Origin of the sequence: Psychrobacter submarinus, from assembly GCF_904846685.1 — a bacterium.
GTDB lineage: Bacteria > Pseudomonadota > Gammaproteobacteria > Pseudomonadales > Moraxellaceae > Psychrobacter > Psychrobacter submarinus.
This window is the reverse complement of record NZ_CAJHBQ010000001.1, coordinates 401725-632410: the sequence shown is the minus strand read 5'-3', so window position 1 is coordinate 632410 and position 230686 is coordinate 401725. Positions and strand designations below refer to the sequence as shown.

General features: G+C 45.3%; 200 protein-coding genes, 8 tRNA genes, 1 pseudogene and 1 other annotated feature (2 of these 210 running past the window's edge). Of the genes and pseudogenes, 117 read left to right on the top strand and 92 right to left on the bottom strand.

What is annotated here, in order from left to right:
- From JMY03_RS02855 to JMY03_RS02810, 10 genes are all read left to right on the top strand, one after another.
- On the top strand, window positions 1–2571 hold the 3' portion of the coding sequence (locus JMY03_RS02855) for a copper-transporting P-type ATPase (protein ID WP_201600869.1). It extends 39 nt beyond the left edge of the window; only the last 2571 of its 2610 coding nucleotides appear in the window; its start codon lies beyond the left edge, outside the window; the stop codon is at window positions 2569–2571.
- An 80-nt stretch (window positions 2572–2651) separates the two neighbouring features.
- Complete coding sequence (tatA, locus tag JMY03_RS02850) at window positions 2652–2936, top strand: Sec-independent protein translocase subunit TatA (protein ID WP_011959992.1); 285 nt, start codon at window positions 2652–2654, stop codon at window positions 2934–2936.
- A 55-nt stretch (window positions 2937–2991) separates the two neighbouring features.
- On the top strand, window positions 2992–3378 hold the full coding sequence (gene tatB / locus JMY03_RS02845; RefSeq protein ID WP_192992010.1) for a Sec-independent protein translocase protein TatB: 387 nt from the start codon (window positions 2992–2994) through the stop codon (window positions 3376–3378).
- Window positions 3375–4208, top strand: coding sequence for a twin-arginine translocase subunit TatC (tatC, locus tag JMY03_RS02840; protein ID WP_201600867.1), 834 nt, complete (start codon window positions 3375–3377; stop codon window positions 4206–4208). The genes tatB and tatC overlap by 4 nt, the downstream gene beginning before the upstream one ends.
- Window positions 4209–4383: 175 nt before the next feature.
- Window positions 4384–5676, top strand: a complete 1293-nt coding sequence (locus tag JMY03_RS02835; RefSeq protein ID WP_201600865.1) for a hypothetical protein — start codon at window positions 4384–4386, stop codon at window positions 5674–5676.
- 104 nt (window positions 5677–5780) lie between these two features.
- On the top strand, window positions 5781–6107 hold the full coding sequence (locus tag JMY03_RS02830; protein WP_025645701.1) for a DUF6122 family protein: 327 nt from the start codon (window positions 5781–5783) through the stop codon (window positions 6105–6107).
- 106 nt (window positions 6108–6213) lie between these two features.
- Complete coding sequence (locus JMY03_RS02825; RefSeq protein WP_201600863.1) at window positions 6214–6654, top strand: two pore domain potassium channel family protein; 441 nt, start codon at window positions 6214–6216, stop codon at window positions 6652–6654.
- A gap of 126 nt (window positions 6655–6780) precedes the next feature.
- Window positions 6781–8265 carry a leucine-rich repeat domain-containing protein gene (locus JMY03_RS02820; protein WP_201600860.1) on the top strand — a complete coding sequence of 495 codons (1485 nt, stop codon included), beginning with the start codon at window positions 6781–6783 and terminating at the stop codon, window positions 8263–8265.
- A 370-nt stretch (window positions 8266–8635) separates the two neighbouring features.
- Window positions 8636–9855, top strand: a protein-coding gene (locus JMY03_RS02815; protein ID WP_390879780.1) for an IS3 family transposase whose coding sequence is annotated in 2 segments (ribosomal slippage) — window positions 8636–8921 and window positions 8921–9855 — 1221 coding nt in all. Because the reading frame shifts where the segments join, the coding sequence is not laid out codon by codon here.
- Window positions 8911–9027, top strand: a sequence feature (AL1L pseudoknot). It overlaps the preceding gene by 117 nt.
- 191 nt (window positions 9856–10046) lie before the next feature.
- Entirely contained in the window at window positions 10047–11261 is a 1215-nt protein-coding gene (locus tag JMY03_RS02810; RefSeq protein WP_201600854.1) for a competence protein CoiA, read from the top strand.
- A gap of 97 nt (window positions 11262–11358) precedes the next feature.
- Here the strand turns inward: JMY03_RS02810 and JMY03_RS02805 are convergent, their stop codons facing one another.
- The 4 genes from JMY03_RS02805 to JMY03_RS02790 all read right to left on the bottom strand — a co-directional run bounded on the left by JMY03_RS02805 (window position 11359) and on the right by JMY03_RS02790 (window position 14207).
- The gene (locus JMY03_RS02805) at window positions 11359–11673 is read right to left on the bottom strand and encodes a hypothetical protein (protein ID WP_025650829.1); all 315 of its coding nucleotides are present in this window, start codon (window positions 11671–11673) and stop codon (window positions 11359–11361) included.
- Between the two features lie 79 nt (window positions 11674–11752).
- Window positions 11753–13030 (bottom strand): tyrosine-type recombinase/integrase, encoded by a 1278-nt coding sequence (locus JMY03_RS02800; RefSeq protein ID WP_201600851.1) that lies wholly within the window; start codon window positions 13028–13030, stop codon window positions 11753–11755.
- Window positions 13031–13212: 182 nt separating this feature from the next.
- A tRNA-Leu gene (locus JMY03_RS02795) sits at window positions 13213–13299 on the bottom strand.
- Window positions 13300–13433: 134 nt separating this feature from the next.
- The gene (locus JMY03_RS02790; RefSeq protein WP_201600848.1) at window positions 13434–14207 is read right to left on the bottom strand and encodes a ferredoxin--NADP reductase; all 774 of its coding nucleotides are present in this window, start codon (window positions 14205–14207) and stop codon (window positions 13434–13436) included.
- Window positions 14208–14424: 217 nt separating this feature from the next.
- On the opposite strand from JMY03_RS02790, the gene tsaA reads away from it, so the two are divergent.
- The 8 genes from tsaA (at window position 14425) to gspK (ending at window position 22113) form a co-directional block, all read left to right on the top strand.
- Window positions 14425–15216, top strand: a complete 792-nt coding sequence (gene tsaA, locus JMY03_RS02785; protein WP_201600845.1) for a tRNA (N6-threonylcarbamoyladenosine(37)-N6)-methyltransferase TrmO — start codon at window positions 14425–14427, stop codon at window positions 15214–15216.
- A gap of 35 nt (window positions 15217–15251) precedes the next feature.
- Window positions 15252–17030: a GspE/PulE family protein gene (locus tag JMY03_RS02780; RefSeq protein WP_201600842.1), complete on the top strand. Its 1779-nt coding sequence runs from the start codon at window positions 15252–15254 to the stop codon at window positions 17028–17030.
- A gap of 111 nt (window positions 17031–17141) precedes the next feature.
- Window positions 17142–17930, top strand: a complete 789-nt coding sequence (locus tag JMY03_RS02775; protein ID WP_201557797.1) for a TatD family hydrolase — start codon at window positions 17142–17144, stop codon at window positions 17928–17930.
- A gap of 311 nt (window positions 17931–18241) precedes the next feature.
- On the top strand, window positions 18242–18931 hold the full coding sequence (locus tag JMY03_RS02770) for a TetR/AcrR family transcriptional regulator (protein ID WP_201600840.1): 690 nt from the start codon (window positions 18242–18244) through the stop codon (window positions 18929–18931).
- A 66-nt stretch (window positions 18932–18997) separates the two neighbouring features.
- Window positions 18998–19657, top strand: a complete 660-nt coding sequence (locus JMY03_RS02765; RefSeq protein WP_201557793.1) for a prepilin-type N-terminal cleavage/methylation domain-containing protein — start codon at window positions 18998–19000, stop codon at window positions 19655–19657.
- Window positions 19658–19660: 3 nt separating this feature from the next.
- Window positions 19661–20212 carry a type II secretion system minor pseudopilin GspI gene (gene gspI, locus JMY03_RS02760; RefSeq protein WP_201600838.1) on the top strand — a complete coding sequence of 184 codons (552 nt, stop codon included), beginning with the start codon at window positions 19661–19663 and terminating at the stop codon, window positions 20210–20212.
- Window positions 20209–21024, top strand: a complete 816-nt coding sequence (locus JMY03_RS02755; RefSeq protein WP_201600836.1) for a prepilin-type N-terminal cleavage/methylation domain-containing protein — start codon at window positions 20209–20211, stop codon at window positions 21022–21024. The genes gspI and JMY03_RS02755 overlap by 4 nt, the downstream gene beginning before the upstream one ends.
- A 3-nt stretch (window positions 21025–21027) precedes the next feature.
- Window positions 21028–22113: a type II secretion system minor pseudopilin GspK gene (gene gspK, locus JMY03_RS02750; RefSeq protein WP_201600834.1), complete on the top strand. Its 1086-nt coding sequence runs from the start codon at window positions 21028–21030 to the stop codon at window positions 22111–22113.
- A 33-nt stretch (window positions 22114–22146) separates the two neighbouring features.
- On the opposite strand, the gene JMY03_RS02745 is transcribed toward gspK, so the two are convergent.
- The 3 genes from JMY03_RS02745 to ychF form a co-directional block, all read right to left on the bottom strand.
- A complete protein-coding gene (locus JMY03_RS02745) occupies window positions 22147–22827 on the bottom strand; it encodes a TetR family transcriptional regulator (protein WP_201557785.1) in 681 nt (226 codons plus the stop codon).
- A 108-nt stretch (window positions 22828–22935) separates the two neighbouring features.
- Window positions 22936–24351 carry a deoxyguanosinetriphosphate triphosphohydrolase gene (locus JMY03_RS02740; protein ID WP_201600832.1) on the bottom strand — a complete coding sequence of 472 codons (1416 nt, stop codon included), beginning with the start codon at window positions 24349–24351 and terminating at the stop codon, window positions 22936–22938.
- A gap of 319 nt (window positions 24352–24670) precedes the next feature.
- The gene (ychF, locus tag JMY03_RS02735; protein ID WP_201600830.1) at window positions 24671–25762 is read right to left on the bottom strand and encodes a redox-regulated ATPase YchF; all 1092 of its coding nucleotides are present in this window, start codon (window positions 25760–25762) and stop codon (window positions 24671–24673) included.
- Window positions 25763–25932: 170 nt separating this feature from the next.
- On the opposite strand from ychF, the gene JMY03_RS02730 reads away from it, so the two are divergent.
- A complete protein-coding gene (locus JMY03_RS02730; RefSeq protein ID WP_201600827.1) occupies window positions 25933–26304 on the top strand; it encodes a DUF7079 family protein in 372 nt (123 codons plus the stop codon).
- Between the two features lie 49 nt (window positions 26305–26353).
- Here JMY03_RS02730 and JMY03_RS02725 read toward each other — a convergent pair whose 3' ends face one another.
- Window positions 26354–27181: a phosphodiester glycosidase family protein gene (locus JMY03_RS02725; protein WP_201600825.1), complete on the bottom strand. Its 828-nt coding sequence runs from the start codon at window positions 27179–27181 to the stop codon at window positions 26354–26356.
- On the bottom strand, window positions 27181–28941 hold the full coding sequence (locus JMY03_RS02720) for an FMN-binding glutamate synthase family protein (protein WP_201600823.1): 1761 nt from the start codon (window positions 28939–28941) through the stop codon (window positions 27181–27183). Before JMY03_RS02720 ends, JMY03_RS02725 begins: the two co-directional genes overlap by 1 nt.
- Before the next feature lie 286 nt (window positions 28942–29227).
- Here JMY03_RS02720 and JMY03_RS02715 point away from each other — a divergent pair, with 286 nt between their 5' ends.
- Window positions 29228–30451, top strand: coding sequence for an acyl-CoA dehydrogenase (locus tag JMY03_RS02715; protein WP_201600821.1), 1224 nt, complete (start codon window positions 29228–29230; stop codon window positions 30449–30451).
- 421 nt (window positions 30452–30872) lie between these two features.
- Window positions 30873–32336 carry an NAD-dependent succinate-semialdehyde dehydrogenase gene (locus tag JMY03_RS02710; protein ID WP_201600819.1) on the top strand — a complete coding sequence of 488 codons (1464 nt, stop codon included), beginning with the start codon at window positions 30873–30875 and terminating at the stop codon, window positions 32334–32336.
- 192 nt (window positions 32337–32528) lie between these two features.
- Here the strand turns inward: JMY03_RS02710 and JMY03_RS02705 are convergent, their stop codons facing one another.
- The 14 genes from JMY03_RS02705 to JMY03_RS02640 form a co-directional block, all read right to left on the bottom strand.
- Complete coding sequence (locus JMY03_RS02705) at window positions 32529–33818, bottom strand: glycosyltransferase (protein ID WP_201600817.1); 1290 nt, start codon at window positions 33816–33818, stop codon at window positions 32529–32531.
- A 160-nt stretch (window positions 33819–33978) separates the two neighbouring features.
- Window positions 33979–34851, bottom strand: coding sequence for a TIGR03915 family putative DNA repair protein (locus JMY03_RS02700; RefSeq protein WP_201600815.1), 873 nt, complete (start codon window positions 34849–34851; stop codon window positions 33979–33981).
- A 187-nt stretch (window positions 34852–35038) separates the two neighbouring features.
- Window positions 35039–36307 (bottom strand): putative DNA modification/repair radical SAM protein, encoded by a 1269-nt coding sequence (locus JMY03_RS02695; protein WP_201600812.1) that lies wholly within the window; start codon window positions 36305–36307, stop codon window positions 35039–35041.
- A 184-nt stretch (window positions 36308–36491) separates the two neighbouring features.
- Window positions 36492–37349, bottom strand: a complete 858-nt coding sequence (locus JMY03_RS02690) for a hypothetical protein (RefSeq protein WP_227675464.1) — start codon at window positions 37347–37349, stop codon at window positions 36492–36494.
- Between the two features lie 236 nt (window positions 37350–37585).
- Window positions 37586–38062 (bottom strand): transcription elongation factor GreA, encoded by a 477-nt coding sequence (greA, locus tag JMY03_RS02685; protein ID WP_025645760.1) that lies wholly within the window; start codon window positions 38060–38062, stop codon window positions 37586–37588.
- Window positions 38063–38406: 344 nt separating this feature from the next.
- Window positions 38407–41661 carry a carbamoyl-phosphate synthase large subunit gene (carB, locus tag JMY03_RS02680; RefSeq protein WP_201600808.1) on the bottom strand — a complete coding sequence of 1085 codons (3255 nt, stop codon included), beginning with the start codon at window positions 41659–41661 and terminating at the stop codon, window positions 38407–38409.
- Entirely contained in the window at window positions 41662–42087 is a 426-nt protein-coding gene (locus tag JMY03_RS02675) for a PIN domain-containing protein (RefSeq protein WP_201600806.1), read from the bottom strand.
- Complete coding sequence (locus JMY03_RS02670) at window positions 42080–43216, bottom strand: AAA family ATPase (RefSeq protein ID WP_201600804.1); 1137 nt, start codon at window positions 43214–43216, stop codon at window positions 42080–42082. Before JMY03_RS02670 ends, JMY03_RS02675 begins: the two co-directional genes overlap by 8 nt.
- Window positions 43216–44463: a glutamine-hydrolyzing carbamoyl-phosphate synthase small subunit gene (gene carA / locus JMY03_RS02665; RefSeq protein WP_201600802.1), complete on the bottom strand. Its 1248-nt coding sequence runs from the start codon at window positions 44461–44463 to the stop codon at window positions 43216–43218. Before carA ends, JMY03_RS02670 begins: the two co-directional genes overlap by 1 nt.
- Before the next feature lie 271 nt (window positions 44464–44734).
- Window positions 44735–45286, bottom strand: coding sequence for a phosphatase PAP2 family protein (locus JMY03_RS02660; protein ID WP_201600800.1), 552 nt, complete (start codon window positions 45284–45286; stop codon window positions 44735–44737).
- Between the two features lie 427 nt (window positions 45287–45713).
- Complete coding sequence (locus JMY03_RS02655) at window positions 45714–46217, bottom strand: flavin reductase (RefSeq protein WP_201602095.1); 504 nt, start codon at window positions 46215–46217, stop codon at window positions 45714–45716.
- A 103-nt stretch (window positions 46218–46320) separates the two neighbouring features.
- Complete coding sequence (locus JMY03_RS02650) at window positions 46321–47349, bottom strand: methionine synthase (protein WP_201600798.1); 1029 nt, start codon at window positions 47347–47349, stop codon at window positions 46321–46323.
- 45 nt (window positions 47350–47394) lie between these two features.
- Entirely contained in the window at window positions 47395–48399 is a 1005-nt protein-coding gene (locus JMY03_RS02645; RefSeq protein ID WP_201600795.1) for a DUF1852 domain-containing protein, read from the bottom strand.
- 308 nt (window positions 48400–48707) lie between these two features.
- Complete coding sequence (locus JMY03_RS02640) at window positions 48708–49319, bottom strand: nitroreductase family protein (RefSeq protein WP_201600792.1); 612 nt, start codon at window positions 49317–49319, stop codon at window positions 48708–48710.
- 445 nt (window positions 49320–49764) lie between these two features.
- Between JMY03_RS02640 and ybaK the strand changes: the two genes are divergently transcribed.
- Window positions 49765–50259, top strand: a complete 495-nt coding sequence (ybaK, locus tag JMY03_RS02635; protein ID WP_201600789.1) for a Cys-tRNA(Pro) deacylase — start codon at window positions 49765–49767, stop codon at window positions 50257–50259.
- A gap of 71 nt (window positions 50260–50330) precedes the next feature.
- Complete coding sequence (locus JMY03_RS02630) at window positions 50331–50702, top strand: 5-carboxymethyl-2-hydroxymuconate Delta-isomerase (protein WP_201600786.1); 372 nt, start codon at window positions 50331–50333, stop codon at window positions 50700–50702.
- Between the two features lie 119 nt (window positions 50703–50821).
- On the opposite strand, the gene JMY03_RS02625 is transcribed toward JMY03_RS02630, so the two are convergent.
- Window positions 50822–52642, bottom strand: coding sequence for an acyl-CoA dehydrogenase C-terminal domain-containing protein (locus tag JMY03_RS02625; protein WP_201600783.1), 1821 nt, complete (start codon window positions 52640–52642; stop codon window positions 50822–50824).
- Window positions 52643–53006: 364 nt separating this feature from the next.
- On the opposite strand from JMY03_RS02625, the gene JMY03_RS02620 reads away from it, so the two are divergent.
- On the top strand, window positions 53007–54137 hold the full coding sequence (locus JMY03_RS02620; protein ID WP_201600780.1) for an FUSC family protein: 1131 nt from the start codon (window positions 53007–53009) through the stop codon (window positions 54135–54137).
- Between the two features lie 60 nt (window positions 54138–54197).
- On the opposite strand, the gene aroE is transcribed toward JMY03_RS02620, so the two are convergent.
- A complete protein-coding gene (gene aroE / locus JMY03_RS02615; protein ID WP_201600778.1) occupies window positions 54198–55034 on the bottom strand; it encodes a shikimate dehydrogenase in 837 nt (278 codons plus the stop codon).
- A 389-nt stretch (window positions 55035–55423) separates the two neighbouring features.
- Between aroE and JMY03_RS02610 the strand changes: the two genes are divergently transcribed.
- Both JMY03_RS02610 and JMY03_RS02605 read left to right on the top strand, forming a co-directional pair.
- Window positions 55424–56089 carry a hypothetical protein gene (locus JMY03_RS02610; RefSeq protein WP_201600777.1) on the top strand — a complete coding sequence of 222 codons (666 nt, stop codon included), beginning with the start codon at window positions 55424–55426 and terminating at the stop codon, window positions 56087–56089.
- A 3-nt stretch (window positions 56090–56092) separates the two neighbouring features.
- Window positions 56093–57136 carry an aminotransferase class IV gene (locus JMY03_RS02605; protein WP_227675463.1) on the top strand — a complete coding sequence of 348 codons (1044 nt, stop codon included), beginning with the start codon at window positions 56093–56095 and terminating at the stop codon, window positions 57134–57136.
- 4 nt (window positions 57137–57140) lie between these two features.
- Here the strand turns inward: JMY03_RS02605 and JMY03_RS02600 are convergent, their stop codons facing one another.
- The gene (locus tag JMY03_RS02600) at window positions 57141–57332 is read right to left on the bottom strand and encodes a DpnD/PcfM family protein (protein WP_201600775.1); all 192 of its coding nucleotides are present in this window, start codon (window positions 57330–57332) and stop codon (window positions 57141–57143) included.
- Between the two features lie 143 nt (window positions 57333–57475).
- Between JMY03_RS02600 and JMY03_RS02595 the strand changes: the two genes are divergently transcribed.
- Complete coding sequence (locus tag JMY03_RS02595; protein ID WP_201600773.1) at window positions 57476–57970, top strand: hypothetical protein; 495 nt, start codon at window positions 57476–57478, stop codon at window positions 57968–57970.
- On the opposite strand, the gene JMY03_RS02590 is transcribed toward JMY03_RS02595, so the two are convergent.
- Window positions 57967–58731 carry a DpnI domain-containing protein gene (locus JMY03_RS02590; RefSeq protein WP_201600771.1) on the bottom strand — a complete coding sequence of 255 codons (765 nt, stop codon included), beginning with the start codon at window positions 58729–58731 and terminating at the stop codon, window positions 57967–57969. The two genes, JMY03_RS02595 and JMY03_RS02590, sit on opposite strands and share 4 nt — an antisense overlap.
- A gap of 156 nt (window positions 58732–58887) precedes the next feature.
- Between JMY03_RS02590 and mltG the strand changes: the two genes are divergently transcribed.
- Both mltG and tmk read left to right on the top strand, forming a co-directional pair.
- The gene (mltG, locus tag JMY03_RS02585; RefSeq protein ID WP_201556818.1) at window positions 58888–60171 is read left to right on the top strand and encodes an endolytic transglycosylase MltG; all 1284 of its coding nucleotides are present in this window, start codon (window positions 58888–58890) and stop codon (window positions 60169–60171) included.
- Window positions 60172–60234: 63 nt separating this feature from the next.
- A complete protein-coding gene (gene tmk / locus JMY03_RS02580) occupies window positions 60235–60876 on the top strand; it encodes a dTMP kinase (RefSeq protein WP_201556819.1) in 642 nt (213 codons plus the stop codon).
- Between the two features lie 128 nt (window positions 60877–61004).
- Here the strand turns inward: tmk and JMY03_RS02575 are convergent, their stop codons facing one another.
- Window positions 61005–63293 (bottom strand): cation:proton antiporter domain-containing protein, encoded by a 2289-nt coding sequence (locus tag JMY03_RS02575; protein ID WP_201600769.1) that lies wholly within the window; start codon window positions 63291–63293, stop codon window positions 61005–61007.
- A 106-nt stretch (window positions 63294–63399) separates the two neighbouring features.
- Between JMY03_RS02575 and JMY03_RS02570 the strand changes: the two genes are divergently transcribed.
- From JMY03_RS02570 to JMY03_RS02540, 7 genes are all read left to right on the top strand, one after another.
- Window positions 63400–64281 (top strand): IS982 family transposase, encoded by an 882-nt coding sequence (locus tag JMY03_RS02570; RefSeq protein ID WP_201595979.1) that lies wholly within the window; start codon window positions 63400–63402, stop codon window positions 64279–64281.
- Window positions 64282–64930: 649 nt separating this feature from the next.
- Window positions 64931–66370: a Do family serine endopeptidase gene (locus JMY03_RS02565; protein WP_390879764.1), complete on the top strand. Its 1440-nt coding sequence runs from the start codon at window positions 64931–64933 to the stop codon at window positions 66368–66370.
- A 265-nt stretch (window positions 66371–66635) separates the two neighbouring features.
- Window positions 66636–67541, top strand: a complete 906-nt coding sequence (dapA, locus tag JMY03_RS02560; RefSeq protein ID WP_025646689.1) for a 4-hydroxy-tetrahydrodipicolinate synthase — start codon at window positions 66636–66638, stop codon at window positions 67539–67541.
- A gap of 115 nt (window positions 67542–67656) precedes the next feature.
- A complete protein-coding gene (locus JMY03_RS02555; protein ID WP_201600766.1) occupies window positions 67657–67992 on the top strand; it encodes a hypothetical protein in 336 nt (111 codons plus the stop codon).
- 243 nt (window positions 67993–68235) lie between these two features.
- The gene (gene purC, locus JMY03_RS02550; protein ID WP_201600764.1) at window positions 68236–68949 is read left to right on the top strand and encodes a phosphoribosylaminoimidazolesuccinocarboxamide synthase; all 714 of its coding nucleotides are present in this window, start codon (window positions 68236–68238) and stop codon (window positions 68947–68949) included.
- Window positions 68950–69259: 310 nt separating this feature from the next.
- Complete coding sequence (locus JMY03_RS02545) at window positions 69260–69907, top strand: DNA-3-methyladenine glycosylase (protein WP_201600762.1); 648 nt, start codon at window positions 69260–69262, stop codon at window positions 69905–69907.
- Between the two features lie 51 nt (window positions 69908–69958).
- The gene (locus JMY03_RS02540) at window positions 69959–70270 is read left to right on the top strand and encodes a Nif3-like dinuclear metal center hexameric protein (RefSeq protein WP_201600760.1); all 312 of its coding nucleotides are present in this window, start codon (window positions 69959–69961) and stop codon (window positions 70268–70270) included.
- Window positions 70271–70431: 161 nt separating this feature from the next.
- Here the strand turns inward: JMY03_RS02540 and JMY03_RS02535 are convergent, their stop codons facing one another.
- On the bottom strand, window positions 70432–71061 hold the full coding sequence (locus JMY03_RS02535) for a PepSY domain-containing protein (protein WP_201600758.1): 630 nt from the start codon (window positions 71059–71061) through the stop codon (window positions 70432–70434).
- 272 nt (window positions 71062–71333) lie between these two features.
- Here JMY03_RS02535 and JMY03_RS02530 point away from each other — a divergent pair, with 272 nt between their 5' ends.
- Window positions 71334–72041, top strand: coding sequence for a ZIP family metal transporter (locus JMY03_RS02530; protein WP_201556828.1), 708 nt, complete (start codon window positions 71334–71336; stop codon window positions 72039–72041).
- Window positions 72042–72747: 706 nt separating this feature from the next.
- Here the strand turns inward: JMY03_RS02530 and JMY03_RS02525 are convergent.
- Window positions 72748–72951 (bottom strand): CsbD family protein, encoded by a 204-nt coding sequence (locus JMY03_RS02525; protein WP_025645532.1) that lies wholly within the window; start codon window positions 72949–72951, stop codon window positions 72748–72750.
- 561 nt (window positions 72952–73512) lie between these two features.
- On the opposite strand from JMY03_RS02525, the gene JMY03_RS02520 reads away from it, so the two are divergent.
- Together JMY03_RS02520 and JMY03_RS02515 are read left to right on the top strand one after the other, a co-directional pair.
- Window positions 73513–74301, top strand: a complete 789-nt coding sequence (locus JMY03_RS02520; RefSeq protein WP_201600756.1) for a TetR/AcrR family transcriptional regulator — start codon at window positions 73513–73515, stop codon at window positions 74299–74301.
- A 141-nt stretch (window positions 74302–74442) separates the two neighbouring features.
- Entirely contained in the window at window positions 74443–76656 is a 2214-nt protein-coding gene (locus JMY03_RS02515) for a molybdopterin oxidoreductase family protein (protein ID WP_201600754.1), read from the top strand.
- A 147-nt stretch (window positions 76657–76803) separates the two neighbouring features.
- On the opposite strand, the gene JMY03_RS02510 is transcribed toward JMY03_RS02515, so the two are convergent.
- Together JMY03_RS02510 and ygfZ are read right to left on the bottom strand one after the other, a co-directional pair.
- Window positions 76804–78129: a D-amino acid dehydrogenase gene (locus JMY03_RS02510; RefSeq protein ID WP_201600753.1), complete on the bottom strand. Its 1326-nt coding sequence runs from the start codon at window positions 78127–78129 to the stop codon at window positions 76804–76806.
- A gap of 136 nt (window positions 78130–78265) precedes the next feature.
- On the bottom strand, window positions 78266–79030 hold the full coding sequence (ygfZ, locus tag JMY03_RS02505; RefSeq protein ID WP_201600750.1) for a CAF17-like 4Fe-4S cluster assembly/insertion protein YgfZ: 765 nt from the start codon (window positions 79028–79030) through the stop codon (window positions 78266–78268).
- Window positions 79031–79316: 286 nt separating this feature from the next.
- Here ygfZ and JMY03_RS02500 point away from each other — a divergent pair, with 286 nt between their 5' ends.
- Entirely contained in the window at window positions 79317–79673 is a 357-nt protein-coding gene (locus tag JMY03_RS02500) for a zinc ribbon domain-containing protein YjdM (protein ID WP_025645522.1), read from the top strand.
- Between the two features lie 25 nt (window positions 79674–79698).
- On the opposite strand, the gene JMY03_RS02495 is transcribed toward JMY03_RS02500, so the two are convergent.
- Complete coding sequence (locus tag JMY03_RS02495) at window positions 79699–79851, bottom strand: hypothetical protein (RefSeq protein WP_201556834.1); 153 nt, start codon at window positions 79849–79851, stop codon at window positions 79699–79701.
- Between the two features lie 163 nt (window positions 79852–80014).
- Here JMY03_RS02495 and hemL point away from each other — a divergent pair, with 163 nt between their 5' ends.
- On the top strand, window positions 80015–81316 hold the full coding sequence (hemL, locus tag JMY03_RS02490) for a glutamate-1-semialdehyde 2,1-aminomutase (protein WP_201600747.1): 1302 nt from the start codon (window positions 80015–80017) through the stop codon (window positions 81314–81316).
- 85 nt (window positions 81317–81401) lie between these two features.
- Here hemL and JMY03_RS02485 read toward each other — a convergent pair whose 3' ends face one another.
- On the bottom strand, window positions 81402–81740 hold the full coding sequence (locus JMY03_RS02485; protein WP_227675512.1) for a DUF962 domain-containing protein: 339 nt from the start codon (window positions 81738–81740) through the stop codon (window positions 81402–81404).
- 465 nt (window positions 81741–82205) lie between these two features.
- Between JMY03_RS02485 and ppx the strand changes: the two genes are divergently transcribed.
- The 5 genes from ppx (at window position 82206) to JMY03_RS02460 (ending at window position 88359) form a co-directional block, all read left to right on the top strand.
- Window positions 82206–83732, top strand: a complete 1527-nt coding sequence (gene ppx / locus JMY03_RS02480; protein ID WP_201600744.1) for an exopolyphosphatase — start codon at window positions 82206–82208, stop codon at window positions 83730–83732.
- 266 nt (window positions 83733–83998) lie between these two features.
- On the top strand, window positions 83999–84802 hold the full coding sequence (locus JMY03_RS02475; RefSeq protein WP_201600741.1) for an acetyl-CoA carboxylase carboxyltransferase subunit alpha: 804 nt from the start codon (window positions 83999–84001) through the stop codon (window positions 84800–84802).
- A 389-nt stretch (window positions 84803–85191) separates the two neighbouring features.
- A complete protein-coding gene (gene tilS / locus JMY03_RS02470; RefSeq protein WP_201600738.1) occupies window positions 85192–86769 on the top strand; it encodes a tRNA lysidine(34) synthetase TilS in 1578 nt (525 codons plus the stop codon).
- A 128-nt stretch (window positions 86770–86897) separates the two neighbouring features.
- Entirely contained in the window at window positions 86898–87746 is an 849-nt protein-coding gene (proC, locus tag JMY03_RS02465; protein WP_025645508.1) for a pyrroline-5-carboxylate reductase, read from the top strand.
- A gap of 43 nt (window positions 87747–87789) precedes the next feature.
- Window positions 87790–88359: a YggT family protein gene (locus JMY03_RS02460; RefSeq protein WP_201600735.1), complete on the top strand. Its 570-nt coding sequence runs from the start codon at window positions 87790–87792 to the stop codon at window positions 88357–88359.
- A 99-nt stretch (window positions 88360–88458) separates the two neighbouring features.
- Here JMY03_RS02460 and JMY03_RS02455 read toward each other — a convergent pair whose 3' ends face one another.
- Window positions 88459–89259: a hydroxymethylpyrimidine/phosphomethylpyrimidine kinase gene (locus JMY03_RS02455; protein ID WP_201600732.1), complete on the bottom strand. Its 801-nt coding sequence runs from the start codon at window positions 89257–89259 to the stop codon at window positions 88459–88461.
- Between the two features lie 173 nt (window positions 89260–89432).
- Between JMY03_RS02455 and JMY03_RS02450 the strand changes: the two genes are divergently transcribed.
- The 3 genes from JMY03_RS02450 (at window position 89433) to JMY03_RS02440 (ending at window position 90589) form a co-directional block, all read left to right on the top strand.
- Window positions 89433–89522, top strand: a tRNA-Ser gene (locus tag JMY03_RS02450).
- Between the two features lie 152 nt (window positions 89523–89674).
- Window positions 89675–89751, top strand: a tRNA-Arg gene (locus JMY03_RS02445).
- Window positions 89752–90007: 256 nt separating this feature from the next.
- Window positions 90008–90589 (top strand): RDD family protein, encoded by a 582-nt coding sequence (locus JMY03_RS02440; protein WP_227675511.1) that lies wholly within the window; start codon window positions 90008–90010, stop codon window positions 90587–90589.
- 240 nt (window positions 90590–90829) lie between these two features.
- On the opposite strand, the gene JMY03_RS02435 is transcribed toward JMY03_RS02440, so the two are convergent.
- The 10 genes from JMY03_RS02435 to JMY03_RS02390 all read right to left on the bottom strand — a co-directional run bounded on the left by JMY03_RS02435 (window position 90830) and on the right by JMY03_RS02390 (window position 99774).
- Window positions 90830–91795, bottom strand: a complete 966-nt coding sequence (locus JMY03_RS02435) for a calcium/sodium antiporter (RefSeq protein WP_201600728.1) — start codon at window positions 91793–91795, stop codon at window positions 90830–90832.
- A gap of 220 nt (window positions 91796–92015) precedes the next feature.
- Window positions 92016–92396 carry an aspartate 1-decarboxylase gene (panD, locus tag JMY03_RS02430; RefSeq protein ID WP_010196068.1) on the bottom strand — a complete coding sequence of 127 codons (381 nt, stop codon included), beginning with the start codon at window positions 92394–92396 and terminating at the stop codon, window positions 92016–92018.
- Between the two features lie 127 nt (window positions 92397–92523).
- Complete coding sequence (gene pth, locus JMY03_RS02425) at window positions 92524–93105, bottom strand: aminoacyl-tRNA hydrolase (protein WP_201556845.1); 582 nt, start codon at window positions 93103–93105, stop codon at window positions 92524–92526.
- A gap of 190 nt (window positions 93106–93295) precedes the next feature.
- Entirely contained in the window at window positions 93296–94003 is a 708-nt protein-coding gene (locus JMY03_RS02420; RefSeq protein WP_201600726.1) for a 50S ribosomal protein L25/general stress protein Ctc, read from the bottom strand.
- Window positions 94004–94376: 373 nt separating this feature from the next.
- On the bottom strand, window positions 94377–95324 hold the full coding sequence (locus JMY03_RS02415; protein ID WP_025645491.1) for a ribose-phosphate pyrophosphokinase: 948 nt from the start codon (window positions 95322–95324) through the stop codon (window positions 94377–94379).
- 118 nt (window positions 95325–95442) lie between these two features.
- A tRNA-Gln gene (locus JMY03_RS02410) sits at window positions 95443–95518 on the bottom strand.
- A 223-nt stretch (window positions 95519–95741) separates the two neighbouring features.
- Window positions 95742–95817 (bottom strand) — tRNA-Gln (locus JMY03_RS02405).
- A gap of 275 nt (window positions 95818–96092) precedes the next feature.
- A complete protein-coding gene (gene ispE / locus JMY03_RS02400) occupies window positions 96093–97079 on the bottom strand; it encodes a 4-(cytidine 5'-diphospho)-2-C-methyl-D-erythritol kinase (RefSeq protein ID WP_201600724.1) in 987 nt (328 codons plus the stop codon).
- A 16-nt stretch (window positions 97080–97095) separates the two neighbouring features.
- A complete protein-coding gene (gene lolB / locus JMY03_RS02395; RefSeq protein WP_201600722.1) occupies window positions 97096–97761 on the bottom strand; it encodes a lipoprotein insertase outer membrane protein LolB in 666 nt (221 codons plus the stop codon).
- A 90-nt stretch (window positions 97762–97851) separates the two neighbouring features.
- Entirely contained in the window at window positions 97852–99774 is a 1923-nt protein-coding gene (locus JMY03_RS02390) for a tetratricopeptide repeat protein (protein WP_227675462.1), read from the bottom strand.
- A gap of 614 nt (window positions 99775–100388) precedes the next feature.
- On the opposite strand from JMY03_RS02390, the gene hemA reads away from it, so the two are divergent.
- The 4 genes from hemA to JMY03_RS02370 all read left to right on the top strand — a co-directional run bounded on the left by hemA (window position 100389) and on the right by JMY03_RS02370 (window position 104481).
- Complete coding sequence (gene hemA, locus JMY03_RS02385; RefSeq protein ID WP_201602084.1) at window positions 100389–101804, top strand: glutamyl-tRNA reductase; 1416 nt, start codon at window positions 100389–100391, stop codon at window positions 101802–101804.
- A gap of 449 nt (window positions 101805–102253) precedes the next feature.
- On the top strand, window positions 102254–103396 hold the full coding sequence (locus JMY03_RS02380) for an aminotransferase class V-fold PLP-dependent enzyme (RefSeq protein ID WP_201600720.1): 1143 nt from the start codon (window positions 102254–102256) through the stop codon (window positions 103394–103396).
- A gap of 171 nt (window positions 103397–103567) precedes the next feature.
- A complete protein-coding gene (locus tag JMY03_RS02375; RefSeq protein ID WP_201600717.1) occupies window positions 103568–104005 on the top strand; it encodes a YeeE/YedE family protein in 438 nt (145 codons plus the stop codon).
- Window positions 104006–104061: 56 nt separating this feature from the next.
- Window positions 104062–104481: a DUF6691 family protein gene (locus tag JMY03_RS02370; protein WP_201600715.1), complete on the top strand. Its 420-nt coding sequence runs from the start codon at window positions 104062–104064 to the stop codon at window positions 104479–104481.
- A 310-nt stretch (window positions 104482–104791) separates the two neighbouring features.
- Here JMY03_RS02370 and JMY03_RS02365 read toward each other — a convergent pair whose 3' ends face one another.
- Window positions 104792–106456: an AMP-binding protein gene (locus tag JMY03_RS02365; protein WP_201600712.1), complete on the bottom strand. Its 1665-nt coding sequence runs from the start codon at window positions 106454–106456 to the stop codon at window positions 104792–104794.
- A gap of 328 nt (window positions 106457–106784) precedes the next feature.
- Here JMY03_RS02365 and JMY03_RS02360 point away from each other — a divergent pair, with 328 nt between their 5' ends.
- Window positions 106785–108941 (top strand): NADPH-dependent 2,4-dienoyl-CoA reductase, encoded by a 2157-nt coding sequence (locus tag JMY03_RS02360; RefSeq protein WP_227675461.1) that lies wholly within the window; start codon window positions 106785–106787, stop codon window positions 108939–108941.
- 96 nt (window positions 108942–109037) lie between these two features.
- Here JMY03_RS02360 and JMY03_RS02355 read toward each other — a convergent pair whose 3' ends face one another.
- Window positions 109038–109985: a hypothetical protein gene (locus tag JMY03_RS02355; protein WP_192995826.1), complete on the bottom strand. Its 948-nt coding sequence runs from the start codon at window positions 109983–109985 to the stop codon at window positions 109038–109040.
- A gap of 677 nt (window positions 109986–110662) precedes the next feature.
- Here JMY03_RS02355 and JMY03_RS02350 point away from each other — a divergent pair.
- On the top strand, window positions 110663–110914 hold the full coding sequence (locus JMY03_RS02350; protein ID WP_227675460.1) for a hypothetical protein: 252 nt from the start codon (window positions 110663–110665) through the stop codon (window positions 110912–110914).
- Between the two features lie 47 nt (window positions 110915–110961).
- Here the strand turns inward: JMY03_RS02350 and JMY03_RS02345 are convergent, their stop codons facing one another.
- Window positions 110962–111981: a lipoate--protein ligase gene (locus tag JMY03_RS02345; RefSeq protein WP_201600709.1), complete on the bottom strand. Its 1020-nt coding sequence runs from the start codon at window positions 111979–111981 to the stop codon at window positions 110962–110964.
- 259 nt (window positions 111982–112240) lie between these two features.
- The gene (locus tag JMY03_RS02340) at window positions 112241–112654 is read right to left on the bottom strand and encodes a hypothetical protein (protein WP_201600706.1); all 414 of its coding nucleotides are present in this window, start codon (window positions 112652–112654) and stop codon (window positions 112241–112243) included.
- A gap of 605 nt (window positions 112655–113259) precedes the next feature.
- Between JMY03_RS02340 and JMY03_RS02335 the strand changes: the two genes are divergently transcribed.
- Together JMY03_RS02335 and nemA are read left to right on the top strand one after the other, a co-directional pair.
- Window positions 113260–114189, top strand: a complete 930-nt coding sequence (locus JMY03_RS02335; RefSeq protein WP_201559624.1) for a DMT family transporter — start codon at window positions 113260–113262, stop codon at window positions 114187–114189.
- Between the two features lie 241 nt (window positions 114190–114430).
- Window positions 114431–115540 carry an alkene reductase gene (gene nemA, locus JMY03_RS02330; RefSeq protein WP_201600703.1) on the top strand — a complete coding sequence of 370 codons (1110 nt, stop codon included), beginning with the start codon at window positions 114431–114433 and terminating at the stop codon, window positions 115538–115540.
- 152 nt (window positions 115541–115692) lie between these two features.
- On the opposite strand, the gene JMY03_RS02325 is transcribed toward nemA, so the two are convergent.
- Window positions 115693–117003, bottom strand: a complete 1311-nt coding sequence (locus tag JMY03_RS02325) for a BaiN/RdsA family NAD(P)/FAD-dependent oxidoreductase (protein ID WP_201600700.1) — start codon at window positions 117001–117003, stop codon at window positions 115693–115695.
- A gap of 484 nt (window positions 117004–117487) precedes the next feature.
- On the opposite strand from JMY03_RS02325, the gene JMY03_RS02320 reads away from it, so the two are divergent.
- From JMY03_RS02320 to pgsA, 9 genes are all read left to right on the top strand, one after another.
- A complete protein-coding gene (locus JMY03_RS02320) occupies window positions 117488–118366 on the top strand; it encodes a branched-chain amino acid ABC transporter permease (protein ID WP_201600698.1) in 879 nt (292 codons plus the stop codon).
- 71 nt (window positions 118367–118437) lie between these two features.
- Complete coding sequence (locus JMY03_RS02315) at window positions 118438–119535, top strand: branched-chain amino acid ABC transporter permease (RefSeq protein WP_201600696.1); 1098 nt, start codon at window positions 118438–118440, stop codon at window positions 119533–119535.
- Window positions 119532–120299 (top strand): ABC transporter ATP-binding protein, encoded by a 768-nt coding sequence (locus JMY03_RS02310; protein ID WP_201600694.1) that lies wholly within the window; start codon window positions 119532–119534, stop codon window positions 120297–120299. Before JMY03_RS02315 ends, JMY03_RS02310 begins: the two co-directional genes overlap by 4 nt.
- Entirely contained in the window at window positions 120299–121141 is an 843-nt protein-coding gene (locus JMY03_RS02305; RefSeq protein ID WP_265089589.1) for an ABC transporter ATP-binding protein, read from the top strand. Before JMY03_RS02310 ends, JMY03_RS02305 begins: the two co-directional genes overlap by 1 nt.
- A 5-nt stretch (window positions 121142–121146) precedes the next feature.
- Window positions 121147–123051 carry an AMP-dependent synthetase/ligase gene (locus JMY03_RS02300; protein ID WP_227675459.1) on the top strand — a complete coding sequence of 635 codons (1905 nt, stop codon included), beginning with the start codon at window positions 121147–121149 and terminating at the stop codon, window positions 123049–123051.
- Between the two features lie 170 nt (window positions 123052–123221).
- On the top strand, window positions 123222–124451 hold the full coding sequence (locus JMY03_RS02295; RefSeq protein ID WP_201600690.1) for an ABC transporter substrate-binding protein: 1230 nt from the start codon (window positions 123222–123224) through the stop codon (window positions 124449–124451).
- Between the two features lie 298 nt (window positions 124452–124749).
- Window positions 124750–126714 carry an acetate--CoA ligase gene (gene acs / locus JMY03_RS02290; RefSeq protein ID WP_201600688.1) on the top strand — a complete coding sequence of 655 codons (1965 nt, stop codon included), beginning with the start codon at window positions 124750–124752 and terminating at the stop codon, window positions 126712–126714.
- A gap of 153 nt (window positions 126715–126867) precedes the next feature.
- Entirely contained in the window at window positions 126868–128079 is a 1212-nt protein-coding gene (locus tag JMY03_RS02285) for an NAD(P)/FAD-dependent oxidoreductase (protein ID WP_201600685.1), read from the top strand.
- 540 nt (window positions 128080–128619) lie between these two features.
- On the top strand, window positions 128620–129258 hold the full coding sequence (pgsA, locus tag JMY03_RS02280) for a CDP-diacylglycerol--glycerol-3-phosphate 3-phosphatidyltransferase (RefSeq protein ID WP_198013348.1): 639 nt from the start codon (window positions 128620–128622) through the stop codon (window positions 129256–129258).
- 106 nt (window positions 129259–129364) lie between these two features.
- Here pgsA and JMY03_RS02275 read toward each other — a convergent pair whose 3' ends face one another.
- Complete coding sequence (locus tag JMY03_RS02275) at window positions 129365–129859, bottom strand: pyridoxamine 5'-phosphate oxidase family protein (protein ID WP_201600682.1); 495 nt, start codon at window positions 129857–129859, stop codon at window positions 129365–129367.
- Between the two features lie 384 nt (window positions 129860–130243).
- Between JMY03_RS02275 and purL the strand changes: the two genes are divergently transcribed.
- From purL to JMY03_RS02245, 7 genes and pseudogenes are all read left to right on the top strand, one after another.
- A complete protein-coding gene (purL, locus tag JMY03_RS02270) occupies window positions 130244–134260 on the top strand; it encodes a phosphoribosylformylglycinamidine synthase (protein ID WP_201600679.1) in 4017 nt (1338 codons plus the stop codon).
- Window positions 134261–134414: 154 nt separating this feature from the next.
- On the top strand, window positions 134415–134750 hold the full coding sequence (locus tag JMY03_RS02265; protein ID WP_025643795.1) for a type II toxin-antitoxin system RelE/ParE family toxin: 336 nt from the start codon (window positions 134415–134417) through the stop codon (window positions 134748–134750).
- A complete protein-coding gene (nadS, locus tag JMY03_RS02260; RefSeq protein ID WP_058024381.1) occupies window positions 134740–135021 on the top strand; it encodes a NadS family protein in 282 nt (93 codons plus the stop codon). Before JMY03_RS02265 ends, nadS begins: the two co-directional genes overlap by 11 nt.
- A gap of 429 nt (window positions 135022–135450) precedes the next feature.
- Window positions 135451–135660 carry a hypothetical protein gene (locus tag JMY03_RS02255; protein WP_201600676.1) on the top strand — a complete coding sequence of 70 codons (210 nt, stop codon included), beginning with the start codon at window positions 135451–135453 and terminating at the stop codon, window positions 135658–135660.
- 271 nt (window positions 135661–135931) lie between these two features.
- The gene (locus JMY03_RS02250; RefSeq protein WP_192529359.1) at window positions 135932–136690 is read left to right on the top strand and encodes an IS5 family transposase; all 759 of its coding nucleotides are present in this window, start codon (window positions 135932–135934) and stop codon (window positions 136688–136690) included.
- A 16-nt stretch (window positions 136691–136706) separates the two neighbouring features.
- Window positions 136707–136814: pseudogene (locus JMY03_RS13065) on the top strand (universal stress protein); the annotation flags it as partial.
- 241 nt (window positions 136815–137055) lie between these two features.
- Entirely contained in the window at window positions 137056–137739 is a 684-nt protein-coding gene (locus JMY03_RS02245) for a cupin domain-containing protein (RefSeq protein WP_201600673.1), read from the top strand.
- Window positions 137740–137986: 247 nt separating this feature from the next.
- On the opposite strand, the gene JMY03_RS02240 is transcribed toward JMY03_RS02245, so the two are convergent.
- The 12 genes from JMY03_RS02240 to JMY03_RS02185 all read right to left on the bottom strand — a co-directional run bounded on the left by JMY03_RS02240 (window position 137987) and on the right by JMY03_RS02185 (window position 148003).
- Complete coding sequence (locus JMY03_RS02240) at window positions 137987–138178, bottom strand: hypothetical protein (protein ID WP_201600671.1); 192 nt, start codon at window positions 138176–138178, stop codon at window positions 137987–137989.
- Window positions 138179–138193: 15 nt separating this feature from the next.
- Complete coding sequence (locus JMY03_RS02235) at window positions 138194–138937, bottom strand: type 1 glutamine amidotransferase (RefSeq protein WP_201600669.1); 744 nt, start codon at window positions 138935–138937, stop codon at window positions 138194–138196.
- Between the two features lie 25 nt (window positions 138938–138962).
- Window positions 138963–139721 (bottom strand): pyridoxine 5'-phosphate synthase, encoded by a 759-nt coding sequence (locus tag JMY03_RS02230; protein ID WP_201600667.1) that lies wholly within the window; start codon window positions 139719–139721, stop codon window positions 138963–138965.
- A gap of 63 nt (window positions 139722–139784) precedes the next feature.
- Entirely contained in the window at window positions 139785–140672 is an 888-nt protein-coding gene (locus JMY03_RS02225) for an N-acetylmuramoyl-L-alanine amidase (protein WP_201600665.1), read from the bottom strand.
- Window positions 140673–140768: 96 nt separating this feature from the next.
- Complete coding sequence (locus JMY03_RS02220) at window positions 140769–141017, bottom strand: hypothetical protein (RefSeq protein WP_201600663.1); 249 nt, start codon at window positions 141015–141017, stop codon at window positions 140769–140771.
- Between the two features lie 14 nt (window positions 141018–141031).
- Window positions 141032–141529, bottom strand: coding sequence for a type II toxin-antitoxin system HicB family antitoxin (locus JMY03_RS02215; RefSeq protein WP_201600661.1), 498 nt, complete (start codon window positions 141527–141529; stop codon window positions 141032–141034).
- Window positions 141522–141782 carry a type II toxin-antitoxin system HicA family toxin gene (locus tag JMY03_RS02210; RefSeq protein ID WP_071002444.1) on the bottom strand — a complete coding sequence of 87 codons (261 nt, stop codon included), beginning with the start codon at window positions 141780–141782 and terminating at the stop codon, window positions 141522–141524. Before JMY03_RS02210 ends, JMY03_RS02215 begins: the two co-directional genes overlap by 8 nt.
- A 213-nt stretch (window positions 141783–141995) precedes the next feature.
- The gene (locus tag JMY03_RS02205) at window positions 141996–142640 is read right to left on the bottom strand and encodes an MOSC domain-containing protein (protein ID WP_227675510.1); all 645 of its coding nucleotides are present in this window, start codon (window positions 142638–142640) and stop codon (window positions 141996–141998) included.
- A 307-nt stretch (window positions 142641–142947) separates the two neighbouring features.
- Window positions 142948–143349 carry a ribosome silencing factor gene (gene rsfS / locus JMY03_RS02200; RefSeq protein ID WP_201600657.1) on the bottom strand — a complete coding sequence of 134 codons (402 nt, stop codon included), beginning with the start codon at window positions 143347–143349 and terminating at the stop codon, window positions 142948–142950.
- Window positions 143350–143446: 97 nt separating this feature from the next.
- Window positions 143447–144301, bottom strand: a complete 855-nt coding sequence (locus JMY03_RS02195; RefSeq protein WP_201600654.1) for a nicotinate-nicotinamide nucleotide adenylyltransferase — start codon at window positions 144299–144301, stop codon at window positions 143447–143449.
- A gap of 129 nt (window positions 144302–144430) precedes the next feature.
- Window positions 144431–146578: a phosphate acetyltransferase gene (pta, locus tag JMY03_RS02190; RefSeq protein ID WP_025644993.1), complete on the bottom strand. Its 2148-nt coding sequence runs from the start codon at window positions 146576–146578 to the stop codon at window positions 144431–144433.
- Window positions 146579–146767: 189 nt separating this feature from the next.
- Entirely contained in the window at window positions 146768–148003 is a 1236-nt protein-coding gene (locus JMY03_RS02185; RefSeq protein ID WP_201600652.1) for an acetate/propionate family kinase, read from the bottom strand.
- Window positions 148004–148546: 543 nt separating this feature from the next.
- On the opposite strand from JMY03_RS02185, the gene lptM reads away from it, so the two are divergent.
- From lptM to JMY03_RS02165, 4 genes are all read left to right on the top strand, one after another.
- On the top strand, window positions 148547–148822 hold the full coding sequence (gene lptM / locus JMY03_RS02180; RefSeq protein WP_227675458.1) for an LPS translocon maturation chaperone LptM: 276 nt from the start codon (window positions 148547–148549) through the stop codon (window positions 148820–148822).
- An 88-nt stretch (window positions 148823–148910) separates the two neighbouring features.
- Complete coding sequence (gene lysA / locus JMY03_RS02175; protein WP_201600650.1) at window positions 148911–150284, top strand: diaminopimelate decarboxylase; 1374 nt, start codon at window positions 148911–148913, stop codon at window positions 150282–150284.
- A gap of 239 nt (window positions 150285–150523) precedes the next feature.
- Entirely contained in the window at window positions 150524–151411 is an 888-nt protein-coding gene (dapF, locus tag JMY03_RS02170) for a diaminopimelate epimerase (protein ID WP_025645001.1), read from the top strand.
- A 60-nt stretch (window positions 151412–151471) separates the two neighbouring features.
- Window positions 151472–152452 carry a tyrosine recombinase XerC gene (locus JMY03_RS02165; protein WP_025645003.1) on the top strand — a complete coding sequence of 327 codons (981 nt, stop codon included), beginning with the start codon at window positions 151472–151474 and terminating at the stop codon, window positions 152450–152452.
- 173 nt (window positions 152453–152625) lie between these two features.
- On the opposite strand, the gene JMY03_RS02160 is transcribed toward JMY03_RS02165, so the two are convergent.
- Window positions 152626–153501: a carbon-nitrogen hydrolase family protein gene (locus tag JMY03_RS02160; protein WP_201600648.1), complete on the bottom strand. Its 876-nt coding sequence runs from the start codon at window positions 153499–153501 to the stop codon at window positions 152626–152628.
- Between the two features lie 193 nt (window positions 153502–153694).
- On the opposite strand from JMY03_RS02160, the gene rpoN reads away from it, so the two are divergent.
- Together rpoN and hpf are read left to right on the top strand one after the other, a co-directional pair.
- On the top strand, window positions 153695–155371 hold the full coding sequence (gene rpoN / locus JMY03_RS02155; protein WP_201600646.1) for an RNA polymerase factor sigma-54: 1677 nt from the start codon (window positions 153695–153697) through the stop codon (window positions 155369–155371).
- Between the two features lie 468 nt (window positions 155372–155839).
- A complete protein-coding gene (gene hpf / locus JMY03_RS02150) occupies window positions 155840–156220 on the top strand; it encodes a ribosome hibernation-promoting factor, HPF/YfiA family (protein WP_025645009.1) in 381 nt (126 codons plus the stop codon).
- A 366-nt stretch (window positions 156221–156586) separates the two neighbouring features.
- On the opposite strand, the gene thiS is transcribed toward hpf, so the two are convergent.
- From thiS to JMY03_RS02130, 4 genes are all read right to left on the bottom strand, one after another.
- Window positions 156587–156787 (bottom strand): sulfur carrier protein ThiS, encoded by a 201-nt coding sequence (thiS, locus tag JMY03_RS02145; protein WP_025645011.1) that lies wholly within the window; start codon window positions 156785–156787, stop codon window positions 156587–156589.
- A gap of 67 nt (window positions 156788–156854) precedes the next feature.
- Window positions 156855–157226, bottom strand: coding sequence for a DUF423 domain-containing protein (locus JMY03_RS02140; protein ID WP_025645013.1), 372 nt, complete (start codon window positions 157224–157226; stop codon window positions 156855–156857).
- A 231-nt stretch (window positions 157227–157457) separates the two neighbouring features.
- Window positions 157458–158321 carry an RNA polymerase sigma factor RpoH gene (rpoH, locus tag JMY03_RS02135; RefSeq protein WP_201602076.1) on the bottom strand — a complete coding sequence of 288 codons (864 nt, stop codon included), beginning with the start codon at window positions 158319–158321 and terminating at the stop codon, window positions 157458–157460.
- A 274-nt stretch (window positions 158322–158595) separates the two neighbouring features.
- Window positions 158596–159096, bottom strand: coding sequence for a sulfurtransferase TusA family protein (locus JMY03_RS02130; protein WP_201600644.1), 501 nt, complete (start codon window positions 159094–159096; stop codon window positions 158596–158598).
- Window positions 159097–159512: 416 nt separating this feature from the next.
- Here JMY03_RS02130 and JMY03_RS02125 point away from each other — a divergent pair, with 416 nt between their 5' ends.
- Window positions 159513–161102: a M48 family metalloprotease gene (locus tag JMY03_RS02125; protein WP_201600642.1), complete on the top strand. Its 1590-nt coding sequence runs from the start codon at window positions 159513–159515 to the stop codon at window positions 161100–161102.
- Window positions 161103–161157: 55 nt separating this feature from the next.
- Here the strand turns inward: JMY03_RS02125 and JMY03_RS02120 are convergent, their stop codons facing one another.
- On the bottom strand, window positions 161158–161607 hold the full coding sequence (locus JMY03_RS02120) for a GatB/YqeY domain-containing protein (protein WP_201557560.1): 450 nt from the start codon (window positions 161605–161607) through the stop codon (window positions 161158–161160).
- Between the two features lie 170 nt (window positions 161608–161777).
- Window positions 161778–161993, bottom strand: a complete 216-nt coding sequence (gene rpsU / locus JMY03_RS02115; RefSeq protein ID WP_025645021.1) for a 30S ribosomal protein S21 — start codon at window positions 161991–161993, stop codon at window positions 161778–161780.
- Window positions 161994–162445: 452 nt separating this feature from the next.
- Here rpsU and JMY03_RS02110 point away from each other — a divergent pair, with 452 nt between their 5' ends.
- The 4 genes from JMY03_RS02110 (at window position 162446) to JMY03_RS02095 (ending at window position 165582) form a co-directional block, all read left to right on the top strand.
- Window positions 162446–162970, top strand: a complete 525-nt coding sequence (locus tag JMY03_RS02110; RefSeq protein WP_201557559.1) for a c-type cytochrome — start codon at window positions 162446–162448, stop codon at window positions 162968–162970.
- Window positions 162971–163129: 159 nt separating this feature from the next.
- Window positions 163130–164200: a tRNA (adenosine(37)-N6)-threonylcarbamoyltransferase complex transferase subunit TsaD gene (tsaD, locus tag JMY03_RS02105; protein ID WP_201600639.1), complete on the top strand. Its 1071-nt coding sequence runs from the start codon at window positions 163130–163132 to the stop codon at window positions 164198–164200.
- Window positions 164201–164232: 32 nt separating this feature from the next.
- Window positions 164233–164604 carry a fluoride efflux transporter CrcB gene (gene crcB / locus JMY03_RS02100; protein ID WP_201600636.1) on the top strand — a complete coding sequence of 124 codons (372 nt, stop codon included), beginning with the start codon at window positions 164233–164235 and terminating at the stop codon, window positions 164602–164604.
- Between the two features lie 165 nt (window positions 164605–164769).
- Complete coding sequence (locus JMY03_RS02095) at window positions 164770–165582, top strand: hypothetical protein (RefSeq protein WP_201600633.1); 813 nt, start codon at window positions 164770–164772, stop codon at window positions 165580–165582.
- 288 nt (window positions 165583–165870) lie between these two features.
- On the opposite strand, the gene JMY03_RS02090 is transcribed toward JMY03_RS02095, so the two are convergent.
- From JMY03_RS02090 to potA, 5 genes are all read right to left on the bottom strand, one after another.
- On the bottom strand, window positions 165871–166362 hold the full coding sequence (locus JMY03_RS02090) for a hypothetical protein (protein WP_201600630.1): 492 nt from the start codon (window positions 166360–166362) through the stop codon (window positions 165871–165873).
- A 286-nt stretch (window positions 166363–166648) separates the two neighbouring features.
- Window positions 166649–167539 (bottom strand): LysR family transcriptional regulator, encoded by an 891-nt coding sequence (locus JMY03_RS02085; protein WP_201600627.1) that lies wholly within the window; start codon window positions 167537–167539, stop codon window positions 166649–166651.
- Window positions 167540–167845: 306 nt separating this feature from the next.
- Window positions 167846–168679 carry a spermidine/putrescine ABC transporter permease PotC gene (gene potC / locus JMY03_RS02080; protein ID WP_227675456.1) on the bottom strand — a complete coding sequence of 278 codons (834 nt, stop codon included), beginning with the start codon at window positions 168677–168679 and terminating at the stop codon, window positions 167846–167848.
- Window positions 168679–169557, bottom strand: coding sequence for a spermidine/putrescine ABC transporter permease PotB (potB, locus tag JMY03_RS02075; RefSeq protein ID WP_025645061.1), 879 nt, complete (start codon window positions 169555–169557; stop codon window positions 168679–168681). Before potB ends, potC begins: the two co-directional genes overlap by 1 nt.
- Window positions 169557–170900 carry a spermidine/putrescine ABC transporter ATP-binding protein PotA gene (potA, locus tag JMY03_RS02070; RefSeq protein WP_201600624.1) on the bottom strand — a complete coding sequence of 448 codons (1344 nt, stop codon included), beginning with the start codon at window positions 170898–170900 and terminating at the stop codon, window positions 169557–169559. The genes potB and potA overlap by 1 nt, the downstream gene beginning before the upstream one ends.
- Before the next feature lie 336 nt (window positions 170901–171236).
- On the opposite strand from potA, the gene JMY03_RS02065 reads away from it, so the two are divergent.
- The 3 genes from JMY03_RS02065 (at window position 171237) to JMY03_RS02055 (ending at window position 173645) form a co-directional block, all read left to right on the top strand.
- The gene (locus tag JMY03_RS02065; RefSeq protein WP_201600621.1) at window positions 171237–171875 is read left to right on the top strand and encodes a carbonic anhydrase; all 639 of its coding nucleotides are present in this window, start codon (window positions 171237–171239) and stop codon (window positions 171873–171875) included.
- 154 nt (window positions 171876–172029) lie between these two features.
- Window positions 172030–172593, top strand: coding sequence for a lactoylglutathione lyase (gloA, locus tag JMY03_RS02060; RefSeq protein WP_201600619.1), 564 nt, complete (start codon window positions 172030–172032; stop codon window positions 172591–172593).
- A 77-nt stretch (window positions 172594–172670) separates the two neighbouring features.
- Window positions 172671–173645 carry a mechanosensitive ion channel family protein gene (locus tag JMY03_RS02055; protein WP_201600617.1) on the top strand — a complete coding sequence of 325 codons (975 nt, stop codon included), beginning with the start codon at window positions 172671–172673 and terminating at the stop codon, window positions 173643–173645.
- Between the two features lie 129 nt (window positions 173646–173774).
- Here the strand turns inward: JMY03_RS02055 and JMY03_RS02050 are convergent, their stop codons facing one another.
- The 3 genes from JMY03_RS02050 to ribA form a co-directional block, all read right to left on the bottom strand.
- On the bottom strand, window positions 173775–174245 hold the full coding sequence (locus JMY03_RS02050) for a c-type cytochrome (RefSeq protein ID WP_201600615.1): 471 nt from the start codon (window positions 174243–174245) through the stop codon (window positions 173775–173777).
- A 394-nt stretch (window positions 174246–174639) separates the two neighbouring features.
- Window positions 174640–175629 carry an oxygen-dependent coproporphyrinogen oxidase gene (gene hemF, locus JMY03_RS02045; protein WP_201600613.1) on the bottom strand — a complete coding sequence of 330 codons (990 nt, stop codon included), beginning with the start codon at window positions 175627–175629 and terminating at the stop codon, window positions 174640–174642.
- 62 nt (window positions 175630–175691) lie between these two features.
- The gene (gene ribA, locus JMY03_RS02040) at window positions 175692–176339 is read right to left on the bottom strand and encodes a GTP cyclohydrolase II (protein WP_201557547.1); all 648 of its coding nucleotides are present in this window, start codon (window positions 176337–176339) and stop codon (window positions 175692–175694) included.
- A gap of 705 nt (window positions 176340–177044) precedes the next feature.
- On the opposite strand from ribA, the gene JMY03_RS02035 reads away from it, so the two are divergent.
- On the top strand, window positions 177045–179174 hold the full coding sequence (locus tag JMY03_RS02035; RefSeq protein WP_201600611.1) for a 1-deoxy-D-xylulose-5-phosphate synthase: 2130 nt from the start codon (window positions 177045–177047) through the stop codon (window positions 179172–179174).
- Between the two features lie 83 nt (window positions 179175–179257).
- On the top strand, window positions 179258–180088 hold the full coding sequence (locus JMY03_RS02030) for an inositol monophosphatase family protein (protein WP_025645079.1): 831 nt from the start codon (window positions 179258–179260) through the stop codon (window positions 180086–180088).
- Window positions 180089–180252: 164 nt separating this feature from the next.
- Here JMY03_RS02030 and JMY03_RS02025 read toward each other — a convergent pair whose 3' ends face one another.
- Both JMY03_RS02025 and JMY03_RS02020 read right to left on the bottom strand, forming a co-directional pair.
- Window positions 180253–181647: a WS/DGAT/MGAT family O-acyltransferase gene (locus JMY03_RS02025; protein ID WP_201600608.1), complete on the bottom strand. Its 1395-nt coding sequence runs from the start codon at window positions 181645–181647 to the stop codon at window positions 180253–180255.
- Between the two features lie 408 nt (window positions 181648–182055).
- A complete protein-coding gene (locus tag JMY03_RS02020; RefSeq protein WP_227675455.1) occupies window positions 182056–182889 on the bottom strand; it encodes a thiazole synthase in 834 nt (277 codons plus the stop codon).
- 350 nt (window positions 182890–183239) lie between these two features.
- On the opposite strand from JMY03_RS02020, the gene gspE reads away from it, so the two are divergent.
- Entirely contained in the window at window positions 183240–184754 is a 1515-nt protein-coding gene (gspE, locus tag JMY03_RS02015; RefSeq protein ID WP_201600606.1) for a type II secretion system ATPase GspE, read from the top strand.
- 29 nt (window positions 184755–184783) lie between these two features.
- Here gspE and JMY03_RS02010 read toward each other — a convergent pair whose 3' ends face one another.
- Entirely contained in the window at window positions 184784–185269 is a 486-nt protein-coding gene (locus JMY03_RS02010) for a RidA family protein (protein WP_201600603.1), read from the bottom strand.
- Between the two features lie 131 nt (window positions 185270–185400).
- On the bottom strand, window positions 185401–186180 hold the full coding sequence (locus JMY03_RS02005) for a DUF4442 domain-containing protein (protein ID WP_201600600.1): 780 nt from the start codon (window positions 186178–186180) through the stop codon (window positions 185401–185403).
- 150 nt (window positions 186181–186330) lie between these two features.
- On the opposite strand from JMY03_RS02005, the gene JMY03_RS02000 reads away from it, so the two are divergent.
- From JMY03_RS02000 to dsbD, 11 genes are all read left to right on the top strand, one after another.
- Window positions 186331–187749, top strand: coding sequence for an McrB family protein (locus JMY03_RS02000; RefSeq protein WP_227675454.1), 1419 nt, complete (start codon window positions 186331–186333; stop codon window positions 187747–187749).
- A gap of 33 nt (window positions 187750–187782) precedes the next feature.
- Window positions 187783–189360: an McrC family protein gene (locus tag JMY03_RS01995; RefSeq protein ID WP_201600594.1), complete on the top strand. Its 1578-nt coding sequence runs from the start codon at window positions 187783–187785 to the stop codon at window positions 189358–189360.
- 195 nt (window positions 189361–189555) lie between these two features.
- Window positions 189556–189632, top strand: a tRNA-Pro gene (locus tag JMY03_RS01990).
- A gap of 98 nt (window positions 189633–189730) precedes the next feature.
- Window positions 189731–189807, top strand: a tRNA-Arg gene (locus JMY03_RS01985).
- Window positions 189808–189846: 39 nt separating this feature from the next.
- Window positions 189847–189922, top strand: a tRNA-His gene (locus JMY03_RS01980).
- Between the two features lie 420 nt (window positions 189923–190342).
- Window positions 190343–191278, top strand: a complete 936-nt coding sequence (locus JMY03_RS01975) for an AraC family transcriptional regulator (protein WP_201600591.1) — start codon at window positions 190343–190345, stop codon at window positions 191276–191278.
- Between the two features lie 369 nt (window positions 191279–191647).
- Complete coding sequence (locus JMY03_RS01970; RefSeq protein ID WP_227675453.1) at window positions 191648–192679, top strand: hypothetical protein; 1032 nt, start codon at window positions 191648–191650, stop codon at window positions 192677–192679.
- Between the two features lie 161 nt (window positions 192680–192840).
- Window positions 192841–194043, top strand: coding sequence for a type II secretion system inner membrane protein GspF (gene gspF / locus JMY03_RS01965; protein WP_201600588.1), 1203 nt, complete (start codon window positions 192841–192843; stop codon window positions 194041–194043).
- 600 nt (window positions 194044–194643) lie between these two features.
- Window positions 194644–195105 carry a type II secretion system major pseudopilin GspG gene (gene gspG / locus JMY03_RS01960; RefSeq protein ID WP_037058954.1) on the top strand — a complete coding sequence of 154 codons (462 nt, stop codon included), beginning with the start codon at window positions 194644–194646 and terminating at the stop codon, window positions 195103–195105.
- A 310-nt stretch (window positions 195106–195415) separates the two neighbouring features.
- On the top strand, window positions 195416–195988 hold the full coding sequence (locus JMY03_RS01955; protein WP_201600585.1) for a protein-disulfide reductase DsbD N-terminal domain-containing protein: 573 nt from the start codon (window positions 195416–195418) through the stop codon (window positions 195986–195988).
- A 55-nt stretch (window positions 195989–196043) separates the two neighbouring features.
- Window positions 196044–198272: a protein-disulfide reductase DsbD gene (gene dsbD, locus JMY03_RS01950; protein ID WP_201600582.1), complete on the top strand. Its 2229-nt coding sequence runs from the start codon at window positions 196044–196046 to the stop codon at window positions 198270–198272.
- Between the two features lie 147 nt (window positions 198273–198419).
- Here dsbD and JMY03_RS01945 read toward each other — a convergent pair.
- Window positions 198420–199171, bottom strand: a protein-coding gene (locus JMY03_RS01945; RefSeq protein ID WP_201600579.1) for an IS5 family transposase whose coding sequence is annotated in 2 segments (ribosomal slippage) — window positions 198420–198943 and window positions 198943–199171 — 753 coding nt in all. Because the reading frame shifts where the segments join, the coding sequence is not laid out codon by codon here.
- Between the two features lie 430 nt (window positions 199172–199601).
- Here JMY03_RS01945 and JMY03_RS01940 point away from each other — a divergent pair.
- The 13 genes from JMY03_RS01940 to JMY03_RS01880 all read left to right on the top strand — a co-directional run bounded on the left by JMY03_RS01940 (window position 199602) and on the right by JMY03_RS01880 (window position 214846).
- Complete coding sequence (locus JMY03_RS01940; protein WP_201600576.1) at window positions 199602–200984, top strand: phospholipase A; 1383 nt, start codon at window positions 199602–199604, stop codon at window positions 200982–200984.
- Between the two features lie 23 nt (window positions 200985–201007).
- The gene (locus tag JMY03_RS01935) at window positions 201008–201853 is read left to right on the top strand and encodes a ComF family protein (protein ID WP_201600573.1); all 846 of its coding nucleotides are present in this window, start codon (window positions 201008–201010) and stop codon (window positions 201851–201853) included.
- A gap of 278 nt (window positions 201854–202131) precedes the next feature.
- The gene (locus JMY03_RS01930; protein ID WP_227675451.1) at window positions 202132–202611 is read left to right on the top strand and encodes a pilus assembly FimT family protein; all 480 of its coding nucleotides are present in this window, start codon (window positions 202132–202134) and stop codon (window positions 202609–202611) included.
- Window positions 202608–203171 (top strand): type IV pilus modification protein PilV, encoded by a 564-nt coding sequence (gene pilV, locus JMY03_RS01925; RefSeq protein WP_201600570.1) that lies wholly within the window; start codon window positions 202608–202610, stop codon window positions 203169–203171. Before JMY03_RS01930 ends, pilV begins: the two co-directional genes overlap by 4 nt.
- Window positions 203171–204274 carry a PilW family protein gene (locus JMY03_RS01920; RefSeq protein WP_201600567.1) on the top strand — a complete coding sequence of 368 codons (1104 nt, stop codon included), beginning with the start codon at window positions 203171–203173 and terminating at the stop codon, window positions 204272–204274. The genes pilV and JMY03_RS01920 overlap by 1 nt, the downstream gene beginning before the upstream one ends.
- Before the next feature lie 161 nt (window positions 204275–204435).
- The gene (locus JMY03_RS01915) at window positions 204436–205239 is read left to right on the top strand and encodes a hypothetical protein (protein WP_201600564.1); all 804 of its coding nucleotides are present in this window, start codon (window positions 204436–204438) and stop codon (window positions 205237–205239) included.
- 53 nt (window positions 205240–205292) lie between these two features.
- Complete coding sequence (locus JMY03_RS01910; protein ID WP_201600561.1) at window positions 205293–209315, top strand: PilC/PilY family type IV pilus protein; 4023 nt, start codon at window positions 205293–205295, stop codon at window positions 209313–209315.
- Entirely contained in the window at window positions 209308–209907 is a 600-nt protein-coding gene (locus JMY03_RS13375; protein WP_201600557.1) for a type IV pilin protein, read from the top strand. The genes JMY03_RS01910 and JMY03_RS13375 overlap by 8 nt, the downstream gene beginning before the upstream one ends.
- A gap of 2 nt (window positions 209908–209909) precedes the next feature.
- Window positions 209910–210338: a type IV pilin protein gene (locus JMY03_RS01900; RefSeq protein WP_265089588.1), complete on the top strand. Its 429-nt coding sequence runs from the start codon at window positions 209910–209912 to the stop codon at window positions 210336–210338.
- Between the two features lie 325 nt (window positions 210339–210663).
- Window positions 210664–211083 carry a pilin gene (locus JMY03_RS01895; RefSeq protein WP_201600552.1) on the top strand — a complete coding sequence of 140 codons (420 nt, stop codon included), beginning with the start codon at window positions 210664–210666 and terminating at the stop codon, window positions 211081–211083.
- Between the two features lie 95 nt (window positions 211084–211178).
- Window positions 211179–212480 (top strand): O-antigen ligase family protein, encoded by a 1302-nt coding sequence (locus JMY03_RS01890; RefSeq protein WP_201600549.1) that lies wholly within the window; start codon window positions 211179–211181, stop codon window positions 212478–212480.
- 109 nt (window positions 212481–212589) lie between these two features.
- Window positions 212590–213024 carry a pilin gene (locus JMY03_RS13045; RefSeq protein ID WP_307833132.1) on the top strand — a complete coding sequence of 145 codons (435 nt, stop codon included), beginning with the start codon at window positions 212590–212592 and terminating at the stop codon, window positions 213022–213024.
- A 328-nt stretch (window positions 213025–213352) separates the two neighbouring features.
- Entirely contained in the window at window positions 213353–214846 is a 1494-nt protein-coding gene (locus tag JMY03_RS01880) for a fused MFS/spermidine synthase (protein WP_201600546.1), read from the top strand.
- Window positions 214847–214890: 44 nt separating this feature from the next.
- Here the strand turns inward: JMY03_RS01880 and JMY03_RS01875 are convergent, their stop codons facing one another.
- From JMY03_RS01875 to mutS, 4 genes are all read right to left on the bottom strand, one after another.
- On the bottom strand, window positions 214891–215994 hold the full coding sequence (locus tag JMY03_RS01875; protein WP_201600543.1) for an RNA-guided endonuclease InsQ/TnpB family protein: 1104 nt from the start codon (window positions 215992–215994) through the stop codon (window positions 214891–214893).
- A gap of 174 nt (window positions 215995–216168) precedes the next feature.
- Entirely contained in the window at window positions 216169–216492 is a 324-nt protein-coding gene (fdxA, locus tag JMY03_RS01870; protein WP_201600540.1) for a ferredoxin FdxA, read from the bottom strand.
- 41 nt (window positions 216493–216533) lie between these two features.
- Window positions 216534–216857: a ferredoxin FdxA gene (gene fdxA / locus JMY03_RS01865; protein WP_201557522.1), complete on the bottom strand. Its 324-nt coding sequence runs from the start codon at window positions 216855–216857 to the stop codon at window positions 216534–216536.
- An 89-nt stretch (window positions 216858–216946) separates the two neighbouring features.
- On the bottom strand, window positions 216947–219964 hold the full coding sequence (mutS, locus tag JMY03_RS01860) for a DNA mismatch repair protein MutS (protein WP_201600537.1): 3018 nt from the start codon (window positions 219962–219964) through the stop codon (window positions 216947–216949).
- Window positions 219965–220232: 268 nt separating this feature from the next.
- On the opposite strand from mutS, the gene secA reads away from it, so the two are divergent.
- Both secA and JMY03_RS01850 read left to right on the top strand, forming a co-directional pair.
- Window positions 220233–223049, top strand: a complete 2817-nt coding sequence (gene secA, locus JMY03_RS01855) for a preprotein translocase subunit SecA (RefSeq protein ID WP_201600533.1) — start codon at window positions 220233–220235, stop codon at window positions 223047–223049.
- Window positions 223050–223396: 347 nt separating this feature from the next.
- Window positions 223397–223927 carry a hypothetical protein gene (locus tag JMY03_RS01850; protein WP_201600518.1) on the top strand — a complete coding sequence of 177 codons (531 nt, stop codon included), beginning with the start codon at window positions 223397–223399 and terminating at the stop codon, window positions 223925–223927.
- A 119-nt stretch (window positions 223928–224046) separates the two neighbouring features.
- Here the strand turns inward: JMY03_RS01850 and JMY03_RS01845 are convergent, their stop codons facing one another.
- The 5 genes from JMY03_RS01845 to JMY03_RS01825 all read right to left on the bottom strand — a co-directional run bounded on the left by JMY03_RS01845 (window position 224047) and on the right by JMY03_RS01825 (window position 229860).
- Window positions 224047–224748, bottom strand: a complete 702-nt coding sequence (locus JMY03_RS01845; RefSeq protein ID WP_227675450.1) for a YsnF/AvaK domain-containing protein — start codon at window positions 224746–224748, stop codon at window positions 224047–224049.
- A 171-nt stretch (window positions 224749–224919) separates the two neighbouring features.
- Window positions 224920–225768, bottom strand: coding sequence for a DUF2382 domain-containing protein (locus JMY03_RS01840; RefSeq protein ID WP_201600515.1), 849 nt, complete (start codon window positions 225766–225768; stop codon window positions 224920–224922).
- Window positions 225769–226198: 430 nt separating this feature from the next.
- The gene (locus JMY03_RS01835) at window positions 226199–227380 is read right to left on the bottom strand and encodes a thiolase family protein (protein ID WP_201600512.1); all 1182 of its coding nucleotides are present in this window, start codon (window positions 227378–227380) and stop codon (window positions 226199–226201) included.
- A 144-nt stretch (window positions 227381–227524) separates the two neighbouring features.
- A complete protein-coding gene (locus JMY03_RS01830) occupies window positions 227525–228844 on the bottom strand; it encodes a homoserine dehydrogenase (protein WP_201600509.1) in 1320 nt (439 codons plus the stop codon).
- A gap of 248 nt (window positions 228845–229092) precedes the next feature.
- Window positions 229093–229860, bottom strand: coding sequence for a DsbC family protein (locus JMY03_RS01825; RefSeq protein WP_390879988.1), 768 nt, complete (start codon window positions 229858–229860; stop codon window positions 229093–229095).
- A gap of 509 nt (window positions 229861–230369) precedes the next feature.
- Between JMY03_RS01825 and JMY03_RS01820 the strand changes: the two genes are divergently transcribed.
- Window positions 230370–230686, top strand: partial view of a DUF808 domain-containing protein gene (locus JMY03_RS01820; RefSeq protein ID WP_201600503.1) — the 5' end (the start) only. It continues 628 nt past the right edge of the window; the window shows 317 of its 945 coding nt (coding positions 1–317); the start codon lies at window positions 230370–230372; its stop codon lies off the right edge, out of view.

Sequence of the window (230686 nt, the reverse complement as noted above, 5' to 3'; positions counted from 1 at the left end):
CAGTACGATAAAGTACCGGAAAATTATAGCGGTACGGTCTATATTTGTCCTATGCATCCTGAGGTTAGAGATACTGAGAAGAGCGATTGTCCGATATGCGGCATGTTTCTCAAACCTGAAGACGAGGTTGCTGAATCCAACAGTAATGAGGGCAGTCATGCGCATTGTCATAAAGCGGATGCTAATAATAGTACTGAGTTAAAGTCTGTCGAAGGCAATAAGTACGACAAGATACCAGAAAATTATAACGGCACGATTTATATTTGTCCTATGCATCCAGAAGTAAGAGATGTTGAAAAAAGTGACTGCCCAATATGTGGCATGTTTCTTAAACCTGAAGACGAAGTTGCTAAAGATGATAGTCACGCCAGTTGTCATGGAAAGGATACTGATAGTAGCGGAGTAAAATCTGTTAAAGGCGGTAAATACGATAAAGTACCTGCTGATTACGATGGCACGGTATATACCTGTCCTATGCATCCTGAAGTGAGAGACGTTAGAAATAGCGGTTGTCCGATATGTGGTATGGCGCTTGAGCCCGAAACGCTTACTATCGGTGAAGAGGACACCTCAGAGCTTGACGACATGACTCGTCGTTTTTGGATATGTACCGTGTTGACTGTACCGCTATTAATATATGTGATGAGCGGTATGTTTGGAGTTGACTTTAGTCAGTATGGTATACCTTCACAGGTTTTACAATGGGCTGAGTTAGTGCTCGCGACCCCTGTAGTGCTTTGGGGCGCCGCCCCGTTTTTCGTTCGTGGCTGGCAGTCTATAAAAAGCCGCAATCTAAATATGTTTACTTTGATTGCGATAGGCGTAGGCGCTGCTTATATTTTTAGTATTGTCGCGACCTTTTTTCCCGATATTTTCCCAGACAGTTTCAGAGATGCCTCTGGTCAAGTCGGAGTCTACTATGAAGCAGCAGCTGTCATTGTAACCTTGGTGCTACTGGGTCAAGTATTAGAGCTCAAAGCTAGAAGTCAAACTTCAGGTGCGATTAGAGCTTTGCTTGAGCTCGCACCACCAACCGCAAGACGTGTCGATGAAAACGGTGAAGAAGTCGAAGTCTCGCTTGATGAGGTCGTCACTGGCGATAAGCTACGGGTTAAACCAGGTGAGAAACTACCCGTAGATGGTACAGTGATCGATGGTAATAGTAGTGTTGATGAATCAATGGTGACGGGTGAGCCAATCCCTGTATCAAAAGTAGCAGGAGATACAGTGACTGGTGGTACGGTAAATGGCACCGGAACGCTATTAGTCGAAGCGGTCAATGTTGGAGCAGATTCAGTATTATCTAAAATTGTACAAATGGTTGCTGAAGCCCAGCGTAGCCGCGCGCCTATCCAGCGCTTGGTAGATCAAGTGGCGGGTTGGTTCGTACCTATTGTTATTGTCACCTCTATCATAACCTTTATTGTCTGGGCGATATTCGGCCCTGAGCCCGCTATGGCCTATGCTTTGGTTAACGCGATTGCGGTACTGATTATTGCTTGTCCTTGTGCCCTTGGTCTAGCGACGCCGATGTCCATTATGGTTGGTACCGGCAAAGGCGCGCAAAACGGCGTCCTCATCAAAAATGCTGAAGCGTTAGAGAGTATGGAAAAAGTCGATACCATTGTCGTCGACAAGACCGGAACACTGACCGCTGGTAAGCCCGAGCTTACCGCAATTGATGCGCAGGTAGGTCAAGATGAAGACGAGTTCCTCGCATTGGTAGCCTCAGTAGAAAGCGCTAGCGAGCATCCTTTAGCAGAAGCTATCGTTAGAGCAGCTCAAGAAAGATCACTCATTATTCCTAAAGCTACTGACTTTAATTCGACTACTGGCGAAGGCGTACAAGCCGTGGTCGATGGTAAGAAAGTCGCTATTGGTAACTCTAAGCTTATGGAAAGCCTAAATAGTTTTGATAATGAGCTGTCCACTAAAGCTGATGTCCGTAGAAAAGACGGTGAAACGGTAATGTTTGTGGCTATAGACGGTAAAGCTGCTGGTATTATTTCAGTTGCTGACCCTATTAAACCAAGCACTAAAGAGGCTATTTCACTGCTTCATGACGCAGGTTTAAAAGTTGTGATGCTAACCGGTGACAACGAAAAAACCGCGCAGGCAGTCGCCAATAAACTAGGTATTGATGAAGTTCATGCGGATGTCTCACCAGAGGATAAAAACCGTATCGTCAAAGAAATGCAAGACAGCGGTAAATTGGTCGCTATGGCGGGTGATGGTATCAACGACGCACCAGCGCTAGCGCAAGCTAATGTTGGTATCGCTATGGGAACCGGTACCGATGTGGCGATGGAGAGTGCGGGCATTACCCTGCTAAAAGGTGATTTAATGGGCATTGCCAAAGCTTATAAGCTTAGCCGCGCCACCATGCGCAATATCAGACAGAATCTGTTTTTTGCCTTTATCTACAATGCACTTGGTGTTCCTATTGCCGCAGGTGTGCTCTATCCCATATTTGGGCTTCTGCTCAGTCCGATGATAGCAGCGGCAGCGATGAGCTTGTCGTCATTCTCGGTGATTGCTAACGCGCTGCGATTGCGCCGTTTGAAACTATAATTCTGGTACGGTAAAAAGTGTTCTAAAGCACACTGACACATACTGGTCTAAACAAGATCACAAAATATAAGGATACCGTTATGGGCAGCTTTTCTATTACACATTGGCTGATTTTATTGGTCGTAGTGGTGGTCGTATTTGGTACTGCCAAGCTTAAAAATGCAGGTAAAGATTTAGGCGGTGCGGTGAAGGGTTTTAAAGAAGCGGTCAAAGATGAAGAACCCGAGAATGCTCGCAAAAATCATGTGCTTAGCCATGAAAATAGTACGCCAGCTGCAAGTAATGATTTAAATACGCGTGTAGGTAATCAGGCTGATGATATGGAAATCAGCCCTATTTCCACTGATGACCAGCCTAAAGTATGAAGCGCGCCGCTTATAAATAGCGGCACTAAGTAGTCTATTAATATATGTGACTGTTATGTTTGATATTGGGTTTTCCGAATTACTCTTGTTTGGCGTCATTGCTTTAATCGTATTGGGCCCAGAAAAACTGCCGCAAGCCGCACGTACCGCTGGGCAATGGTATGCCAAATTGCGTCGCACGATTTCAACCTTACAGTCTGATATAGAGTCTGAGCTTGATTTGGCTGAGACACGAAAACAGATGCAAGATGAGCTGGCAAAGATTCGTCAGACTGAGACAGACATGCGGCGTGAGTTAGCCGAGATGCGCGGTAGTATGGATAAGTTTGAAAACTCGCAAAACCAAAGCTTAGATACTTCCTATCAGTCAAACACTCCTCAGCAGCAAAATCATCAGCCAGATACTTCCTCTTCTTCAGCTATAGAGAAGGGGGATAAATGAGCTTATTTAAGCACCAAAAAAGTCGCCAAAGAAAGTTAGCAAATACAGATGCTAAGGCGTCAGATGCTACCCATAATGTTGAGACTGATAATGTGCTGAATGTGCTTAGTGATATGCCTATTACTGAGCATTTGATTGAATTACGCAAGCATCTCATCAAAATATGCGTAGCCGTTTTGATCGTCTTCTTAGCATTGGTAGGGTTTTCGCGTGAGCTCTACAATCTTTTATCAGACCCTCTGGTTGCGCAGCTGCCTGCGAATTCGACTATGATTGCTACTGATATTACCTCGAACTTTATGGCACCTATTCGCTTGACGATTTTCGTTGCTGCCTTTGTAGTGATGCCGTATATTCTGTATCAAATTTGGTCATTTATAGCGCCTGGATTATATAAAAAAGAGAAAAAAATCACTATTCCAGTGCTGATATCTTCGATATTCCTATTTTATTCTGGTGTCGCTTTTGCCTACTTTGTGGTACTCAAAGGCGTATTGAAGTTCTTTATTTTATTCGCTCCGCAAAACGTTATACCTATGACCGATATCGACAGTTATTTAAGCTTTGCGCTAAAGTTATTTATGGTATTTGGACTCACTTTTGAGATTCCAGTGGTTACTTTATTATTGATAATGGTCGGTATCATATCCACTCAGAGTCTAGAGAGTAAGCGCCGATATATCATCGTCGGTTGTTTTGCTGTGTCAGCGGTAGTCACACCGCCCGATGGGGTGTCAATGCTATTGCTCGCGATTCCAATGTGGCTACTGTTCGAGTTAGGTTTGTTTTTAGCGAAAGTACTCATTAAAGAAGAGCGTAAAACCGTATAACCTTGCAAAGTAGCTAATTTATAAACTAGATATATTGCAAATTAAGTATCTTGCAAAATGACTATTTCGTAAAGTAACTATAAAAACAACCTTATCTTAAACATTTAAGACACTTTTTTTATTTTGGCTGTCCCCTAAACCCTATCAGTACATTCAACTTAGTAATGAGATTTAAATGGAATCCCTAACTAATAATAAAAACAAAACGAATGATAATCTGGCAAATCAGCTTAATCAAGAGTGCTATTGCCGTACTTTAGATCGTAAAGCGCTTAATAACAGCCTGCAAGATCAATTAGTAAACACAAGAGATAATCCACTAGGAGCCAATGAGCTTAATAAGCTGTTTTCAGCGACACCGGTGTTCGTCCCTAAGACAGAGATAGAAGCAATGGTGCGAATCATCGCAGCTATTGAGTCGACTGCTAGACTACCGTCATATCAACAGCAAGTACTGTCGTGGGCACCCAATATCGCGGCTTTCGATCCGGGGCCAATAGGGGCCTTTATGGGTTATGACTTTCACTTAGGGAGCGATGACCCCAAGCTTATTGAGATCAATACCAATGCTGGAGGCGCATTTTTAAACGTAGCACTTGCCCGCGCACAAAAACACTGCTGTCGCCCCTCAGAGCAAAGTGTTGCTACTACTAAAATGCTTGATGGGTTTGAAGAAGCGGTCGCTAATATGTTCATACAAGAATGGCAGCGACAATCGGCAACTAGCATGCCCAATCGCATTGCTATTGTGGATAATGAGCCCAAAAGCCAGTTCATGTATTTGGAGTTTCAGCTGGCCTGCCAACTACTTCAAGCTAAAGGCATTGATACCGTTATACTCGATCCGTCTGAGCTTAACTATGCTGATGGTGTACTGACAGCTCATAGCAAGCCCATTGATATGATCTATAATCGGTTAGTCGATTTCGCCTTTGAAAACCCCAACCACGCCGTGCTTAAAAGTGCCTATTTAGAGGGTGCGGTAGTAGTAACCCCCAATCCGCATGCCCATGCTATATTCGCTAATAAGCGCAACCTGACTTTACTATCCGATACGCAAACTTTGCAGTCGTGGGGATTAGGTGATGATGATGCAGAATATCTAAAAAAGTCAGTACCAACTACCAGAATGGTTACAAAAGAGGATGCAGCAGAATTATGGCGTACTCGGAGACAATTGTTTTTTAAGCCAGTAGCTGGTTATGGTAGTAAGGGCGTTTACCGTGGCAGCAAGATTACCCGCCGCGTATTCGAGACTATTTTAGATGAAAGCTATATTGCGCAGACCTTTATCCCTGCTACAGAGCGATCAATAAAGATTGATGATGTGGTGACGACTAGAAAGGTAGATATACGTCTTTATACCTATGCAGGACAGCTGCTACTAACTGCTGGGCGTATCTATCAAGGCCAAGCGACTAACTTTCGCACACCAGGGGGTGGCTTTGCGCCTGTTTTTCAAGTCTGAACATAGCATGAACATGTAGCTTTGGCTTCTTAAGTAACGTTTACTAGTTTAATTATTCTGCATACCAACTTATCAATAAAACATCATGCTGAATTGGAAAGATGATGATCCAAACCGTTATCCACTACTTCCTGCATTTTGGCATGCCGTTGATTATTGCCTATACTTTTTTTCGTGATGATTACAAACGAGTATATTTGATTCTTTTAGCAACCATGCTGGTAGATTTAGATCACTTGCTAGCAACACCTGTTTTCTTACCTGATCGCTGTAGTATTAATTTTCATCCATTACATACTTACTATGCAATGGCAGTTTATGCGGCTATGCTATTTCTACCAAAGCCCTATAGAATAATTGGTCTAGGATTGTTACTACATATGCTGACTGATTCAAATGACTGCGTAATGACCTATCTGAATAGACTCTAGTGCTTATGCGTAGTCGTTAGCTATAGTGAAAAAATTATACAGGATTAGTTAAAATAAATAGGGTAATCTTCCTTTAATGTCGTTCCTTCCTCAAAAAGGATAAAAAATGATTCTGGCAATTATAATGGCAGCGATTCTAATCGCTGTCTGCACAGCAATACATTATGGCGTATTAAAATTCTCGTCACAGTTTGTGACGCCGTCGCGCCATCCGGGACACTGCCTTGGGGTCGCAGTTGCCTCAATCGTGCTGGCTCATATCCTTGAGGCACTGCTTTATGCGACTGGCTTTTGGATTGCTGTGCATAACTTTCAGGTTGGTGACCTCGTCTCGTCCTCATCCAACGGCAGTGCCTCCCTTACCTTTATGGACTACTTTTACTTCTCGCTAGTTAACTACACAACGCTTGGGCGAGGTGACCTCATGCCTAACGGACATCTTCGATTTATGACCGCGATGGAGGCCTTCCATGGTTTCCTACTGATTACAATGTCCGGAACCTTTGTGCTGCAGATCATAAATGGTAAAAAACCCCTTGCAAATTAGCTAAAGACTATTTAGCTAAAGACTATCTCGACTATGTGTAGCATAGGGCTGCATAAACCTATGTCAGGATACTAACGTTATTCTGGCATAAGAAAAATAGTTCAAGTTGTTATAAGGAATAAAGCTATGAATCCAAACAATAATAACTACCATCAGGACATTCATCAGTCTGATACTTCTAATAAAACATTAAATACTAATGACAACTGGATTGAGAAAATATGGGCGTGGGCAGATGAGTTTGAGCTCAAGCATTCTGAAATTCCTCGTAATAAAGAATCACTGTTAGCCCTAAAAAAGCTAGAGATCTTAGAGCCTGAACATGATGAGCAACACTCAAAAGACGTCTATAGAATAGCCTATCTACCCGATGAGCTTACCAACCTTACAAATCTAGTAGATATAACTATCAGTGGCATATGTTCAAGTCATTTACTGCCCAATATCGGTAAGCTCACTAATCTAACCAAACTGTCTATTAGTCACTCTAAACTTGTCGCATTACCTGAGAGCATCGGGCAACTGAGTTATCTTACTGAACTCTTTATTGATCAAAGTGAACTCGAAGCGCTACCTGATAGTATTGGACAACTTCATAACCTTACTAAGATGTTCATTGGTCGCTGTCAGATTCAATGTTTACCTGACAGCATTGGACAGCTTACTAAGCTTACGGTACTTGATATAGTTCACTGTGAGATTGAAGAACTGCCTGACAGCATAGGGCAGCTTATTAACCTCGCTAAGCTTTTTATTAGTTATTGCCCGCTCAAGCACTTGCCTGACAGCATAGGGCAACTCAAAAATTTAAATGACCTTGATCTTATTAACTGTGATCTCAAAGACCTACCTAGTAGTATTGGACAGCTTACCAACCTCAACAAGCTTTATATTAATCGTTGTCGTATTAAAGAGTTGCCCGCCAGCGTTGGACAACTGAGCAGTCTTACAGAGCTTTTTATTACTCATTGTGAGCTTGAAGAGCTACCTGATAGCATAGGCCAGCTTTTGAGCTTAACTCACCTTGACCTGCTTCACCTTGAACTAACGGAGCTACCCGATAGCTTTGGACACCTCATTAACCTTGCTGAGCTTAATATTATCAACTGTAAACTTAAAGTATTGCCTGATAGCATCGGACAGCTCGTTAACTTAACTAAGCTCAATTTTAATCACTCTAAGCTTGAAGTCCTACCTGATAGCATAGGGCAGCTTATTAGCTTAACTGAGCTTTTTATTAGTCATGGCAAGTTTGACAAGCTACCTGATAGCGTAGGTCAACTTACTAATCTAGAGAAGCTTTATATTAACCATTGTAGCCTCAAAGAGCTGCCTGAAATCATAGGGCAACTTAAGAGTCTGACTGAGTTTTTTATCAGTTATTGTAAATTGGGCAAGCTACCTAATAGTATTGGTGAGCTTAATAATCTTGTTAAGCTTGAGCTTGTTTATTGTAATCTTAGAAACCTGCCAGATAATTTTACACAGCTGAATAGTTTGAGATGTATCAATCTTACTGGTAATCCTCTTGATAGGCTTTCTCCGAGGGTGAAATGTTATTTACGTTCTATTGATACAGTCTACGGTTGGGATAAACAATCATACTCTTAGCGGTCGTGCGATATTCACATCATACTCTTAGCAAACTTCAAACCCTAATATTAACAACCTCACCTGAGTAAAATATCAATTTAAACGAAGGCTACTAACGCTATATATAGCATAGTGTTAGTAGCCTTTTTTAATGTCTCAAATGCACAAAATATAAGCGCATATATACCATGAAGTAAGATTTATAGCCCCTCAATAGTTGAGTTTTTGACATCTAACAAATTATGATTTCGCTCGTAGAAATTCATCAAATCCTCATTAATAATGACAGTGTGGATTCCTGATAAGATTATTATTGGAGAATAACTTAGCACACACATTGAACCGCCCCGGTATTGTCGGAGACTTAACATTCTGAGAGAATACGACAATGAAAAGACAAACCTACACTCCTGAAATGAAAGAGCGCGCCGTCCGTATGCTAATTGAAGCTAAAGACGATTACCCATCCACCTGGTCAGCCATCAAAGCCATAGCGCCAAAGATAGGTTGCACGCCTGAGACCCTACGATCATGGCATAAAAAGCACATTGATAAAACCATTCCTGCAAAGATTCAAGCTCAAAGCCAAGCCGAGCGCATCAAAGAGCTTGAACGTGAGAACAAAGAATTAAAACAAGCCAATGAGATCATAAGGAAAGCAGCCGCTTTTTTCGCCCAGGCGGAAATAGACCGCAAACCTTAGTGATGGTTCAATTCATCGACGAGAATAAATCTATTTATGGCATTCTAGCTATTTGTAGAGTCTTGCCGATTGCCCCATCCACATACTATCGTACCAAAGACTTAAACGACAATCCGGAGAAGCGTTCACAGCGTAGTCAGCATGACGACTTCTATCTTAATGAGATTAAACGTATTTGGAAGGACAGCAAATGCCGTTATGGTACTCGTAAAGTCTGGCAACAGTTGAAAGCAGAGGGTATACATCCTGCACGCTGCACTGTAGAGCGTTTAATGCGTCAGCATGGAATGCAGGGTATTTGGCGAGGTAAAGGTAAGATAACGACTAAGTCTCGTGACGATCAAAAGCGTGCTGATGATTTGGTTAATCGTAACTTTAATGCCCATCGCCCTAACCAACTATGGGTTGCTGATTTTACCTATATAAAGACACTGAGTGGCTGGGTATATACCGCCTTTATCATTGATGTATTTGCTCGCGCTATCGTTGGCTGGAAAGTATCAGATCGTATGAACACTGATATGGTGATGGCAGCACTAAACCAAGCCATTGCAGACAGAAACCATCCTAAAGATGTCATTCATCATAGTGATCGCGGCGTTCAGTACTTATCAATTCGCTATACTGATAAGATGGCTGATTCTGGCGTCATTGCATCTGTTGGCACGACAGGTGATTCATACGATAATGCGTTGGCTGAAACGGTTAACGGACTTTATAAAACGGAGATGATTGAATATTTAAAACAGCAGTGGCGGGATGCGTGTGATGTTGAATTAGCAACCCTTGAATGGGTCGATTGGTTTAACAAAACTCGCATTCATAGTACGATTAGTTATGTGTCGCCTTTTGAGTTTGAGAGACGATACTATGATAGTTTTATTGAGTCAGACAAAGCTGCCTGACTCAAGCAATCAAGTCTCCGATATAGTCGGGGCGGTTCAAAGCGCTTGAGTCAATTCACGCGGTTTTTACTGGATACGAAGGTAAAGGCATAGGAGAAGGTAAACCCTAATTATGCGCGATCATCTTATAAAGCATGAATATATATAAGAATGTATTGCTAGATCAAAAGTCAAAATAACTAAGGGTCAATATGGCTTTTATTTGCATAAAAAACGATGAAAAAATCTATAGTTTTATATATAGCTTAAAAGATTGGATAGCTTTAAAAGAAGATAAAGCGTCCAGTTTCAATATGGCTTGCTGTGGTAATCAGGCAATACTAAAGACAAGTAAGCTAGGTACGCAGTTCTTCGCTCATAAGGCAAAACCTAAAGACTCTAACTGCTCGACTGGTGGTGAAACTGCCGAACACATGCATATCAAATATCTTGTTATGAAAGAATTAGATAGAAACGGTTGGAATGTAGAAGTCGAAAAAAGAGGGGTTACCCCTAGTGGGGAGGAATGGATAGCAGATATCTACGTAGAAAAAGGTAAAGCTAAGATTGCAATTGAAGTGCAATGGAGCCCTCAAACTTTTATAGAAATAAAACGCAGACAAGAAAAATATGCTCAATCAGGTGTAAGGTGTGCGTGGTTGCTTAGAAGTGGCTCAATTAAAGATACCAATGCAATTACAGGCGATTATGCCTATAGTACGAAAGACATACCTGTATTCTCTATTTATAGAAATAAGACGCAGGGCAATCAAGCTTATATGATTTATAACGTGAATAAGCTAGACAGCAACAGTAGTCGGTACAACCACCGTTCATTTAAGCCTATTACACTACCATTAGAGAATTTTATACAAAGATTGGTTTCACAGGGCCTAGTTTTTATACCTTATGAGCGATTCACCTCTACAAAGTTTAGATTTAAATCCAACGGTATCACTGAGATGACTTTAGGGGTGAGTAAAGACTCTTGCGCTAAATGTGGTTACTCCAATCCGATAATTTCTGAGGTGAGATATAAAGAAGACTATAAAGTACGTTCTAAGAAAATAAAAGATTGTAGCGATAAAGAGCTTAGAATTATTAATACACATTTTTCTAAGAATTATGTTTTTTCACCCATAAAAAAGGTGCGTAGTGAAATACTTAACAAAGTTTTTATAGTCAACACTTGTGTTGAATGTGGTTTTGTCATAGATAGAGATGGTCAATATAGTACCTATTTAAAAAAATTTTTCACTAAGCCGCTTTTTATAAAGCATTTAGGTCTTAATACAGAAAAATTCTATACTTCGAATACAACTCTTAATACGGAATGTGTTTACCTTGTAAACAACAGTTTCAAAATCAAATATAACGAGAGTTTTGAGTTTGGTAAATGGGTTACTAGAGATAGTGAACCAGTTTAATCAGAATAATTGGCATATGTGATTGTTTATAAAAAATCATATAATGTAATTTACTACTGTAGATTTTGCAATAATTACTATATAAGTTTGAAAGCGATCAAACGTAATCCTTTTGCCATACTGCGTTTTTGCAAACCATACAACACCAACTATCTTGAGCACGCATATATAGGATATCTGCTGGCATCTCTACCGGGCAAGCACTTGCACAGTACTCACAGAGCATATCATCTAAACAAGCGTAACATTGAGCAATCGTCTCAAACAATAGATTTGAGCTGATTCTATATTTCTGACATAGCATTTGTACATGTTCAAGATAATCCTCCTTATGATCATATGCCCAATAATCAACACAGATTTTTTGATCTCTACTATTCTGTGTCATACCAAATTCAAGTTTGATACCCATAGTATGTCTCCTAATCAAAATGTCATTACATGTTCTATCGATTAGTTAGTTGTACAGAACTTTAAAAAATTATATGAAGTTATGTCTGTAAGAGACTCTTAATCACCTCATCTTGAGTCATTCCTATATGCTTGCAATAAAAAGCTTCAATCTCATCTAAAGCTTCACGTAATTGTCGCTGTGATACCTGTATGTAATGTAGTGTCACATCATCACTAGATTTAGCCTCACGATGATTGAGCAGTCTCTTTAACACTGGATAGGTTACATTAAGACCATTAGCGACAGTGCCAAATGTACGACGCAAATCGTGAGGCGTAATGTGCAAGCCAGCTTTGTTTGATATTGAATGATAACTACCGCTCAAATCTTTAACGTGGTCGCTATTTCTTTTCAAATCACTCGGAAATACCCAACGCTCTCCATTGCTCAATCTATAGCGTTCACTAAGTATGGCTTGAAGTATTTTTCCAGTAGGCATATGGTAATCAGAACCATTTTTAGTGGCTTTAAAAACGATACGAGCAGCGTCAAGATCTACATCTTCCCATCTTAGTGTCTGCGCTTCATTTAAGCGAACTCCAGCAAACATAAAAAGCAGTAAAAGATCACGAGCATTATTGCTATAAGATGCTTGTTTGAAAGAACTACCGTCACGGTGTTCAATCAAAGTTCTAAAATATACTCCTAAATACTCTTCTTCAACATGACGAGTACGAGGTTTAATTTTGTTCCAATCATTTTTGGCATTCAGTATTCGAATGGGTTGATCCTTTATTATGTACTCCTCATCGTCATCTAAGAAGCTATCTTGACAATAATTCCATACTGATCGAAGAGCTCGCATAGTAGCATTCGCTTGAGCTGGACTAGATTTGCTGATTTCCTTATGTTTTTCACTTATCATAGTTTTAGTTATATCGTTTAACGATATATCAAGCCAGTCATCGAGTCGACCAAGTATTTGCTGATCATAAGTTTCAATAGTACGGCTGGCAAGATTTGGCTTCATAGATTTAAAGTAGGTATATGCTTCATTAAGTGTTGGTATATCAGAATCTTGAATGTCTTTTAACTTTGGAGTAGCGTGATAACCATCGTAAACATCAAGTCCCTTTTTTATGTTGACTATCATCGTGCTCGCTTTTTCACGAGCTTCAGTCAAAGTGATTAGATGTGTTTCTTCAACTTCGTCACGATAGAGCTTACCATTGATGCGTTTATGAAGCGTGTATCTCTTAGATTGCTTACCCACACGAAGTGCAAAACCCGTTAATACTTCATCCATGTAGATGTCTGTACCATTTGAAGCATATGCAACTGAATCGATAAACTTCTTACTAAGCTTAACTTTCATAATTCATCCGTCACGCCGCAGTTATTATATTAATAGCACTATAATACGTGAACATGCAGATGTATTAAAGTATCAAGATAGTATCAAAATTTTATTTTACGCTGTTATTACTCGACCAATTTATAAACAATTCACGCAATAAAAAACCCTCACAATCTATAGACTGTAAGGGTTTCGTATAGTGGTACCAGTGGTCGGACTCGAACCGACACGCTTTTAAAGGCAACGGATTTTGAATCCGTCATGTCTACCAATTCCATCACACTGGCATGTTAGGTATAAAGCAAGGCGCTTTATTATATTGGGCTACAGATTGTGCTGTATAGGTGGCGTATTATAACAGCCTAATTATCACCGTCAAGAATTATTTATCTTGATTGCGCAGATTTCTACTCTGTATTTCCTAGCCTACAAAGGCACGCTCAATAACGTAATCGGCTTGCACGCCCATACGTGGCGACACGGTAAGACCAAAACCATCTAATATTCTAGAGACATCAGCGTTGAACGGCATGCTACCGCAAATCATTACACGGTCATCGTCCTTATTCATTTGTGGCAGTCCGACATCTTCAAACAGTTTGCCTGATTCCATCAAGTCAGTGATACGGCCCATATTTCTAAACTCTTCGCGCGTCGTCGTTGGGTAATAAACAAACTTCTCTTTGTACCAGTCGCCGAAGATTTCATCGTTGGGCAGCTCATTTTCGAACATCTCACGGTACGCTAAATCTTCGACGTTACGCACGCCATGCACGAGGACAATCTTGTCAAAACGCTCGTAAACTTCAGGGTCGCGTGATAAGGCTAAGAAAGGGGCAAGGCCAGTACCAGTCGCCAGCATGTAGAGGTTCTTACCGGGCAGTAGGTCGTCTAAGACTAGCGTGCCAGTCGGCTTTTTACTGACGAGTAGCTCATCGCCAACTTTGATATGCTGCAGGCGTGAGGTTAGTGGGCCGTCTTGTACTTTGATCGAAAAGAACTCTAAATGGTCTTCATAATTAGGACTAGCAATCGAGTAAGCTCGCAGTAGCGGTCTACCATCAACTAAGATACCAATCATCGCAAACTCACCGTTACGAAAACGTAGGCCATCGTCGCGAGTGGTCTTGATAGAGAAGAGCGAATCGTTCCAGTGGTGAACGTCTGTGACCGTTTCTGTGCGGAGTTTTGACATAAAGCCCTCTAATTAATCGATAAACGCATCAAGTGGCAAGCTGCCAGATGCAAGTTATTCTCAATATACAATGGGGCACATCATAACAAATTTCAAAATAAAAATCCGCCATGTTATGCGTACTGACCATGATAAAATGGAATATCGTTAGTGATTATTTTTGTATGATCGATAGAGCATCTCTGACGACCGCGCGTTTTTGGTTTTGGAATAACTCATGAGTAAGCAAATACAGACCCACATGTCGCCTATCATTGGCTATCATCGTGCGCCATTATCGCAGAAATTTGGGGCGCCAAGACAGCCCAATCTAGTCGCGCTAATGAGTGCTATTGAAATGATCGCACCTTTTGATACGCCTGCAGCATTTGTCGGCTTGGAGGGTTTCAGTCATCTGTGGCTCAGCTGGCAGTTTCATCATAATAAAGACACTTATAATAGCCAATCCTTTCGACCGCAAGTCAGGCCGCCAAGACTCGGCGGCAATCAAAAGATCGGCGTTTTTGCTAGCCGCAGTATGTATCGGCCCTCGCAGATGGGTCTGTCTGTCGTCAAGCTTGAACGCATTGAGGTGGTCGCAGGCCGAGTGATACTGATTATCAGCGGTGCCGATATAATCGATGCTACGCCTATTATCGATATTAAGCCTTATATCGCTTATAGTGATAGTATTGAGCATGCTACGAGTGGATTTGCGCCAGCATCGCCGACCCCGTCAGCGGTTACTATGACGGTTAATGCTCAGGAGCAGTTTGCAGTCTTGGTCGACAGTGATATAAAAAGCCGCGTACCTATAAGCAGCAAGTCCGTTATTGAGGATATACAGCAGCGTTTAGTGGCGACAGATTTGCCGTTAATAAAAGCTTTGGTTGCGCAGGATCCTAGGCCCGCTTACCGCCGTAATGAGATTAATACGAGCTTTACCATGCGCTACAAGACAGTCGATGTCAGCTTTTGCCAAGTGGCGACGGGGGAGTTGCAGATTAGCTCAGTAGTCGAGGTGGTGTAGTAGCATTAAATAATGACTCATAAAAGAAGATAACTATGTCGGTTCCGGATTATTCTTTACTAGTAGATTTGCGCTGGTGTCTCGATGAGCTGCTAGCAGATAGGGTGATCGATCAGCGCGGTTATAATCTAGTGATGACCAGTCGCCGTGATAAGTCTCAGCACCCCCTGATTACAATTAGCGAGTTTGGTTTAGTTAACGGGCACGATAAAGAGGGCGATACTAAGCTGACACTGGCTTGGCTCAATCAATGGCTGGCTGCTAAAGCTCATATGTCTTTAGTGCGTATCGACCCCTTAAAGACGGACGTGCCAGCAGTGACGCAGCTGATGTCGTTTGAGTATGCGCGCTCGCAGCACATCTTGCCTATTGAGGTGGCAGCTAATGAGATCGTCATCGGCACTGATCAGCCTTTTTATAGCGACTGGCATAGCAATATCGAAAAAATAATTGGTAATAAAAGCTATCGCAGCGTCTATATCAGCCCAGATCAGATCAACCGCTATCGCCAAGAGTTTTATCAAGTCACCCAAGCGATCGCAGGCGCTAATAGCGTCCATAAACGCGCCGCCGCCGACGTCACTAACGTTGAGGCCTTACTACAGTTAGGCGATAATGCCAATCCCGATGCTAATGATCAACATATCGTCAAAGTCGTTGATTGGCTACTGCTATATGCCTTTGAGCAGCGTGCTAGTGATATCCATTTAGAGCCGCGCCGCGAGACGGGTAAAGTGCGCTTTCGTATTGATGGCGTGCTGCATACTGTGTATGAGATGCCCATTGCAATTTTGATGGCAGTGATCGCGCGGATTAAAATCTTAGGACGGCTTAACGTCGCCGAAAAGCGTAAACCGCAAGATGGCCGGCTAAAGACGCGTACTCATAAAGGCCTAGAGACAGAGCTGCGTTTATCGACTTTGCCGACGGCTTTTGGCGAAAAGCTAGTCATGCGTGTTTTTGATCCAGAAGTGCTTGTGCGCTCGTTTGCACAGTTGGGCCTCTCCGGTAAGCAGCTCGAGATGTGGCACGAATTAACTGGCCATCCAAACGGTATTATCTTGGTCACTGGGCCGACCGGCTCTGGTAAGACGACTACTTTATATAGTACGCTCAAACAGCTCGCCACTGATGAGGTCAATGTCTGCACCATCGAAGATCCTATTGAGATGATTGAGCCTGATTTCAATCAGATGCAGGTGAACCCCGCGATAGATTTGCATTTTGCCGATGGGATTCGCTCGCTCATGCGTCAAGACCCTGATATCGTTATGGTTGGAGAAATACGTGATTCTGAAACCGCGAATATGGCGGTGCAAGCCTCGCTTACTGGACATTTAGTGCTTTCAACTTTGCACACTAACGATGCACCCAGCTCATTGCCGCGCTTGCATGATTTAGGCGTGCAGCCATTTTTGACCTCAGCCACCATACTAGGAGTGATGGCGCAGCGACTCATCAGAACGCTGTGTCCGCATTGCAAACAGGCACAAGCACTTAGTGACGATAGTGAGATGGCGCTGCAGTGGCAGGAGCTAGTACAGCCGTGGCGCGCTACACTGCCGCCGCAGATCTATATGGCAAAAGGCTGTGAGCACTGCCGCCATACTGGCTATCAAGGACGTATCGGCCTGTATGAGATTATGCCGCTATCGAACGAGCTCAAAAAGCTAGTTGCGGCGGATGTCAATCTAGAGAGCCTTAAGCAGCAAGCGTACCGCGAAGGCGTGCAGCCGCTAAGACTGTCTGGTGCTAAGCGTATCTCTGAAGGCCTAACCACAATAGAAGAGGTGATGCGAGTGGTGCCGTTATAGTGTATTTAGAAAAAAATAGACTTGGCAGCTCATAAACGAAACCTTGAAAAACGCTGTCTTAACAGCAATGAATAGTAAACTATTCGCTAAATGATTATAAAGAGAGTATTTATGTTTACTGACACTCATTGCCATCTCAACCGTCTCGATTTGACTAAATATGACGGTCAGCTTTCGGGTGCCATTGCCGCTATGAAAGAAGCTAATGTCACTCGAGCGATGGCGATTATGTGCGATTTTGCCGAATATGATGAGATCGCTGATATCGTCAGCCGCTACAGCGACGATGAGCTGCGTCTAGGTATGAGCGTGGGTATCCATCCTTGCGAAGATATCGATGTCTTGCAATCGGCGAGCGTAGAGCGGCTGATGGAAACGGCCAAAGAAGAGCAAGTTTGGGCCATCGGGGAGACGGGATTGGACTACTATTGGTCCACTGAAAATAAGCTTGCGCAGCAAGATAGTCTGGCGCGTCATATTCATGTCAGTCAACAGCTCAAAAAACCGCTAGTGGTGCACATGCGCGATGCAAAAGAAGACACTATCGATATCTTGAAGTCTGAAGGCGCAGAGCACGGTATTATTCACTGTTTCACTGAAGATTGGGAGACGGCCAAACGCGCGCTAGATCTAGGGTTTTACATCTCGTTTTCAGGTATTGTCAGCTTTAAGAGTGCCCAAACGATTCAAGAAGCTGCAAAAAATATGCCCAAAGATCGGATACTCATCGAAACCGATAGCCCTTATTTAGCACCGGTGCCCAAACGCGGACGCCCCAATGAGCCGGCCTATGTGCCCTATGTCGCCAGCTTTATCGCTGATATGTATGGCTGCAGTAGCGAAGAGATCGGCCAATTAACTGCAAAAAACTTTGAAAATTTACTAGCACAATATCATTAAAGTCGTTATGCTATGACCAGTCAGTCATTTATAAATAAGGCGTATGGCTCAACTTTGAGCACTCAAATCTTGTTTGTTATAGCATGAGCGTTCTCTTATCTCTTTTAATAAAAGCATTTGCCAGTAGTGCTGGGTAATAAGTATCCTTGCCCAGCCGCTGTTATGAGACAAAGATAATCGATGACTGACTACTAAGCATAGCTACTTGTTATAGTTGCCCCTCACTAGCGACTCTTTAGAGCTGAGTTGTTAATCGTACGATGCGCTGAACTATAACTGTATGCTTAATTTCACCAAGTTTAGGAGAAGTTATGAGTCGTCAGCACCAGTTCAAAGTAAGAGAAAAGAATATCTTAGCGATGGCTGAGCAGTTGCTACTTGAGTCAGGCGATGGTGATATTACTTTAGACAGCCTAGCCGATCAGCTTGATTTAGCCAAAGGTACCCTATACAAGCATTTTTCTAGTAAAGATGAGCTATATCTGCGCATTATTATTCGCTACGAAGAGCAGCTATTTGAGATCAACCGCGTCGATGATTGCGCCTCAGCAGGGGTAGCGCGGATGATTTTTCAGCAGCTACTTAACCCACAAAAAGCGATGCTACTCAACCAGATTGAAGAGCGTCTAGCCGCTTCAGTGACTGGGCTTAATCGTTTATTTGCTGAGCTTTATGATATCCGTCGTCAGCGTATGAAGCGTCTGATCGATATCGTCAGTGCATATCTCAAAGAGCAGCACAGCAGCATGACCACACGCGACTATCTGTGTACGATTTGGGCAATGGGGCAAGGCGGGGCAGGACTGCTTAATTCTAGCTTTTATCAGCGCTATCTGGGTCGCCGTGATACACTACGCTACGCGCTCGTTCAGCAGATGCTAGATCTTCCTGGACACTATCCGGCGCATACTGCTGATGAGAGTCTCAATGATGAAGACATGCAGGATCTCGTCGAGCAAATCGAGACAGAATCAGCAGAGCACCGCAATACTCAGTATTAATAGCTAATCATCAGCGAGCAATGCTGTTGATTGCTAATGATCAATGATTAAGGTTTGCTTTCTATCATGAAACACGCGCAGACTGGCTTTACTTTGGTAGAAATTATAGTGGTGGTGGTCATTTTATCCATCTTTGCCGGTATGATTAGCTTGTCTGTTGGCAGCAGCGAATCGCGTAAACACTTAGCTTTTTATGAGCATTTAACCGATTCACTCAGCTACGTTCGCTTATTATCCGCTGAGCGCATGCAGCCGATGGGTCTTAGCTTGCAAGCGGATAAACAAGGACAGATCAGCCCTGCGATCGTCAGTCTCTCCAATCCCTATATAGCCTATCAAGCCACTGGTAACCTTGGCGCTAGTGGTGCTATCGATACTACCTCCAAAAACGCCATGGAGCTCTCCGCCATGTCTGCGGATCCAAAAGAGGCCGTAGCGACCCCAAGCTGGGAGCTAGAGCCAGAGATTGTTTTGCCGCAGATGCCTGCAGGCGTCAGTTTAGTGATTCAAAGCTTAGAGGCTAGTAATACGAGCGCGAGCAATGGCGGCACCAAAGCGCAGGCGCTACAGCCGTGGTTTACTGGACAAGCGGTGCCGCAAGCCCTCTGGTTTGGGACCGGTCAAGCCAGTCCTGTCACTATAGAAGTGCGTTATCAGTCGCGGCTAGTGGGTGAGGTGATTACCATCATGCCGGATGGCAGTATGATGATAGGGCAAGGGTTATAGCGTATGAACACCAAAAGATTTACGCGCTTAAGTCTAAAAACAGATAAACCGCCTTCTGTAAAAGTGCCTGATACGTCATATAAGCCTTGCTACTCCTTTAACAGCCCTTCAGTGATAAACGTGCGCCGATCAGAACGCGGTTTTACCTTGATTGAGGTGATGGTAGCGCTCGCTATCTTAGCCGTCGTCGCCGTTGCGGCTAGCCGTGCTAGTAGCGCTTATCTGTCTTCAGTCGATATCCTAAAAACGCGAACCTTAGCGCATTTCGTTGCTCAAAACGCTGCGGCTGACTTACGTATTCAGCAGACTTGGCTGACTGCCAATCGCAGCCAAAGGGTCAATGAGCAAGGACGGGATTGGCAAGTGCAGATGAGCGTGGCCGACACTTTGAGCCCAGCCTTAAAACAGGTGACTATTGAGGTGGCGCCAATACTCAATGGCGAGCCGCGTTCGGTCGTCACGGACATCACAGTGATAGTCAGTAACCCTGAGACAGCAAGTAGTCGTACCGCCTTCTTTGGTTTGGATAACAGCGATGATGGGGGCTCGCCATGAGTGCGCAGCGCGGCTTTACTTTGCTGGAGCTGATGGTCGCTATGGCGATATTTGCGATGCTTGCGGTGGCAGGCTGGCAAGTATTCGATAGCGTCAATCGTGCGCGCGATAGGGCGCAATTGCAGGCGGATAATTTGGCAGCGTTACAGTACGCCTATTTGCAGCTGCAGCAGGATATGGGACAGATTATTGCTTATCAAGCACCTCATGCTCAAACTGCAGGTGAGCTTAACGACTCTAATGGCAATAACAACGATAATAACAATCCGAGCAATAATACTGACGATACTGCGTCAGTACAGATGCCTGAGCCGTTTATGCGTCTAAATAGCGAGCAGATAAGCTTTGTGCGTTTCGCTGATCCAGACCCCCGTTATCAAACTAGCCCAAGTTTGCAGCATGTCGATTATATTTTTGCCGACGAGCGTTTGATTCGCCGTCAGTATACTCGTATGCAAAGCGACAGAGATAATACGCGCCAAAATGTGAGCTTAGATAGCGTATTACTCGAAGGCGTAACCGCTGCCAACTGGCAAGCATTACTGCCTGAGCCTGCTAATACCTTTCCCAATAACAATAAAAATAGTGCGAATAGCAGTAGTCTTAATAACAGAGTCAACGGTGTAACGCAGTCAAGCTCAGCAAACACCGTTCAGTTATTGCCACAAGGTGTCGCCGTTAGCTTTACCTATCAGGACATGCCGATTACTTGGCAATGGGCGTTAGCGCCGCAGCCTCTACCTGTGACTGATAATGCGCTGAGCAGTAGTAATAGCAATAATGATAATAACAACACTGGCAATAATAACTGACTTATGACGATAGCAATCAGATCTCAACGCGGCGTGGCTTTATTGACTATCCTGTTATTGGTGGTCAGTATCACTGTGGTGGCAGGAGCTATGCTCGCTAGTCAAAAGATTGTCATTCGTCGCAGCGGCTTATTATTCAATCAGAATCAACTACTACAAGATATTGATGCCGCGCAGCAACTGGCAGTCACTTTGATTCGAGCAGATAGTATGCTCAATGACACCGATAGTTTGCAAGATATTTGGGCGCAGCCGCTGCCACCTTATCCTTTAGGGTCGCACACCGTGACTATGGAGCTGCGCGATGAGGCCGCCCGCTTTAATATCAATAATCTTTATCACGACGGAACAGTAGACGTTGCCGCGTTGGGTGTTTTTCAGCGGCTATTGACTCAGCTCAATCTAGATCCACAAATCGCTATCGCCGCTCTAGATTGGCAAGATGGGGATAGGGAAGTCTATCAGGATGGCGGAGAGGAGGGCGTAGTTTATGCTCAGCAAGGCGTTGGCTTAAGCGCCGCTTTACCCAATCAGCCGTTCGTCAGTGTTGATCAGCTGCAAGATCTGCCTAATATGAGCGCGGAGGATTTAGCGACTTTGCGCCCTTATCTGACTGCGGTGCCTTATTATCTACCGATCAATATCAATACCGCTCACCCTGAGGTGCTGGCTGCTTTGGTCGAGGATGTCAGCGCGCAGCAGATGCAAGGGTTAGAGCGTTTGCAAAAGCAACAAGTAATCGAGTCAGTCGATAGTATCTGGCAACAGCCGCCTTTAAATGCGGTCAGCACTGAGCAGCGTCAGCTTTTGACGCCATTATTGGCTGTCGATAGCCAAGCTTTTACGGCGCTGATTACTGCCACCGACAGCGCTAACTTAGGCGCAGCGCGACAAAGATTTGCCACAGTGCTAATTAGTAAAATCGATACTTCTGATGGTAGTAATACTGATAACGTTGCTGCTAATAACAACAATTCTAATAACAACAGTGCTAACGACAATAACAGCAATGACGGCTCTAATAAGACATCCGCAAAGACCGTTAGAGTAGTGTCTCAGCGGCTTTGGGCCTTTGCGCCTAACTTTTAGGGAGCTAGTTTTATCCTTTAATAATTATAGACGTTATTCATCAAGCAAAGTCTCTTCGGTAGATTTCCAATTATAAGCGCCATAAAAGAGCATCTGGGCTTGACGAGTACAGTTATGCTGCATCTGTTGCTTTTTGCGCTCAATCTCATCCAAATCGGCTTCATCGTCATGATCCTCAGAATAAGTCAGCTCTAACCAATCGATAATCCAAGAAAAGAACATGTTGATACCAGCATCAGCCAGCAGAAGACGGTCATAGTCGTTGATGTGACTAAAAGCCGGCTGTAGTGCTAAATCTTCTGATAAGCTCTGTATATGCAGCTTTAATAGTTTATCGATGGTGTTGCGCACCGCCTCCGAGCCGCCAAAGCGTTCACTGACTAAAAACTGCCAATAGTAGGGCTGCTCGCTGACCATCTGTAAGAACAGCTGAATACTCTTGGCGATCTGGCGCTCAAAGCTGCGAGTCTTGCCGATATGCAAGCCTTCACTTAAAGTAGCCATCGTACCGCCAAGCTCCTCAATCACCAAAGCTTGACCGAGCGATTCCATATCATCGAAATGCCGATAGAATGCGGTGGGCACTACGCCCACTTCACGAGTAATTTGGCGCAGACTAATCGAGCTAAAAGATTGCCCAGTCATGCACAGATCTAAAACGGCATTAAAAAAAGCCCGTCTGGTTTGAAGTTTTTTTTGTTCGCGGCTGCTCATAAGATATCTATTGTGGCTGAGTTGTTGTTTATCATACCGATTTAAAGATGAAAATACGAATAAAATCAGAACACTTGTACTAGGTTTTTATTGTAGCCTAAAAACACCTTATACCATCGTGCCCCAGTGCCCTTGTAACTCTTGCGCTAGCCGATAAGCTTCATGATCATTCATGCCGGTAATAAAGTCCAAAATAATCAGTATGTTGTGATAAATATTGTCAGACAACTGGCGCTGTTGCTCACTCAGATGCGGCTGTAGTAGGCTAAGCAAGCGCTGCTGCTCAAAGGGCATTGATGCATGATTCGATACAGTCCAAGCAAGCGGCATAAAAGCGTCGAGCAATCGCTGCAAGCATTGATTGGCCATCAGCTCCATCCGCACCTTACTTGGATGATTAAAAATGCGCTCGCGAGCCAATAGCTTAGCCTGAGTAATACCGCTTTGCACTTCTGCATCACAGTGGGCGAATAGACTACCAGTCAGCTCGCCAGCTAGCATCGCCTCGCTATTATCTACAAAGGCATCCGTCACTGTATTGACGAGCCGCATCATAGCGCGCGCTCGCAAAGAGGCCAACTGCTGGCTGACCGATAGCTTTGCTGGTAAAGTGATAGCAGCAGGGCGCTCACCAATGAGCTGATAAAATATTTCTGCAACTTCATTGAAATTTAGCATATTAAGCTGGATGCCATCCTCTAAGTCTATCAAGGCGTAGCAGATATCGTCAGCGGCCTCTAACAAATAAGCGAGCGGATGACGCGCAAAGCCATCGTGCAGTTGTGAGCGTGGCAGCTGCAAGCAAGTTGCGAGCTCCTCTAACTGGTGCGCTTCACTGACAAAACTGCCAAATTTCTGTACTTTATCTACGGGGTAGCTATTATCACAATCTATGATATTGCTATGGCTGGCTTGCCAAGGGTACTTCATAAAAGCGCCGAGCGTGGCGCAAGTTAAGCGCATACCGCCTTTATCAGGATGATGCTCATTACGCACCAGTAGCCGAAAGCCTTGTGCGTTACCTTCATAAGCTAATAGATCTAACCGCTCTTCGGCGCTTAAATACTCTAGTACCGAGCGGCGCTCAGCATGAATAAACCAATCACGTATGGCGTACTCGCCAGCATGACCAAAAGGCGGATTGCCAATATCATGAGCCAGACAAGCGGCTTGCACTATCACCCCAACATCAGCCGACGACACTCCAATAGGCAGGCCGCCAGCGAGCTTTTCATGGAGCTTTTCGGCAGACATCATCCCAAGCGAGCGCCCGATACAGGACACCTCTAGCGAATGGGTCAAGCGCGTGTGGATGCCAAGCTGATTGGTTAAAGGATGCACCTGCGTTTTTTGATTAAGCTGCCGAAACGAGTGTGAAAACACCAATCTGTCGTAATCTTTATGAAAAGAGGTACGGGCGCTATCTTGCACGGGTGCTTGTTTATCACTACCTAAACGCTGAGCATTGAATAATCTAGCCCAGTGCTCAGTAGCGTTTTTTGGTTGTTTAGTATAACTACTCATTAGTTATCGTCCGTTATTATTTTTATAGTAGTTATTATCATACATAAATTTTATCGTATGAATAAATAATATGATGTTGGAAAGTGTCGCGTAGGCTGCGCTATTGTTTTATCTATTCTTAAATTAGAAAGCAAACGTAGGTTGGTGTGGAGCTTGCGACACCCAATACTAGAATACGGTTAACAATCGGTGCGCTGGGCGCACCCTACAAAATATACAATTTACAATATATGAATTAAGCACAAAAAAGCCAGCACTCAGGCTGACTTTATATTTTGCGCTATTTTAATTTTATAGTTTGGATCGCTTATCTATAAGCTTAAACGTTAAATCTAAAATGCATGACATCGCCGTCTTGCACGATATAAGTCTTGCCTTCTAAGCGCGATTTACCCGCCGCCGCTGCGCCTTTTTCACCGTTATACTCGATAAAGTCGTCATAAGCGATGACCTCAGCACGGATAAAGCCACGCTCAAAGTCCGTATGGATCACGCCAGCCGCTTGCGGTGCTGTCGCGCCAATAGCGACCGTCCACGCACGAACTTCTTTGACCCCAGCGGTAAAGTAAGTCTGCATATCAAGCAGATCATAACCGCCGCGAATCACTTGATCAAGACCTGCCTCTTCCATATCCATCTCAGCTAGGAAGTCTTTTTTATCTTCTTCATCTAATTGGGCAATCTCCGCTTCGATTTGGTTACAAAGCGCGATGACGATAGAGTCTTCACCCGTAGCGTAGTCACGCACCGCGTCCAAGTAAGGGTTATTTTCAAAGCCATCTTCACTGACGTTAGCGATATACATAGTAGGCTTAAGGGTAATAAGGCCATAGCTTCTGATCAGTTTTTTCTCATCATCATCTAAGTTGGCTGCGCGCGCCGCTCGGCCTTCTGCAAGTAGGGGCTCAATCTTTTTGAACACCTCAAGCATTGCAGTGGCATCTTTATCGCCGCCTTTGGCTTTTTTGGAGAGGTTCAATATAGCGCGCTCAACGGCTTCGAGGTCAGCTAAAGCCAGCTCGGTATTGATGGTTTCGATATCGTCGATTGGGCTGACGCGGCCGTCGACATGCACCACGTTATCATCATCGAAGCAGCGTACCACGTGGGCGATAGCGTCAGTCTCACGAATGTTGGCTAAGAACTGATTACCCATGCCTTCGCCTTTTGACGCGCCCGCGACGAGTCCGGCAATATCGACAAACTCCATCGTCGTTGGCAATACGCGCTCAGGATTGACGATATCGGCAAGCTTTTTGAGACGTGGGTCGGGTACCGGCACGATACCTGTGTTGGGATCTTTGGTACAAAAGGGAAAGTTCTCAGCGGCGATTCCCGCTTTGGTCAAAGCATTAAATAAAGTGGATTTGCCTACATTGGGTAGGCCGACAATACCGCAGTTAAAACCCATAATGGTCTCTCAATACGTTAATAAAATCAGTAATTTGTAAGGTGCTGCTGTTTAGCATAAAAATTGGCGCTATTGTAGCAAAATTTAGCCACTATTAGCTACTAAGGGGCAGATAGATGTGCTAATTTTAAGCTAAGGCATGGTATGTCATGCGATAGTAAAGGAGTTCTATGAGTGAGGTTAGCGGTAAAAAAGTGGCGTGGATGGCGTTATCAGATTTGTTTGTCGATAACGAGATAAGCTATGAGTATATCGCCAAACGAGTAGCCCATCTGCATATTAGTGAGGTGGAGCGCATTTTGTTTTATGAAGTTGCGCCTGTATGTATGAGCAACTTATTGGTCTTGAGTCCAAGTAATCACAAAGGCTTTAGCGAAGCGTATATCGTCTCCAGTATAGAGCAGCATCTGCTTAAATGGCAAACCAGCCGCTTATACCGCAAAAAAACCGCGCTAAAAATCAGATTTTATAAGTTTTGCTTAAAGCAAGACTGGCATAAGCTGATATCTGAGATGTGCCAAGTACAAAAAACTAATGGCTAAGCAAATAGGTAAGGCTTTATATCTAGCTCATAACTCAGATCTAACGTATTTACTGAGTATCAACCACGCCAATCATCACGCCCATCTGTTTTTTATCATGCTTGTCGATGCTAGGCGCGTAAAGCGCTGAGGCAATACCACCATCCAAGAATAGCGCATTAGGGCAGTGCAGATCCTCTTTGAATAGCTCAGCAAACTGATAAAAGCTCACGGGCTCCTCGCTGTTGACCAGCTGCATGCTGCCATCGCTACAGACGCCTGCGCCATTACGAAACTTTAAAGACTGGCTATCAGGGTTGAATTTAGGATGGATTTCATTATCGATTACCAGCATCGGGCCTGACTGCGTGGCATACCAAGGCTGGGCTCTATCGTCTTTGATTAAGTCATCTAGTACCTGGCTCTCAGTGATTTGTATTTTGCCTGATTTATCCCACCATAGCACACCATTAGGAAGCAGGTGAAAATTACCGCCGCCTTCTTTTAGGTTTAGCGCCCGCTTTTCTTGGCCCTCGATGACCGTATAGCCAATGGGCGCGTAGCTGTCGTTATACATGCCTGCATTCACCGCAAGGCTTAGTGACTGGGTACTCGGTAGGCTGTCAATAAGTTTGTCAAAAGTCAGTAGCGTCTGTTTATTAGCATCTTGCCAGAACAGCTTTAGCTGATAACGATCTCCAGTTAGTGCTTGGCTGTCGATGCGACAAGCACTATAACTAAAAGGAGTTTGCTCAGTCGTACAGGACCAGACCTGCGCTGTTTTATCAGGCTTATCTGTACTAGAAGGCTGACAAGCACTCAACATTGTCGCTGAAAAGAAAGCTGCGCTAAGCTGCAGTATCTGGCGATTAAGAGTAGTCGATAGGCTAAGAGACATTACTGTTCTTTTAGATTGGTATTCATGTTTTCAGTCACATCTTTGAGCGTTTTTTCGTGCTTGAGCTTTGTGTTTTTACCCTTATCACGCGAGTCTTTATTGTAAGCGATGAGCGCATCATTATCTGGTAAGAAAGTATCAGCATCAGCCATCACCCACATCTGATTGAAGACATCAGCGCGGGCGCTATGATCGAGTAGCGCACCTTCATCAGCAAAGTAAAAGAACTTCGATAAGAGCTTGATTTGCCCATCATCAAGGCGGCGAGCGATATGATAAGGCTGCAACTGGCTTGGATGCTCAAGCCCTACCGCGCCAACGATACTCGATAAGGACTTCAGCGTGTTTTTGTGGAAGCTGGCAACGCGCTCTGCTTTACTAGGGACATCTAGTGCTTTTTGACGATACGGGTCTTGGGTAGCCACGCCGACAGGGCAAGTGTTGGTATGACATGAGCGCGACTGGATACAGCCCACAGCAAACATAAAGCCGCGCGCAGAGTTACACCAATCTGCACCTAGCGCTAGCATACGCGCAATATCAAAGCCTGAGACAATCTTACCACTGACGCCAAGCTTGATTTTCTCACGGATACCGGCACCAACTAAGGTGTTATGCACGAATAAGAAGCCATCAATAAGCGGCATGCCGACACTGTCCATAAACTCAACAGGCGCCGCTCCCGTGCCGCCTTCAGCGCCATCGATGACAATAAAATCAGGATAGTTGTCGGTTTCCATCATGGCTTTGACAATCGCCATAAACTGCCATGGCTGACCGATGCACAGCTTAAACCCAACAGGCTTACCGCCTGATAAGTCGCGCAGTTGTTGCCAAAACGCGACTAGCTCTCGCGGCGTACTAAAAGCGCTATGCGAAGAGGGCGAAACACAATCTTGCCCTGTAAGTACTTGCCGGGTATTGGCAATCTCTTGGGTGATTTTCTCGCTTGGCAGTACGCCGCCTTTGCCAGGTTTCGCGCCCTGCGATAGCTTAATCTCGATCATTTTCACTTGCGGGTCGACTGCCTTTTCGGCGAAAGACTGCGCATCAAAATTGCCTTCGGCAGTACGGCAACCAAAGTAGCCAGTGCCAAGCTCCCAAATCAAGTCACCACCAAACTTGCGATGATAAGGGCTGATAGCACCCTCACCGGTATCGTGCGTGAAGCCGCCAATCTTAGCGCCTTGATTAAGCGCCATAATGGCGTTGGCAGAGAGACTACCAAAGCTCATCGCTGAGATATTAAATACTGACATGTCATGAGGCTGTATGCAGCGCTCGCCGCCAACCGTAATGCGAAAGTCTTGTTTTTCTAGCGGATGGCTGAGGGCAGATTGTAAGAACCACTCTTTGCCTTGGGCATATAAATTATCTAAAGTACCAAAGGCATTGGTGTCGCTAACGTTTTTAGCGCGCTGATACACGAGCGCTCGCTGCTGGCGCGAAAAAGGCACTTGTTCCTTATCGTTCTCTAATAGATATTGGCGAATCTCAGGCCGAAAATCCTCTAAGACGTAGCGGACGTGACCGGCAACTGGGTAGTTGGTTAAGATGGCGTGCTTGGATTGCATAATATCATAGATACCTAAAGCCACTAGCAGGCCGCCGATGATAATCAGCCACCAATTGGTCAGCAGTAGTCCTGCCAAAAACAAAAAGGCAGCAGCGGCAAAGGTACTATAGCGTAACAATACGCCGATAAAGTAGGGAAGGCTTCCTTTGGGTTCAGCGTTTAGGTTGGTACGAGATTGGGGCATGGGACGACTCAGCAGTATGACAATGAATAACCGCTCAAAGGCAGGTGTAGAAATATTATACGTCTATAATATCACGGCTAAATGAGAGTTGAGTAACGGTGTGCTATTTCAAAGACCAGACCTCATCAAACATCTTGGTGATTAAGATTTTATCATCTTTTAAACACAGCTTTTGACTAGCGGCTGTTATCTACTAAAATGAAACGAACCGTTATGATTTGCTGTTTATTCCATATATCATAAGCTAACCCGTCACAAATTATGCTATAAAGCCAAGGAAAGCAATATGCAAGCACCTACCAATGTTACGCACAGTATTACGCACAATGTTAAGCAGTCCAGCCCAAGCTTTGATTGGGAAGATCCTTTTTTATTGCGCGACCAGCTCACTGACGAAGAACGTATGGTGACAGACAGTGCGCGTCAGTTTTTTCAAAAAGAGCTGATGCCAAATATCATCGACGCCAACCGCAATGAGCATTTTGACCGCAATATCATGCGCCAGATGGGCGAGATGGGGCTGCTGGGTGTCACCATCGAAGGCTATGGCTGTGCAGGTCTGTCGAGCGTCGCTTATGGTTTGATTGCCAAGGAAGTAGAGGCAGTGGACTCAGGTTACCGATCGGCGATGAGCGTACAGTCAAGCCTTGTCATGCATCCTATCCATGCGTATGGCACAGAGGAGCAAAGAGAAAAGTATCTGCCTAAGCTTGCTTCTGGCGAATATGTAGGCTGTTTTGGTTTGACCGAGCCAGACTCTGGATCTGACCCTGCTTCGATGGCCACACGTGCGCGCAGTGTCGATGGCGGTTATGAGCTGACGGGCAATAAAATGTGGATAACCAACAGCCCGATCGCTGATGTATTTGTCATTTGGGCCAAAGATGATGAAGATAAAATTCGCGGATTCATCCTAGACAAAGGCATGAAAGGTCTATCCGCGCCGAAGATTGAAGGCAAGTTTTCACTACGCGCTTCTATCACCGGTGAGATTGTCATGGATAAGGTATTCGTACCCGAAGCGAATGCTTTTCCTGATATTCGCGGTTTAAAAGGCCCTTTTGGTTGCTTAAATAAAGCGCGTTATGGTATCGCTTGGGGTTCTATGGGCGCGGCAGAATTTTGCTGGAAAGCGGCCCGTCAATACACTCTAGATCGTAAACAGTTTGGTCGTCCGCTAGCCGCCACGCAGCTGGTTCAGCTCAAGCTAGCGAATATGCAGACCGAGATTACTCTTGGGCTGCAAGCCGTTCTTCGCGTTGGTCGCTTATTAGATGAGCACAATGCAGCTCCTGAGATGATATCGCTCATTAAGCGTAACAACTGCGGCAAAGCGCTCGATATCGCCCGCAGCGCTCGTGATATGCACGGCGGTAATGGTATCTCGGACGAGTATCACATCATTCGTCATGTCATGAACCTAGAAGCAGTCAATACTTATGAAGGTACCCACGATATACATGCGCTAATTTTAGGCCGCGCGCAAACGGGTATTCAGGCTTTCTTTTAAATTATCTTAATCGATTTACACTAACGCACGCTAGGGTTTGGCTATTAAATGCTTAACTTCAGCGTGCGTTTTTTTGAATTTAAAAGTGCATTAAGAAGCAACAATGAATATTAAGAATGTTATAAGAATGAGAATGCTATGAGAAATAGGGAGGTCATAAAAGGTAGCCTAGTATGAGTTTTATAGCTGATACTAGTATTAGTAATAGAAGTGTTAGTGGCCGTTGTAAATATTCTCCTCATCTTTTTATAATGAGGGAGTCTATTTACAACTGCAAAGGTATACGCTATCACAGTGATGCAAATACAAGCGACTACACCGACATATCAAGGCAGTATATAAAATGTGCTTCTATAAATAAAAACACATCGGCGTGCGGCTATTGATACATCCTATATAATTAAGAAAAAGGAAAATAATAATGTCTGATACTTTAACCCTTTCTAATCCAAAGCTGCTCAAACAGCAATGCTTAATCAAAGATAGCTGGCAAGACTCAAGTGATGGTGCGACCATCGAGGTCACTAACCCTTTTAGCGGGCAAACCATAGGCACTATCCCTAGTCTCACAGAGCAAGACGTCATCGACACCGTAGCTTATGCTGACAAGGTACAAGCGTCGTGGGCCGCCAAAACAGCCCAAGAGCGCGGTGAGCTGTTACAGAAGTGGGCGGATCTGATTGATGACAACCAAGAAGATCTCGCTGTGCTTATGACTGCTGAACAAGGTAAACCTTTGACAGAGTCGCGCGGCGAGATGGCTTATGCCAATAGCTTTATCCGCTGGTTTGCTGAGGAAGGCAAGCGCGTGTATGGTGACGTTATACCGGCGACCAAAACCTCATTGCGTCATGTGATTATCAAGCAGCCGGTAGGCGTATGCGCCATTATTACCCCTTGGAACTTTCCGGCGGCGATGATCACGCGCAAAGTTGGACCGGCTCTCGCTGCAGGCTGTACAGTGGTTATCAAGCCCGCTACGCAAACTCCTTTTTCCGCATTAGCGCTTGGGGTATTAGCTGAGCAGGCCGGTATTCCAGCTGGTGTGATTCAGATAGTCACGGGTAAATCCTCCATGATAGGCGAGGTTTTGACCAGCGACAATCGTGTGAAAAAGCTCTCATTTACAGGTTCTACTGAAGTTGGGCGTACGCTTATGGCACAGTGCGCGCCGACGATCAAAAAACTCTCTTTGGAGCTTGGCGGTAACGCACCATTTATTGTCTTTGATGATGGCGACTTAGAAGCCGCTGCTGATGGCCTAATCGCCTCGAAATTCCGTAACGCCGGTCAAACTTGTGTCTGTGCCAACCGAATCTATGTACAGGCGAGCGTAAGAGATAAATTTTTAGATATCTTCACCAAAAAAGTCGCCGCGCTCAAAGTCGGTAATGGCATGGATGAAGACGTCGATATTGGTCCGCTTATCAATGAGGACGGCTTAGAAAAAGTACAAACCCTGCTGCAAGATGCGCTCGATAAAGGCGCTAAAGTGGTGACGGGCGGCGATAAAAATGATGCTTCAAAGCTAAGCTTTAACCCAACAGTAGTGACGAATGTCACCTCCGAGATGGATATTGCTCAAGAGGAGATATTTGGACCTATTGCCACGATATTTACTTTTGAAGAGGAAGCCGAAGCCATTCAAAAAGCCAATGATACCATCTTTGGTTTAGCGGCTTACTTTTATAGTCGCGATTACGCGCGTTCATGGCGCGTTACCGAAGCATTAGAATACGGCATCGTCGGTCATAATACTGGCCTGATATCTACTGAAGTTGCACCCTTTGGCGGTATCAAGCAATCTGGCTTTGGCCGAGAAGGTTCAAAATACGGTATTGAAGAATATGTCTCGATTAAATACTGGTGCAGCGCTGTAAGCTAACACTGCTCAAGCTCGTAAAGTGCTTGGGAGTCGCTATGTATTTATAATATGATGAGCGTATCAGTATAAATACCGGTACGTTGGAAAAAAGAGCTTAACTTTTTAAGGTTAGGCTCTTTTAATAATAAAACATGAAAGCTCTGGTGACTTAGATGTGTTTTAGATATGTTTTAGATGTGTTTTAGATTTGACTCAGCTTTTCTTGGTTAATGATATGGAGTCTTTGGCAGGGCGTTTTTTCACTGGCTGCTGTTCAGTCAGATGATCAGAGGGTTTGTTCAAAGATTGCGCTGCAGATTTAAGCGTTTTGGTTAGTTTTTTATCGGATTGCTTATTTAATTTTGTCTGCTCCTCAGCCAGTGATGCGTCATACAGTGATTGATAAACCTCAAGAGTCGCCTCAATCATTTTACGCATAGTGAATTTATTGGTCATCTCAGGGCGCGTGACACTCTCAAGCTGACTTCTGACTACTTTGCAGAGCGCTTTAGCATTATATTTTTTGACGAGGCCTTGCGGATAGAGGGGCTGCAGAATTTCACTAAAGGCAGCTTGATCCCAACCGATGACCGGTGTACCTAAATGGATCGCTTGTAGGGCATTGATACCGATAGATTCGGGCTGATTGGCGAGCGCCATGACGATATTCGCCGCTGACAGCCACTCACGCATATCGTTACGCTTACTGCCGACATAAGTAATACGCTCGCTTAAGCCTAACGTGTTACTGCGCTGACGAAAGTCTTCATGCGCCACATCGCCTTCACGGTAATCTTCGTCCATGATGATGACATGAATGTTAGGAAATTGCTCTTGTAGATTACCTAAGATATCGATAAGCCACTCTTGCCCATATTCGTTACCGATAACCGTCGGAAACACTAGCCATTTTTTGTGCTCAAGCTCAGGGTATTCAGCGAAGGTACGGCGTAGCCAGTAGACAGAAGGGTTGTGCCGATAGGGATAACGGCGCGTATCGACCCCGCGATAAATACGCTTAATGTGTCTAGGTCCAAGCCCCTCGCGGCGGATGCCTTTGATCAAATAGTTAGTGACACTGTCAGAAACGGTGATGATAGTATCCACATCCAACAAGGCCTGCGAGTACTTATTAATAGGATAAAACCCGTACATCGTAGACACAAGCTTCGGGCGGCGCTCCACTTTGACGCGTTTAAGCGCCAAATGTAGTATCCAAGCCGGCGTTCTAGAGTGGACATGAATGATATCTGGATTATACTTTTCGATCAGATGACGCAGCGGTACTACTTGCAGTAAAGACCGCCAAGATTTTTTATTCATATGCAGCTGATGGTATAAGTTACCATCACGCTCTAGACGCTTGACCAGTTCGTTATCTTCATTCGCGCTAGAAACGATAATAGAGGTGTGGCCGTTTTTGACCAAAGCGCGCCCAAGATGAAAGATTCCGCGTTCGGACTCATCGTGTTTTAAGGAAGATAGTAAGCGCATAACGATCATAATAGCGGCAAGCACTCTTTAAGTTAAGATTTAAAATATCAAAAAGGTAAGCTGCTATTGTCAGTTAAAAAAGAGTAAAACTCAACCTTACAGCGAGAGTACGGATGATAAAAGCGCTTAAGGTTTGTAAGTAGGTGCAAAGGTGGTCTGACGATTTTTGCTATCTTTTTTTCTCAAGGTAATCAGCGTTGGGCAGTATTTGTTTTTCGCTTAAATATTTCCAGTAGCGCTGCGGCATGTGCTGTCTATGGAGACGGGTGTTTTTACGCTCTTTGATATTGACGTTGGTAAAGTAGCCTTGCCAAAAGCGCTGATAACGCTGCTCATCCACGCTATGGATGCTAGCAGGATTACGTAGCACTGCCTCATCAAGATTAGTGATGGTTTGTAGCTCAGCAGGATGTGAGAGCGTACTCTGACTTTTGTCATAATAAATGCCATAACCGCGCGCTAAGTCGTATATCGCCCAGTGCTGATCTTGATAGCGCTGACGAAAATGCTCGCCAATAATAGGCAATACATTAAAATCAGGCTCAACACGTGCAAAATAAATATCATCGGTGGTGTGCTCAAAGCGTACAAAAGCTTCCATACGGTGCTTTTCTCGGTGTACAGACTTCACCGTTTGCGCAAGCTCCAACACCTCTAAACGTCCCAAATCCTCTAACACTTGGCGTGTAGGATGATCAATAGCATATTTGACGATATGAAATAGGGTAGTACCGATGTTAGGTTTTTCTGATAAAAACCCCCAAAGGATCTGGCGCATCCCTGAGCGCCCAAGCAGCTTATTAAGCTTAACAAGCACGCGCTGAGCTTGCTCATCGTCAGTTGTGACGTGAGCGGCACTGCTTATTAGTGAGGGTACATACTGATCCTCAGCGATCAATTGCAAGGATTGATCATATTGCAGCTTACGCTCATACACCTGATAGACAGCGCTAAGCCAACCCTCAAAGCTTGGCTCGTAAAGTAAGATGTTCGGCGTTAAATGACCGACAGAGTAAGTCTGATTGATGCTAAGTACTGACATTATTCCCTCACAGTGATTTAGATTGAGGTAGCTAGCTATGACCGTAGGCTGGCGCTTTTGATTTTTAAACCTAGTACAAAATAGACTACTTATTTCATAAACTATTTTTATTATCTGCGATAATAATCCTACCTAACTTTTGCTGGGCTAAAGCCACAGCCTACGCATACTAAATTAAACCAACCTTTTAAAATAACGCCATCTGACCACTGCGCTGATCTTTGTACTTGGTTTGCGTTTGCGCGAGCACATATTGGCGAAAGTTATTGCGAGTCAAATGCGAGAGATGCTCATTCTTACCTGTAGTCGCGATAAAATACTTGGCGCGATTGACCGCAGCGCCCATCTTTTTGAGATGCTCTAGAGTCAGCTGATTGAACTTGCGCGCTTTGATAATCTTTCGTGCGGTTCTAGTGCCGATACCGGGGATACGCACGATCATCTCGTAGCTTGCTGTCTGAATGTTGACGGGGAAATGCTCACGATGACGAATCGCCCAAGCGAGCTTTGGATCACAGTCCAAATCCAAAAACGGCGAGTCAGGCTCAACGATCTCATGCGCGCCAAAACCATAAAAACGCATTAACCAGTCCGCTTGATAGAGGCGGTTCTCACGCACCATAGGTACAGGCGTACCGATAGCAGGCAGTCGATTATCAGACAGCATCGGCACATAACCTGAGTAGTAGACGCGCTTGAGGTCATACTGTTTATAGAAGTGGCTCGATAACTGAATCACTTGCAAATCGGTCTCGTTACTAGCGCCGACGATCATCTGACTAGTCTGGCCCGCTGGGGTGAACTTGGGCGCTTTTTTATGGGTTTTACGGCTCTCACGGATAGTGATAATCTCTTCTTTAACCGTTGCCATCGGCGCTTTTAGCTCATCATGTGACTTCTCAGGCGCAAGCAGTGCAAGCCCTGACTTAGTCGGAATTTCGATGTTGACGCTCAGACGGTCTGCATAGAGTCCTGCCTCTAACAATAGCTCTTTTGAAGCGCCAGGAATAGTTTTTAGATGAATATAACCATTGAAACGCTCGCGAGTGCGCAGTATCTTTGCCACTTCCACCAGTCGCTCCATCGTGTAGTCGCCACTTTTAAAGATACCTGAGCTTAGAAATAGCCCTTCGATATAGTTGCGGCGATAAAACTGCATGGTCAAATCAACCACTTCTTCAACCGTAAAAGCGGCGCGCGGCGTGTCATTGCTTTTACGCGAGGTGCAGTACGCGCAATCATAGATACAGTGGTTGGTCAGTAGGATTTTGAGCAAGCTGACGCAGCGGCCGTCTTCTGTGTAGCTGTGACAAATACCTGTCGCTGAGGCATCACCGAGGCCGCCGCCTTGGTTTTTACGGGTGCCAGCGGAGGAGGAGCAAGAGACATCATATTTAGCCGCATCCGCTAAGATATTGAGCTTTCCTTGCAGCCTGTCATAATTGATGGTTGCCATAACTTATAGTACCCATTCATTAGTAGAGTGCTATTTTATCAAATTTGGCGTTAAGTCATTGTATTTAATAGCAAATTATCAATAGTATGCGACAACTGTTGTCGCCTATGACATAGAATAAGCCTTAATGAATCAAGGATTATCGTCTTTAGATAAAGAGGTTAAATATTGATTAAGTATAAAACTATTGCACCTTAGCGCGTATCACGACTGTTTGTGGCGTATTAGCAGGCAGGTTTGCCAAGTTCCACTTGAGAGCTGAATAATTCTCTTGCACCGTCACAGTATTACCGACTTGTTGAATCGTTTGATAGCTATCGCCGCCAGTAGTCGCTAAGGTCGGTAGTGGACTGTTTAACGACACCACTCTTACGCCACTTGGCAAAGCAACCATAGCATTCACATCATTGATAGGCTGATTGCTATTATTCACATAAGTGGTCTGATATTCGATGATATCACCAGGCTTAATGCTATTAGCAGGGACCGCGACATCACGGCCACTACTGTCTTTTAGGATTTTCATCACTTTAGTATGAGCATTGACGACACCAGGAGTGCTAAAAGTGGGGTTCAGTTGTAGGGTATCTAAAGTGGTCACCGTCTGACTGGTAACGACTGGGTTTGTCACGATTTGATTATTAACGACAGCAGCTGTTGTCACAGGCGTCATCACTTGGGTAGCAGTATGGATGGGAGTAGTCACTGTCGTCATTGGCGTATTACCGATTTGCTGAGTGACTTGACTGGTTATTGGACCTCTAGCAACGACAGTCGATGATCCTTGACTAACTGTATAACGCGGCACAGTAGTCACTTGCGTCACTGAGTAGGGCATGCCATTTCGCATAGAGATGCCGTTGGGGGTGGCGGTAATAGTCGCCGTATTGCCATCAGAATACTGCTCAACGACAGTAGTACTGCCAGTCGCAGGTTGATTGATAATAATCTCAGAAGCGGCATTGGCGCTAAAAGAGAACAGCACGAAGCTGGTCATTGTAGCTGCAAAAACCGTTTTATTCATAATAGTGTTCGTAGTCATCATAAATTCCTTATAATAAAGTAGACAGTCCGTGATTGGCTCAAAAGTTAACTGATTATCTGCTAAACATAAGGAAGTTAAATAGTAGCATTGTGTAATTTGCCAAAAGTACATCAATGAATATTTACTGAGCTAAGGTAGGCATAAGGCAGGCAATAATACGCATAAAAATACCTCAATGGATTAAGGAAACTTAATCCATTGAGGTATTGATAGAAAGCTAGGGCTGAGCTTGATTAGTTATAAATAACCTTCATCACCTCATACTCAACCATACCTTTTGGCGTCTCGATACGGGCTTCATCGCCTTCAAACTTACCAATCAAGCCGCGCGCGATAGGCGAGTTGACGGAGATTTTACCCGCTTTAAAGTCCGCTTCATCATCACCGACGATTTGATACTGCTTTTCTTCTTCAGTATCGACGTTTTCGATAACGACGGTGACACCAAACACCACTCGGCCTTCTTTGTTCAGGGTAGCAGGATCGATGACTTGCGCGGCGCTAAGCTTCGCTTCGATGTCACGGATACGCGCTTCACAGAAGCCTTGTTGCTCACGAGCGGCATGGTATTCAGCGTTTTCTTTTAGGTCACCATGCTCGCGGGCTTCAGCGATGTCGGCGGTAATACGCGGACGATCGATGGTTTTTAATTGTTTAAGCTCGGCCTCTAAAGCGGCGTGACCTTGGGGAGTCATAGGATAACGTTGCATGTTTTTTCCTTAAACCAATAACAGCACACCATCTCCTAGTGAATAGTGAGATGGTGCTATGTTGTTGCAATGAGTGTGAGAGAGTATATAAAGATTATGGGGATAAATCTATGTAATTAAAGCCAGCTAACAAAAGCTAAGTAATAAAAGTTTAACAGACGCTGATTGACTTGTCGAAGCACAATAAAAAGCATAGTAGCAGTGATGCTACTATGCTTTTTTAAGCCGATGCTTTTTAAACCGGATAGGCTTTATAAACTTTTAAAACATGCTTTACGATAGGTCTAATCTACTGAATTTAAGCTGCCAAGTCAATAGAATATCAATACAGACCGCGAGTGCTACTAAGCGACAGGCTTAGCTCTTGCATGTAAGTCTTGCAATTTATAAACATCAAAAGGCAAGTCGATTGCGTAAGACTTACAAACGGCTTCGGCGGCGCCTAAGGTTGTGACATAAAAGACTTTGCCTAGTAGCGCGTTACGGCGGATAGAGAACGAATCCTCTTGTGCTTGTTTGCCTTCGGTGGTATTGATAATCAAGTCAATTTTGCCGTTTTTGACCGCATCAACGATATGCGGGCGACCTTCGGTGACTTTATTGATTTGCTTACAGTCGATACCGTTATCAGCCAATACCGCTTGCGTGCCAGTGGTCGCGACTATCTCAAAGCCGTAGTCTTGTAGCTGGCGTGCGACTGCAACGATTTGTTCTTTGTCGCTATCACGCACTGAGATAAAGACAGTTTTGGTTTCACCTTCAGTCGGTAGACCTGGCAAGCGCTCATTACTACCGATAACCGCTTTGTAAAAAGCTTCACCAAAGGTTTTGCCAACGCCCATGACTTCACCAGTCGACTTCATCTCAGGGCTAAGGATGGGGTCGACGCCTGGGAACTTAGCAAACGGGAATACCGACTCTTTTACCGCATAAAAATCAGGTTTGATCTCGTGTGTGAAACCTTGGTCTTTGAGTGACGTACCTGCCATGCAGCGTGCGGCCACTTGCGCAAGCGATGTACCAATACATTTTGAGACAAAAGGTACGGTACGCGCGGCGCGGGGATTGACCTCAAGGATATAAACGGTCTCGCCTTTGACCGCAAACTGTACGTTCATCAGACCCACAACGCCAAGCTCTTTTGCCATCGCTATGGTTTGCTCGCGCATCACATCACACAGCTCATCTGACAGTGAGTAAGGCGGCAGTGAACAAGCCGAGTCGCCAGAGTGCACGCCCGCCTGTTCGATATGCTGCATGATACCGCCGATCACTACATCTGTGCCATCACAAACGCAGTCAACATCGACTTCTACCGCATCATCTAAGAAGCGATCGAGAAGGACGGGGGCTTCATTAGACGCTTGTACGGCGGTGCGTAGGTAATGCTTGAGCTCCTCTTCGTTATAGACGATCTCCATTGCGCGGCCGCCGAGTACATAAGACGGGCGTACCACAAGCGGATAGCCGACGTCTTTGGCTTTTATCAAGCCATCCTCAAGACTAGTGGCTAGTGCGTTCGACGGTTGGGTGAGGTTCAATTGCTGAATCATGTGCTGGAAGCGCTCACGGTCTTCAGCGCGGTCGATAGCGTCAGGGCTAGTCCCAATGATCTTCACGCCAGCTTCCTCTAAAGCGCGGGCCAGTTTCAATGGCGTTTGGCCACCGAACTGTACGATAACGCCGTCAGGCTGCTCGATACGGACGATCTCTAGCACATCTTCTAGAGTGATGGACTCAAAGTAGAGACGGTCGGAGGTATCATAGTCGGTAGAGACCGTTTCAGGGTTACAGTTGACCATGATAGTCTCATAGCCATCTTCGCGCATGGCAAGAGCCGCATGGACGCAGCAATAATCAAACTCAATACCTTGACCGATACGGTTCGGGCCACCGCCGATGACCATGATTTTTTTGTTGTCAGTGGGCTCAGCCTCACATTCGCTGTCATAGCTTGAGTACATATAAGCGGTACTCGTAGCAAACTCTGCCGCTGCGGTATCGACACGCTTATAGACGGGATGGATATTTAAGTCCCAACGCTTAGCGCGTAGCTGCTTTTGTGAGATGCCAAGCAGTTTAGCCAAACGTAGATCTGACAAGCCTTTGCGTTTAAACTGGCGCAGATTGTTCTCATTTAAGTCGCCAAAGCCAAGCGCTTTTACGTTTTCTTCAGTTTTGATAACATCTTCGATTTGTACCAAGAACCAAGGATCGATGTTAGTGAATTTGAACACCTCTTCCACGCTCATACCGATACGAAAGGCATCGCCGATATAAAAGATGCGATCGGGAGTTGGTACAGTCAAACGATTAATAATCTCGCTACGCGCTTTTTCTGGTTTCACTGCCGCTAAGTCGATTTGCTCATCGAAGCCGTCTGCGCCAGTCTCGAGGCCGCGTAGGGCTTTTTGCATAGACTCTTGGAAGTTACGGCCGATAGCCATCACTTCACCGACCGATTTCATCTGCGTTGATAATATATTGTCGGCTTGTGAGAATTTCTCAAAGTTAAAGCGCGGTATCTTAGTGACGACATAATCAAGCGTCGGCTCGAAGCTGGCAGGCGTAGCACCGCCGGTGATGTCGTTTTGTAGCTCGTCCAAGGTATAACCGACCGCTAGTTTGGCAGCGATTTTGGCAATCGGGAAGCCCGTGGCTTTTGAGGCTAGCGCTGAGGAGCGCGAGACACGCGGGTTCATTTCAATCACAACCATGCGGCCATTTTTTGGATTAATACCGAACTGCACGTTTGAGCCGCCAGTTTCTACCCCAATCTCACGTAGTACCGCTAGTGAGGCATTACGCATGATTTGATATTCTTTATCAGTCAAGGTTTGCGCCGGCGCGACCGTGATAGAGTCGCCGGTATGCACACCCATCGGATCAAAGTTCTCAATGGTACAGATAATGATACAGTTGTCGTTTTTATCACGCACGACTTCGGTTTCGTACTCTTTCCAGCCAATCAGCGATTCATCGATAAGTAGCTGATGAGTAGGGGACAAGTCAAAGCCGCGCTCACATATCTCGATGAACTCTTCGCGGTTATAAGCGATACCGCCGCCGGAGCCGCCCATCGTATAAGAGGGACGAATGATACACGGATAGCCCATTTTTTCTTGAGTGGCAAAAGCCTCTTCCATCGTTTCAGCGACTTCTGCGCGCGGACACTCAAGGCCGATACGCTTCATCGCCTTGTCAAATAAATCGCGGTCTTCTGCCATCTCGATGGCGTCTTTGGTTGCGCCAATCAGCTCACAACCATATTTCTCTAGCACACCGTTACGATCTAGCTCAAGCGCACAGTTCAGTGCTGTCTGTCCACCCATAGTGGGCAAAATAGCATCAGGACGCTCTTTGTCGATAATTTGCTCAACCGTCTGCCATGTAATGGGCTCGATGTAAGTGGCGTCCGCCATGACAGGATCAGTCATGATAGTGGCAGGATTTGAGTTGACTAAGATAACGCGGTAGCCCTCTTCGCGTAGGGCTTTACACGCCTGCGCCCCTGAGTAGTCAAACTCGCATGCTTGACCGATAACGATAGGGCCTGCGCCAATGATAAGAATGCTTTTTATGTCGGTACGTTTTGGCATTTAGATGTGTCCTTCAATAATAGGTTTGGCAAGGATTGCAATTTTACTCAAATCATTGTCTTGACTCATCCATTCTAAATCACGTATTTCAGCGACTACATAATGAAAAACATCAAAACTACGTTTATCTAATTTCTGTTGTTTTACTAGGGCTAAACGATAGATGTCAGAGGCTCTGTTACCTTCTACATCGGTAATTTCAAACTCTTCAAAATCATTTAAAATCTCCACCATTTGTTCTGTCGGCACACGGCGCACACCACGCAGTACTTCATAACGAATAAGTGGCGTAATAGCGATTTTTACCTTATCGTCTAATAGTAAATCTTCGACAATTTGTTTGGATTCAATATGTTTAGAGTTTGTGGCATCGTGATCAAAAGCACCGATAAGTAAATTAGCATCTAGAAGAACATATTTACTCACTATCGTCACCTGCTGGATTTCTAAGTAGCTTTAATAAGCGATATTTCGCCAAATCTTGGCTACTGTCTTCCATAGATTCTCTTTTAAGCTCATTTAGGTCGATACCGAAAGCGTCGCGTAACACATTGGCTAAAATACGCTTATTTGGAGAGTCGATTACGTGAGAACGAACAACACCGTCTTCTTCTAGCTTTAGCAAATAAGCTTCACCTTCGTCTAATTGCGATAAGACTAAAGGCGAATGCGTTGCAATATAAAAGGTAGTATTTGGAAATAGATCTTTTAGCGTTGGTATGATTCTAGTTTGCCATTCTACATGCAGATGACTTTCAATTTCATCAATAAGTACCACACCTTTGATGTTGAGTAAGTCTTTTTCATTAGTAAAAGCAGAATAAGCGGAGACAATGGCTTGAATGATCTTTACTACTGAAATGAAACCTGAACTTAATTCACTTAACTCACGTTCTTGTCCTTCTATCGTCAGAAATACGCCACCATCAGCATCAACATTCAACTTTTTTTCAAAACGATTATCGAGTTTATGCAAAGCAGTTAATATCGTGTCGATTTCTACTTTACGGTTATCTCCAACTTTTTGATAAGGATTAACAGACTGTGCTCTCAAAACAAACCACTGATTTATGGATTCATACATTCCTAAACTTTTAAATCCGTCAACTGTGAAAAGAGCTTTTTCGAAAGTATCAAACAGGTCTATTTTCCGTTGATGAAAACCACCAAGTACGTTTAAAGGTGATATACGATTATAATCTGTTTCACTTCTTCGATGTGCACCTACATATGCAATGGCAAAGGACTGTCTATATTCACTAAGTCTCAAAGTTTCTATATCAATATATTCGGTGTCAAAAAAGAGTTGTAACTTTAAATTAGAGCTATATAACTCTCTAAAGAAGTTTTCAAATGAACCATATCTAGAAGGCATATCAAACTCTGAATTACTAGCTAGAAATGCGACGAACAAAGCCTCTAACGTTTTCGTCTTACCAACGCCATTACTGCCAAAAAAGACAAAGACTCTTTTGCTGGCATCAAGGGCTAGCTCAACGTCGCCAACGCCTTTTAAGTCTTTAATTGTCCATTTCTGCGTCAGTTCATTTGCCATTAGACAGCCGCCTTAGCCTTTTCCATCATAGCTGCAAACTTATCAAACAGCTCAGCCGCGTCATGAGGGCCGGGGCTGGCTTCTGGGTGACCCTGGAAGCTAAAGACTGGCTTATTGGTCAGCTCGATGCCTTGGTTAGTACCGTCAAATAATGAGCGATGCGTTGATTTGACATTATCCGGCAAAGTATCTTCATCGATTGCGAAACCATGATTCTGACTGGTAATCATCACCGCGCTAGTGCCCAAATCTTGTACTGGATGATTGGCACCATGATGCCCGGTCTTCATCTTAACCGTATTCGCGCCGCTAGCCAGTCCAACCAGCTGATGGCCGAGGCAAATCCCGAAGGTAGGGATATCGGTCTCTTCAATGATATGACGCACGCTGTCAATAGCGTAATCACAAGCCGCCGGATCGCCTGGGCCATTAGATAAGAAGATACCGTCAGGATTCATCGCTAGCACCTCTTCGATCGGCGTTTGCGCGGGTACCACAGTAACCTTGCAGCCGCGATCCACCAGCATACGTAAGATGTTGGTCTTAGTACCAAAGTCATAAGCGACGACATCGTATTTGTGCTCGATGTGCGTGCCAAGTTGCTTGAAGAAGCCGCCCGTACCGCTGTCATGGCTACCGGGTGCATCACGATTGAGTAGCGTATCAGATAACTCCCAAGTACCTGCCGTCCACTCAAAACCTTCTGGATGGGTGGCTTCTTTTGCCAAATCCATGCCTTTGAGACCGGTAAACTCTTGCGCAAGCTTAATGGCTTGTTGTACGTCTGAGTCGCTGATCTCAGTGCCAGTTGAGGCGGTCATGATACAGCCGTTTTGCGCGCCTTGCTCGCGCAGTAAACGCGTCAGCTGACGGGTATCAATCTCAGCAATAGCCACAGTATCGTTACGTTTTAGATAATCGCTTAGTGATTCAGAGCTACGGAAATTTGAAGTGGTTAAAGTGGCATCGCGAATGATAAGACCCTCTGCCCAGACTTTATCATGACTTTGGGTGTTGCCAGATTCGCTGTCCTCAGCGTTGGTACCAGTATTGCCAATATGAGGATAGGTGAGGGTAACTAATTGGCGCGCGTAGCTTGGATCAGTTAGGATTTCTTGGTAGCCTGTCATTGCGGTATTGAAGACCACTTCACCGACCCTATGACCTGTACTACCAATACTGACACCTCGAAAAATCGTCCCATCTGCTAATGCCAAAATTGCTTGTGTTGTTGTCGATGAATTCAAGGATTTGCCTCCGCTATTGATGATGAATGCGCTACTATATTTGTGGTTGTCACTTCAGCGGATAATCGATAATTTATACCAATTCAAAGCGTTATAAAACCACTTATCGCTGAAATTTTCCCACAAAAAAGCGAGAAGACAAATAGATGAAAAGATACTTAATTCACATAGGGGTGAAGAGTAACTTACATCATGTCCACTCGCTTAGGCACAGATTTTGAGCATTGTACTAAACTTTGATAATGAGAGCTAGTCTTATTGTGCAAGTAAATTACTTAAATTGATAATTAACGCTTAAGCCATAATAATCAGGCGATAAATTAGGCGCAACGATTAACTGATCATTATAGGTAGTGGTGAAGTACCAGCTACTCACCATGCCCAAAGCTGCGCCAGCGAGCACATCTACTGCATCGTGCTCATCGGCGTCTAAGCGACTATAAGCGACAAAGCCTGCGCCTAAATAAGCTGGAATGCTATACTCAAGCCCGTAGCGCCGATGAATAAAGCTTGCCCCCTGAAAAGCGGCTGAAGCATGACTAGAGGGAAAAGAGTTATCACCCTCACCGTTAGGGCGCTCCTTATCTATCACCGCTTTTAGCGCGTAAGTTGTAGCAACAGTAGTGCCAAACCCTCGATAAAACTGCTGGCGTCCTTCTTTGTCATCCTTATAATAAGTGCTACCATAAGCGATAGCAGGGATCGCAACAGCAACCACGCTGCCTGCCTTTTCGATACTAGAGCTGTCGTCAGCGTAACTAGGGCTTACAGCTAGCGTGCCGCTGACGAGCATTAATAGAGGTAGGGGGTATTTGCTATTCATAGTCATCTTCCTAAAAGGGTTTACTGTGACTCTCAAAGTGGTATGATTTGCATCGTCAGTGAGGGTTGCGTGGCCTTATTTTAAGACAATCAATCCACAAAACCTATAGGGCGTGTTGAACATTCACAAATGCGCACTGCTGATCGCTACTAGTTAATCAAAGCTGTGTCCTAGTCGTCGTTAAAATTGCAGATAATGCTTATTGCATTGGCTAGCTGATTTTATTTAAACAGTCGCAACGACCAGGGCGATTTTAGCATCAGCCCTAACGACAACAACAGGGACAGGACTCTTTTTTGCCGCTTTATTGATAAAAATAGACGCTTAGAACGACTAAACTTACCATTTTTATCTGCAAATCGCCTAAAAAATAGTCTCTGTCAGTGCCATGGTCGAATGTTCAACACGCCCTAATGCCAGTTATGACTTATACAAGCTCAACTTGACCGACGTAATGATAAGCACGGTTAAAATACACTAAACTCTCATCTTGCCCGCTTGGGGATTCTGGAGGTTTGATAGCGACCACTCGGCACATCAGCACACTATGCGTACCCACTTCTTGAATGTGCTCAATCTCACAATCAAAGCTCACTAGCGCATCTTTCAGGATAGGCGCGCCTGTCACAAGCTCAGTCCAAACTCCTTGCTCGAAGCGCTCATCTGAGCTTAGTTTAGAAGCAAAAGCATTGGATAAGTATTTATGCTGGGCACCAAGCACATTGACGCTCAAGACTTTATTATCCACAAAATGCCCATGTGAGCGCGCGGCTTGATTCATACACACCAGCAGTGTCGGCGGTGTATCAGTGACGCTACATACCGCCGAGGCAGTAAACCCATGAGTGCCTGACGGACCATTGGTGGTGATCACATTGACCGCCGTGGGCAATAGCGCCATGGCATCTCTAAAATCAGTGGCTTCAATCATATCTTTTATCATTACTACAATCCTGAGAAACGTTAAATCTATAAGTACCTTGTTAACTGAGGCCACTCATAAGCTTAAACAAGCCAGAACTTGTTAAGTTTTGCTAAACGCTCAGCTCTTGCCGCACGATTGCCGCACCAGCGCTCAGCGCATGTAGTTTGCCGCGTGCCACCTCACGAGGCAACGGCGCCATACCGCAGTTGGTCGAGGGATAAAGCTTGTCCGCATCGACAAATTGTAAGGCCTTGCGTAGCGTATCGGCTACCTCCTCAGGAGTTTCAATATCATTAGTGGCGACATCGATTGCACCAACCATCACTTTTTTACCGCGAATGAGCTCTATCAAATCCATGGGCACATGCGAGTTTTGACATTCTAATGAGACGATATCGATATTGGACTGCTGCAATTTAGGAAACGCTTGCTCATACTGACGCCACTCTGAGCCCAGCGTTTTTTTCCAGTCATTATTGGCTTTGATGCCGTAACCGTAGCAAATATGTACCGCCGTTTCGCATTTTAAGCCTTCGATAGCGCGCTCTAACGTAGCGATACCCCAATCATTGACGTCATCGAAAAAGACGTTAAACGCCGGCTCATCGAATTGGATAATATCCACGCCTGCTGCTTCTAACTCGCGGGCCTCTTGATTGAGAATTTTAGCAAACTCCCATGCCAGTTTTTCACGGCTCTTGTAGTGACCATCATACAGCGTGTCGATCATGGTCATCGGGCCAGGCAACGCCCATTTGATCGGCTGATCGGTTTGCGCACGTAGGAACTTTGCATCGTCCACAAATACTGGTTTTTGACGGCTCACCGCACCCACGACTGATGGCACGCTTGCTTCATAGCGATCACGAATTTTAACGGTTTTACGGTTTTCAAAATCGACGCCGTCTAAGTGTTCGATAAATGTAGTGACAAAATGCTGGCGGGTTTGCTCGCCATCACTGACGATATCTATCCCTGCATGTTGCTGTTCTTGTAAGGTCAGACGTAAGGCGTCTTGTTTTGCCTCTATCAGCTCATCACCTTCTAATGCCCAAGGTGACCAGATTTTCTCAGGTTCGGCCAGCCATGAGGGTTTGGGCAAGCTGCCAGCGGTTGAGGTCGGTAATAATATATGCATGTTATCTCATCTTTTGTATCGTAATATTTAATATCTAAAGCTCTATTAAGCCACTTGTTCATCAGCGCTTTTGTCTACCGCAAAGCCTGCTGCCCACTCATCTAGAATATCTTGATAAGGCGTAATAAATGTCTCTTCGGTGAACTTGCCTTGCTTCACTGCCAGCTGGCTGCGCTCCTCACGGTCATACACCACTTGCGTCTTTGAGTAGTCTTGGTAATTGAGACTGGGCTGATAGACCGCGCCTGCTCTGGAGTTGGCATTATAAATCTCAGGGCGATAAATCTTCTGGAACGTCTCCATCGTCGCAATCGCGCTAATCAGCTCCAGATCGCTGTAGTCGCTGAGCAGGTCACCTGCGAAATAAAATGCGAATGGCGCTACGCTTCCTGTCGGCATAAAGTAACGCACCGTAAGACCCATTTTATGGAAATAATCATCGGTTAACGAATACTCATCCTGCTGGTACTCGACACCCAATACCGGATGTTGATTGTTGGTACGATGATAGGTTTTGCTTGTCGACACACTCAGGCAAATCACAGGCTGCTTATCAAACTGCTCTTGATAAGCGTCTGAACGCAATAAATGCTGAAATAGCTTACCATGCAGCACACCAAAGCTGTCTGCGGGCGGTGTGCCTGGGTTTTGTTCGAAATGCTCTGGTAGCACAATACTAAAGTCATAATCGCGCACGTAGGATGAGAAGCTATTGCCGACTATACCGCTGATACGGGAGTTATCCTTGTGATCGACAATCGTGGTTTGTAGCATCTCGATACTGGGGAAAGTATGACCGTCGCCTGCCACGTCTAAGTCAGCTGAGATGATATCAACCTCTACCGAATAACGATCGGCGTTGGGATTATCCCAACGCGCCAGATCATTAAAGCGATTGTTTATCATTGTCAGTGTCTTACAAAGGTTGTCTTGACGGTTTACGCCGCGCGCTAGATTGGCAAAGTTGGTCGTTAGGCGTGTGCTATCGGCAGGCTCGTAGTTTTCATCAAAACGTATGCGAGATATGGTATAGGTAAATGGCTGAGTCATGATAGTCCCCTTTACTACTCTGATAGCTCTCGTCTCGAGGCCTCAGATAAAAGCTAATTTGTGTATGGGATGAATCATACCTTGAACCTCACATGAATAAAAACGATGTTATTTAAAGATAAGATGAATAAAATTCATGGTTATTTGTAAGCTATATTGATATAAAGCTTTTGGAGAGGGGACTATTATCATAAAATTGTAGCCATTACCGTGCAAACCGTTTCTCATAAATAAAAACCCCGCTACTAAATTCATAGTAGCGGGGTTTTATTTTTAGTACTGGCTATTGTTGTATTTACAACAGTAACTTACGCGCCAAATACTTTCATGCGCTCTTCAACTGGCTTGAACTCTTTGTCGCCTGCAGGCTGCTCAATGCTACCGAACACCATTTGGGCGTTTAGTTCCCAATCGTCAGCGATATTCCATTCTTCAGCGACTCTTTGATCGATAACTGGATTATAGTGCTGTAAGTTGGCTCCAATATCTAGGCTAGCAAGCGCCGTCCAAATCACATACTGATGCATAGCGTTGGTCTGGTGTGCCCAAATTGGGAACTGATCAGCATATAGTGGCGCGGCTTCCTGCATACTTCTGACGACGCCCTTATCTTCGAAGAATAGTACCGTACCCGCACCCGCTCTAAAGCCGGCGATTTTGTCTTTAGTGGCTTGGAACTGCTCATTATCGCCAACGATAGCTTTTAAGGTCTCTTCTGTGATATCCCACAGTTTATTATGGTCTTCGCCAAATAGGACAACTAGACGGGCAGACTGTGAATTAAATGATGAGGGCGTATGCAATAGCGCATGCTCAACTAGCTTGACGACTTCTTCATTAGATACTGGTAGCTGATCGCCTAGCGCGTAAATAGAACGACGCTTTTCGGCTAATTGCTGTAGATCTTGTAAATTTGACATCATTTTCTCCAATAGATTTTGATTAAAAATAAAACATGGAACTTAGGGCGTGTTGAACATTCGACCGTGGCACTGACAGAGACTATTTTTTAGGCGATTTGCAGATAAAAATGGTAAGTTTAGTCGTTCTAAGCGTCTATTTTTATCAATAAAGCGGCAAAAAATAGTCCTGTCCCTGTTGTTGTAGTTAGGGCTGATGCTAAAATCGCCCTAGTCGTTGCGAAAATCTAGCCAATGCAATAAGCATTACCTGCAATTTTCACTTAGACTAGAACTATTTTAGCGATCAGCAGTGCGCATTTGTGAATGTTCAACACGCCCTAATAGTATTAGTCTATTAGTCATCGAAATGCTTATGCCAAGCTATGTTAATCGATACAAAAAGTGGTTAAGATAAATGGCATTCAAACGCTTCATTTTTACTCATTCTTTGGGGTAGCTGCTTATGACTCCCGCTATTAATCTAGCCAAAACACTCAAGCTCACGTATACCATACATGAATATACGCATGAAACCAGCGCAAGCTCCTACGGGCTAGAAGCCGCCGAAAAGCTAGGCGTTGCCGCCGAACGCGTCTTTAAAACCTTAGTTGTAAAGACGGATAATGGCCAATTGGCGGTAGCAGTGCTGCCAGTAAACAACACATTAAATTTTAAAAAAATGGCTAAAGCGCTATGTTTGCATAACACTGTATCTTGCAAAAAAGTACAAATGGCCGAGCCGCAAGAGGTGCAGCGTAGCAGTGGCTATGTGCTCGGCGGGGTCAGTCCGTTAGGACAAAAAAAGCGCCTAGCAACAGTGATTGATAGTAGTGCGCAGCAACACCCAACCATCTATGTGAGCGCTGGACGTCGCGGGCTAGAGATTGAGCTGCCGGCTAGTGAGCTGGCGGTAACCCTAAAGGCGCAGTTTGCTGATATTATCGATAACGACTCCTAACTTTTTTATACCTAGCTTTATTTATGCCTAGCCCTTTTTTATAAATGTAATACTTTAATAAGGAAAATTCTATGCCGCATCTTACTATTCAAGCCACACCTAATGTCACTATCAAGCGCCCTGAGACACTCTTAAAAACACTGAACCAAGCACTGTGGAGTAGCGGACATTTCGGCAAGCCTACCGATATTAAGGCGCGTATGCTACCTATCGATAGTTTTTTAGTTGGGGTCGAAGATGACGAGCAAGAGTATGGCTTTATTTACGCGCATCTTAAACTGATGAGTGGGCGTGATATCATAGCGCGTAATCAGCTCGCTGAGATATTGGTGATTGCTATAAATAGTGAGCTGGCAAGCGATCAGTCAGGCCGCGCGGCGCTGCAGATATGCGTTGAAGTAGAAGAGATTAGCGCGGTGTATCATAAACAAATGCTTGAATAATAAGCAATCGAGTCGCAGGTTTTATACGCTTATTATCGACCATAGAAAAAGCGCCTAATTATTAGGCGCTTTTTTACTTTTGTATTAGTAGCTGTTTTTAGACGGCAACAGGCTTAGTATTAGTCTAAAAATGCAAAGTTTTCGATGTCCATTGAAGTCATGCTCTCACTTGGCGCAACCATACCTTCGGCGTGGCCTGAGGTGCGAGGTAGCAGCTTATCAAAATAGAACTCAGCGGTTTGAATCTTCGCTTGATAGAATTCTGGTGCCTCTACGCCACCGTTTTCTAGCTTGTCATAAGCGACAGCCGCCATACGTGCCCAGTGATAACCCATCATCACATAGCCTGAGTACATTAAGTAGTCTTCTGAAGCCGCTGAGATGATTTCACGATCTTTACGCGCCATCAGCATCAAGCGTACCGTTAAGGTGTTCCACTCAGCACATAGCTTAGTCAAAGCCCATACGAATTTACGCATGTCTTTATTAAGAGCGTGCTCACTACACCACTTCATAATGCTTGAGGTGTAGTCGCGGATGATCTTACCTTTTGATTGCAAGATAACTTTACGGCCAAGTAAGTCTAGGGCTTGAACACCGGTAGTACCTTCGTACATAGTAGCGATACGTGCATCACGAGCGATCAGCTCCATGCCCCACTCTTTGATATAACCGTGGCCACCGTAGACCTGCTGGCCGTGCTTAGCCGCTTCGATACCCAGCTCAGTCAAGAAGCCTTTAAGAATAGGTGTATAAAAGCCTAACTTATCATCCCATTTTTCAAACTCGGCATCATCACCATTAGCCACACCTTGCGACATCTTATCCGCATAGCGACCTGAGTGATAAATCATCGAGCGGCCGCCTTCTGCAAAGGCTTTTTGCGTCAATAGCATACGGCGCACGTCAGCGTGATGGATAATCGCATCTGCTACTTTTTCAGGATCTTTTGTGCCTGATAAGGTACGCATAGAGCGGCGCTCTTTGGCATACGGTAGCGCGTTTTGGAAAGACAATTCAGTATGTGCCAGGCCTTCGATACCTGTACCGATACGCGCCGTGTTCATAAAGGTGAACATGGCTTTTAGGCCTTTGTTCGGCTCACCGATGAGGTAACCTGTCGCGGCGTCAAAGTTTAGGACACAAGTCGCTGATGAGCTGATACCCATTTTGTGCTCGATAGAGCCACAAGTGACGCCGTTACGCTCGCCAGCTTCGCCTTCTGCGTTTGGCAAGAATTTTGGTACGATAAATAGTGAGATACCGCGTGTACCTTCAGGTGCATCCGGCAGGCGGGCAAGAACGATATGGACGATGTTGTCCGTCAAGTCATGCTCACCGCTTGAGATGAAAATCTTAGTACCTGATAGTTTGTACGTACCGTCCTCTTGCGGAATCGCTTTTGACTTAACTTGGCCTAAGTCAGTACCACACTGCGGCTCAGTTAGGCACATAGTACCTGACCAAGTACCTTCGACCAGCTTATGCATGTAAGTTTCTTTTTGCTCATCGGTACCGTACTGCATGATAGTGTTGATACAGCCAGTCGATAGGCCTGGGTACATAGACCACGGCCAGTTAGCCGTACCGATGATCTCAGCTTTGATTAGGTTGATCGACATCGGCAAGTTCATACCGCCGTACTCTTCAGGGTATGAGATACCTTGCCAGCCGCCTTCTACAAACTGGTTGTAAGCTTCTTTGAAGCCTTTAGGCGTAGTGACGACGCCATCTTCAAAATGACAGCCTTCTTCATCAGCAGGCTGATAGATAGGAGATAGAATGTTTTCGGCAAAATCAGCCATTCCTTGCAAGATCATGTCGACCGTTTCAGGGTCCGCGTTTTCGCCATTGTCCAAGGTTTTATAGTGTGACTGATAATCAAAAACATCATTTATTAAAAACTTAATATCACGTAAAGGGGCTTTGTAAGTTAACATAGGGACTCTCTTTGACAAGTTGAGACAACAACCGATGATAGGTCATTAGATCTTCATCGGTGAGCTGACTATAGAAATTATGGTAAGGCTAATATAGGAATAAGATAAGGGTGAGTTATCTTGACTATAAAGGGGCGCTGCTATGACAATTATGATAGACCCAGTATAAAGAGTCTGTCGTCACAAATATACCATTTATAAATAATATTCATAACTAATAAAGTATGATATTACTATTGGTTATGATAAAAGGTAAATGGGACACCGAAAATAACAGCTGCAGTTCAGTCAAATGTAACATAGTTCTTGTCGCATCAGAGTCATGGGATAACTCAAAGCTAGAGGGTAATTTAGGGTTTCATATATGTCAGTTAAGTACAGTCGCCATGTCTACTACCGCTTGTTGCAGCGGCTATGGGTGACTATCAAGCGTTTGATTAGCGGTGAAGTTGAGCATTTGATGGCTGTCAATCAAAGCCGTCGGCCTTGGCATATGCCCCTTATCGCTGCTATCGCGATTAGCTTTCCGGTATTTGTGGGTGCGTATTTTGAGGCGCTATCTGCCGGGATTAAAGCTTCGCTTGGGGCGATGATTATTCTAAACCTGCCCTTTGGAGGCAGCTTGCCGCAGCGTATGGTGACGGTGATGGCTTGGGGTTTTGCGATGGCGTTATGCTTCGCGTTAGGACTCATCGCCCAGCAGCTGGCTTTTATTAAGATTCCGGTATTTGCGTTAGTGGCTTTTGCTATTGTGATCTTTGGGCGCTACTACAACCAGCCGCCGCCGGCCGGACTGTTTGTGATGATGTCTACCGCTATCGCCTTATTTATCCCTGTACCTTTGACGCACATTGTCGCAGCGACTGGCCTTGTGATGCTCGGTAGCGGTTTTGCTCTTATCATGGCGCTGCTGTACTCGCTGTTTTTATTAGCGACACGCAAGCGCACTAATCTACCAGCTCAAAGCTATCAGCCGGAGACAATCAGTGAAAGTATCATGGTGGCCGGTTTTGTCAGTCTAGCTTTGTCTATCGCTTTAGTGCTCACGATGCCTTATCCGTATTGGGTGGCGGTGAGCTGCTTTATTATTATTCAAGGTATTCATCTACGTACCATGTGGATTAAGCAGTTTCATCGTCTGCTCGGCACGCTGATAGGCATGGGAGTGGCGGCATGGATGCTGTCTTGGCAGCTGACATTGTGGCAAGTCGCTGCCGCTATCTTGGTGCTGATGCTATGTATTGAGTCGTTAGTCGATCGCCATTATGGTCTTGCAGTGGTATTTATCACACCATTGACCGTGTTTATCGCTGAATATGGCAGTGGTCTACCGCCCTCGCAGCAGCTCTATCAAGAGGTCATCCAAGCACGAATGCTAGATACTGCGCTCGGCTGTATCATTGGCCTGATAGGCGGTATAGCGATGCAATCTGCAAAGCTGCGGGCCCCGCTACATCGCTTAGAGCGCTGGCTGTTAGCGCGTTTTGGGGTTTAGAATGTTTAAAGTGCTAAGTGCTAAGTGCTAAGTGCTAAGTGCTAAGTGCTCTAAAATGCTTTACGTCGATGGCGATTGCAAGTCTATTGTCGCTGCCGCAACCTCTACCGCTCGTCCGGTCCAGCGCTCAAAGCTTAGCGCTGCTTGATTGATAAGCATACCGTAACCATCCGACACTTGCGCGCCGCGCCGCGTAAAGTGCTGCAAGAACGGCAGGGCGCGCCCGTACATCATATCGTAAGCATAGTGAGTGTTCAGACTATCCGCTATCGGCAAAGTGTCCCCTGTCAGACCGATGGAGGTAGCATTGATAATCAAGTCAAACTCGCCAGTCAGCTCCGCCGTCGTACAAGTCGCAATCGCCTGCTTCTCAATCGTTTGGCTCGCGGCGCTAAGCTCAGTGACTAGTATCTGCGCTTTACTCAAAGTGCGATTGGCAATCGTTAAGGAGGCGATACCTGCTTCGATAAGCGGCAGCACCACGCCGCGCGCCGCGCCGCCTGCGCCAATAATCGCCACACGCGCGCCATCAAGCGGCCAGCCTAAGCTTATGATGTGATTGACCAAGCCTTGACCATCGGTATTGTCACCATAAACCGCACCGTCTTTTATGAGTAACGTATTGACTGCGCCTGCCACGCGGGCATGTTCAGATAGCCCTCCTTGCGTCTGACAGTGACTAAAGGCGATTTGTTTAAACGGTACAGTGACGTTAGCGCCCACGCCGCCGCCATAAAAAAAAGCCTCTACTACGGCGACAAAGCTGGCTTCATTATCTGGACAATACTGGCGCTGATAGCGAATATCGATATCGGTTTGGGCGGCAAAAGTCTGATGAATTTCAGGGGATTTGCTATGGTTAATGGGGTTGCCGATAACGACAAAGTGCTGAGTCATTGCGAAAATCCTATTAGGCGAGTTTGAGGGCGGTACTGGTTTTATTCCTAGTTTTGTTGTTACTTATATATCTACTTATATGTCTACTTTTGCACGGCTACTTTTGGGCTAAAGTAGCGTTTAGGGATGCAGTAGCGCTCAGTTATCATAAGCGATAGGTCATTCTTTGACAAACGGGCATTACCAGCGGTCAGTTGCCAGCGGTGATAAATCAACAATACCGTTAACAAAACTGTACTCGCGCGTAGTGTTATCGGTAACCTAAAGGCTAGTCAAGGCTGCAGCAGTTGGGTAAACTAGCAGCATTAAGATTTTGGTAAAACCCTATTTAAATCAAGCCGGTCGAGGACTCGACATTCAATATTCTAGATAAGATGAGTAAATTGCCCATGCAGAAAAACAGCCTTCAACCTTTGATGGTCAGTATGCTAATGATAGCGGGTGTCTCTTTGAGCGCTTGTAATGACTCAAACCCAAGCGCAGAAAGCGAAGCTTCGGTGTCGTCAACCACTGAGGAGGTCGCGACCGAAGCGCCTACCGATTCAACAGACGCCGCCGATCTCGATGGCGCGGTCGCCAGTCAAGGAACCCCCATCAGCTATGATATGTCCAGTTGGGGCAGTACCGCGGTCGAACCAGTAACGATTGACGAGCTAGATAACATCCAGTCAACTTTTGGCTCAGTGGTCACCACCGACAAAAACAGTCTCGATTATGCCAGTAACCCGGCGACTAAGTACCGCTTTATGCAAGCTGATGAGCCGTATCTAGATATTATCGACTCGCAGAAGTATCTAGAGCTAGGCTGGTACTATGCCAATCCTACCGATACAGATAAAGAAAAAGAGCTCAGTCAGGCGCACGCCCAAAAGGCCTACACACTAGCCCGTCAGCTGATGGGTGATGAGGGTGGCCGCGTGCTCGCTGATATGCTCAACGGTCAAATTGTCAAAAATAAAACCGCAGGCGGCCAAACCATTGAGCTTGCCAAATGTGAGTTCTACAGCTGTATGATTATCTTTAATAAATCAAAGGCGCAAGCGAGTGCAGGCTAAGCGGTGAGCAGTATCGACAGTACTGACAGTCTAAAAAGTGCTGGCAGGCTAGTAGAGGGCTGGTACGCGCTTTATCCGCCAGCAAATAACGCGGCGATAGCCTCAGTAGCTCCGAAACCAGTGACTATGTTGTTAGACAATCGCGGTTTGGCTTATGGGGATGGTTTTTTTACTACTATGGCGGTGCGCGATGGTCAGGTGCTGTGGGCGGACTATCATTGGCAGCGGCTAGCGAGTCATGCCGCAGCCCTGCAGCTTGATATTGCGACGCCACACTTAGTCTCTAGCCTAAAAGCTTACGCGCAGCAGCTACAGCAAGGGGTGATGAAAGTCATCGTCACTCGCGCGACCCAATCGCTACGCGGTTATAGCTTTGCTGCGGATGCAGCGGGCAATGCTTGCGAGATTTGGCTCAAGCTTATGCCTAGCGAGGGGCAAAGTGCGACTGATCAAAGCGCCTTGTACAAAACAGCTGACTCTCACGATACCTTAGATACCTTACTGCTGCCAAATGGTGCTTCTGTTATTCAGCAAGCGCCGAGCCGCGCCGTTTGTCTGACTTCACAAATCGCTGTACTGCCGCCTACTTTGGCAGGACTAAAATCGTTAAATCGTCTCGATAATGTATTGGCCAGTGGCGAGCTTGAGCAGATTAAGACCAGAAGCCCTGATACCGAAATAGGTGAGGGCTTGTTACGTGATATGAGCGGGCAGTGGGTCGAGGGTGTGATGAGCAATGTCTTCTATCAGTTATCCGGCTCTCATACTATGAGCAGTGGTCAGCAAGAGGATGTTAACAAGGATAGAAACTATCTCACTGATGGCCAATGGTACACGCCGCCGATGACGCAATCGGGCGTGGCTGGGGTCATGCGCCAAGTGCTTATGGATAGTTTAGCTGAGACTCAAAACCCGGTGATTATGAGGTCACTCGCTGATAATGATTTGCCAAAGCTCAGCCAAATGTTCTTTTGTAATGCGGTGCGCGGTGTCATGCCTGTATCGAAGCTTACTTTGCTATCGGGGCAGGTGGTTGAGTTTAATTAATCACTTACTCCACTGCAAAAATAACAAACTGCGTATCAAGTCCATCATCAGGATATAACACAATATCCTCGTTTCTATACTTATCATTGGCTTGCGAAATTGCAGACGCACCATCTTCCGCGACTACTTCGACAAGTGCGCTCATCGTTTCGATTATCTCTATTTGATAAGTTTTCAATTTCTTTTCGGTTGTCATAACTGTTCTCGTCCTGGCTAGATAATATGCTTTTGATCCTAGCAAAGGCGAGAGCAGAGAAGTGATCGTCTTTTGTTAACCCTGCTTGAGTCATAACGCTAATCGATCAATGCTAGTGTTTTTACCAGAGGATAATAGCAAAAATGGACTCAGTCTACGAAGATGAACGCATACCTTTACAAATCCGTCGTTTGATGATTTTTGATGAAATCTGCAAACTAGCAAAAAAACAGCCTGATGAAATCGTACACTTAGCGGGTTATTCGAAAATAGCATTCACTGTTACTTATTCTAAAAAAGATAAAAAATATACAGCGTTTGGTGGGTTGTTTAAGTATGCGCATACCCGTCAAGAGGTTATAGAGCAAGGCATAGATAAGCTACCTCATGATGAATTAGTCATGTGTGCACTTACCGTAAAAAGACAAGCTTTTACTAAGGCTTCTCGTACGCCATTAGGACTATTAAAGGAGTGGAACAAGCATGTGAAAAACCAGTCTTTTGAATGTATCAAAGACAATATAAACACTTTTTTTAAAGTAAACGATGAATTAGAAATAGACTATCCGCCTCATAAGTTCTGTGAACGTTTAGTTGCAAGCGCCTATTTACCTCTTTGGGACAACCAAGATAGTTAATAGAGTTTCTGATAATAACCACGCCCCAAAAACTCAATAATGCCTTTATCACGTAGCACTTGCAGCTGTTGACGAATTTTGTCCTTAACATGATTATTATCAGGGTGCTTGGCCTGTAGTTTATCTGCAAAAGCATAGACTTGTTTAAGGGTAAATTTATCATCAAGTCTGTCAATACACTGCCAAACATCTAGCGTCCAACCGCGCGAGTCCAACGATTGTTGACGTAAAAAAAGCGTTTTTTGAAATTGCTGCGTGACAGTATCGCGCGCAATGACGGTTTTATCTTTTACTAAAAATACTTTGCCCGACTCAGGCACTTGCCGCAAATCAATATTACAGCCAACCCACCCGGCACGTTTGGCAGTGGCTGCTAAAGGCTTACGCTTGATTATGATTTCAGGTTTAAAAAACTGCTTGGGAATGATTAAGAAGTTATTAACTGTAAACTCTGGCGAGTAGGTTAAAAAGAAAAAACTGGGATTATCGTCGCTATTGATACGCGCAAGCATAGTCTCATAAGCGCCATCATTGATGATTTGACTGAGCTTAGCTTTTTTACTTTTTAACTCAAATTGTTCTTTACAGTTCGCGCAATAAAAATCAGCCACAGGCTCATTATTAGCAAACTCAGCTAACGGTTGCGCGCTGCAGTTGGGACAGTAGCTTTGCTTAGCGACCCAATCTTCGCTGAGCACTCGTACGATTTGGCTAGGAGACTTATAAGCGCTGGCAAGCTGCTGATTAAAGTTTAAATCCATAATGAAACATCTTTATTAAACGGGGTCGATAGAAGAATAGCGATTAGCCATAAAACTTGCTACAAACCCTAAGATAATCCATAAGCTAAGCAAATACCATTGAAAAGCTTACGGTTCAGTGCTAAATTCTAGCAAACTTCTGCCCTTTGAGTTGCCATGAGCACGCCGACCCCCGAAAACCCTGATAACAAGCCTAATGATAGCGCGGCTACTGAGTCAAATGCTAAGAGAGTCGACTCGTCACCCGTAGAGCCAACCGCTGAGCGTGACGCCACTGATGACCTAGACAAAGCGCCCGCGACCGATGTGTCGCTGATTAGTGGTGGCAGCAAACCACGGCGCTACAAAAAAGATAATCCATCGTTTTTTATGCAACGCGGCTATCAGATATTGTTAGTGCTCGGGCTGATTGCCGCTTTCTTGCTAGTGATGGTCTATCAGACGCTATTTGGCCGTATCACGCAGCCGGCACAAAAAGTCACTATCGAGCAGGGCGATACTTATTATGGCTTGCTACCGCAGTGGCAAAAAGAGATTCCACTGTTTTCTGCCAGTATTGCCAAGTTGTATATCAAGTCGCAAGTCGATGCACCGCTGCACGCCGGGATTTATCCGTTACCTGAGAACCCAACGATTGCAGAAGCCCTGCATGTATTTGGTCAAGGCGCAAAAGTGGCGATGGTCAAAGTGCAAGTGATCGAAGGCAAGACTGCAAGCGATCTGTATCAGAACTTGCGTGACAATGAAGGTATCGTCAAAGAAGTGCTAGTTGAGGGTGCAGATAATGCCAGTATTGCCAAAGCGCTAGATTTGGCCGGAATACTGCCCGAGTCCGTGACCACGAGCGACGACCCTATCGTCAATCATAATCTTGAAGGCTGGTTTACCCCAGATACGTATTATTATGGGGAAGGCGCAACCGACACCCAAGTGTTGACTGATTTGTATAAGCGCCAGCAGCAGGCGTTGACTGAGGCATGGGAGAACCGCGCGCCAGATCTACCATATGAGAGCCCTTATCAAGCACTGATAATGGCGTCTATCATCGAAAAAGAAACCAGCATAGCCGATGAGCGCGCGCTGGTATCTGCGGTGTTCAATAACCGTCTAAAACAAAGCATGCGCCTGCAAACAGACCCAACGATCATCTATGGTATGGGCGATCGCTACGATGGTAATATCCGCCGTAAGGATATCGATGAAAAGACGAGCTATAACACCTATCAAATCGACGGCTTACCGCCAACGCCAATCTCCTTACCGTCGCCAGCCTCTATCGAAGCGACTTTGCATCCGGCAGATAGCGAAGCCTTGTACTTTGTGGCGACGGGCAATGGCGGTCATAAATTCACCAATAGCTTAAGAGAGCACAATAACGCGGTGCAAGAATACCTCAAAGTGATGCGCGAGAAGAAATCACAAACCCCGCCTGGCGAGTAATAATAGCGCTCAATCAAGCTCAAATAAGCATAAAGATTGGCTTAGGATGATTTAAGGAATAATGTGACAACAACAGTAGGTCGGTTTATTAGTTTTGAAGGTACAGAAGGCGTTGGTAAGACGACCGCTATCGAAGGCTTATGCCAGCGTTTGCAGGCAGCGGGTATCGACTACGTACGTACTCGTGAGCCGGGCGGTAGTCCATTCGCTGAGCGTCTACGCGCCATCTTGCTTGATCCGGCGACTGATATCAATGACGATACCGAGCTGCTACTCCTCTTTGCCGCGCGCGCGGATCATCTGCAGCAAGTTATCCTGCCTGCACTGCAGCGCGGCGCTTGGGTGATTTGTGATCGCTTCACCGACTCAACCATCGCCTATCAAGGCTATGGCCGCGCCGATGGCGATCAGCGAGTGTTAGCAAAAATCGACAGTCTAATCGCTCAGTTTATCTCGCCACTGCCAGAGCTGACACTATGGCTAGATCTACCAGTGCTAGAAGGTATGGCCCGCGCTGGTAAACGTAGCAAGGCTGATCGCTTCGAGCAGCAGGCTACGGCGTTTTTTACCCGCGTTCATCATGGCTTTAGTATGCTGGCTATGCAGCACCCTGAGCGCATTGAGCGTATCGATGCCAACGGCAGCAGCGATGAAGTGGGCGGGCGTATTTGGCAAACCGTGCAGGCGCGCTTTAATTTAGGCTAATCGCTTTTGCTAGGGTTTTCTTAACCAAGGACTCAATAAAAACGCCAACTCAAATCAAGGAGTTGGCGTTTTTTTATGCAAGCTTATAACGATCACTTGTCCTGATAAATAACAGGGTTAAGCACCAGCTATTTATCAGTACTGTTGTTAGCAGAACTATTGCTATCAGTACCACCCGGCAGACGGTTAGGGTCAAGCGAGCCTGACTTGGTCTTGGGGGCTTCCCCGCTGACATTAGTGCCAGTGTCAGTCTTAGTCGTCGCTTTGGCGTTATTTGACTTTACGCCTTTGTCTACAGCGGCTTCTACAGCTGGGGTAGCCGGTTTTGCGGTGGTTTTATCAGCAGCAGTGATTTTATTAGGAGTATTACCCGCCTTAGCGGCTTTACTCTCATTGACTTGAGAGCTGTTGTTTTCAGTGGCGCTGGCAGTTTTAGTACCAGCGTTGTCAGCGCTATCTTCCTTACCAGTAGCCGTGCTCGCTTCTTTATCAGCCGCTTGTGCTTCAGTATCGGCGGTTCCGTCTGCTACTAGCTCTTTTTCTTTACGTTTTTCAGGCGCTTTATAGCTGGCCTCAAAGTCTGCATCGGCTGCAGCACGCGCTTGTTCTTGCTTAGCTGTAACGTCTACCGGCTTTGGCTTGATGCCATCATCGACGACTAAGGCGATAAGCTTACGATCGCGCGGCACACTACCATCGAACTTATCAGTGATGACGTGTAGCTTACCTTCTTTATCGATCGTGTAGAGCGGTACAAACTGCTTGTTATCGGCCTTATACTGCTCATAAGTATAACTGTCGGTGATATTTGTGATCTTAATCTTGGCTTTTTTGGAGAGCATGCTCGCTAATTTGGTATAAGTGACGTCTTTGCCAAATAGCCACTGCGAGCTGAAGTTAGACTGTTTGTCATCGCGCTCACTTTTGACTTTCTCTTCACTGAACTTGAGACGATACAGCTTACGCTCACCGAATTCGTGGCGATAATGAATCTCAGACAAAGTATTCATCTCTTTATCCATACTCATGGCAAACAGACGACCGATACCGATGAGATCAAGATGATGATCGGCGTGATCGGAGATAGGGTTACCAAAATAAGTTCGCAGCCCGCTCATACGTGCTTTGGCAATATTGGTATAGTTGTTATGAGCGACGATGACATCGAAGCCTTGCTCTTTTAAAGATGTCGCCACTAACAGCGCAATAGGGTTGGAGCCGACGATCAAGATACCGTTAGTTTCAGGCTCACGCACGCCCAATAAGTTACCGACGAATTTGGCTCCTAAGCCTTGAATCATCACCGTACCGATAATCACCATAAAGACTAAGGGCACTAATAGCTCAACGCCTTGAATATCATACTCTTGTAGACGAATAGCAAACAGTGAGGATATAGCTGCGGCGACAATACCACGCGGGCCAATCCAACTGATCATCAGCTTTTCATTGGTCTTTAGGTTAGAGCCAATAGCAGAAGCCCAAACCGACAGCGGACGCGCCACTAGCATCACAATCGCTAATAATACTAATCCTGCAAAACCGACACTGAGCAGGCTTGAGAGCTCAACCCGCGCGGCAAGGATAATAAATAGCACAGAGATCAGTAGTACCGTCAGCGACTCATTGAACTCTAGAATGGTATCGCGTGGGAATTTAGGCCAGTTAGCCAGTGCCACGCCTAGTACCGTCACAGTCAACAGCCCAGACTCATGCTCTAGATGGTTTGAGACCGAAAAAAGCACCAACACAAAGGCTAAGGTAAAAACATTACGTAAAAACTCAGGTATCATGTGGCGGCGCATCAAAAAGGCGAGTACCCAAGCCCCTATGAGTCCTAAAGCAGTCGCTAGTACCACAATCTTGGTAAATAAAAGGATGCTGTTGGCTTGTCCGCCTGAGATGATATATTCATAAACCAAAACGACGGCAATAGCGCCGATAGGGTCAATGATGATACCTTCCCACTTAAGAATGTTGGAGATGGTCTTATTAGGACGGACGCTGCGCAGTAGCGGCATAATCACTGTCGGCCCAGTGACACAAACGAGTGCACCGAACAGTAGCGCAATCAGCGGATCGACATCGAATAACAGATAAGTTGAGAGCGCAACGATGGCGATAGTAATGAGCACGCCAACAGACACTAGCATCTGTACGACCGTACCATGCTGCTTGATCTCATCAAACTCTAAGGTCAAAGAGCCCTCAAAGAGAATGATCGCCACCCCTAAAGAGATAAAGGGGAACATCAGCTCGCCTAGCACCAAATCAGGATCGAAAATACCAAGAATAGGTCCAACGATAATGCCAATTAATAATAAAAACAAAATGGACGGCTGCTTTAAATACCAAGCTAGCCATTGGGCGGCAATGCCGGCGCCAACTACGCCAGATAGTAATAGGGCGGTATCCATAAATTAATCCTTTTTTAACCCCACTCTCAACTTCGAAAGTGATTGAAAAAAGAAGAGCACCTCACTAATCTATTGTTTTCGACCAAGAATACAATGGAGTTGTGAGATGCCCATAGACGAATTTATCATCAATATCTATTTAATGGTAGAGCAATATTACAAAATAGTCGTCACCAAACCCTTGCGAAGTGCAGGTTACGCGCCAAAGCTAAGTGATCCTGAGGTTATTTGCATGGAGATGGTCGGTGAATTTTTACACCTTGATCAAGACAAACAAATTTGGCAATACTTTACCCAGCATTGGCAAGACTGGTTTCCAGCCATCGGCTCATACCCTAACTTCGCAAAGCACTGCGCCAATCTGTGGCAAGTCAAACAGCAGATACAAGATAAAGTCAGTGAACTTGAGGGCCGTGACAACATTCATTTTATGGATGGCTTTCCGATACCCGTCTGTCATTATGGACGCGCTTATCGGCATAAAAACTATCAAGACTTAGCGGCTTTTAGCTACTGTGCGGCTAAGCAAGAGAGGTACTATGGCTTTGAAGGACATTTGCTTGTTAACTTATCGGGCATGATTAAAGGCTTTACCTTTGCTCCTGCCAATGTTGATGAAAGAGCGGTTGCCCCAGAAATCACCACTCATATTCATGGGCTACTTGGCGCTGATAAAGGGTATATCAGCCCTAGTCTGACATCGTACTACGACGCTCAAGGCGTGGATTTACAAACGCCACTCAGAGCCAACATGAAAGAGGATAGACCCAAACCTGTGGTAAGGCGGCTAATGAAAGCCCGCCGTATCGTTGAAACAGTCATTGGTCAGTTATCAGAACGATTTAATATACAAAAGGTACGAGCAAGAGATTTATGGCATTTGTCTCATCGATTGATTCGTAAGATTCTTTCACACAATCTGTGCTTTGTACTCAACAAAAAACTTGGTAACCCGCCTCTTCAGTTTGATTTGCTTATTTCAAGTTGAGAGTGGGGTTTTTTTATAAACCTGTCACACATCACAGATTAGCGTCGGTTTAATACTGCCATAAAACGCTAATGAGGTTTTATTTTAAAGTTAAATTTTAGCCTGACCACAATCAACACGCCCTAGTCATAAAATACAATAGTAATGAGTACAAACTCTAGCACAGGGGGACACTAAAATAACGGCAGAAATAATGGGGTAACCAATACGAATCATTTGACACTAGCTATTATAGAAAACTAAAAAGCCGTTGTAGACCTTTTCAATGTAAGGCTTGTCATCAAGGGCATACAGTAGGGCATCTATGTTAATAAAGTACATCTACGCTCATAATAAATATAAAAAGATGAAAGCTTACTTTTGTTTACCATAAATAGTAATCGGTTTATCATAATAACATGATTTTATTTTTGTTGTATCAGCACCCGACCAAGCGGATAGTTATTCTTGAGTCATTAGAGCGCTAATGGCCAAGGCGTCGGCGACAATGACTCAGCAAGACCCTGACAAACAACACTCAAACGACAATTAAATGACACTATGATTTAGGTAAAAATTACCTCATACTAATAGACGTTTTTATACGATAAGTTGATATCAAACACAAAAACCGCAAATAATAATACGAAGTTAGCACAAGGGGAAGAATATGCAGGAGAAAATGGCCAATTATAACCTCAAGTCTTGGTGGCAGCGCAGCTTATTAGCTGTCGCGATAGGAGTCAGCGCCGCTACTATGAGTCCTTTGATGGTTACTCCTGCCCAAGCTGTGGTCGCTAGTACGGACTTCTCAGATTTAGTACAGCAAGTGACGCCAGGGGTGGCTCGGGTCAACGTAACGACTAATATTAGTGACGAGGAGCTGGCTCAAGCGCAGACGGCAGAGCTGCTACGTCAGTTCTTTGGTGATCGCCTGCGTCTGCCAGACCGGCCAGCCACGCCCGCTATCGAAAACGCTTATGGCACCGGATTTTTTGTCACTAAAGATGGGTACATGCTGACCAACCATCACGTTGTTGAAGGTGCTGATAAGATCACTGTGACGCTCAATGATCGCACTGAGTTAGATGCGGTGCTCGTAGGTAGTGATGAGCGCTCAGATGTTGCTGTCTTAAAGGTTAAGGGCAGTCAGTTTCCAGCTTTGAGCATTGGCGACTCCAATCTGCTAAAAGTAGGGGAGCCGGTACTTGCAATAGGCTCGCCTTTTGGCTTTGATTATTCTGCCTCAGCCGGCATCGTAAGTGCTAAGTCGCGCAGCTTTTCACGAGAGACAAGCGTGCCGTTTATTCAGACGGATGTCGCGCTCAACCCTGGTAACTCCGGCGGCCCGCTCTTCAATAAACGCGGCGAGGTCATCGGTATCAACTCACGTATCTTTAGTGGTACTGGCGGCTACATGGGGCTATCGTTCTCTATTCCGATGAATGCGGCGATGGATATCTATGAGCAGCTCAAAACCAATGGTGAGGTGACACGCGCTTACTTAGGTATTTATCCGCAAGATATCGATCGCAACTTAGCAGAGGTCTATCGGTTATCGCGGCCACAAGGGGCGTTATTGACGCGAGTATCGCCAGACTCGCCAGCGCAACGAGCCGGACTCAAAACGGGCGATATTATCTTGCAGTATAATAAGAAGCCCATTATACGCGCTGATGATTTGCTAAACTTACTGAACCGCGCGCGCCCAGACGATCCTTTCCAAGTCCAAATCCAGCGTGAAGGTAAGCGCCTGATGTTGACCGGCAAGCTCAGCCGAGCGCCGGGTGATGTACAAGCGCAAAGCCGCGATAAGCAGAACAATGAAGTACAGCTCGGTCTGCGTCTACGCGACTTGACCACCGATGAGCAAGCACAGTTTGACTCAGACAGTCAGGTTGGTGTGTTAGTGACCGCCGTTGATCCTACCGGTTTGGCGGCGCGCTCTGGCATTATGGCAGGCGACATCGTCACTAATCTGCACCAAAAGCCGATTAAGACGGTGACTGATTTTACTAGCGCTATCTCCTCACTACCTAAGCAAGGCGTCGTGACTATTGAGGTTGTACGCCAAGGCATTCCCGCTATTATCGGTCTACGTATAGAATAGGGCTTGTTTGTCACTATTAGAGGCTCTTATAATGACAGCTTTTATAAGAGAAGCGCGTCATTTTAGTAAGGCTTACAAGCGAAGCTGGCTACAATGAACAGCTAGAATTGACAACTAGTCGCGCAAGTAAAATATGCTACACTATCGGGCATTTAGTTATACGTGCAGCTATCAGTAGCTATCAATCACAAATACGCTCAAACGATAACATTGGCTTCATATAAAAATGCTAATGTTACCGCAAAAAAAACAGTAAGGCATGGTTATGAGTACAGCATACGACGATATCAAAACCCAATTACAAGGCTCTATGGTAGCCTTAGTCACGCCTATGCATCCTGATGGTAAGGTCGATTATAAGCGTCTCGCAGATCTCATAGATTGGCAAATCGAGCAAGGCACGCATTGCTTGGTAGCAGTAGGGACAACTGGCGAGTCGGCCACTCTATCCGTACCTGAGCATAGCGAAGTGATTCGCTTCTTCGTCAAGCATGTCGATGGCCGTGTTCCTGTGATTGCAGGTACTGGCGCTAACAGTACCGATGAAGCTATCAAGCTGACTCAAGAAGCCTCTGACGCCGGCGCTGACTGCGCGTTACTTGTCGCGCCTTACTATAATAAGCCGCCTCAAGAAGGCTTATATCAGCACTACAAAGCTATCGCTGCCGCAGTCGATATGCCGCAAATGCTCTACAATGTACCAGGGCGTACTGTTGTCGATATTAGTCAAGAGACCGTTGAGCGCTTAGCCGACATTGATAACATCGTCGCTATCAAAGACGCAACAGGCTCAGTTGGACGCGGTGAAGCGCTGATAAAAGCTGTCGGTGATAGGTTAGTGGTTTTATCTGGTGATGATGGTACTGCGCTTGATCTTATGAAAGTCGGCGCTAAAGGTAATATCTCAGTCACTGCCAATGTGGCACCAAAAGCGATGAGCGAGACTTTTGCCGCCGCCTTACGTGGTGATTTTACCGCTGCCAAAGCCGCTCATGACGTCATCGAACATCTGCACCGTGATTTATTCATTGAGTCCAGCCCTATCCCTGCCAAATACGCGCTACATAAAATGGGTATGATCGATAAAGGGATTCGTTTGCCACTCGTTTGGCTCGCTGAGTCGCATCATGCGACTATCGATAAAGCCTTGGTAAAAGCAAACTTAATCTAGTATTTACGCATCAGCTTGTGCAACAGTACAAACGCGTATTTAATGCTAGACACGCAGTCAATATCTAAGCGTAATCACCAATGAGCGCTAATGCTTAAGACAACACAGAGACACTATGATGAAAACATCATTACATATCCCAAAATCACACCTCTCTAAAATCACTCCGGCTCTGCTGACGATTCTGTTAGGAAGTACTTTAGTGCTGAGCGGTTGCCAGTCGCTAAAAGAGTTTGTGGGAAAACGCGACAATGGTAGCTTGGACTATCAGCAAAGCCAAAAACTTGCGCCGCTACAATTGCCTGCCGATGCACAAACAGCGCCATTTGTACCGCTATATCCAACGCCAAATGCTGGGGTTAATACGCTCAATTTAGAAAACGAAGCGGGCAAGCAGTACCAATTACCAAAACCTCAGCGCACTGTGGCGACTACTGCAGCTACTGAGTAGATTATTTTTCATTCTATTATTTTTTACTCTAATAGTGTCTACATAGTCTGTTCAAAACCATAAACGCACGAAACGTTGTGTGTGCTGTTGCTATATCCCTTTGCTGGACGGCTAGCGTTCGGTGTTCAGAGCTTAGGTGTTATCATCAGCATGCTAGCTCTAGCTATACGGATGCTTTTACATTGAACCGGCTATCACTCTTTTAGATATCTTATGTAAGTTTGCAAGAACAGGACTCTTATCATGCAAAAACAACAACTTTTATATAAAGGTAAAGCCAAATCAGTCTATGAGACTGAAGATAACGATCTGCTCATCTTGCACTTTCGTGATGATACCTCAGCGTTAGATGGTAAGCGTATTGAGCAATTAGCGCGTAAAGGTGAAGTGAATAACCGCTTTAACAGCTTTATTATGCAAAAACTTAGCGAAGCGGGGATTGAGACCCATTTTGAGCAGCAGTTGTCTAGCGATGAGGTGCTCGTCAAACGTATGGATATGCTGCCCGTTGAATGTGTGGTACGTAACTATGCTGCCGGCAGTCTAGTGCGCCGTTTGGGATTAGAAGAAGGCCAAGAGTTGACGCCGCCGACCTTTGAGCTGTTTTATAAAGATGATGCGCTAGGCGATCCGATGGTGAATGAGTCGCTAGCCATCACTTTGGACTGGGCCACTGAGGATCAGCTCGCCAAAATGAAAGCTTTAAGCTATCAGGTCAACGACGTACTAAAAGCGCTGTTTGATCAAGGTGATTTGATCTTAGTCGACTTTAAATTAGAGTTTGGCGTCTTTCATGACCGTATTGTCTTAGGTGATGAGTTCTCACCTGATGGCTGCCGCATTTGGGATAAAACCACTAAGAAAAAGCTCGATAAAGACCGCTTCCGTCAATCGCTTGGCGATGTGATCGAAGGTTACGAGGAAGTGGCAAAGCGTATTGGTGTACCTTTAGACTAATGCCAATACTGAGCTTTAAATACTGCGGTTAAATACTGATATCACAATAAAAACTGAGCTTATAAGCTCAGTTTTTTTATGCAAAATTTTACTTAATTGTGCTCAAACTGTGACCGTTACAGCCCGCGATATTGCTTATAATAAGAGCTATTATTTGATGCGGATAAAAGCCTATAGTCTATTAAAATAAAACTGTCATCAATTCAAATGCGCTACTGGTATAAATTTTTCTTGCGTGCTGCTATCACAGAGGCTGCGGAAAATTCACCCCAGTAGCGCTATAACACTTTTAAATTGAGTTTACTATATCATGTCCAAAGCGAAGACAAACTCGATTATCCTAGAGCCTTCTTGGTTTGCTCGGCCAACTTGCGTAGTGGCAGCGGACTTGATTGGCAAAGTCTTATGCCGACGCATAACTGACACAGATAGCGTACCAAAAGTACTGCGCGTGCGCATTACTGAAACCGAAGCATATATAGGAGAGCAAGACGGCTCAGTTGCCGCGCACTTAGCGAAAGGCAAGAAAGGCAATTCGCTAGCCGATATTATGTACGCTGAGGGCGGGGTCTTCTACACTTATCTGACGTATGGAGTGCATCTGATGCTTAATTTAGTCAGCGGCACGGCTGAGTCCCCAGAGTCGGTGCTGATACGAGCTGGGTTTTTGGCTGAGGATAGCGAGCGTCTGCTTGAAGAGCAAAATTTAAGTTCTGATAAGCAGCTCACTCATATCAAACAGTTCGCAGGCCCAGGTAAATTGACAAAGCGCTTGCAAATTGACCGTGCGTTATACGGCTCCTCGATTGCGCCTGAGTCTGGCGTTTGGATTGAGGATGATGGCTGTTTGCCGCTTGTATCGCTACGACCGCGTATCGGTATCGATTACGCAGGCGAGGCGGCAGACTGGCTACTACGCTATGTATGGACGGCTCATCCGTCACTATCAAAGAAGTAAACTACTTAAATAAAAGCCATTAAAAAAGACCATATAAACTAAGGATACATCATGTATAAATTGACCGTTTTTATTCCAGAGGAAGCGCTAGAGAAGGTTAAAGCGGCGCTATTCGCTGCCGGAGCTGGCACTATTGGCAATTATGAGCAGTGCTGCTGGCAAGTCAAAGGAGAGGGGCAGTTTATGCCGATGGCAGGTAGTAATCCGCATCTTGGTAGTCAAGATAAGCTTGAGAAAGTCGCTGAATGGCGTGTCGAGATGGTGGTTAAGACGTCAATGATAGCAGAGGTGATTAAAGCCTTAAAGCAAGCTCATCCTTATGAAACTCCTGCTTATGACGTGCTAGAAGTGTTGGATTTTTGACGATTAAAGGAGCTTAGTAGGTATAAAAAAAGGGTCAAATAGCAGCTAAATGCTTATTTGACCCTCAGCATCAAGACTGTATGGCATAACAGCGATGCAAAAGCGTATCACTCTATCTGTTATTTATCTTGTACTTATTTAGCCTGTACTTAGCTTGTTGATCAGTCTTTTTCTATCTTAATGACATTTAGATTTGGATAGCTCAGCAGAATCTCATACTCTTGCGAGCCTTTTTTGGCCTCAATTTCAAACACGCCGCGATTGTTTCGCTCATCGAGTTCGATGTCTTTGACACGGTAGCCCATAGCGCTCACCTTTTTGATAGCGCGCTGCCTAACCGCTGAATAGCGACTTTCTTGTTTTATTCTATCTTCGACATCATCATAGCGCTTATTTTTTTTGTACTTCTTATTACCTTTTTTATGGTCGTTATCTCGCCAGACTTGCTTCCATTGCTTTTTATTTGAATTGAGCAGTTTTAAATTGGGATAAGAGTAAGTAAGCTCATAAGCCTGATTATTCTTTTTTGTATAGGCTTTGATCACTTGCTTACCGCGATAAGTATCGGGTCTGATATCCATTAACTGATAGCCTTGGCGGCGTAAGTCTTTACGTAGCTGTTGTCTGGCACGATTATAGTTGGCGTTTTTATAGCCATCATTGGCCTGATATATCGGCTGATTATCGTAGCCTGGACTGGCAACCGTACAACCAACTGACATGCCAAACAGCGTTAAGATAAGACTTGCTGATAGTAGCTTTTTAAATGGGAGAGTAGGGGGTGTTTTCATATTTTTGGCTCCTGATCCTAATAGCGACTTGTTCCTTATCGCTTAATAAATAGCTTTGAAACATTTTCTTACACCTTATAGTAGTTCATAAAAATTGATAATAAATGTCTTGTAAGTTATCAAGTTGTAAACAATGCAACAGCTTCAGTAATGAAAACGAGTATTCAGTGATAACCGTATTGCCAAAACCCCTTTTTTCCTCGAAACTACTCAAAAACAAGCCTAATCATCAGGTGAATAATACTAACGGGACGGTGTAGGGAGTCTTAGCTATGCTATTTAAGCTCATTTTATATTCAGGCTTTGCCGGAGCAACAGTGTTCATTGGCGGACTATTGGCCAATTTGTTTAACCATCATGTCAAAGATAGTCCTGTTAAATACGAGATTACTCATACCTTAATGTCGTTTGGCGCGGGCATTATATTGTCGGCATTAGCGCTAGTATTAGTGCCAAAGGGCATGGAGGAGCTGAGCGTCTGGGGTGTGACAGGCTCATTCTTACTAGGTGCGATAGTGTTTATGGCTATTGACTATCAACTAGCAAAGTCTGGCGGACAGCAAGCGACGCTACTAGCGATGCTAATGGACTTTATCCCTGAATCGATCGCCCTCGGGGCAGTATTTGCTATTGAGCCACAAATGGCTGCGTTATTAGCGGTGTTTATCGGCCTACAAAACTTACCTGAATCTTTTAATTCATTTCGTGATTTGGTTCAAAGCGGTTTTAGTGTCAAAAAGACCTTGGCTATTTTCTTTGTACTCAGCTTCTTTGGCATACTATCAGCACTAACCGGGCACTTTTTATTAAGTGCGCATCCTGACTTAACCGCTCATCTAATGACCTTTGCTAGTGGCGGTATCTTATATCTGCTGATTCAGGACATTATTCCTGAGAGCAAACTTGCCAAAAACTATCTGACGCCGCTTGGAGCCACATTAGGATTTTTAGTAGGAATATTAGGTGAAATGCTGCTCTGATAATACGGCTTTGATGAGGTAACTCGCTGTCTTTATTAAATATTAGATTTTGTCTTGTAAGCATATGCTTACAAGCATTGACGCTAACACCTCTTAACAGTTCGATTACATTTTGGCACTATAGTCACACGGCATCAGGGAATGTGACTCAAGGATAGAGTTAACCGTATTATGGATAATATTTCAGTGATCTACGTCAGGAAGACAAAGATTAGTGAAGTAAGGATGCATAACCTGTGCTGATGGTAGCGATACCAGTAGCTAGTTGTATTTAGAGCAGGATGCTCTACTATTGCACTATACTTGATGTACTGCAAGGATGCAGTGGAATGAGTCGTGATAGGTAACAAGGATTGTTAAAGATAAGACCGCATAACAATGATTGTTATGCGGTTTTATAGTTTTTAGTTTATCGTTTCTAATTTATCGTTTTTAAGTTTATCGTTTTTAAGTTTATCGTTTTTAAGCTGCAGTTTTTCAGCTATATTTTCTAAGTGATTATTTCTAATGTTTGTCTTTAAATAATAGCTTTTAAGTTATTGTCTCTCAATTATTATTGCTAATTCTCTACTCTTGAGCTGCATGTAATCGCTAGTCAAAAGTTATCTACGAATGAGCAATGAGAGTTAACACCGACATACTAAAAACCGTATCGACGATCAGCCAATACGGTAAAGATAAAAATATCTATTCTATCTTGCAACTATTAATAGTTGTTTTCACGGCGCCAGTTGTCCACGTCACGCTCGGCATCCTCTTTACTATGGCCATAACGTTCTTGTACACGGCCGACTAGCTTATCACGGCTACCTTCGATTTGGTCGAGGTCATCATTGGTCAACTCGCCCCATTTTTGTTTTACTGAACCTTTCATTTGGTTCCATTCGCCTTTTAGAGTATGTTCATTCATAGTGATTATCATTGTATTAGCGGCTCATTCAGTAAAATAAAAGTCCTTCTATTTACCTATTTTTATAATATAGCCGATTAATGAGTTTATATTCTCTAGCATTCAATAGATCGCTATTAAGCGATGCATCAATAACTAGTGATTCTTACTATATAAATTATGACTCGCGCTGTCTGTATTAACGGTGTTTTTAGTGTTGCTCAACAATAATAAAGGCCGCAAATTTATTATGAGTATGTAACCTTTGTAAGAGTAAGCAAAATTAAAAGTAACCGTACGGCTGTTCTATTTATTAACTATGATATTTAGTACTCGTAAGTTCTAGTACTTTAAAAAGCGTCTTAATATACAACTTCTTATTCTGCAAAAAAACCTCGTTAGACGGTTATTCTTTCTAGATCGTCATGATTTCTCTCTAACAGCTTCACTCAAGGCATTGCTAGCTTATCTTAGTAATCTGTTATTTATGATAATTAAATTATAGACAGCCCGTGCAAATGACTATAACCTTATAGTCTAAACATAAGCATAAAGTGGTTTAATAAAAGGCTAAGCGTGAAAGTGACACAAATAATCGATGATATAGGTGATAAAAAAGGCGGGTTTGCAAAAGCGAGCATCGCATCACCACGCAAGCTTGCCAAGGCACAAACGCGTAACGCGATAATGAAAAGCGCTTTGCGTCTATATAGCAGTGAAGGCAGCGCAGGCATGAGTATGAATAAAGTCGCCAAAGGCGCAGGGATTGCGCAGCCAAGTTTTTATAATCATTTTGCAAGCTTAGATGAGCTGCAACAGCAGCTAAGCGCGCAGCTCAAAGACAATTATCTCTCGCCAATGCGCGCCGCTTGGATAACAATGATTAAAGACTATGCTTGGCTCAGTGAGACTCAGTTCAACCAGCGCTGTGAGCAATGTCTTAACCACATCTTTGATGCCGCCTTCATTAATATCGACTTATTTCAGCGCTTAAACGAGGATCGTCTGCGCTGTGGCCCCACTACAAAACTCAGTACAAAACCCAGCTTAGAACTCAGTATAGAACTCAGTACAAAACCCAGTATAGAACTCAGTACAGAAAATCAGCTGTCTACAAGCAGCGGCTTGAGTCATTTAATCAATGAGATACAACAAGAGTGGACGCAGATATTAGTCGAAGGTCTGACGTTATCTGGCTGTGATTTTGAGGCGTCTGAAGTCAATTTGTGTGTCGATATTGCCTCAGCGCAAGTCCATGAGCTGATACTAGGCTGTCACCAGCAGCGCTATACTCGAGGTCAAGCCATCACCATCTTATGTCAAAACTTAAATGCTTTATTCATTCGTTTTTGGCAAAAACACAGCGTTTAAAGATAGCGTTTGAAGATAGCGTTTAAAAAACAAAGTTTAAGGCTGGATGTAAAACCTAAGCTCGTATCTAGCAATATTTTAACCCAGTACATTCTAGCAATCTTACACTGGAATAAGAGTCAACGACAAGGAAGTTAAACTATGATTAAAAGTATCCGTGAAAATAAAAGCAAAGACGCAAGCACAGCGGGTGAACAAACTCACTTTAGAACCTGCAACTTGTGTGAAGCGATGTGCGGTATCGTCGTCAAGCATGATGGCGAAAAGGTGCTGTCTATCAAGGGCGATAAGGACGATCCATTCTCCAAAGGCTATATCTGCCCAAAAGCCACCGCTTTGCAAGATTTGCACGAAGATCCTGATCGCCTGCGCCATCCTGTCGAGCGCACCGCTGATGGCTGGAAAAAGATCAGTTGGGATGAGGCGTTAGACAAAGTCGCGGCCGGCATACAGTCCATACAAAAAAAGTATGGCAACAACGCTTTTGGCGTCTATCTAGGTAACCCTAACGTGCACAACTTAGGCGGTATGCTCACCATTAAGCATCTATTAGGCAGCATCAAGACTCGCACTCGCTTCTCAGCCACCTCTATCGATCAGCTGCCGCATCATATTATTAGCCTGCATCTGTTCGGTCACATGCTGCGTATCCCTGTGCCTGATGTCAATCGTACTCAGCACATGCTGATCATCGGTGGCAATCCGCTAGCCTCTAACGGCAGTATCATGACCGCCGCAAACATGCGTCAAAAGCTAAAAGATATCAAAGCTCGAGATGGCAAAGTAGTGGTCATCGACCCAAGACGTACCGAGACGGCTGATATCGCCAGCGAGCATCACTTTATCCGTCCGGCGACTGATGTGTTACTGCTCCTTGCGATGCTCAATGAGATTTATGCGCAAGGCTACGCCAAAAAGGCACGTGTCAATAATAGAGCCGCTGACCTCGCTCCGGAGATTGAGCGCATGGCAGACTTCGCTAAAGGTTATAGCGCAGAATCCGTCGCGCCGATTACTGGCATCGCCGCCGATGAAATTAAGCGGTTGGTCAAAGAGTTTTGTGAGGCTGAAAGCTCAGTGTGCTATAGCCGTATGGGCGTCTCGGTGCAAGAGTTTGGCTTATTAAGTCAATATATAGTGATGATTATCAATATCGTCACAGGGCGCTTGGATGAGGTCGGTGGCCTGATGTTCCCAAACCCTGCCGTCAACGTAGTGCAAAACACGGGTCCTGGCTATTTGGGTAAACGTCACAGCCGCGTCAGTAATCTACCTGACTTCAATGGTGAGTATCCGGTAGCAGCGATGGCAGATGAGATGTTAGTCGAGGGCGAAGGGCAGCTCAAAGGCTTTTTGTGTGTGGCGGGTAATCCGGTGCTCAGTACACCCAATGGCGAAAAGCTAGATCAAGCGTTTGAGAGTTTGGAGTTTATGGTATGCTTTGACTATTATGTGACGGAGACCAGCCGCCACGCCAATATCATCTTACCGCCAGTCTCAGCGCTTGAGCGCGATCATTATGATGTCACCTTTAATGGCTTTGCTACCCACAACGTGGCTAAATACTCGCCTGTGCTATTTACTAAGCCCAAAGACGCTAAGCATGATTGGCAAATCTATATAGAGCTAGCTGAGCGTTTGGATAAGAATGCGCCTTTACCCCTCAAAGCTGAGCGCAAACTGATCCAAAAGCTGGGGCCAGAGTTTATACTTGACCAAGGCCTAAAGCGTGGTCCTTATTATGGAATGAGTCTTAAAAAGCTCAAAAAATACCCTCACGGCATGGATTTAGGGCCACTAAAGCCGATGCTGCCAGAAGCCATCAAGCATAAAGATCAGCAAATCAATCTCAATGTTGATTTTTATCAAGCCGATCTTGCGCGGGTAGAGGAGATGATGGCAAGCTATGATGAGAGCCAGATCTTACTCATTGGGCGTCGTCATGTGCGCAGTAATAACTCTTGGCTACATAACAGTCATCGTCTCACCAAAGGTAAGTCGCGCTGTACACTGATGTTGCACCCTGATACTGCAAAGGCTCATAACATCGAAGACGGTCAAGCGGTCAAAGTCACCTCGCGTGTCGGTGAGGTCACTATCAACGCTGAGGTCACCGATGAGCTGATGCCAGGTGTGGTGAGCATTCCGCATGGCTTCGGTCACGGCCGTAAAGGCGTCAAACAAAAAATTGCTCAGGCGAATGCAGGCGTCAGTGTCAATGATTTGACTGATGATACGCTTATCGATGAGCTAAGCGGGAATGCAGCAGTCAATGGCGTACCGGTCACTCTGCAAGCGGTTGCGTTTGCCAGAGAGGATAATGAGACGACAGTTAATGATAAAGTCGTGGCTTAAGAGGTATGTAGCACGCTACTCCTATTAAACGCTACTCCTATTAAATGACAAACTGGCACTAAATCAAAAAAAGACGCTTATTTTAAGTAGGCGTCTTTTTTATTTGTGTTGTTCTGGCATTTTTAACTTAGCACTTGCAGAATACGACTACTTATCGATGCCCACAAAATCAAACTGCACCTTTGGCATCTCATTTTGTATCAGCAGGCTAATGGCTTTAGCCGAGCCGCAAGCGTGTGTCCAGCCTAAAGTCCCGTGTCCGGTGTTCAGCCATAAATTATCAAAGGTTGCCGCGCTATTTTGACTACCGTGACGGACTTGACCTAAGTGCGCGCGGCCTATTAGCGGTACATTCGATGGCGTCATAGGCCGCAGTCCTGTCCAGTACTTAGCCGAACTAGCGATAATGCCTTTTGGAAAAATCTGATGTACGCGCTCAGTAATGGCTTTGCAGCGAGTCATATTCAGATCCATGTTATAGCCGTTAAACTCAGCGGTACCAGCCACGCGTAGCTTATCGCCAAGTCGCGACATCACTAGCTTGTACTCATCATCGATCAGGCTAACAAAAGGCGCTAAATGCGGCGCGCGCGGATTGACGCGGTAAGTGGCAGAATAACCTTTGGCCGGAAATATCGGCAGATCAATATTTAGAGGTTTGGTTAAAGGCACACTATAACTACCTAGTGCGATCACGAAGCTATCGGCGCTAAAAGTCTGCGCGTTCTGGCCGGCAGGACGAATAGTAATACTATGCACATGCGGGCACTGCGAGTGCGCGTCGGTATTCAAAGCCACAATATCAGTATCGTATAGAAAGCTGACGCCTGCTTGCTTACACTTGGCCGCTAATCGCTGAGTAAATAGATGGGCATTACCAGACTCATCACGGCTAGTATAAGTTGCGCCAATAAGCTTGTGTGCGATAGGGTATAGCGCAGGCTCTAGGCTTGCGGCAGTATTGACATCGATAAAATGACGCTCGCAGCCGAGCTCTTGCATACGCTCGGTCGGTGCAACGGCGGCATCGAACTCTGCTTGGCTCGTATAAAAGTGCATGATACCGCGTGTTTGCTGCTCGTATTCGATATCGATGCTACGTCTGAGTTGCTGTAGCGCTGCGCGTGAATAAAGCCCTAGATGGAGCATTTGCACTAGATTGGCATCGGCGCGATCCGCGCGGCACTCCTTTAAGAACTGCATCGCCCATTTTAGCTGCGCTTTATCCGCACGCAGACGATAAAGAAGTGGCGCATCTTCACGAAACAACCATTTGAGTGCCTTGATTGGCGTTTTAGGGTTAGCCCAAGGGGTGGCGTGAGAAACTGAGATTTGCCCGCCATTGGCAAATGACGTCTGCATCCCAGCGGCCGACTCGCGCTCAATAACGGTAACTTGATAGCCCGCCTTTTGTAAATACCAAGCAGTTGTCACGCCTACTACGCCTGCTCCGAGTACCGCAATATGGCTCATAAGTAAAAAGTCTCTAGTCGACTGTCGTCAGAGTATATCAGAGTATAAAAGTATAGTAGTCACTAAAAATAAGGCGCGACGTTTTATAGCAGATCGACTGTAAGTCGGGTCTATTGAAAGTCGGCTACAAAGTCAGCTACTGCGGACGCGCCACATCAGCCTGCAAGGCAGCTGGCAGATCCAAAATAGTCATCTCACTATCTGCTAACTGCTCTGGACGCGCAACGACCAAAGCTTCAAAACCATTATCGCCTGCCGCTATCGCATTAACGACTTGTATCTTACCCAGCTTCTCACCTGCGGCCGGCGTATCGCCTGTACCTTTTACATAATGCAGAAAAGCTTTTGGCGACGCTTTAAAGTAAATACGGGCGATAACTTCTTGACCCAAGTAGCAGCCTTTATCATAGTCCATACCGCCACGCTGATGTAGGCGCAGCTCTTGGGGTTGGAATTGACCTTGCGTCGCCGCTACTATCCAGTAGTTACCTGTAGCGATGCTGGTCTGCATCCAAGCTTGCGTCTCCTCGGCAGTATTATGCTCGTCTTTATGACTAAAGGTAGGCTCATCCGCCACTATGCAAGGATAAATCGGCGTTGGTGCACTGGTCTCAAATTTAGAAAAAACACCAAACTTATTGAGATGAGTTTGCAGGGCTTCAGCGCAGTCGCTACTTAGAACGACATCAAACTGATTTTCGTCCTGTTTTTTTATCCAAAGCCCGAACTCTATACGCCCTTTTAAATTACTTAGTGCGGTCGGCTGGAAGCTCAGTCCAAGCTTAGTCACATCAGAGGTAATCTGGCCTTGCAAAAACTTTTCTGCATCTTCACCTTGCAGGGTCAGTTGGACAAAGGCGGGCAGCTGATTTTGATCAGATATGGACGTTGCGTCACTCATTGGTATTCCTATTATAGTTTTTGATTGATGAGGTTTGAATTATTCTAATGAACAGCTAAAAGGCCTCAGCAGAGTAGCATAAAACCTGAGCTCAAAAAACATCATGATTACCTTTTACATTGGGTGTTATTAGTGATTTTCAAGCCAAAGCAATACAGGCGCTCATTGGTCAAAGATAGCGACTTACGCTACAATGAGCAATAGAGAGATAATTTTATACTTTATTGATAATACGCCCAGTATAGTGGCGGTCATATCGCCAATAAGAATGACTAATGAGACAACTATGAGCTTACCCAATTGCCCCAAATGTGATGCAGATTATACCTACGAAGATGGCGCGCTCCTAGTGTGCCCGATGTGCGCTCATGAGTGGACAGCCGCCGAAGCGGATGCGGCTCAGAATCAAGCTGAGGAAGACAGCATCGTACGTGACGCTGTCGGTAATGAGCTGCAAGATGGTGATGCGGTAACGGTCATTCGTGATTTAAAAGTCAAAGGTGCGTCAACCTCCATTAAAGTCGGCACAAAAGTCAAAAGTATTCGCTTGCTTGATGATCCGGTAGATGGTCACGATATTGACTGTAAAGTGGATGGCTTTGGGCAAATGAAGCTCAAATCGTCAGTGGTGAAAAAAGCTTAAAGCGAATATAAAGTCAGCTAGCCGGTTACTTTGCCAAGCTCACTAGTCGCGAGTTAATTGAGCCTCTAGTGCGCCCATGCTGCGTCATTAGCGTGCTAATAGAGCTGCCGTTATCGAAAGATTTGGCTAACTGCTGATCCTCATCATCGCTCCAAAGCGTTCCGGCATTGGCAGACATAGCGCCCAACCCATTATCGATTTATGTTTACATTTATTTATACTTCCTGTTAGCGAGTCTGATAGGAAATAAATTATCTAAAATATTTCCATTCAACTGTCCTAAGTAAACCAAAATCAAGCAAGACTAAAAATAAACTTCAATACAATAATAGAGATTAATTATGAGTACTAAAAACGAACAACTCTTTGCCCAAGCCCGCAAACATATTCCAGGCGGCGTCAACTCGCCGGTTCGCGCTTTTGCTGGGGTAGGCGGTACGCCGGTGTTTATGCACAAGGCTTCTGGCAGTAAGATTTATGACACTGAAGATAACGCTTATATCGATTATATAGGCTCATGGGGGCCAATGATTTTAGGGCATGCGCATCCTAAAGTGATTGACGCGGTCAAAAAAGCCGCTGATGATGGGCTAAGCTTTGGGACGCCAACCCCATTTGAGACGACGGTTGCGGATAAAATCTGCGAGATCGTGTCAAGTGTTGAGATGGTGCGTATGACCAGCTCTGGTACTGAGGCGACGATGAGCGCTATTCGCCTAGCACGCGGCTATACGGGCCGTGACAATATCGTTAAGTTCGAGGGCTGCTATCACGGCCACTCTGATAGCTTATTGGTCAAGGCCGGCTCTGGTATGCTCGATATCGGTGAGCCAACCTCAAAGGGCGTACCTGCTGACTTTGCTAAGCATACGATTACTTTGCCTTATAACGATCCACAAGCGATCAAAGACTGCTTTGAAAAGTGGGGCGACACTATTGCATGCGTTATCGTGGAGCCGATCGCAGGCAATATGAATATGGTCATTCCTGAGCAAGCCTTCCACGATACTCTACGCCAAGAGTGCACGGCTCATGGCGCGGTGCTGATCTTTGATGAAGTCATGACCGGCTTTCGCGTTGGTCTTGGCGGCGCGCAAGGGCACTTTAACATTCAGCCTGATTTGACCTGCTTTGGTAAAATCATTGGTGCAGGCTTGCCTGTTGGCGCTTTTGGCGGTAAGCGTGAGATTATGGAATGCATCGCGCCGATGGGCGGTGTCTATCAAGCAGGTACGTTATCAGGTAATCCGCTAGCGATGCGCGCGGGTATCGCTATGTTTGAAGATTTGACGGTCGATGGTTTCTATAACGAGCTAGCAGCGAAAGTCGATAAGCTAGTCGATGGTATTCAAGCGGCAGCTGATAAGCACGGTATTCACTTGCGTACTAACAAGCTTGGCGGCATGTTCGGGATTTTCTTTGTGAAAGATAGCGATACCCCTACGCCGCACAACTTCGATGATGTAACCGCATGTGATATGGATAAATTCAATACTTTCTTCCACGGTATGCTCGATCGCGGTATCTACTTAGCGCCTTCTGCGTATGAAGCAGGGTTTATGTCGATTAAGCATAGCAGCGATGATTTGGATAAATCGATACAGGCGGCCGATGAGATCTTTGCAGAGATAGCAAAGGCCTAAACGCAATGTCTTAAAGCTAAAAAAGCCAACATCGTCAGAGGTGTTGGCTTTTTTTATGTCTCATATATGATGCTAACTGCAGTAGCTACCTTGCGCGCTTATCATACTTAATATCTCTTAAACTTAGATTGCCGCGCAAGACGTCGGTATACATACGAAAATCGCTGACAAAGCTTTTTAGCGGAAACTTAAAAGAGGCCGGTTTATTTTTTTCAAAGAAAAAATGACCGACCCAAGCGCAGCCATAGCCTGCAGCAATACCTTTGAGTAAAGGTTTGGGCGAGCGGGTTTGGATAGACTTTGCTAGCCCTAATAGACCAAAGCTACTTCCGGCAAAGTGCAGACGGCGACAGGCCATGTTTTGATGCTCTTCTAAATAAAAGTCATAGAAGTTTTGTTGCGCCTTTTGCTTAGTTTCTGTCATTTCTTGACGATTTTGATTCGCTAGATGCTGATCAGTGCGAGCGGCGTTACTATCATGAGTAGTTTGCGCAGTAGTAGTTTGGGTATCGTTTTGGGTATTATGTCGAATAGTCATAGTAGCTTCCTTTGCTAAAATTATCTGAACTACAATCTTGATTTGGGCTTTATTTAATAGCCTATAAACATGAGTAGTTTCGCTTAAGTCCTTGTTCTATAAAGTATATTACTAAGTTTTAATGTAGCAAGCTGTGCTCCGCAATACTAGCATCACGGATTACTTAAAAGTCAGTTTTACACAACCTTTCGGTAAAGGCTCGCGTTGTTTGCTAGGATTTGGCATAAATGCTTTAATAAGCACTTTTACTGATAGCGCTATTTAGCGTTTGCTAATCTTTATGATGCTAACTTAATATTAGCCCTTATCTCAAACTTTTTATTTCATCCACAGTTACGGTAACGCCACTTTATGCCCACTAATTACCTTGAAAACCCGCCCCTTGCCGAAAACGAGCTTATGGCAGCGATAGATATCGGCTCCAATAGTTTTCACTTAGCTATTGGCCGGCTCGATCATGGCGAGGTACGTAAAGTCGTCTCCATGTCTGAAAAAGTGCAGCTGGCAGCGGGACTCGATGAGCATAACATCCTCAGCGCCGAAGCGGTGCGCCGAGGACTTGATTGTCTGAGCCGTTTTACCGCGCGCTTAGACTCGGTATCGCCAGAGCGAGTGCGTATTGTCGCGACCAACGCTCTACGCCAAGCCAAAAACGCCGATGACTTCATTGCTCGCGCCAATGATATTTTGCCCAATCCCATTGAGATTATCGCCGGACGTGAAGAGGCGCGGCTGATTCATTTAGGCGTGTCGCACACTAATGCTAGTAGCGATAAGCGCTTAGTGATAGATATCGGCGGCGGCTCGACTGAATTTATTATCGGTACAGGGTTTGAGCCGTTATTGACAGAGAGTTTGCAGATGGGCTGTGTGGCCTTTACCAAAAAATTCTTCGCTGATGGACAAATCACGGATAAAGCTTTTACGACTGCTATCGCAGCGGCGCGCAAGGAAGTGCTCGCTATCAGCGGTCAATACCAAAAGGCAGGATGGACGAGCGTTATCGGCTCAAGTGGTACCATCAAGGCGGTGCGTAATGTCTTAGTGTCCAAAGGCTGGGCCAATGAGCAAGAGTGCATCACTTACAAAGGGGTCAAAAAATTAGAAAAACTACTGATCTCTATTGGCGATGTCAAAGATATTGAGCTTGAGGGCGTTAAAGAGCACCGAAAAGCGGTGTTTCCAGCTGGGGTCGCGGTACTGCGAGCCTTAATGAAAGTGCTCGGCATAGAGACTCTGGCATACTCTGATGGGGCGCTGCGTGAGGGCGTCATGTACGATATGCTCGGCCGCTTTGCAAGCGAAGATGTGCGTGACCGTAGCGTACTGGCCTTGATTAAGCGCTATTCAGTGGACAAAAAACAAGCCCGGCAAGTGGTCAGAACCAGTCGTCATCTCTTCAGGCAAGTGCAAGATGACTTGCAGCTCAGCAATGATGACGGTGATCTGCTAAGACGTGCGGCCTACTTACATGAGATAGGACTGGCGATTAGCCATAGCAACTATCATCGCCATAGTGCCTATCTGTTGGAGAACTCTGACATTCCGGGTTTCTCACAGGTCGATCAAAAACGGATGGCGCAGCTGGTGCTCAGTCATAGACGTAAGCTAAAAAGTGATATGCTTGAGCAGACTTGCCAACTTGGCGGCGAGCAGCTGCTGTATTTGTGTTTGCTCTTGAGGCTTGCTGTCTCTGCGCATCATAGCCGCAGCGAGTATGAGCTACCTTTGATGGAGCTGGTCATTCTAGATGATACGCATTGGCAGATCACTGTGAGTACTGATAAAAAGCACTATGCCTTTTTGTACTCTGATCTTCATGCTGATATCGAGCAGTTCGCAAAATGGGGTATTGAGCTGAGCGTGATCGAAAACTAATTTTATCTAAAAAGCAAAGATATAGTCAGTTCGAAATAAAAGTGTTATAAATTTAGAGACGCTACTGGTATAAATTTTACTTGCGTGCTGCGTTCCTTCAATGCTGCGCAACTTATGTTTTAAAAAGAGCATCCCAGCAGCGCTACACCATTTTTAGAGCGAATCGACTATATCGACACTGCCATAACGCTCAAGGTGTGCTACTATAGTTTAATTGAGTTTACACTTGTACTGATATTTTTTATAAAACCCATAAGGATAAGTCTATGAGTACTGTTTGGGACAGCGTACAGCTGGCACGACACGCAAAACGTCCACTGTTTATGGACTACGTCAATCAGCTATTTACAGAGTTTGATGAGCTGCATGGTGACCGCGCTTTTGCCGATGACAAAGCGATTTTGGGCGGTTTGGCCCGTTTTAATGGTCAGCCTGTGATGGTCATCGGTCAGCACCGGGGCCGTAGTACCCGCGAGCGCATTGCTCATAACTTCGGTATGGCCAATCCTGAGGGTTATCGCAAGATGATTCGGTTGGCAAAGATGGCTGAGCGCTTTAACATTCCGCTTATGAGCTTTGTCGATACCCAAGGCGCGTACCCTGGTATCGGCGCTGAGGAGCGCGGCCAAGCGCAAGCGATCGCTGAGAGTATCGCTGTGTTTACTAGCCTCAAAGCACCTATCATCGTCACTATTATAGGCGAGGGTGGTTCAGGCGGGGCACTAGCGATTGGGGTTGGCGATAGAGTCAATATGCTACAAAACAGTATCTATTCAGTCATCTCTCCTGAAGGCTGTGCTTCTATTCTTTGGAAAACCGCTGAAAAAGCGCAAGATGCCAGCGAAGCCTTAAAACTAAACGCCGTTAACCTTTACCAACTGGGCTTGATTGATGCTGTCATCGATGAAGGCGAGGGCGCGCATATGCAGCCGCAGCCGGTAATGGAGGCGTTAAAGACGTTGTTAGAAGAGCAACTGGCTGAGATAGTCGATATGGATGCTGATGAGCGCTGTGAGCAGCGTTATCAAAAGTTAAAATCATTTGATTCAGAAGTGATGTTGCCTGGCTAGTTTTGTTCTAAAAGGCTTTGATGAGCAGTGCGCATTTGTGGATGTTCAACACGCCCTAAACTATAGTTAGCTGAATGTAAAACTGTTATGGATTTAAACGCGCTACTGGTATAAATTTTACTTGCGTGCTGCGTTCCCAGAGGCTGCGCAAAATTCATCCCAGTAGCGCTATGACATTTTTAGAGTGTATCGACTATAAAACGTACTAATTATTAGTGCGTTTTTTTTGCTGCCTGATTATTATAGTCAGGGCGAGTTTCAGACGATAGATATAGTCGAACCACTATTAAAGTGTTACAGCGTTAGACTCGTTTAGCCTACTACTGTAGTACTTGCACTCGTCTGCCTTGTACCACTTTTAATATTGATTGACTATAGTAAGAATAACTATGACTAATAGCGCTATTAAGCCTTATCCAATCAAACCTATAGCCGACTTAGCTATCGATGCGCAGTTGGCAGCGGCAGTGTTAAGGAGTCTAGCGGATTATCATCAGCAGCTACTGGGCCGGCGAATTTGGCTCGCGTGTAGCGGTGGCCGCGATTCTTTGGCCCTAGCTGCGCTATGTGTACAGCTTTATCAGCAAGACAGGCTGCCTTTTTTGCCGCAGCTGTTACATGTCGATCATGGCTTGCAAGTTGATAGTTCAATTTGGGCCAGCCATGTTGCTGATTGGGCCGCCGCTCAGCAGCTTTCTTGTACTATTTTAAAGGCGCAAGTGCAAGGCCAAGATGAACAAGCCGCGCGGCAAGCTCGCTATCGCGTCATGCGAGAGTATATCAATCAAGGTGACGTGTTAATGCTCGCGCATCATGCCGATGACCAAGCGGAGACCGTACTGATGCGCCTGATTCAAGGCGCAGGGATTAAAGGTCTAGCTGCTATGCAGCCTTGGCGCGAGCACATACATCAAAGTCAGCAAGACCAGCATTATGCACTATGGCGGCCTTGGCTGGCGGTGACGCGCGCTGCGATTAGCGATTATGCTAAGCAGCTGCAGCTGCCTTATATCGACGATCCGACCAACGCGAGCGGTGATAATGTGCGTAGCGGTTTACGCCGTGATATTATGCCCAAACTTGTTAGTTATAATGCGAATGTCATAGGCAACGTTGCTCGTAGCGCGCAACTGCTTAGTGAAGCGCAAGCGATAGTAGAGGCGCAAGCTGAGCAAGATCTGCAGACGACAGCTATTAAGTCGCTTGAGTTTGCTAGCGTTCAGCGGGTATTAGCTATCGATAAGCTGCATGACTTATCGACGCCAAGACAAAAGCAGCTACTGTACTATTGGCTAGCGCAAGATGAGCCGCTACCGCCGAGCAAGCAGTTAATCGATGATGTCTATGCGCTTACTCAGCGGCAAGATAACGATCATCAAACCGAGCTTGACTGGCACGCACACTTGCAACACTACCGCATCTATCGCTTTCGTCAGCAGCTGTATCGTTTAAGCCGCGACTTTGTTGATTGGCTGGCATCAGCGACGCTTGAGCACCGCTATGATTTGTCAGAAATTTTAGCTGTCGATATTCGTAAAAGTAGAGATACAGGCTATCTTTGGCAGCTACAAATTGATCTGACTAAAGCGGATATTAGGGCGGATAGGGAGCTATACCAAGAGCTTATAGATAATGAAACCAGCCTTAAGATAACGCCATTAGATCGACTGCGTAAAGTACAAACCACGACAATGGGCCGAGCACAAGCGGGTAAGAAGCTCTATCAAACGCTAGCCATTCCTGTATGGCTGCGCAGTAGCTTAGTGGTGGTCAGTGCAGTTGTAACAGATACGGACATGAGCAATGAGAATAGTGCTGATACAAAAGTAGAGGTGTCATTGCTGCTTTTGTCACCGTTTCAGAGCTGGACGTTAAAAAGCGATTTATCTTCTAACAACCTTGCCGATACATTAACTTTGTTAAGCGAAGCTTGTGTTAATGCTTTGCAAAAAGTACGCAAACCCTAAGCCTGCGAATTTATCAAACGTCAATAATGGCAGTATGCTAAACTAGACCCCATTTTAGCGCTATCACTTTGAATACTTTTGACTATTTCTAACAAAGTTATATTAGAAATTGCTATTAGGAGACTATGATGTCACAACAAAATAATAACTCAGTTCTCAATAATAAAAAAATAAGCTTTATCGGTGGCGGTAATATGGCGCAGGCGCTAATCAGTGGTCTGGTTGGCTGCGGTGTCAAGCCTGAGATGATTACTGTTGCCGACCCAAGCGCTGATATCCGTCAGCAGCTCGGCGCAAAAGGTCTTAAAACAGTCGATCCAACCGCTGATGCTACCACTGCAGTAAAAGATGCGGATCTAGTCGTCCTTGCTGTAAAGCCGCAAGTGATGAAAGCGGTCGTTAGTGGCTTCACTGATGTGCTCGATAAGCAATTAGTTATGTCAGTAGCTGCGGGTCTATCAACAGAGCTTTTAGCGAATATGCTTGGCGGCTACCAAAATATCATCCGTGCTATGCCTAATACGCCGGCGATGATACAGATGGGCGCAACCGGTCTATATGCAACTGATAGCATCAGTGAGCCGCAAAAGCAGCTGGCCACAGCGGCTATGGAGGCCTCAGGTCTGGTTATGTGGGTGGAAGATGAAGAGCATCTACATGCGGTGACAGCGGTGTCGGGTTCAGCGCCTGCTTATATGTTCTACTTCCTAGAGTCAATGATCGATCGCGGCGTGGCGCTAGGTCTAGATAACGAACAAGCCTCAAGCCTTGCTATGCAAACGATGCTAGGCGCGGCGAAGATGGCGATGGGTAGCGATGACACCCCGGCCGAGCTACGTCGCAAAGTGACTTCACCAAATGGCACTACGCAAGCGGCGATTGAGTCTATGCAAGCTGATGAGGTCGGTCGTCAGATAGGCGAGGCGATGCAAGCTTGTTATGATCGCAGTCAAGCGCTTAGCGAAGAGATGAAATAAAACCGCGCTAGTATTTTTATGTCGACACTTTGAGTAGCCTTTAATGAACAACGTACTATTACAGATTTTTGATTTGGTCACCACCTTTGCGATGCTGCTGATCTTTATCCGCTTTATGCTACAGTTTGCGGGAATGGATGCGCGCGATCCTATGATTGCGCCGGCTTATAGAGCCACCCATATCGTTGATGTGTTTGGCCGTATCTTTCCGACTTTAGGGGGCGGACGCATCAGTGTTGCCGCCATCGTGTTGATGTTTTTGATTCGATTGATTGACATCTCTGGTAAGGCAGCCTTGATGCAAAGAGGGATTGCACCGATTCCGCTATTTTTTCAGGGTACACTCAGTCTGATTTTAGACTTTTTAAGATTGAGTCGTTATCTCATTATTGGTTCTATTGTGGTTAGCTGGATTGTAGTCTTTACCCAATCCTCACATCCGATTATCGGTATTATCATGCGTTTGGCTGAGCCGATATTAGCACCATTTCGCCGTATCACACCGAATTTAGGTATGCTTGACCTATCACCTATCATTGCTTTTTTTGCTATTTATTTGATGGAGATAATGGTCGGAGCCATCGCAGCGAGCTTGATGCCGATGCTAGGCTAAGTTTCTAATATGCCTTAATATATTAAAAGCCCTACATCATCTGTCATGAGTGTAGGGCTTTTTGCTGTGTCATCATTAGAGTCAAGATTTATGTGCTCGTCAACTTTCAGCTTTCACAAAGCGATTGGGTATCAGCTGCGCTTGCACATTATCGGGATGAGGGTCATCCGCCGCTTTTAAAGTCTGAGTAATCCAAGTATCAGCCGCTTTGACCGCTTCCACTATCTGATCGCCCATCGCTAAGCGTCCAGCTATATAGCTGGCAAGTGAGCAGCCAGAGCCATGAAACTCACCGTCTAAGCGCGGTAGTACGCTTTTATGTACCATCTCACCTGCTATATATAGATACTGTTCAATATCACCGCTGTCGAAATCATGTGAGGTTTTGACGAGTACCGCATGAGTGCCATTATCACAGAGTTTTTTTGCACCGGTATGTAAGTCCTGCTCACCGCTTAAAGCGCGCAGCTCATGAGTATTTGGCGTAATTAAAGTCGCGTAGGGTAGGAGCTGCTCAAAGGCCGCTACCAAAGTCGCCTCATCACCCAAGCTGCCACCACTATTGGCAACGAGTACTGGATCAAGCACGAAGGGGGTGTTTTTTTTAATCACCTTATTAGCGAATAATCGAGTCAGCATTTTTATATTATCCGTTGTGCCAAGCATACCGGATTTGATCGCTGTGACTGGCAAATCGTTGAGCACTGCCATCGCTTGATCTCTGACTAATTCGGAGTTACAAGGCTCAAAGCCTAAGACTTGCTGCGAGCTTTGGACGGTAATAGCGGTGCAAGCGACAGTGGCATGAGCGCCTGCTTGCCCAATGGCTTCGATGTCGGCTTGCAAGCCTGCTCCGCCAGAAGGGTCTAAACCTGAAAAACAAAGGACGACTGGACGCATAAGGTTTCCTTAGAGTTATTGGTGTAGTAATCCATAAGATAAAAATTAAATTATAGCAAATACGGCTGCAAGGCTTGCAATTCGTTTTGGCTTTGTTATAATACTCGCCCACAGCATAAGACGTATCGTTAGCATCGATACTGTTATTATTAATTAATAGTCTTATCTTGTCCGGTGAAGTGGGTGAGTGGCTGAAACCAGTTCCCTGCTAAGGAACCATACGTGTAAGCGTATCGAGGGTTCGAATCCCTCCTTCACCGCCATTTATTCGGTTTGTTGTAGATAACTTCGATTGAATGTGAAAATAATCTTGTTTAAATAAGCAAAGTTATTGACAACGTCAAAATTATCTATATAATGACCAACCTAATTTGCTACAAAAGTTATATACTGCGTAGTAGATGATGTGCAATAAGCGCCTGTAGCTCAGTTGGATAGAGCACTTGGCTACGAACTAAGGGGTCGGGAGTTCGAATCTCTCCAGGCGCACCATTTGCATTATCAATGTGTTAAAAGTAATAAAGAACATCCTAAATCAATCGCCTGTCTTCTGACATTTGGCGGTTTTTTTGTGCTTGTTGATTCTATCGCTATGGTTCTTAATATCTCTCATAGTTTTATGATAAACCCCTTAATTACGGTACAATAGGCTATCATTTGATATCTGCTATGAGCTTAAGCTATGCCAAAGAGTAAAAAAAGAGCCATTGTCAAAACAAAAAAGCCACGCCGCCAAGCGACTACGGCTATGCCAGCAGTAGAAGAGCCTACTATCGCCAATCCAACCACTAGGCTTGCCGCTATCGTTTATGATGGCATGCTTATACTGGCCTTGCTCTTCTTAGTAGGCACGGTACTGACAGTAATAGGCACGCTACTGACTATGCAGACGGGTACAGAGTCCGCACAAGCCCGCTCGCTACCTGTTTGGTATCAAAACATAGTGATGACGCCATCGTTTATCTTAACCTTAGTGGGTTTTTATGGTTTGTTTTGGCGGCGCGGTGGTCAGACTTTAGGGATGCAGACTTGGCGACTAAAAACGGTCAATGACTCAGGCCGTCTGCTCAGTTGGGGACAGTCTTTTAAGCGAATTATGGCGGCAAGTTTAATGCCGCTCGTCTTCGGCGTTATCGGCAGCTTAATCGGCGGGTCACGCGCTATTATCTTGACTAGCGCGTTTTTGGGACTGGTGTTCAACTATGCTTTTTGTCTGTTCAATCGCCGCGGTCTGGCAGTTCAAGATATGATCTCTAACACTGTCACCTTAAAGATGCCAAAGACTGAAAATGAGAGCTTATGGCGAGTGATTAGAAATCGTAAAGACTAACCGTGTGTCTATATGCGACTTAAAAAGCCAGCGCTGATACAGAGACTATAGTTAGCTGAATGTAAAACTGTTATGGATTTAAACGCGCTACTGGTATAAATTTTACTTGCGTGCTGCGTTCCCAGAGGCTGCGCAAAATTCATCCCAGTAGCGCTATGACATTTTTAGAGTGTATCGACTATACATATATTAGCCAGCCGTTTATATTAATTAATCCTTTGTATTAGCCGACTGTTTGTATTAACCAGCCGTCTGTATTAACCACATCGTATAACCGACAAAGAACAAGACTAAAGTGGCACCAGAGCTGCGGCCAAAGCTGCGCTTGGTGTTAAATGCAAATAAACACATTACAAATAGCAAGATAGTAAGCAGTCCTATTGCCAATATATCGCGTGACAAGATAATGGCATTCGGAGTGATTGGCGCAATAAGCGCAGCAAGTCCGACGACGGCTAAGGTATTAAAAATATTAGAGCCGATAATATTGCCCAAAGCCATATCGTGCTCGCCCTTACGCGCCGCTGACAAGCTTGCAACAAGCTCTGGTAGGGATGTGCCAACAGCGACAATCGTCAGACCAATAATCAGCTCACTGAGGCCCCAAAACGTCGCCAGCCCTACCGCGCCCCACACAATAGCACGTGAGCTCAATATCAGTACTAGCAGGCCTAAAAATAGCGTACCGATACCGCGGATAGCGCTAGTCTCCTCGCTGCTCTCTAGCGCCGGATCGTCTTCGTGCTCATGATTGCCTTCTCGTAGGCTTAAGACGATCTGAATAGCCAATATCATCACTAGCAGCACAATGAGCACCAGACCGTCGGTATGACCTAAGACGCCATCACTGAGCTGCCACGCGGCCACTGCTGTCACTAGTAATAATAGTGGCATATCTCGTTTGATGATGCTGCTACGGATAATGATTGGGCTTATAAGTACTGTCGCACCAAGCACTAGCGCAATATTAATAATATTAGAGCCATAAGCATTACCTAAAGCCAGCTCAGGGCTACCTTCTAGCGCCGCTAATACTGAGACCACCATCTCAGGAGCTGAGGTTCCTAAGCCTAATATCACCACCCCGATCAAAAAGCTCGGCACATTTAATTTATTGGCCAATACCACCGCGCCATCAATAAAAACGTCCGCGCTCCAAACCAAAATAGCCAAGCCCACGATTACTGCAACAATTGCCAACCACATTAGGGTCATCCTTTAAATAGAGTCAACTTTTAAGGGTAAGTATTTTATCTTAAAAACAGCGCTGCACAGTGTCTTACCCTAACAAAAGCGCATAAAAAAACTGAGCCTCAAGGGACTCAGTTTTTAATTATAGTCAATAGTCAGCTAGCAATAAAGCGAAACAACAAATTATCGATAGTTGCCATAACATCGACTCTAATATCTAATAGTGTCGGACGCGTTAAGCGACTTGCACCGGAATGATATTTGCAGTGTCTTTAACGGTGTTATCTTCGTTGCAGTACACAAGCTTGGGCTGATAAGTAGACGCTTCTACTTCATCAAAATGCGCGTAGGCACAGATGATGACGATATCGCCTAAGTCGGCCATGTGCGCTGCGGCCCCATTCAAAGAGATGATACCAGAGCCTGCTTCCGCGCGAATCGCATAAGTGCGAAAACGCTTACCGTTAGTGACATTATAGATATCAATCGATTCATTCTCGCGCAAGCCTGCAAGATCTAATAAGTCGCCATCGATACCACATGAGCCTTCATAGTGTAGCTCGGCATGGGTAACACGGGCACGGTGCAGTTTGCATTTGAGCATATTAAGTAGCATAAGGTGCTTCCTTAGTGAAACGAATATTAAAAACGAAACGAATATTAAAAACAGATTAAATGAGCGAAATCAAAAGGTTAATGGGGATGATTTTGCCAAAATAAAAGGCTGACGCAATTTTATAGCATTATTCTGGTAATTTAAAGCTATTGATTTGCGAGCGCGCCTTTTCGATATCGCCACCCAACAGTAAAGGTAGTGCTTCAAAAGCCGCGGTTAACGCACTCTCAATAGCGATTTGCTCATTGGCAGCGGGCTTTGAGAGCACATGCCCTGTCACTTTTGACTTATGGCCCGGATGACCAATACCAACGCGCAAACGATGAAAGTCGTTACCGATATGCGGGGTAATATCACGCAGGCCATTATGTCCACCATGGCCGCCAGCGGTCTTGAGCTTAATGCTACCGGCATCGATATCGAGCTCGTCATGAGCGATAAGTAGCTCGTCATTGGCAATATTATAGTAGTTGACCATCGGTACGACCGATTGACCCGATTTATTCATAAAGGTGAGGGGCAGTAGCAAACGTACATCATGACCGTGCACTTGCCCGCGGCCAGTGATGCCATGGAACTTCTTATCCGGACTCAGAGTAATATTGAACTGATGAGCAATATGCTGCACAAACCAGAACCCAGCATTATGCCGCGTGAGCATATACTGCTCACCAGGATTGCCAAGACCAACGATGAGTTTTATCGCCATAACATACTCTGCCTAAAAAAGAGAAATAAGCTCGATATAAAGAGCCTAACAACAAATACTATTTGAATAACGCACTACTCGCTTTTCAAATAATACTCACAAAAACAGCAGGAGATCTTAATCGCCTGCTGTTTTTTATGCAACAACCCTACTCGTCGTATAACCAAAGTAGGGGTTTACAAAAGGGGGGTTACTCAGCGTCTTGATCGTCGCCGTCTTGCGCTTCGCCTTCAGCGCCTTCGCCGCCTTGCTCAGTGGCTGGTACTTCATCAGCATCCACTTCGTCTGCATCTTCGTCCACTTCTTCAAGCGTTGGTGGCAACATGTTAACGATAGTGCGATCGTGTGCATCTTCCATATCAAGATCAAAGATGATCACGCCTTCAGGCAGATCGATATCTGATAGACGGAACAGATCGCCGATCTCCATACCTGATACATCAACTTCGAGGTATTCAGGAAGCTGTGAAGGTAGCGCAACGATTTCGATATCAGAGACAAGCGTTGATAGAATACCGCCGTCTTTGGTACCAGGTGCGTCTTCACGGCCTGAGAAATGTACAGGGACATTCATGTTGATTTTCTGGCCTTTAACAATGCGCTGGAAGTCAGCATGCATTGGGAAGCCTTTAGCAGGATGACGCTGCAAGTCTTTAATAACGACTTGGTGCTCATCGCCTTTATCGGTAGTAATAGTCAAAACTTGTGAGAAAAACGCTTCGTATTCAAGCGACTTTACCATCTCGTTTAGTTTGATAGAGATAGCCGTTGGCTCCTCATTACCACCATAAATGATAGCAGGTACTAGGTTCTGCTTACGAAGGCGGCGGCTCGCACCTTTACCTTGTTGTTCAGCAGAGCGGTCAACCGCGTTAATTGCAAAATGATCAATAGCCATGGATATAATCCTATAGAGTGTATGTGAAGTATCTACCAGCGTCAAAACTTGCGACCAGTCTACTACTGGATAATGGATACTCTAAAAAGTGCTGAGTGAACTGCCTATATCTATCATGTAAATCTGTAACACTATAGATAATAAGCAATGAGCAGCACAGGCGCGCATTATACGTGTTTTTGCTGCAATAATAAAGGGTTGAAAAGATTATAAAAATTGATAAGCAAAGAGTAGAAGATGATCTGCTCCACTTGAGATCTCAAAACCTTGGCAGAAGGTCACGAATAGTAATTTTAGAGCAAAAAAAAGCGCTAAAGGGTTACTTTAGCGCTAATCTTTGATATCAGTAATCTAGTCTAACTAACGAGCCGTCTTAAGCATCAAACATGGCGCTGATAGACTCTTCGTTATTGATACGGCGCAGACTCTCAGCGAGCATCGGCGCGATAGAGACTTGACGAATCTTAGTGCAAGCTTTTGCCGCATCTGATAATGGGATAGTGTCGGTCACGACGATCTCGTCGAGCTCTGAATCGCTGATGTTCTTCAAGGCATTACCGGATAAGACAGGATGCGTGATATAAGCGAGCACTCGGCGCGCGCCGCTTTCTTTGAGTGCAGCGGCCGCTTTGCACAACGTACCTGCGGTATCAACCATATCATCAACGATGACGCAGTCACGGTCACGGACATCACCGATAATATGCATCACTTGAGATTCGTTAGCACGGGCACGGCGCTTATCGATAATCGCTAAATCAGCGTCGCCTAATTGCTTTGCCATCGCACGGGCACGGACGACGCCGCCAACGTCGGGTGAAACCACCATGATATTATCATAATCATGCTTGAGTAACTCGTTCAACAATACTGGCGTACCGTAGATATTATCGACAGGAATATCAAAGAAACCCTGAATTTGATCGGAGTGCAAATCGACCGTCATGACGCGATCAATGCTGACGATGTTAAGCATATCGGCGACGACTTTGGCTGAGATTGGCACGCGGGCTGAGCGTGGACGACGGTCTTGACGAGCATAACCAAAGTAGGGCATGACAGCAGTGATACGGCCAGCACTAGAGCGGCGCAGTGCATCAGCCATCATCATGATTTCCATCAAATTGTCATTGGTCGGCGCGCAAGTGGGCTGCATGATAAACACGTCTTTACCACGTACGTGTTCTTTAACCTCTACAGCGATTTCGCCATCAGAAAAACGGGTGATGTCAGCTTTCCCAAGAGGGATATGAAGATGGTCGGCTACGGTTTTCGCAAGTTCAGGGTGGGCATTACCCGTAAAAATCGCCAAATAAGGCATGACAAAGTCCTATTGAGTGACTCAAGCAGTGACCGCTAAGCAGTGTCAAACTGCTCAAATATAGAAAAGAGTGGGTATCAAAAATTTACAGAAGATGAAACAACGCAATTACAGAAAATGGCAGGGGTAGCTGGACTCGAACCAACGGATGTCAGGATCAAAACCTGATGCCTTACCAACTTGGCTATACCCCTGTAATGCTCGGTATCGTAGCTGTTATCGCTACGCTTACCTAACGTGTCATCGCTACGAGCTTGCACTCTTTGTGACGACCGAGATTTACGGTGTTCGTTGCGAACTATACCGAAAATACGAAGGTGTTGTCAATTGCTATCACTAAAATCAAGATCACATTAGTGACCAGGACTGAGTATCAATGCTGTACTCGTATGATAAACAATGAAGACAAACAAAAAATGGCAGGGGTAGCTGGACTCGAACCAACGGATGTCAGGATCAAAACCTGATGCCTTACCAACTTGGCTATACCCCTATTGTGGCGACCTATTATAAGTAAATTTTTAAATTTTGCAAGGCTTTTCGCCTTTTTCTTTGGATTATTTATAATAGTAAAGCTTAGCAGATAATGACAGACTCCAAACAACTAATAGTGCTACAACTCAAGCCATCGTGGTCCAAATTTAGTAAATATCGAAGTTCTATTTAAGAAGTTTCACTCAAAAGTGAAAACTCTAGTACGATTTTGAATGCTTTTTAGGGTTAAAACAGCAGCCTACGTATGTCTTAATTTTTTTGTGCTGTTTTTAATTATAAACTCTCAACCACATAACCTGCACAAGGCGCATTTGCAATCCATTGATTAAATAGCGCTTTATCAGCCGCCACACTTGCACCTAAAGGTAAAAACACTGCGCTGCCTGAGCCGGTCATCCTTGCTGTGCCCAATGTGTCTGCCTCCAAGCCTTGTAAATAACTCAAAGCTTCTTCGACCGCAGGAGCCAGACTTAACACTACTGGTGTAAAAACATTCTGGTAAGGCGAATTTAGGTTTGACAGATAATCACGACTTTGATGGGTAATAGTCTTGGTAGACAAAGGCGCGATATCACGATTGAGCTTAGGATGAGCGAATAGCTCAGCAGTATTGACATGAGCGTTTGGCGTCAAAATCAGATAATGCTGATTTGGCAAGTCAATGCTGGTTAATTCTTCGCCAATGCCCATGGCGATAGCATCTTGCCCAAAGATAAATATCGGTACATCAGCGCCAATAGTCGTCGCTATTTTAAGCAGCTCATCTTGATTTAGGTTAAGTTGCCAAAGCTCGTTTAAGGCGAGTAGGGTGGTAGCAGCATTGGAAGAGCCACCGCCTAATCCTGCGCCCATTGGTAGGTGCTTATCTAGGGTAATGCTGATAGCGTGCAAGGAGTGAGGCAGTTGTGCTATCGAAATCACATAAGCTAGTAGCGCTTTTGCCGCTTTAAAGATTAGGTTATCTGCTACATTATCAGTAATGCTAGCTGCGCCCTTAAGGCTGATTAACTGCTGAGTAAGCGCCGCCGCTTGCTGATCAATACTTGTATTCACTTGCGCAGCGTTAGGAGTATCTATCATGTCAGTCAAAGCAAACTGCAAATAATCGCCCCAATCGAGCAAGCGAAAAACAGTTTGCAGATTATGATAGCCATCAGCTCGCTTACCTGTGATGTGCAAAAACAGATTAATTTTTGCCGGTGACAAGCGCGTAAGGCTATTATTATCAGCTAGCGAGCAGTTAGTAACGGTCTGGGTCATTGGAGCGTCTATTTTGTTACTGACTTAGATGGTTAATGGTCATGACTACTTTTTGACCTTGCGGCTGAGTGGCGATAATTTTGTTCGGTAGCTTGTTATTACCGTCATAGGCGAACTTAGCGCTCCAGTTGCCATTGACTGAGCTTATAAGGCGGTTTTGACTATCAACTTGCGGCGCGGTGTCCGAGGGTGCGGAGCGTCCTGATATCCAGTAAGGCATTTGCGAGATAGGTGCTTGCCAGCCGGTGGCTTTTTGCAGTAATGCTTCTGGATCCTCGGCGCTCAGGCTGCCGGTTTTTTCACTGACTAAAGTTGCCGTTTGGCCGTCATATTCGATGTTGGTTTTGCCAATGCCTAACGCACCCATCAGCTCAATAGCGAAGCGATTATCTTCTTGTCCCCAAGTATAAAAGGCGCTACCGCCTTGCTTGCTAGCATTGCTGCCATCAGCCGAAGAAGCAGAAGCCCCAGTTGGTATTGTCACACCGATTTTACCATTGATAGTGAAACTCTCAAGCTTCTGCGCTTGCAGGGTAGGGGTGGTGGTAGCGTCAGCTTGTGAGCTAGGTATCGACTGACAGCCAGTGCTCAATAACGCGCCACTAACTAGGGCCGCTAATAAGGCTGATTTTTTTGAATTTTTATTATGAATGGATAACGCTGTAGATAAAAATGTTGACATAAATTTTCCCTTAAAAAAGCAACTCAAAGAGAGTCGCTCAAAATATAATCCTTAGTCTAAGCTGTAGATGTTACTCGATTATGGAAGATGTTAGTAAAGTTGAATACGGTCATTGACGTTTTGTTGACCAAAAGCAAAGCGCTGTTGTAAATCGGCTAACAGCTCGGCGACCTTTTCGTTATTCTCAAGCCCTTGATAGGCTCGTAGCAACAGCACGCCTGAGCGTAGTGTTGGCAGTACCTCATAAGGCGTTTGTAGATAGTCGATAACTTGCGTGAAGTTATCATTAGCTAAGGCATTACTAGCCAATACATTCAGCGCTTGCAAGTGCAGCTCATTATCATAACGCGGATCATCATAGCGAATTTGAATAATCGTTTGCGCCAGATCTAAGCCTTGAGTGGAGTTGCGATCATTGGCTAATAACAGCTGTGCGTAGCTAAGCTGGTACGATAAATTATCCGGATTGAGGTTTTGCAAATGATTGAGCAAGGTGCGCTTCACCACATAGTCATTGCGATCATCGAGCAATTGTACCCGCGCAAATAGTATCGCCTCGCTATTTGGATGCTTGCGACTGGCACGGCTCAACAGCTCTAGTGCTTCGTCAGCTTTACCTTGTTGCCACAAAATATCTGCTTGTAGCACAAAGGTATCAGGCGCGAAGACCTCAAAATCCTCACGCAGATTGCGTAAGGTGGCTATCGCTGCATCGGCATTATCGGCTAATAGCTCAAGCTCCACCACTTTTTTACGTGCGGCCAGCACTAAGTCTTCTTGCATGACACTTTTTAGATAGCTTTTTGCTTGCTCAAAACGCTGTTGGCGCTCAGCACTGATGCCTAAATAATAATAGGCTTGATCCAAATAAGTCGGACTTTTTGCTAAAGTGTTCAGAAGCTGATCGGCGCTGGAATATTCTTGAATATCTAAGCTGACCAACGCGGCCAGTAAGGTAATCTCAGGGTCCTCGGTGAAGCGCTCATGCGCCGCTAGCAGTAGCTCCCAAGCCGACACGCTTTGTTTTAAGTCTAACAAGTAGCGAATCTCATAGAGATACAGACTCTTACTATCAGGATTGCGTAAACGCGCTTGGCTGACGTAATTGACTACCGTTTGCGCCGGTTCAATCTTGCGTAAGATATCTGCTTTTAGGGTGATATAAGGCACGTAGTCAGGCTGGCTGGCCAGCGCGCGCTCGATATGAATAAGCGCGGCTCTGGGTTCGTCAAATTGATAAAGTAGGCCAGCTTTTAGAACAGAAATTGAAGCGTTTTGCGCGCTGTCGATAGGCTGCAAGGCGGCTAATAGCTCACGCCGATCCTCATCGGTACTCGGATAAATACCGATGAGGATCTCGCTTAAATCAGCACGAGGGTCATAGCGAAGAATACGATTCAGAGTCTCACTTGCAAGCGCATAATCATGAGCTTTTAGCGCCAAATGCGCCACATAAAACCAAGCCGGCACATGATCTGGGTTCTGATCTTGCCAACTTTTAGCAAACACTAAGGATTCATCAACCGCTTCATAAGCCAATGACAGACTCAAGGCACGTTCGAAAACTGCGGTCGCATCTCTTTTAAAGGCTTGCTGCTTATAAAGGCTCAATCCCCGCTCAATATCGCTGCGATCGGCGGCAAATTCAGCCTCTAATAAAGCGTAGAGACTGGGCTCATCATTGATGTTGTCTGTGTTCTTAAAATCGCTCTTATCATGAGATTGAGGACGTTCAGTAGTGCGGTCGTTATCGCTGACTGGCTCAGAAGCGACGGATGCTAATGTTGTCTGATAAGGCTGCCAAAGCTTCAATAATGGATCGAGCACTTTTGCTTGAGTATAAGTAGACAGGCACAAACCAGTCGCCAGCATTAAAGCAAGCTTTCGGTGTTGCCACAGACGTCTCATCGCCCTGCGCAGTAATACCTGAATACGAGACTGCTCTCGATAGTCAAGACTTAAAGCAGCGTCCGGCTCAGGTTTTGCTTGTGATACTAATCCAAAAAACATCATAGCTGATGATCATTACCTATAAGTTCGCGCATTATCGAAACATTATACGAGCCTAGATTCATCCTAAACAATAGTACTCTTGTTATCGTATATATAGAATGTTGATGATAAGAATACCACAAACCTTCAAATAAAAAGTAACTCGTCGCCTAAGCTGCCGCGCGCGTTAACTTATTCATTTTAAGGTTATAAATCTTTAAATCGTTATTGACGACGGATCGCAGTAGAGGCGGAACATAGCAGGCGTTAGGGCTAGTTATTGTCGGAGCTATTGATTAACTAAACTGTTGATTATTAGGACTAGGGATAACGTATGCTGCCGAGTTGAATTTTTCTGATAAGCCCAGATAGAGTATAAGCTGCCCGAGCAGTAACGGAGTAATGATGGGGTAGTATTAAATAAAACGGATAACAATGGTACAATAGCTAGCTTTGTATTATCACCATTACAGTGAGCGGCTACGGGCTGCTCGGTAATTGGCTTAAATCAACAACGCGGCCTCCCAGTCTGCGCTTATATCCAAGCGTGATGGGCTTGCTTTTGCTTTTTTATCATGACGCCACTCACTGGTTTGAGCTCAGTCAGTAAACGTTATGCTTATGGTCAATCAATAATGAGATTAGTGGTCATTGGGGTCAATCACAAAACTGCACCAGTCGCTTTGCGTGAGCGCTTGGCACTTGTGGGCGCTGATGTAAATACGGCGCTTGAGCAATTAGAGCAGTTCACTGATGGCAGCATTATTGTCTCCACCTGCAATCGCACGGAAATCTATGCGCTAGTTCCTCAGACAATTCCGCAAACAGTCACGCCAGCCACTTCATCAAATATCAAAAACGTCACGCCAACGAGTGCTTCTGCGAGCGTCGCTGCTACCAGTAAAGCGTCTCACACTAGTAGCGCTAGCGTCTCACCAGCGGCTGTCAGCGCTCATATTCTAAAGATCAAAAACTGGCTCGCTGAGTTTAAACAATTACCGCTGAGCGAGGTGGATCCCTACCTTTATGTGCACCGTGATGTCCACGCTTTAACCCATTGGCTTAGAGTCGCGGCGGGGCTTGACTCGATGATATTGGGCGAGCCGCAAATATTAGGTCAAATAAAACAAGCGGTACATCTCGCGCAAAACGAAAAAGTACTCAATACTGAGCTAGGCTGGATAGTCGATCAAGTATTTGCAGCGGCCAAACGCGTACGTAACGAGACTCATGTTGGCGCGCAAGCGGTGTCGCTTGGTTTTGCGGCAGCCAAATTAGTCACTCAGATATTTGATGATTTTGCGAAACGCACGCTGTTAGTCGTGGCGGCAGGCGAGATGAATCGCTTAGTCGCGACGCATATCGCAGGGCTTGGGGTTGGGCGCATCATTATCTGTAACCGTAGTCCAGAACGCGCCGAGGCCTTAGCGGCCGAGCTGCAGCAGCCGGGGCGTAGGGTTGAGGTACAGCCCTTAGACGCTTTACCGCAGATGCTCAGCGAGGCGGATATTGTCAGTAGCTGTAGCGGCAGCATGAGTGTGCTGATTGATAAAACCATGACGATGCAGGCGCTTAAGCGTCGCCGATATCAGCCGATGCTGATGATCGACTTAGCCGTACCGCGTGATATCGATTCTACTATCAGTCAGATGGATGATATCTATTTATACTCTGTCGATGATCTGCAGCACGTCATCGCCGGTAACCTTGAGCAGCGTCGGCAAGCGGCCGTCGATGCAGAGCTACTCGTCAGCCAGCTGGTGGTGGAGATGGAGCAGAGCTTTGCGGTGCGCAAAGTCGGCCGTGACATCGAACAGTATCGTAATCGCACGCACACGCAAGTCGATAAAATCCTCTCTGAGTCCATCGCTAGATTAGAGAATGGTGAGGTTAATGCTGAAGAAGTCATCACGGAGCTCTCCAGACGCCTTACGCAGACATTGTCTCATGCGCCCTCAAAATTAATGCGCAAAGCGGCCAGTGAAGGTGATAGCGAGTTGTTAGATTTTGTGGTTTCAGGGTTACATGATGCCTATCGCGATAAGGGCTAAATAGGGTCAAGATACTAAGGCTAGATGTTAAGGCTAGATGTTAAGCTTAAATACTAGGGCGAAATACTGTAGTGATATACTAGGGCGAAATAAGCGAACAAACGCTAACGTAAGCCCTCAATAGAACCGCTAGCAGACTATTGCCAGTGTGGCATAACAGTGATAATATCAAATGATATCGCCTATATTATGCCTGCGCTCTGTACATGACAGTAAGCCCTGCATAAACCCAGATAGCTCACCTGTAGTGTCTTGGGCCTGTAGTCCTCTGGTAATATCTACCAACGGCAATAGCGCTAGGATAAAGCGCTATATCGTCTATTCTAAATTGTCTCTTTTATGAGTTGAAACCTAACCGTCTCAGCCCTTATTAGTGTCTAAATGACTGTCTCATTAACGCAGTTATCTCAACCACACAATCTAAATAATCTAAAAACAAGGAGTGCTTCATGCCTGCATTACGCCAAGATATCGATCCAAACGGTCTATTAGAGTATTCAGTGGTCTATACTGACCGTGCCCTTAACCATATGTCAGAAGTCTTTCAGCAAGTGATGAATGACTTATCTGCTGACCTAAAATCTGTCTATAACGCCGATGCGGTCGCCATCGTTCCTGGCTCGGGTACTTATGGCATGGAAGCGGTAGCCAATCAGCTGGCCAAAGATCAAGACTGCTTAATCATTCGCAACGGTATGTTTAGTTATCGCTGGACGCAAATTTTAGAAAAAGGCAATCTTGCCAAATCCTCTACGGTATTAAACGCCCAGCGCGAAGATAGCGACGCGCCAAAGCCTTTTTCACCGGTCGATATCGATGAAGCGGTCGCTCAAATTAAAGAGACCAAGCCTGCCATGGTGTTTGCCCCGCATGTGGAAACCTCAGCCGGTATGATCTTGCCTAATGACTATATCAAAGCTTTGAGCGAGGCCACTCATAGCGTTGGCGGCTTATTGGTCATTGACTGTATCGCCTCAGGTTGTGTCTGGCTCGATATGAAAGCGCTTGGTATCGACGTGTTGATCAGTGCGCCGCAAAAAGGCTGGAGTAGTACGCCTTGCGCCGGGCTTGTAATGATGAGCGATGCGGCCGTCCAGCGTGTAGAAAATACAGAATCTAATAGCTTTAGTCTGGACTTAAAGAAGTGGTTAGAGATTATGCGCGCTTATGAGAATGGTGGTCACGCTTATCATGCGACAATGCCAACCGATAGCTTGCGCCAGTTCCGCGATACTATTACAGAGTCTAAAAAGATCGGTTTTGATAAACTATGCGATGCGCAGTGGCAGCTGGGTAACCGTGTCCGCGAAGTACTACAAGCTAAAGGCATCGAGAGTGTCGCAGCTGAAGGCTTCAAAGCACCAGGCGTGGTGGTATGCTACACCGACCGTGATGATATGCATAAAGGTAGCGCTTTCGCCGAAGCTGGCGTACAGATTGCCGCTGGTGTGCCTTTGAAAGTAGGCGAGCCTGATAGCTTCAAAACGTTCCGCGTAGGACTATTCGGTCTCGATAAGTTAACCGATATCGACGGTGCGGTTCAGCGTTTTGAAAGCGCTCTTGAGCAAGTATTAGCAGAGCAGTCTGCTTAATAGCTACTTTGGCGCTTACAGGCTTCATATTGGAGAATATAACCGTCAACAACCCAAGCATTTAAAAATACTGAGCCTGTTAATGCAGTCGCTCAGTATTTTTTAGCTATTTATTATATTTTAATATATAATGTTTTTATATAAAACAAAGTAGCTTTTGGATCTCTCATTATGGGTATACAAATAGATTGGCAAGTTTTCACGCCTATTTCATTGGTAGGCGGCCTCATATTAGGCGTAGCGACGGTTATCTTACTCTTAGGTATTGGCCGTATAGCCGGTATCAGCGGTATTACTTCAAGCCTGCTACAGCCAAAGCGCGTCGAGATGTGGCAAGTACTGTTTATTGCAGGTTTAGTTCTCTCGCCTTTACTCTATAGTGTGTTCAGACCGCTACCTGATATAGAGGTTACGACCTCTTTACCGCTGCTGATTGCAGCAGGGTTGTTAGTCGGCTTTGGTACGCGCTTAGGCTCAGGTTGCACGAGTGGTCACGGCATCTGCGGTAATGCGCGCTTGTCGCCGCGCTCGATGGTAGCCACAGCGACTTTTATGGCGTTTGGCATCATCACCGTGTTTATCGGCCGGCAAGTATTGGGCTTGATTTAAATGGCTGTTATGGCTAGAGGTTTTGAGAAAAAGAAAATAAATAGTGAGAATGAACTATGCTAAAAAATATCATCGGCTTACTTACAGGCCTGCTGTTTGGCTTAGGACTGCTGATATCGGGTATGACCGATCCGGTTAAGGTGCAAGGGTTTTTAGACGTCTTTGGCGCGTGGGATATCTCACTGGCCTTAGTGATGGGCGGCGGCCTTGCTGTCGCTATCGTTGGGGTGCAATGGGCTCGGCGGCAGCGGGGCAGCTGGGTAGGCGATGAGATTGAGATGCCGACCAAAACTAAGGTTACTAGCAAGCTTGTCATCGGCGCGATGCTGTTTGGTATCGGTTGGGGCCTTGTCGGTATCTGCCCTGGGCCCGGTGTCGTACTATTAGGCACGGGCCAATGGCAGGCTTATGTGTTTATTCCTGCGATGCTAGTTGGGATGCTGGTATTTCAATGGCTTGAGCCAAAGATGAATTGATAGTTGCGCTTGGTAATATCGCAATCTGTTGATAGTAAAAAGCTCAGCCTAAGACAATTAGGGCGTGTCCCTAATTCAAGCGTTTATGACTAAATGGGCTAAAAATGGCTAAATCTTTGGCAAACGGTGTCAAATAGTTGGCCAATATCTTGATATTACCTGCGCTATTTTCCTTGTTTGCCTGCGATTTATCTCATTTTTATCACCATTTTTAAAATAGGGACACGCCCTAGGCTGAGCTTTATTATTTAGTGTTAATAAGTACTTATCACTAATAAATACTTAGCATCAATAAGTATTCTGCATAGCGCTACTCGGAGCTAGCCGTGACTTTTGGTGTCTCATGGGCTAATGACTTGGCCGCTTGACGTAGCTCAAACTTTTGTATTTTACCGGTACTGGTCTTAGGTATTTCAGCAAAGATAATGTACTTGGGTACTTTAAAGCCTGCCAAATGCTGCTTGCAGTGTGCCATGACAGTGTCGCGCTGTAAGGTGCTGCCCTCGTGAATCTCGATAAAGGCAACGGGTACTTCGCCCCACTTGTCGTGAGGGGCGGCAACGACAGCGCAGCTTTGCACGGCAGGTAGTTTGTATAAGACGTTTTCGACCTCGATACTTGAGATATTCTCGCCGCCTGAGATGATGATGTCTTTTAGCCTATCCATAATTTTGATATAGCCATCAGGGTATTTGACCCCCAAGTCACCGGTGCGAAACCAGCCATCTTTTAGCGCTTCATCAGTGGCTTTACGGCTTTTTAGATAGCCTTTCATCACCATGTTACCGCGCAGCGCCAGCTCGCCCATATCCTCGCCATTGGCTTCAACCGGATCCGTCGTGCCTTGTTTAAAGACCTCAAAGCCTGTCATTAAGTGTGAAACCACGCCTTGACGCGATTTTTTTTGCGCGCGTTCAGCGACGTCCATGTCTTGCCATTCGGGCTGCTCAGCGCAGACGGTGACGGGTCCATAGACTTCGGTCAAGCCATAAACATGGGTGATATCAAAATCCATCGCCTCCATTGCCGTCAGCATCGTCTCTGATGGCGGCGCGCCAGCGACCCAGCCTTTGACCTTATGATCAATCGCGTCTTTGTACTCTTGTTTACCGCCCGCTATCATATTATGCACCACAGGCGCCGCGCAGTAATGAGTGACCTTGTGCTTAGCGATTAATTGCAAAATCAGCTCGGCATCAATCTGGCGTAAGCAGACATTGACGCCTGCGCGCTCGGCGATCGTCCACGGGAAGCACCAGCCATTACAATGAAATAGCGGCAGTGTCCACAAGTAGGTCGGATGCTTAGGCATATCCCAATCTAGAATATTGGATACGGCGTTTAGCGTCGCGCCGCGATGATGGTAGACCACGCCTTTTGGCTTACCAGTCGTGCCAGAAGTATAGTTGAGCGCGATAGCTTCCCATTCATCCTCAGGTTTTTCCCAATTATCCAAATCATCTGAGCTGGCAATCAATTCCTCGTAAGTCATTTTGCCAAAATCTTCTACCTCAATGGCTGCATCTGTGGCATGAATGACGATCAGATTAGGAAAAGTCTCGTCGATAATCTCCGCCAAATCCGCAAATTCGCTATCCATAATCAGCACTTTGGCCTCAGAATGCTGCACGCAAAAGGTTAAGGCATTGATATCGAGCCGAGTATTCAATGTACAAAGCACACCGCCCGACATCGGCACCCCAAAAGCAGCCTCAACCATAGCAGGGGTATTAGGCAGCATGACGGCTACGGTGTCGTTTTTATCGATACCCAGTTTGCGCAGGCCATCTGATAACTGACGACAGCGATCATAAGTCTGTTGCCAGCTCTGGGTGAGGTTGTTGTGCGTCAGATCGTCGTAGATAATAGCGGTTTTGTCAGGGTAGACCTGCGCGCTACGGATGATGAAGTCGATAGGAGTGAGCGGTTGGTGATTGGCAGGCGTTTTGCCAAGACCGGTATGAAAGTCTGTCATTAGGATAGTCCTTTATCTTATTTCGGGTTTTACTATAATTTAAATACACTTTGATGATGGTTTTGCTTTACCAATTCAGCAAATATTTCAATTAAAAGCGTATCCATTATAGCCAAAGACAGCGCAAAAGTCGGTTGGATTTGTAAGAGTCGTTTAAGAGAAACGCTGAATAGAGTTGAATAGAAATGATAAATAGCTTGTGTTCACTCATCAGTCGTTTGTCTGCATAGCTGACGACAAAGCGGTTGTGTTACGATAGCAGCCATATAAGGTTTAGCTATTTTGCACTATGAACCCCTCATCAACCTGAATTTACAAGGATCGTCACATGAGCGCTAGCAGCACTGAGAATCGCAAAGCCAGCAGCAATAACACCATCAATACTGCTCAAAGCAATGAGCACTACCCGCATCTTTTTGAGCCGCTAGACTTAGGCTTTACCACGCTCAAAAACCGCTTAGTCATGGGCTCTATGCATACCGGTTTAGAAGATCGCTTTTACAATTATGGCAAGCTTGCTGCTTATTTTGCAGAGCGTGCCAAAGGCGGCGCGGCGATGATGATCACAGGTGGTATCTCGCCTAACCGCGAAGGCTGGCTGCTCCCTGCTGGCGGTACCATGAATACTAAAATGGACGTTATCAACCATCAACGCGTCACCCGCGCCGTACACAAATACGATAGCAAAATCATCATGCAAATCTTGCATAGTGGTCGCTATGGCTACCATCCGTTTATCGTCTCCTCAAGCCCAATCAAATCACCGATTACCCCGTTTAAACCGCGCAAAATGACTATCAAAAATATTGAGCAGACGGTCGAGGACTACGCACGCTCTGCCAAACTGGCCAAGCAAGCGGGTTATGATGGCGTTGAGATCATGGGCTCTGAGGGCTACTTACTCAATCAGTTTTTATCACGCCATGTCAATCAGCGTAGTGATCAATACGGCGGCGATATCAATGGCCGGATGAAGTTTGCCGTCGATGTGGTCAAAGCCGTACGCAAAGCCGTTGGCGAAGACTTTATCATTCTGTTCCGTTTGTCAGTGATTGACTTGGTCAAAGACGGCAATGTTATGGACGAGGTCATCACAGTCGCCAAAGCGCTAGAAGAAGCGGGCGTGACCATTATGAATACTGGCATTGGCTGGCATGAAGCACGCGTCCCGACGATTGTCACCAGCGTACCGCGCGCCGCTTTTGTCGACTTCACTGCTGAGATCAAAAAGCATATCAGTATCCCGATGATGGCGGCCAACCGTATCAATATGCCGGATACGGCAGAGGATATCGTCGCCAGTGGTCAAGCGGATATGATTCAGATGGCGCGTCCGTTCTTAGCCGATGCGCACTGGGTTAATAAAGCCAAAAACGGTCAAGCCGATCGCATCAATACCTGTATCGCCTGTAACCAAGCCTGTCTTGATCATACTTTTGAGAATAAACGCTCGACTTGCCTTGTTAATCCGCAAGCCTGCTACGAGACTGAGCTGGTCTACAAAAAAACCAAAAATCCACAAAAAGTCGCAATCGTCGGTGGCGGCGTCGCTGGTATGTCAGCGGCTCATGTCGCAGCCTTACGTGGTCATGAGGTCACGCTATTTGAAGCGCGCGATATCTTAGGCGGTCAGTTTAACTATGCCAAAGTCATCCCAGGTAAAGAAGAGTTCTTTGAGACCATTCGCTACTATATCAATGAGCTTGAGCACTTAGGCGTTGAGATTAAACTCAATACCAAAGTCGATAAAGCGATGCTTGAAGATGGTAAATTCCAGCATGTGGTTGTCGCCACAGGCGTGGTGCCAAGAAGCCTTGAAGGCAAGTTAGAAGGCGCGGATCTACCGCAAGTGATCAGCTACGCAGAATTACTCTCTGGTGAAAAATCAGTCGGCGAGACGGTGGCAGTCATCGGCGCTGGCGGTATAGGCTTTGATGTCAGCGAATATCTAACCGCACGTCATGGTCAGCCTTTAGATGAGCTCGGCCCTGAGACCTTAAAAGACCCAAGCTACCGCCCTGAGCCGCAGTCTATTAGCGAGTGGCGCGAGGAGTGGGGCGTCACTGACGATACTAACTATCAAAGCGATGGCGGTTTAATCCGTCCTGAAGGCATCAAGCCGATTCGCCAAGTGTATCTGATGCAGCGCACCAAAGGCCGCTTAGGCGCAGGCCTCAATAAAACCTCAGGCTGGGTACATCGTGCGCATATCAAGTCGCACGGCGTCATTCAAGTGGCAGGCGTTCAGTACGACAAAATCACCAACGAGGGCATTTGGGTCACCAATCCGCAAGGCCAAAGCCAGCTGCTTCGTGTCGATAGCGTTGTCGTCTGTGCCGGTCAAGAGTCGGTCGTAGAGCTGATGCCAAACGTTGGTGATGCGCCAGACGCGCAGTATCATTTGATTGGCGGTGCAAAGCTCGCCGCTGAACTAGATGCCAAACGCGCCATTCGTGATGGGGCAGAGGTTGCTGCGAGTATTTAAGGGTTTAATTCTTCATATTTTATAGATAATAAGAGCTAAACGTAATGTTCAGCTTTTATTATCATATTAGTATTAGCAAAGAATCAATACGATATACTATCTAGGACCGCAAGTTCTAATACCCTGAGTATCTGGAGTGCTAATAGTCAATGCAGTAAACTTATCATCTCCATCAAAAAATACCGTAACGGAATTTCTCTTTTGGTCTGAGTTTGGACTATCAGCTTTAACTTCATTAGTGCTTGTAAACTGGTTCTGGAATTTATTATCAGAATCTAAAACGCGGAAACTGAGGACTAAAAAATTATTGTTTTTAAAGTCCGAACCATAGTAAACCATGTCATCTACATGTAATGAATTGTTATCGTCTATATAAAGCTCTCTATTAGTTTTGGGCCCACCATTAAGGGTAATAAGATCTCTGGGAGTAGCGTAATCAATACATTCTACATTTAGAGGTTCATCCACGTATTTACTTAGAATGTTACCTATGTTGTTTGCGAAGTAGCTAGGATTACTGAAAGCAACAGGGCAAGAATAGCTAATACTACCAAAATCATTGTTGGCCTTTTCACTTATAGTGATGATTTCTGAACGCAAATCTTCATCATAACTGATAGAAGAGAGAGAATATTTTGATTCCTCTGGGGGAGTAATTAGAAAAGCATCGTGATTTAGAACGTCCTCTTTGAGAATTTGAATACTACCTTTATCGTTATTATTGTATAAAGTGTCACCATTGATTTTTATTCCAGATGCGTCAATAGTCAAAGTCCTGTTTATCGTTTTAGTCTCTCCAAGTGCTACAAACTGTTCGCAAGTAAGACTGTAACTACCAGCGTAACCTCTATTTAGAGCATCCCCTAATATGTTTGAAGTAAAAGAAGGGTTTGGAACTGGATCGGGGTTTGGATCAGGGTTCGGATTTGTTATTTCAGGTGGTATACTGTCTGAAACATTAGTATTTGAAGAATCACTATCTGATCCACAACCAACTAGTGATGCTGCTAAAGCTATCACTAAAAAATTAACCTTTAAATTCATAATTCCATACTCGATAAATGTTTTGCATTTTATAAGAGTAATATACTACGCTATAGATTTTTGTAAAGCAATGTTTTTATATTCTATCTACGCACTAATATATCTTACAGCCCAAAACTACACCGTCAAAGTACCCGCGCATATCACAGTGCAGTCCTCTGTATCGATTGTTCATATCTCTTAATAATAGCAGCGTATTGCCATTATGAGACTTTGGCTACAAACGAAGCTCAGTACTTGCATCTTGTAGACCATTTCTTATGACCCAATGGCTCTATATCCATGCCGCTTTACTCTCTGCAACCTCACACGTATGTGCATTGGTAAAAATGAGCACACACTCAATAAATGAAAGTTTAGCTTTATTAGTGATACTATAAATGGATAAAGCAAGCGTAGGTTGGGCTTTTAGCCCCGCTCTATTTATGGAATACAAACGAACTTATAATCATCAAACTATATCAGCCTACCATAGAGCAACATAGCTTTAGTTGGTTTGTCTCGTTGATTCGCTTAAATAAAAGCTCAGCCCAAATTCTAAGCTCACTACCTAAAAATCCACCTCCCAAAATTTCACATCCATGTTAAATTAAACCCTGTCAACGTTACTCAATCGCCCTCATCAACCACGCCATAAAAAAGGATTTTATAATGGTAGTGTTAAAGACTCTATTTAAATGGATTATTTTACCTATTGTAGCGCTACTGATTATTATCAGTTTAGGCTTGGTCGTGACTGGCAATGCCTATATTACGCGATGCTTGGACACTTAGGACAGCGGGTGCTCGTGCTCCCTGAAGAGAATGCGATTATCGTGAGACTCGGCAAACAAAAAGGCTTGCCGACGCCAATAGAGGGTTTTCATCTAGAGCCTGATTTGGGTCAGTATGTGACTGAAGTGAAGATGATTTTGGATGGCTTAGAATAAAAATAAAAGCGGTTGTAAGCCTATATTGGGTTTACAACCGCAATCCGTTACCCTTCCATCTCGCTAAGCAACCATGCAGATACGTCATCAATTTGCGCTGCCAAATCAGGATGCGCTTTGGCTAACTCAGCAAGCTTGGCTCTTACTTCATGTCTATCATATTTAATACCTGTCAAAGTCTCTTTTAATAGGTCAATCAATTCAACATTCAAAGCATCAGAGAAAACAACCACCTCTTTAATGACAGCTTGTTGAACGTCCATATGTAAATCAATAATGCCCCAATCAAAGCGGGTTTCTATATGATGGCTGAACTGCGGCGTCTTACCAAAGCGCCAATCCCAATCTGCCATTTGCTGATAGTATTTATTCAAGTTAGGTTGCTTGGCGAGACTGGCTTCATCCAACTCTTCTACTGGCGCGGTGTCGCCATAATCAGTGTCATGATAGTACTCACGAAACGCCTCGATAAGAGCCGCAGATAGTACTTCGTGATTAATGTCTTCACTAAACTCAACTAGGTTGGCAACGCGAGAACGCACTGATTTAATGCCTTTGGCTTGCAGCTTGAGCGGATGAGGATTGAGATAATCGCCGAGTTTTTGCATATTAGCGTTCACGAGCAATGTGCCATGATGAAAGCTACGGTCAGATGCATGCTTAAAGGCGCTGCCTGATATTTTCTTATCGCCGACTTGCATGTCATTACGTCCGGACTGCTCAGCATCGATACCGAGTTTTTTTAGCGCATTGACGATAATAGTGAAGTTAGCATCTTGGTCGTAGTCGGACTTGGGTGACAAAAAGGTAAAGTTGGTATTGCCCAAATCATGAAACACCGCGCCGCCGCCACTCTGTCGCCGCGCCAAAAACACCTCGTCTGCTTCCATCTTATCGATTTTGCATTCTACCCATGGATTTTGTGAGCGGCCAATGACCACGGTCTCGCTATTGCGCCATAGGAAAAGCGTGTGCGAGTCGGGGTTGAGGGTGTTAAATATCCAGTCTTCGGTGGCGAGGTTAAACCACGGGTTGGTGACGGCAGATTTTAGGATGCGTAGTTTCATGATGGATCCTTTTTCAAATCGTTTTTATAGGGGAGTGCTACAAATAGATACTGATATTTTTAATGATACAGAGCTGGAGTTCAATGAGTGTGGTAGGGAGTAGGAAAGGTTATTTGTAGTTTTAGAAGAGTAAAGAGTGTTAATGGGATAATTAGAGTTGGGCTGATAAAGGTAACCCATTAGTTCTTGGTTATACTCATCATAAAGCTGAGTAAAATACTCAGCTTTGGTACATCTTAACCTTCAGAAGCATTCAGCGCTACTCAGCACAAATTTCCCACTGCGATTTGGTACTAAGATAACAATGCATCACCGTTTTGCCAGACTGCGCATAGGCATCACTGACGATACGCTGATTGCTTGGCAAACGATATCTGATAATGGCTGGCTCATCATTGACGGTGGTCGTCCATCCAGTGATTTCATTACGGTCATTGTAGTTTGCTTGATTAGATGTGGCCATTTTGCCAAGTCCTGGCAGGTTATAAGAGACCTGCCTAAAGCTATAACTCATCGCTGCACCTTCAGCGCCCTCATACTGACAGTTTAGCTTTTTGTGTAATTTTTCTTGTTTATAAACGTAGCAGGTGGTCTCATCTGAGAACTGACCAACCCCGCAAAATCCTGCCGTTGCAACTGACATAGCACTGATGCATAAAGCTATCCTTTTCATAATCATTCCTCAATAATTTATAAATCTTACTAATCATATTTGTCATCTATTTTTGTATCGCCAGATACGAGCCAATACCTCTTAGATAGTAAAAAATTAGCAAACAAATATCAATTATTATATTTTTAAGGAAAACTCCTACTGATTAGATGGTATTGGTTGTACTTTGATATTATTAAGATTATCTATCAATGAGTCTTATTGTTAGAAAGCTTCGATATCAAGATAGGTTCTATTCTTATACATACTGATGAGGGTAATGACTCAAGAGTGACTTTGGAGTTTGCCAGTATATAAATAATAAAGCGCTAAAATAAGCTAAAGTAGACAAATTTTAGGGTAGCAGCGTCTGCTGGTTTTTCGCTCGATAAAGTATTTTACCCAATTATCTAAGATATAGAAAAGCTAGACATCGTGAAATGGCTTTAAGTAAGACAGGTTAATCCATAAGAGTGCGCGATAACACCTATAAAAAGCGATATACAATGTGGTTATAGATTTACCATCATAGTGCCTTATTAGCACGTTAGCCTCCACCACATATCAGACGGTTATGACCGACACGAGTTGGCAAATGCAGTCTAAGCACTTAATAGGATTACCTAATGACCAACCGTGACCTCATCATCTTTGTGACCCTCTCTTTCATGTGGTCACTTTCTTTTGTGTTTTATCGGATCGGCGTGCCTGAGTTTGGTTCGTTGGCATTTGCCAGTTTGCGGGTGATTTTTGCAGGATTGGTCATGCTCGTCTTTGTACTGCTAAAAAAGAAAAACAGAGACGGTATCAAACAGCACTGGAAAATGCTGTCGCTGGTTGGTTTATTCTCCGCCGCATTGCCATTTGTATTGTTCTCTTTTTCTGCGCAGTCAGTGAATGCAGGCGTACTCGCCGTACTAAACGCTTCCGTACCGATGATGAGCGGCTTTATCGCTCGCGTCTTCTTTAAAGACAGACTGTCCAAAAAACAAGCGCTTGGATTGGTGATTGGGGTAGTTGGGGTGATTATATTGATGAGCGAAAACTTATTTGGTGGCGGGGAGCAGGGTAAAGGCTTGATTGAAGGGCTATTACCGATGGGCTACGCGCTATTCGCTTGTGTGGGTTACGCGCTTGGCGCAAACATCACCAAAAATTATCTGTTTAATGTCTCCCCTGTTGCGATCACGGCAGGCTCACTCATCATCGGTAGCCTTATCATGCTGCCGGTGGCTTTTACAGAGTTTCCTTATGGCAAAGCGATCAGCATAAAGGCATGGGTTTCGGTGATTTGTATTGGTGTGTTTTCAACCGCCATTGCCCTTATTTTTATGAATCAGTTGATCAAAAATATTGGGCCAACGCGTGCCACGAGTATCACGTTAGTCATTCCAATTTTTGCGATTATTTTGGGCTATCTATTGCTTGGCGAGGCGCTAAATATACAAGCCATCATTGGTTCGATTGTGATATTGATCGGCACGTATTTGTCACTAGAGCTGTCAATTAAGAAAATGCTAAAGCCAAAAGACAAGACGCAGACGAACAGTATTTAAGGCTTAGTAAACAGTCTTCGTAGTAAATAAATACGAATATTTGTATGGGTGAATATTACTGTATCTGTTTGTAAATATTGCTTGGAATAAGGAAATCTGTCCCCTATAAAGGTAGGCGCTGAACGTAGATTTACTAATGATATTATAAGTTTTTCTAAACAGCATGCGATGATAATTAGTATGATTGATGGTTGCTATAACTAAAGATCATAAATAGCAACAATAACCAATAGGACAGATTATGGCACACGATAGTTTATTTGAACCTGTCAAAATGGGCAGCCAAACACTCAAAAACCGTATCATTATGGCACCTCTGACCCGTCTGCGCGCAGTCGAGCCAGGCGATGTCCCTATCACATGGGCAGCAGAGTACTACTCGCAGCGTGCAGGGGCGGGCCTTGTCATCACTGAAGCGACGCAGGTATCGTTTCAAGCAAAAGGCTATGCAGGCGCACCAGGGCTACATACTCAAGATCAAGTCACTGCATGGAAAGCCATCGTTGACAATGTCCATGCCAAAGGTGGCAAGATTGTCGTCCAGCTATGGCACACAGGACTTGTCTCACACGAAAGCGTACAACCTGAGCGCCGTGCGCCAATTTCAGCCTCAGATGTCGATGTAGGTATCCGTACCTCATTGCGTGATAGTGACAACCAAGCCATCCGCGTCGATGCCACGCCGCCGCGCCCAGCCACGCTAGACGAAATCAAGCAAGTCATTGCTGATTTTGCTCAAGCAACCAAAAACGCTCAAGAAGCTGGCTTTGATGGGGTAGAGGTTCATGGGGCCCATGGTTACTTGCTACATCAGTTCTGGGCCGAGCATACCAATCAGCGTGATGATGAGTACGGTGGCAGCCGCGAAAACCGCGCGCGTCTAACCTTAGATGTTATCGATGCATGTGTGGATGCTTGGGATGCAGATCATATTGGTATTCGTATCTCGCCACTGGGCACATTCAACAATGTTGAGGGAGGCTACGAAGAAGACGATAACATTTGGCTGATTGAGCAAATCAATAAGCGTGGTCTAATGTATTTGCATCTGTCAGAGCCAGATTGGGCAGGTGGTACGCCTTATAGCGATGAGTTCCGTCAGCGTGTCCGTGATGCGTTCGATCAGACCATCATCGCGGCGGGTGGCTACGATGCCGATAAAGCAGAAAAAAATATCAAGGCAGGTTATATCGATGCGGTAGCATTCGGTCGTGACTATATTGCCAACCCTGATCTCGCTGAGCGTATCCAAAAAGGCGCACCGCTCAATGAGCAGCATCCAGAGTCTTTCTATGGTGGCAGCACGGTTGGCTACACTGATTATCCTTATTTGGAACAAAAGCAGGCTTAGTCCGTAACCTTTAACTTAGCATAAACTATTGTAGGGGGTTAAAAACCCAGCCTACGCAAAAACTTTAAATAGTATCATTCACAAGATACAAAAGCCTCGATAGCTTCATGTTGTCGAGGCTTTTTACTGTTTGTTATTTATAAAATACTCTTCTATACCACCTCGCCGCAAACAAAGCCGCTGGCCCAAGCCCACTGAAAGTTATAACCACCAAGCCAGCCGGTAACATCGAGCACTTCACCGATGAAGTATAGTCCTTCTTGCAATTTACTCTCCATTGTTTTTGATGATACCTCGTCAGTATCAATGCCGCCGCGCGTGACCTCAGCGGTGCGATAGCCCTCAGTGCCAGAGGGTTTAAGCTGCCAGCCATTGATCGCTTGACCTATCTGAGTCAAACGCTCGTCTTTGATATTTGCAAGCTCAATCTCTTTGACGTCTTCCCATAACATAGTTTGTAATGCTACTAGTAATTTTTTGGGCAAAGCGTTGTCAGTATTTTCGCTTAGCACCGTGCGAATAAGCTGCTTTGGATGCTGTTTTTTATGAGTGAGTAATAGCTCAGTAATATCAAAGTCAGGGAGCAAATTAATCTCGATAGTCTCACCCGTGTGCCAGTAGTTCGAAAGCTGGAGCATAGCAGGGCCAGACAGGCCGCGATGAGTAAAGAGTAGCGGTAGCTTAAACGAAATGCGCGTGTTACTGGCCACCACAGGCAAGCTAATACCCGATAGCGCTCGCAGCAGCTCACCTGTCTTATCGGTAAAGGTAAAAGGCACAAGGCTTGCATCAATTGGTGTCAGCGTATGCCCAAATTGCTGCGCCAGCTCGTAACCTAAGCCGCTTGCGCCCATTGTCGGGATAGAGAGTCCGCCCGTTGCGATAACCAAAGACTGGCAATGATAAGTGGTTTTAGGGAGTTTTGGCTCACTGCTGGCTTCTTTAAGCTCTTTTTTGCTCAGCTGTTTACTGGTAAGTAATTGAAAGCGTTTTTCGTTTTCATTTTGATGAGCGGTAACCGCATTAACTTGGGTGTTGAGGCGAACTTGCACTCCGGTGGCGGCACATTCAGCAAGTAACATCGTCACGATATCTTGCGCAGAATTATCACAAAATAACTGGCCATGCTCACGCTCATGATAAGCAATCTTATGCTGCTCTACCATCCCGATAAACTCCCAACTCGGATAACGGCTCAGCGCTGATTTAGCAAAATGCTCGTTAGCACCGATAAAGTGCTCAGGCTCAACAAAGTAATTGGTAAAGTTGCAGCGTCCGCCGCCTGACATCAGGATTTTTTTGCCCGCCTTATTGGCGTGATCAAGCACGAGTACGCGCCGGCCTCGGCGGCCTGCGGTCAGCGCGCAATAGAGTCCTGACGCACCTGCACCGATGATAATGACATCGAAATGACCTTTATTAGATAACTTAACTGCTGACGCTGGGTTTTGCCGTTGACTCATGATGACTACTTAAAATGGGGCGAATAGATAAAAATTATGGGCTAAATTATAGCATGCTAGCCGTTTAAAAATTCAAAAGCTACGCTATGGTGACATCATACAGAACGTTTTAAGCTACGTGTTTTAAGCTATGCGTTTTTAAGCAGAGTTTCCGTATTGCACTCATTATGACGCTCGTGGATCGCATCAATATGTACCAAAATTTTATTCGTCTTTGTGTGCTGCTTATAAACAAATGACTAGCCTTGGTAAATGAGTGTATATTTTTTGTAGACAGGGATAATGAGTTGCTATAAAGTAAAAATGTAGCATGATTTATTAGTACCGCTTTTTTGTATATGTATCTTGTTTATTATTAACTTATTTTATGGTTTGAACCTAAATAAACATTGTTCTTTAAAAGCAGTCTGATTATAGAGTCGGTTCAGCTAACGACTTCTTTAAACATTGCAATGGATAGCAATGCTAAGACAAAAGGGAATTTATGGATATCCTACAACTGCTCATTAGCGGGATTGCTAATGGTTGTATCTACGGGCTTTTAGCGCTGGGTTTTGTACTCATTTACAAAGCCTCTGAAGCCGTAAACTTTGCTCAAGGCGATATGCTGATGCTCGGTGCTTTTTTGGGCATCGCCTTTATCAATACCGATGAAGCAAACCTTCCTTTTTTATTAGGTATTACTTTTGCCGCCATTATTATGGGGATATTCGGCTATCTACTAGATCGATTTGTGCTTCGTGGCATCTTCGGTCAGCCGCAATTCGCCATGGTCATTTTGACCATCTCGATCGGCTTTTTGATCCGCTTTGGCGCCGGTGTGGTATGGGGACACAACCCCGTTTCACTGCAAACGCCGTTTTCGGGCAAGATGCTGGCGCTTGGCACGCTAAGTATCGCTTATGTTGATATCATTATCATCGTATCTACCATCGCTTTAACCTCTATTTTGTATTTTTTCTTCGCCCATACGCGCCTCGGCATTGCGATGCAAGCGAGCAGCCAAAACCAGATGGCCGCTTACTATATGGGCATCCCGGTCAAGCGCGTTAACGGTATCGTTTGGGCCTTATCCGGTGTGGTTGCGGCTCTTGCCGGTATATTATTTGCGGCAAAAGGGGCGATTGAGCCCTCGGTTGGCTTACTCTTTGGCATCAAGGCATTCGCCGCGGCGGTGATTGGCGGTTTAGGCTCTTTGCCAGGCGCGCTGGCAGGGGGCTTGCTCGTAGGGGTGATAGAGCCTTTTGCAGGTCGCTACTTACCACTAGGTCTGAGTCAAATTGCACCTTATGTCGTTATGCTTATTGTATTAATCGTACGTCCAGGCGGTATTTTCTCGCAAGTGAAAGAGAAAAAGGTATAGAGGTTTTAATACTATTTCAATACTAGGATAGTTAAGCTTTCTGTAAACCATTTCAAGGATGAGAATTGTCAATGAAAGCCCAGTTTAAACACAGCTACGATCAAGATATCAATATCTTTGAGGACAAGCGCCAGCTTATAAAGTATGGTCTGCTGCTCTTGCTTCTTATCATTGCGCCTTTACTGCTTAGTAACTACTACATAAGCGAGCTGAGTGCCATATTTATCTGGTCCATCACGGGTCTTGGGCTGATGCTGCTAACCGGGCATACCGGACAGGTCAGCTTAGGTCATGCCGCCTTTATGGCGATAGGCGCCTTTAGTCACATGGCGCTGATGATCCGCGGTTGGAACTTCTTTCCTGCGCTGATTGCTTGCGCTTTGATCTCAGGTGTTATTGGGGCCATCATTGCCAGACCTATACTGCGCACTAGTGGTATTTATTTGGCAATCGCAACACTGGCGTTAAGTATTATCGTCGAAGACATTGCGATCGTTGCTGAGCCCATCACTGGCGGCATCTCAGGCACCTTTGCTTCTCCTATCAATATCTTTGGGCTGACCATCGATCGTTATATCACGCCAAAAGCCTTTTATTACTTATGTCTGGCGTTAGTGGTACTGATTACCCTTGGCTATATCAACTTGCTCAGAAGCGGTACGGGCCGCTCGTTTTTGGCGATTAGAGACAGCGAAGTCTCCGCTCGCGCTCTTGGCGTCAACGTAGCGCAGGCCAAAACCTTAGCTTTTAGCTTATCGTGCGCGATTACCGCTATTGGCGGCGCTATGTATGGGCATTTTGTGCAAGCGGTCAACTATGAGAGCTTCACCGTTATCATCTCCATCACCATCTTATTGCAGATTGTCATTGGCGGTTTGGGCTCTATTCATGGCGCGTTTTTTGGTGCGGTCGTTGTTGTCTTACTACCTCAATTGATTGCGATTTTAGGCGACGCCATTGCTCAAAGCACCGGCGCCAATATTGCTAGTATTGCTGGAGTAGATACGGCGCTTTTCGCTTTAGTCATCGTCATTATGATCATCTATGAGCCGCGCGGTATATATGGAATGTGGATCAAAATACGTACTTGGTTTGAGATGTTTCCACTATACCGAAAAGGGCTGTTTCGCCGCTCCAAAACTTATCTAAAAACGGAGCGTATGCGATGAGCTTATTGCAAGTGGACGCCTTGTCTATCGCGTTTGGCGGGGTAAAAGCCGTTGATAACGTCAGCTTTGAGGTCAATGAAGGCGAGATATTCACTATCGTTGGGCCTAATGGCGCGGGTAAATCGACTATTTTCAACTTAATCAGCCGCTTATATGAGCCACTTAATGGTCGCATTGTCTTTGATGGTAAAGATATTACGCGTCTGCCGGCTCACGATATTGCCAAACTAGGTATCGCCCGTACTTTTCAGAATATTGAATTGTTTGATCATTCAAGCGTGCTACAAAATTTGCTTATCGGTCGGCACTCACAGCGCGATACCAATTGGATACAAGATTTGTTGTTTTTGCCAAAAGTACGTCGTAGCGAGCGCGAGCATCGTTTGCAAGTCGAAAAAATTATCGACTTTTTGGAGTTGGCGCCTTATAGAGACAAGCTCATTGCCGGTCTGCCTTATGGTATTCGAAAAGTTGTCGAGATTGCACGCGCCTTAGCCGCTAATCCAAAGCTTATTTTACTCGATGAGCCGGCATCAGGCCTTAGTGTTGAGGAGACCTCAGAGATGGCATGGTGGATTGAAGATATGCAAAAAGATCTGGGCTTAACTATCTTAATGGTGGAGCACGACATGAGTCTCGTCAATCGGGTATCAAACCGCGTGTTGGCCGTCGCTGAGGGTAAGTTTTTGGCGCAAGGTAGCGCCGCCGAGGTGCAAGCCGATCCACAAGTTATTGAGGCCTATCTGGGTCAGGAGGGCGCGTGATGTCAACAGTCAAAAAACCGCTATCCTCTGCAGCGCCTGCGACCGATATGAACCTAGTCGACTCAGAAGTTGCAAACAACGTGTTAGAGGTGCGCAACTTAGAATCCGCTTATGGTCCTGTAATGGCGTTACGCGGCGTAAGCTTAGAGGTGCCAAAAGGCAAAGTGGTTACTATTTTAGGTGCAAACGGGGCGGGTAAAACCACTTTGATGAAGACCATCTCTGGCGTCATTAATCCTCGTAAAGGCGCGGTTTGGTTCCACAGTGAGCGTATCGATGGCACCGAGCCGGATCGACTAGTCAAAAAGGGTCTCGCGCACGTACCAGAAGGCCGCGAAGTTTTTCCCTTCTTAAGCGTCGCTGAAAACTTAGCGATGGGCGCTTATACTCGCCGCGACAAGGCTGAGATACAGCGCGATGTCGAGATGATCTATGAGTATTTTCCTATTCTAAAAGAGCGCCGCGACCAAGCCGCTGGCACCATGTCTGGCGGTCAGCAGCAGATGCTGGCGATTGGACGCGGGCTGATGTCACGCCCTTCATTGATGCTGCTAGACGAGCCCTCGCTTGGACTGTCGCCGCTACTGGTACAAGAGATCTTTACTATCATCCGCAGACTCAATAAAGAGCAAGGGGTGACGATTTTACTTGTTGAGCAAAATGCGCGAGTGGCTCTTGCAGCAGCGGACTACGGTTATGTACTCGAGACTGGGCGCATCGTCATGGCAGGCTCAGCGGACAAGCTGATGCTCTCTGATGATATTAAAGAGTTCTACTTAGGACAAACCAAAGACAACACTGCGCCGGCCACTCGCTGGACACGCAAAAAGACTTGGCGATAATGATCATGACGACCTCCATCGATACTGTAACGGATACTTTAACGAATGATTCACCGGCTTCTACTGGTACTCGCCGCACGATAAATAATGCCCCTTATGATCATGCGCCGCAGCTCTTAGAGGGCTGTGATACCTTGACCAAGCTTTGGCGACAGATGTGCTTAGATCGAGGCGACAAAATCGCTCATCGCGAAAAGGCGTTTGGTATCTGGCAAAGCTACAGCTGGACGGATTATTATCAGCGCAGCTGTGATATTGGTATGGCACTTGCCGAGCTTGGTCTGAATAAAGGCGACACCGTCTCTATCTTAAGTGAAGACAATAAAGAGTGGCTCTATTGCGATCTAGGAGTTTGCGCCGTCGGCGGCATACCTAACGGCGTCTATACGACAGACAGTCCAGAGCAGCTTGCTTATATACTCAGCGACAGCCGCTCTAAGTTTTTGATTGTCGAAAACGATGAGCAGCTGCATAAGTTTTTGCAGATACGTGAACAGGTACCTAATGTCAAAAAGGTGATTGTCTTTGACGATAAAGGCCTACGTAGTCTAAAAGACGAGCAGGTGATGTTCTTAGACGAACTATATCTACTCGGTCAAAGTGTGGAATATGCTTTGGAGCGCTTTAGCGATTATATTGATCAAAGCACGCCTAACGATGTCCGTACCCTAATCTATACCTCAGGTACCACAGGCGACCCAAAAGGGGCCATATTGACCCATGCTAATGTGCTGTTTGGGCTCAGAAACAGTATCGAGGTGCTCACTATCTTACCTAGCGATGAGCAGCTGTGCTTTTTACCGCTTTGTCATGTACTAGAGCGTCTAACGTCAGTGGATCTGCCTATTCATCGCGGCTGTATCGTCAATTTTGCCGAGAGTACCGAGACGGTCTTTGAAAATATGAAAGAAGTCTCGCCGAATACCTTTACAGCTGTGCCTAGGCTGTGGGAGAAGATGTATGCTGTTATCGCTAATATGCGCAGCGACGCCAGCGCCTTTAACGGCTGGGCATTTGATAAAGCCATAAAAGCAGGCTATGACTATGCCGACGTGATTATGGCAGGCAACACACCTACGACCGCCCAAAAACTGCGCTATGAGTTTTGGGACAAGCTAGTACTACGTAAGCTGCGCGACCTTATCGGCATGACCAATATCCGCCGCGCGGCAACTGGGGCTGCGCCAATATCGTTAGATATTATCCGCTGGTTTCACGCTATAGGCGTACCTATCTACGAAGGTTACGGTATGACCGAAAGCTCGGGAGTCATATCGATAAACACCCCGGATGCAAACCGAGCGGGTAGCGTCGGTAAGATATTGCCAAACTCCGAGGTACGTATCGCTGATAATGGTGAAATACTTGTCAAAGGCGGTAATGTCTTTGCAGGGTATTGGAATAAACCTGAAAAGACAGCAGAGGACTTACGCGATGGCTGGCTACATACTGGCGATGTTGGCGAATTAAAAGACGGCTATCTATTTATCACCGGCCGTATCAAAGACATTATCATCACCGCCGGCGGTAAAAATGTCACCCCAGCTGCGATAGAGAGTAAGCTTAAATTCTCCTCCTATATCTCAGATGCCATTATCATCGGCGATAGGCGCAAATATCTGAGCTGCTTGATTATGATTGATCAAGAAAATGTCGAAAAATTCGCTCAAGACAATCAAGTGATGTTCTCAGACTTTCGCTCCTTATGTCATGCGCCAGAAGTCATCGCTTTGATCGATGAGGTCATACAGTCTGTCAATGAAAGCCTAGCGCAGGTCGAGAAGATCAAACGCTTTCGACTCATTGATGTACTCTTAAATCCCGAAGATGAGGAGCTTACCGCGACGATGAAACTAAAAAGGAGTTTAGTTGAGAAAAAGCACCATACGCTTATCGACTCTATGTACTGATTTGAATGTTTCTAGTTCAGAGCAGCTTGGTTGATAACAGTAATAATGGAAATAACATTAATAACAGTATCGAGTCTAGTGCAAGTGTAGAGAGTAAGGGAAAGCTTGAGAGTACAAAGAGTAGTAACTGCATCAAACTAACAGCGACTGAAGTCGCAAGGAGATAAACAATGAAATGGACAGTCAAGACGACGCTAATGGCGCTAACGGTTACCGTAGGTTTGGTGGGTTGTAGCGATCCTAAAACTACAGAAGCGACTGGTACGGATACTGAGACCACCACCTCAACTAGCGATATACCCGTGCAAGGCGTAACTGACACGGAGATTATTCTAGGTAGTGCAAATGACTTATCAGGTCCGTTTGCAGGTTTTGGTAATCCTGCGGTCGCAGGCGCGAATATGTATTTTGATGAAGTCAATGCAGCAGGCGGCGTCAATGGTCGCACCATTCGCTACATTGTCGAAGACCATTCTTATCAAGTACCAAAAGCGGTACAGGCCGCTAATAAGCTGGTAAGCCGCGACAAAGTATTTGCTATGCTGATGTCGCTTGGCACCCCGCACAATTTAGCAAGCTTCCCCATTATGGATCGCGCCAACGTACCAAGCGTCATGCCGCTCACCTTTGCCCGCGCCATGCAAGAAGAGGGCGACTTTGATCGCCGCTATACTTCTGGTAGTACCTATTATGACTCTATCAAGTTAGGGATGGAGAATCTGATTGCTGAGAATAATGTGACTAATCTATGCGTCATGTACATCCCATCAGACTATGGTGAGGAGACCAATGAAGCGGCTATGGATATTACGAATAATAACCCTAATGTCACCTTAGTTGAGGCTAGCTCACATCGTCCTGATGAAACGGACTTCTCAGGCGCAATCGCTAAGCTCAAAGATTCAGGTTGTGAGCTTGTGGCCTTATCCTTAACCATCCGCGGCGCTATTACCGCAGTCGGCACGGCAAACGCTATGGGCTGGGATGATGTCAAATTCATCGCTCCGGTTACTGGGTTCCACCCGGCCGTTGCTGAAGCGCCAGGCGGCGCTAGTGAAGGGTTGTATGCAGTCTCTTACTACAATGATCTAGACTTAAGAGCGGATGAGCCTGAGACCAAAGCTTGGGTAGAAAAGTATGAAGCAACCACAGGTGAGGACGTATCAGCCGGCGCTATTCTTGGCTATCTATCTGCTAAGGTCACCGTTGAAGGGCTAAAAGCAGCAGGTGCTGATCTCAATGCCGATACTTTTAACAGCGGTCTTGAAACGGTAAGCTTCGTTGATGGCATTACCGGATCTACGGTCGCTATCACACCTGAGAGCCATGTCGCTATTAACGATATTTATTTATCGCAAGTACAAGATGGTCAATGGAAAACGGTCACTCAGCTCAAATAAAAAGCGAGTGCCTTTAATACTCTAATGCCGTTGGACGAATCACAAGTCATACTTAGGTATGGCTTGTTTGGGTCATAGGCTTTGCGTTTTATATATGATGTTAATCTAATTTTAAGTGCACAGTTGTATATTGAAATTGTTATTATTCATAGTCAATGGCTTGCAACCTTTTTGCTTATTTGCCAAACTATCGTTAAACGTCATACATTATGGACGATGGCATGCATTACCGATATAGACGCGTGACTATTATCAACCGCGATTTATAAGGTAGTGATAATCAAAAAGGAAGATGACCATGACTCAAGAATCGTTTTCTATTCCGGCTGAATTTATCGCCACTGCAAATACCAGTCCTGAACAATACAAAAAGGACTATCAGCGCTCCATCGCTTCGACTGAAGACAACGATGCGTATTGGGCTGAGCGCGCTGAGAGCATCGATTGGATCACCAAACCTACCAAGATCAGTAATGTCAGCTATGACTTGGAGGATTTTCGTATTAAGTGGTTTGAGGACGGCGAGCTTAACCTCTCGGTCAACTGCCTCGATCGTCATCTAAAAAACAACCCTTACAAGCCTGCCATCATTTGGGAGGGCGATCACCCCTCTTTAAATAAAATCATTTCTTTTAAAGAGCTATATGCCGAGGTCTGCCGCTTAGGTAACGCTATGCGTAACTTAGGGATAAAAAAAGGCGATCGCGTGACTCTGTATATGCCGATGATACCTGAAGCTATGGTCGCTATGCTGGCGTGTACTCGCATTGGCGCGGTGCATTCGGTGGTCTTTGGCGGCTTCTCTGCTGAGAGTTTAAGTAGCCGCATCGTCGATAGTCAGTCCAAACTAGTGATTACGGCTGATGAGGGCCTGCGTGGTAATAGCCGTACGCCGCTCAAAGCCAATGTCGATCGCGCTTTGGATGCTGAGGGCACAGATAGCGTAGAAAACGTCATCGTCGTACACCGTACGGGCAACTCAGTGCCGATGAGTGGTCGCCGCGATCACTGGTATCATAACCTCATCGACGCGCAAAGCGAGCACTGTGAGCCTGAGGTTATGAATGCCGAGGACCCACTGTTTTTATTATACACCTCCGGCTCAACAGGTAAGCCCAAAGGCGTCGTCCATACTACCGGCGGCTATATCGTCTATGCGCTATCGACCTTTCGTGATGTCTTCGATATCAAAGACGATGATATCTTCTGGTGCACCGCTGATGTCGGCTGGATCACTGGCCACACTTACGCCACGTACGCGCCGTTGGCCAATGGCACCACAACAGTGATGTTCGAAGGTGTGCCCGAATACCCCACTTGGGCGCGCGTCGGTAATATCATAGATAAGCACAATATCAGTATATTATATACCGCGCCAACCGCCATTCGTGCAATGATGAAAGAGGGCGATGCTTTTGTGCGTGAGTCAGATCGCTCAAGTTTGCGTTTGCTTGGCACGGTCGGCGAACCGATCAACCCTGAAGCGTGGGACTGGTACTATAATGTCGTCGGCGGCGCGCGTTGCCCTATCGTCGATACGTGGTGGCAAACAGAAACCGGGGGGATTTTGCTGGCACCTATTCCCGGTACAGTCGCGCTCAAACCGGGTGCTGCGATGAATCCGCTATACGGTATTGAGCCTGCCATCATGGAAGATGACTATGAGCTTGAGGGTCCGGCCTCAGGTAACTTAGCGATTAGTAATAGCTGGCCGGGTCAAATGCGTACGATTTATAATGATCATGCGCGTTTTTTGGAGACTTATTTTGCTGAGTATCCGGGTTACTATTTCACAGGTGATGGCGCGCAGCGTGATGAAGATGGTCATTACTGGATTACAGGGCGTGTTGATGATGTCCTCAATGTCTCAGGACATAGGCTTGGCACGGCTGAGATCGAAAGCGCCTTCGATGAGCATCCCTCCATCGTGGAAGCTGCCGTGGTCGGGATGCCACATGAGATACGCGGCGTTGGCATTTGTGTGTTTGCCATCCTAAAGTCAGGTGAGAGCGCAGATGATAGTCTCAAAGCTGAGCTTAATCGCCATGTGCGTCGTGAGATTGGTCCTATTGCCAACTTAGATGCTATCTTTATCGTTAATGCTCTACCTAAAACTCGCTCTGGCAAAATCATGCGCCGTATTCTGCGCAGTATTGCTGCCGGTCAGTATGTCGGTCTCGGTGATTTGTCCACCTTAGCAGATAGCTCAGTGATTAATAAACTCATTGAGGCAGTGAAAGCTGAACGTACGGACGGTCTCTAACGGCGAGTTTCAGCTTTAAGTATTATACAAGTCATGCTCTTTTTTATCATAGCAAAAAAGAGCATGACTTTTTGCATATGATTTTTAAGGATAGTTTTGTGCTATCTTTAGCTATTGTTTTTTGCAATTTTATTTATAAGGCGCAACCTTTTTATGACTGATTATGCAATACATAACGAGCAAGACAAGAGTAAAGCGTTATCCTCATACCCCAAGATAGCCATCATCGGTGGCGGCTTAAGCGGTCTATTTACCGCCATTTTATTAGAGCGCAAGTTTGCTCAACATCAGTATCAGAATCAGCACTCAGATCTGCAAATCACCGTTTTTGAGAAATCGCGCGGCGTGGGACGGTTAGCGACGCGCTATCGTAGCGATAGCGTAACAGGTAAAAACTGGCAGTGGAGCTTTGGCGCGCAGTTCTTCACCGCCAAGACCGATAGCTTCCAACAGTTTATAGCGCCTTGGTTAGACTCAGGGTTGTTGCAGCCATGGTGCGCGCAAGTGGTCAATTTATCTATCACGAATAAGAGCGAGCAGGCGCCGCACATCGAGCCAAAAGAGCAGTGGGGCACTGAGCAGGCCCGTTACGTTAGTACACCAAAGATGACCAGTTGGGGCCGAGCGTTAGCAGATCAGTTGCAGCAGACAAAGATACAGTTCCAAACTCGCGTGGCACCGCTGACGCAATATGCCAATCCGCAGGCAGGTCAACCAACAGAGCTGTTTGATGATAATGGCGAGAGTTTAGGGCTTTTTGATTGGGTTGTTTGCACCGCGCCGAACGTGCAAACGGCTGAGCTGATGGCAGATAGCAGCTTCACAGAACAAGCGAAAATTATGCAGCCAAAAATGCGAGCTTGCTATACGCTTATGCTTGGCTGGGATGAGGAGTCAAAGCTACCTGCTAGCTTAAAAAGCTCAAGTAAGCGTCAAGATTTAAAATTGTGGGATGTCGCGCATCTACAAGACTCTATTTTGGCTAAGATATTTGTTGAGCATCATAAGCCTAATCATGAGGGGCTATTACCAAGTGTCACGATTCACGCCGATAACGACTGGTCTGAGCAGCAAGTAGACCAGGATATTGACGAGGTAACGGCTCGGCTGCTAGCAGAAGCTAAAGAGGCGCTAAGCTGGACTGAGCAAACTGCGCCAAGTCAAATTGACTGTCATCGTTGGCGCTATGCAGCAACATCGATGGCGCTAAATGACAAAGATGATGAGCAGCCATTAGGTATCTTAGTAGATAACGAGCAGCAATGGATAGTTAGTGGGGATTGGTGCGGGCGCGGCAACATCGAGAGCTGCTACCAGATGGCCGAAGAGGTGGTAGAAGTAATCGCGGCAACTTTAGAGGTATAGAGTTTTAGAGATTATTTATAGCTTGTCTCTCAGCTTGGCTGGCTTTGATATTGATGTTTTCAATATAAAAGCAAAAAAAAGCCCACAGAGGAGGAACTGCGGGCTGAGGAAAAAGGGTTATATTACTGTATAGCTAGGCTTATTTATAGCTGGTTCTTACTTCTTATTATTTTTCTTTCACTGTGCTTTTATACGTCTATTCACAGACAGTTATATAGTTAAAGATAAGGCCTATCGCTACTTAATCAATTGTTTCTTACATCTGCTTACAACTTATAGTGAACACTTGTACCTATGCTTTTATCTGTTTTAAATTGCGCTTATCAATAATAAAAGTTATTGCAAATTAAAATCGATAAATGCTTTTGTTTCTATCGCATACCGTATAAGCGTTTCAGATACTATAGTAGAGATAAGCAAAAATAGTATTCATGACGACAAGGCTAAAAAATGCTAAGCTAGCGCCCATCATTATGTCGATATAGAACTGGTTTTGTCATGACCGAAACTACAAAGCTGCACACCCCGCCATCACCACCGATGCAAGATGATAAAAGCATCTTCAACTTACCGAACAATCTGACGATTGCGCGGATTTTGATGATTCCGCTGTTTGTTGCGATAGCTTATTGGCCGCCTGCAATGGGTATCGGTATGCCTGCGATCTCTGATAACGTGATTGCCCGGGTCGGAATGAGCGAATTTAGCGACAGCTTATTGCGTCATTTACTACTGACGGCTGTGTTTATTATCGCTGCGATTACCGACTGGCTCGATGGTTACTTTGCGCGTAAGCTCAACGTTACATCGGCTTTTGGACGGTTTTTAGATCCGGTCGCCGACAAGCTTATGGTCGCCGCCGCGCTCATCATTTTGGTGCAGTGGCATCCTAATATCATTATGGCGATTGCCGCTATTGTGATTATCTCGCGCGAGATCGCTGTATCCGCATTACGTGAATGGATGGCAGAATTGGGTAATAGTACCAGCGTCGCTGTGTCCTATGTGGGCAAGCTAAAAACCACCTTTCAGATGGTCGCTATTACTGTATTGTTACTCAATTGGGAGTCGCTTGAGACTATCGGTTATGCGTTGATGGTGGCAGCGGTGATACTAACGCTTTGGTCAATGATGATTTACCTAAAGGCGGCATGGCCTTATCTTAAACGTAGCGGTTAAATATCCGCTATAGAATTTAGTAATTTCAATATACCCAAGCAAAAACGCCAGTAAGTGAACCTTACTGGCGTTTTTATTAATATGTTTGGTTGTAACTGTCGATAGCTTATAGCTCAATCTCAAAGGTTTCACCAATATCTTCTGCCGTTTCGCCGTCTTGTACAGCAGCGGCTGCCATCTTAAACATATTGACCGTTGTGCTACCGCTGATCCAGCACTCTACGCCATGGGGTACGACTTTTATTAATTGAACGTTTGGATCTTCTTTACCATGCTCAAAGAAGGCATTGTAAACTGGTGACCACAGTTCTTCTAATTTGTTTTTGTCTGTTGGTAACTCAGCATTGGCGCTTACAGAGACATAGTTCTTCGCATCTTGACTCGAATACGTTAGGCCAACCTTTTTATTGTCCTGAATATCTTTGACCACATCTGAGGTTTTATCACCGATAAACCAAATCTCTCTTCCGCCGATACTGGTCTCAGTCGTTGTCATTGGCCAAGCATGCAAATCACCTTTACCATTGACAGTAGTCATCATGGCAAATTTAATGTCTTTAACGATCTCTTGTACTTTATCGATTTTATCTTGCTTATTCATAATATGTCCTTTTTTATTGAATTGATTTAGATCAGTTATTATTGTTATTGCTGCGTTATAAATGAATGTCTATTGATACTTGAGCTTTTACAACATAACGAAAGAAGGTAGAGAAGTTATATAGGTTGCCCGTAAGGCGATGTGAGTGTTTGTAAGCTCTATAAACATTAAGTAAAACAACTTAGCCGCTTGTTTAACAAGGTAATTTAAAAGGGCGATTATTACCCTCTTCATTGACAGGCTTTAAGTTCTTTGATGGGTAAAGAGTAAAATTGTACCGCTTTATTCCTGCTTATTTTGCCTCTTCTTGTTATAATGCAGCGACCATTTACTTTGCATGGCAGTGATGCCAGTTACTGCTCATATCCTAGGAAATATGCCTCTATGATGACCATCGCCGGACAGCCGTTTTTGACCGATTTTCAGACCCAGCAACTGATCAATCAATTTGCCCAAAAAACCGATCTAAACGTGACCCAAATCAGTACTCAGCAGGTTTTTGTACTCTCAAGAGAGCTCTTAGGTGAAGAGCAAAAAAAGGCTTTGGATCTTTTAGGGGTAAAAGAGCAAACCTCGCTAGAAGCTGCGACAGAGCGTCAAGTCCAAGTCATCGTCAGTCCGCGTTTTGGCACGATATCGCCATGGGCGAGTAAAGCCACCGATATTTTTAATAACTGCGAGCTGAAGATCAATCGTATTGAGCGGGTGATTGTTTATACGCTGACGCTAGAAGGTGCTACCGAAGACAAGCTGCCAACGGCGGCTGAGCGTTTACTCTATGACCGTATGACCCAAAGCTTGGTTTATGATTTAAACGACGTGAATAAACTGTTTGACGATGAACCGCCAGCGTCATTGAATCATATCGATGTGATGGGTGAAGGACGCAGTGCGCTTGAGTCGGCCAATACTCAGTTTGGTTTTGCGCTATCGAGCGAAGACATCGACTACTTGTTGCATGCTTATGTCAATGACCTACAGCGCAATCCAACCGACGTTGAGCTGATGATGTTTGCCCAAGCCAACTCAGAGCATTGCCGCCACAAGATATTCAACGCTGAGTGGACGGCTAACGGTGAAGTACAGCCAAAGTCCTTGTTTCAGATGATTAAGAATACTTATCAATCAAATCCAGAAGGTATCCTCTCCGCTTATAAAGACAACGCGGCGGTGATGGTTGGCGCTGAGGGCATGCGTTACTATCCTATTCCTGAAGACGCTAAAAACCCTAATGCTGCGCATCCGTATGGTTTTCATCAAGAAGCTATCGATATCCTTATGAAAGTCGAAACTCACAACCATCCAACCGCCATTGCCCCTTATGCTGGCGCGGCAACAGGCGCGGGCGGTGAGATTCGTGACGAAGGTGCCACCGGCCGCGGCGGTAAACCCAAAGCGGGTCTCACAGGCTTCCACGTGTCGCACTTGCATATTCCAGAGCTTGCCGAGAAGTGGGAGCAGTCAGGACAAGTGAGCACGCAGGACTATGGTACGCCGGAGCGCATGGCAACGAGCCTTGAGATTATGACGGAGGCGCCATTAGGTAGTGCCAATTTCTCTAACGAGTTTGGCCGCCCCAACCTTTGCGGTTATTTCCGCAGCTTTCAGTTAGATACCTCAGCCGCCAAAGACGGTAGCGAGATGCGTGGCTATCATAAGCCCATCATGCTGGCAGGTGGTTACGGTAATATTAAACGTAACCTGATTGAGAAAAATCCCATCCGCGCGGGCGATCTGCTGATCGTCCTTGGTGGTCCTGCAATGCAAATCGGTCTTGGCGGCGGCGCGGCATCATCAGTCGATAGTGGCGCACTTGACGAAGGCTTAGACTTTGCCTCGGTGCAGCGTGATAACGCGGAGATGGAGCGTCGCTGTCAGGAAGTCATCGATCGCTGCTGGGCCTTAGCCGGTAACGATGCTGAGGTGAGTAACGCCAGTCAAGACGGCAACCCCATCGTCTCTATCCATGATGTCGGCGCAGGTGGTCTGTCTAACGCCATGCCTGAGCTGGTCGATGATCACGATATGGGCGCGGTGCTCAACTTGCGTCATATTCCATCGCTTGAGGCGGGCATGTCACCGATGGCGATCTGGTCAAATGAGGCGCAAGAGCGTTATGTGCTGGCGATTCGTCCAGAGAGCAAAGATCAGTTCGATGCGATCTGTGCCCGTGAGCGCTGCCCGTATGCGATATTGGGAGAGGCGACTGAAGTGCGTCAGCTTAGAGTCGATGATGAATTGCTCGATGATCAGCCTGTCGATATGCCGATGCAAGTATTGCTTGGTGGTACGCCAAAGATGCAGCGCAGCTTCGAGGTGCAAGCAAATGAGCTGGCGCCGTTAGTGCTCAATGATTTTGACCTAAGCGAGTCGGTCAAAGACGTGCTGCGTCATCCGACTGTCGCGAGCAAGTCGTTCCTCATTAGCATTGGTGACCGCTCAATCACTGGTATGGTGGTGCGCGATCAGTATGTTGGTCGCTATCAAGTGCCTGTGGCAGATTGCGCGATTACCGCTTCAGGTCTTATAACGCTTGATGGTCAAGCGATGACCGGTGAAGCGATGAGTATCGGCGAGCGTACCCCAGTGGCACTCATTGACCCAAAAGCCTCGGCAAGATTAGCGGTTGGTGAAGCCATTACCAACATCGCAGGCGCGCGCATCTCCCAGTTATCTGACATCACCATGTCGGCGAACTGGATGGCGGCTTGCGGTGATGATGCGGAAGACGCCGCATTATTTGATGCGGTCCATACTGTCGGTGAAGAGCTGTGTCCCGCTTTGGGGATTGCCATTCCAGTCGGTAAAGACTCGTTATCGATGCGTGCCAATTGGAGAGATGATAACGATGCTAAGGAGGATAGCCAAGATAAATCTGTGGTCTCACCCATGAGCCTTGTGATTACTGCCTTTGCCCCAGTCGTTGATGTGGCAAAAACGCTCACGCCTGAGCTGATCAACGGCGATAGCGCGTTTTATCGTCTTGATCTCTCTAGAGGTAAATTGCGTCTTGGGGGCTCTATCCTTGCGCAAACGGCAAGCCAGCTTGGTAACGAGTGCCCCGACCTTGATAAGCCTAGCGACTTAGTCGACTTCTTTAACTTCGTACAGGCGGGTAATGAGCAAGGCATTATCAGCGCCTACCACGATATCGGTGATGGCGGCTTGCTTGCGACCATTGCAGAGATGCAGTTCACTAGTCGTCAAGGCATTAAGCTATCACTCAGTGATGATAATCTACTCGGTCAGCTGTTCAGCGAAGAGCTGGGCGCGGTCATTCAAGTGCTGCCGGAAAACGTCGCCGATCTGATAACGCTAGCAGAAGAGCATAACGTCAGCGATATGCTCAGCCTCGTCGGTCAAAGCACTGAGGAAGATAGCCTCATTATCCAAACGCCGCTACATCAAGGCGATAAAACCCTCAGCTTTAAGCGTTCTGAGCTGCAACAAGAGTGGAGTCAAGTCAGCTATCAAATCGCCCGCCGCCGTGATAATCCAGAATGCGTGCAACAAGAATATGACTTGATTGCCGATACTAATCATAAAGGTCTTATCGCTGCGCCAAACTTCGATCTCAATCAAAAGATCGAGACGCCATATCTGAACAGTCGTGCTGATTCTGATAACAGCAAGCCAAGAGTCGCTATCTTACGCGAGCAAGGCGTCAACGGACAGCTGGAGATGGCAGCAGGCTTTACCCAAGCTGGCTTTGAAGCGGTCGATGTGCACATGAGCGACTTATTAGAAGGCCGCATCAATCTACGTGACTTCGACGGTTTGGTCGCTTGTGGCGGCTTTAGTTACGGTGACGTCCTCGGCGCAGGTTCTGGCTGGGCCAACTCTATCTTATTCCATGACGAACTGCGTATGCAGTTCGTGCGCTTCTTCGCCCGTCCGAATACGTTCTCACTTGGCGTCTGTAATGGCTGTCAGATGATGGCGCAGTTAAAAGACCTGATCCCAGGTGCGGAAAACTTTCCACGCTTTATCGCAAATGAGTCGGCGCGTTTTGAAGCGCGTACGGTCAATGTCAAAATCGAGCGTACCAAGTCTATCTTATTCAAAGGCATGCAAGACAGCATCTTGCCAATTGCGGTGGCGCATGGTGAGGGTCTTGCCACCCTAAACGCTACTGAAATTGACGGTATGGCAAAACATGGTCAGCTGGCGATGCGTTATGTCGATAGCCAAGGCCATCCAACCGAGACCTATCCGCTCAATCCAAACGGTTCGCTCGGCGGGGTCACGGGTCTATGTAGCACCGACGGTCGCGTCACGATCATGATGCCGCATCCTGAGCGTAATCTAAAAGCGTATAACCATAGCTGGAAACCTGAGCAGTGGGATGAAGATGGTGCATGGATGCGGATGTTCCGTAACGCCCGTGCTTGGTTGCGTTAAGCTTAGATTCAAATCATGTTTAAACCTAGGAAAAGGTGGGCTTTGGCTCACCTTTTTTGTGTTTATGATATTTAGCTTAATTAGATCCAGAAAAAACATATAGATAAGTACTTCAATGACGTATATAATAAGACATAAAGATAAAGGATATTGAATGTTACATTTCATCGAAACGCCAATATTTACTAAGCAAGTACTGAAACTATTAGATGATGAAGCTTATAAAGAGCTACAGGAAAATCTAATCAATAATCCAGAACAAGGTGATTTGATTCAAGGTACAGGGGGCGTTCGAAAAACCAGATGGGCACTTAACCAAGGTAAGAGTGGCGGTATTCGGATTATCTATTATTTTGTGAATAGTCAAGGCATATTTTTTATGCTGCTAGCTTATCCGAAGAATAAACAAGCCTCTCTATCAAGCGAAGAGAAGTCTGGTTTATACAAACTGACTCAACAAATTAAAGAGGTGTATAGCCATGAGCAATGAATTTTACGATGATTTATCTACATCACTAAATCAAGCATTGGCGATTGCTAAAGGACAGGCTCAGCCTAGCCGCCAGTTTACCCATGACGTGCCTAGTATTAAGGAAATAAGAACTAAGACAGGGCTATCGCAACAGCAGTTTGCCGATAAACTCAATATCAGTTCGCGTACCTTACAAAATTGGGAGCAAGGTACTAGAAACCCAACAGGGGCTGCCGTCACATTAATGCGCTTATTGAATAAAAAGCCTGAGTTAATTACCGAAGCTTAATTGATCAAAAACAGTCAATCTTATCTTGGTCACGCACTCGGTGGGATTATGGATGTGTGTGAAAGCGATGACGCCTGGATGCGTATGTTCCGTAACGCTTGTGCTTGGTTTAGATAGGCTAAGTTGGTTTAGAAAATTGTTTTAGACGTAAAAAAAGGTGGGCTTCGGCTCACCTTTTTTGTGTTTGGAATTTGCTTTTATTTGGGAGCATTTCCCGCCTTTTTATTTCAAGCGTGAACTTTGTCCATTACGACAGAAAAAATTTTTCTTAACAATTAACGTGTTTTCCATTACAGAAGAAACATTCGCATAATGAGAAGTAATTGCTGACTTTATGCGTTTAGTATATTATAAATAATCAAGGCAACTACTTATTACCCTATAGAATTGCTGGATTAGCAAGTTCTAGCTTGTATAAGGACTATGGCAATGAACATTGTAAACAAAGCACTTAATATATTTGCAAACCCGAAAGGTTGTAAAAAAGATATGAATGAGCGTCTTATCGTTGACGAATATGGTAACTTACGTGTGAACTATGAGAACAAGAGTGTGCAAGAGGGAATGACAAAGCAGATCCAAGCATTGAAAAGAATGGAAGCCAGAAAATTATCTGAAACCGAGGGTGAAGCTGGTTAGTGTACTATGGGCCTATTAGCAGTAGTATATATTTTAATTTTAGGATATATGGAGGCGTCGTCTAAGCCTACTAAAAAAAACGTACTTAGACGCAGTGCTGGGTGGGAAGCATATGTTTATTTAGCTTCTAATGGCGTAAGCGTTATTATAGGTGGGATGTGCATCTATTTTTTCGGTTACCTAGGGGCTGTATAGAATTGAGAAAACATTGAAAAAAATAAGCAACGCCTTACTCTAATGTTTACCACAACAAAGAAACAAGGCGTCACTTATGGCTCGCACCAAGCTCAACGATGAACATTGGCACAAGCTATTTATTATATTGCGACAAATTAACGTATATAACAAGCCCAATCTAAGACGTACCGTTGAAGGCATGTTGTACCGCATACGAGTAGGCTGTCCATGGCGAGACTTACCTTCTTATTTTGGTCATTGGTCTAGCATATATCATCAATACCGTTACTGGCGTAAAACCGGTAAATGGCAAAAGCTCATGAAGATAGTCACAGCAAACTATGATAGTGAATGGTTATTTATAGACGGTAGCGTGGTCAAAGCTCATCAGCATAGTACAGGCGCAGCCAGTCATCTTGATGAGGCCATTGGTAAAAGCGTTGCAGGTAATAGCAGCAAACTGCACTTAGTGGTCGATGCTTGTGGCAACCCTATACATGTTGAGCTGTCAGGTGGGCAAGTACATGACTCTAAGATGGCAAAGGCGTTGATATTTAGCACGATTAATAACCAGACTAAAGCGGTGATTGCAGACAGGGGCTACGATAGTAGCGATATTAGAGAGTGTATCTTCACGCACTGTGCTCAGTCAGTCATACCTGTTAAGTCGAACTCTAAAAGCTGTAACGACACACTAGATTGGTATTTGTATCGTTGCCGTCATTTGGTAGAAAACGCTTTTGCTAGATTGAAACATTTTAGGGGCATTGCCACGCGATATGATAAGCTCAAAGATAGCTATGCAGCGGCGGTAATGCTCGCTTGTGTCTTTATCTGGTTGCCCCTGATTTGAATTCTATACACACCCTATGGTGGTAGGTGCCTACGGACACTCTAAGTGGCAGCAGCTATTCCTTGGGAGCACCACGACAGAAATCATCGCCAGTACGTTGTCACCTGTCATTTTAGTGCGTTAATTGGTATGTCAGTAAGTCCTTGCTGCTTTTTTTTGTTAGGCTGCTTGTTTCTTTATTAGAGAGACACTAGATTAAGCTCACACAAGCTTTTGCTAGGCTATTGGTCTAAGCACATATGGTCTACGCACATATCATCATCGTCTACTATTCATTGTCATAAGCGGTTATCTAGCGCGCCAGATAACCGCTTGAGTTGGATGATGAGTGATTCAGCAACTTCACATTATCCTAGGAATACTTTATGCGTATCAATGCAGATTTCTCATGCCGTGCTGCCCTTACACCTGCAAACCATCAATGGGTACAGTCGCCTCAGAGCGGCGTAGAGCGTGTCATGCTAGACCGCGTGGGTGAAGAAAAAGCCCGTGCAACCAGTCTTGTGCGCTATGCACCGAACTCTTACTTTCCGCATCATATGCATCCGGGCGGAGAAGAGATTCTAGTCCTGTCAGGGACATTTTCTGCAGACGACACACATTATCCAGCAGGGTGGTATTTACGTAACCCGCCAAACTCAGGTCACAAACCCTATAGCGATGAAGGCGCGGTAATCTTTGTTAAACTGCGACAGATGACATCTGATGAATCAAATCATGTGGCTATCGACACTCAAGATAGGACCAATTGGCAGCGACAAAGCAACCGTGATGTCTGTCCTCTTTTCTCAAATGGGACTGAGCAGGTGAGCTTGCTACGTATAGACGCTGGCGAGTTGCTATTTACTGATCTTGTCAGCGGCGGTGCAGAGTTATTGGTGTTAGCAGGTGAGCTGCTAGACGAGGGACAAGTATATCAGCGTGATGGGTGGATACGTATACCTGCAGACACATATGCACAGACCAAGGCAGGGCCAAAGGGTGCTACGATATATCTAAAGATGGGGCACCTTAGCCAAGTGGTGGGTTCAGAAATAGACAACACCTAAAAAAATCGTTCTGGAAGCATATTACCCATATAAACGACCAGCGAGCAAAATAGTTGACACACTAATTTTCTATATTTGATGTGTCAACTATACGGCAAGCAATGTCTTAAAAATCTCATACTGCGGTGCTTGATATGCCATATCTATATTCTCAATGCTGTTTTTATAAATTATAACATCAAATGATGTGTTAAAAAATAAAAATAATAGTTCGGAGTAGTTTTTTGTAATTTATCTACTTATTTATTTACTCACCCTCCAAACCCTTCTTCGCCTCAGCCATCAACTCCCGAACCCGAGCACTCTCCCTAAGCACACAAGCCTCATATTCAGACAGCGATTCACCTTCTTGTTGATGCTGACATTCCTTCTCCTCTTTAGCCTTTGCTTCCAAATATTGCTCAAGCGCTTGTTGGTCATCTTGCTGTGAATGACTCATGATTGACTCCTTATACTATTTATTTGCTGACGATGCTATTCGATTAAACATAGTGGCAAGTCTGGCGTTATTCTCTTCAATATATTTATCGCCTAGCGCTAATATCTCATCCGGTGCTTGTACCGTTTCGGGATAGTCTTTCAGTCCACTTTGAATAGCCGCATTACCATTGGAGACCATTTTAGGTAAGCTCTCTTTGGTGACTTCAAAGTGACATTGCCAAGCGAGTACCCAAGTGCCACGCGTTTTATGTTTTGGCGTTTGATAGATAAAGCCTTGATTCGGCCAAGCCTGCGTCTCCGCAATAATGCTTGCGCCTTTGGGACAGTCAAAACCTTCGCCGTGCCAGTGAAACACCGTAAAGTCTTTGGGTAGATCTTGTAATAATGGATGCGCTTGACCTGCTTCGGTCAATTGCATCGGTAACCAGCCAATCTCTTTGATTCCAGACGGTTTCACCTCAGCGCCCAAACAATGCGCGATGATTTGCGCGCCTAAGCAAATGCCAATGACTGTTTTACCGGCATCAACAGCTTGTTTTATCAGCCGCTTTTCTTTAATGAGCCAAGAATATTTATCCTCATCATGAACGCTCATTGGCCCACCCATCACGATGAGCCAATCAAAGCTATCTAGCGTTGGCAGGTTGTCGTAGGAGCGACTAACGGTGATCGGATGATTATGCGCGCGCGCCCACTGTTTGATAAAGCTTAGATCCGCATAATCGGTATGAAACAGCGCGTGAATACGTAAGCTCATAACGTACCTCTTTTATCAAAACGTTCTATCCACAAATCTGCAAATACTGACGCACGACGTTATCCATGCCTTGCTCTAGCGATTCAATAGTAAAGGCATGACCAATCGACACCTCCGCGATATCACCAATTCTTAGCAAATCGGCTAAATTGTCTAAATTCAAATCGTGTCCGGCGTTGACGCGCATACCGTTTTCGCTAGCGAGGTTAATACAATCGTCAAAGCGCTGTTTGACTGCAGCGAAGTTACTGTCGTTATTACTGCTGTCGTTATCCTTCTTATCTTCATAAGCGCGCGCCCATTCTTCGGTGTACATCTCTATCGTTTGTACGTTGCTAGCGATGACCGCTTTTATTTGCTCGATATCAGGGTCGATAAATACGGCGCAGCGTGTGCCAAAGCCTTCAAGCTCATGGCTGAGTTTGGACAGCATGTCGCTGTATTTGATAATATCAAAGCCGTGGTCAGAGGTCAGCTGGTCTTCGCTATCGGGTACGAGGGTGCATTGATGCGGTTTGACCTCGCGAATGAGTTTTAAAAATTGTTCATTCGGATTGCCTTCGATATTAAATTCGATATCTTGATAATCTTTGAGATACTCACTGATATCATAAACATCTTGATAGCGGATATGACGCTCATCGGGCCGTGGGTGCACGGTAAAGCCTTTAACCCCTAGATCAATCAGCTTTTTTACAAAGTACAATAGATTAGGGTAGTCGGTGCCACGCGAGTTGCGGATTAAGGCGAGTTTGTTTAAATTGACGCTAAATAGGGTGCTCATAAGATGTCCTTTTTCGTTATTGTTATGGTTTGAGTGTCCGTGATTAATAGTTGATCACTCAGGCTAGTAAAAATCGTCACGTCCCGCATACTTTTTATTGAGTGCTTTTAGGATAGCATAGGTCTCGATATCCATAATGCCTGTTGGCTTTAGCGGCCGGAAATGCAACTGGAAGGCATAAATGACATTGCGGCTCTCTTTATCCCACACATCTGTAGTATTCATCTGATAGCCATAATCACGAAAGGCCTGCTTGACCTCCCGTATCGTTGGGGTAGCTAGCTGAACTTGCTGCATAAAATATTGCTTATCAGCCTCATCATACCAAGCGCCAATACCGTACTCGCTGTACAGTCGCTGCCAAGGGAACTTAGCACCGGGGTCAATCTTGCGCGAGGGGGCAAGGTCCGCGTGACCGATGATGTTTTTGGGGGAGATGTCATACCGCTGCGCAATATCTTGCACCAATTGCGCGACTTTTTTGATTTGTAGCTCATCAAATTCGACGAAATGCGAGTAGGGATGATAGTCAAGCTCGCTATTTTTGAGGGCGTTTCGATATTGAGGTTTGATACCTTTATTGACGATCTCAATACCGATAGACGTGTCATTCAGGATCGTTCGATCGGCAAAACCGCCGTCGCCTGCGTGCCAAGCGCGCTCGCTCTCTGGTACCAGACTATATATCTTATTGTCATTCTTATCCATAATGAGGTAATGCGCGCTGACTTTGCCGCGAGTTAATAGCTTGATGGAGCGCGCGTTGTCGCTGACGGTATAGTGCAGCACGATCGTTTTAATGCGCTCGCTTTTACCTGTCGACTGATACGTCTCGCTATCAATGACGAAGGATTCGGTCGTCGCCATTTGCGCTTTGGGAGTGGTGACACAGGCTATCAAGGGTAGGGTCAAGCACATTGTTAAAGCTAAAGTGATAAGATCTTTTGCCATGAAATGCTCTTTTCTGAAACATATAATGTATTAAATACAAAAAAGGTGAACTAAAAAGTTCACCTTCTATTTACTAAAAATTTTTCAAGCTTTCTATTATGTTAAACAACTAGCATCAACAGCATTTTCAGTATTCTCGTTTACTTTTATTAGATTTATAGCATTAAATTCAATTATTAATCCTTGGGTAGATTTGTCTTCAGTATTTGATTTTATCTGTCCACCCGTTATATCTGGAACTATAACTGCTAAATAATGTCCTTCAGTAATTTCTTCATTTCTTAAAATAAGTTCTGTTAACTCAGTCATTGTATATGAAGCTTTAGCATTGCTATCTTTAGTCATAACTTTTACCTCTATTACTGTATGGCTTGTGAAACAGTAAATGTTTTAGGCTCAATTGAATATTCGTAATCGAAATCAATTTCTGAACCTACTGTAGAGTAACTTTTAGGATGAGTGATTTGTTCTATAAACGTATCTTTATCGACAAATATATAACTATCTTTTAGAGTATTCTCTTCAAAATAGTTTGTCACACACTTGGAAATGAAACTATTTAAAGTAATACCTAAAATATTAGATTCATGAATACTTTTTCGATGCATACTTTCTGACATACGAACATTGAAGGTACCGCTACAAGGTTTATCAGGACATTTATTTTCTTCTGCGCACATCTCTAAATATTCATCGACAGCAGACTCAAAAGATAATTTTAACTCTTCTAAATTTTCACCATCGTACATAACAAGGTCTTGAATCATTTGAATTTTGCCAAAAAGGCATAAATCTTCTGTACTGACCTCTATTGAACCAGTATAACCTTTATAAGAGAAGTATTGTTTATTAGCCATTATTTGACCATACCTTATTATCATCAAAGTGCTGAATAACTTGACGTATATAGCACCTCTTCATGATCGATTGTGGATGAGGTTCATGGAAACTCATAGATAAGCCAGTTCTTTTATTAATGAACTTTCTTCTAGAACCGCTACCTTTCGCTAACTGATAATCATGCAAAGACAACAGCTTAACAAATTCATCCCATGTGAAATCTGTAGGAACAGTTCTAAAGCGTTTTATAAGTTTTTCTGACTTAGACATATAGTACCTAACTGCACACGAGTTTTGCAACTACTTTATAGTTGCGTTTTAAGATAAAGAGAGCGTTTACAATATATTGTATTTAAGAACCTTATAAGCACAATATATGGATTATTGATAATAGTTTACAAAATTCGATCTTAAAATACTATATTGATTTTCGAAATATAATGTGCATTAAAATGGCTTAGTGATATATTTTTTCTTAGTTGTTCAAATCTTTTTCCGAAGCACAGACTTCCAACTCTCCTCCAAACACTCAATAGCTAGCCAAGGCTCAATCACTTCAGCATCATGTTTTTCTTTTGAATTAGCCAGTTGCCATAGCGCCTCTAGCGTGGCAAACGGATAGGGACGCTCTACCAAATAGACCGGTAAATCCGCGTCAATTGTGCCATCGCGTACTACTTCAAAATACCAGCCCGCGATACCTTGTTTACTGACCCAAGACGCGATATTTGGGAGTTGCTTGGTTTTAAACTGCCCAATTTGGTCGTTGATTTTATAGCAAGGACGGCGCGGTTGTACGATACGTAATTGCACGCTTTCAGTGTCCTCGATTTCACTATATTGATAGACATCGCCGATACAAACCGTAGCTTCCGTCATCTCTGGTAAGTCATTGACCGCTTGAGTAATAAGGTTTTCGCCCAGTGTACCCACGCGCACGTTTAGATCGAACTCAGCATTGATCTGCTCGTAAGACGCAGGCGGCAGTTGATGCACTGCTTTTAGTGGGCCGCCATGATGCTTACGGTCGGCTTGTTCATCAGTTGTAAGGCCCATAAAATTGACCGCAACGGGTGCTTTGATCGGTGCTTTATCGATAGCGCTCATTTGCTCACGGGCGAAGGGCATGGCTTTGCCTGCGCGCACATCGATTAAAGTGGCGATATGTAGGGGTAGCGGTTGATTAAAGTCATGTGCTGCGCTTTGAGATTGTCGAGAGCTTTGATAGTTTTGAGAAGTAGAGTCTGTATTGGCGGCGTTCATTGAATGTCCTAGCAGATCGTCACGTGAATAAGGCTATAGTATCGCAAAGTGTAATGGTTTTGTGTTTGATTAACTTTGTCGCTTATATAAAGCGCCAGTTATCAATGACATAAAAAAAGACCAGATATTTTATCCAGTCTGTTTATTCAGTGCGCTAGTCAGTTTTTTGCGTTTAGTTACGGCGACCGGCTTTTTTCTCACGCGGCGTGGCAACTAATTCTGCTAAGCTCTCAGGCGATGACCACAGGCCTTCTAAGTCATAGAACTCGCGCGCAGCTGGCGTCATCATGTGCACAACGACAGCACCCAAGTCGATCAGCGTCCAGTCAGAATCAGTGCCACCTTCGCGGCCTAATGGCATAAAGCCTGCTTGCTTAGCATCAGCGCCTAAGCTGTCAGCCATCGCGCGCACATGGCGCTTGGAGGTGCCCTCAGCGATAACCATATGCTCCATGACGTCTGTTAAATCCTCAACATCAAGTACGGTGATGTTTTTGGCTTTCATACCGTCCAAAGTGGAGGTTACTAGCGTTAAGCATTCTTCTAAACGTTCGTTAGTCATAGTGTTGCTCATAAATATGTATCTCTTTAATCGTCATTCGCTATAAAAAGTGAATCGTCATCGGCCATAAATAAGTGGTGACGACTATAATAAGGTGATTTTAACGGAATTAGTCTGCGGAATATAGCTTATGCTGCACAATATAGTCATAAACTGCAGGATGTAAGTGTTTGGATAGATACTCGCAGTGATTAAGCAAGCCATCTTTTATAATAGGGGCGGTATAATAAGTCAGGAGTTGGTTACGAATCTTTGTACTAGATACTTTCTGTACGGGTCGTGAGTCTATATAAATGCGTCCTTTGCGTAAGGTTTTCAAGCCTTTATTTGCTAAGTTTTGGGCTGCTAAGCTGTCAATAGAAGTTGCAACCAGCTCGCTGATAGAGTCAACCACTTGCGCCGGTAGCGAATTAGGTAGCTCATTGATGAGCAAAGCTCGCTGCTTATCACTTAAGGTTTTATTATTATCAAAAGGTTTATGCGGTAAGTTAGGGTCTGTAGGGTTAGCACTGGAGCTGGCGTTGTCGGCACTACGATCAAACACCCAAAGATGAACGTAGTCCGTCAACTGTAAGCCCTGTTTCCATTTATCTAAACTACGAGCACTATCCATACCTATAATAAATATCAAGACATCTTGCGGATAGCGCTGACGTAAAGTCCGCACACTATCGATAGTATAGACAGGCGGTGGTTGCCAAATCTCAAGCTCATCGACGCGTATGGGCGTATCTTGCACCGCGAGTTTTAGCATAGCCAATCGATGCTTGGGTGCTAGGCTTTGTGATTTAAAAGGCGAGCGCGCGTTGGGTAATAACGACACTTGTAGCTCACAGTTTCGCTCGGCCGTAAGCGGAGCAAGAGAGTGGTAGACTTGCATCGCCATCTCAATATGAGCGTTATGTACTGGATTGAACGAGCCGCCCAAGTAGGCGCGAATGGCAGTAGGGAAAGGTTTAGTCATAGCATCATTATAACGTTTGTCGATAGATGTTTCTGTTTAATCAGCCGGTATCATCAGCTCTATCAAAAAAGCGCTCAACATAATGATGCTAAGCGCTTTTGTTTAAAACTAATAATGATTTAAATACTTTTAAATCAAATCACTATAAGCCTGAATAGCCGTGAGAGCAATAGTGTAGACAATATCATCGACTAGAGCGCCGCGCGATAAGTCATTGACCGGCTTATTAAGGCCTTGGAGCATAGGACCGACACTGATGACGTTGGCGCTACGTTGCACCGCTTTATAGGTGGTGTTACCGGTATTGAGATCAGGGAAGATAAATACGTTGGCTTGACCTGCGACCTTGGAGTCTGGCGCTTTTTGTTTACCGACACTCATCACAGAGGCGGCGTCGTATTGTAGCGGGCCATCAACGGCTAGATCTGGGGCACGCTCGCGGACGATTTTCGTCGCTGCAATGACTTTTTCGACATCAGCGCCAGTACCAGACGAGCCGGTCGAGTAGCTGATCATCGCCACTTTTGGGTCGATACCGAAGGCGGCAGCAGACTGCGCCGATTGAATAGCAATCTCAGCCAGCTCCTCAGCAGTTGGATCGGGGTTAATAGCGCAATCACCGTAGACGACGACTTGCTCAGGCAGCAGCATAAAGAATACTGACGATACTAAGGAATATTGCGGCGCGGTTTTGATCAGCTGAAACGCGGGACGTACGGTGTTGGCAGTGGTATGAATCGCGCCAGACACTAGGCCGTCGACTTCGTCTAGTTGCAGCATGGTCGTGCCTAGATAGACCGTATCTTGTAGATACTCAGCAGCGACCTCGCTGGTCGTTTTACCTTTACGGCGCTCAACTACTGCATCGATATACTTGCTCATATCAAGACTAGCAGGGTCGATGATTTCAAGCCCCTCAGGCAATACTAAATCACGGTTTTTGGCGACTTGTTCGACTTCGCTACGCTGCGCTAACAGCACACAATCGGCGATACCCCGGCTTTGACAGATACAGGCAGCTTCGACGGTACGCGGCTCAGCGCCTTCTGGCAGTACGATGCGCTTTTTGGCGTTTTGTGCTTTTTTGACCACTTGATGGCGAAACGCAGCAGGCGAGAGACGGGCGACATAATCACCGCTAAAGTATTCTTTTATCCAGCTGAGATCTAAGTGTGCTGCAACATAACGAGCGACATCGGTTGCGCGCTCGGTATCATCGCTTGGTATCTCAGAACTCATGTGTAGTAGGTTTTGTACCGTCTCAAAGCTATCGGTCTCGACGCTCATGACAGGGATGCCAGTCTTCAGCGCTGACTGCCAAAGCTCAGCTACGGTCTCGTTAGGGACTACACCGCCTGTCAGTACTAGACCTGCTAATGGTACGCCGTTGATACAAGCTAGGCCTGCTGCTAGCAGTAGATCGTCACGGTCGCCTGGCACCACAATGAGCGTACCGCGCTTAAAGACCTCATCAACGCGCGAAACGGAGCGTGCGGTCAGGCTAATATCATTGATACGGCGCGATTTGGCGTCGCCGACGTTGAGCCAAGTGGCATCAAGCTCAGCGGCGATATCCCAAGTGCGCGGCACGGAGAGCGAGTCACTAAATGGCACGACGCCGATGAGACGGAAGCGCTCGCTATGAAAATGCGGTGATAGGCGCTGTACCTCTTGGATGAAGTTTTCATCTAAGCTCACTACCGCCTCACCAGGAGCGACAGGCTGAGTCTCAAAGGTATTAGGCACGTCATGCACGCGCATTAAGATAGTGCCAAGCGTACGTTCATGAGCGATACCGCCAAACTCGCGCGCGTGCACGTCAAGCTTGTCTGCTAGATAAGCAGGATTGCTGGTGTCGACAGTGCTGACAAAGATAATCTTCGCGTCCAAAGCATGGGCGATGGCTTGGTTAATTTGAGAAGCGTAAGAGGCTTCGGTGGTTGGCACTAAGCCTTCACAGATAACCACATCAGGCTCGCCATCAATACTGTGATAATTGCCAATAACCTCTTCCATTAGCTCGTCAAGATTACCATCGCCGATCATGCGCTCAACGCGCTGACGGTTGATAGATTTGGGCGGCGTTAGGCCAAACGCATGCATGATAAGGGCGCTTGAGCTGTCCAAGCTGTTTTGTTTATCGAGCGTATCGTCTTGCAAAAACGGCTTCATAAAGCCGGCTTTGATACCGTTATAATCAAGCGCGCGAATGAGGCCAAGAGCGGCTGAAGTCACGCCGATACCGCGACTGATAGGAACCAATAAAATAGTTTGCATAGTGTATCCTATGGTTTGTTATATTTTTAAAGACTGAGAATATATGATGGGCGGCTATTATTGTTGCTAATAAGCGACTAGTCTAGCAAGTAACTGGGTTAATAAAAGACTGAGCTAATAATAGACCCGTTTGCGCAGTCAAAAAAAAGCGCCATGCTTATACAGCGACAGCGCTTTTTTATTAACCCTTTAGTCTAGACCCAAGGTTTGACGGGTTTCTTTAGCGATTTGACACTCTTCGTCAGTTGGGATGACCCACAGCTCAATACTGCTATCGTCACTCTCAAAGCGCCCTTCTGCGCCGCCAACGAGCGATTTGTTTTTGTCTGCATCGAACGCGATACCGAAGTGACGCATCACGTTTAGGATACGCGCGCGCGTGGTCGCTGAGTTCTCGCCGATCCCGCCGGTAAAGACAATACCGGTAAACTCAGGTAGCGCGCAGCTGAGGCTCGCCAAATACTTACCGACGCGATAAGCGAACATCTCGATTGCCAGCTCGGCATCTTTATGACCTTCGTTAGCTGCTTGCTCGACGGTGCGTAGGTCGTTAGACAGACCCGAGATACCTAATAGGCCACTTTCGCTATTGAGCATTTTATCTACATCTTCCAAGCTCATACCAAGTTGACGCTTTAGGTGGATATGTAGGCTTGGATCGACATCACCACTACGCGTGCCCATCATCAGCCCCTCAAGCGGCGTCAGTCCCATACTGGTATCTAGACTTTTGCCATCATAAACGGCAGTCGCTGAGCAGCCATTCCCTAGATGCGCAGTCAACCAGCCTTGCGGGTCATTAGCTTCGGTGAGCTGGCTGGCACGTTCTGAAACGTAAGCGTGCGAGGTACCATGAAAGCCGTAACGGCGGATTTTTTCTTCTTCATATAGCGCTTTTGGAATCGGATAACGATAAGCCACAGGCGGCATAGTCTGGTGAAAGGCAGTATCAAAGACCACGACTTGCGGAATATCAGGATAGATCGCTTGTACCGCTTCGATGCCTAGAGCATTAGCTGGGTTATGCAAAGGTGCTAACGACTTGAGACGTTTCACTTCCGATAACACATGATCGTTCACTTTGACCGCTTCTGAGTATTCACGCCCGCCATGGACGCCGCGATGACCGACAGCGATAAAGTGATACTGCTCGAGGAGCTCAAGCACTTTTTGTAAGGCAAGTTTATGACGGCCACCTGGAATAGCAATTTCAAGCTTTTCACCATTTAACGCGGTATGTTTGATACGAGCGGTATCGAGACCTAAATTTTCGGCCAGTCCCGTGATACGAGTCGATTCATCCTCGCTGATCAAAGCGTACTTAATAGAAGAGGAGCCACAGTTGAGGACTAAAGTGGGATTGGTTAATACTGAGTTGTCCGAGTTCTCATCGCTAGAAGCGGAGGGGTTGACGCTGTCATTCATGCTCTATCCTTAGATTATGGCTGTTGGGTTGTGGGTGTTGGATTATGGGTAGGAATAATAAATCATATAATAAGTAGGGGTTCAATCATTTAAACCATTTGAATGATTAAAGCAAAATAAAATGCTAAAGCTAAAGACAAGGTAGCATATTTTAGAACAATTACCACACTTGCGGTTAAGCGTTATACCACAATAACTATAAGGTTTAAGACAAGCATCCGTCAAGTATTAGTTACAGCTGTACACTGAGTGTCTAAAAAATAGTCTCCGCGCGTGCCACAACCGAACGTACAACACGCCCCATTAAATGTAGCATTTATAAAGAATAATGATAGGTCAATATTGCAACTAAAATTATCGCTAAACACAGTCAATCGCTGCCAATTAATGCTATGATTACAGCCTATTTGATGCTCGATACTGGCTGGTATGGTACGGTTAGCGAGCAGGATTATTTAGCGTTAAAATATCAATAGCTGATTGTGAATTTTGCGCAAGCAGTTTTAGCGCAATCAGTGATGCATGGTTAATGGCTTACCACTTATGAAAACTCTAAAACCGAATTTTATATTTTCAAAACTTACTGCTATGGCGGTTACTCTAGTGGCTCTGAGTTTGAGCGGCTGCGGCCAAAAAGGCCCGCTATACTTGGCAGATACTGAGCAAGGGCTCATCACTAGCGCTGAGGTATTAGACAGTACCAGTCAGCCGCAAGATGCTGCATTTGCTGGGGTAGATGATGACGAGTATAAGCGCACACGCTATCTTGAGGAGCAGCAAGTGCTGTCTGAGCCAAGCGATGATGCAAATGATTATTGATTGATTGCTAAGCGATTACTAAGCGATGCTGCAAGTTTAATAATGTGATAATTTCCTTTGAAAACCTGAATGAATGAAAGAGAGGACTATGAGTAACTCTGAGCCGCAAAGACAGGCAACTGTGGCAGATAGCCAAGCGATTACCGTACAAACTGAGCACGGGTTGTATATCGATCCTCAAGCTTTAAGCGCCCATCTGCCAGCGCTGAGCTACCGCGATAACGAGCTGTATATTGAGGACGTTAGCGTGAGCGGTTTGGCTAAGCAGTACGATACGCCTTGTTATGTCTACTCTAAGCAGGCGATCTTGGATGTTTATCAAGTCTATAGCGACAGCTTCGCCAGTCTTGAGCACCAAATATGCTACGCGGTAAAAGCCAATTCTAATTTGGCCGTATTAGGCATCTTGGCGCAGGCTGGAGCTGGCTTCGATATCGTCTCACGTGGTGAGCTGATGCGCGTGTTAGCAGCAGGCGGACAAGCGGGTCGCGTCGTCTATTCAGGCGTAGGCAAGACATACAGCGATATCGAATTTGCTCTGCAGCAAGGTATTGGCTGCTTTAATGTCGAGTCCATCAGCGAGCTGTCGTTAATTAATGAAGTAGCCGACCAGCTAGATACACCAGCGCCGATATCCCTACGGGTCAATCCTGACGTCGATGCTAAGACTCATCCTTATATCTCAACGGGGCTAAAAGATAATAAGTTTGGCATCGCTCATGAACAGGCGCTTGACGTTTATGCGCAGGCCGCGGCGATGTCACATATCGAGATCGTTGGTATTGATTGTCATATCGGCTCGCAGCTCACCGAAGTTGCGCCCTTTGTAGCCGCACTGGACAAAGTGATTGAGCTGGTGCATGCTTTAGCGGATCAAGGTATTACGCTCAAGCATGTGGATTTGGGCGGTGGACTAGGCGTGCGCTACATTGATGAGTCGCCAGTGTCCATCGCTGATTTTGCCGACGCGCTATTGCCGAAACTCACTGAGCTGGGTCTCAAAGTATTCTTTGAGCCGGGGCGCAGTATGGTTGCTAATGCTGGCGTGCTACTCACTCGCGTTGATGTGCTTAAACCTACCGAGCACAAAAACTTTGCTATCGTTGACGCGGCGATGAATGATTTGATCCGCCCAGCGCTGTATCAAGCCGAAATGGCAGTGATTCCTCAGCAGTTACCTAACGGTGGTATACAAGCTGACGATACAAAGGCCTGGGATATTGTTGGCGCTATTTGTGAGACAGGTGATTTTTTGGCTAAGGATCGTGTATTGGCGCTTGCCGAAGGCGATATCTTGGCTATCACTGGTGCTGGCGCTTACGGCTTTACTATGAGTAGTAATTACAATTCGCGTCCGCGTGCTAGCGAGGTTATGGTGGCACAGAGTCAGCAGCAGTTGATTCGTAAGCGTGAGACGATCGAAGACTTATACCGCGATGAGATGCGTTGGCAAGATCAATAGCGAAATGACTAGCCGGCCCCTATGTCCATGGTAAAAGTCTGAGCTAAAAAGCTCCTAGTGATTTAGTAAATTTATTTTAAAAGCCCATTGTCATGATGACAGTGGGTTTTTTATGGTGACTATTTTATGACGAGTATTTCATGACGGTCTCTACCATTCATCACACGCTGATAGTTATCATTGTGCAGGGTAGCGTGCTAATATAACCGACATATAAAAACAGAATAGGACACAAGGATATGTTGATAGAGTTTACAAAGATGCATGGGCTAGGTAACGATTTTATGGTTATCGATTTGGTGACTCAGCGCTTAGATTTGACCAAAGAGTTGGTAGAGTTATTGGGCGATCGGCACTTAGGTATAGGCTTTGATCAGCTGCTAGTCGTTGAGCCGCCAATGCGCCCGGATGTTGATTTTAGCTATCGCATCTTTAATACCGACGGCACTGAAGTTGAGCAATGCGGCAATGGCGCGCGCTGTTTCGCGCGGTTTGTGCAAGCGCGAAAGCTGTCATTTAAGCAGCGCTTGCGGGTTGAGACGGCGAGCGGTGTCATTTCTTTGACCACTGATCGTTATGGTTGGGTCGAGGTCGATATGGGTAAGCCTAAGTTTGAGCCGGATGAGATTCCGTTTACCCCAAAAGCCACCACCAAAATCCAAAACGCCTATCATCTCGATGTCGCCGGTACACCAGTACAGCTTTATGTTGCTAATATGGGCAATCCGCATGCGGTTATCAAGGTCGACGATGTGCTAGATGCGGAAGTGGCCACTTTAGGCAAAGCCATTGAGTCGCACCGAGCGTTTCCGGATCGGGTCAATGTCGGCTTTATGCAAGTGATGAATCAGCGTCATATCCGTCTGCGGGTGTATGAGCGCGGAGTGGGCGAGACGCAAGCTTGCGGCACTGGCGCTTGTGCGGCAGTCGCTATCGGTATCCGTGAAGGCTGGCTCGATGAAGGCGAGGATATCCGCGCGCAGCTCTACGGCGGTAGTATGATTGTCAAATGGCAGCCAGGCTATTCGGTAATGATGACCGGTCCTACTGCCTTTGTATATGAAGGGGTATTCAGTCCCGATGGTATTATGGCGCAAGCGGGTCTCAAGCCTAATTCGCCAAGCTAAATACGGCTAGCTAAGAGAGTATTTAAGATACCAACTAAGAGAGCAATTAAGAGAAAAGCTATGAGCGTCAAAGATTATGTCAATCCGGCAACGGATATAGAGACCGATGCGGTATTACGTGAGCTATTGACGCCAGTGCATCGTTGGCTAAATACCTTGTCAGTACGCAATCACTCTGAGCATACTTTGACAGCTTATCTCGCCGGCGTTCAGCAGTTAGCGTTGTATCTGCGCGGTAAGCGTCTGAGTTGGACGCGCTGTGATAAGCGCCAATTAGCTCAGCATATCTCTCAGCGTCTTGATGAAGATAAGCTTGCGCTAGCCAGTGTGCAGCAAGAGCTCTCGGCGATCCGTCATTTTTATAGTTGGCTTATCGAAGAGGACATAGCGCGTATCAACCCGACGACTGGCTATCAGCTCAAGCGCAGTCCGCGGCCGTTGCCTTCGATTGCTGACGTTGATCTGCTCACTCAGCTTTTAGAGCAAGAACTGCCTGATACGCCAGAGCAAGCGCGATTGTGGCTGCGAGATAAAGCAATGTTTGAGCTGCTCTACAGCAGTGGCTTACGGGTAGGCGAGCTGGTGGCGCTCGATATGATAGATATCGATTTATCTGATTTGCGCGTTCGAGTGACCGGTAAAGGCAACAAAACGCGTTTAGTGCCAATTGGTAATAAGGCAGCTGAAGCGATTAAGCGCTACTTACCGCATCGTAACCTTTGGGTAGAGGGGCAAGACAGCGCTTTATTTATTAGTGAAAAGCTCGGTACGCGGCTCTCTACTCGCGCCGTACAGCAGCGTTTAAAAGTAGCAGCCAAACGCGCCGGTATCGCACAAAACCTCTACCCGCACCTGCTGCGTCACTGCTTTGCCTCGCATATGCTCTCCGGCAGTGGTGATTTGCGCGCGGTACAAGAGATGCTCGGTCATAGCGATATTAGCACCACTCAGATCTATACCCATGTAGACTTTGCTAAGCTCACCCAAGTCTATGATCGCGCCCATCCGCGCGCCTCTCTTACTCAAAACGATAGTGAGTGATAGTCAGATTAAAAATGAACTGCGTTTAATATATAAGTTATGATCGTGGGACTAGTATAAATTTTACTGGCGTGCTGTTATCGTTCGATGCTGCATAAAATTCATCCCAGTTCCACGTGATAATATGACGTTTTTATTTCAATTAAATTTACACCCATTTCTTATAAATACTATTAAGCCAAGCGATGACACTGAAAAATAGGCATCTTCTCGCGCCCTTGCTGCTGCGTTGACTTATCCAAACTAGCGAAAACTAAAGCGTAATCCTTGTGCTTATCCTCAGTTTTTATCTCGCTGCTCTCGTAGCTGTCGACTATCGTACCATCAAAGGCGGTAATGGCACTATGTCCCCAAGTCTGGCGCGCCTGCCCGTCCTTATAATGATGCTCGCCGCCTTGTGCTGCGCCTATAACTAAGCACTGACTATCTAGCGCTCGCGCGCGTAGCAGTAGCTCCCAATGCGCTTGTCCAGTCAGATAAGTAAAGGCAGACGGCGCGCTTAGCAGCTCAGCACCGGCTTGACGCAAACGTTGAGCAAGCGCGGGGAAGCGCAAATCAAAGCACACCATCATTCCTAGCTGATAGCTCTCACCTGCGACTTCGATAGGGGTGACGACAGTTTGCGTGCCCGGCTCAAACGTTGCCGCTTCGTTATAGCTGCCTTGCTTATCGGCGACTGTGGCGGTGAATAGATGAATTTTGTCATAGCGAGCAAGTCGGCTACCATCGGGCGCAAACAGTTGACTGACTTGACGTAGGCGATCATTAGGAACTAGCGCGCCATCCGGACGAAACGGGCAAGGTAGCGAGCCAGCTAACAGATGCACGTTGTGCTCGCGCGCGTAGCTAGCAAGCGTCGCTGATAGCGACTCGAAACGCTCGGCAGTGGCAAACTGACGACCCATGCTACAACAATTCTCAGGCAAAACGATCAGCTGCGCGCCTTGAGTGCTCGCTTCCTCAATACCAGCCTTAATAGTGCTAAGATTGGCTTCGATATCTTGCTGACTACTCATTTGTAGCGCCGCGACGTTTAATACTTTATTCATAGAGCTTCTCGTTTAATAGTAATAGATATTATTTTTAGTGATAAAAAGGACTATAACGCTATATATGTTATAAATTATCATAGCAATAGGACTATGAAAAATGCTATCGTCATGACCCATTAGAGTGATAAGTCGCTATCAACCGTGATTATGAATCAAAACCACATCAGTACTGGAGTGCAATAAACTGCTCATGAGTATGTCATTTGGCTTAGGCGCTACGCTAAATACCTCACAAAAGCTTACCCCGCAGATGCAGCAAGCTATCAAGCTCTTGCAGCTCTCAAGCCTTGAGTTAGCACAAGAGGTGCAAGCCAAGCTTGAGAGTAACCCACTACTTGAGCGTATTGAGGATGAAGAAGAGCGCTATGACGAAGATAGCAGCGATCTAGAAATGGCTGAAGATCCGTTAACGCTTGAGATGTGGAACAGTGGCACTAACGATAATGATGATAGCTATGACGGTTATGACAGTGACGATAGTCAAGACAGTGTAGACAGCTTCGATAAATTGCAGCAAGCCCATATCGACGGTAGCGCGATGGATATCGATAATGAGACGATGGCTGACCCTACTTATGATAGCGCCTACGCTGACCAGCATACTGTTGAGACGACGAGTTTTACGGCAGCGCCCTCAGATCAAGCTGCCTCTAGCCCTATCGATTTTGATGATTTAGAGCGCTATCAAGGCACAACCAACGCCAGTATTCAAGACTATATACGTTGGCAGCTCAATTTTAAACACTTATCAGACACCGACACTATGATCGCCGATTATCTCATCGATGCGATGGATGAGATGGGCTTTATCCGCTTAGATATCGATGACTTGCTGCAGAGTTTTGCCACTATGGCAAGCTTTTATCAGTGGCCAGAGCCAATAGAGTACGATGAAATAACCGTCATGCTTAGAGTCATTCAGTCTTGTGACCCCTTAGGGGTAGGGGCGCGTAATCTGAGTGAATGCTTGGCCATTCAGCTTAGCAAACTTGATCGCAATACAGAGCATTTGGCCGAAGCGCAAGCTCTGCTATCTGCCAGCGAGCATTTAGTGAGCAACAATATTAAAGCGCTAACTCAGGCGACTGGCCTAAAAGCCGCACAGATCACCCCAGCGCTAAGTTTACTGCGTCAGCTCAATCCTGCGCCGGGTCTGGCCTTTCAAAGTAGCCAGTCCAGTTATGAGCAGGCTCCTGAGAGTTATGATATTCCAGATGTCTTAGTTACTCCCATTCGTCATCATCGTTCAGCGGCGCTCGAAGCAGATAGAGCAGTCAGTGATGAGCGCTGGCAGGTCAGACTTAATCCAGAGACACTACCGAAACTGCGTATAAATGAAGACTACGCCAATCTAGTCAAACGCGGTGATGATAGCTCAGACAATCAATATCTACGTGAAAACCTCAGCGATGCCAAGCTGTTTATTCGCAGTATTGAGGAGCGTAACCAAAACCTGTTAAAGGTGGCGACGAGTATTGTCAGACGTCAGCAAGAGTTTTTACGTCATGGCGCTTCTGCTATGCAGCCTTTGATCTTAAAGGATATCGCTGAAGAGGTAGAACTACATGAGTCTACAGTCTCCCGTTTAACCACCAGTAAATCCATCTTGACCCCGCAAGGTCTATTTTCACTCAAGTACTTTTTTTCATCGCATGTGAGTAGCCGTGAAGGCGATGTCTCATCGACCGCTATTAGCGCTATGATCAAACAGCTCATCGCCAATGAAGCACCAAAAAAACCGCTCTCCGATAGTCGCCTGCAGCAGCACTTGCATGCAGAAGGTATCGACATCGCTAGACGTACGGTAGCTAAGTATCGCGAAGCTATGGGGATCGGCTCTTCCACTCAGCGCAAACAAAAATACTAATTGTGGTGCTAGGAGCGTCAATGAATAGTCGCTTAAAAGGTATGATAGTTGCTAGGAATAAAAATAAAATTTTTTGATTATATAGATTTTAGCAATATATAGCAGTTAACTTTACATTTTATTACAGTATAGCGTCTTGCTACTCTTAGGTATTCGTGACAAATTAGAAGGGCATCAACAGCAAAAACTGAAGGACATTTAGCTTTTAAAGATCGAAGATTTGGAGCTGTTTAAAAGACGAATTCAAAGGCATTCTAAGGTGTCAGTAGATACCGATAATGAGTTTTGACAAAAGGAGATTTGAAAAAGCGACACTTTATATAGAATGCACTATTGGTTATATCGTCATTGCTCTTTAAGATTAGCTTTTAACATCAGTTTTTGACAGTTCGATGGCTCCAGCTGATACCGGTTAGTTTACCGTACTATCAGTTCACTATAAGTGGTAATAAATATAAGGACAAGTATATGAACGTATCTATTAGTGGTCACCATATCAGTGTTACCGATGCCATGAATACCGCAGTCCGCGAAAAATTAGAAAAAATTGAGCGTCATTTCGATCAGATTCAGAGCATTCAGGTGATTTTGTCTTTAGACAATAGCGGCGCTAGTGATGGCGGCAAAAAGAGCCACAAAGCCGAAGCTATCATGCGAGTCTCAGGTCAAGAGATGTTCGTACAGGCGCAAGATGACGACATGTATAAAGCCATCAACGAGATGTCAGATAAGCTTGAGCGGCAAGTACGTAAATATAAGACCCGCCAACAAGATAAAAAGACTCGCGCGACTGGACGTGACAACAGCTATAACAATAGCGAAGCTGCTGATGCTGCCTCAGCGATGTAGCCATGAGCTTACCTATTGAGATAGGTTTATAGTACAAGTATAAACACTTTGACTGGTTTGGTGGTACGCATAGCTGATAATAAACATAATACCAAAACTTAGCTATGCCTATACCAAGCCAGTCAATCAGCTGTATTTAGCGTGACAACATTCACAATGTTAACAATATTGACAATAAGGAAAGCCAATAAGAAGAATAGAGAGAAGATGATAATTCACTAAATTTGTAGCGCAAAATCAGTAGCGCTAATCAACGTAAAACCCAAAAAAGACCTCAACCGATGAAACGATTGAGGTCTTTTTTGGGTTTAAAAATTACCAGTTTGATTTATAGGCATTTAGCTCTATCTATGGACATAAAGAATTTTAGCCACCACCGACCGCTTGTACCACTTCGATAGTCATTCCTTCCACCACGCGCATTTGTGCCAACTCGCTTTTAGGCACTAGGTCTCCATCGACTTCTACCGCATAGCGCCCTTGACTTAAGCCAAGCTCATTCACTACTAACTGCACGGTTTGATGCGTAGTCTGTAAGGTCTTACCGTTGACAGTGATGGTACTCATAAAGTGGGCTCCCTAGTTATCTAACGGTTATCTAACGTATCCATTTTATTTAATATCGAATCTATGATTAAAGTGGTTTGCCGAGACGAAAAGCTGTTATGGCAAGCCATAACCAACCTGCTATCATCAGCACTCCGCCGATCGGGGTAATAGCGCCAAACCAACGCGGTGCGCCTAAGGTCATAGCGTAGAGACTACCGGCAAATACTATTACCCCGAGCTGTAACAACCACGCCGTCGCTTGAGTGGCATAATTAAGGCGCAGCAATATGCCAACCAATAGCAGTCCGAGCGCGTGAATAAACAAATAAAGTGTCGCGGTATGCCACCAAGCAAGCTGCTGCTCATCAACCAAGTTTTTGAGTCCATGAGCGCCAAACGCGCCTAGAGCAACTGCGATAGCCATATTAACGGCAGCAATACCTATCCAATTGATCATTTATAAACTCTTAATTTTTATAAAAATAGCTGTACCTATAGTCAGTTCTAAATAAAACCGATACGCTAATATATTCGTGCAGTTGGTATAAATTTTCCTGACGTGCTGTGTCGTTGCGGACAGAGGCTGCGAAAAATTCATCCCAACCGCACTGTATCGTTTTTAACGTGGATTAACTATATAATAAATAATCAAGCCACTCGTACAATCATCACTGTATAAACACAATCATTATTGAATATCGTCAGGCAAAATCACACTCTCAATAGTCATGGCCTCACGGATTTTGTCCATCGCGTTCTTTTCGATCTGACGCACACGCTCAGCCGATATAGAGTAGACCGCCGCCAATTCGTGCAAGGTGGATTTTTGCTCAGTAAGCCAGCGCTGCTCAACGATATCACGAGAGCGATCATCTAGCGTCCCCATTGCTTCAATCAACGCGGATGAATTATTGGCTTCCCAATCAGACTCTTCTACCATCTCAGCTGGATCTATACCGTCCTCTAAGAACAGCTGCGGCGCGTAACGTCCGTCGTCATCATCGCTCGATTGGGTCTCAAAAGAGGCGTCATAAGAGGTCAGGCGCGACTCCATCTCTAGCACTTGCTTGCGAGTGACGTTGAGATCGTTCGCAATCGCATCTGCCTCTTCTAAAGTCAGCTGATTGTTGGTCTTTTTTAGGCTACGTAGGTTAAAAAATAACTTACGATGCGCTTTGGTGGTCGCCACTTTGACAATGCGCCAGTTACGAATCACAAACTCGTGAATCTCAGCTTTGATCCAGTGCACGGCAAAAGACACCAAGCGCACGCCCTTATTCGGATCGAAGCGCTTGACCGCTTTCATCAAGCCCAGATTGCCTTCTTGAATCAGATCCGCTTGCGGCAAACCATAGCCTGAGTAGCTACGCGCGATATGTATCACAAAGCGCAGATGCGACATCACCAGTAACCGCGCGGCCTCAACATCGCCCTCATCATAGTAGCGGTGTGCAAGCTCTTGTTCTTGCGTTGGGGTCAAAATAGGGATTTGGTGCACAGTATTAATATAAGCGCCTAGGTTTACCCCAGGAGCCGACAAGTGAGTCGGCATGGCCGGTACTAAATCGCGAGTGCTGGTTTTTTCTAAGGCACTAGCGTCGTACGGCGGTCGTTTTGCTGCCGCTTCTAACGCTGCTGTGCGAGCAGCATTTTGCTCAGTAGTCACTTTGTCATTACTGCGAGGTTTTTTTGGTGGTGACGATTTTTTTGTCGCAGAATCAGTGGAAGAAGTAGTCATATCTTTGACCTTAATCAAGTAAATAGGCAAATAAATAAACAAGTATGCAAAGTAGAATAATTATAGTAATTGTAAAGGATAGCTGTCGTTAGTTGCTATCGGTTTTGGTAATGATGAAGTGAAATATTGTATCGGCTTGCTGCGCGGCTTTGTTATGCCTAGCTTCATCAGTAGCAGTAACCGCTTCATCATTGCGGATATCGGTTACCGTATTAACTAACAGCTGTAGCCTCTCTGTATTGGCCGTTTGCGATTGCCGACAAAAGGCAGTGATGTCTGCTTGCGAGTTGGGATCAGTAGCAACAACATATAAAGACTCACCGATAGCGACATCACGCAAAGCCACTTTTGTCTTTAATAATGGCATCGGACAAGCCAAACCGCGACCATCAACGTAACCTTTTATGAGAAGGGCAGAGTCCGCTTCTATTCTCGTTTTATTATCCAAGTGTGACCTTATCTCGCTGATATAAGAAGCCGGTAATAGCGCTAACAAATCAGCGATAACTTGCTGCTCATTGGCAGACAAGCTCGATGAGAGCGTTATAAAATAAGGGGCAGATACCGTAGTTTTAGACGCAGCTGACATAAATCAAACCTTGAACGATAAATGCTTATTATAACAAACTGCTAGGCTAGAAGAGCAGTTGAATATTATCATCACAGTGTTTGATGTTTTAGCATGGCACAATAATGTTACTTAACCGTGACGCTTGCTGAGATATTAGTAGTCAGTCTGAGCCAACAATTGACGTTATACCCTCAAGCTTATATAGTCAAAACAGCCAAGAACCCTACTATAGTCAGTGCGAAATAAAGTCGATATGCTAAATATTAACGTGCAACTGCTATTCATTTTTCTTGCGTGCTGTGTCTACGCTGTTTCGATGTTGCGCAGCTCTCATTGTCAAGATGAATCCTAGCTGCACTGCATCGGTTTTAAAGTGATTCAACTATATCAGCGTTCGGTATTTGCCTGTGTTGCTTAAATAATAGGATACTCATTTGAAGTTTATTTATCGACCATCAACGCCAAGTGTACTCGTGCTGGCACTGCTGCTCAGTAGTGTCAGTTATGGGGCGAGCGTAACGCCAAGTCGCCTTGAGCCGCTTGCCACGCCAACAGTGTCCACCTCGGCTTTTAGCGCTTGGCAGCAGCCGTCCGATGAGCTTGATTTGCCCAATTTGCAAGGGCAGGCGCTGAGCTTTGCTGATCAATATCAAAATAAGCTCATTGGTGAATGGTCGCTACAAAACATCAATGGCCAGGCCAAGATGGAGCATGACCCTTGGATTCAGGAGACGATGAAGGCGATGACTTGGCGACTCAACGCTCAAGCTCGTCAGCAAGCGCCGTTGGCTTTAGTGATTATTGATAATCCAAGTATCAATGCCTTTGCTGCACCCGGCGGGGTTATCGGTATCAACACGGGGACGATACTCGCCGCCAATAGTATGGACGAATTGGCGAGCGTCGTTGCTCACGAAGTGGCGCATATCAGTCAGCGCCATTATGAGAGCGGTGCAGACGCGCGCAAAAAAGCGCTACTGATGCAAATCGGCGGTATGCTCGCGGCGATAGCTGCCTCCGCAGTCGATGGCGATGCGGCAGCAGCAGTGATGATGGGCTCGCAGACGGCGACTATGAATAGCAGCATGGCCTTTAGCCGTAGTAATGAGCGCGAAGCGGACCGGGTGGGCATGCAGATCATGACGCAGGCAGGCTACGATCCACGCGCTATGCCGAGATTTTTTGCGACGATGAACCAAAAGAGTCAGCTCAATCAAGTCGAAAACCGCTATTTACCAAGCTTTGTGCGCTCACATCCTTTGAGTAATGAGCGCTTAAGCGAGTCGCAAGCCCGTGCTCAGCAGTATGCGCCTTTATCTTTGACGCAGCAGCAGCGCCATCAAGCGTTGTTTGATTTGTTATATTGGCGCGTGCAAGTCATGGGCCAGCATACCTCAGAAACGGCGCTGACTACCGCCGCGGTCAGCAGTCCTGGCGCTAAGCTTGCCTTGATGTATTGGTACAGTCAGCAGCAACGTTTCGATGATGCCGAGCAGCTAATGGAGGAGCTGTCAGCGCTACCAGCAAGTCAGCTGCAGATACTAGAGCCATTATTATCTATCAACTATAGCCAAGTGCTCAGTGAACAAAACAAATGGCAGCGAGCCGTAGAAGTTTTAAGCGCGCAGCAGCGCCTCTATCCTGAGCGCCGTGATTTGCGGCTATACTTAGCAGAAGCCCTCACCAGTAATAATCAGCCACTACAAGCGCAAGCTCTACTTAAGCCGTTAACCCAAGAGCAAGCCAGTGACCGCTACGCTTGGCAAAGCTTGCAATTGGCTAACGAAAAACTCGCTAAAACCTCAAGCTCAGCGGCTATCAAAGCGATTTCGACGATTAATGCTCTGCGCTATCGCAGTCATGATCAGCTCTGGAATGGACGTTATGATTCGGCATTGACGTCTTTGACGCAAGCTAAGCAACTGGCTGAGAAAATGCCAAACTCTTCTGGTCGTAGTCCGTTATTAGCCAGTATCAAAAAAGAAATCAGCGAAGTAAAAACCGCCCAAGACTTTAAGCCTTAAGCGGTTAGGAGGGACGAAGTTCGCTATAAACCGAGCGCGTGCAATCAGTGCAAATCTAGCCTTGCAGCGCTTCTTTGACCAGTCTTGAGATAACCGCGGGATCGGCGCGGCCTGCGGTTTTGGTTTTCATAGCGCCCATAACGCTGCCCATATCGCGCATGGAGGTAGCGCCCTGTTCGCTAATCTCTTGGTTGACTAAGGCGGCAAGCTCGTCATCATCCATCTGTTTTGGCATAAACTCATTGATAATGTCAATCTCGAACTGCTCTTTACTCGCCAAGTCATCACGGCCATTCGCGGTAAAAATAGCCAAAGACTCTTGACGCTGTTTGAGCTGCTTTTGTAGTATCTCTAGAACGCCCGCATCATCTAGCTCCACTTTACGGTCGATTTCGATTTGCTTGACGACAGATTGTACATTGCGCATGACTTTGACGCGCTCAAGCTCGCGGGCTTTCATAGAGGTGACAATAGTATCTGCTAGCTTTTGCTTAATAGAGCTCATAATGGTGGCTAATCCTTGTTTATAGGGTGCTTTTTGGTGTTGTAATATAAATTTCGATGGGTAATAAGATGAATAATAAAAAGTGTAGCACAAAAAACGCCACTGATATCTATTGATAACAGTGGCGCTGATGTACGACTACTGATGTACGGCTAACTGATAGCTAGCAATTAGTACATACGCGTAGTACGAATAGTGTCGCGTTGCAGCTTTTTCTTATAACGCTTTACCGCAGCGGCTTTTTTGCGCTTGCGCTCTTGCGTTGGCTTTTCATAAAACTCACGCTTACGTACATCTGACAATACGCCAGCTTTTTCGCAAGCACGTTTAAAACGACGGATAGCGATATCAACGGGTTCGTTTTCTTTGACCTTAACTGCAGGCATGAAGACTCCTTATAGGGATGAGATACAAAGGCATTAGTTTGGCTGTGTATTAGTATTTAGCGCTAATATCTCAAAATTCGCGCATCAGCTCAAACTAGGATAAGTTTGCACAGAAGTACAAGGGCGGTAATTCTACCTAAAATCATCAATAAAGTCAAGGATTTTGGTGTGCTTATCGTCACTCAGCGACTGATTATAAAAAGACAAATTCTGCGTTATTAGAGCACCTAGAGTTACGTTACTTGAAGTATTTACAGATCAATACCGTCTAATTTGGTTGTTTATCTTATAAAGTTTCTTATTTGCCTTATAAAGTAATACTCACTAAGTCACAAAAATCCCGATAAAACACCTTATGACGATAACGGCTTTAACCGAATTTATGCTATGATAATTGCAACAATTCAGTAAGCTTTATCGGTTTTTATATCAATTTTAGTGAGGATGTTGGAATGAGAAAAACGGCACTAAACACAGCATTGTGGACGACTCTAGTGGTCAGCTTGGGCGTTAGTCTTAGCGCTTGTAGCGATGGTCATGAAGCAGTAACAGCGCCAGAGCGAGCCGAGCAGGCTGCTGAGATTGCTCGTGCCAATGCTCCTGAAGCAGAAGATATGGATTTTGCAGAAACTGAGCCTATGGTTGTCGAGACGACTGAGACGGCAGAAGTTGACGCTGGTGATGCTGAAGCTGAGGTGGCAGCGGTAGAAGAGCCTGCAGCCTCTGAGGATTTAGCCGTCAACGTTGGCGCTGAGCTCTATAACAAGCAATGCATGGCCTGTCACGCTACCGGTCTGCTCAATGCACCAAAATTCGGTGACGCTGAGGCTTGGGCACCGCGTATCGAAAAAGGCGTAGAGACTTTGACCACTCATTCAGCGGAAGGCTTTAATCAAATGCCAGCGCAGGCTTATAATGGCGTGACCGAAGATCAAATCAAAGCTGCTGTTGAATATATGATTGCCGAAGCCAGCTGATAGCCGTTATTCGCTCTTGAAATTTGTTAAACGAGCCGTCATTGTGTGCTAACAATGGCGGCTTTTTGGCTTTAGGGTCAGGGTCTGTTATTAGCACATACAGGGTAATAACGCAGCGACCCCATAGTAAGATAAAGATAGTAAGATAAAGGCGATAGCATGAAAGTATTAGGGTTAGAGACTTCTTGTGACGAGACGGGTCTGGCGATCTTTGATAGCGAGCAGATTAACAGCGCTAATAAGGGCCTAGTTGGGCAAGTATTGTACTCACAAATTGAGCTGCATGCTGTCTATGGCGGCGTGGTGCCTGAGCTGGCGAGTCGCGACCATATTCGCAAATTAGTGCCACTACTCGATGAGCTGCTAGCGCAGTGTGATATGAGTAAAAACGACATTGATGCTATCGCCTATACCAAAGGCCCAGGCCTTATTGGCGCGCTGATGACGGGCGCGCTGTTTGGTCGTAGCTTGGCGTTTGGCTTAGGTATTCCGGCTATCGGCGTGCACCATATGGAAGGCCATCTGCTTGCGCCTTTGATGGGCGCTAATCCGCCGCCGTATCCGTTTGTCTCTTTGCTCGTCTCAGGTGGCCATACCCAGCTGATCGCGGCTAAAGGCATCGGCGAGTATGAGATACTAGGCGAGTCCATCGATGATGCGGCAGGGGAGTGCTTTGATAAAGCCGCTAAGATGTTAGGCTTGCCTTATCCTGGTGGTCCAAATATTGCCAAGCTTGCTGAAACGGGTAACCCAAACGCCTATGAGCTGCCGCGGCCAATGCTGCATCGCGGCCTCGATTTCTCCTTTAGTGGCATGAAAACAGCAGTGCATAATCTGATTAAAGATACCCCGCAGTCCGGTGGCTCAGGCAATAGCGCTGATAGCGATCCGCAAGTACGCGCCGATATTGCCGCAAGCTTCCAACACGCGATGGTCGATACGCTAGTAAAAAAATGCGTCAAAGCGCTTAAACAAGCGAATATGACCAGACTCGTTATCGCGGGCGGCGTCAGTGCCAACACACATCTGCGCGAGACGCTAGAGACTGAGCTGACGAAAATTAATGCGACTGTACATTATGCACCGCCAGCACTGTGTACAGATAATGGCGCAATGATTGCTTATGCTGGATTTGAGCGCCTAAACGCTGGACAAACGGATGATCTGGCAGTGAGCTGTGTGCCGCGTTGGCCATTGACAGAATTACCAGCACTGTTGCCTGCAGTATAACGTTCAAAAGCCATACAAATTAAGGATAATATATGCAGTGGCTAGCAATAGGCTTAGGAGCGGCATTAGGCGCGTGTTTACGTGGCTATTTAGCGCGCTTTAATCCACTGCATCATTGGATACCACTTGGCACGCTTGGCGCAAATGTCTTGGGCGGCCTGCTAATTGGCCTTGCGCTCGTCTGGTTTGAGCGTATGGGTAGCAACTTATCTGATCATGTGCGTGTGTTTGTGATTACTGGCTTTTTGGGTGGATTGACGACCTTTAGTACCTTTAGTGCTGAAGTGTTTGGCTTTATCCATGATGGACGGCTGCTGGCAGGTCTGGCGTTGATCGGTCTGCACGTTGGATTGACACTGCTGGCAACCGCGCTTGGGTTTTATTTTTTTAAGCTGGTCTTGTAAGCTTTGCTAGATATTACTCGTTTAATGGTTTGGTTTAAGTGGTTCCATTGTACCAGTCTGTTTTAGGTGGTCTGTTAATAGGTTTGAAGGGTGAAATAGCTGGTTCTGTTGGGGTATACTCAAACTAGGATTTAACGAGACTTAACTGTACGAATTAGGATAATCATGACGATATTAAGGCTCATAGGCATTTTTATTTTAAATACTATAGGAGTCTTAGTAATCGGATGTACAGAGCAAAAAGATCCAAATGAGCCAGTTACTGCTTATATACTAGCAGAAATATCAGATAAGGTGTTTGTTACTACCTTTCCACGTTGTAACTACGAAGATGCCTACGACTTAGATGAGTTCTCAACAAAAAGTGTTGTTTTCAACTTTCAAGCTAAGACTTTCTCTGGAAACTTAAATAATGAATTTCATTGCCCTTCTGAGGACTTAGGGATGGTGTTTAGAACTACTATATTGCCTTTATATAAGCTTGAAGGCAAGGTCGTTAAAGACAAGAGTTATTTCTACTTTCCTTACTCTAGAAATAAAGTATTAGAACAGATACCTCATGTAGAATATTTACGTATTGATTCTACACAAGCAATGTTAATAATTGAGGGTATGCAAAATCAGACTAGTCCATTGAAGTTAGTGTTTACAACTTACGACGAAGAAGGGTTGAGCAGCTTTCATAACTATTATCGCTTATATACCTTATTAGATAATGATTTTGAATTACAGTATCAAATTAGAATTATGAATGATGACTATAACCAAAGATTTAATATAAGTGGTTACGATACGCAATTTGCGCAAGCGTTTAAAGATGTCATAGCAGCTGATGGTCGAGTGCTAGATCATCCCGAAATCATCCAAGGTTTTGTCGATAATAATGAGCGAGTCATAGAGTTTTTTAAAGCTCATGGACAGATCATTACTAAAATCGAATTCGATAAGATCAACGATGCTGATCACACAGTAGAATAGTTTCCGAGTAATGGCTTTGAGCAATGTTAAACTCATTTACCATAGCACCCATAGTTAGAATACGTTCGGTGCCTGTATAGCGCACCGATCACGAATAGAATATGCATGGTAAGTACACCATGAAGTACACTGCTGTTAATTCAACAACTCGAACCATTGCTACCACTAGCCTACAGCCATAGATTCAAGTCCTCACTAGGGAACCGTATTCTTAGCTTGAGCTAAACATATATTTTTGGGTGTACCGGATTTTTGTCTTACCACCTCACTCTATAAAAAATTCAAATTTCATACTGTATGTCGATCGAATATTAGTTCGATTAGATTAAAAACTTCCTTCTCGTCTAAAATTGATCCATTGTATAGCATAGGTTTTAATGGTTTTCCTATAGAGCTACCTGCTTTTAGATAGATAGTCAATATCCAGTGATTAGTACGACCGCGAGTTAAAGGGTGTAAATCTAACCTTTCGATATCTCGCCATAATATTAAGTGTTGCTGATTTGACTTAAACACATGAAAAAAAGAAATTCCAGCTTGTTCAATCGTTACTATTGGCTTTTTACCTAACCAAATATAAGATAAAAGTAAAAGACCAAAGCTACCACCTCCTATGAGCAACCATCCAATACTAACTATAATCCAATCTCCTTCTTGCTTAGCGATCGGAGCAACAAAGCAACCCAGAATAAATATAAATATCGAGCCAATTATATTTATGAAGTGCTGTTTGAGGGTGTAAGTCAGTTTGATTGGATAAGGAACTAAATTGTTACTCATTTTTATCCCCTTTTTTGAAATGATTCATAATTTATTTTAGTATCAACTCTACGTTCAAGTCCTTTTACTAAATCGGCCATTAAATCTTTATCCGTTTGTCTGCTCAAAAAATCCAACAAATTATCAGCTGTGTATTTCTTTAAATGTATACGTGTTCTAAGCCTTTAGTAAAAATCATACTATGAAAGACGTAATATTTAGTTAGAGTATGGACTAGTCTGCAACTCGCAACTATCTTCAAAAACTAAATATTGTTCTCATAACGAGTGTTATGACAAATAAAGCTCTAAACCGGCTTAACAATCCCATCAAGTAAACTCGCAAAACCCTGCATGTACGCCATATCTTGGTTCGCCGTGCGCGTTGCTGCATAAAGCTGACAATGCACGCCATCGCCCAACGGACGCGAGACCACCCAACCTTTTTTTTCATACTCGCTTACTACCCAATCGGGCAGGGCTGCCACGCCGCGCTCGCTTGCCACCAATTGAATCAGCATTGCGGTCAGCTCCGTGGTGCGAATATCGGCAAAGCTCACATCGCTTGGCGTCATAAAATTAGCAATAATATCGAGGCGTTTGGCTTCTACCGGATAGGCAATCAATGTCTCATTAACCAAATCATTAGGTTCAATAAATTCTTGCGTCGCTAAATCATGTGTTGGTGACAGCACCAAGCGACTCTCATATTCAAACAATGGCTGATAGCTGATACCGTCGAGCGGTAAATCACTGGTGGTAATAAGCAGATCAATATCACCTTCCATCAGTAAATGATGCGGCTCCGGCTCAAAGCCAGTGGCAAAGTCCAGCTCGACATCCGACCACTCGCGGCGATAGTGATTGAGTATTGGCATCAGCCAATCAAAGCAGCTATGGCACTCAGAGGCCAGGCGCAGGCGACCAGCCTGCCCATGGGCAAGGCGCTTTAGGTTGGATTTGGTGCGGGTGACTTGCGGTAGGATGCTGTCGGCCAGTGCCAGTACTATCTTACCTGCTGGGGTAAAGCTCAGCGGGCGCGTGCGGCGATTAACGAGGCTGATATCGTAGTAGTTTTCTAACTCTTTGAGTTGATGGGATACCGCAGACGCCGTGATATGTAGCTCGTCAGCGGCGGCGGCTAGTGAGCCATGGGCTCTAAGCGCGGTTAAGGTATTGAGATGACGAAGCTCTAGCATAAATAGCTCGGTAGTGAGGATGAAGTGCATTCATTATAAGCGATAAAGTGCTGAAGTTCACTCATAGCTAATAACTTCTCTAGCGACGACGTAATAATAGCTGTGAGATGACGACCAGTACCAAAGAGGCTGCCAGTAGCAACGTTCCGACAGCATTATCCTCAGGTTTTAGTCCTGAGAAGCGTTAAAAAATTGCACTGCAATTTTAGCTTTGCAAGGGAAATTCTTTAAATAGAATTTCCAAGAAGCTTTTGTAAGGTTTTAAAGCTAGTCTAAAGGCGCCAGCCTACAACAGACCCTACTAACTTAACGCTTACGCAATAAGAGCTGCGAGATAATCACTAATACTAATGAAGCAGCTAACAACAGCGTGCCGACGGCGTTGACCTCAGGCTTAAGACCGACACGCACCATAGAATATATCCGCAGCGGCAGGATCTCATAGCTAGGGCCAGTCACAAAGGTCGAGACCACCACATCATCGAGTGATAAGGTAAAAGCCAATAACCAACCCGCCATTACCGCAGGCATAATCACCGGAATCAGTACCGTACGGATCATCGTCGACTCAGATGCACCCAAATCGCGCGCCGCCTCCATCAGCCGCTCATCTAAGCTGCTTAGGCGTGCAAAGACAGTAATGACCACGAACGGCAGGCAAAAAGTGATATGCGCTATTAGTAAAGAGACAAAGCCTAGCTGTAAGCCTATCAATAAAAACAGTGCCAGTAGTGAGATAGCTAGGACAATCTCAGGCGACATCATTAGTACAAACAATAGGCCATTTAATAGCCCTTTACCGCGAAAATCATAGCGATGTAGCGCCATAGCGGTCAAAGTACCGATCAAAGTAGAGACAGTCGCTGCGATGAGTCCTAAGACGATAGAGTGCCAAAAAGCATCGAGCATCGCTTGATTATTAAACAGCGACTCGTACCATTTGAGGCTAAAACCGCCCCAGTTATAGCCCGTCTTAGACTCATTAAAAGACATGACTACTAGGACAATAATGGGTAAATACAGCAGTAGATAGATTAAGCTTAGATAGCCCTTGGCAAACAAATTTCCTAGTTTTAGCGGTTTATTGGTTTTTGTCGAGGGTTGGTTCTTACTCATTGAGTTAGCAGAATTAGCAGACATCAGGCCACCTCATTGAAGTCAGTTTTGCCAATGCGTTTACTACTAGCGCGATAAGCTAAGAGTAATACCGCCATCGCAAGCGTCAATAACACACTAGCCGCCGCACCAAATGGCCAGTCGCGGGCATCTAAAAATTGATTTTTGATGATATTACCAACGAGTAGGTTGCGCGATCCGCCCAAGATATCAGCGACATAAAACATGCCCATCGCCGGTAGCAGCACGAGTAAGACACCAGAGATGATACCGGGCGTTGTAAGTGGCAACACTATGTGCCAAAAAGTCTGCCGCCTGCTTGCACCCAAATCTTGTGACGCCAAGAGCATGTCATCACGCAAGTCAGTAAATACCGCGTACAACGGCAGCACCATAAAGGGGAAGAGGAGATAAGTTAGGCCAACGATCACCGCGCCTTGGGTGTAGAGCATATTGATAGGCGTCTCGATGATACCGATGGCAAGCAGTGCCTTATTAATAAGGCCATTCGTCGCTAGTAGCAGCTTGAGCGCATAGACCCGCACTAAGGAGTTGGTCCAAAACGGTAATATCAGCAGCAGCATAAGCAAAGGCTGCCAGCGCAGATGAACACGAGAGACCAGCCAAGCAAACGGATAACCGAGTAATAAGCACAGCACAGTAGTAATACCCGCCATCCATAACGAATGGGCAAACACCTCAAAATACAGCGGGTCAAGCAAGCGTAGATAGCTGTCAATAGTGACAGGTAAGCTGATAAAATCGCTCGTATCGCGTGTCAAAAAACTGACCGCAATGACTAAGATATTGGGCAGTAGCGCAAATATCAGCAGCCAGCCCCATATCAGCCATAAGGTAACCGTGCGAAAAGCGCCTTTACTAGTCAAGCTACTACCCGCCATTAGTCCATATCCTTTTGCATAGCGTTAGGGCCTCTCATAGTATCGGCGCTCACCGCTTCAGCGGCTGCATGATTGAAAGCCGCGTCATCAGCCGTACCATCGCTAGTAGAGGTGTCATTTGGTAATAGCCACTCCCAACCATCGACCCAAGAGACTTTTACCGCCTCATGCATTTTGTAATCAAAGCTTGGATCTTCTTCATCGAAGAACTCTGAGGCTTTAATGATATGGCCGTTTTCAAGCTCAATGATCGAGTCTAAAGTGCTACCTTTATAATTGCTTTCAATCACACGGCCTAGTAAGCCTGTATGCGTCTCATCTTTAGGATCATAAATCCGCAGATCCTCAGGTCGTAGTAGGAGGTTGACCTTGTCACCGACTTGCACGGCATTGGCAAAATCAGGACGGCGCAGATTGCGTAGATGAGGGGCGTCAGTTGTATGATCCTGCGCTTCACAGACCTCAACTTCGATACGGCCATTGGTGATCTGGCCATTGCGATCAGGCTGATCAGGATAGACGCCGTGTACTTTTGCTTCAAAGAGATTGGCCTCGCCGATGAATTTGGCGGTGAATAAATTGGCCGGAGTTTCATAGATTTGGATAGGGGTGCCAATTTGTTGGAATCTACCGTCTTTCATCACGGCAATGCGGTCCGACATCGATAGCGCCTCTTCTTGATCATGAGTGACAAAGACAAAGGTAATGCCAAGCTCGCGCTGCAAGCGCTTGAGCTCTGATTGCATCTGCAAGCGTAGCTTATGATCGAGGGCGGAGAGTGGTTCATCAAGTAATAATAGTTTAGGGCGATTGATAACGGCGCGGGCAATAGCGACGCGCTGCTGCTGGCCACCAGACAGATCTTGCGGACGGCGATTGGCTAGATGCTCCATCTGCACCATAGCTAACATCTCACGCACGCGGGTTTGTATCTCCGCCTTAGGCACTTTTTTAATCTTTAGGCCATAAGCGACGTTTTGCGCGACTGTCATATGCGGAAATAAAGCGTACTGCTGAAATACAGTATTGACCGGACGCTTATCAGCGGGCAAACCTGCCATTTGCACACCATCGAGTTGAATCTTACCAACGCTTGGTTGCTCAAACCCTGCAATCAGACGCAGCAAGGTAGTTTTGCCGCAACCAGACGGCCCAAGCAGCGTCAAAAACTCGCCATGCTTGATGTCGAGCGTGATGTCCTTGAGGACTTCGGTCTGATCGTAAGACTTTTTGATACCTGTCAGTTGCAGTAGCGTCTTACCAGTAGCATCTGTGCTATTAGTCTGAGTGCTATCAGTCTGAGTGTTATTGGTTTGAGCAGTGGGCGCGGGCGAGTCAGTCATGAACGAAAGTCCTGATTATCCAAATCAATCTCATATATAGCGAGAGTCAAGTGCGGGTTATTATAACAAACCCGCTGCGCAAATAAGTGCAAGTTCAGTATCGATTACAAGAGCTTGCTGGTTAGTCATTGTAATAAAAGAGCAAACCGCTCGTAACCATAAAAAGCAAATTTTCATTATTAATCGCTTTTTTATTGCTATACAATTATTACGATTACTGGTTGAATAAAGTCTTTACCAGTGACTACTTTATGATCTAAGTGAGCGGGTTTTGAAGCCTGTGCTCGTAGCCAATTATCTACCCATATCTACCCAAAAGTTATTTAAGGATATCTTATGACAGCCGAGAACCGCCCAGCAACAGGCGCTGAAGCATTAGAGATGTTGAAGCAAGGTAACGCCCGCTACGTGGATAGTCTCACCAGTACCGATGAATATATGCAGCGTCGTCCAGAGTTGGTCAAAGATCAAAATCCATTAGCCATTATTTTGGGCTGCTCGGATGCACGAGTACCTGTTGAGATTGTCTTTGATCAAGGCTTGGGGGATTTGTTTGTCATACGTGTGGCGGGCAATGTGGTGGCGCCATCACAGATTGGCTCAATCGAATTTGCCGCCGAAGCCTTTGGCACACAGTTGGTGGTAGTCCTTGGACATTCAAAATGCGGCGCGGTCACGGCCTGCGTTGAGACCTTGATCAATCCTGATCAGAACTATTCACCTAATTTGCAATCGATCGTTGATCGCATTCGCCCAAGTGTCTATAACTTGCATGAGCTGGCGACCGCCAATGGTCAAGACGTCGATGCCGATGAGCTGGTTGATCGCTCTATCCGTGCCAACGTGCGCATGTCAGTGAGTCAGCTCAAACATGGATCGCGGGCACTAGAGGATTTGACTAACAGTGGTCAGCTACTTGTTGTCGGTGCTGAGTATGACCTAGAGACAGGTAAGGTGAGGTTCTTAGACAGCTAATATATATCTAAACATGAACATACTTTGTTCATATTCTTACAAAACCCTATCAATTATTTTGCCATTTTTTATTATGATGAAAGAGCCAAGCGAATTGCGATCATCGTGATTCGCTTATTTATAACTGCATTTTCTAAATTATATTGGGATAATTATGTCTACTCCATCTAGTAATAATAACGCAACCATCGCACAGCCTGCGAGCAGTATCAGTACAGATGGCGTCCAGTCAATCTCTACGCAAACGACAGGTTTTACGTTTAACCACACTATGCTACGCGTCAAAGATCCTGCCAAGTCATTGGCGTTTTATACTGGCGTGTTGGGTATGACGTTGCTTGCGGTCAAAAAATTCCCTGATATGGAATTTGATCTGTATTTCTTGGCAAAGCTAACTGAGAGCGAGCGTGAGAACCTGCCTACTGGTGATGATTTAGAAATCTTTGCTTTCCGTCAGCGCGGTATCTTAGAGCTGACCCATAATTATGGCACTGAGACAAAAGCTGACTTTAGCTATCATGATGGCAACCAAGACCCTCAAGGCTTTGGGCATATTTGTTTTAGCGTACCGAACCTAGATGAAGCCATCGCTTGGTTTGATAAGAACGATGTTGAGTTCAAAAAACGTCCAGAAGATGGCAGCATGAAAAACATTGCCTTTATCAAGGATGTTGATGGCTACTGGATTGAAATCGTACAAGCTGATTTGATGTCATAACTGGCAAAACAGTAGTGAGATGTTCATTTATTTATCCCCTTAAACGCGCGCTAAGACAGCAATAGGAGCAACCCTTTATGCCCACCCCCGACGTGAGTCGCCTATCGAACACGCTAACCGATGGTGTAACCATCTATCAACAAGTGGTCTATACCACGCAAGACTTGGCAAGTGGCTTTATTGAGCGCATTCCATATTTTGTAGCGGCGCTCATTGTGTTGGGGATTTTTTGGCTGTTGTCGATTATTTTTAAAAAAGTCGTGCATAAAACCTTAGGCGCGCGCGTGCGTCATCAGAACTTAGTAAAAGTGTTTCAGCGCATAGGCGGGGCACTTATTCTGTTTATTGGCTTTATGATCGCCATGGTTGTCGCTATTCCAGGATTTACACCAGCCAAATTAATCGGCGCGCTGGGTATTGGTTCGGTGGCGATTGGTTTTGCCTTCAAAGACATCTTCCAAAACCTGCTCTCTGGTATTTTATTGCTGATCTCAGAGCCGTTTCGTATTGGTGATCAGATTGTCTCAGGCGACTACGAAGGCACCGTTGAAGACATTAAGATTCGTGCAACGACGATTAGAACCTATGATGGTCGGCAAGTAGTGATTCCAAACTCGGAGCTGTATACCTCGGCATTAACCGTCAATACCGCCTACAAACAGCGCCGCTTGCAAGTGGCGGTCGGTATTGGTTATGAGGATGATATCGAAACAGCAAAAGCTGAGATTCTACAAGCTTTGGATAAAGTTGATAGCGTATCGAGAAAAGCGACGCCAAGCGTAATTGCGACAGGGTTTGGTGGTTCATCTATGGATTTGACAGTACGTTGGTTTATTGATAACGGCACTCAGGCTAATAAAGTCGCTTCTATTCATCAAGTCATTGTAGAAGTCAAAAAAGCGCTGGATGCAGCCGGTATCAATATTCCTTTCCCTATACGTACAATAGATTTGAGCGATCCTTCAGTGAAATCTATTGTTAAGCAGATAAATAAGGAGCAAGATGACAATGTTAATGATGATGATAATGCCAAAAAAGCAGAGACAGAGTAATTTGCTTAGAGCGTTATTTCAAAGAGCTGCGTTAGCGTGAGATTTTTTGGCAATAAAAAACCGCTATATCATCTGATATAGCGGTTTTATTTTCTGCTCTTAGCAGTAACGGATCGTCAGTCTTTAATCTTAGTCAGTTTTGACTTTAAAGTCGGTATGACATGACTTACAGCTAGCGCCTACTTTTTTAAAGGCAGGTGCAAAGTCATCGACGCTAGAGGCGCTCTGAGCGGCGTTATTCAATTCAGCGGTCACTTGTTGAAATTTCTCTGACTCAGCGACAAAGCTTGCATTATCGCTCCAAACGGCTTCGGTCGCATTACCAATGGCTTCTTGGTTTTCAAAATGTGCCCAAGGGTTTTGTGACGCTTCTGCCAAAAATGAGGTTTGGTCTTTTAAAAGCTCTGCATCAAAGGTATCTGGCGCTTTTACCATATCGCCTATAATACCCATCGCATCACCATAATCTTTCATAATATCTTGACGGGCTTTGACATCAGGGTCTAAAGGTGCGCTACAAGCAGTTAGGCCTAGAGCAGCAGACATCAAAGCGATGCCAAAGATAGATTTTATTGGGGTTTTGCGGTGAAGGGATAGCATATGCAAACTTCCTTATTTAATGGCTATTAAGTTAGGCGCATTATCTCATGCTTTACCTAGATAGTGGCTGTTGTTAAAGGGTGATTCTCAACTAAAAAAAAGTAGTACAAATTAAAAGTATGATAAAAGTACCCTTATTTTTTATACTTATTGCCCTAAATATATAGGGTGCAGCGATGAGTTGTGTAGAGTATTTGTGTAATTGATCCGTTATAAAGGCTCTGTAACGATAAAGGTCAGCTATAAAAGCTGACCTAAAAGTGAGTCTTCACGTATAGCGGACTATACTGCTGATTACCATATCTACTGTCAATAGCATCGCGCTATAAACTGTACCATAAGTAGTTTATAAAACACTTGTCGGTAAAAGTAGCGTTCATTGTATCGTCAAAAGCTATAAATTCAACCAATCACGCGGCTTCAAATAATAATCAGTCAGCTCAAACTCAGCCGTGCCGGGGCTTGGCTCAAAACGATAGTGCCAACTGGCAAGCGGCGGCATACTCACTAAGATCGACTCAATACGGCCGTTGCTCTGTAGGCCAAATAGCGTACCACGATCATAGACTAAGTTATACTCGACGTAGCGACCGCGGCGATAGAGCTGAAACTCACGCTGTGCTTCGGTATAAGGCATATCTTTACGCTGCTCAAAAATCGGCATGATACCGTCAAGATAACCATTGCCAACGGCCTTCATAAAGTCAAAACACGTCTCAAAATCCCAGCCGCGACTCTCTGTACTGACGTCGTCATAAAACAAACCACCGATACCACGCTGCTCATCGCGGTGACGCAGATGAAAATACTCATCGCACCACTGTTTGAAATCAGCATAAATATGGTCACCGAAAGGCGCGCATAGATCATGACAGACTTGATGCCAATGCACACAATCAGCGAGTACTGGATAGAATGGCGTTAAGTCAAAGCCGCCACCAAACCACCAAATCGGCGCTTCGCCTTCTGCTTCTGCCACGAACAAACGTACGTTGGCGTGGCTGGTTGGGACATTTGGGTTTTTGGGATGTACCACTAAGGACACGCCCATCGCTTGCGCACGGCGACCAGCAATATTAGGATGGCGCGCGGTCGCTGAGGCTGGCAGATTATGCACATGGATATGGCTGAACATCACGCCTGCTTTTTCGATAACCTCACCATCTGCCAAAATACAAGAGCGGCCGCCGCCACCTTCAGGACGCTCCCAATCATCTGGAGCAAAAGTAGCAGTTCCGCCACCTTTACGCTCTTGCGCTTCTAACGCTTGACAGATATTCGCTTGTAGCTCAACTAAAAACGCTCGTACTCGCGCAATATCGTCGTGAGTAGGGGTGACAGGCTCAGGGTGAGAATGACTGCTAGTGTTATCTGAATGACTCATAAAAATATCTATAGTATCTAGTGTGTTTAGACGCTCAAGGTCTGTGTGTGCCAACTCAGCGCTTATTTATTAAGATGAATGGCAGTATTGAACTCTTTATCGAATAGATGCCCCATGCGATCGCGTTTGGTTGCCAAATAGTCAGCGTTAGCGTCATTGATACCGACGACTAGCGGAATGCGCTTAGCGACTTTGACACCGTTTTCGCTTAGATAAGCAACTTTATCGGGGTTGTTAGTAATGAGATGAACCTCATCCACACCGACGTGCGCAAGCATCGGCTGACACATATCATAAATGCGCGCATCTGCGGGCAAGCCTAACATTAAATTGGCATCTAAAGTATCATGGCCCTGATCTTGTAGCGCGTAAGCACGTATCTTATTGGTCAAACCGATACCGCGGCCTTCTTGACGTAGATATAAGATAGCGCCGCAGCCATTGTCTTGAATGGCCTGCATTGCGGTATTAAGCTGCGGACCACAATCACATTTCAAAGAGCCAAAAGCATCGCCGGTTAAGCACTCAGAATGAATACGAACCAAAGGTATCGGCTGATCGTCTGCATTATCTTGCTTATTCTTCTTATCTATGGGCAAGCCTATGGTCAGCATTACATGCTCTTGACCATCTTCATTCTCAAAGACATGAATATCAAAATCGCCATGATGAGTAGGTAGGGCTGCGCTAGTAATAAATTGGTATGACATTTAAGTCCTGCAAAGGCCGATCATCGGATAATCAAATTCGTCACATTCAAGAACGGCTTTATTATCAATGAGGGTTTATAATTAAGGTTCGTTTATCTGTTTATGATGCTGTACACAAATGATAAGTAGAGATATGTCAGCACCCATAACTATTTGCTATAAGATAAACACCGACTATAAAAATACATAGGGTCTAATATTATAGAGTCTAATATTATAGAGTCTAATATTATAGAGTCTAATATTTTAATATATAGAGTCCAAAAGTGGTTGCGTCTATAGGACTATATTGTTGCTTTTATCTAAAATACTAGGGTCTGTTTAATATTTGCAAATGAGTATAGGGTAGATGCCGATTGAGCAGAAAAACACACAAAGTTCACAGACGATGCACGATGATTGAAGCGACAGATTAAAAAAAATGCTATTATGCCATACTATTTTAACAGATACAGTGACAAGTCTTTGTACTCAGGCTACTGCATCGTCAACATTGCTTGCGATAAATGCAAAGTAATGGGGTATGCTATCAGCGCGTGGCGAGACGGTAATGAGTGTATTAGGTCGATGTCGATAGCCACTGAGATAGCGCCTTCATCGCTTAATTGTGTTTTATACCGCTCGTAGAGTCACTTGTAACATATATAATATAACAGTATGGTAAGGCGATGCCTTGTCAGCAGATTGGTAGGTATAGTACGGTTTATGCAGCAATCCCCTCATTCCTCACAGTCTTATTTATCAGCTGATTCGTCTACGTTACCAGCTTCTCATTCGACTACGCCCGTATCTGCATTGCAGCAAACTTATGTGCAGATTCCGCGTGTGCGTCCAAGCACGCCACTGCTCGATGCTATTGACTTGCCCAAAGACATTAAATCATTAAACACAGCAGAGCTGATAACCTTAGCCGATGAGCTACGGCTGTTTTTGTTGTATTCAGCTGGACAAAGCGGCGGTCATTTCGGTGCCAATCTAGGCGTCATTGAGCTGACTATCGTGCTGCACTATTTATTAGACACGCCAAGCGACCAGATCGTGTGGGATGTGGGGCATCAAGCTTATGCTCATAAAGTCCTGACTGGCCGCCGTGAGCAGCTACATAGTATTCGGTCAAAAGATGGGCTAACTGCATTTCCTGAGCGCGTAGAGTCCGTATATGACACCTTTGGCGTTGGACATTCCTCTACATCGATTTCAGCCGGTTTAGGTATGAGCTTGGCGCTGCGCTATCAAGGCCTCGCGCAAACGGTTGCTTGTATCATTGGTGATGGGGCGATGACGGGCGGTATGGCTTTTGAGGCCATGAACGATGCAGTCCAACAAGATGCCGATCTACTAGTCATTTTGAACGACAACGATATGTCCATTTCTTGTTCTATTGGCGGATTTTCGCGTCATTTAGCAATGCTCTGGGAGTCGGGCTATCAAGTCGATATCTCAGATGCTGGCGAGCCTATTTTATGCCACCGCCCTTATATGCAAGGCTTTGATCGCCGTAAACGCCACAAAGAGATGCGTGACGTGCCGGTGATAGAAGACAATTTATTTAAAGCGATAGGCTTTACTTATTTTGGCCCTTTTGATGGTCATAATATCCCTGAACTGGTGCGTGTGTTATCACTGGCTAAGCAAGTGTCAGGTCCAGTACTGGTGCATATCTATACCACTAAAGGCAAAGGCTTTGCGCCAGCGGAAGCGGATCCTGTGGGTTATCACGCTATTAGCAAACTGCCTGTTGAAACCAGTGCTAAGACCGATGCTACGCAAAATAATAGCACCAATAGCCAACAAACTCATAACGAAGAAAAAAGTGCTGAACAAGCGCCTATTGTTAATTGTGCCGCTACTTCTGCCTTAAAGTATTCGCAAGTTTTTGGGCGGTTTTTGTGCGATAAAGCCGCTACCGATGAGCGTCTGCTGGCTATCACGCCGGCGATGGAGGAAGGTTCAGGCATGACTGACTTTGCGCGTCAGTTCCCAGAGCGCTTTTTTGATGTGGCTATTGCCGAGCAGCATGCCGTCACTTTGGCTGCAGGTATGGCAACGCAAGACGTCAAACCGATCGTCGCTATCTATTCAACTTTTTTGCAGCGCGGCTATGATCAACTGATACACGACGTGGCACTACAAGATCTTGATGTTACCTTTGCTATCGATAGAGCTGGACTTGTCGGTGAAGATGGCGCGACTCATGCTGGAGTCTTTGATTTTGCGTTTTTACGCTGCGTACCCAACATAATAATCGCCGCGCCAAAAGACGAAAACGAGTGTTATCAGTTATTGAACACTTGTTATGAGTATAAAGGTGCCGCTGCAGTCCGTTATCCACGAGGAAATGGCATTGGTGCGGTCATCGAGCGCCCGCTGCAGCAATATAAAGTCGGGCAGGCGGTGGTAGAGTCTGTACTCGGAGATGATAATGCGCCCACTAAGCTTACGATTTTGGCTTTTGGTACTATGGTCGCGACAGCGCAAGAGGCCGCAACTCGTATCATTGATCAAAGCCATAGCAGCGAAGATACGCTACAAGTACAAGTGGTCAATATGCGCTGGGTCAAACCTTTAGATAGCGAGCTGATTGAGTCAATACTTGCGCAAGGAGTGACTCATATCGCAACTTTAGAGGAGCATATGCTTATGGGCGGCGCCGGCAGTGCGGTTAATGAGTATCTCTTTAACGACTCTGCCGCTTTTAGACAGCAGCGGCCTTTACTGCGCAACATTGGGATTACCGATCGGTTTATCGCTCATGGCTCGCAAGCTGAGCAGTGGGCTGATAGTGGTCTAGATGTCATGGGAGTCGTCAAGCAGCTCCAGCAGCTTTTATCATAGAGTTTTTATCTCTAAGTTTTTTTCAGTATTTTTTTTCTTCAATTTTTACATATTATTTTATCACTCAAGTAAATAGGTTATTTATGGAACCCATGGTCGTTATCGCAGCGCGTGCTGCCGAAAAAGTCGGTAAAGAGATACTATACGCGCATCAAAATCGTCACAAAGTCGAGCTAGATACTGAGTCAAAAGGGCTCGATGGTTTAGTGACTCGTATCGACCGCTATAGCGAAGAGTTAACGATTGCCACGCTCAAAGCCAGCTATCCTGACCACTCCTTTTTAGGAGAAGAGTTTGGTAGACAAGACGGCCGCGGCGAAGATGCGGACTGGTGCTGGATTATCGATCCGTTAGATGGCACTAAGAACTTTGTCCACGGTGTACCGCAGTTTTGCGTGTCTATCGCTGTGCAGTACAAAGGCGTCACTGAGCATGGCGTCGTTTACGACCCAGTACGTGATGAGATGTTTTCAGCCAGCCGCGGCAAAGGCGCGCGTTTGAACAACCGCCGTATGCAAGTCACCGATCGCAAAACCTTAGAGGGCGGTCTATTCACTACCGGTCATCCTTTAGAGCGTCATCGTAACGGCGAAGTCGTCTCTTATGCCAAACAGCACTTTGAGAGCTTACAAAAAATCTCTGAGGCGGGCGGGCAAGTACGCCGTCTAGGCTCAGCGGCGCTAGATTTGTGCTACGTAGCTGCCGGTCGTTTTGATGGCTACTTTGAGATGTCTATCAAGCCTTGGGATATCGCTGCAGGCGAGCTGATTGTCACTGAAGCTCGCGGCACAGTCGTCGATCACACCGGCGCTCATAACTCTATGACTTCAGGCTCCATTTTTGCCTGTAATGTCAAACTGTTAAAACCACTTATGCAAACGGTCGTCCCTTGCTGGGGTGACGCGCTACAGTAGTTAACTAACATCAGTTAAACAGCGCTAGGTTTAAATAACTGATGCAAAGCGGTAAAACCAATAGTAAAAACTATTAGCAAAAAGCTGACCTCATAGAGGTCAGCTTTTTTATTGATTCAAGATAAAGCATTAGCCTCGATGACTAACGAATTGATGGCGTCAAATTAGTAGCGAACGCCTAAGCGCTTCTCTGCGCAGATATTCTCAAGCAGGCTCAGCTCCTCTTCCATAAGCAGTAAAATATCCTGTACGCGGGGTAGCAGCTTACTACACGCGGTGATACAAAACTCAATCTTATCTAAGTAAGTCGCCAAAGTAATATTCATCGCCTGCCCATCGACCAAAATGGAGGCTGGATATAGTGCTTTTAGCGGCGCGCCATTCCAGTATAGCGGCTCTTTTGAGCCGGGTACGTTAGAGATAATCAGGTTAAACGCTTGTTTTTTGGGGAATATTCCCGTTAGAACGTTGAGACCCTCCCAAGCGTAAGCGATGGCGCTATAGTTGATAACTTGCGCCTTATTCATGCGGCGAAAGCGGCGCTTACCACTATTCATACTGTCATGAATCAATTGCATCCGCTTAATAGGGTCTTCAAGATGCGTCCCCAAATTAGCCATCAAAAAGGAGATTTGATTACCAGAGGCGCTCTCATCATTACGTAGAGACATAGGAACAAACGCAATCAAAGGCTTGCTCGGTAGCGCCTCCATAGTGAGTAGATAGCGACGGATAGCACCGGCACAAACCGCGAGTACCACATCGTTTTGATTGACACCAAAGGCATCGGCAATAGTATAAAAACGCTGTAAATCATAGGACTGCGCAGCGATACGACGTGAGGCTGAAATACGCTGATTGAGCACACTCATCGGCGCATCAAAGGTACCGACATAATCGGGCTTACCGCTGTGTTTAAAGTTATCGATAAGTTCTGTAAATACCGGCTTGATAGTCGATAGCTGCTCTTTAATGATACGCGAAGTGGAGCGGGCAGTGGGAAGTAGGTTTTCAGCTTTTTTGCCATGACGGGTGATGAGTGACCAGATAGGTAGCGTCACCGGCTCATTGGGTGATTGTGACAACGCTTTTTGTACCAAGCGCATCGCGGCAATGCCATCGACTAATGAGTGGTGAATTTTGAAGTATAAAGCGAAACGCTCAGGCATCCCTTCAGCTTCTGGCAAAATACCTTCGATAACGTGACACTCCCATAGCGGCATCGCTCGATCTAATAGGCGGCTATGCTCTTTGGAGATGTACATGAGCAGCTCACGTACGCGGCCAGGATTAGGCAGCGCTACGTGGCGAAAATGATGCTCAACATCGAACTGATCATCTGTCTTCCAAAATAGCAAGTTTTCTAATACTTGATTAAATGGAAAGCTTGGCGGCACTTCAGAGTTTTGCAGTTGTTGGACGAGCTGATAAACAAATTCGCTATCTTTTCCTTGTTCTTCTTCTGGCAATTCAAATAAAAATAAGCCGCCCACATGCATGGGCTGCTTACGAGACTCAAGGAGTAAAAAAAGCTGATCAACGGCTGTCATTAGTCGCATGCTAAATCCTTTTATGGCAGTAGGGCAATAGAGAGAGAATATAACTAATTCAATTAGGGCGTGTTGAACATTCACAAATGCGCACTGCTGATCGCTACTAGTTTATCAAAGCTGTGTTCTAGTCGTCGTTAAAATTGCAGGTAATGCTTATTGCATTGGCTAGCTGATTTTATTTAAACAGTCGCAACGACTAGGGTGATTTTAGCATCAGCCCTCACGACAGCAACAGGGACAGGACTATTTTTTGCCGCTTTATTGATAAAAATAGACGCTTAGAACGACTAAACTTACCATTTTTATCTGCAAATCGCCTAAAAAATAGTCTCTGTCAGTGCCATGTTCGAATGTTCAACACGCCCTAATATTCACTAAAAATAATATAAAGCAAAGCTCAGCTGATTCTAATGACTACTGAAAGAAATAACCAGTTTGTGGCGAGCTGGCAGTCGCCACTTTGCGCATTGGCATACGCCCTGCTAAGAAGGCGGCGCGGCCAGCACGAACCGCTTGCTTCATAGCCTCAGCCATCAAGACTGGGTTTTGTGCATGAGCAATCGCTGAGTTCATCAGCACCCCATCACAGCCAAGCTCCATCGCTATAGCGGCATCGGAGGCAGTACCTACGCCTGCATCAACTAAGACTGGCACGTTGGCATTTTCAATAATTAAGCTCAGAGTGTGGCGGTTTAGCAGGCCAAGACCTGAGCCGATAAGGCTTCCTAAAGGCATAATAGCAACGCAGCCCATACTCTCTAATTCCTGAGCGACGATAGGATCATCTGAGGTGTAGACCATGACCTCAAACCCATCATCGATGAGCACTTTAGCCGCCTTTAGAGTCTCAGTGACATTAGGGTAGAGGCTTTTTTCATCACCGAGTACTTCAAGCTTGACAAGGTTGTGACCGCCTAATAGCTCACGGGCCAATTTACAAGTGCGTACCGCGCTATCGGCATCGAAACAACCAGCAGTATTGGGTAGTATGGTATATTTATCTGGCGAGATGACTTCTAGTAGATTAGGCTCATCGCTATTTTGGCCGATATTGGTGCGGCGAATAGCGACAGTGACAATCTCAGCCTCAGAGGCAGTAATTGCTTCACCTGTTTGGGTTAGATCTTTATATTTGCCCGTACCGACCAGCAGCCTCGATGAAAATGTCCGGCTACCTACGGTGAAAGTATCTAGCTGGTCTACAGTTGCAGCGCTGTGGTCGTTAGCTGTCGTTATCGCTTGTGACATATCATAAGTCCTGATAGCTTATTCATGAGGATGGTGTGAAGGATACAGATGCTGAAACAACGATCAAAAAAGAGCTATTTCAGTATTGTATTGAGCCAAATAAGCTAAACATTATCAACATAACATAGTGAATCAGTAGTACAGTCTAGCTATTATCTAAGCGCTCAAAAGTAGCAAAAGTGTTATTATAACAAAATCATAGAAGCTTACTAAAAAACTTTCGACGCTATCTTTAGCGCTATAAAATAACGGTTGACATGCATGACGCGTAAGCTTTTTTTGATGTATCAGCTATGCTTAAGCTAATTTATTATCCCGTTTTTAGACTCTCTCGTTATTAGGTCAACATTATGATGCCACTGCCGTACAGCTTTGCTAAGCGCCATCAGTTATTGGCGATACCTGCCATCGATTCTGATATGCCGCCGACGCTGTTGCTGACTAAAGCGACGCCGTTATCGGCTATCAATGAAGCAGTGCGGTTTTTGCAGCAGCAAGGGCTACGCGCGGCGCCTGAGTATAGCAGCGTTAGTGCTGATGAGTTCGAAAAACGCATGAACGCCGCTTATGCAGGCAATACTGGTGAGTCGCAGCACATTGCCGCCGGCCTTGAGGATCACCCCGATCTCGATAGTTTGGCGGATAGTGTGCCTGAGACTGAAGACTTGATGGACAGCCAAGATGATGCGCCTATTATTCGGCTCATCAATGCGCTGTTATCTGAAGCAATCCGCTTGAATGCTTCAGATATCCATATCGAGACTTTTGAGAAGCGCTTAGTGGTGCGTTTTCGCGTTGATGGTGAGCTCAAGGAGATTATCACCCCCAAGCGGCAACTGGCGCCCTTATTAGTCTCGCGTATTAAAGTCATGGCCAAGCTTGATATCGCTGAAAAGCGCGTACCGCAGGATGGGCGTATTAGTTTGAGACTGGCAGGGCGCGAGGTGGATGTCAGGGTATCGACGCTGCCCTCAAGCTTTGGCGAGCGGGTGGTGATGCGTCTGCTCGATAAGCAAGCGGGGCGTCTTAACATGACTTACTTAGGGCTCGCTGATAACGACTACCATCAGCTTAAGCATTTAATTCATCGGCCGCACGGTATTATCTTAGTGACTGGCCCGACAGGCTCAGGTAAAACCACCACCCTTTATGCCGCGTTGACTGATCTTAACGATCAGACGCGCAATATCTTGACCGCTGAGGATCCGATTGAGTTTCAGCTCGATGGTATCGGGCAGACGCAGGTCAATAATAAGGTCGATATGACCTTTGCCAAAAGCCTGCGCGCGATGCTGCGTCAAGATCCAGATGTGGTAATGGTAGGGGAGATTCGAGATCTTGAGACTGCTGAGATTGCGGTGCAAGCTTCTTTGACGGGTCACTTAGTGCTATCGACTTTGCATACTAATACGGCCATTGGCGCAGTGACACGTCTGCAAGATATGGGCGTGGAGCCGTTTTTATTATCATCCTCACTGATCGGCGTGGTGGCGCAGCGCTTGGTGCGTACGCTATGTAGTCACTGTCATCGTTGGCAAGTTGCTGATACCGAGGAGGCTAGGCTGTTTAGCGAGATCGCTATCGACAATCAAAGCCAGATTAAGCTGCCAAAACCTGTCGGCTGTGATAAGTGCAATCAATCCGGCTTTAAAGGGCGTACCGCTATTTATGAGGTTGTGCCTATCGACGAGACCTTGCGGCGGATGATTCATAGTAATAGCGCCGAGTTTGAGCTTGAAAGCTACGCGCGCGCGCAGACGCCATCGATTCGCGCTGATGGCTTGCATAAAGTCATCGCGGGACGCACCACTTTGGAGGAGGTACTGCGGGTGACCAAAGAAAGCGCCCTGCTAGAGGACGCTTAAACTTAAATCAAGCATGAAACTGCGTTATATTATTTAGCAGCCATACATTCGATCTCAACACTTGCTCCAGCCGCTAAGTCTGCTACGCCAAAAGCAGAGCGTACTGGATAAGGCTTAGCCAGCTCGGTTTTGTAAACGTCATTAAAGTCATTAAAGTCGCCCATGTCCGTGAGCATGACCATACATTTGATCAAATCCGACTTTTGATAGCCGTACTGCAGTAGCGTGCCATTGATATTATCTAGCGCTTGTTTAGCTTCTGCTTTGACGCCGCCTTCGACCAACTTACCGTCTTTAAAACCGATTTGTCCTGACATATACAACGTGTTACCGACGCGAACAGCACTTGAGAACGGATACTCACCGCCGCCGCCCAAAAATATCGGTTTGGATTGGGTTAAGGTCGGGTTAGTTGTAGTAGCCGCCTGCGCACTAAAAGCTAAGCCTAGAGCTAGTGCTGCGGTAGGTAAGGTTTTGCCAAGTTTTGCGGCAAGTGATTTATGATAAGTCATCATTATTTTATCCTTATTATTGCAGGTTTAGTTTTAGATATTCTTAGTTTTAGGCATTGCTAGCTAACGTTATCAATGATTATTGTGATTGCTCATCAATGTATTGACCAACAACTCTAATGCTAGCTTTTGAGCTAAGTATCCGTCTGTTCTTTATCTATAGAGTTTTGCTCAGCGTTATCAGTATTGTCGGAGTTATTAGTGTTATCAGTGTTATTGGTTTCTGACTCTTGCGCGGATGATTCGCGGCCTTGACGACGCGCTTCTAGCTCAGATTTGGGTATCCAAGCCCAAGTCATCTCAACGGTGATAGGGTCGCGGGTGCTTTCAGATTCTCGATCATTGATGACGCAAGGGATGACCATCTCACCTTTTGGCGTATTTAGAATCTCTAAGCGCTGCTCGTCAGATAAAGTCGCGACTGCCGCGACTTGGCCTTTTTTGAGCGGGCGATAAAAATTGACCGAGTAGGATTTTATCAGTAGCATCCGATCTGTTGGCAAGTTAAGACCCAAAATAAATCCTGTGGCCGTTTCAGCCAGTAACGTCACGGCGACCGCATGGATAGAGCCGATATGGTTCTGCACGCCTTTGTCGTTTTTTAAGCTGACGATGACTTGGTTGGGCTCAACAGTTTCGTAATAAACGCCAGTCGTTCCAACATAAGGCACCACTTTACCAAAGGCTTTGGATAAAATCGTAGAGCGCGCGCCACTAGGCAGATATTTAGTGACTGATAATAGCTTGGAGAATTGATTATTCACAGGCTTTAAGGTACTGGCTGCGTTGGTTTGCTCTTCTTTGTCCGTGACCGTATTGATAGCTTCGGCGACCTTTTCAGGCAACTGACTGGGAACCTTTTCGGTGACTTTTTTGGTTAATTTACGGGGTAAGTTATTGAATAATCCTGACATATAATATTCCTAGGGTGACACCATTTAAAAGTCATATTGCAATGAGAGATAAGCGGCATATGATAGCATTGAGCGACTTATCGTTTTGTTTATTAGCATAAACTAACACGCCCTCAAAATACAGTAATATACAGTGACGTTATGAGATCTATGAGCCCCACCGAAACTTTATCTGCTAACCAAAACCCCGTCAACGTCATCTATAGCGGCGTTGCTGGTACGGGCAAAACGTATCGACTGCTACAAATCGCCAAGCAGTACAGCGACTGTTTGCCTACCATTGACCACCAGATGTGGCTAACGCAGCTGGTCAGTGAATTGAGCTGGCGCGAAGTGGTCTGCCTAATTTTATTAGACAAAAAAACGCAGCAAAAAGACTTAGTGAAAGTACCAGAAATCGTGGCGCATGAGTTTTTTGTTACCAAAGCGGCGCAAAATGAGCGCCTCAAAAACCTTAATAATACGGTTTGGTCGGTACTGCAGACGCATAGTCCAATCGGTTCACAAACGGTCAGCTGTGATAAGCGCGCCAGCCAAGCTTATTTTGATAAAGATAAGAGCGGCGCTTGGTATTTGTTGGCCGATAGTGTGACATTACTTGAGGGCTTACAGCAGCAGCTAACGGAGTATCGTCAAGCTAAGCAAACTAGCAGCGCTCAACCCATACGTAACGAGCGTTTTAGTATGGTGAGCTTTCATCAGGCTTATGGTTATGAGGAGTTTGTTGAAGGCATTCGTCCGGTGCTCGGTGCTCACCGCTCAGGACAAGTCAGCTACGAGGTACAAGACGGCGCGTTCTTACAGCTGTGTCAGCGCGCAGCTCATGATCCTGAGCAGCGTTACGCTATGCTGATTGATGAAATCAATCGCGCCAATGTTGCTCGCGTGTTCGGCGAGCTGTTAAGTTTGATTGAGCCGGACAAACGTGTGGGCACGCCTAATGCCATGTCTGTGACGCTTGCGTATTCTGGGCGCTCCTTTAGCGTTCCGGCCAATGTCGATATCTATGCCACAATGAATACCCAAGACCATTCGTTAGCTCCGCTCGATATGGCACTACGCCGACGTTTTCGCTTTATTGATTGTCCGCCGCAGCCTGAACTGCTCGCGACGATTTGCGTCGATAGGGAGGCGGTTGATTTAGGGCGGTTATTGGCTGGAATCAACAGCCGAATCACGCAGACGCTTGGGCAAGAAGCGCAGTTAGGTCATGCGTTTTTATTCACCGTTAATACGCTAGCGCAGCTGCAAGCGGCGCTAGTAGAGCAGATCATTCCGCAATTAGCCCAAGCTACTGGCGGACAGCTAAAGATGCTACAGTTTTTATTTTGTGATGAGGGGCAGCCTTTGGCCGCGCAGTTTATTCAAGATGCGCAGATGAGTACTCAGCACGCAGTGGCTCAGGATGCAAAGGCTTATAATGATAGAGCTGCTCATTCACATGTTTTGGCGTCTAACGGTATTTTTGCCTCATCCAATATGGGCCATAGCGGTTATGTTATCAATGCTGACTTGCTAGCTGGTAAGGGTAAGTTTGTTCAAGCGGCAGCGTATCAACGCTTATATTGAAGCTACATGGCAATCCTATTTAAAGAATAAACGATGGTATTTAAAACAAACACAGATGGCGCCGCTCTAGTCGTGATGAGCGTGCACGAGCATCAACGCTTAACTGTGCATGATTTTACTCATGCTAGCGACTTTAACTGGCTGATGGCGCAAGAGCTGCCAGTATTTAGTATTAAGCGTCAGCGTGGTCAATGGCAGCTCAGAGTCGGTCATTATATAGGCGTTATCCTGCTGCCCAGTCATATTACTTTGGAGATACTACCAAAAACGCTTGCTCATACCGTTAGCGAGAAGTCCAAAACTTCGCCCTTAGAGAGTGATTCGCATTTTGAGCACGCAAATTTTGAGCACGCGCATCTTGATAGCATAGTACAAACTCGCCAGTGGGTTGAGCAGATGCTAAGTACTTTAATTAATGCCAACGATGATCAGCTACCAGCGCTCAAAAACTTCGGTCAAGCTAGCGCCAATTTGACGCCGCTACCGGTAGCAGGTGTTCCTATATCGCAGTGGCTACTAGAGCAGTTTTTGCAGCTACTCAGCCGTCATCAGCCAAGTCAGCACTATCAAACGACGGTTGAGAACCAAGCGTCTTTGCAAGGCAAACTGCGTATCAAAGAGCAGCTACGAGACAATAGCCATCAGCCGCATAAGTTTGTCAGCGAAGTCAGTACGCTCAGCACGCAAATGCTCAGTAATCGGCTGATCAAAAGCGCCTTGCAGCTTGTTGAGCCCCTCTTGACAGCTCCGCTACTGCCCAAATACTGGCTAGCGTGGCGCAGTATCATGGCTCTTAGACCGCACGAGTATCAGCAGCTCGACTCACTATATATCAGTGCCAAGCAGCAGCTTAGCCAGCAACCCGTTGGTAGGCAGCAACGTCAAGCATCTCAGCAGCTGCTAGCTTTTGCTTATTGGCTACTTAAGACTCAAGCGGCAACGATGCCTACGGGTAATATTATCAGCAGTCATCAAAGGGGTGATCAACAGTCAGACCTTGGTCATTCAGCACCAATACGCCTGTGTCTATTACTCAACATGAACCTAGCCTTCGAGCAGTGGGCGAGCCTAAGGATCGCTAACTATTTCGCTCAAAGCCAAGATCATTATCTGCCTCTTTATCAAGCTCAGCACGTCTGGCTCAAAGATCATTTAGGACAAGCGCAGCTGTCTATGCGTCCTGATTTATTGATTTATCGGCAGGCATCAGAGCAGGGCGGCGCTAGCCGTAGTAATGAAAGGGGCGCTACTCGTTATTGTAGTCATGTTATAGATATCAAATGGAAGCTGTTAGCTAAAGCGGGTGACATCAGCGCAAGTGATGCTTATCAGCTCAGTAGTTACGCGCAGGCCTATCAAGCCGAGCAAGTCTGGCTGGTCTATCCTGTAACTGATGGCCGCTCGCGGCCGATCGCGCTCCATCGTCAGCGGGACGCACGTTTTGGCCCTACTACTAACGCAGATAACAGTACGGCAAATCGCGCTCAAAACAGCACTTGTAGTACTAAGCCTACAGAGGGAGCGCTTTGGCTCATGCCATTTAATGTCTTGACGGGTCAGATACTAGAGCCTGTATCGAGCGGTGAAGATAGTAATGAGCGGTTTGGATAAAACGCTTAAGAGATCCTGATTTTGTCTCTAAAGTGGTGCCAAATAAAATTATTTAAAAATAGGTGTTGACAGTATCGTGTTTACCCCTTAATATGTGCACCTCGATAGCGAGGAACACGACGTAATTAAAAGCGCAGTTCATCTGATAGCTAATAATTATTTAATCGTTTGCGCTAGCGAGACAATAGAGAATTTCGGAGTGTGGCGCAGTTTGGTAGCGCATCTGGTTTGGGACCAGAGGGTCGTAGGTTCGAATCCTATCACTCCGACCATCTATTTTAAGAGCCTTACAGGCTTTTTTTTATGTATAATGGTTTAGTTGCTGATGTTTAGATAATAGCTTAGCCAAATAGATAAAGAGCCCTTAAGAGCGCCTGTAGCTCAGCTGGATAGAGCATCTCCCTTCTAAGGAGGTGGTCGCAGGTTCGAATCCTGCCAGGCGCGCCATTTAGCCTGCAAACCTTGCTTTCCTTGGCAGTAGTTATGGCGGTTGTAGCTCAGTTGGTAGAGCCCCGGGTTGTGATCTCGGTTGTCGTGGGTTCGAGTCCCATCAGTCGCCCCATATTTTTCTATATCTCTCCTTCTTACTACTTTTAGTAGGCCTTATCGCTCACTACTGTGCCGCTGACAAAGCCTAATCCTGTCTTTTCTTTAGCTCAAACTTCCAAATGTTTAAACCCTAAATCGTATAAAATCTATTAATGCTCGCCTTGTTGGGCATTTTTTTGCGTCTGGATTTTGTATTTTTGCGCTTTTTAGCTGCTCGCTAAACACTTGCGATTATAATTAGACTTTTATCACGACTTTTATATACTTTGTAGAAGCCAAAAATAATGGTATTGTTTAAGTGTAAGATGTGTTTAGCGTATGTATATTCTTATTTAGAGTCCAAGTTGAACGATTTGACTTGTTTGCTAATAGATAGGTGGTTTATTTTGCTACCGCTGACTAATTAGTCATTGGATTGTTGAAGGAAAAATCGATGGATACCCTAAGCGTGTTATTACAAAACGTGAATTTGTTTGAAACCAAATATCATCGCATCAATGGCGCTGGTAACTGGTCTTATGCAATCGACAAAAAAGATACCATCTTGTTTTATTTAGTCCTATCTGGCGGATTTTGTCTGGATGTTGGTAGCGAAGTACGCCAAGCTCACGCTGGTGATATTATTATGATATCTAATGCGGCTCAGCATATTAGCTATGCTCTAAACTATCATGGTAATGAAGCAAAATCTTTGGATGCTAGATTGGTCAATGAGGCAGATAGTATTATCGAGCTTAATTCAGCTGATGATAACAATGTGTCTTTGATTTTAATCGAGTGCCAATATGATAAAGAGATGACTCGGCCTTTATTATCGGTGCTGCCCTCGATTTTACCTGAGCTTAGTGATGCCTCAGATGCTAGGTTTGGGGTGGTAGATATCGAGGTCAAACTACTCACTTTAGAGTCTGAAAAAGAGCGCATGGGTAAGACGGCCGTTATTAATCACTGGGCCGGTATTATGATGATTGAGTGTCTGCGCACTTATATAGAGAGCTTGCCTGAGACCACTGATAATTGGCTAAGAGCGCTAAAAGACCCCTATTTAGCTAAAGCGATAGCCGCTATGCATTATGAGCCCAATGAAAACTGGACGATTCATAAGCTTGCTGAAGTGGCCGGCATGTCGCGCTCGAGTTTCGCGCAGCGCTTCAAAGAGGTGGTCGGTATGCCGCCTTTGACTTACTTAATTGACTATCGTCTACGCTTAGCATCACGCTATTTACGCTTACAGCAAAACAGTATTAGCCGTATCAGTGAGCTGGTCGGTTATGCTTCAGACTCTACGTTTAGCCAAGCTTTCAAACGCGTTTATGGCGTGTCACCTAAAGCCTATCGCCAGCAGTATCAAAAAAAGATAGCGGTGTAATTCAAGCAAATCTTGATGTTTTAGTGCCGCAATGTCATGGTGTTCTAACATTATAAATTTAGTCATCTAAACCTGATAAGCTCTAGGATTAACTTTATAATCTTAGGTTTTTTTTGGTTCATAGGTTGCCCTAAAGACAAGCAATACTTAGGTGCAACCTAGCGCTACTGATATAAATTCCTTTAGCGTAATGTCCTATGCCACGAGTAGCGCTGTTGTCTTAAGATATATAAACAGCGCGCTATCTGCTGTTAGGGCAGCTGACAATGGCAGTGGGTTCAGGTACTATAGACAGTGACTCGTTTTAGAGTATCAATCCCAAAACGATACTGCCGAAACGATATTTATTTTTGTTAGCGAAGATATGTTATGACCCAACCAAATTCTGAGCAACACTTTGCCACGCTTGCAGCTGCCGCTCATGATAGTAGTGACCACCCTATAAGTAGTGACAAGGCTACAACGAGTGCTATAACGAGTGATGAGCATACAAATAAAGATAGCGTGTATCGCAAGTCATCATCCTCTACGGCAGCGCCTAATAAGGCTGAGCTAGTACAGCGATTTTTAGTACCGGTAGCCATAGATCAAAGCGTTGCCGCGCCTGATACACAAGGCAGTGTGGCAGAGCAGCGCCTAGCACTTTACCGTGACCAACATGAGCGTACGCGCCTGCTTTATCTGGCTCCGGCGAACGTGCGTCCCACTTATTTAGTACAAACCCTAAAGACGCAGTTCGCTGAATATCAGCAGTTTACGCTCGCCAAGCAACTCGATAAGCGCGGTTTGCTTGAGGTGGAGTCTATAGAGCGTCTTTGGCAACAGCTACATGTGGTTGATGATATTATCGCTGATATCGTCAGCAACATGCCCGCGCAGCAGCCAGCAGGTTGGCAGCTCACCGCGCAGGACGGACACAATCCGCTGCGCCTGCCTACTATCGGCAAGCTCAAACATGGCAAGCCCATCGTTGATCAAGCTAGCCTAAATAGCTATGTTTTAGGTCATTTCGGTGTCAGTAGCTTTACCTATGATCGTGGCTATTATATCGGACATGTCATAGGTTATTTATTCAGCTGTTATTTTTGCGCGCACCTATCGATAAGCTATGGGGTCGCTCCGCTTGGCGAGCAAGTGGTTGAGGGCTATGACTATGCCAGTCTCGAGACGCCTTATATGGTACGTTTGCTACAAGGTCTAGACGGCTACTGCAAAAAGCGCGTTTATCAATTGGCGGTGATTTGTGCACGTTTAAGCGTTTATGCTAGCGACAAACGCATCGAAAAAATGCTGATTGCTGAGGTCAATGACTTCGATAAAAAGCTACAACAGCAGCACTTAGAGGTATTATTGCTACAAGGAATGATGCCTGAGAGTCAAGATTCGACGCCTTTGTTCTAGCCGTTCATCTTTTTCATTGCTCTCATTCTTAACCGAGACTCTAGCGCTTTAGTAGGTTTAAAAGTGAAAGCCGCTTTATAAGCTGCATCTTTAAAGCTGTTTGGTTTGCGCTATTATCGTGCTACTTCTCCCTTATTCGCTCATTTAGGATCCTTGCTGTTATGGCCGCTTATCATTACAAAGCTTTTGATGATCAAGGAGCGATGCAAAAAGGCCTGTTAGAAGGTGATTCTGCACGGCAAATACGCCAGCAGCTGCGTGATAAGCACTGGACGCCGGTAGAGGTCAGCGCAGTCAATGACAGACAAGATAAACACAAAAACCGCCATAAAAAACCGTCTGCCTATGAGCTGGCGCTACTGACACGTCAGCTATCCGTGCTACTAGCAGCCGGTATTCCGCTAGAAGAAACACTAGCGGCTGTCGCCAAACAATCTCCCAAAACCCATATCAAGTCCTTAATGCTTGCAGTGCGCTCGCATGTGTTAGAAGGCTTGAGCCTTGCACGTGCTTTGCAGCAAGCGGCCAGCTTTCCGCCACTGTATATCGCCACCATCGCTGCCGGCGAAAAATCCGGTCATCTAGATCTTATCCTCAATCAGCTCGCCGACTACACCGAAAACCGCTTTGCACTACAAAAGAAGATTCAAGGCGCTATGGTCTATCCCATTATATTGATGGTCATGGCAGCGGCGGTCATCATGGGGCTGATGAGCTTTGTGGTGCCCAAAATCGTCAAAGTGTTTGAGCAATCCGAGCAAGCGCTGCCTTGGATTACGCAAGTAGTGCTGACGCTATCGAATATCATTACCGACTGGTGGTGGCTGATATTACTTGTCTTAGTGGCGGCTGGATTTGTCTTATACCGCTTCGCGCAAACGCAGGCCGGTAAGCTGGCTATCGATAGTTTGGTACTCAAGCTACCGATATTGGCAAGACTATCTAAGGGCCTGAATGCCGCCCGTTTTGCTAGCACCCTTGCGATATTGGTACGCTCTGGCGTGCCTTTGATTGAGGCGCTGCACATCGGCGCGGCGGTGGCGACGAACTTGCATATTCAGCAGACCATTATGACCGCGGCCGACCGAGTCACCGAAGGCGCGAGTCTCTCAAGTCAGCTTGAGCGCTCCTCGTACTTTCCGCCAATGATGGTACAGATGATTAAGAGCGGGGAGAACTCAGGCGAGCTTGAAAATATGCTGAGCCGCGCCGCCAACATGCAAGAAGCGGAAGCCACAAATTTTATCAGCACTTTATTATCGCTACTTGAGCCGCTGATGCTAGTGTTTATGGGCATTATCGTAATGATCATCGTTATGGCAGTGATGCTACCTATCGTCAATATGAACGACTTGGCAGGATAGGCTAGCTTTCTTAAGTTTTGCGCACTGTTGTATATTGTTGACTGACACCTATTTGCGCTTATCCCCGCCAGCACATTACGCTATAGTAGCGAGCATCTATCATGCAATATAAAGCAAAAGGCGTTTTAAAGCGCCTAATGAAGCATCCAAAGTGTCGTCTGTCTGCTGACGCTGGTGGAAAAATAGTAGCTCATAGTCTATAGTGATTATTATTAGGGCGTGTTGAACATTCACAAATGCGCACTGCTGATCGCTACTAGTTAATCAAAGCTGTGTTCTAGTGGTCGTTAAAATTGCAGGTAATGCTTATTGCATTGGCTAGCTGATTTTATTTAAACAGTCACAACGACTAGGGCGATTTTAGCATCAGCCCTCACGACAACAACAGGGACAGGACTATTTTTTGCCGCTTTATTGATAAAAATAGACGCTTAGAACGACTAAACTTACCATTTTTATCTGCAAATCGCCTAAAAAATAGTCTCTGTCAGTGCCAAGGTCGAATGTTCAACACGCCCTAAATTTTACAGCCCTTTATTACTGACTTTTATTATTAACCCAGTACGGATGCAAGCGATGACTAAGATGGATCAAGCGCAAATGATTAGCATAAAAGCACAACAGCATCAGCGCCACCTGACAAAAACAAGCTCACAAACCGGCTTTACCTTGATTGAGATTATGGTGGTTATCGTGATTTTGGCGATTTTGGCAGGCTTAGTGGTACCTAGAGTGGTAGGACAAAGTGACAAAGCACGAGTCAAAACCACGGAGACGGCGCTTGCGACCGTATCGAACGCGCTAGATATGTACAAAGTGGACAACGCGCGCTATCCGACGTCTGGACAAGGCTTGGATGCGCTAATCACGCCGCCAAGCGACGCAAAAAACTATCCGGAAGGCGGTTATATTAAGGGCGGCTATCCGACAGATGGTTGGGATAACGAGCTCCAATATGCCTCGCCTGGTAGCGAAGGGCGTCAGTATGATCTGTTCTCGTTAGGCGCTGATGGTCAGCAGGGCGGTGAAGGGCTAGACGCGGATATTTACGCACAAATATAGTTATCTACTGTCCATGGCTTCGATTAGCTTTTAGCCATACAGCTCTAGCCTATAAACACTCAATACCAATCAATAAGTCATTATTGGTTGATATTTTTTATACGCAGCTATCATGAGTGATCATAATGGTAAAATAGAGTAATATATAAATTTATATTATAATAATTTTAATTATGTTTTGCGCCGCGTTATTTGTATCAAATTTTAATCACCATATGTAGGGTGTGCACACATCACATTTAAGATTACAACGCAATATTTATCACTGAACACCGATAGTATTCAGAACTGCTATTAGAGGTCATTGTCTATGTCTATCAAAACGCTTTTGTCAGCGTCAGCTATTATCAATAAAACTCACGTCAATAAAATGTGCTCAAAAACACCTCGTGCATGGGTCATTACTGTAGCCGCTAGTTTATCAGTGATCGGACTGTCAATGAGTGCGCAGGCTGCTAGTCTAAGCGATCTGTTTAGCAGCAGTAGCAGTAAGTCAACGAAGTTTTTACCAGTAGATGAGGCCTTTGATGTCTTAACTGACAGCAAAGCGACGAGTAAAGGCACGCGCCTAGCGATTACCTTTGATATCACGCCGGGCCATTATGTCTATAAAAACCAGCTCAAAGTGCGCTTTCCTAAAGGCATTAGCGCCACGCCTTTTACCTACAGTCAAAAGCCGGTGACTATCGATGATCCTACCTTTGGTAAAGTGCCGGTATTTAAACAAAGAACGGTTGTCGCGACCACCACTTTAGCCACCAAAAACGGTAAAGGCGCCAAAAATGCCCCGATCATTATCGATTGGCAAGGCTGCGCGACCGCAGGGCTATGTTATCCACCAGAAAAAGTAACCACTAAAATCAATATTCCGGCGACTCGTTAATAGTCTTTATCAGTGCCTTGCTTGTGCAATATCAGTAATAAAAAGGTAGTCTTTTATGTTTATAAAGACGTCAGTGAATCATCCTGCACCGACAAAAAAATCCCGCTTAGCCGCCACTTATCTATTGGCGTTAGGGTTATCTAGTAGCTCGCTAGTAACCGGCGTGGCCGTCACAGGATTGATGGCTGTTTCTACTACCTCGCAAGCGGCATCTCTTAGCGATTTATTTGGTAATAAGAGCGCGGCGGCTCCTAAGTTCTTACCAGTAGGCGAGGCTTTTGAGGTCACTAGTAGCACTCAGTCTGTTGCTAAAGGCACACAGCTTTCTATAAATTTTGATATCACCCCAGAGCATTATGCCTATAAAGATCAGCTCAAGCTTGACTTGCCGGCTGGGGTAAGCGCCAGTGCGTTCAAGTTCAGCCAAAAACCCGTTTCTATCGATGATCCGACTTATGGGCAAGTGCCTGTGTTTGACCAAGCCAATATGGTGGCGAGCACGACGCTAACTAGCACCAACGGCAAAAGTGTGAATGCGGGCGAGGTGACGATAGGTTGGCAAGGCTGCGCCAAAGCGGGGCTATGCTATCCACCAGAAAAAATCAAAACCACAGTGTCTATTAATGCTGATGCTGATACTAGTGGGGACAGTAAAGGCAGTAATACGGCTACAATAGCAGCCACGAGCACTCAATCAGCCATGTCGTCTGCGCTCGCCACTGACGAAGCTATCGACTATGATGATTTAGACAGCGATGCGATTGATTACGATACTTTAGATAGTGGCACTTTAGATAGTGGCACTTTAGATAGTGGTACTTTAAATAGTGACATGACCGCGACTGGCTCAGTCTCTGGCGACGATAGCAGTATTGAGGCCGAAGAGAGCACCAACCTTGCCAGTGACGGCACGACAACGAGTAGCCAGACTCACAATACTAGCAATACTAGCAATACTAGCAATACTAGCAATAACGGCATGATTAACGGCTTAGGTAACGAAGATCCGTTTGGGCTGGCAACGCATCCTTGGCTGGCTTTATTACTGTTATTCGTAGCAGGGTTAGGGTTAGCGCTGACGCCTTGCGTATTACCGATGCTGCCGATAGTGGCCAATATTGTCGCCCGTCAAGAGAACCCAACCGTCAAAAGGGGCGTTATCTTAACCACAAGCTATGCGCTAGGTGTCTCTATTGCTTACGGCCTGCTTGGCGCGGTGATTGCGATATTTGGCGAGTCGCTTGGCATCATTGGCTGGCTACAAAACCCTATTATCTTGATTAGCTTTGCCATTGTTTTTGTACTGCTGGCGCTGTATATGCTTGGTGTCTTTACGATTCGTTTGCCCCATGCTATGAGTAACAAGCTACACAAATTAAGCCAAGCCGGCGACAGCAAGCTTGGTAGTACTAGCGGTAGCTTAGTCGCTGGGTTTTTATCCGCTTTAGTCGTCTCGCCTTGTGTGTCTGCGCCTTTGTTTGGCGTACTGTTGGCGGTTTCTACTATTGGCAGTCCGCTACTCGGTTTTATCGCTTTATTTATGCTCGGTTTTGGTCTCTCTGCGCCGCTAATTTTGATTGGCGCGACGCAAGGCAAGATCATGCCCAAAGCTGGCGCGTGGATGGACTGGGTCAAGCAAGGCTTTGCGCTGTTATTGTTCGCCGTAGCACTGCTAATGATTGAGCGGGTCTTTATCTCGCCGGTGATGCTTCTGGTTTGGGCATTATGGTTTATGGTGGTCGCGACTTGGGCATGGAGCTGGGTCGGTCGGGCGCGTATGCTGACGCAAGCGCTAGGCTTAGTCGTCGGTATTTGGGCGACGATGCTGATTATCGGTGCCGCTTTAGGCAATGAGGATAGCTTACATCCGCTAGCGTCACTAACAGCAGCGCCAACGATGGTGTCATCAGTAGGACAAAATAGCGAGCAAGCTGCAGGAGCCAGTCAAGCGACAGATGAGCATGTCACCACATTAGCAGAACTAGATACCATTATCGCCGCGAACCCTAAAGTTATTGTCGACGTCACTGCTGAGTGGTGTATCGAGTGCCGTATTATGGAAAAAAACTTATTTCATAATCGCCCCGCGCAGATGCAGGACTGGCAATTGGTCAGACTCGATATCACTGAAACCACAGCGGACTCAAAAGCCATCTTAGCACGCTATCAGCTGTTTGGACCGCCTTCGCTGCTATATTATGTCGACGGAGAGCTGGTCAATAAGCAAGTCGGTGAGATCGGACGCCAACAGTTCGAACAGACTTTGACGGCTTTGAACAATTGATATCAGATTCAATCGTTTAAACGAGCGCGATACTTAACTTTTAGGTTGGATATCGCGCTTTTTTATGACTAGAAAAAATTAGCGTTGTTAAGTCTTCTTAAATGCACAATGCGTAATATTAAGTAGGGATAATGCTAGGGCGTGTCCCTAATTCAGTTTACAATGAATCATAGTACAAGCCAGATACAGCATAGACTTGTAATTTCGAGCCAACTTCTCGTAGCGTGTTGCAATACTACGGAAGTGCTTTAGCCTTGCAAACGTGTTTTCAACCAAGTGTCGTAGCTTATATAAATAGTGATCAAACGCTACATCTGGTTGTTTAGCATTTTTTCTTTTAGGGATAACAGGGCTTATGTTGTCTTGCTTTAGCCTGTTTCTAATGGTTTCAGAATCATAAGCTTTATCAGCAATGAAGTAGGTCGCATCCGTTAGCATCTCTATGATGTCATCTACCGCTTGGCTGTCGTGGATGTCACCCCCAGTGATTTTAAAATCAATCGGGTTTCCATGCGAGTCGACGGCGAGATGTATCTTGGTGGTGGTTCCACCTCGAGATTTTCCAGTGGCTCGAAGCTCTCCTCGTCTGGCGCCGCTTGAATGCTGATGACAGCGGATGTAGCTTCCGTCTGCGAATACCCATTCTTCATCAATACTTGCTCGTAGGTCAAAAAAAATTGTTCCCATAAGCCTTTTTTTGACAACCTGTTAAAGCGGTTGTAGGCTGTTTTCCATGGGCACAGCTCACCCGGTATATCACGCCATGGGGCGCCCGTACGAAGTTTCCACAATATGGCTTCCATGACTTGCCTGTCGTTTTTCCAAGTATGACAGCCATGAGCCTTCATGGTACTTTGGAGTTGTTCCCATGTATTATCATTGAGCACTGTTCTTGCCATAATTTAGAGAGCCATGTTTGAAATAGTCTCTTTATTTTAAAGGCTTTATAATTACTTTTCCAGATTAGGGACACGCCCTAGTATAATGCGCATAATTTTATTACAATAACGCAACAATGTTTGATAGCTAATGCTATTGCCTTATTTTATATAGATGAAGCAGTAACAGTGTCTAAGAGCATGCGATGACTTGTCTCTTATATCACTGACTATCACCGCTATAGTCGATTCAATCTAAAAAGTATGATGTGTTACTCAGATCACTCTTGTTCAGCGTCGAAAGTGAGCCGCGCGATAGAGAGACTGATACCAGTAATATGCCAAAACTTTTGACCCTTTTTACTTCGAATTGAATATAGTCTCTACTTATTTGTGCTGTCGTCAGCAGATAATATGCCGGCATCTTTGCCCATTATGACCAAGGATTACTATGTTTGCTCAGGTTATTACCCGATATCAAGCTCAGCTTCAGCCGACTTTCAATACTGCGTTAAAGACGCCTTTGAGCCTAGCTATAGGTGTCGCTTTAAGTTGCACCGCTTTGCAGGCCCAAGCCGCTAGCGAGGCGTCAGTCTACAATGAGATACCAGTAGCTGGGGCTAACGTAGAGTATTTAGGCGATGACGCTATTGAACCGAGCCAAATGCCTAGCGATGCTTTTATCGCGCAGCAAGCTCAGCTGTTTCTTGAATGTACCGAGGTTCAGACGAGCGCGGCACGTTTGGCTTGTTTTGATAAAGTAGCAGAGCAAGGCAAAACGCCTAGCTATACCATGAGTAAGCAGCCTGTAGATCTCGCTAAAACCCTTAAGACAACTATCTCCGGTAACCCGCAAGTGATACTCGCGCAAGACGACTTAGACGAGGCTGACGACACCTTAGACACGGAACAAGAGCAGACTAATACAAGTTTAAGTGCAGTAGGGCTGACAAAAAGAGAAGCAAAAGTATTAGAAGAGGTGGGAGTCACCCAAGAGCAGATAGAGAGATATTCGCCGCTAAGCTTAGCGTATGACTTAGATCAAAACAGCGAGCGCGGCACTTGGACGGTCAGACCGTATCGGCCAACTTATGTACTACCGCTATTTTATACCTTTGATCCTAATCTTAGCCCAACCCCTAGCAACCCAGATGAGCCCGGTGAAACGTTTACTTCTAATGACGTTCGCAACACTGAGCTGAAATTTCAGTTATCGCTAAAGACAAAGGTTGGCGAGGATTTATTCGATACCAATGCTGACTTATGGTTTGGTTATACTCAAGAGTCGCATTGGCAGGTCTATAACGAAGATAACTCAAGACCGTTTCGCGCCACTGACTATCAGCCAGAGATATTTTTGACGCAGCCAGTAGCTGCTGACTTACCTTTTGGCGGACGTTTGCGTATGCTAGGGGCGGGCGCGATTCACCACTCAAACGGTCAAGACGATCCTTTATCACGCTCATGGAACCGTGCTTATTTAATGGCAGGGGCCGAGTGGGGCAAGCTCTCAGTAGTACCGCGTCTATGGGCTCGAGTAAATGGTAATAGCAGTAGCGACGATGACAACCCAGATATCGAAGATTACATGGGTTATGGCGATATCAAGTTCTTATATGATTTGCCTGCAGATCAAAGTATCAGTGGCACCTTGCGCTACAATCCAAGCACCAATAAAGGCGCTGCCCAAATCGATTATATCTATCCATTGTCAGAAAACGTCAATGGTATGGTGCAGCTATTCCAAGGTTATGGCGAGTCCATTGTTGATTATAATCATGAGAATACCTCTATTGGTTTCGGTATCGTGCTGAATGACTGGAAAGGCTTTTAGGATAACTATGAGGAGTCTAGCCCTTGCGCCGCCCTGCACCTTATCAGCTCGGCTTATGGCTGGCAGAGTATGTCAATATACGCTGCCAGCTCTGCGGCTGCTATCGTAAAGCACCCTATACTGAACCTGCAGATTCTAATCATGCAGACCTATCAGCCAGTCAATTTTCTAGCCTGTTTGCAACTGCTCATAAAAGCCTGCTTTGTAGTCGCTGTCAGCGCAGTATCGCTTGGCTACCTGCGCCATTTTATGTCGATATTGCCGCGTCCGTCAGCTTACCGATTCAGGCGGCCAGCTACTACGATTATCCCATTCGTCAAGCTATTCGTGCTTTCAAACATAGTGAGGATATGAGCCGCCTACCTTTACTCGTACATATGCTGCGGCAACTACCCAGGCCGAAAGGCTGTCATGCAGGCAACAGTGTCATCATCCCTATGCCCACTACCGATAATCGACTGCTCAAACGTGGCTTCGACCCAGTCACTATCCTCTCAATCCATCTCGCCAAACACTGGCAAATCCCCTTATGGCATGGGGTCGCGCGCATGGACGATACGGTTAGCCAGCAAGGCCTCACCCGAAGCGAGCGCCTAACCAATCTAAATGACGCTTTTGTACTGACTGAGACCCCGCCAGTCAAACGTCTTCTTTTGTTCGATGACGTTGCAACCACAGGGGCAAGTTTACAAGCATTAGCGCGTGCTTTCTTACCAGACCAGCCTTATCTAACTCCTCTAGAAGCTACTAGAACAGCTCATGGTAGTATGAATTACGCTACTGATAGCGCCAGCCAGACTGCTGATGTTAAGACTAATAAGTACCATATTTCAGCGTACGCTCTAGCACACGGTAGTCAAAATCAATAATTCTTATAGACTGTATATCCACTGCTATAGCAAAGATGACTAGAGTCTTGACGTTTTTAGTGTTATTTTTGTATATAATAAACCTCGATTGTTTTTGTATTACTTAAATGTGTAAAGGTATTCAGGCCGTATTGTCAGTAGCTAATAGCTTAGATAAACGGAACAAATATTGCATCTTGATAAGATATGACTGTTTTTATAACAGAATAAAAACAATAGCATTTCGCGAATTATTGCTAGTCAACTTAGCGCTAACTATAAGGTTTTAGGATTTGGATGTGACCACTGCTTTATCTAATTCGTCTTATAACAATAATCATTCGGCAGGGTTTACTCTGATTGAGCTGATGGTGACGATTGCGGTATTGGCTATTATCGTTAGTATTGCTGCACCCAATGTGAGTACGCAATTGGCCAATCAGCGAGTGAAAGCGACAACTGCTACTCTAGTGAGCGCATTGAAAGAAGCGAAAGCTGAAAGTGTTATTCGTAGACAGGCTTTGGAGTTTAGCTTCGATGCTAATAACCATTCGATAGCTATAAAAACTAAGGAAGATAGTCCGGTTGAGGTTGCAAGCTATAGCTATAGCTCGAAAAGTATTGTAAAAGCAGATGAAACTTCGATTACATTTAGTCCTTCTAAGCGTGCAGATGCTGTCACTTTGAATGTATGTGATAACTATTCAGCTACTACAATGCAGGTTATCGTTACTACAGCGGCTAATATAAGTAGCGCAGCAGGAGGAACCTGTTCATGATTAAGTTAGATAATCAGCGCGGAGTAGGCTTAGTAGAGGTTATGGTAGCTTTGTTATTATTGGCTGTTGCTGTATTAGGGTTTAGTGCGTTGCAGCTAAATGCATTGAGTGCTACGGATGAAAGCTTAGTACGTAGCCGCGCTATGAGTATGTCAAAACAACTATCGGAGAATATGCGTTTGAATACCTTAGCCACTAATGACTTTATGACAGAGTTAAATATCCTGAACCAAGGCGCAACTAATATCACTGAGTATTGTACTAAAGTGGCACAGGCAAGTAGTCGTTTCGACCAAGATAGCTGTAAATCAGACGCTTGCAGTGCCGAAGAGATAGCACAATTGAATGTATGGCAGGCAGCTAGTTTAGGCTGTGAACAAGATATCATGCTAAATATGACCACTTGTCCAGATATGGCTGATATTAATGCTAGACAATGTATCATTACCTCATGGGGTAAGACGCTACCTGTGTTAGACGATAGCGAAGACAACGCTTGTGGCAACAGTAGTGGAGCCTACAAAGCAGGAGCGAATTGCTTGATAATGGAGTCTTATTGATGAGAGCCTCACCGTTTCGTGACTGTGATATACATCAAAGGGGATTTACCTTAATAGAGCTCATGATATCGCTGTTCTTGGGTTTGCTAGTGTCTGCAGCAGCTGTACAGGTTTACATGATTAATGCAAAAACAGCAGGTATTCAAGTAAGCGCTTCAGAACTGGTTGAAGATGCAACCTTTAATCTGCCTACTATTGAAAGAAAGGTTCGTCTTGCAAATTTGGGCCTAGCGGATAAGGTTGCAGCTGACCAGCCTGGCTCTGGCATCGTACTGACGAGTGCTACTAACGCGCTAGAAAACGATGATGGAGATAAAGAGTTGGATAATTTTCGTAATCCAAAAGATCTCGACAGTGATACAAGTCTACCCAAGAATATAACTATAGGCACTGATCCTATACAGGTAGCTTTATTGACTCGTACCGGTGATCAAACGGCAGGCACAAAGACAAACGAGTGGAAAGGAGCGAGTAATACGAGCTCGCAAAGTGGTCAGTTGACTATACAGTACCGTGCACCTCAAGATATGTATGACTGTGAGGGTAATCTTGCTTTAGGGCCTAGGCAGGTCACTATCGGCGGAGTAAAAGAAATCATCGATGGTCAGATTATTGTAGAGCGCTTTTATCTTAGAGCGCCTGACGCTTCGAAGCCTACAGAGCTTTCTTTGTACTGTGATGCAGGGAAGTATATTACTGAAATAATGGATGATTATACTGAACAAAGTAAACCGGCGGAGGACCTACCTACCTCCGTTGACTTTACAACTAACAATGTCGTAAAAGATTTTGGTGATGCCGGTCAAGAAATTATGACCAATGTAGATTATTTCGACATATTACTATCGACGCGAGAAGGTAACCAGTTACAGTACTATACTGTAAAGGACTACTTAGATTTGGACTTCGATAAACAACCACCTATTGTAGGTATAAAGTACGGTTTGATTTTGCGTTCTGACAATGCAGCGTTGAATGAAGAAGGACCGTCTGAGTTCAGCGTACTGGGTAAAAGCTCTACTTTAAACGATGGTTTAAGCAAAAAGTATTTGCGTACAGTAGTAGAGTCGTACGTGACATTAAGAAATATTTCAGATGAATAAACAACACCTGATGTGTAAACCTGTCTCGCTTAGGTACTCATACTATGAATAAACATCCTAGATCTCAGCTGACAAATGCCCAAAGTGGAGCAACATTAATTGTAGTCCTATTATTCATGCTTTTGATTATTGTTGTTGGCGTCGTCGCTGTACGCGGTAGCATGACATCATTGCGGCTAGCGACGAGCGATCAAGTAGATACTTTACTGTTGACCACTTCAGATACAGCTAACAAGAACATCGAAAATATTATCAATGATCCGTCATATAGCAGCGAAAAAGCAAATATCCTCGGTTCACTTGGTTTTTTTGGGTATTTTTTGAACACGGGTGCCACCTCGAACCGTGGGGATCAGGTATTGTTTTGCTATCGTCCACGCCAAAACTACTTTTTTAAGATGTCAGAGGCAACTATTAATACTCCATCCGGGCAGAGTAAGCTGATAGGCGGCGCAGGATCAGGAGGCTTTTGTCGTCCTAGTCAAGCTGATGACTTTGTCAATGCTCGTCAAAACGTGATGACTCAGGTGTCAGTGACCAGACCAAATACCCAGTCATTACCAGTCACCCCTTTTGGTAATGTACCATTAGAGATAACCATTAATTCAGACGACGCTACCAGTAGCTCGCCAAGCTTCCGAATTCACTCAACTTCGTTTTTGCCAGCACTGTCAAACGTATCGGACGCAAAAATTACTGAGTGTCTCAAAAAGCCTAGCGAAAACGCTGACTCATTTGTAGCTGGAGTTGATGAAGATGATACTACTCAAAATACGTATTTTGGTGAGACGCGCAACGAGTGTTTGGCCAAGATAGGGGTGCCGGCAAAGGTGTTGGTCAAGGAAGCAAAACTAGAGAACGAAGTTAATTCTGAAAACTGTATAGATTATGGTGAAGGCGGTAACGAGATAACTGAAGACTGCCAAGACTTATTGGGCTTAACTCCGACTGGCAACATAGCTTAGCTAGTAGGTTAACTTGGGTCAGATTTATAACTAGTATATAGCAGGAATCTAATATGAAGCTCATTCGATCTACTACGCCTTTATTAAAACAGTTTCGGCCAACTGCTATCACGCTATCGGTATGCGCGCTGATGACCGCTTCAGTAACGACCCATTCAGGAACCAGCTATGATGTCGTCGGCAATGCAAGTTACAATAAACTTGGCGACTTGACTATCTATCAGCCGAGTACTGAATCAAACAAGCCGACGCTGACCTTGATGCTAGATAAGTCAGGCAGTATGGAAGGGGATTATAGTTTTTTAAGAGACTTTACCTTTGAGGAAGTTCGTGTTTATAGGGCTTTTAAAATAAGAAGACAATGCGGTTTTTTTGGTTGCTATGATGTGTATGATTATTTTTACTACTTCAACCCTAATGATGTGCCATCAAATCTTAATAAAGATGGATGGATAGATAAATATACTGTGAAAGATCTGAAAGGTGAAGATGGTCAGCTTTGTGTTATGAGGAACAATAAGATAAATGATGTCAACGATAGTGCAGATGTTTACAATCCTATTGTAGATAACAGTAATAATGGTATTAGTTTAGAATATTGCACGATAGGCTCTGAAAGAGTTTACGATCGCATGTCAAAGCTAAAGTTGGCGCTGATAGAGCTGCTTGAGTTTGAGAACCTGAACGAAGATATCATTATGGGGGTAGGGGCTTTTGGTTATGCTAATCGTGGCGATAGTATAAGACAAGGCCGTATCATGGTCGCAGCTAAACCTCTAGATGCAGCCCAAAAACAAAGAATTAGAAACTTCTTAAAATCAGATGATTTAAAACCCTCAGGCGGTACGCCGTTGGCTACGGCTTTTACTGAAGCTGGCGCTTATATGCTGGGAAATAGCACATATGTAGGTGATGACTATAGTGGTATGAAGTCTACCTCTGCTATCGATTATAGTGATATTGTCAGTGGTAGCGGCAACAACAAATCATATATTGCACCACCGACGCAGGAGTGCGGGGCAAAAGGCGTCTATCTTTTAACCGACGGTGCTCCAAACTCTGTAGATAGGACAGCAGTACGAAATATGATGGGTACAGCACTAAACACGTCAATATTGTCCTGTCCCAGTGAAAGTGAAGGAGGATTGTTAGATGGTAGTCAATCAAATGATCAATGGCAATGTATGGGCGAGTTTGCTAAGCAACTACGTACCAAGCGAAATGTAAAAACCGCGATGGTCGGCTTTGGTGACAGCTTTGCAACTGTGGACAACCGTAATAATTACACCGCAAAAGAGATCACACTTAGCAAGTTTACCGATAATGACGGTGCGCCTTACAAATACAGCAAAAAGTACTATGACTGCTCAGCGATATCTACTGATAATCCTGATGCGCGCAACGCTTGTAACATCGGCATGGAGTCTGGTATTTACGATGGTGTCGGTGGTTATGGTCAAGGCGGGTTTTATTTTGCCAAAGACACTAAAGATATCGTTGGTAGTGTGCTGTCGGTCATCGAGGATCTAAAAGCAGATTTGCCCAGTGTGCCAGCGGGTACCATCACCGTACCTGCAGATCCGCTCAGCAGCTTAGGGGTCAAACCCTATGCTTATCTACCTATGCTAGAGCCTAAGGTCAGTAGTAATCTGGCGATATGGCCAGGCAATCTAAAAAAGTACAATGTCAAGCAAGCGACTTTGTTCGGTCAAGATAATAAACGCTTGTACTTTGATGAAGATGGCGATGGCTTCCCAGATGACCTCAATCCAGATGCACAAGATATTTGGAGCACCCAAAACGTCACTATCACTAATGAAGCAGGCGTCAGTGTTAATGTGAACAATAGAATCACCGCAGGCGGGTTTTATGCCCAGCTAAAAGCACCAAAAACAGGCAACAATAGCACCCGTAATGTCTATGTCGAAAACAGCGTAGGCGGCACAACAAAACTACTCAAAGTAGGTGTCACTAATGGCACGCTACAAGGGTTTGACACTCTTGACGCCTCATATACCACATTAACTAAGTTATATTTATTGAGCTTTTTAGGTTATGACGCCAGTACCACTCAAGCAGAAGCAGATCGGATCGATGCGGCAGGCAACGTACAAACTGAGCTTGAAGCTATCATTGCCAATCCTCCAGGTGACATCAAGGTGCTAGGCGGAGTGGTACACTCCAGACCGACGCTTATCTCTTATGGCGCCAACATCAATGCGAATGACAAAGACAGTGACAATGATGGTGAGATAGATGCCGATGCAGGCATGGTCGCAACAGATGAGAGTAGCCGTGATGACTATGTCATGTTTGGCTCAATGGAAGGGGCCTTGCATATCGCATCAGCAGATAGTGGCCAAGAAAGCCTAGCGTTTATTCCAAAGACCATTCTTAATCAACAAATTGAAGCCTTGCAGCCCGAGGGTAGTATTGCAGATGCCCCTGTATTTGGTGTTGATGCGCCTTGGGCGACAAAAGGCAGCTATAAGTATGATTTTAGCTCACCCACTTCTACTTCTTCTGGCAAAATCGTCGCTGACAAGGTCTATGTTTATGGGGGTCTACGTCAAGGCGGCAAAGGGTTATATGGCCTAGATGTCAGCAAACTAAGTAGTCCTAAAATGCTCTTTAGTATAGACAACACAACTACAGGCTATCAAGCATTAGGTAAAATCTGGAGCGAACCGGTCTCAGGTCAAATCAAAGTGGGCACAGGTAGAAACAGTATTAAAGATGTGATCGTCTTCGGTGGTGGTTACGATGAGTGCTACGAAGATCCGACATACCGTCTTGGATCTACTGATAACGAATTTACAGAGTGTCAAAGTAGTGTCAAGTCGATGGCAGATGGTAATGCAGTCTATATCGCAGATGCCAAAACAGGAGAGGTTATCTGGTCTATCTCCGGCCGATCGTCAGGAGCCTCTGGCAAGCATATTCGAGTACCAGAGATGAAGCACAGTGTCGTCAGCAAGATCACAACCTTAGATCGTGATGATGATGGCATGATAGATCATTTATACTTTGGTGATTTGGGTGGTCAATTATTCCGTGTGGATTTGCGTAATGGGCAAGCTATCAGCGGTAGCGCAGGCGTCAACAACTTTACCCGTCGTATCGTAAAAGTACTGGATGGTAACTCAGGCACGCTCGAGAATGAAGGGCTACAGCGCCGGTTTTACGGTCAGCCTTCTGTGAGCTTTTATAAAGATAAAAGCGTGCTGTTTGCGCTAGTCAATATTGCCTCCGGTGACAGAAGTAATCCGATATCAAGATTACGCAATACCATACCTGCACAGTCTGATCGACTATTTGGCATTATTGATCGAGATATCGCCAGTCCCGGACTGTATGGTACCGATGCAAAGGTTAGTTTAACCACTACAGGTCTGACTTCAGACGATCTGACGGAATTACCTTTTAATCAAAGCGATGCTAATGCAACTAAGGCAAGCGTACAAGCTCCGATGCGACCCAATGTCGCTACCTCTCAAGGATGGTTCTATCCATTGAATCAGTTTGATGGCAATAGCAAAGTCAAAAACGTCAAATCAATGGGAGATGGTCTTGCTATAGGGGGGCTTTATTATATGACAGCCTATAGCCCTGAGATGAAGTATGACGAGACCAGTGGTTGTGCCGCTCAAATCGTCGGTGGTTCAGAACGGCAGGTATACTGTCTGCCTTATGGTATCTGTGAGCAAGAAGATACGACAAAAGCAGACAACTCATTGAATGGTACTGGCGGGTTCGTGCGTGCGGGCAAAGGCATTCAAGAGCTGGCGTTTGGTGCCTTTAATCCTGAGAACCCAACGACTCGCATTATGCTAGGCACGCAGTCATTCAGTGAGCTTATCAAATCTGATAACCGAATAAATTTCGGTGGCGCTTGGTCATCGAATAATGAATCAGGACTAGATACCAACTGTCCTGGTGGTAATTGTGCTGGCTCTAGTATTGAGGCTGATAATGTCAACGCTAGCGGCTCTGGCGGCGGTAATATCAGTACGCTGAACTATCGCCTGTTCACGACTAGATGGTACGAGCAGCTATCGGAGTCGATTGATGATTAGGCTGAGCGTCTTACAGCGGACATTGAACCACAAACGTACCGTTCGCTATCAGTATCCAACGAGCCAAACAGGTTTTACGCTGATAGAGGTTATGATAGTGGTAGTGGTCTTAGCCATATTGGCAGCGATAGCTGTGCCAAGCTATCGACGCTACATCATTGTCAACGCTGAGCGCGATGCTCAAGCCAAGATGCAGCAGCTGCAGCTAGAGCTTGAGCGCTGGCGTGCGAGTGCATTAACTTATAAGGGATTTATCCCGCAGACAGTGGATAGCGATGGCGATACTGAGTATAGCTACGCAGATACAGCCAATACTATCATTAATGTCCCTGAAGGTAGCGGCGATGACTACACCTACCGTATTACCTTAGTAGATGGTGACACATCTGGGACGCCAAAAAGCTTAGTTACAAATGCAGGTGTGGATAATGTCACGGGGCGTACTTGGAAGATGCTAGCCGTGCCTAACCCGAATCGTTATATCAAGAACGGGAGCAAGATTATGTTTACCAGCTCTGGTATTAGATGTATGACGACGAGTAGTTTAACCATTAAGTCAGAGGACTGTGGTAATGATGCTCAGGAATGGTAACGATGATAAATAAGCATAGATATAGATATAAAGCGAGTGGCTTTACACTAATAGAGCTACTAATAGTAGTGGCTATCATTGGTATCATTGCAGCTATCGCCATTCCGAGTTATCAAGGCTATATCGAAAGAGGCCACCGTGCCGATACGATGAGCGAACTACAAAATATAGCTAATACTATCGAGAGTCGTAAGATAGAACAAGGTAGATATAGCAATGATTTACTGACAGGCTTGGGCGGTAGTTTTCCGAGTCAAGGTACGGCGCTATATACGATTAGCTTCGATCCTAACCCCTTGACATCTGAGTGGACTATCACTGCCGAGACGATAGATGATGAGCGTATGGACGGTGATGGCGATTTGAGCTTTGATTATCGTGGTGTTAAATGCCGCGGTTCAGATTGTGGTAAAGGCGACGAATGGCAGTAACTGACAATTTTTGTATAGCTCAGATATTTGATGACAAAAAATGTCAATCAAAGTTACGCTCTGTTATGTTGAGTGACTGAGCTGACAAGAATTAGTAGGTTGACAGTAACATTATGTTAACGCTACACTAACAGACGGTCAAATTACTGTTATAAACGGTAAAAAATAGGGTAAAACCTATTATATTTAATAAAGTCAGTGAGTTTTAAGGTTTGGCATGTAATATGCAGTTAATACTGTAAGGCGTCATAGCTAATTTTAATCTGTAAATTAAAGATAGGTCGTACTATCACCGACTGTCTCTATACCACCCTAAGGAGTTCTTATGAACACACAAAAAGGTTTTACCTTAATCGAACTAATGATCGTTGTTGCCATTATCGGTATTCTAGCGGCGATTGCTCTACCTGCTTATAGTAGCTATCAAGCAAAATCAAAACTCACAGCTGGTCTTGCTGAGATATCTGCAGGTAAGACTGCTGCAGAGGATTTAATCAATAATGGTGATGAAGTAACAGATCCTGCTTCTATTGGCTTACAGACGACTACTAATAACTGTACAATAGCTGCTTCGACTACTAATGGTGTTGGTGATATTTCTTGTACGATATTAAATGCGCCATCTCAAGCGCGTGGTGCTGTATTGACTTGGTCACGTGCAGCTACTGGTGCTTGGACTTGTCAAACTACCGGTTTAACTGGTGATAATAAAGATTTAGCACCAAATTCTTGTGCACATTCGTAGAAAATAATTTATTTAATTAAGAAGCCAAACATTGTGTTTGGCTTTTTTTATGATATCAACTAAATTCTATGATTCCATAACGAGTTTTAAAAATTATGTATGCAAGAGATTGTAATTTACTGAGATCCGTAAGACTGATCTTTAGTAAAGAGTTTTTTTTTGGATCCTTCTTCTTGGTTTTTATTTTAGGAATTAATTTAGGAATTAGCTATCAATCTTATAATGATTTTCGTGTCGTCCAGATTATATTATTACTATCTTTATGTCTGAGATCACTATTTCAGCAGCAATACTCTATTACAAAAATAGAAATTACTTTTCTTTTTTACATTACTATTGGTAGTTTATTTTGGACGAACTCATCATTCATTGTTGTAGACATAATGCTAGTATATTTATTGTTTAAGGCATTTCAAACTTTAAGCTATCGAAATTCCATCACAAAGTTAATTGTGTTATCAAGTCTAACGATGTTCTTATTACTACCCTTAGCTATTTGGGACTATATTAATACAGGTACTTATCTTCCAAATTGGTACTTGTTTTCTTTAAATATCCGTGTGTATGATAGTTATTTTTTAATTATTTCTACTCTTTCTGTTTGGTTATATTCAACAAAAGAAAAGTATAAAAGTCTATATTTGTTACTTCCATTCTTAGCTTTTTTAGCTGTTCTGCTTGATGGTGGGCGCTCTGTTACCTTAGCCTATACTGTATTTATTGCCATAGTCACCATCTGTCATAAGTCTATACGTTTACCGTTGATCGGTAGTTATATCGGCTCTTGGCTGTCATATCTATTGGTGACCTATGTAGCTACTCTAGGCTCTAGTAGTCTGCGTATTGCCCGTGAGTCCTCTAGCGGACGTGTTGACTTATGGGTCAATGGGCTACAGTGTTGGGCGCAAAATCCGATAATAGGCTGCGGCTTTTATCAGCTTGAGCAATATCCACATTTATCTGCCCATCCGCACAATATATTTGTGCAAGTGCTGACTGAAACGGGGCTGATTGGTTTTAGCTTTTTAGGTTTTGTATTATTTAAAATTGCCCGTCATATCAGCTGGAATATCAAACAAAACTACTTTGTTATCGCTGCATTATTGGCAGTCATTATTGATATGTCGCTATCAGGCGTGCATATTTATCCCATAACGCAAATGACGCTATTATGGCTGTTCGTGTTTTTACTCAAAAACCCAGTATTCGCCCATGCGCAATATTTTAATCAACCCGCAAAAAACATTAGTAAAATAGAAAGGTATTTGCCTGGCTTGGTTGTTTTAGGGCTAGTCATCATATTTTGCTACATATTTATAAATGCCAGTATCTTTTTAGATGATATGTCATCCACGCCGCCACGGTTTTGGGTATATGGTTACCAGTTATTTAGATAAAGAATTACTTTTTCAAGTTGGTAATTAAAAACCTACTAATGTTTAGTTGTTAAAAGTTTGACACAGTATATGCAGTAGTTAAGGTATTATCTATAGGTTAAATACTCTTATGCTATTAGCAGCGAATCACTCACCTGATTCTCAAATCGGTTTTACACTCATTGAATTAATGATTGCTATATCTATCGTTGGAATTTTGGCATCTGTAGCAATAGCTAACTATCAAACTAACATTAGGAAAACTCAGGTTACAATAATTTATCAAGAGATAAATCGTTATCGAATGCCTTACCAAATTATGATAAATGAAGGAGCAGGGCCAACAGGCTTTAGTCCTAATGTCCTAAATCTGAATGGAAAAACCAAAAATTGTCAGTATAGTGTTTTAGCGCCTAATACGAATGCCACCACTCTTGATGCAGTAAAATGTCAAATCCAAAACCTCAATTATTTAACCAATCAAACTATTAGCTTAGACTTAGCAGCAGACGGTACTTGGCATTGTCGAGTATCTTCGGGTATTCCTGTTGCTTATTTGCCATAAGCCTGTCATTAGGGTGTTAATTTAAGCAATATCGCGTAGGCTGCGGCTTTAGCCCAGCAAACCGTTGTGCAAAATTATGATTTTTTAAAGTTCAAAGTGATTTATAAGATTGAGATAGTATCGTTCCGTAGTTGGTTATAAAAAACGCTGGGCTAAAGCCGCAGCCTACGACACAGCTAATCTACATATTTAAAATTGATGCTAACCTTTGAATCCTTTTTCAAACTTTTTATATTATCCAAAACGTATAAATAACACTCATCACTCCAAAATTCACGCTTCAATAGTGTAAAATCACTTCATCCAAAACGTAACGATGACTCATTTTATGCAAAAAAAGGTGTTAGGCGTTTGTCTCGCGATCGCCCTGCTTGAGGGTTTTGCCGGTTTGGGGATTGAGATATATGCCATTCGTATCTCCGCCACTTATATCGGCGCGTCCATCTCGATTACCGGCGTCATCCTCGCGATGGTACTTATCGCCATTGCCGTGGGTTACTGGTATGGCGGTCGTCTCTCGCAAGGCATTCACACTCCAAGACAAGCGCTACTTAAAGCCGGTTACGTTTTGTCCTTATCGGCTATCTCTCATGCTATCGCTTGTATTATTCAGTTGCCACTTCTTGCCGCCATGACCGCCAGTATTGATAGCCCGATTATCGCTGCTATCGGGGTTGGGCTGTTATTCGGTGTTGGATTGGCCTTTGGCTCGACCGCTATTCCGTTGATTACTCAGTTTTTATCTTTAAAGTATGAAAATCATGACGGCGTTGATGCTGGCAAGAACGCTGGCATGATGGTGGCGATTACCACTGTCGGTAGTGTGCTGGGCTCGACGCTGACGCCGATATTGTTATTGCCTTATATTGGCCTAATGAGTAGCCTCGCGTTATTTATCGCGTCTTTAGCCATTAGCGCTTATTTATGTACGCGCTTAGCAGTGCAAGTTGCGAGTGATGAGCCGCTAAGTTTATCGACCCATCGCATCAATTATAGCCTTGCGCTAGCGGCAGTCGTGGTGACTTTGACCTTTATCTTTTTGAATAAAGTCGATACCGGCTATCAGACTGCGACAAACGCTTGGTTTATTAAGCAAACCGTCATCGACAAGCAATTAGCGGTGACTATCACTGATAAACCCGGCCAGACGACCAGTAGCTGCTGGCTCTATCTCGCCAAAAAGAACTGCCACTGGTACGGCAAGATCACTGTGGAGGCGATTGAACAAATTGAGCCGAAGAGTTTAGTATTCCTTGGCGGGGCAGGGATGGGCACACCTAGCGAAGTGGCGCACCACAACCCGAATATGGCGCTGACGGTTATCGACATTGATAAAGGTCTGCCGGATATCGTAGAAGCGCACTTCTTAAAAGCACCAATCGCGCCCAATATTAAGTTCATCGGTGATGACGCGCGCGGTTATCTAACGCGTCATCGCGATGCTAGCTATGACTTTATGCTGATTGATGCTTTTCAAGGGCGTCATGTGGCAGGGAACTTGTACACTATTGAAGCACTACGCCAGTTTCAGAATAATAGTAGCTATATCATGGCCAATATGATCGGCAAGGCCAACGCAGAGCATGGCTATAGCCAAACGCTATTTAACAACTGGCATGAGGTATTCGGTGATGACGCTTATATTCTCACTAAAGCGACAACGAACCAAGATAATAGCGAGGCGATACAGAACATCATGCTTTGCAATTTTCAATGTCCGGGTAGTGTGAAGCTTGCGCAAGTGGCGTTCTTTGAGCAGTCACAAGCGCTACACACCGATGATGTGCCGAGGTTGGATCGGTATTATTATCGGGCGATGTAGATACCACTCAATTAAATGACTTACGGCTTGACTTCCTCCCCTCCCTAAAGTGAGGGGATTCCTTCTGCAAGACGGTCAAGCCCGACCGCAAGGATGTTCTTAGCGGCATTGATATCTCTATCATGCCATGTGCCACACTCAGCACACCTCCATCCTCTGATTCCAAGACCTGCTCTACCTTTCGGACTACTGGACATATCGCCACAGCACGAGCAGGTTTGGGTAGTGTATCTCTCATTTACTATCTCAAGCTGACAACCTGCATACTTGCATTTATATTCCAGTTGTCTTTTGAGTTCAAACCATCCTGCATCGTATGTTGATTTAGCTAGGTTGGTTTTCTTACTTGTGAATGAGCGTGATTTAACATCACCAACCACAATCAAAGCATTGTCTTTAACAAGCTTGGTGGTGAATTTGTGAATTGCATCTAACCTTGAATTTTTGATTTTGGCGTGTATTGCTTTGACACGCTGTTTGTTTTTCGCTCGTTGAGCTATTGCAAGCCTTTCAGCCCACTTTTGCGTTTGTTTGGTTGTCAGCTTGTCACCGTTTGATGTGGTAGCAGATTCCTTTAAGCCTAAGTCAATACCAACGCTGCCCATCCCACTTACTTGTCTAGGAAAATCTTTGACGGTAATACAGGCATACCAACGATTACGGCTGTCTTGCACTATCTCAAGCGTGTTGATTTGATACAGGCTTAGGTTGTAGCTATCAAAGACATCTATGATGAGCTTTTGACCCTTAGAGAGCGATAGCTGTATGGTTGATTTAAGTGCTTTGTTTCCCGTTTGTCTGGTGTGCAGATGTTTGATTGCTGACTTTTTAAAAGGAATCCAACCTAAACTTTTTCGCTTGGCATCGGGTCGGTTGGTTCGCCAATTTAGTTTGGCTTTTTTAAACTGCTTACGAGATTTGGTATGAGTTTCGTTTATGGCTTGCAGAGTTTGTGAGTGTAAGCCTAATAGTTCGCCACTGCCTTTGGTGTATTCGTTTAGGTCGTAGGCACTAAAGAATTTACCTGTTCGCTTTAGATGCTCAAAACTTAACGCATTAACATAGTTCCACGCATAGTTAACACTCCCAGCTATTTTGTTTAGCTGGTTTACGTGTTTGTCTTTGATGCGTAGCTTGAGGGTTTTCATACCTTTAGTATGGCGAGGTTAATTTCAACTTACAACCCTTTAAGTACTACTCACGACAGTATATGTCGCCTTATATCCACCCCCTGAAGTGGGTGGTTTTACGGCAACGTTGGATAAAAAAAGACCGCAGCAAAAGCTACGGCCTAATGTATAAAGATTTTGTTTATAGCGACATCACTTTTCTAAATACTGAATCTTACCTTCGACGCCATCCCACTTTTCGGCTTCTGGCATGGCTGGCTTCATCTCAGTGATATTTGGCCACTTTTGAGCAAGCTCGGCATTGAGCTCAATAAATATCTCTTGTCCTTTTGGCACTTCGTCTTCTGAGAAGATGGCATTGGCCGGACATTCAGGCTCACAAAGGGCACAGTCGATACACTCGTCTGGGTCAATGACTAAGAAGTTCGGTCCTTCATAGAAGCAGTCCACTGGGCAGACTTCTACACAGTCGGTGTATTTACAAAGAATGCAGTTATCGGTCACGATAAAGGTCATAGCGAACTACCTGCTATCAAAGCGCCTATGGGTTAAATCGCCTACTTCTCTAAATACTGAATCTTACCTTCGACGCCATCCCACTTTTCGGCTTCTGGCATGGCTGGCTTCATCTCAGTGATATTTGGCCACTTTTGAGCAAGCTCGGCATTGAGCTCAATAAATATCTCTTGTCCTTTAGGCACTTCGTCTTCTGAGAAGATGGCATTGGCCGGACATTCAGGCTCACAAAGGGCACAGTCGATACACTCGTCTGGGTCAATGACTAAGAAGTTCGGTCCTTCATAGAAGCAGTCCACTGGGCAGACTTCTACACAGTCCGTATGCTTACAAAGGATGCAGTTATCTGCAACGATAAAGGTCATAGAGGGCTACCTGTTATTGGTTTGACGAAATGCTAAATAGCAAAAATAACGCATATTTTAGCGCTTTTATCGTGTTTTCACAAACCCCTTTAACGACTAATGAGTTGCTTGAGGGAGTAGAGCATATCATGCGCTTGCTTGGGCGTTAGACTATCAGGATCGATACTGTCTAATTCACTCTGTAGCGTAAACCACTGATTTTGCTGCTGATTATCCATTGTATGAGTAGGCTGTCTATGGGGGCTATAATCACTACTGTCTGCAAGGGTCTCATAAGGCTGCTGACGTTCTTCGATAATGGCATGAGTTAAGTCAGTTTTGTCATCAGTATGCGCGCCTTTGCTATGATCAGCAGCGCTAGTAGTAGCAGTGAGCGTATCGAGCAGATAGCGTTTTGCATCAGCGAGCACTGCGTTAGGAATACCGGCCATTTTTGCCACATGTAAACCAAAGCTAGAGCTAGCCGCGCCGTCTTTAATTTTATGCAGCAGTAATAATTGACCATCGACTTCGCTGGCAGCGACATGGACGTTACGAATGCCTTTGTTCTGCGCTGCCAACTGGGTCAGCTCAAAGTAATGGGTGGCAAACAACGTCAAGCAGCCAATATCGAGTAGTTTGTTAACGCAAGCATGGGCGATTGCAAGGCCATCGGTGGTCGCGGTACCGCGTCCGACTTCATCCATGAGCACTAATGATTTATCGGTCGCTTGGTTTAGGATATTCGCCGTTTCTATCATCTCGACCATAAAGGTGGATTTGCCACCAGCGAGGTCGTCTGCCGAGCCGATACGGGTAAAGATACGATCGATATCACCAATATGGGCACTCGCGGCCGGGACAAAACTGCCACAGTGTGCGAGCAGTACAATCAGCGCAGTTTGGCGCATATAAGTGGATTTGCCGCCCATATTGGGGCCAGTGATTAGCAGTAAACGCTCAGGATGCTCGCTTGCACCTAGCTGGCAGTCGTTAGCGACGAAATGATTAGGAGCAGAGTGAGCGTTGGACTTGGCATGATTCATCCTTTGTAGTACTGACTCAACGACGACGTGGCGTCCTGCGCGGATATCGATACGGGTTTGGCTATGGGCTTGAGAGTCGCTATCTTTACTCATCACCGGACGCTGCCAGTCATAAGTTATGGCCAGATCGGCCCAATTGGCGAGCACATCGAGCTGTGCAATAGCGGCGCTCAGTTGCTGTAGCTCCGCTAAATGTTCGCTCAGCTCGCCAAGTAGCTGCTGATACAGCTGCTTTTCACGGGCTAGCGCTAAAGTCTGCGCGCTTAAGTACTCAGTCTCAAGCTCCTTTAGCGCTTCGGTGATAAAGCGCTCAGCGTTCTTTAGCGTTTGCCGGCGGATGAAATGGGCGGGAGCTTGCTTTGCTTGCATCTTTGGCAGCTCAAAATAAAAGCCGCTGACTTTGTTAAAGCCGACTTTTAGACTCGGCAAATTATGCTGTTGCCGCGCTTCATCTGCCATATTATCGAGAGTCGCTTGAATATTATCATGCAAGTGCGTTAGCCGATCGAATTCTTCATCGAAGCCTGCCGCTAGCATCCCGCCATCGCGGATATGCGCTGGCGGCTCTGTAATGATAGCGCGCTCAATGCGCTGCGCAACTTGCTGCACGGCAGGTAAATGGTCGGGCAGCTGCTGCATGAGCATCGGTAATAGACCGCTTTGCTCAGCCTTGATACCAGAGGCAGTTAATAAGCGCGCGAGCTGTAGACTACTGGCGATACCGTCAGCGAGTTTACGCAAGTCACGCGGTTTGGCGCTCATCAGACCAATACGGCTACTGATGCGCTCGATATCGCCGATGGTATTTAGAGTATCGCGTAGCTCGCTGATGAGCGACTGACTGGCTGCATGGTTGGCTGTATGGTTGGCCGCTAATAACTGCTCTATAGCGGCTAAGCGCAAATTGATACGCGTATGCTGACGTAGCGGGCGCTTCATCTGTTGCACCAACAGGCGCTTACCCATCGGCGTTTGACATTGATTGAGCACTGATATCAAGGACGTGCCATTACTACTGACTGGGGTGAACAGCTCAAGGTTTTGCTGACTACCGGCATCGATGATCAGATAATCGTCGCTGTGCTCAATGATGAGCTGATTGACCTGCGGAATTTGCCGCTGCTGGGTTTGTCGCGCGTAGTGAATGAGCGCCGCGCAGCTGGTTTGCGCAAGCGGCGCGCCGCTAATACCTAAGCCATCAAGGCGCTGCACTTGAAACTGCTCACAGAGGGTAGCGGCCGCATGGTCCGGATGAAAATCGTTGGCCGCGACTTCGATAATAGGGCAGTCCAGTTCACTGCGTAGCCAAGCGAGCCACTGCTCATCGACGCTTTCACTGATGATCGCTTCACTGGGCGCAAAGCGCGCTAGTACGGTAAGCATTTGCGTTTGGAGCTGGGCGCTAGCCGCATCATGATCGGCTAAGCGCTCTACCGTTAGCGTCTGCGTGGTCAGTGTACCGGCAGCTAAGTCGAGCTGACTGATCGCAGCTTGTAGCGGTTGTTTACTGCTTTTAGTCTTTGATGGTTCTACAAAATCCGCCTGAATATCGATGGCAACGACGGTTGGCGTAGAGCCGGCGCTAATCAGCGCATCATCGGTGATAGTACCGGCGGTTAAGGTCTTGACTACCTCGCGGCGCATGATGCCGCTAGCAGGCGTGGTTGCGGCATTCTTTTTTTGTTTATCGGCGAGCACGGGCGTATTATGATTGGCGGACTCATCGATTTGCTCGCAGACGACCACTGTCTCTCCCGCTGCAATCAGCCGCGCCATATAGCTATCAGCGGCATGAAACGGCACGCCGGCCATAGCGATGTTATTACCGGCTTTATCGTTGCCCCTGCGAGTTAAAGTAATATCTAATATCTGCGCGGCGCGTTTGGCATCATCAAAGAACAGCTCATAAAAATCGCCCATCCGGTATAGTAACAAAGCGTTTGGGTAGCTGGCTTTCATGGTCAGATATTGCACCATCATCGGCGTGTGATGCGCCAAATCGTAAACGCTATCGCCAATGGTTAATAGGGTATCTGAATTAGAGTTTGAATTAGATAAGGAGCTGACGGGCTTAACAGGCATGCATAATCTCTTATAAAGCGTTTATAGCGATAGTTAAGGGGATAAAACCTCGGCGCTAGAGCGAAAAATAGTGTCTATTTTAACACGAGAGCGGGCGCTTCATGGCAGCGAATATCTAGTCGATGTCCCTTGTATTCATCAGCACCATAACCATATATAATGGCGACAGACTAAGTTGAGTAATGAAAAGTTGGGTAATAATAAAACGTTGGGCTACATCTGGGCTTACGCGCTTTAATTATTGAATATTTCCATAGGTTAATAAATTATGTTATCAAAGATTGTAGGCAGTGTGGTTGGCACCAAAAATGACCGTGAGCTCAAGCGTATGCGCAAAGTGGTCGCTAAAATCAACGCCCAAGAGGCTGGCGTGCAAGCCCTGTCTGATGAGCAACTGCAGCAAAAAACGGCGGAGTTTAAGGCTAGACATAAAAACGGCGAGAGCCTAGATGCGCTATTGCCAGAAGCGTTTGCTGTCTGCCGTGAAGCCTCACTGCGTGTCACCGGCATGCGTCATTATGACGTGCAGCTGATCGGTGGTATTACCTTGCACGAAGGTAAAATCGCTGAGATGAAGACCGGTGAAGGTAAAACTTTGATGGCAACCCTCGCCATGTACCTAAACGCCATCAGTGATAAAGGCGTGCACTTAGTCACCGTCAACGACTATCTAGCCGCGCGTGATGCCGACTTAAACCGGCCGTTATTTAGCTTCTTGGGTCTAAAAGTAGGCGTGATCTACTCACAGCAGCCCGCGCAAGATAAGGTCGATGCTTATCAAGCGGACATCACCTATGGTACCAACAACGAATACGGCTTTGATTATCTCCGCGATAACATGGTTTTTAGCCTTGCAGAGAAAAAACAGCGTCCGCTAAATTTTTGTATTATTGATGAGATTGACTCCATCTTGATCGATGAGGCACGTACGCCGCTGATTATCTCAGGGCAAGCGGAAGACTCATCACGCATGTATGCGCTGATTAACACCATTATCCCGCTGCTTAAGCGCTCAAAAGATGAAGAAGCCAATAAAGAGAACGAAGACGAAGACTTCTGGATCGATGAAAAGAATCGCCAGATTGAGATTAGCGAAAAAGGCTACGAGAAGATTGAGCGCTTCTTAGTCAAAGTTGGCGAGCTTGGTGAAAACGAGAGTCTTTATAGCCCAAGCCGTCTACCGCTGCTGGCACACGTACAAGCTGCTATTCGTGCTCATCATGTCTTTGTCAAAAACGTCCACTATATCGTTAATGATGGTGAAGTCATCATCGTCGATGAAAACACCGGCCGGACAATGCCGGGTCGCCGCTGGTCAGAGGGTCTGCACCAAGCCGTCGAGGCCAAAGAAGGCGTCGAGATTCAGGCGGAGAACCAGACGCTTGCGACCACCACTTTCCAGAACTTCTTCCGTCTGTATGACAAGCTATCTGGTATGACTGGTACTGCCGACACTGAAGCGGCAGAATTTAAATCCACTTATGATCTAGACGTTATTGTCATCCCAACGCACAAGCCAATTGCCCGTATCGATATGGATGATCAGATCTATCTGACCAAATTAGGCAAGTATCAAGGCATCATCCGCGAGATTAAAGAGATTCAGGCCAAAGGTGCGCCAGTGCTCGTCGGTACTGCAACGATTGAAGCGAGCGAGGAGTTATCGTATTTGCTCGATCAAGAAGGCGTCAAGCATAATGTCCTAAACGCCAAGCAGCACGAGCGCGAAGCCGATATCATTGCGCAGGCAGGTAGCCCAAAATCCGTCACTATCGCGACCAATATGGCAGGCCGTGGTACCGATATTATCCTAGGTGGTAACTGGGAGTCGTTTATCGCAGACCCAGAAGCAGTAAGTCCGGACGAGATGCAGCGGCTCAAAGCCCAATGGCAAGAAAAGCATGATCAGGTCGTCGCCGCAGGGGGTCTACATATTATCGGCTCAGAGCGTCACGAATCACGCCGTATCGATAACCAGCTGCGTGGCCGTGCCGGTCGTCAAGGTGATCCTGGTATGTCACGTTTCTTCTTGTCTTTAGAAGATGATCTAATGCGTATCTTCGCAGGCGACCGCGTGGTCAACATGATGAAGGCAATGGGCCTCAAAGAAGATGAAGCTATCGAGCATAAGATGGTTTCTAAGTCTATCGAAAACGCGCAGGGTAAAGTTGAGAGCCGCGATTTTGACGCTCGCAAAAACCTACTTAAGTACGATGATGTCGCCAATGAGCAGCGTAAAGTTATCTACAGTCAGCGCGATGATTTGCTTGCGGATATGGACTTGTTAGAAGCTATCGAGGCGATGCATTACGATGTCTATAACGCGATGATTGACCAATTTATACCGCCAGGCTCTATCGATGATCAATGGAATATCGATGGGCTAGAAGATGAGCTAGAGGACGAGTTCAAGCTCTACATGCCAATCAATGATTGGCTAGATGAAGATCGTCGTCTCGATGAAGAGGGTCTACGTGCCAAGATTATCCAGACGGCGTTAGAGCATTATCGAGGTCGCCGTGAGCAAATGGGCGAAAAAGAAGCCGCGCAGCTCGAGCGTCACTTTATGCTGCAAAGCCTAGATAAGCACTGGAAAGAGCACTTGACTCAGATGGATCAGCTGCGTAAAGGGATTCATCTGCGCGGTTATGCGCAAAAAAACCCCGAGCAAGAGTATAAGCGCGAATCCTTTGAGCTGTTCCAAATGATGCTTGGCGCGATTAAGTCTGAAACGGTACAAGACTTATCTCGCGTACACATTCCTACTAAAGAAGAGATCGAAGCGTTAGAAGCGCAGCAACGTGCGGATGCTGAGCGTATGCAAATGCAGTTTGAACACAAAGACGCAAGTGGCCTTGCCGGTAATGAGAAACAAGCGGCTGCTCGTAACCCTAATCAAAGCCAAGGTCAACGCCAAAGCCAAGGTCAAACGCAAACCGCACGCGCCAATCTAGCCGGCGCTGCAGCGGCGGGCGCTGCTAATGGCGCAGAGGGTAACCCTTACGCCAATATGAATATCAGCCGTAACGCGCCTTGTCCTTGTGGCTCTGGCCTTAAGTACAAGCAGTGTCATGGCAAGATCTAAGCAAAGCTGCGCTTAAAATCATTTATAGCTGTTATAAACCCTTATCTATCTTGGATGAGGGTTTTTTTATAGCGGTGAGTTCACTTACTAATAAGTTGCTAAATCGACTTTAAAACCCAGTAAACTATTTGCTAATATAAAGTAAAGAGCTAGTGACAGTTATGCTTGGTTTGGTTTGGTTTGTATTTGAAGCGCAATGCTGCTCGTTTACAAATCCGATATAGGCGCACAGACAGTGACAAGCTATAGTATTGAACATCAAAGGTATTGAACGTCAAGTTATAATAACTGATTAGCCTTACAAGTTAATATTGTCAGTTTATAGCACATATATTTAGGAGATAGGCATGAGCCTAGGATTATCAAAATCGTTACGAGCGTCTGCAATGATGACCGGAGTATTCGCTTGCGTCATTAGCCTCAGTGCTTGCCAACAAGAGCCTGAAACTGAACCCAGCTTAGAAGAAGACATTGCCGCTGAGCAAGCCGTGCCGATGTCAGCAGAACCTGCTGAGCCTAATGATACCGTCGTCGCACCTGATGCTACGCTCAATGAAGTACAAGACGATACGGTCGCTGAAGTGAACACTGGAATCACCCAAATCACTTATTTATGTGCGCCTGAGCTAAAAGTCGACGTCACTTATAAAGACGAGAGCAACGAAGCGGTGCTAAGTACAGATAAAGGGACGGTTACGGTTAATAAAACCAATGAAGGTACGAACCCAGAAGTCTACGAAGGCACCACGGCAATTGATGGTAGTGCAGGCTTCACTCAGTGGCGAGTGGCGCATCAAGCGCGCGAGACTGGTATAATTCGTACCGCTAGTGAAGGCGAGTCTGATATCAACACCTATCAATGTGATGAAATCGACTAGTATTGTCAGACTTAGCGAAGTATGAGACTTTGCTAAACTGTAAAACTAAAAAAAAGCAACGCTGATATAAAGCAGCGTTGCTTTTTTTATTCGATACGGTTTTGACGAAAAATGCAGACTTATTTTTTAAGCGTATGTTGATTTTCGTGCTCTAATAGCCCTTCTTCTTTAACATCGAGCTCTTCATGCTTCAGTTCGACTTGAATCGTATCGGTATGGGTGTGCTTAGTTTTGCTAATATCGATTTCTTGGATAGCATAAGTATCTTTGGTAATGGTCGCTACTTGCCTGGATAGCACAATCTCCACTGGCGCATCACCAATCTCGACTTGCTTGCCATTGATAGTGACCACCGCTTTACTATCTAAAGTCGGCTCAACATGGCGCAAGATATCTTTGTCATCAAAATTACCTGATAGCATATCTTGGCTTTCACTATCTTCATAGGCGGTAGCTACGGTGATGTATTCTTCGACCAATTCGATAGGCACATCTATTGTTCTGGTGCGCGCATGCTTAGTGACAGTGACCTTGCCGACATCTAAACGCTCTTTATTGACTACAGGACGCTCTTCTAATAGCTCAAGATAGCCGCTGCCTTTATTGACGTTTGCTCCTGCTAAATGGTTGACGCCAGTTGCAGTGTTACTACCTTGACTTGTCACATCATCGGGAGCTGGAAGTTTATGCTCGCTGGCATGATCTTCTATTTTCTTATCCGTAGTATTATCAAGATGAGTATTATCAAGATGAGTGTTATCAAGATTAGGATTATTAATGTCGGTTGCTGGATTTAATGGTTTATTAGATTCATTATTCATAGTCGTCTTCCTTGTTATTCTCGGTTGTGTGCTCTAGCTCATATAATAGCTGATAGTAGTAAGCTCACTCTGAACATAAAAAAAGACCAGAGACTAGCTCTGGCCTTAATCTACTGAGATGACTCAGCTGCTTCTAACTATCATAACGTATTTTATGAGTAGTTTAGCTTATTACATACCACGAGCGCGGCGGACATCTTCGGCAGTGATATCGTCACGACCATATAAGTTACCTTCACGGTCAACGACATTACCTTCGTCATTAACATCAAGCTCTTCGCGCTGAATGGTTTCAACGATAGTTTCAGTATGACGCTCAGTCGTTTTACCAACGCTAACTTCTTCAGTGACGTAAGTCTCTTTACCAACGCGAGCACGTTCTGCTTCTAGCTCTACTTCGACAGTTTCGCTTGCACCGGCATCACCGATTTTACGGTCAGTAACACGGTCTACGTTAGTACGCTGAATATTAACATGCTCTTCTTCTAACTCAACATTGACGTTACGCTCTTCAGTTACGACATGCTTACCCACTTTAACTAAACCTGCAACGATACGATCTTTATTTACCGTTAGTCGTTCTTCTAGTAGCTCTAGAGTGTTTGGCGCATCATAATGGGTGTCGTCAATTTCTACACGCTCTTCAGTAGGCACAGTGTCGGCTACAAAAGCCTGACGATCTTTTTCGTACTGCTCTTTATAGCTGTACTGATAATCGTGATCATAAACTTCCATCGCTTCTACTTGTGATTTGGTCAAGCTATCAAAGAAAACATCATCACCAACAATACGTGCGAGACCTGCAGGTACCAATACTTCTTTTGAGCTGAACCAGCCGCCTACGTCGACGATTAAGTAGCGAATACGACCAGTAGTATCTTCAACTAGAGCGCCATCGATTTTACCGATTTTTTCTTCGTTGACACCATAAGCAGTTTTACCAGTTGGGTCATAATAGTCATCACCAATTAGGTCACGGTGAGTCGCTTGGATATCTTGTAAACGGATAAGTTGGCTCATTATTATCTTCCTTTTATATGAGTTAATTTTTATTGAAAATGAAAATTTGAATGATAAATACTAATACTTAGAATATAGCAATCAAAATCTTAAAAGCTGATCTGATGGCCGCTAATTCTGTAAAATCTGTAAAATTTCAGTTCAGTAAGTGAATTAGTTATCGTTAATTACCTCACCTCAACTGGTTATTAGAATAACAAGAGCACGGGGCAGGGGGTATATAAGCGAGGTAGCAAAATGTGCGATAGACGTAAAAGCGTGTAAAAGGCTGTAAGCGCTATAACATGGCGAAGGTATAAGTTAACGCTTGTTTACAGTAAATATTTTTTTGTGCTGTTTTTGGGATTTTGACTAAAATAAAAAACCGCATAGCTTGAGCTGATGCGGTCATAATGAACAAATGGTTAGACTAAAAACTGAGCATTTTGCTCTATGGTAGTTCGATAGCCACTGCTACCGCTTCGCCGCCACCGATACATAGGGTCGCGATGCCTTTTTTGCCGCCAGTACGTTGTAGCGAGTTGATTAAGGTGATCAAGATACGTGCTCCAGAGCAGCCAACAGGATGACCCAGCGCACAAGCACCGCCTTCAACGTTGACTTTGCTATGTTCGATATTGAGCTCGTCCATAGCCGCCATAGTCACCATAGCAAAGGCTTCATTAATCTCCCAAAGATCGACATCAGCAACAGACCAACCTGCTTTATCTAAGACCTTTTCGATCGCTCCTATAGGCGCGATAGTGAACTCGCTAGGATGACGAGAGTTTGAGGCAGTAGCGATAATACGCGCTTGAAAATCTAAGCCCTCATCTTTCGCCTGCGACTCTTTCATTACCACTACTGCCGCGCCGCCATCTGAGATGGAGCTGGCATTGGCGGCGGTGATAGTGCCTTCTTTGGCAAACGCAGGACGTAGCTTAGGAATGCGCTCGGCATTAGCAAGCCCTGGCTCTTCGTCGGTATCGACAGTTTGCTCGCCTTTACGAGTCTCGAAAGTGACTGGCGTAATTTCGTTCTCGAAATGACCATCTTTGATCGCAGTCAACGCGCGATTTAGCGATTCAATAGCAAACTCGTCCATTTGCTCGCGGCTATAGCCTTTTTTATCTGCCATCTCTTGCGCAAACTGACCCATAAGCTTGCCGGTTTCGGCATCTTCTAGACCATCCAAGAACATATGATCTTTGACTTCTTTATGGCCCATACGGTAGCCTGCGCGCGCGCCTGACATGATATAAGGCGCATTAGTCATCGACTCCATGCCGCCAGCCACAGCAACATCAAAGCTACCGGCTTTGATACCGTTATAAGCCTCCATCACCGCTTTCAGGCCAGAGCCGCAAAGCTTATTGATAGTAACCGCGCCAGTACTATCTGGTAAACCGGCTTTGCGCATGGCTTGACGAGCAGGACCTTGACCCAAACCTGCGGTCAAAATACAGCCCATAATCACTTCATCCACACTATCTGCGCTGACACCCGCGCGCTCAACAGCGGCTTTGATAGCAGCGGCGCCTAAGTCAGGTGCGCTGACGTCTTTTAGAGCGCCTTGAAAGCCGCCCATCGGCGTCCGTGCGCCATTGACGATTACGATTGCATCATTTGACATAGTTTTTCCCTTTTTTGATATTCGTTATTAATAGCTAGCAATAGCCATGCTTTTATTATAAGGGCTAAAGGCTTGCTTTAAAATGCTAAACCACGTACTAGGCATTCTGCAAAAAAAGCTAGCCACTAATCGATTAAGCCGCGGTTAAGTCAACTCGTCCAAGCGAATACGCACCACTTTATCCGTGATAGTCTCTAAGTTTTCTATCTTTTCAATCGCTAGGTTCATCTGACTCTCGACCACTGGCAAAGTTAAGATAATGACTGGCACTTGGCCGGCTTTATGCGCAGGCTTTTGCAAAATAGCATCGATATTGATACCAGCATCGCTGAGTATACGCGTAATATCTGCCAGCACCCCTGGATTATCAAAAGCATGCACACGTAGATAATACCCGCTAGTCATCTGCTCTGCTCGTAAGATGGGCGTATCAGATAGCTGCTCCGGCTGAAACGATAAGTGCGGCACATGTTTGGCAGCCACGTCACTACCAAGTACGCGTACCAAATCCATGACATCGGCCATTACCGCAGAAGCGGTCGCACCTGCACCAGCGCCATCACCATAATATAGCGTCTGACCGAGTGGATGTGAGTTGACCAATACTGCGTTTTTGACGCCATTGACGTTCGCTAATAAAGCATCTTGCGGAATCAGCGTCGGATGGACACGCAGCTCAATACCTGCCTTATCACCGTCTCCATCACGGCGTACCGCAAAACCGACGTGCTTGATACGGTAGCCCAGCTCTTCGGCATAGCTGACATCCTGTAAGGTGATATCGGTAATACCTTCGCAATAGACTTTATCAAACTGTAGCGGAATACCAAAAGCAATAGAGGCGAGCAGGGCAAGCTTGTGCGCCGCATCAATCCCTTCAACATCAAAAGTCGGATCAGCTTCTGCGTAGCCAAGCTCTTGTGCTTCGCTGAGCACATCAGCGAAAGGACGACCCTTATCGCGCATCTCGGTCATGATGAAGTTGCCCGTACCATTGATGATACCTGCTAACCAGTCGATTTTATTAGCCGCTAAAGCCTCTCGCATCACTTTAATAATCGGAATACCACCAGCGACCGCCGCTTCATAAGCGACATGAACATTATTGGCTTCTGCTGCCGCGAAGATCTCATTACCGTGCTCAGCAAGTAGCGCTTTGTTGGCAGTGACCACATGCTTACCGTTATTGATGGCTTGCAGAATGACGTCTTTGGCAAATGTCGTACCGCCGATCAGCTCAATAACAATATCAACATTATTGCTGGCAGCAACTGCCATCAGGTCGCTGTTTTGGGTGATAGCAGGGTCGATATCATCACGCTGACGACGGGTGCCGACTTCAGTGATGGTAATATCGCGCCCACTACGGCGTTTGAGTTCGTCTAAATTGTCATTTATCAAATGGACGACGCCAGTACCGACAGTACCGAGTCCAAGTATCGCTAGTTTTATGGATTTACTCACAGTATCCTCGATGAAATAGATGGATAAAAATTCAAACTAAAAAGAAAAGCTTAATCGACTCTAGGTTGCATAGCCGTATTATAGTGATAAACGTATCATACCGATAAGCAAAGGTGGCGTCTACCTAACGCGCCGCATCAATGTCACTTGACATTTACTATTGCTATTTGCTTTTTTTAATCAAGCGCCCTTATTTATGCAGGCGCTATGATTGAGCGTTACTATAATGGTAGGGCAATGGTATGGTCTTAATTGTTAAGCGCAGCTTCAGCCAATTGCGCCGCTGGCAAGTAGCCACCAATCTGTTGACCCGATTCAGTAAAGATGGCGGGCGTACCGCGCACGCCTAAGCTTGCGCCTAACTGCATGTGCTTAGCCACAGGACTCTGGCAGGCAGGTGCTGAGATATTGACACCTTCATTTTTTGCTTGGTCCATAGCCTGTACGCGATCGTCGCTGCACCAAATGGCTTCCATAAGCGGAATACTGGCTTCACTGCGTGGCCATGCCAAATAGCGAACTTCGATACCGCGGGCATTGATGTCATCCATCTCAGAATGCAGCTTAGTGCAATAAGGACAATCAGCATCGGTGAATACATAGACAACCGCTTTGGTTGCTCCAGTAGCCGGATAGATAATCAGCTCATCTTTATCAACCGCTTCTAATACTTGTTGGGCATTAGAAGCCATAAGTGCGGCGCTGATATCGACAGGCGCGCCGTCACCTATGCTGATGATTTGTCCTTGAATGATATGCTTGCCAGCTTTGTCAGTAAAGAAAGAAGGTAGACCCTCAGCGCTGACCCAGTAGATATCATCCATAGCGGTAGGCACAGCTGAAGTCACAGTCTCTTCAATGCCAGAGGCGTCTAGGTTAGCTTGCAAAGCGCTCACTACTGCCGCATCGTTATCAGGCGCAGCTGCTTGGGTGCTAGTAGTAATCTCAGGGTTGGTCGCGTCAGCGGCATTGTTCGAACATCCCGCCGCTACCACTACCAGTAAGGAGCTCATCATCGCTCGCGTTAGTTTGCTGCGTACAGAGTTATGAGCAGGTTTATAGCTAGCCGCGTGAGCTTTTGGAAAAGGGAGTACAGACATATAACGTTTCCTATAAGCGCTAGCGCTTATCTATGGTTTGGTAGTAGAGGCAGATAAAGCACGAATAAAGCTTAAATAAAATCTGAGTAAAATCTAAATAAAACATTGTATCTTAACATATTTTATTAAATAGGCGCTAAGTGAGGTATTTTTACTTTAGCATCACCTAAAAAATAGACAGTATCAATATGAGTATCTGTGTCACCAGTATCCGTATCGAATTTTATACAGCCTTTGTAAGGAAATCAAAAATAAAATACATTGTTACTATGTAATGTCATTCTGGTTATGTCATCATTAGCTAGGTTTTCTATGATTAAGCTAATAATAAAGATATAGATAAAGTAAGCGCAGAGAGACATAAGTGTCGGTATACCGTTATTGGTTGACGCATAATTATAAATTCATAATTTTAAGGAATAAATATGGCAGGTGGTAGTTTATTACTCTTGCTCGATGACATCAGTATCTTGATGGATGATGTCAGTGTCATGACCAAGATTGCAGCAAAAAAGACAGCGGGCTTAGTAGGGGATGATTTGGCATTGAATGCCGAGCAGGTCACAGGCGTCAAGCCAAACCGTGAACTACCTGTTATTTGGGCGGTTGCTAAAGGCTCTTTTGTTAATAAATTGATTTTGGTACCAGCAGCGCTATTAATTAGCTACTTTATACCTTGGTTGATTACGCCGCTGTTAATGATAGGGGGGTTGTATCTCAGTTATGAAGGTGCAGAAAAGGT

Coding starts and splice junctions, on each gene's coding strand:
- tatA (WP_011959992.1), top strand. CDS start 2,652: ATGGGCAGCTTTTCTATTACACATTGGCTGATTTTATTGGTCGTAGTG.
- tatB (WP_192992010.1), top strand. CDS start 2,992: ATGTTTGATATTGGGTTTTCCGAATTACTCTTGTTTGGCGTCATTGCT.
- tatC (WP_201600867.1), top strand. CDS start 3,375: ATGAGCTTATTTAAGCACCAAAAAAGTCGCCAAAGAAAGTTAGCAAAT.
- JMY03_RS02835 (WP_201600865.1), top strand. CDS start 4,384: ATGGAATCCCTAACTAATAATAAAAACAAAACGAATGATAATCTGGCA.
- JMY03_RS02830 (WP_025645701.1), top strand. CDS start 5,781: ATGATCCAAACCGTTATCCACTACTTCCTGCATTTTGGCATGCCGTTG.
- JMY03_RS02825 (WP_201600863.1), top strand. CDS start 6,214: ATGATTCTGGCAATTATAATGGCAGCGATTCTAATCGCTGTCTGCACA.
- JMY03_RS02820 (WP_201600860.1), top strand. CDS start 6,781: ATGAATCCAAACAATAATAACTACCATCAGGACATTCATCAGTCTGAT.
- JMY03_RS02810 (WP_201600854.1), top strand. CDS start 10,047: ATGGCTTTTATTTGCATAAAAAACGATGAAAAAATCTATAGTTTTATA.
- JMY03_RS02805 (WP_025650829.1), bottom strand. CDS start 11,673: ATGGGTATCAAACTTGAATTTGGTATGACACAGAATAGTAGAGATCAA.
- JMY03_RS02800 (WP_201600851.1), bottom strand. CDS start 13,030: ATGAAAGTTAAGCTTAGTAAGAAGTTTATCGATTCAGTTGCATATGCT.
- JMY03_RS02790 (WP_201600848.1), bottom strand. CDS start 14,207: ATGTCAAAACTCCGCACAGAAACGGTCACAGACGTTCACCACTGGAAC.
- tsaA (WP_201600845.1), top strand. CDS start 14,425: ATGAGTAAGCAAATACAGACCCACATGTCGCCTATCATTGGCTATCAT.
- JMY03_RS02780 (WP_201600842.1), top strand. CDS start 15,252: ATGTCGGTTCCGGATTATTCTTTACTAGTAGATTTGCGCTGGTGTCTC.
- JMY03_RS02775 (WP_201557797.1), top strand. CDS start 17,142: ATGTTTACTGACACTCATTGCCATCTCAACCGTCTCGATTTGACTAAA.
- JMY03_RS02770 (WP_201600840.1), top strand. CDS start 18,242: ATGAGTCGTCAGCACCAGTTCAAAGTAAGAGAAAAGAATATCTTAGCG.
- JMY03_RS02765 (WP_201557793.1), top strand. CDS start 18,998: ATGAAACACGCGCAGACTGGCTTTACTTTGGTAGAAATTATAGTGGTG.
- gspI (WP_201600838.1), top strand. CDS start 19,661: ATGAACACCAAAAGATTTACGCGCTTAAGTCTAAAAACAGATAAACCG.
- JMY03_RS02755 (WP_201600836.1), top strand. CDS start 20,209: ATGAGTGCGCAGCGCGGCTTTACTTTGCTGGAGCTGATGGTCGCTATG.
- gspK (WP_201600834.1), top strand. CDS start 21,028: ATGACGATAGCAATCAGATCTCAACGCGGCGTGGCTTTATTGACTATC.
- JMY03_RS02745 (WP_201557785.1), bottom strand. CDS start 22,827: ATGAGCAGCCGCGAACAAAAAAAACTTCAAACCAGACGGGCTTTTTTT.
- JMY03_RS02740 (WP_201600832.1), bottom strand. CDS start 24,351: ATGAGTAGTTATACTAAACAACCAAAAAACGCTACTGAGCACTGGGCT.
- ychF (WP_201600830.1), bottom strand. CDS start 25,762: ATGGGTTTTAACTGCGGTATTGTCGGCCTACCCAATGTAGGCAAATCC.
- JMY03_RS02730 (WP_201600827.1), top strand. CDS start 25,933: ATGAGTGAGGTTAGCGGTAAAAAAGTGGCGTGGATGGCGTTATCAGAT.
- JMY03_RS02725 (WP_201600825.1), bottom strand. CDS start 27,181: ATGTCTCTTAGCCTATCGACTACTCTTAATCGCCAGATACTGCAGCTT.
- JMY03_RS02720 (WP_201600823.1), bottom strand. CDS start 28,941: ATGCCCCAATCTCGTACCAACCTAAACGCTGAACCCAAAGGAAGCCTT.
- JMY03_RS02715 (WP_201600821.1), top strand. CDS start 29,228: ATGCAAGCACCTACCAATGTTACGCACAGTATTACGCACAATGTTAAG.
- JMY03_RS02710 (WP_201600819.1), top strand. CDS start 30,873: ATGTCTGATACTTTAACCCTTTCTAATCCAAAGCTGCTCAAACAGCAA.
- JMY03_RS02705 (WP_201600817.1), bottom strand. CDS start 33,818: ATGATCGTTATGCGCTTACTATCTTCCTTAAAACACGATGAGTCCGAA.
- JMY03_RS02700 (WP_201600815.1), bottom strand. CDS start 34,851: ATGTCAGTACTTAGCATCAATCAGACTTACTCTGTCGGTCATTTAACG.
- JMY03_RS02695 (WP_201600812.1), bottom strand. CDS start 36,307: ATGGCAACCATCAATTATGACAGGCTGCAAGGAAAGCTCAATATCTTA.
- JMY03_RS02690 (WP_227675464.1), bottom strand. CDS start 37,349: ATGACTACGAACACTATTATGAATAAAACGGTTTTTGCAGCTACAATG.
- greA (WP_025645760.1), bottom strand. CDS start 38,062: ATGCAACGTTATCCTATGACTCCCCAAGGTCACGCCGCTTTAGAGGCC.
- carB (WP_201600808.1), bottom strand. CDS start 41,661: ATGCCAAAACGTACCGACATAAAAAGCATTCTTATCATTGGCGCAGGC.
- JMY03_RS02670 (WP_201600804.1), bottom strand. CDS start 43,216: ATGGCAAATGAACTGACGCAGAAATGGACAATTAAAGACTTAAAAGGC.
- JMY03_RS02660 (WP_201600800.1), bottom strand. CDS start 45,286: ATGAATAGCAAATACCCCCTACCTCTATTAATGCTCGTCAGCGGCACG.
- JMY03_RS02655 (WP_201602095.1), bottom strand. CDS start 46,217: ATGATTGAAGCCACTGATTTTAGAGATGCCATGGCGCTATTGCCCACG.
- JMY03_RS02650 (WP_201600798.1), bottom strand. CDS start 47,349: ATGCATATATTATTACCGACCTCAACCGCTGGCAGCTTGCCCAAACCC.
- JMY03_RS02645 (WP_201600795.1), bottom strand. CDS start 48,399: ATGACTCAGCCATTTACCTATACCATATCTCGCATACGTTTTGATGAA.
- JMY03_RS02640 (WP_201600792.1), bottom strand. CDS start 49,319: ATGTCAAATTTACAAGATCTACAGCAATTAGCCGAAAAGCGTCGTTCT.
- ybaK (WP_201600789.1), top strand. CDS start 49,765: ATGACTCCCGCTATTAATCTAGCCAAAACACTCAAGCTCACGTATACC.
- JMY03_RS02630 (WP_201600786.1), top strand. CDS start 50,331: ATGCCGCATCTTACTATTCAAGCCACACCTAATGTCACTATCAAGCGC.
- JMY03_RS02625 (WP_201600783.1), bottom strand. CDS start 52,642: ATGTTAACTTACAAAGCCCCTTTACGTGATATTAAGTTTTTAATAAAT.
- JMY03_RS02620 (WP_201600780.1), top strand. CDS start 53,007: ATGTCAGTTAAGTACAGTCGCCATGTCTACTACCGCTTGTTGCAGCGG.
- aroE (WP_201600778.1), bottom strand. CDS start 55,034: ATGACTCAGCACTTTGTCGTTATCGGCAACCCCATTAACCATAGCAAA.
- JMY03_RS02610 (WP_201600777.1), top strand. CDS start 55,424: ATGCAGAAAAACAGCCTTCAACCTTTGATGGTCAGTATGCTAATGATA.
- JMY03_RS02600 (WP_201600775.1), bottom strand. CDS start 57,332: ATGACAACCGAAAAGAAATTGAAAACTTATCAAATAGAGATAATCGAA.
- JMY03_RS02595 (WP_201600773.1), top strand. CDS start 57,476: ATGGACTCAGTCTACGAAGATGAACGCATACCTTTACAAATCCGTCGT.
- JMY03_RS02590 (WP_201600771.1), bottom strand. CDS start 58,731: ATGGATTTAAACTTTAATCAGCAGCTTGCCAGCGCTTATAAGTCTCCT.
- mltG (WP_201556818.1), top strand. CDS start 58,888: ATGAGCACGCCGACCCCCGAAAACCCTGATAACAAGCCTAATGATAGC.
- JMY03_RS02575 (WP_201600769.1), bottom strand. CDS start 63,293: ATGGATACCGCCCTATTACTATCTGGCGTAGTTGGCGCCGGCATTGCC.
- JMY03_RS02570 (WP_201595979.1), top strand. CDS start 63,400: ATGCCCATAGACGAATTTATCATCAATATCTATTTAATGGTAGAGCAA.
- JMY03_RS02565 (WP_390879764.1), top strand. CDS start 64,931: ATGCAGGAGAAAATGGCCAATTATAACCTCAAGTCTTGGTGGCAGCGC.
- dapA (WP_025646689.1), top strand. CDS start 66,636: ATGAGTACAGCATACGACGATATCAAAACCCAATTACAAGGCTCTATG.
- JMY03_RS02555 (WP_201600766.1), top strand. CDS start 67,657: ATGATGAAAACATCATTACATATCCCAAAATCACACCTCTCTAAAATC.
- purC (WP_201600764.1), top strand. CDS start 68,236: ATGCAAAAACAACAACTTTTATATAAAGGTAAAGCCAAATCAGTCTAT.
- JMY03_RS02545 (WP_201600762.1), top strand. CDS start 69,260: ATGTCCAAAGCGAAGACAAACTCGATTATCCTAGAGCCTTCTTGGTTT.
- JMY03_RS02540 (WP_201600760.1), top strand. CDS start 69,959: ATGTATAAATTGACCGTTTTTATTCCAGAGGAAGCGCTAGAGAAGGTT.
- JMY03_RS02535 (WP_201600758.1), bottom strand. CDS start 71,061: ATGAAAACACCCCCTACTCTCCCATTTAAAAAGCTACTATCAGCAAGT.
- JMY03_RS02530 (WP_201556828.1), top strand. CDS start 71,334: ATGCTATTTAAGCTCATTTTATATTCAGGCTTTGCCGGAGCAACAGTG.
- JMY03_RS02525 (WP_025645532.1), bottom strand. CDS start 72,951: ATGAATGAACATACTCTAAAAGGCGAATGGAACCAAATGAAAGGTTCA.
- JMY03_RS02515 (WP_201600754.1), top strand. CDS start 74,443: ATGATTAAAAGTATCCGTGAAAATAAAAGCAAAGACGCAAGCACAGCG.
- JMY03_RS02510 (WP_201600753.1), bottom strand. CDS start 78,129: ATGAGCCATATTGCGGTACTCGGAGCAGGCGTAGTAGGCGTGACAACT.
- ygfZ (WP_201600750.1), bottom strand. CDS start 79,030: ATGAGTGACGCAACGTCCATATCTGATCAAAATCAGCTGCCCGCCTTT.
- JMY03_RS02500 (WP_025645522.1), top strand. CDS start 79,317: ATGAGCTTACCCAATTGCCCCAAATGTGATGCAGATTATACCTACGAA.
- JMY03_RS02495 (WP_201556834.1), bottom strand. CDS start 79,851: ATGTCTGCCAATGCCGGAACGCTTTGGAGCGATGATGAGGATCAGCAG.
- hemL (WP_201600747.1), top strand. CDS start 80,015: ATGAGTACTAAAAACGAACAACTCTTTGCCCAAGCCCGCAAACATATT.
- JMY03_RS02485 (WP_227675512.1), bottom strand. CDS start 81,740: ATGACAGAAACTAAGCAAAAGGCGCAACAAAACTTCTATGACTTTTAT.
- ppx (WP_201600744.1), top strand. CDS start 82,206: ATGCCCACTAATTACCTTGAAAACCCGCCCCTTGCCGAAAACGAGCTT.
- JMY03_RS02475 (WP_201600741.1), top strand. CDS start 83,999: ATGAGTACTGTTTGGGACAGCGTACAGCTGGCACGACACGCAAAACGT.
- tilS (WP_201600738.1), top strand. CDS start 85,192: ATGACTAATAGCGCTATTAAGCCTTATCCAATCAAACCTATAGCCGAC.
- proC (WP_025645508.1), top strand. CDS start 86,898: ATGTCACAACAAAATAATAACTCAGTTCTCAATAATAAAAAAATAAGC.
- JMY03_RS02460 (WP_201600735.1), top strand. CDS start 87,790: ATGAACAACGTACTATTACAGATTTTTGATTTGGTCACCACCTTTGCG.
- JMY03_RS02455 (WP_201600732.1), bottom strand. CDS start 89,259: ATGCGTCCAGTCGTCCTTTGTTTTTCAGGTTTAGACCCTTCTGGCGGA.
- JMY03_RS02440 (WP_227675511.1), top strand. CDS start 90,008: ATGCCAGCAGTAGAAGAGCCTACTATCGCCAATCCAACCACTAGGCTT.
- JMY03_RS02435 (WP_201600728.1), bottom strand. CDS start 91,795: ATGTGGTTGGCAATTGTTGCAGTAATCGTGGGCTTGGCTATTTTGGTT.
- panD (WP_010196068.1), bottom strand. CDS start 92,396: ATGCTACTTAATATGCTCAAATGCAAACTGCACCGTGCCCGTGTTACC.
- pth (WP_201556845.1), bottom strand. CDS start 93,105: ATGGCGATAAAACTCATCGTTGGTCTTGGCAATCCTGGTGAGCAGTAT.
- JMY03_RS02420 (WP_201600726.1), bottom strand. CDS start 94,003: ATGGCTATTGATCATTTTGCAATTAACGCGGTTGACCGCTCTGCTGAA.
- JMY03_RS02415 (WP_025645491.1), bottom strand. CDS start 95,324: ATGCCTTATTTGGCGATTTTTACGGGTAATGCCCACCCTGAACTTGCG.
- ispE (WP_201600724.1), bottom strand. CDS start 97,079: ATGACCCAGACCGTTACTAACTGCTCGCTAGCTGATAATAATAGCCTT.
- lolB (WP_201600722.1), bottom strand. CDS start 97,761: ATGTCAACATTTTTATCTACAGCGTTATCCATTCATAATAAAAATTCA.
- JMY03_RS02390 (WP_227675462.1), bottom strand. CDS start 99,774: ATGATGTTTTTTGGATTAGTATCACAAGCAAAACCTGAGCCGGACGCT.
- hemA (WP_201602084.1), top strand. CDS start 100,389: ATGAGATTAGTGGTCATTGGGGTCAATCACAAAACTGCACCAGTCGCT.
- JMY03_RS02380 (WP_201600720.1), top strand. CDS start 102,254: ATGCCTGCATTACGCCAAGATATCGATCCAAACGGTCTATTAGAGTAT.
- JMY03_RS02375 (WP_201600717.1), top strand. CDS start 103,568: ATGGGTATACAAATAGATTGGCAAGTTTTCACGCCTATTTCATTGGTA.
- JMY03_RS02370 (WP_201600715.1), top strand. CDS start 104,062: ATGCTAAAAAATATCATCGGCTTACTTACAGGCCTGCTGTTTGGCTTA.
- JMY03_RS02365 (WP_201600712.1), bottom strand. CDS start 106,456: ATGACAGACTTTCATACCGGTCTTGGCAAAACGCCTGCCAATCACCAA.
- JMY03_RS02360 (WP_227675461.1), top strand. CDS start 106,785: ATGAGCGCTAGCAGCACTGAGAATCGCAAAGCCAGCAGCAATAACACC.
- JMY03_RS02355 (WP_192995826.1), bottom strand. CDS start 109,985: ATGAATTTAAAGGTTAATTTTTTAGTGATAGCTTTAGCAGCATCACTA.
- JMY03_RS02350 (WP_227675460.1), top strand. CDS start 110,663: ATGGATTATTTTACCTATTGTAGCGCTACTGATTATTATCAGTTTAGG.
- JMY03_RS02345 (WP_201600709.1), bottom strand. CDS start 111,981: ATGAAACTACGCATCCTAAAATCTGCCGTCACCAACCCGTGGTTTAAC.
- JMY03_RS02340 (WP_201600706.1), bottom strand. CDS start 112,654: ATGAAAAGGATAGCTTTATGCATCAGTGCTATGTCAGTTGCAACGGCA.
- JMY03_RS02335 (WP_201559624.1), top strand. CDS start 113,260: ATGACCAACCGTGACCTCATCATCTTTGTGACCCTCTCTTTCATGTGG.
- nemA (WP_201600703.1), top strand. CDS start 114,431: ATGGCACACGATAGTTTATTTGAACCTGTCAAAATGGGCAGCCAAACA.
- JMY03_RS02325 (WP_201600700.1), bottom strand. CDS start 117,003: ATGAGTCAACGGCAAAACCCAGCGTCAGCAGTTAAGTTATCTAATAAA.
- JMY03_RS02320 (WP_201600698.1), top strand. CDS start 117,488: ATGGATATCCTACAACTGCTCATTAGCGGGATTGCTAATGGTTGTATC.
- JMY03_RS02315 (WP_201600696.1), top strand. CDS start 118,438: ATGAAAGCCCAGTTTAAACACAGCTACGATCAAGATATCAATATCTTT.
- JMY03_RS02310 (WP_201600694.1), top strand. CDS start 119,532: ATGAGCTTATTGCAAGTGGACGCCTTGTCTATCGCGTTTGGCGGGGTA.
- JMY03_RS02305 (WP_265089589.1), top strand. CDS start 120,299: ATGTCAACAGTCAAAAAACCGCTATCCTCTGCAGCGCCTGCGACCGAT.
- JMY03_RS02300 (WP_227675459.1), top strand. CDS start 121,147: ATGACGACCTCCATCGATACTGTAACGGATACTTTAACGAATGATTCA.
- JMY03_RS02295 (WP_201600690.1), top strand. CDS start 123,222: ATGAAATGGACAGTCAAGACGACGCTAATGGCGCTAACGGTTACCGTA.
- acs (WP_201600688.1), top strand. CDS start 124,750: ATGACTCAAGAATCGTTTTCTATTCCGGCTGAATTTATCGCCACTGCA.
- JMY03_RS02285 (WP_201600685.1), top strand. CDS start 126,868: ATGACTGATTATGCAATACATAACGAGCAAGACAAGAGTAAAGCGTTA.
- pgsA (WP_198013348.1), top strand. CDS start 128,620: ATGCAAGATGATAAAAGCATCTTCAACTTACCGAACAATCTGACGATT.
- JMY03_RS02275 (WP_201600682.1), bottom strand. CDS start 129,859: ATGAATAAGCAAGATAAAATCGATAAAGTACAAGAGATCGTTAAAGAC.
- purL (WP_201600679.1), top strand. CDS start 130,244: ATGATGACCATCGCCGGACAGCCGTTTTTGACCGATTTTCAGACCCAG.
- JMY03_RS02265 (WP_025643795.1), top strand. CDS start 134,415: ATGTTACATTTCATCGAAACGCCAATATTTACTAAGCAAGTACTGAAA.
- nadS (WP_058024381.1), top strand. CDS start 134,740: ATGAGCAATGAATTTTACGATGATTTATCTACATCACTAAATCAAGCA.
- JMY03_RS02255 (WP_201600676.1), top strand. CDS start 135,451: ATGAACATTGTAAACAAAGCACTTAATATATTTGCAAACCCGAAAGGT.
- JMY03_RS02250 (WP_192529359.1), top strand. CDS start 135,932: ATGGCTCGCACCAAGCTCAACGATGAACATTGGCACAAGCTATTTATT.
- JMY03_RS02245 (WP_201600673.1), top strand. CDS start 137,056: ATGCGTATCAATGCAGATTTCTCATGCCGTGCTGCCCTTACACCTGCA.
- JMY03_RS02240 (WP_201600671.1), bottom strand. CDS start 138,178: ATGAGTCATTCACAGCAAGATGACCAACAAGCGCTTGAGCAATATTTG.
- JMY03_RS02235 (WP_201600669.1), bottom strand. CDS start 138,937: ATGAGCTTACGTATTCACGCGCTGTTTCATACCGATTATGCGGATCTA.
- JMY03_RS02230 (WP_201600667.1), bottom strand. CDS start 139,721: ATGAGCACCCTATTTAGCGTCAATTTAAACAAACTCGCCTTAATCCGC.
- JMY03_RS02225 (WP_201600665.1), bottom strand. CDS start 140,672: ATGGCAAAAGATCTTATCACTTTAGCTTTAACAATGTGCTTGACCCTA.
- JMY03_RS02220 (WP_201600663.1), bottom strand. CDS start 141,017: ATGACTAAAGATAGCAATGCTAAAGCTTCATATACAATGACTGAGTTA.
- JMY03_RS02215 (WP_201600661.1), bottom strand. CDS start 141,529: ATGGCTAATAAACAATACTTCTCTTATAAAGGTTATACTGGTTCAATA.
- JMY03_RS02210 (WP_071002444.1), bottom strand. CDS start 141,782: ATGTCTAAGTCAGAAAAACTTATAAAACGCTTTAGAACTGTTCCTACA.
- JMY03_RS02205 (WP_227675510.1), bottom strand. CDS start 142,640: ATGCCCTTCGCCCGTGAGCAAATGAGCGCTATCGATAAAGCACCGATC.
- rsfS (WP_201600657.1), bottom strand. CDS start 143,349: ATGAGCAACACTATGACTAACGAACGTTTAGAAGAATGCTTAACGCTA.
- JMY03_RS02195 (WP_201600654.1), bottom strand. CDS start 144,301: ATGACTAAACCTTTCCCTACTGCCATTCGCGCCTACTTGGGCGGCTCG.
- pta (WP_025644993.1), bottom strand. CDS start 146,578: ATGCAAACTATTTTATTGGTTCCTATCAGTCGCGGTATCGGCGTGACT.
- JMY03_RS02185 (WP_201600652.1), bottom strand. CDS start 148,003: ATGAATGACAGCGTCAACCCCTCCGCTTCTAGCGATGAGAACTCGGAC.
- lptM (WP_227675458.1), top strand. CDS start 148,547: ATGAAAACTCTAAAACCGAATTTTATATTTTCAAAACTTACTGCTATG.
- lysA (WP_201600650.1), top strand. CDS start 148,911: ATGAGTAACTCTGAGCCGCAAAGACAGGCAACTGTGGCAGATAGCCAA.
- dapF (WP_025645001.1), top strand. CDS start 150,524: ATGTTGATAGAGTTTACAAAGATGCATGGGCTAGGTAACGATTTTATG.
- JMY03_RS02165 (WP_025645003.1), top strand. CDS start 151,472: ATGAGCGTCAAAGATTATGTCAATCCGGCAACGGATATAGAGACCGAT.
- JMY03_RS02160 (WP_201600648.1), bottom strand. CDS start 153,501: ATGAATAAAGTATTAAACGTCGCGGCGCTACAAATGAGTAGTCAGCAA.
- rpoN (WP_201600646.1), top strand. CDS start 153,695: ATGAGTATGTCATTTGGCTTAGGCGCTACGCTAAATACCTCACAAAAG.
- hpf (WP_025645009.1), top strand. CDS start 155,840: ATGAACGTATCTATTAGTGGTCACCATATCAGTGTTACCGATGCCATG.
- thiS (WP_025645011.1), bottom strand. CDS start 156,787: ATGAGTACCATCACTGTCAACGGTAAGACCTTACAGACTACGCATCAA.
- JMY03_RS02140 (WP_025645013.1), bottom strand. CDS start 157,226: ATGATCAATTGGATAGGTATTGCTGCCGTTAATATGGCTATCGCAGTT.
- rpoH (WP_201602076.1), bottom strand. CDS start 158,321: ATGCCGACTCACTTGTCGGCTCCTGGGGTAAACCTAGGCGCTTATATT.
- JMY03_RS02130 (WP_201600644.1), bottom strand. CDS start 159,096: ATGTCAGCTGCGTCTAAAACTACGGTATCTGCCCCTTATTTTATAACG.
- JMY03_RS02120 (WP_201557560.1), bottom strand. CDS start 161,607: ATGAGCTCTATTAAGCAAAAGCTAGCAGATACTATTGTCACCTCTATG.
- rpsU (WP_025645021.1), bottom strand. CDS start 161,993: ATGCCTGCAGTTAAGGTCAAAGAAAACGAACCCGTTGATATCGCTATC.
- JMY03_RS02110 (WP_201557559.1), top strand. CDS start 162,446: ATGAGAAAAACGGCACTAAACACAGCATTGTGGACGACTCTAGTGGTC.
- tsaD (WP_201600639.1), top strand. CDS start 163,130: ATGAAAGTATTAGGGTTAGAGACTTCTTGTGACGAGACGGGTCTGGCG.
- crcB (WP_201600636.1), top strand. CDS start 164,233: ATGCAGTGGCTAGCAATAGGCTTAGGAGCGGCATTAGGCGCGTGTTTA.
- JMY03_RS02095 (WP_201600633.1), top strand. CDS start 164,770: ATGACGATATTAAGGCTCATAGGCATTTTTATTTTAAATACTATAGGA.
- JMY03_RS02090 (WP_201600630.1), bottom strand. CDS start 166,362: ATGAGTAACAATTTAGTTCCTTATCCAATCAAACTGACTTACACCCTC.
- JMY03_RS02085 (WP_201600627.1), bottom strand. CDS start 167,539: ATGCTAGAGCTTCGTCATCTCAATACCTTAACCGCGCTTAGAGCCCAT.
- potC (WP_227675456.1), bottom strand. CDS start 168,679: ATGTCTGCTAATTCTGCTAACTCAATGAGTAAGAACCAACCCTCGACA.
- potB (WP_025645061.1), bottom strand. CDS start 169,557: ATGGCGGGTAGTAGCTTGACTAGTAAAGGCGCTTTTCGCACGGTTACC.
- potA (WP_201600624.1), bottom strand. CDS start 170,900: ATGACTGACTCGCCCGCGCCCACTGCTCAAACCAATAACACTCAGACT.
- JMY03_RS02065 (WP_201600621.1), top strand. CDS start 171,237: ATGACAGCCGAGAACCGCCCAGCAACAGGCGCTGAAGCATTAGAGATG.
- gloA (WP_201600619.1), top strand. CDS start 172,030: ATGTCTACTCCATCTAGTAATAATAACGCAACCATCGCACAGCCTGCG.
- JMY03_RS02055 (WP_201600617.1), top strand. CDS start 172,671: ATGCCCACCCCCGACGTGAGTCGCCTATCGAACACGCTAACCGATGGT.
- JMY03_RS02050 (WP_201600615.1), bottom strand. CDS start 174,245: ATGCTATCCCTTCACCGCAAAACCCCAATAAAATCTATCTTTGGCATC.
- hemF (WP_201600613.1), bottom strand. CDS start 175,629: ATGAGTCATTCAGATAACACTAGCAGTCATTCTCACCCTGAGCCTGTC.
- ribA (WP_201557547.1), bottom strand. CDS start 176,339: ATGTCATACCAATTTATTACTAGCGCAGCCCTACCTACTCATCATGGC.
- JMY03_RS02035 (WP_201600611.1), top strand. CDS start 177,045: ATGCAGCAATCCCCTCATTCCTCACAGTCTTATTTATCAGCTGATTCG.
- JMY03_RS02030 (WP_025645079.1), top strand. CDS start 179,258: ATGGAACCCATGGTCGTTATCGCAGCGCGTGCTGCCGAAAAAGTCGGT.
- JMY03_RS02025 (WP_201600608.1), bottom strand. CDS start 181,647: ATGCGACTAATGACAGCCGTTGATCAGCTTTTTTTACTCCTTGAGTCT.
- JMY03_RS02020 (WP_227675455.1), bottom strand. CDS start 182,889: ATGTCACAAGCGATAACGACAGCTAACGACCACAGCGCTGCAACTGTA.
- gspE (WP_201600606.1), top strand. CDS start 183,240: ATGATGCCACTGCCGTACAGCTTTGCTAAGCGCCATCAGTTATTGGCG.
- JMY03_RS02010 (WP_201600603.1), bottom strand. CDS start 185,269: ATGATGACTTATCATAAATCACTTGCCGCAAAACTTGGCAAAACCTTA.
- JMY03_RS02005 (WP_201600600.1), bottom strand. CDS start 186,180: ATGTCAGGATTATTCAATAACTTACCCCGTAAATTAACCAAAAAAGTC.
- JMY03_RS02000 (WP_227675454.1), top strand. CDS start 186,331: ATGAGCCCCACCGAAACTTTATCTGCTAACCAAAACCCCGTCAACGTC.
- JMY03_RS01995 (WP_201600594.1), top strand. CDS start 187,783: ATGGTATTTAAAACAAACACAGATGGCGCCGCTCTAGTCGTGATGAGC.
- JMY03_RS01975 (WP_201600591.1), top strand. CDS start 190,343: ATGGATACCCTAAGCGTGTTATTACAAAACGTGAATTTGTTTGAAACC.
- JMY03_RS01970 (WP_227675453.1), top strand. CDS start 191,648: ATGACCCAACCAAATTCTGAGCAACACTTTGCCACGCTTGCAGCTGCC.
- gspF (WP_201600588.1), top strand. CDS start 192,841: ATGGCCGCTTATCATTACAAAGCTTTTGATGATCAAGGAGCGATGCAA.
- gspG (WP_037058954.1), top strand. CDS start 194,644: ATGATTAGCATAAAAGCACAACAGCATCAGCGCCACCTGACAAAAACA.
- JMY03_RS01955 (WP_201600585.1), top strand. CDS start 195,416: ATGTCTATCAAAACGCTTTTGTCAGCGTCAGCTATTATCAATAAAACT.
- dsbD (WP_201600582.1), top strand. CDS start 196,044: ATGTTTATAAAGACGTCAGTGAATCATCCTGCACCGACAAAAAAATCC.
- JMY03_RS01940 (WP_201600576.1), top strand. CDS start 199,602: ATGTTTGCTCAGGTTATTACCCGATATCAAGCTCAGCTTCAGCCGACT.
- pilV (WP_201600570.1), top strand. CDS start 202,608: ATGATTAAGTTAGATAATCAGCGCGGAGTAGGCTTAGTAGAGGTTATG.
- JMY03_RS01920 (WP_201600567.1), top strand. CDS start 203,171: ATGAGAGCCTCACCGTTTCGTGACTGTGATATACATCAAAGGGGATTT.
- JMY03_RS01915 (WP_201600564.1), top strand. CDS start 204,436: ATGACATCATTGCGGCTAGCGACGAGCGATCAAGTAGATACTTTACTG.
- JMY03_RS01910 (WP_201600561.1), top strand. CDS start 205,293: ATGAAGCTCATTCGATCTACTACGCCTTTATTAAAACAGTTTCGGCCA.
- JMY03_RS13375 (WP_201600557.1), top strand. CDS start 209,308: ATGATTAGGCTGAGCGTCTTACAGCGGACATTGAACCACAAACGTACC.
- JMY03_RS01900 (WP_265089588.1), top strand. CDS start 209,910: ATGATAAATAAGCATAGATATAGATATAAAGCGAGTGGCTTTACACTA.
- JMY03_RS01895 (WP_201600552.1), top strand. CDS start 210,664: ATGAACACACAAAAAGGTTTTACCTTAATCGAACTAATGATCGTTGTT.
- JMY03_RS01890 (WP_201600549.1), top strand. CDS start 211,179: ATGTATGCAAGAGATTGTAATTTACTGAGATCCGTAAGACTGATCTTT.
- JMY03_RS13045 (WP_307833132.1), top strand. CDS start 212,590: ATGCTATTAGCAGCGAATCACTCACCTGATTCTCAAATCGGTTTTACA.
- JMY03_RS01880 (WP_201600546.1), top strand. CDS start 213,353: ATGCAAAAAAAGGTGTTAGGCGTTTGTCTCGCGATCGCCCTGCTTGAG.
- JMY03_RS01875 (WP_201600543.1), bottom strand. CDS start 215,994: ATGAAAACCCTCAAGCTACGCATCAAAGACAAACACGTAAACCAGCTA.
- fdxA (WP_201600540.1), bottom strand. CDS start 216,492: ATGACCTTTATCGTGACCGATAACTGCATTCTTTGTAAATACACCGAC.
- fdxA (WP_201557522.1), bottom strand. CDS start 216,857: ATGACCTTTATCGTTGCAGATAACTGCATCCTTTGTAAGCATACGGAC.
- mutS (WP_201600537.1), bottom strand. CDS start 219,964: ATGCCTGTTAAGCCCGTCAGCTCCTTATCTAATTCAAACTCTAATTCA.
- secA (WP_201600533.1), top strand. CDS start 220,233: ATGTTATCAAAGATTGTAGGCAGTGTGGTTGGCACCAAAAATGACCGT.
- JMY03_RS01850 (WP_201600518.1), top strand. CDS start 223,397: ATGAGCCTAGGATTATCAAAATCGTTACGAGCGTCTGCAATGATGACC.
- JMY03_RS01845 (WP_227675450.1), bottom strand. CDS start 224,748: ATGAATAATGAATCTAATAAACCATTAAATCCAGCAACCGACATTAAT.
- JMY03_RS01840 (WP_201600515.1), bottom strand. CDS start 225,768: ATGAGCCAACTTATCCGTTTACAAGATATCCAAGCGACTCACCGTGAC.
- JMY03_RS01835 (WP_201600512.1), bottom strand. CDS start 227,380: ATGTCAAATGATGCAATCGTAATCGTCAATGGCGCACGGACGCCGATG.
- JMY03_RS01825 (WP_390879988.1), bottom strand. CDS start 229,860: ATGATGAGCTCCTTACTGGTAGTGGTAGCGGCGGGATGTTCGAACAAT.